The organism is Ruegeria sp. CDSC054 (assembly GCF_059610645.1).
Genome location: NZ_JBXWOA010000002.1, coordinates 224,601 through 448,827 on the forward strand (window position 1 = coordinate 224,601; position 224,227 = coordinate 448,827).

Consider the following 224,227-nt stretch of genomic DNA (forward strand, 5'->3'; position numbering starts at 1 on the left):
AGGCCCAGCAGCTCTTCCAACCGCTTCAACTGCATCGACACGGCGGATTGCGTCAGATGCAGAAATCCGGCGGCCCTTGTGACGCCACCCTGGTCAGCAACGGCAACGAAGGAACGGAGCGTGGTGATATCCAGATTTCGCATGTTCACAAATCCTTATGCATTTCTTCATAAATATTCATTTTTAAAATGTGACATGTTGCGCCATATAAATCAAGGAAGTTGATGGAAAGACGGTTATCCATCATGAAACAGAGAAAGGACAATAAATATGACCCAAATTGCAATCAAACAGCACTGCAAACCGCAGCGTCGCTCTTTGTTGTCCTCGCTTCGGGATGCCCTCTCTCTTCTGCGTCAGCGTCAAACGCTTGCCAGACTTGATGATCGCGCCCTGGAAGACATCGGCATCACACGCCAACAGGCCGAAGCCGAGGCGTCACGATCCATTTGGGATGCGCCGGAGTTCTGGCAAAAGTGATTCGACACTGCACCTTTTCTCGGTGAATGGCAGCGCGAACCGTCGGGCTGCCATTTTTGTTGCGTGTTTTAGCCAGTTTCGGGCGTTAAACCCTTGAAACACAGCCCGCACTTGCCGATATTTGCGGGGAACGGTGCCAATTTCATTGGTCCGACAAGAAATATGCAAAGGGAGACCCTTAATGGCACAATTTGACACGATCCGGACGGCGACCGGTGCGCGCGCTGCCCAGATTGACGAGGGCCTGCGCGCCCATATGAACAAAGTCTACGGCACAATGTCCGTGGGCATGCTGATTACATTCATGGCTGCTTGGGCCATTTCCGGACTTGCAACCACAACCGACCCATCGGCCGCAGCCGGGCAAATCAGCTCGGGCACCTATCTGACGTCGCTGGGTGCCGCGATCTATACCTCGCCGCTACGCTGGGTGATCATGTTTGCACCGCTGGCGTTCATCTTTGGCTTTAGCGCCGGTATCAACCGCTTGTCCGCCGCAGCTGCACAGCTAGTGTTCTATGCATTCGCAGCGGTGATGGGCCTGTCGATCAGCTGGATTTTCATTGCCTTTACCGGGATGTCGATCATTCAGGTGTTCCTGATCACGTCGATCGCTTTCGCAGGACTGTCCTTGTACGGCTACGTCACCAAGAAAGACCTGTCTGGAATGGGTACATTCCTGATCATGGGTCTTATTGGCCTGATCGTGGCGATGGTTGTAAACATCTTCCTGCAGTCACCCGCGATGATGTACGCGATCTCGGTGATCGGCGTTCTGATCTTTGCTGGTCTGACCGCCTATGACACCCAAAAGATCAAAACCACCTACCTGCAGATGGCCCATTCGGGCGACCAGGAGTGGTTGGGTAAAGCCGCAATCATGGGCGCGCTGAGCCTGTATCTGGACTTTATCAACATGTTCATGTTCCTGCTGCAGCTGTTCGGCAACCGCGAATAAGACAGACGGAATTCGATTTCAAAGGCGGGCCAGATTGGCCCGCCTTTTTTGTTTGCCTCACTGCATGGCATCCCGAGATAGCAAACAGGCGGCGCAAACTTGTGACGTTAAGAACAAAGAAAGCCTCCACCGACACGGTGGAGGCTTTCTTTAGTTGTATCTTTTTGGTTCGATCAGCTGCAGTTCAGAGCAACCGCAAAACCCGAGCTGCGCGACGACGACCCCTTGCGGAACACGTCACCCACAGGCAGGCACCCAGTAAACTGTTCGGCATTTTGGCCAAAGGCTGCGCCGACGTTGTTGTCCACGCGGGTGCTGTTGTTTGCGGTCCGAAGCACTCCGAACAAAGTGCCGTTCACGCTGACTGTGCTTAAGTACATGTTCATGTCCGAACCGGTCAGAACAACTGAGTTTGTGTCGCTGCGTCCGCCATTGTCGATCGCGACGCGGGCTACTTTTTCCGCCTCGGTCTGATCCGTTACGACCGGGATGGATGGCAACAAAGCCAATTCCGCCGGAATATTCGTGGCGTCGGGAAGGAACGAGACCGCACCCGGAACATCCGAGAGGGTCCGCGGCTCACCATCGATGCCCGTGAAGCCAACACCCGAGCGGTTATAGGGGTCTTCACAAGCCGCAAGGGCGAATACGGCAATTGTGGATAACAAGATTTTTTTCATGGCGACCAACATTTTGGAACGATTTGATGAAGCGTATGGCCAAGGGGTTCCAAAAAGCAACCCGGCGCCCGACCGAATGGCCGTTACGCTGATGCGTCACTGCAACGGCCAATTCCCGATCCAGGACATTTCACCCAGCCGCATGCACAAAGAAAAAGGGTTCCGCATCAGCGAAACCCTTTTCCATTCTGTCCAAGTTGGACGGCAGATTACTTAATCTTGCCTTCCTTGTACTCGACATGTTTCCGAACAACCGGGTCGTATTTACGAACGGTCATTTTCTCGGTCATGGTGCGAGCGTTCTTTTTGGTCACGTAGAAGTGGCCCGTGCCCGCGGTCGAGTTCAGACGGATCTTGATTGTCGTCGGCTTCGCCATGGTTATCTCCTGCGTCCGAAAAGGCAGGGGCCTTTCGGTTGAATTCCTATGAGCGTGCGCTTTTACGCCTTGCACGGCTCGTGTCAAGGGCAATTGGGCACATGATCGGTTGATCAGGGATCAGGCCTAGGTCGAAAGGGTCGGCGCGCCCATATACGTGTGAATCTGGTCGCGTTCAGCATCAGATAAACCCAACGCGGTGGCCAGTTGAACAAGGTAAGACGCCTCGCGCTGGTTATCTAAACGAATCGCCGCCAGAGACGTGGCATAGACCTGCGCTTTCAATGGCGCACCGGAATCAGCAGCCAGGCCGATCACATCAATCGGGCCATTCAACTGATCCTGGACAAAGGCGCGTTCTTCATCGCTGATGTCATCACCCAATTCGCCCAGAATGGTTTCCTTCTCTTGCTCATCTAGCTCTCCGTCCGCCTTGGCCGCCTGGATCATCGCGCGCAGCATCAACTTGGCTTGCTCCTCCATCGCCGCGCCCCCGGGTGTGCCTTTGAACACCGTGTCCATCATGTCGACGGTCTGCTGGCTGCCTGACTTTGCTGCTCCCTGCATGGCATTCATCAACCCACCAAGACCAACGGCCCCTGCCGGATTGGCCATGCCAAGCTTTCCAATCATCTCTTGCAGCCCACCGGCACCCCCCGGCATCCCGAACTGTTCTGCCATCTTGCCCAGTTGATCCATGCCAAAGCCGCCCCCGGCGCCCTGCATTATTTCTTGAAGACCGGCCATACCGCCCATTTGCTTGTACTTTTCCATGCCTTTTGCTGCAGCAAATCCAACTGCGACCGAAGCCAGTGCCTTCATGAAACTCATAACAATCCTCCCAATATTCAAAATGCGTTCTTGCAATATAGCAGATATCTGCGACTCAAAAATCCACGGATTAAGCAGATGCCCTAACGCTAGCGCAAAGCTGGCCAATGGTGGCTTCGTTTCAGCAAGTGAACATGTAACAGGCGTATTCCTGCACAAGTGCATGTCTAATTTGTCAGAAATTCGAATTTGTGATAGTAACCGCGCCATCAACAATCCAAAGAAGCCAATTTCCGGCTCGATCTTCGAGGCACCATGAACAGGCAAGCAACCGTGCAAGCAGGGTTTGCACGATTGATTTTGTTTAGGGGGCATCATGACTGAGTGGACTATTAAGGGCGAAGAGCTGGCCAACTGTAACTGCAACTTCGGTTGTCCTTGCCAGTTCAGCGTACTTCCAACACATGGCAATTGCGAGGCCGTCGTCGTATTCGACATCGAAAGCGGTCACTATGGGGACACCGACCTGGCGGGCGTAAGGGCGGCTGGGGTGTACTATTGGCCTGGCCCGATCCATGAGGGCAACGGTCAGATGCAACTGATCATAGATGCCAGCGCCAGCGCCGATCAGCGCGCGGCCCTGCAAGCCATCATGACCGGTGAAGATACCGATGAAATGGCAACCTTCTGGTATGTCTATAGCGCTATGGCTCCGACCAAACATGAAACGCTTTTCGTTCCGATTGAGCTGAACTGGGACCGCGACGAGCGCACCGGGTTTGCAAAGGTGAATGGCGTCTTCGATGTCGAGGTCAGCCCGATTCCACATATCGTGTCGGGTGCGGCGCACCGGGCGTCAATTCAGCTGCCAAACGGGTTTGAATACCGACACGCCGAGGCTGCCTCGGGCTCGGCCAAGACACATGGCGGTGAAATCAGCCTGACCTTTGACGCGACGCACGCTCATCTGGCCCACCTGAACATTTCGGGCCACGGTGTCCTGGGCGCCTGATCCGGGGGTCATCATGACATCCCATCCCACACCGCCCCGCGCCGGGGCGGTCGAGCGGCTTATGCGGCGCGAGCGGGTCATCGTGCTGTCCGGTGTGTCGCTGATTGTTCTGGTTGCAGTCTGGTACACCGTCGCCGGGATCGGCATGAACATGACGGCCACCGAAATGACCGCGATGGCGGGCCCGATCGGAGAACCCATGCAAATGGGTGAGGCGCCGGGTTGGGGCCTGCGCTACGCAATCCTGATCTTTCTGATGTGGTGGGTCATGATGATCGCAATGATGACCCCCAGTGCTGCACCTGCGGTCTTACTGTATTCGGCGATAAAGCGTGCGGGCCCCGAACGTGACAAGGCCGCGCAGTTCAGTTTTTGCTTTCTCGCGGGCTACCTCATCGCCTGGGCTTTGTTCAGCCTTGCTGCGACGGGGTTGCAATGGGGACTGGAAAGCATCGGGCTGTCCGATGGCCCAATGATGACCATCCGGTCTAAAGCATTTGCTGGCTGCGTCCTGATTGCGGCAGGCACGTATCAGCTGTCGGACCTCAAGTCCGCCTGTCTGCGGCATTGTCAAAGCCCTGCCCGATTCATCGCCGATCATCACAAACTCGGCGCGTATGGTGCGTTCCGAATTGGTGCTTTGCATGGGCTGTACTGTCTGGGTTGTTGCTGGGCCTTGATGGCGCTGCTGTTCGTCGGCGGGATCATGAACCTGTACTGGATTGCCGGAATCGCCATTTACGTGGCTTTGGAAAAGCTGCTGCCGGGCGCACGCTGGTTGCCCACCTTGACTGGCTTGGCCCTGATTGTCGTGGGTTTCTGGGTCGCCTTGGACGCCATTGTGAGTATTTTTTAGATCCCGTTTCCAGGCCGCGGAACCGGCCAATTTCAGCGTTCCAAACCATTGAATCAAGGAGAAGACTTATGCCTATTTTCATCACTTATGCGACCTACTCCCAGGATGGCGTCAAAGGAATGCTGAAGAAGCCTGCAGACCGCACGGCGGCCGTCCGGGCGTTGCTGAAAAAAGTCGGCGGCAAGCTTTTGGCTTTTTACATGACAACCGGCGAAAATGACGTGGTGGTCGTAAGTGAAGTTCCGGATGGCACTGACGCAGTAGCCATTGGAATGGCTGTTGCGGCCTCAGGTGCAGTATCAAACGTCGAAACAGTACGCGCCTGGAAGGCGAAGGACTTTGCCGCCATTACCAAGAAGGCCGCCAAACTGACTGGGGCTTACACGCCGCCCGGTAAGTGAACAGAGTTATGCGCGGAGGGCCTGTAAGCCGGATCTTGTTCCGGGGTTGCCCCCTTCGATGACCATTCCTCTAGGCCGTGCATTGCTGCGCGGCTCAAGCTGCCAACCCGGTCCCTCTTGGCCAGGACGTGCCTAGCGGCGGTTTCAGCTGACGCCGACCTGCCCGCGCGGGGACCCTATTTGGCATTGCTCCCGGTGGGGCTTGCCGTGCCGCCACTGTTGCCAGCGGCGCGGTGGGCTCTTACCCCACCGTTTCACCCTTACCTCGGACCGAAGTCCGGGGCGGTCTGATTTCTGTGGCGCTTTCCGTCGGGTTGCCCCGCCCGGGCGTTACCCGGCACCGTTGTCTTGTGGAGTCCGGACTTTCCTCTCAGGCCTTGCGGCCCCAGCGGCCATCCGGCCCTCCGCGCAAGCGGTGAGTATGCCTTGTGACAGGCTGCGTCAAGAGCGCAGAGCGGATCAGGATCGGGCGGTCAGAGGTGCGAAATCGGCCTTCTGCAACGGACCTGTAGCCCAAGGGCGAAATCGCAGGCGAACGGCGGACAGCAAAGTTTCGTCGTCTACGTCAGCGCTGAAGCCGGCGGATTGTGCCAGGATTCGAAACTGATCCATCGGCGCATCTACCGGGCCATCGTTTTGTCCGCGCGGCGCGGCCAGTTTGTTGCGCTCGAGCCGTAGCCAGTCAAATCGCGGCCCGGGATCAAATTTGCGTCCGGGTGCCATGTCGGAATGACCGATCACACCGTATGGGCGAATGCCCCAGCGATGCATGACCTGAGACAACAACCGTTCCAGCCTGCGCATTTGCAGGTCTGAAAACGGGTGCCTGCCGGTATTGTCCAACTCGATGCCGATCGAACGGGAGTTGATATCCTTCTGACCGCACCATTCTCCGGCCCCGGCATGCCACGCGCGATCCTCTTCTCGCACCATCTGCCAGAGCGTCCCGTCGCCCCCAATCAGGTAATGCGCCGAAACTTCGTGGACAGGGTCGCATAACCTGTCCAGCGCCTCTTGCGCGCTGTTCATCGCCGTATAGTGCAAAACGATCAGGGACGGCTTTAGCCCGTCCCTGCGTGGTCCGTAGTTAGGCGAAGCGTGCCAGATTGGCGCTTGTGGATCAGTTGTTGACGGCACTGCGGAATGCACTTGGATCCCAGCCACAGGCATACCCATCCCCATCCGGGTCCAGACCGTTGCGATCACGCTGAGGGCCGCCGTTGGCCAGAAACTCGATCTGAGCTTGGTCAGGCGACGGGAACTTGGCGCAATTCCGCTGCGCCTTGGCCTCAAGGTTGAAACCAGCGCGGCTGTAAAGCTGTGTACCAACTGGATTCGAAGTGCTTAGAGCATACTGCACGATATTGGGCTGGCCGTCCGATCCGCGCTGCGGAACAGCAGTTGGTGTGACGACTTCGTAGGTCTGGCGGTTCTGTTGAATCAGGGCCGCGTCGTTTTCGATCGTGCGACGGCCTGATACAGCCGCGAAATCCTGTTCGTCGGAGATCGCATTGTTACTGGCGGCGGACAGCGGGGCTTGCGTCAACGTGCTTTGCCCCGAAGTGTTGGCCAATGCAGCCGCCGTTGCCGACGCGATATCAGCGTTATCCCCGGTCGGAGTGCTACCGGGTGCGCCCAGTTGTTGTTCTGAAACCTCAGCAGGGCCAGTCAATGGGTTGCCGGTATAGCCCTGTCCGGCTAGCGCCGCCTCGCGCTGCGCCTGATATTGAGGCGTGTTAAATCCTGTACCCTGGACCGGGGCCACCGTGTTACAGGCGGCCACAAGCCCGATTGCGGGGATCAGAAGCGTAAAGCGCATTCAGCTGCTCCGTTTTAGCTGGTCTTGCCTGATCCGAGGATTACCACCATTTGCCCGGCTTGGCCACAAATCCGGCGGCACTTTCCAACGCATAAGCTGTGTTCAGCAAATCGCCTTCTTCCCACGGGCGGCCGATCAGTTGCAGACCCAGCGGCAAACCCTGTTGGTCCAAACCTGCGGGAATTGAGATACCGGGCAAACCGGCAAGGTTCACTGTCACGGTAAAGACGTCGTTGAGGTACATCTGCACCGGGTCCGCCTCGGTCATCTCGCCCAGACCAAAGGACGCCGACGGGGTAGCAGGCGTCAGGATTGCGTCGATCCCTGCGGCGAAGACATCTTCGAAGTCTCTCTTGATCAGTGTCCGCACCTTACGGGCGCGGTTGTAATATGCATCGTAGAACCCCGCTGACAGCACATAAGTACCGATCATGACACGGCGCTGCACTTCGTGGCCAAAGCCTTCGGCGCGGGTCTTTTCGTACATCTCGGTGATGCCATCGCCCTGTGCCAGCTGCGCGCGGCGGCCATAGCGGACACCGTCGTAGCGGGCGAGGTTCGAGGACGCTTCGGCCGGTGCAATCACGTAGTATGCGGGCAGCGCATACTTGGTGTGCGGCAGCGAAATGTCGACGATCTCGGCGCCTGCTGCTTTCAGCATCTCGGCGCCTTCGGCCCACAGCTTTTCGATCTCGGCAGGCATGCCTTCCATGCGGTATTCTTTTGGGATACCGATCTTCTTGCCTTTGATCTCGCCGGTCAGCATCGCCTCAAAATTTGGAACGGCCAGTTCGGTGCTGGTCGAATCCTTGGGGTCGTGACCACACATCGTCTCGAGCATGATCGCAGCGTCGCGCACGTTCTTGGTCATCGGCCCGGCTTGATCCAATGAAGAAGCGAACGCAACGATGCCCCAGCGCGAGCAACGACCATAGGTCGGCTTGATGCCAGTAATGCCAACAAATGCAGCAGGCTGGCGGATCGAGCCGCCGGTATCGGTGCCGGTGGCGGCCAGGCAAAGATCTGCCGCGACGGCCGAGGCCGACCCACCGGACGATCCACCGGGTGTCAGTTGCGCATCGTCATTGCCCCGGCGCCACGGGCTGACCGCATTGCCGTAAACAGAAGTTTCGTTAGACGAGCCCATGGCGAATTCGTCCATGTTCAGTTTGCCCAGCATGACTGCACCGGAATCAGCCAACTGCTGCGATACTGTGGATTCGTATTCAGGCTTGAAGCCTTCGAGGATTTTAGATGCCGCCTGCGAGGGCACGCCTTTGGTGCAGAACAGATCCTTGATGCCAATTGGCAGGCCGCACATTGACGGTGCGTTGCCGGCTTTGATCCGCTCATCCGCAGCCTTGGCGCGCTCCAGCGCGATCTCAGGCGTCTTGTGGACAAAAGCGTTCAGCGCGTCGGCGTCATCGATCGCTTTCAGGCAGGACTCGGTCAACTCAACCGAGGTTACGTCACCGGCACGCAATGCGTCACGAGCTTCGGCCAGGCCCAGTTTGTTCAGATCGCTCATGTCTTACTCCACAACTTTGGGAACAGCGAAGAACCCTTCGCGCGCATCGGGGGCATTGGCCAGAACCTTGTCTTGCTGGTTGCCGTCGGTAACTACGTCCTCACGACGTTTCAGGCGCATCGGCTCGACCGAAACCATCGGTTCGACACCTTCAACATCCACTTCATTGAGTTGTTCGATGAAGCCAAGGATGGTGTTGAATTCGGATGCAAGCGCAGGCAGCGCGTCATCCTCGACCTTGATCCGGGCCAGTTTGGCCACCTTGGCGGCGTTGCTTTGGTCAATCGACATCGGATATCCTCATATGCGTTAGGGGGCATTTACCTGTCTGGTCGCCGGGTCGCAAGACCGGCAAGGCGCTGATCCATCCTTGAGCGCATGGCAAAGGTCCATAAATCCTGTCCGATCATTCATTTCTGAACACCCCGAAGTAAAAAAAATGAACCGATTAGTTCACTTCACATCTTGAAATACTGAACTGAACTGTTCATTTCATATGACACGGCACAGCCTTATATGGAGAAAAACGATGAAAACGTTCATGACTGCCTTTGTACTGGCCACTACGGTTCTTGCTGCGCAAGCTCAGGCGGGCGCTTTTGGCCCAAGCATGGACACCCTGACCCGCAGCCTGATTTTCCCCGATCAGGTGTCGGAACCTGTCACCCAGGATCAGAACAAACCGGGCAAGTAATTTAGCCCGCAAAACCGGGTCGGGTCCAAATGCCCCGGCCCGACAATTGCCTGCTGCGTTCCGCGCGGCGTATCGCTACGGTGGTCCACAGTAACCCGCCGGCCTGCCCTGCAGACCCGGCAAGCCAACGGAGCGGAAGATGAACGCGCGCAAGCAAGCTGTTCTGGACGCAATTGATGCGGCCAACTCACACGACCCCAACCTCGAAGACGGCCAGCCCGCTGAACTGCTTTATGGCCAGCGCATGAGCGCTGAGTTGGACAGGTTGTTCCCAGACGCCTCTGACCCGTTGCAGATAGCCGCACGAGGTCAGCATGTGGAGCGGTGGAAGCTCGCGCGCAGTGAATACCCCGAAGGTCGTGCCGGATATCTGGCCTGGCGCAAGGCGCAGGGCGTCCATCACGCCGAGGTCGTGATGGGGCTTATGGAACGGAACGGCTACTCTGCCGAGGATATCGAATCTGCTGGCCGGATGCTGCGCAAACAGGGCATCAAGCGTGACGACGAGGTGCAGGCGCTGGAGGATGTCATCTGCTTTGTTTTCCTCAAATGGTATTTCGCTCCGTTTGCCAAAAAGCACTCAGCCGAGAAAATCCAAAGCATTGTCGAGAAAACCGCGCGCAAGATGTCGGATCAAGGCCGTGCACGCGTGCTGTCCGAATTTGACTTACCCGCGGAGCTGGCCGCAGCGTTTCAGGCCTGAGCCGCGCGGGTCAGGTGCCTACGATACACCTCGATCATCCAGCCCAGCATGAGGGCATTCAGGATGTGCCACATGAAATGCGTGCCCAATGGGATCTGCCCACATATGGGTTCGTCCAGCGCACGAAAGGTGATCGATGCGATCAGGATCATCGCCCCGATGGCCAGACCACGGGCGGTGTCCGGCACCCGGCGGCGTAAAAGAAACGCATAGATCAAGATCAGCAACGGCACCGGGGAATAGGCTGCTGACCCACCCAGTCCCGGCACAAGCTGGAACAAGGGCACCGTAGCTGCGGCATAGGGAATAAACAGCGCCGTCACGATCCCGGCCGTAAGCGGCCGCATGTGCCAGACGTCCCGGTTGATCGCGAAAATGTAGACCAGAATGTACAGCAAAATCGGCAGAACATCCGCCATGGCGGCCCAGACCTGCGCGTGCGTATGGAACAGGTAGCTGCCAAGCCCGATGGCAGTCAGAATGGCCACCAACAGCATCGCCAGCGGCATCCCTTGCCCGCGCACGCTCCGCCACATGACAAAAGCCGCAATCAGAAACGCCGCGTTTGTCACCGCGTTTATCGGCTCGGCCCAATAGGTGGGCGACAAGCGCTCGCAATAGCCATCAATTTCCTGAAACCAGTCCATGAACTTTTACATAGCCGATGCTAAGTTAATGCCAACAGTTTGTTTTGGGAGGATGAATTCATGAACATCATTTGGCTGGGACACGGCAGTTTCCGCATCGAAACCGGCGGGCAGGTTCTGCTGATCGACCCCTGGCTGACTGGCAACCCGGTCTTGTCCGAGGAACAGCATGATGACGCTCTAAACGGTGCGACTCATATCCTTCTTACGCATACACATTTCGATCACGTCGCCGATGTCGTATCGCTGGCCAAGCACCTGAACGTCCCCGTGGTCGGACAATACGACCTGATGGGGTTTTGGAGCGAGTCCGAAGGGCTGGAAACTATCGGCTACAACAAAGGTGGCACCGTGAACCTGAACGGCGTCAAAGTGTCAATGGTTCCGGCCTCGCACAGTTCAACCTTTTCCACGCCCGACGGTCTGCGCACCGGCGGCAGCGAGGTCGGGTTCATGATCGCCTCGGAAGGGCGCATGCTGTATGTCTCTGGCGATACAGATATCATGGCCGATATGGATTGGATGGGGGATTACTACAAACCCGATATAGGCATTCTTTCGGCGGGTGGTCATTTCACGATGGACATGAAGGGCGCGGCGTATGCGGCCAAGCGGTATTTCAATTTCAAGACCGTGATTCCCTGCCATTACAAGACCTTCCCGATCCTCGAACAATCAGCTCAGGCGCTGGTCGATGGGTTGCCGGGGGTCGATGTCATCGAACCCCAGGTAATGAAGGCCATTACCATTTAGGGTCAACGCCGTGCGGCGAAGAACTCTTTCAGAAGCTCGGCGGCCTCCTGCCCTCGGATACCGTCGTAAACCTCTGGCACGTGGTGTGCTTGTGTATGGGTGAAAACCCGCGCGCCATGGGCAACGCCGCCGGATTTCGGATCGGCAGCCCCGTAATAGATGCGCCGGATACGCGCCGCTGCCAGAGCCGCCGCACACATCGCGCAAGGCTCTAACGTCACATATAGATCGTGATCGGGCAGACGTTCGGATCCGGCTGCGGCGCATGCAGCACGCAGGGCCAGTATCTCGGCATGGGCGGTGGGATCGTTCAGCTCTCGTGTTCGGTTGCCCGCTGAGGCCACGATCACGCCATCGGGGCCGGCAATAACAGCACCTACAGGTACTTCACCACGATCTGCCGCAGCGCGCGCTTCAACCAGCGCCTTATCCATGTGCGATCTGAATACCATGCCTCTGACTGCAACAGAAACCTGTCTTTCGCAAGCGGCCGGGATGCGCTATGGGCTGCGGATGACCAAAACCCCTCCTCCCGGCGACCGGATCGCCAAAGTCCTTGCCCGCGCAGGCGTTGCCTCGCGCCGCGAAGCTGAACGCATGATCGAAGCAGGTCGTGTGAGTGTAAACGGCAAGACCATAGACAGCCCCGCGCTGAACGTCACCGCCAAGGACAAGATCATTGTCGACGGCAAACCGGTGTCGGAACCGGAACCTTCGCGCCTGTGGCTGTACCACAAACCTTCCGGTCTGGTGACAACGACACGAGACGAAAAAGGACGCGCGACCATTTTTGACAAACTGCCCGAGGATATGCCCCGGGTCATGAGCGTTGGGCGGTTGGACCTGAACTCGGAAGGGTTGCTGCTGTTGACCAATGATGGCGGCATCAAGCGCAAGTTGGAACTGCCCTCGACCGGATGGCTACGCAAATACCGCGTGCGGGTGAATGGCCGCCCAAAGGATGAGGATTTTGCACCGCTTCGTAAAGGGCTTGTGATCGACGGGGAACGCTTTTTGCCGATGGACGTCACGCTGGACCGTCAACAAGGCGCAAATGCCTGGCTGACCATCGGTCTGCGCGAAGGCAAGAACCGTGAAATTCGGCGTGCGATAGAAGATATCGGTTTTGCGGTGAACCGGCTGCTGCGCGTGTCCTACGGCCCCTTCCAGCTGGGAAGCCTGAAACCCGGCGAAGTCGAAGAGATCCGCCGACGGGTCATGCGCGATCAACTGGGGTTGGAAGCCGAGCCCGAAGCACCGGCCAAACGACCCGCTCGCCCACAGCGAAATCGGCCCCCCATCGGCAAGAAACCTCGCAAGTGACGCAGGTTAGGCAACCTTCCCCCTAGCGCCACGGCCTCTCATGGCCTAGATTTCCCCAAGGGGCATACTTGGGGGGCGCCATGTCCGGGACCGGAGTGCAAAAATTAGCCTATGTTGTGCTGTTGGCACTAATGCTTGGCGTGTGCACTGGCCTGCTAGGGGGCTTGTGAGCGCATGACCAAACGGTATGGCGGAAAATACAGCCCTCAAGGCGACTCGGCACAGCCAGACCAAAACCCGCGTGGCCAGTTTGACGGCGCACGCGTCGAACCTGCTGGCGCCCGCGCCAACCTTTTGTTCTTGCCCGCGATCCCTTTGGTGTTCCTGTCACTGAACGACGGCGCAGTTGGCATGACAATCGGGCTGATTGCAGCCGGCGTTTTGACCGGCGCGGCATTCCTCTTGCGTGAAGGATTGCGGGCCGAGTCTGCCTATAATGCCCGGCGCACCGCCCGTCGCCCGGCGTTTCCCAGAAAAATATTCTCCAGTCTCCTGACCGGGCTTGGGATCGGGTTGGCCGCATACCGCACAGAATTTCTGGATGCGGCTACAGCGTCCGAGGCTAGCCTTATTGCGCCGATCCTGTTCGGCTTGGTAGCTGGTGCCCTCCACTCAGCCTCATTCGGAATTGATCCGATGAAAGACAAGGGTATGGAGGGCATCGATACCTTTCAGCAAGACCGCGTTGCCCGCGTAGTTGAAGACGCCGAAACGCACCTGTCCGAGATGACCGACGCCATCAAACGTGCGGGCGACCGCAGGATCGAGGCCCGCGTTGAACGGTTTCAGGATACCGCCCGCGAACTGTTCCGCACGGTCGAGGAAGACCCGCGCGATCTGGCCGGTGCGCGAAAATACCTGACCGTTTACTTAAAGGGTGCGCGTGACGCGACGGTCAAATTCGCCGACGTGTACGCCCGAACACGCGACGCGCAGGCGCTGGAGGATTATTCGTCCCTCCTGGATGATCTTGAACAGAATTTTGCGGCGCGCACCCGCAAGTTGCTTTTGGACGACCGCAGTGATCTGACGGTTGAAATTGATGTGTTGCGCGAAAGGCTGCAACGCGAAGGCGTCCGGTTGGACTGACCGGCCACAATTTGAGAGAGGATTACCCCCATGTCCGATGACATCAAGAACAAGGCGGTCGAGGCTGAAACGCTGGTACAGGAAGTGACCGCTGTCACCCTGCCCGACCCGACCGCCGAAATCGTCTTGCTTGAAGAGGCCGACGAACCTGTCAGCGCCGAAATCCGCAAGCGCATGGATGAGATCGACATGGATAATACCAATTCCATCGTCGCGTTCGGGTCGTCTGCCCAGGCGGAATTGCAGGAAATCAGCCAGGCCATGTTGGCGGATGTCCGCAACAAAGATGTCGGACCCGCCGGGGATAGCCTGCGCAATATCGTCACGACGATCCGCGGATTTTCAGTCAGTGAGCTGGACGTCCGGCGCGAACGCAGCTGGTGGGAAAAGCTGTTGGGCAAGGCTGCACCTTTCGCCCAGTTTACCGCCAAGTTTGAAGACGTTCAGGGGCAGATCGACAGGATCACCGACGATTTGCTGGGCCACGAACATACGCTGCTGAAAGACATCAAGTCGCTGGACCTGTTGTATGAAAAGACGCTGGGCTTTTATGACGAGCTTGCGCTGTATATCGCAGCAGGTGAAGAAAAACTGACCGAGCTGGACAGCCAGAACATCCCCGAAAAAGAAGCCGAAGTTCAGGCCGCGCCCGAAGACAAACAAGTTATGAAAGCGCAAGAGCTGCGTGACCTGCGCGCAGCGCGGGATGATCTGGAACGGCGTGTTCACGACCTGAAGTTGACGCGACAGGTGACGATGCAATCGCTGCCCTCGATCCGATTGGTGCAGGAAAATGACAAGTCGCTGGTGACCAAGATCAACTCAACCCTCGTCAACACCGTGCCGTTGTGGGAAACGCAACTGGCGCAGGCCGTCACCATCCAGCGTAGCGCCGAGGCGGCCGCGGCCGTGCGTGATGCGAATGACCTGACGAATGAGCTGCTGACCTCGAACGCGGCGAACCTGCGTGAGTCGAACAAGATGATCCGGGAGGAAATGGAGCGCGGTGTGTTTGATATCGAGGCGGTCAAGCAAGCCAATGCTGACCTGATCGGTACGATCAACGAAAGCCTTGCAATTGCTGACGAAGGCAAGGCCAAACGCGCCGCAGCCGAACAGGAGCTGCAGAAGATGGAGACCGAGCTGCGCGACACCCTTGCCTCTGCGAAGGCGCGCAAAGACGGCGTCGGCGACAACGCTGGAACTGCGGTTTCGAGCTAAAGGCAGGCTGGACGTGCAAGTGCCGGGATATCTGAAACCTCTGTTGGGTATGGTGGCGCTGTTGGCGCTGGCCAATTGCGATGAGGCGCTGACGTCGTCCGTCGTGCCGCAACCGCGCCCGGTTGCACCTGCACCGGCACCTAATGCTTATGTTCCCCCGTCTGCGGCAAGTCAGGATCTGGCCCGGTTCTATCAGCGGGTCGAACGTGACCTGCTCACCCGCGACATGTTGCGCGTGGATGGAGGTGGTCCCGACACACCCTATGATGCCGATGATTTGGCCCGTAATTTCGAGGCTATTGCCTTTTACAGCGAATACCCCGATCACGCTGTAACTACACGCATTCGGCGAACGGACGGACAGCTAAGCCGGTGGGCAGGACCTGTGCGGATTCAGACCGAGTTCGCCCCGTCCGTGGCACCCGAGATACGCAAAAAAGACGCGGCTGACGTCGAGGCGTTCGCGGAGCGGCTGAGTAAATTGACGGATCACCCGATCTCGGTCGTCAATCGCAAGGCAAACTTCCATGTCTTCTTTGCAGGCAAGGATGACAGCGCCTATGTGGTGAAACGCCTGAAACAGCTGATTCCGGGCATCAGCACGCCTTCACTGGATTTGGTTGCAAACCCGCGCGCCAATATTGACTGTCTTGTTTTTGCGTCTCCTACCAATACCTCACCGTATAAATTTGTGCGGGCTGTCACTCTCATCCGGGCTGAACTGCCGGACCTGACCCGGCGCAGTTGCATCCACGAGGAAATTGCGCAGGGGCTTGGATTGTCCAATGACAGCCCAGCGGCACGGCCTTCGATTTTCAACGACAATGACGAGTTTGCGCTGTTGACCAGCCATGACGAGAAACTTCTGACAATGCTTTATGACCCGCGCCTTGAACCCGGTGTTACGGCTGAAGACGCCCGCCCGGTGGTCCGGATTATTGCTCGCGAATTGATGGGCCAGCAGCTCTGAGCCCAAGGAAAGGAGACCCCAATGGGTATTTTCGATTTTCTGACCGGAGAATTTATCGACGTCATTCACTGGGTCGACGACACCCGCGACACCATGGTTTGGCGGTTCGAGCGTGAAGGACATGCCATCAAGTACGGCGCCAAACTGACGGTGCGCGAAGGACAGGCAGCGGTGTTCGTGCACGAAGGGCAATTGGCAGATGTATTCACGCCCGGCCTCTACATGCTTGAGACCAACAACATGCCGATCCTGACGACGCTGCAGCATTGGGATCACGGATTTCAGTCGCCCTTCAAATCCGAGATCTATTTCGTCAACACGACGCGTTTCAATGATCTGAAATGGGGCACCAAGAACCCGATCATGCTGCGCGATCCGGAGTTCGGACCGACCCGTATCCGCGCCTTTGGCACATACACGGTCCGGGTCAAGGACCCCGCGAAGTTCCTGATTGAAATCGTCGGCACCGATGGTGAATTCACCATGGATGAGATCAGCTTTCAGATCCGTAACATTATCGTGCAGGAGTTCAGCCGCGTAATCGCAGGATCGGGCATTCCGGTGCTGGACATGGCCGCCAACACCGCCGATCTGGGTAAACTTATCGCCGCCGAGGTGTCGCCCGTGCTGGAAGGGTACGGGCTTGAGATGCCCGAGTTCTACATCGAAAACATCTCGCTACCGCCTGCGGTCGAGGCTGCGTTGGACAAGCGGACGTCGATGGGATTGGCAGGCGATCTGGGCAAGTTCACCCAGTATTCCGCCGCCGAAGCGATGACCGCAGCAGCCAACAACCCCGGTCAGGGCGGCGGCATGGGTGCAGGCCTAGGCATGGGTATGGGCATGGCGATGGCCAACCAGATGGCAAACATGGCAGCGGGTCAACCAAGCGGACCGTGGGGCGGTTCCGCCCCCGCTGCCTCGCAACCAGCGGCGCATGCGGCACCGCCCCCTCCTCCGCCGCCGGTCGAGCATGTCTGGCATATCGCCCTGGATGGGCAGACCAGCGGCCCGTTTTCCAAGGCCAAGATGGGCCGCATGGCGACTGATGGTGAGATCACCCGCGACACCCATGTCTGGACCGCCGGTCAGGACGGCTGGAAAAAAGCGGGCGACGTGCAGGAGCTTGCGCAGCTGTTTACCATCCTGCCGCCGCCTCCGCCGGGGGCGTAATCGGTGACGGCAAACGCCGACATATCTGCCTATTCGCAAAGAGAGATCAGGCGCGCCGTCAATTTGAGTGCAATTCTCGGGTGGTTTTGCGTGATTGGCGCGCCGATGCTTTTTGATCTTTTCCAAAGCAGATGGGACGCCACTCTGTGGTCTCTATTTCAGTTATTGACTTTATTTGGTGTACCCTCGGCTTTTCTGATTGCATGGATTTTCGTCGCACCCGCCCTGCGCACGATGATGCGCAAGCCGGTTACTTTTTTCCGGGCAGCTTATTGGGGGGGAGCGATCAGCACAGGTCTTGTCCTGCTGAGTATTGCAATCGGTCGGCTAAGAGGATGGCATCAATCGCACAACGATAAATTCGATTCTCAAATCGGGGGTGGCGATTTCGTGCGATCTGTTGATGGCATACTGACGCCTTATGGATGGCAAGTTCTGGCGCATAATTCCCTTTTGTTTATAGTGGTTTGCATCTTTTTGGCTGTCGTGATCCGCGCAATCATCGGCCCTGGAAAGCCCGTTCAGCCAGCCGAGTTCAAGCAATGACTGAAGAACACCGCTTTCCCTGCGAGCAATGCGGCTCGGACTATCGGTTCAATCCGGGCAACGGGACCCTGACCTGCGATCATTGCGGGCATTCGGAATCCATAGGCGCCGGACCGTGGGGCGGTGCCAGCCTGAAAGAACAGGATTTCAACGCAGCGCTGGCGAACAAGCTGCCGGAAGCAGAGATCGAAGAAACGCGGGTTCTGTCCTGCCCGAACTGCGCAGCTGAGGTCGAGTTTGACCCGAACACCCATGCGGCCGAATGCCCGTTCTGTGCCACTCCGGTAGTCACGGAGACGGGAGTTAACCGGCATATCAAGCCAAAAGGCGTGTTGCCCTTTGCTCTGGATGAACGGTCGGCTCATAAGTCGATGTCGAGCTGGCTTGGCAAGTTGTGGTTCGCGCCCAACGGGTTGAAGGATTACGCCCGCAAAGGTCGCAAGATGCAGGGGATTTACGTCCCCTACTGGACCTTCGACGCGGATACCAAGTCAGCTTATCGCGGCGAGCGGGGCACGGTGTATTACGAGACCCGGACCGTCATGCGTGACGGCAAGCGCGTGCAACAGCAGGTGGCAAAGGTGCGGTGGTCCCCAAAATCCGGTCGGGTTGCCCGGTTCTTTGACGATGTTCTTGTGCTCGCGTCCCAGTCACTGCCGAAACGCTATACTGACGCATTGGAACCCTGGGACTTGCCGGCGCTTGAACCTTACCAGCCGGAGTATCTGGCGGGATTCCGGGCCGAGGCTTATACAGTCGAATTGCAGGACGGGTATACCGAAGCGCGCGGGCATATGGCCCGGGTGATCGAACGAGATGTGCGTTTTGATATCGGCGGCGACCGGCAGCGCATTCACGCAATCGACACGGATGTGCAAAATGTAACCTTCAAACATATTCTACTGCCTGTCTGGCTGGCCGCATACAAATATCGGGGTCAGACCTATCGTTTCGTTGTTAACGGCAGAACGGGGCGTGTTCAGGGCGAACGCCCTTGGTCCGCTATCAAGATCACGATCGCTGTTGTGTTGGGTCTGCTGGTTGCAGCGGGTGTCGGATACCTCATGGCAACTGGTCAGCAGTAGCACCTGTCCCCTTTTAACCGCTTGAATATCGCCGAACCTGACGCCATCCTGCGCCTCGGATACACGAAGGGGGAGCAGAGTGACGCTATCCGATTTGGATCGATTGCTGGCTGAGCGACATTCTTGCCGGGCGTTCCGACCTGAACCCGTTCCCAAGGACCAGATCGAACAGATTCTGACCTGTGCGTCACGTGCCCCCAGCTGGTGCAATGCGCAGCCCTGGAACATCGTGATCACCAGTGGCGCCGAGACTGACGCGTTCCGAAAAGCACTGCAACACGAAGTCACAACCGGCGCACCGGAACCCGACCTGCCGTTCCCGACGGCGTATACCGGTATATATCAGGAACGCCGCCGTGAATGCGGCTGGGCATTGTACGAAGCCGTCGGCGTACAGCGCGGGGACCGTGCAGGTTCAGCCCAGCAAATGATGGAAAACTTTGCACTTTTCGGCGCGCCGCATTGCGCGATCATCTCAAGCCCTGCGGACCTTGGTCCTTACGGAGCGATGGACTGCGGTGGTTTTGTCATGGCCTTCACCCTCGGCGCCCAAGCGCTGGGGGTGGCCACAATCCCTCAGGCCGCGGTGGCCAGCTATGGTCAGTTCCTGCACCGGTACTTTGGTATCCCCGATGACCGCTTGATCTTGTGCGCAATCTCTTTCGGCTATTCCGATACAGACCACCCTGCAAACGGGTTTCGAACCAGCCGTGCCGGTCTGGACGAGATCGCACGCTGGGTTGAATAACCACGCCAACAAACGGAGAACGGATTTGCGCGCACTGCTACAAAGGGTTTCCCGGGCCAAGGTCTCGGTTGATGGACAAACGATCGGACAGTCTGGCCCTGGGTTGATGATCCTGGTCTGTGCGATGAAAGGCGATGATGAACAAAAGGCCGGGCAGCTTGCGGCCAAAGTATCAAAGTTGCGCATTTTCAAAGATGAAAACGGCAAGATGAACCGCTCTGTCGTTGATGTGGGTGGCTCGGCTCTGGTGATCAGCCAGTTTACGCTGGCCGCCGACACGTCGCGCGGGAACAGGCCAGGGTTTTCCGAGGCTGCGGCCCCGGATGAGGGGCAGCACCTGTATGAAGAGTTTGCGCGGCGGTTGCAGGCGCATGGTGTGGCCGTCGAAACCGGGCAATTCGGTGCCGACATGGCGGTAGAGCTGGTTAATGACGGACCAGTCACGATTTGGATGGAAAGCTGATGGATCAGAGGCAACAGGCAATTCGCATTTGGCAGGCTGGCGTTGATGCGGTTGACGGAATAAGGGCCACCAAAGCTGTTCTGGATGGGGTTCCAACGCCCGACCAGATCTTGGCAGTCGGCAAGGCAGCCGCAGCAATGGCCAGCGCGGCATTGGAACATTTCGGCCCGCGTCCAACGCTGGTTGTCACCAAGGATGATCACGGACGCGGTCTGCCGGAACATGTTCAGCTGATCGAGGCCTCACACCCCGTTCCGGACGCGCGCAGCCTTGAGGGCGGTCGCGCCCTGCGGGCCGCGATCGAGGCTATGGCACCCAATTCTCATGTGCTGCTTCTGGTTTCGGGCGGAGCCTCATCCCTGGCTGAGGATTTGCTGCCGGGAAACACTTTGAGTGATCTGGAGCAGCTGAACGGCAGGCTGCTGTCCGAAGGGATGGATATCACCGCAATGAATGCCGAGCGTCGCAAGCTGTCCCGGATAAAGGGCGGTGGGCTGCTGGCCCATTTCAAAGGGGCAAAAGCCACCGTTCTGGCAATCTCGGACGTTCCCGGGGATGATCTGAATGTCATCGGATCGGGGATCGGTGCCTTGCCCGAAACTTACGAATTTGACGCCGTGACCCAGATTGTTGCGTCGAACGCTCATGCGCGTTCTGCGGCAGCAGATTTGGCGCGTCGTGAAAGCCTGCAAGTATTGGCCAATGAAGAATGCCTGCACGACGACTTCTTGCACGTCGCTTCCCAACTGGGACAACGCCTGAGGGATATGCCCCCGGGTGTCATGGTGTTCGGCGGTGAGCCTACGGTTGTGTTGCCAGATCAGCCGGGCCGCGGCGGGCGCAATCAGGCGCTGGCTCTGGCGCTGGCCCGTGAAATAGCCGGGACCTCGGGTCTGACGCTGGTCGTTGGCGGAACAGACGGAACCGATGGCCCGACCAATGCCGCCGGAGCGGTTGTTGACGGCACGACCTGGGACGACGGGGCTGAGCATGCCCTGCAGAATGCAGATAGCGGGAGTTTTCTGGACGCCGCCGGCGCTTTGTTGGTGACGGGTCCGACCGGAACAAACGTGATGGACCTTGTTGTCGCAATCAGGCGATGAATTGACGATTTTCAAACACCGGGAAACGCAAAAGACCGTGACACTTCCACAATGACGCGCTCGCTCAATTCGCTATGCGATATCGAAGACTTACCGGATGTCGGCATAGTGATGCCCGACGGATGTCGCCTGTCAGCGCGTGTCTGGCGTCCGATGGATGCAGACAGCAACCCCGTTCCGGCCATTTTGGAGTTTCTTCCCTATCGCAAGCGTGACGGTACAGCGACGCGTGATGCCCTGACCCATCCTTGGTTTGCCAAACGCGGCTATGCCTGCATTCGTGTGGACATGCGCGGCAATGGCGACAGCGAAGGGTTGATGGAAGACGAATACACTCAGCAAGAGCTGGATGATGCCGTCTCAACAATTCGGTGGCTGGCGGATCAGCCGTGGTGTTCGGGCACCGTTGGGATGATGGGAATCAGCTGGGGCGGGTTCAACGCGCTTCAGGTTGCCGCCCTTCAACCCGCGCCGCTGAAAGCAATTATCTCCCTGTGTTCAACCGCAGATCGTTACGCAGACGACATCCATTACAAGGGCGGATGCTTGCTAAATGAAAACCTGGGTTGGGGCGCGACCATGTGGTCGTACTCATCCCGCGCACCGGATCCTGCGCTGCGCCCCAACTGGCGCGAGCTGTGGCTTAAGCGTTTGGAAAATCAAACGTTCCTGCCCTCGACCTGGCTGCGCCACCAGACGCGCGACGCCTATTGGCAGCATGGCTCTGTCTGCGAGGATTTCAGCGCGATCCGCGCGGCGACTTTGGCCATAGGCGGTTGGGGGGACGCGTACAAGAATACCGTGCCGCTGCTGGTCGAACAGCTTAACGCTCCGGTCAAGGGAATCGTGGGGCCATGGGTGCACAAATACCCGCATTTCGCGGTGCCCGAACCGAGGATCGGTTTTCTTCAAGAGGCACTGCGTTGGTGGGATCATTGGCTGAAAGGTCTGGATAGCGGAGTTGAAACCGACCCAGACTATCGAGCGTATCTGATGGACGGCGTCCGCCCAAAGCGGTGGTACAACAACAGACCCGGGCGCTGGATCAGCGAGCAAGCCGGCGCGAGCTCGCATTTGTCCAACCTAACTTTGAACCTGTCGAACGATGGGCTCGGGCAAGATGAGCCGCTGGAGACGCGGGTCCAGTCGCCCCAAACCTGCGGCATGGATGGCGGCGAGTATTGCGCAATTTGGCTGGGACCCGACATGCCCGGCGATCAGCGCCCCGATGATGCGTTGTCCGCCTGTTTCGATGGCCCGCCTTTGTCGGAAGATCTTGATATTGTCGGCGCTCCGCGCATTTGCCTGAATGTCAGTGCCGACCGTCCGCAGGCACAGATTGCCGTGCGGTTAAATCATGTCCATCCGGATGGGGCCTCAACCCGGATCACCTATGGCGTTGTAAACCTGTCGCACCGAGACAGCCACGCGCAACCAACTCCGTTGACACCTGGAAAACCCTACGAAATCTCATTGGACCTGGATCATATCGCCTATCGCGTTCCCAAAGGGCATCGCGTGCGGGTGGCTGTGTCCAGCGCGTATTGGCCGCTGATCTGGCCAGCGCCTGAACCCGTCGAACTGCACCTGACAGGTGGTACGATCACGATCCCGAACCGGCCGACCGCGGGTGATGATGAGCATGTGTTTCAGCCGCCCGATTCTGAAACCCCGATTGATGTGACGACCCTGCGGGACAGCAGCAACTCTCGCCGGGTGGAGACTGACTTGAATTCAGGTGAAACCCGATTGATCATCGAAGACGATTTCGGTCGCGTAACGGACAATCACCACGGGCTTACGCATGGTGGCACTGCATATGAACGCTGGACCATCCACCCCGACAACCCGCTATCCGCCCACGGGCGGTGCCGCTGGACACAGGAGATCAGTCGGGACGGGATAGACCTGCGCACCGAAACATCCTGCGAAATGTGGTCGGATCGCGAGAGCTTTTTTCTCAAGGCGCAGATAAGTGCCTTTGAAAACGAAACTTTGGTATTTTCGAAACAAACGGAGGACGCCGTTCCACGCAACCAGATGTGATATTTTGGCGGCCAAGGGGCAGACATTTGCCCTTGCTCGGTAGACCGAAATGCGCCTAACTTGACTCATGCGTCAATAAAAATGCCCGAGAAGGGCTGAAACCAATCAACTGGGAGACCACTAAATGAACGAACAACTCACTCACATGGCCGGTCAGGTCACTGCGGGCAAACTGACCCGTCGCGAATTCATGGGGAAAGCGGCGGCTCTGGGTGTATCGGCAGCGATGGCCAGCACCATGTTCGCTGACGCTGCGCGCGCGGCGGACCCGAACAAGGGCGGCGTTCTGAAGTTTGGCCTGCAGGGCGGCGGTTCCACCGACTCGCTGGACCCGGCCACCTACGCCAGCTCGGTTCCATTTATGAACGGCAAGCAGTTTGGTGACCAGCTAGTAGAAGTCGCAACTGATGGCTCGATAGAGCCTCGTCTGGCAGAGAGTATCGAAGGCAGCGCAGACGCCAAGGTCTGGACCTTCAAACTGCGTCAGGGCGTCGAGTTCCACAACGGCAAGACCATGACCAGCGAAGACGTGCTGAAAACCATGGAACGCCACTCGAACGAGGACTCCAAGTCCGGTGCCCTGGGCATCATGAAGGGCATCGAGTCGATGAAAGCTGACGGGGACAATTTTCAGGTCACGCTGACCGAGCCCAACGCTGACCTGCCTTACCTGATGGCAGACTACCACCTAATCATCCAGCCTGACGGCGGCATGGACAACCCAGCGGCAGGCATCGGCACAGGCCCCTATCAGGTCGAAATCGACGAACCGGGTGTTCGCCACACGTTCAAAAAGTTCGCAAACCATTGGAACCCTGATTACGGCCATTTCGACGGCGTCGAAGTGATCGTCATCAACGACGCGACCGCCCGGACTGCCGCGCTGCAATCCGGTCAGGTAGACGCGATCAACCGGATCGAGCCGAAGGTTGCGGACCTGCTGGGCCGCGCGCCGACATTGACCGTGCATTCGACAGCCGGACGTGGACATTATGTGTTCATCATGCACTGCGACACCGCACCGTTCGACAACAACGAACTGCGTCTGGCGTTGAAATATGCCATCAACCGTCAGGAACTGGTCGACAAGGTTCTGCGCGGCTATGGAACTGAAGGAAACGACATGCCTGTCAACGCAGCATACCCGCTGTTTGACGGGTCGATTCCACAGCGCGAATTCAGTATCGAAAAAGCGGCAGAACACTACAAGAATTCGGGCCACGACGGATCGCCAATCATTCTTCGTGTGGCGGATGCAGCGTTCCCGGGCGCCGTAGACGCAGCGGCCCTGTTCCAGCAGTCCGCTGCTCAGGCCGGTATTCCGCTGGAGATCAAACGCGAGCCGAACGATGGTTACTGGTCTGAAGTCTGGAATGTCCAGCCATTCTGTGCGTCCTATTGGACCGGGCGTCCCGTGCAGGACCAGATGTATGCAACCGCTTATCTTTCAACAGCCGACTGGAATGATACGCGTTTCAAGGTGCCGGCGTTCGACGAGATGCTGTTCGCAGCGCGTGCAGAGTTGGACAATGACAAACGTAAGAACATCTACAGCCAGATGGGTCAAATGGTCCGTGACGAAGGCGGAGTAATCTGTCCAATGTTCAACGATTTTGTTGAAGGCGTCAGCAACAAGCTTGAAGGTTGGGAAACTGACCCCGCAGGCGAGATGATGAACGGCAACATGTCCCGCAAGATGTGGTTCGCCTGATAGGGCCCACGGATAATGCATCCTATCATAAAACTGGTTTCCCAGCGCTTTGCGCTGGGTCTCCTGCTTCTCTTCGGTGCATCGGCTCTGATTTTCGGCCTCACCGAAGCCCTGCCTGGGGACGCTGCGCAAGCGGTCCTTGGCCAATCCGCAACCCCCGAGGCGCTGGCAAACCTGCGCGAGGAAATGGGCCTCAACCGTCCTGCTTTGACCCGATATTTCGAATGGTTGGGAGGCATCCTGCAGGGCGATCTGGGTCAGTCTTTGACCAACAAACTCGACATCGCGGAAAGCATCGGAAAACGCTTAGGGAACACTCTGTTCCTGGCTTGTGCCGCAGCCGTCGTATCCGTACCGCTTGCTATCTTTCTTGGCCTTCTGGCCGTCCGTTTCCGCAACCGCTGGCCGGACAAACTGATCTCAGCCATCACCCTGACAACCGTTTCGATCCCTGAATTTCTGATCGGTTACCTGGTGATCTATTTCATTTCGGTGAAACTTGGTTGGTTCTCCTCACTCGCAATGATCAACGACACAATGTCCTTCGGGCAAAAGCTCAATGCCATCGCCCTGCCTGCCTTCGTTCTGACACTGGTAGTGCTGGCGCAGATGATGCGAATGACCCGCGCTGCGATCCTGAACCTGATGCAATCGGCCTATATCGAAACGGCTGAACTGAAAGGCCTCTCGAATTTTCAGGTCATTGCGCGCCACGCGTTTCCCAACGCGATTTCCCCTATTGTCAACGTTGTGATGCTGAACCTGGCCTATCTGGTTGTGGGCGTCGTCGTTGTCGAAGTGGTGTTCGTATATCCCGGCATGGGGCAATATCTGGTGGATTCGGTGACCAAGCGTGACGTGCCAGTCGTTCTGGCCTGCGGCGTCGTCTTTGCCGCGGTCTATATCGGGCTCAACATGGTTGCCGATATTGTGTCTATCCTTGCCAACCCAAGACTGAGGCATCCGAAATGATGAAGAACATTCCTATTTCGGCCGCCGTCGGTCTGTTTTTCACCGGACTGTACTTTTTCATAGCGATCGCAGCCCCACTGATCGCCCCTTACGGAATGGCCGAAGTGGTCGGTGATGTGTGGGAACCGTCAAGCGCCGAGCATCTGCTGGGCACGGACAATATCGGGCGCGATCTGCTGACACGTATGATCTATGGTGGTCGCACGACCATCTTTATCGCTGCGATGGCTACGATCCTCAGCTTTATCACTGGCACCTCGCTGGGCCTTTTGGCTGCGGTTCTGGGTGGTTGGGCTGACCAAGCGCTGAGCCGGACGGTTGACCTGATCATGTCGATCCCAACGCTGATCCTGGCACTGGTTATCCTAGCGATTGTTCCGGTGACCGTTCCGATCCTGATCCTTGTGATGGGGCTGTTGGACGCCACACGTCCTTACCGACTGTCTCGATCGGTCGCCGTAGACATCAACGTGATGGACTATGTCGAAGCCGCAAAGCTGCGCGGTGAAGGTCGTCGCTGGATCATCTTCCGGGAAATCCTGCCAAATGCTCTGTCACCTCTGGTGGCTGAATTCGGGCTGCGGTTCATCTTTATGGTTCTGTTTATCTCGACCCTGTCGTTCCTGGGTCTGGGCGTCCAGCCGCCGCTGGCGGACTGGGGTGGCATCGTGAAGGAAAACAAGGACGGGATCGTCTATGGTATCGGCGCGGCATTGTACCCCGCTGTGGCCATTGCGACGCTCGCCATCTCGGTCAACCTTGTGGCTGACTGGGTTCTAAACCGTACCACATCGCTGAAAGGAGGCCGGGGATGAGTGATACCCTTCTCAAGGTCCGCAACCTCAAGATCGGCGCGACCGTCTATCCGCCCGGCGAAAAACCTCATGACATCGAAATCGTGCACGGGGTCAGCTTTGACCTCGAACGCGGAAAGGTGTTGGGGCTGATCGGGGAATCTGGTGCCGGTAAATCGACCATCGGTCTGGCGTCCATGGCTTATGGCCGCGGTGGCGTCGAACTGACCGGCGGAGAAGTCTGGGTCAACGGGCGCGACATTCTAAAAACCCCGCATAGCGATATCCGCAATCTGCGTGGGGGCGAGGTTGCCTATGTCTCGCAATCCGCCGCCGCATCGTTCAACCCAGCCAAGAAGATCATGGATCAGGTTGTCGAAGCTGCGGTCGAACATAAGAAGTTTTCGCGAAAAGAGGCTGAAGGCCGTGCGCGGGAACTGTTCGCCAAGCTAGGGCTGCCCGATCCGGACAATATCGGTGATCGTTATCCTCACCAGGTCTCGGGCGGTCAGCTACAGCGTTGCATGACGGCGCTGGCGCTATGTCCCGAGCCTGATCTTGTGGTGTTTGATGAACCGACCACAGCACTGGATGTGACCACTCAGATCGACGTTCTCATGGCGATCAAAGAGGCCATTCGTGATACTGGCGTTGCTGCGCTCTACATCACGCATGACCTCGCCGTTGTTGCTCAAGTCAGTGATGACATCATGGTTCTGCGAATGGGCAATACGGTCGAGTATGGTAATACCGACCAGATCATCAACAACCCGCAGGAAGAGTACACCAAGGCGCTGGTTTCGGTCCGCTCGATCGAGCACGAAGAGAAAAAACCCACACCGGAATCGGTATTGAGCGTCGAAGGTATTACCGCGCGCTACAAGGGTTTGAATTTTGACGTGCTACACAACGTCAATGTCGAGCTTCATCCGGGGCAGACACTGGCGGTTGTCGGCGAATCCGGCTCGGGCAAGTCGACACTGGCGCGGGTGATCACAGGCTTGCTGCCGCCGCGCGATGGTGAAATCACCTTTGCTGGCCGCAAGCTTAGTGGCGATCTGAAGGGCCGCAGCCGTGAAGACCTGCGCGAGCTGCAGATGATCTACCAGATGGCTGACGTGGCAATGAACCCACGCCAGACGGTTGGTACGATCATTGGACGCCCGCTGGAGTTCTACTTCAACATGCGCGGTGCCGAAAAACGCAAGCGGATCGTCGAACTGTTGGATGAGATCGAATTGGGCGAAAAGTACATGGACCGCTATCCGGCGGAACTGTCAGGTGGTCAGAAACAGCGTGTCTGTATCGCGCGGTCGCTGGCGGCTAAGCCCAAGATGATCATCTGTGACGAGGTCACCTCGGCGCTTGATCCATTGGTGGCGGATGGCATCCTGAAACTGCTGTTGGACCTTCAGAAGATCGAGGATGTGGCGTACCTGTTCATCACCCACGATCTGGCGACGGTGCGCGCGATCAGCGATAGCATCGCGGTGATGTATCAGGGCCGCGTGGTTCGCTATGGGTCGAAAAGCGAGGTGCTGAGCCCGCCGTTTGACGACTATACCGATCTACTGCTCAGTTCCGTCCCCGAGATGCATCTGGGTTGGCTGGAGGAGGTCGTTGCCCACCGCAAAATGGAAAGCGCCGGGAACTGACCACTGCCCTTTCCGTGACAGGTAAGTGAAAAATTGAAATCCCGGCGCTTGTTCGATGACAGGTGTCGGGATTTTGCTATTGGGGGCGCGAACGGGCAGACCCCTGATCGCGAATCCCCTAGGGTCGCCGGAAATATCTAGTCAAAAGGCCAATGACATGGACCGCAAACTACTCCTCATCATCCTGGACGGTGTTCCGTGGCGCAATTTCCGACGGTTGTTCGGTAACCTTGAAGGTTGGGTCGACAGCGGTGAGGCGCGGGTCTGGAAGCTACGCGCTGTTCTGCCATCCACGTCGGCCAGCTGCTATGCCTCGATCCATACTGGTGTGACACCGCAGGAACACGGCTGTACCGGCAACGGCAATGTCTTCCGCCTGAGCCACAAGGACGTTTTCAGCCAGGTACGAGATGCTGGTGGCGTAACCGGCGCTGTCACCCACAGCTATTGGTCGCAGTTCTTCAACCGCCACCCGTTCGATTACGTCCGCGATATCGAATATGATGAGCCTGAGAGCAAAACGATCAACCACGGTCGCTTTCACACCATGACAGGCTATGGCAAAGCCAATCAGATGACCCCGTCCGACGTTGATCTCTATGCCACTCTGACCAATCTGTGCCTGCGTCATGGGCTGGACTACGGCCTGCTGCATGCCTGCACATTGGACAGTATGGGGCACCGTTTTTACCACGATTGCGAAGAGATGGACCACGCTTGCTTCGTAGCTGACGAGATGTTGGCACCTTTCATCCCGCGTTGGCGACAACTGGGGTACGACGTGATTGTGACCGCTGATCACGGACAGGATGAGCGGGGACACCACGGCGGGCGCAGCCCGCTGCAACAGGAAACCGCGCTGTATTATTTTGGCGACGCCGAAGGCCCCGAGGTCGACACGGTGATCGACCAGCTGCAACTAGCGCCCACGATCCTGAACCGGATGGGTGCGCCCATTGCCGAAACGATGAAGGCGAAACCGTTCCTGAAGTGAGAGATCAGTCGTAGGGCCAGATCTGCTGGCCCAGCGCCTCGATCGCGACCGAAATCCTCTCAAAACTGTCTGCCGCGCGCTTCACACTTGTACGCGCGCGCAGATATCCGTGAACGAGGCCCGGCTCGTTGATCCAATGCGCCTGGCCTCCGGCGGCGGAAATCTTGTCGCAATAAGCGGCGCCATCATCCCGCAGCGGATCACAATCTGCAGTCGCCACCACGGTCGGCGGAAGACCCGAGAAATCTGTGTCTTGAAGCGGCGCGAAGGTCGGATCATCTTGCGGGACAGTGCCACCGCAACGTACCTTTTCGTAGAAAACGATCTCATCCAGCGTCAAAAGCGGCGCGTGGGCGTGTTCGATATACGACCCGTTCGCGCTGTCGCCGCCCAAACCTGGGTAGATCAGCACCTGCCCCAGCACATTCTCCAACCGCCCTCGCCCATATTGGGCGACCGCTGCCGCCAGATTGCCACCGGCACTGTCACCCGCAAGGACAATAGGATCGCCAAACTCCTGCACGGCCCAGTTCGTAGCGGTCCAGCCGTCCTGAAACTGCGCAGGATGTACGTGTTCGGGGCACAGGCGATAGTCGACGGCCACGACCCGATACCCGGTTTGCGCGCAAATCTCGGCGCAGACGTCGTCGTGGCTGTCCAATCCGCCAACAACAAAACCGCCACCATGAAAATAGATGACGGTTCGTGTCGGGTGACCGGCATTGTAAACGCGGACAGGCACACCATCGGCCTGCCTGTCCTGTGTTTCGACCCCTTGTGGGCGGGGTTGGCGAAAGTCGCGACACATCGTGTCGTAGACCCGGCGCTGATCCTCGATCGTAAGGTCGACCGCATCATCCGGATAGCTTTCAGCCGTTCGTTTTATGAACGCCCAAGTCTCTTCATCAATCAGACGTTCATAATCCATGTTTCCTCCCGGTCAGGCAGCCCACTCCCACGGCCGGGTGAACGATCCCAGCACTTTGCTGACATCGTCCTCTGCGGAACCCTTCGCGTCAAGCTGCGCAACGAGTCCACGTTTCTTATCGTCGATGATCGAAATGACCCGTGCCTCAAGACCAGCCTCTTCCAACGCGCCGTTATAGATACGCGTGATCGCCTGTTTGCGGAGCTCAGGCTTAAAGACCTTACCGACAGCAGTTTTGGGCAGCTCGTCCAGAATGGTCATGTGCTTGGGTTGTGCCGCACGTTCATGGACATGCACATTGCAATACTCCATCAGCTCTTTCTCGGTCACCGAGGCGCCATCGACCAGTTCGACAAAGGCGCATGGCACCTCGCCCGAATAGGCGTCAGGCTGCCCGATGGCACCGGCAAACGCGACAGCATCGTGCCCCAGCAGAGCTTCTTCGATCTCGGCCGGGTCAATATTGTGACCGCCGCGAATGATCAGGTCCTTGGCACGGCCTGTGATCCACAGGTAGCCGTCCCCGTCAAAGCGTCCCAGATCACCTGTGCGCAGGTATTTGTCGAAGTGGTACAGATCTACGTTCTTGTCCGCCTCGGTATAGGTGTTACCGGCGAAAACGCCCGGGTTTGAAATGCAGATCTCACCAATTTCATCTGCGGCGCATTCCTTTGGTCCGTCCGGACCATCCTGCAGGATTTTCACATCTGTATAGGGGAACGGAATACCGATCGAGCCAATCTTCTTTTCCCCGTCCACCGGGTTGCAGGACACCAGACAGGTGGCCTCGGTTAGCCCATAGCCTTCTACGATGGTCACACCGGTCGCTTCTTCAAAGCGCCGGAACAATTCGACCGGTAGAGGGGCCGAGCCCGAAAATGCCGTTTTCACGCTTGAGATGTCCGCATCCACTGGGCGCTGCATTTTCGCGGCAATTGCAGTTGGGACGGTGATGATGAAGGTCACTTTCCAGCGTTCGATCAGTTTCCAGAAATTGTCGAACACGCCGTCGCCGCGATATCCAGCAGGCGTCGGGAAAACCACATGCGCGCCGGATGAGACGGCAGCCATCATGATCACATGCACGGCAAAAACGTGGAACATGGGCAGCGGGCACATGATCACGTCTTCTTCGGAAAACAGCAGCGTGTTCCCAAGCCAACCGTTGTAGATCAGGCCCGAGTATTTGTGCTGTGCGACCTTCGGCATACCGGTCGTGCCGCCAGTGTGGAAATAGCAGGCAACGCGATCTTCCTTGCTGTCTTCAAAGGTCAGTGTCGTCGGTTGCTTGGACAGTTCCTTGTTGAAGTTCTTATAGTCCGCATGCGCCAATTTTTCCTTGTCGCCCATTTTGGGACGCAGGAACGGCACCAGCCAGGATTTCGGCGGCGTCAGATAACGGTTGAGGTCAATCTCAAGAATGGTCTTGACGTTGGGCGCATGGCGCACCGCCTCTTCGACTTTCTGCGCCACATCCGTCTTGGGGAAGGATTTCAGGGTCACAACCACTTTGGCACCGGTTTCGCGCAGGATTGCTGCGATCTGCTCAGGCTCTAGCAGCGGGTTGATCGGGTTCACGATCCCTGCGACCGCACCGCCCATCATGGTGACCAGCGTTTCGTTGCAGTTGGGCAGCACATATGCCACCACGTCTTTCTCACCGACACCCAAAGACCGGAACAGGTTCGCTGCCTGATTGACTTTGCCAAGCAGTTGCGACCACGTCAGAGTCTCGGCCTTGTTTGTCGGACCAGACATGAGCTGAAAGCTGACCGCATCACTGTTTGGGTATTTGCCTGCTGTGCGTGACAGCAACTGGTGGAAAGTGACCGGAACATCCCGATCCTCCCACGACATTTCCTGCTCCATTCTCGCCTTGTCTTCCAAACCCACAAAGGCCATGTGACTCCTCCCTGTTTTTCTCCCGCGTCTTGCGCGGTTTTTTCCAAAACAAGATGGAAGCAAAACCCCGCAGGTGCAAGCGACGGGTTAGAGGGGCCACGCCCAAATTTGTAGAATTACGCAGCGGCGTAAAATTGACTTCCCCGACGTCAGGCTATTCTGCCGCAACTCCGTCGGTGAATTGCAGGCGCGCCAGGCGAGCATACAAGCCATCCTGAACGACCAGATCCTCGTGCGTGCCTTGGGCCACGATCTGACCGGCTTCCATCACAACGATCCGATCCGCCTTTTTGACCGTCGCCAGACGGTGGGCCACGATCAGTGTGGTGCGCCCGGCGCGCATCTGGTCAACCGCGCCCTGAACCGCGCGTTCGCTTTCGGCATCCAAGGCCGAAGTCGCCTCGTCCAGCAGCAGAACCGGGGCATCCCGCAGGATCGCACGGGCAATCGCAATGCGCTGTTTCTGACCGCCTGACAGCATAACGCCGCGCTCACCAACAAAGCTGTCATAACCTTCGGGCAGTTTCGAGATGAACTCATGCGCCGCGGCTGCGCGCGCGGCCGCCTCAACCTCGGCATCCGTGGCGTCCAGACGCCCGAACCGAATATTCTCGCGGGCCGAGGCTGCAAAGATGATCGGATCCTGGGGCACCAAAGCCATGTGCTGCCGGAAATCGGACCGGTCGAGATCACGTAGGTCAACGCCGTCCAGACTGACATGACCTGCGTCCGGATCGTAGAACCGCTGGATCATCTGGATCACTGTGGTTTTGCCTGCACCCGATGGACCAACGAAAGCCACGGTTTCACCCGGTTTGATCGAAAGGGTCAGATGGTCCAGTGCCACCACATCCGGACGGGCCGGGTAGCGGAAGGTGACATCATCGAACCGAAGCTCACCGCGCACAGGTGCTGACAGGGGTTTGGCCTTGGCTGGATCGATCACGGTATCCTGCGCGTTCAGCAATTCCACCAGACGCTCGGTCGCGCCGGCTGCACGTTGCAGCTCGCTCCAAATCTCAGAGAGGGCGGCGACAGAGCCGGCCATGATGATTGAGTAGATCACGAACTGGATCAGAACACCTTCGGTCATCACGCCGTTGCGAACGTCGTTTGCCCCCATCCACAACACGCCGACGATGCCCGAAAATACAAGGAAGATAACGATTACCGTCATCACGGCGCGCGTTTGTATACGTCGAAGAGAAACCGCATAAGAGGTTTCGGTCATATCGCCGAACTGCTTCCGGCTGGCTTTTTCATGTGTAAAGGCCTGAACGGTTTGAACCGCGCTCAGTGCCTCGCCTGCGTTGCCCGACGAGGCCGCGATCCAGTCCTGATTTTCGCGGCTGAGGACCCGCAGACGACGCCCCAGAACAAGTATCGGCACCACCACCACCGGGATCAGCAAAAGCACCAAACCCGTTAGCTTGGCCGAGGTCAGCAGCATCAGGACCAAACCACCCGCAAACAAAAGCATATTGCGCAAGGCAATGGATACGGACGATCCCAGCACAGACTGAATCAGGGTCGTGTCCGTGGTGATACGGCTGAGCACCTCTCCGGTCATGACCCGTTCGTAGAACTCGGGGCTCATTCCTATGACGCGGTTAAACACGGCCTTGCGGATATCGGCCACGACGCGCTCACCCAACCGGGTGACCAGCGCATATCGGATGCCAGTTCCCACCGCCAAAATCGCGGCAATGCCCAGTGCCGCCAGAAAGTACCAATCCAGCAACTCGCCATCTTCAATTCGGAAATTGTCGACTACTCGGCGTACCGCAAGTGGCAGGGTTAGCGTCATGCTGGCCGTCAACACCAGTGCCAGTACCGCACCCGTCATCAGGGCCCGATACGGCTTCATAAATGGCCAAAGAGACGACAGAACGCCTATCTTCCGAGATCCAGCACGCTCTTCCGTGGCACCGGGTGCAGGTTTGCCCTTGGGCGTGGCTGAGGCAGAGTTCGCCATAATTGGCCCTTACGTCTTTTTCGCACTTAAGTGTTCGCTTCTTGGCGGCCGCGGCAAGCCGGGTCAAGAACCACAATATATGACCCCACATAAAAGGGCCATTTGACGCAGAATTTAAAGGCTGATTTGGAGCGGGCGGCGGGAATCGAACCCGCTTCATCAGCTTGGAAGGCTGAGGTAATAGCCAGTATACGACGCCCGCTCAACTCGAGCGGGTCTATTTCATCCCGAATTTGCGGTCAATAGAGGATTTGTTTTTTTTCAGACAACTGATCTTTGTTGAACAAAAAATCTGCAGCTGAATCGCAGGCAAGTTTTGGAGTTTGGCCAAAAAGTAAGCTGTCAATTTTTTAATAGAACCAACGGACCAATCAAAGTGTCCCTGTTCCCATCGGAACTGTTCGAATGTCCCCATTGCGTACAGAACGGGCATTCGTCTTATTGGCGGCAAGGACTGCACTGAGCCCATTATGTGATTTTGATTTTTCGCTGCGCACGCTCGCTGCGGATATTTTGCCGCATGGGAATCGGCCGTTGTACCGCGGCGCGGCGAGAAAACCGGGCGTTCACACCTCGGGCGGCATTGTTGACCTGCCCAATTAGGGTTGGAGCTGACATTTAGAATGTTGAACTCCAATATCTGCTGCAACAACCCATAACGGTATGCGCGGACACAAACGTCACAGGAAAGCCCTTTTCAAAAGCGACGCATTCATTGGTTTGAGATAAACCGAGCTGTTGCGATGAGACTCATACAGCGCAAAGCAACGCTAAAAACCTTTCGTGAATTTTGTTCACCAACTGAGCCGGTTTATTGAATTCTCAACACAAGACAATTGCGCTTTATTGGTGTCGTTGAGGGGCGTAGATGGTTAGACGCACGCGAAGACATGAGACATCAGAAACCGGATTGGAACCGGGCGCACCGCCTGCATTTCAGATTGGGGGTGCTTTGAGGCCGCTGTCGTCCTTGGAATTGGCAGCCATCGAAGCGCATGCCTATGACATTCTTTCGACAGTGGGTATGGTCGGCTTGCCGGCAGAGGCGACCGAACGGGCGATTGCTGCCGGGGCGTGGCGTCGCCCTGACGGACGCCTTTGTTTTTCAAATGAGATGATCAGAAATGCACTGTCTCGCGCTCCAAGAAAGATCACGTTACCGGGGTTCACTGCAGACAGGGATTTGCAGATCGGCGGCAGCCGGGTTCACATCGGGACCGGCGGAGCGGCGGTTCAGACTCTGGATGCCGCAACCGGCGCCTACAAGGACAGCTCACTAAGCGACCTCTACGATCTAATGCGCGTATTGGATGCATCGTCGAACATCCACTATGGTGTACGGCCCGTTGTTGCCAGGGATTTGACCGACCCGTTCGAGCTGGACATCAACACCGCATTTGCCTGCCTCAAAGCCACTTCGAAACCAATTGGCATCAGCTTTTGCGAGCCTGACCACATCGACCCGATAGTTGAGTTGTTCGATATAGCGCTCGGCCACAAACATGCATTCCGGGAAAGACCGTTTTGCATGGCAGTGATTGTCCATGTGGTTCCCCCGCTGACCTATAGCGCCGAAGGAATACTGATGCTGGAGAAGGCCGTGAGAGCAGGCATGATCCCGCAGATTTGTTCGGCTGGCCAGGCAGGTGCGACAAGTCCGGTCACCTTGGCCGGCGCATTGGCACAGGGCTTGGCAGAGTCGCTCGCTGGCCTAGTGGTGGTTGACGGTATCCAGGCGGGTAGCCCGTGCATTTATGCGCTGATGCCCTTCATTTCCGACTTGCGCACCGGAGCCATGAGCGGTGGCAGCGGTGAAGCAGCGATCGCCAATGCTGCCGCGGCCCAGCTTCTGGCCCATATCGGCCTACCATCCACAGTCTCGGCGGGTATGACGGATTCCAAGATGGTGGATGCCCAAGCGGGCTATGAAAAAGGCTACACCGTCGCCCTGGCCGGACATGGCGGCGCCGACATGATCAACCTTTCCGTGGGGATGCTGGGCTCGATCATGGTGGCCAGCCCCGAAGCGATGGTGATCGATGACGACATGTGTGGGGCAATCCTGCGCAGCATCAGGGGGATTGAAGTGAGTGTGGAGACACTCGATCTGGACGCGGTGGAACGCGTCGTCACCCAGGACGGTCATTATCTGGGGGAAATCGAAACGCTCAAGCGCATGAAGTCAGACTATCACTATCCGGCTCTTGCCAATCGCCAAAGTGTCGATGACTGGGTTGCTGCAGGCCGTCTTTCGATCTGGGATCAGGCACGGACCCGCGTGACCGAGATACTGGCAGCACCGCATTCGGCACATCTTGATGCAGAGGCTGAAGCACGTATTCGAGCCAACTATCCCATCCATCTTCAGCCCTAAAGAGGAGCCGACATGCACGTCTTCAGAAGTATGGTCATCGACAGTGACATAAACAGAGTCTGGGCGGCCGTTCGCGCCTTTGACGGTGTAGTGCATTGGAATCCGGGCGTGGTAGGTGTTGGCCTGGAGAACGGATCACCGACCGCCACCGGCACCATCCGCAAGCTGGACATCGCCGATGGCACAGTGTTCCGGGAAACCTTGTTGGCCCATTCTGATACCGATCATTCCTATACCTATGACATCCTCGAAAGTGCGCTTCCCGTGACCGGGTACGTGTCCACGCATCGATTCATTCCGATCACCCATACACGCCAAACTCTGAGCATCTGGGAAAGCCATTTCGACTGTGCCGCGGGGGTCGCTGATGCAATGGAAAAGACTGTCGGCGACGTAATCTATATCGGCGGCATGATCGGACTTAGCCAATTCCTGAAGGAGACTGAGAATGGCTGACACACTTGCCCCTCGCGCCGTGATTGGCGTCATGACGCCTGCGATGAATACTGTCGTCCAGCCGGAGTTGGAATTGCTTCGACCGAAGGGTGTGACCAACCAGATGCAGCGCTTTCGTTTGGGGGGCGATGCGGTGTCGGATGACCTGCCCGACGAAGCGGCAAAGTTGATGGACTGTGCGCCGTCGGCAATCGCCGTCGGTCTGACAACCGACGCAGGGCTCGGTGGGCCGGACAAACTGAAGGCGCGGTGCGAAGATATCGCACAGCAGGTCGGCGTGCCGGTGATTGGCGCTTCGCAAGCCGATTATGCGGGGTTGCGCGCCCTTGGGGCGACGCGTGTTGGCATTGTCACGCCGTTCAACGCTGAAGTCGATGCTGTTGTGAAAGCAAACACTGAAAACGCCGGGTTCGAGGTGGTCGCGATCAAGGGCACCGAAGCGCCCACGCTTCCTGCCATCTGTGAAACTCCGTTGGAGGATATCCGGTCCGTCTTTGCTGAGGTCGCTTCCTCGGATTGCGACGTTATCCTTCAGGTCGGGACCGCGCTGCCCGTGGTGGCCATGATCGGCGCGTTGGAAGACACCCACGGCAAGCCAATCGTGGCCTGCAATGCGGCGGTCTATTGGCATTCGCTGCGCGCCGTCGGCATAACCGATCCGATCACTGGTTTTGGAAGACTATTGGAGTCGCACTGAATGCAAAGCCATGCAGAGGTTGTTGTCATTGGCGGAGGCGCAGTTGGTGCTGCAATCCTGTACCATCTGGCTAAGGCGGGCATCACCGATGCCGTTTTGCTTGAAAAGAATGAACTGACTGCGGGGTCGACGTGGCATGCCGCGGGCAATATTCCCACCTACGCTAACTCGTGGTTGGGCATGCGCGCCGGAAACTATGCCTGGCAGCTTTACAAGGAGCTTGCCAAAGACCCGGTCACGCCGATCACCTATCGGCATACATCCGCTATCTGGCCTGCTCACACGCCTGAGCGGATGCAACTATTCCAACACCTGTGCGGTGTGTCTCGATCGGCGGGGTTTGAACTGTCGATGCTGACGCCGTCGCAGATTGAAGAGATGCATCCTTATTGGCAGGCGGATGATACAATCCATGGTGGGATATTTGATCCCTATGAGGGCGACATCGATCCCAGTCAGTTGACCCAGGCACTGGCCAAACACGCCCGTGACTTGGGTGCAAAGGTTTATCGGTTCACGCCGGTCACAGGATTGCGACAGCATGCGTCGGGGGAATGGGTGGTTGAAACATCGACTGGCGCCATTGCCGCGGGAACCGTGATAAATGCGGCGGGTTCAAGCGGCGGACGGATTGCGGCAATGGCAGGGTTGCACGTGCCCGTCGTCACCCTTGAACACCAATATATGGTGACATCGCCACTGGCGGTTCTCGAGAAGGACACCGACACGTTTCCTTTGATCCGAGACCCCGACATGCGCTTTTACCTCAGGCGCGAACGAAACGCCTTGTTGCTCGGGTCCTATGCCCACGAAGGCCGCCCGGTCTGGCAAGACGGGGTTCCCCAGGACTTTGACCATCAGTTGTTTGCAGATGATATCGACGGGATGATGGCGGTGTTCGAAGCGGCCTCAGCCCATGTGCCTCAGCTTGCCGAAGCGGGTGCCCAGCGTTTCGTTAATGGCCCGATCCCCTATTCGCCTGACGCACTTCCCCTTGTAGGGCCCGCCGCAGGTGTTCGAAACTTCTACCATGCGACCGGCGTTCAGATTGGCATCATGCATTCAGCGGCCATTGGCAAAGCCATGGCCGAATGGCTGACGACAGGCGAAACCGAATGGGATCTGTCCGCCTGGGATCCCCGCCGGTTCGGGTCATGGGCCACGCAAGACTATGCAGCGGCACGCGCGTCCGAGCATTATGACCTGCAATATGCGATCCCCTATCCTCATCGTCTTATGGATTCTGGGCGACCGCTCAACAAGACCCCGCTCTATAAGCAACTTGTCGAACAGGGCGCGGTCATGGGACAAATCGGCGGCTGGGAACGGGCATTCTGGTTCGATCTGGGCAAGACAAACGATCCAAGCGCTTTGAGCTTCGGACACGAACCTTGGCAGGATGCCGTGCGGATTGAATGCGAAACGGTTCGTGATCGAGTCGGGATCATGGACCATGGCGGCTTCACAAAATTCACCCTGGATGGGCCCGACGCGGCCAAGGTGCTTGATAAAGTAGTCTGCGGAACGCTGCCGCCCGTCGGTCGGGTGCGTCTGTCCTATATGCTGACACCCAAGGGACACATATGGTCAGAAGCGACAATTGCCCGTTTGGCCGACGACAGATTTCTGCTGTGTGGCCCTACCCTGGCTGTTGATCGAGACTTCGACTGGATTGCGACCGATTGCGGCGATGCCGACGTTCGTTTGACCAAGGGTTGCACTCGCGATGGCGCGCTTTTGGTGATGGGTCCGAAATCCCGCGATCTGTTGCAGGGCCTCACTGCCGATGACCTGAGCGCGGCCAATGCACCCTGGATGAGCCTGGCCGAAATCGAGATCGCAGGTATGCCGGTCACGGCCATGCGGGTCAGCTTCGTGGGCGAGTTGGGTTGGGAGCTACATGTCGCCTCGTCAGATCTGGTGGCCCTTTACGATGCGATCTGGACGGCGGGCAAGCCGCATGGCATCTGCAATTTCGGTTCTTACGCGCTTAATGCCATGCGCGTCGAAAAGGGGTATCTCGGCTGGGGCGCGGACTTTGGCGTTGAATACACGCTGTTCGATGTTGGTCTTTCCAGGTTCGCGAACATGTCCAAGCCTTTCACCGGTCGACAGGCCGTTGAACAACAGGCAATGCAGAAAGCTGCATGGGCCTTTATCGGGTTGGAGATCACCGATCTCGGGCCAGAGCCATTGCCATCCGACCCGATCATCCGAGAGGGACGGGTCATCGGTTACTTGACGTCGGTCTCGATGGGCTATCGAACCGGCAAGTTTTTGGCGCTCGGCTATGTTGAAAATGGTTCGCTCGAGATGGGAGAGGACTGTTTGGTTCAGGCTTTCGGCGAGATGCGCGCGGCAACGCGTCATTCTCACCATGTGTACGATCCAAAAAACGAGAAGCTCCGGTCCTAACCGAACCCGCCGTTTGCCGAAGACCACCGCGCAAGAGCTTGGGCGACTTCCAGAATGGGGCCTGTGCCCCTGTCTTCGGATCGTATCATTGCGACCCAAGGCACCTCGATTCCGTCCTTGCCGACGCGCAGGCCGATTATACGTCCAGCTTCGATGGCCGGGCGCACGGCCCAGCCAGCAAGCACGCTGCTGCCCTGACCGGCGGCCACAAGCTCGACGATGGCTTCGGGCATCTCGACCGTTGTGGTCCAGCGTGGATAGCGCCCGGACGGGCGAAACAGCCGGGCAAATTCACGATCCGGCTCAGGGGTCAGGGCGTAAGTGATGAAGTCTTCCCCTTCGATGTCCTTGCCTTCGATATGAGTTTTTGCGGCAAGCGGGTGATCTGGTGCGAAGATGAACAGCAACTCGTCCCTGAACAGTGGAATGCAATGCGTTCCAATGGGCGTTGCCTCCTCTGACGTCACAATGATGTCGGCGTGCCTGTTTGCAAGTGCGCCAACAGGTTTGCGCGTCACGCTTGCCATGACCTGAAGCTCAATTCCCGGTAGCCGCGTTTGCAGATAGCGGATGAAATCGGGCAACCAATACGACGCGCTGTAGGTTTCGACCGCGATGCGCACGACATGCTCCACACCGCGGTCCATTCGCCGAACATCGCGCTCGGCCCGGTCCATTTCGGTCAGAACGCGATCTGCGACATCGGCAAGATATTCCGCCGCCGGGGTCATGCGCAGGCGCTTGTGGATGCGTGTAAATAGAACCAGATCCAACCGTCGTTCGGCTTCTTTGATGCGATGCGAAAGAGCCGACGAAGTGACCCCTAAAGCCTCGGCCGCATCGTTGACACGCCCGTGTTCGGCAATCGCGCGGATCATCTTCAGATGACGCAAATCAAGAAAGGGGCCTTCTGCCATTTGAACCTGAGCAGATTTCACATAACGGGTGATTTTCTTTATCGCTATTCATCATAGGTCAAGTCGAAACTTTGATCGAGTGAGATCGTCCGTTTTAAGCCTCGGACGAACATTCCAGCATCAACATGCTTGCGCCCTTTTCTCGGGCTGCGTGCGTGGTACAAAGATCCGTGCTACCAGCGTCGATGATGATGGAGCACAGGCGCTTATTCCTTTGCCCCATTCTGCGGTGCCCTGAACAGGTCTTTGCGCAGCGTCATCAGCGCGCCCGGATCGATCTTGGCTTGAATAATTGTTGTTTGTTCCGATGTAATGGCCTCTTGTAGGGCGGGGCCCATACCGCCGGGGCCGTCAACCCAGATGCCTTTGCCACCGCAGAGTTCGGCGAATTTGTCAAAGCGGGGGCTTTCAATTTCCGCGCCCAGAAGACGCCCGCCGTAAAACTCTTGCTGATAGGCTTTCTCAGCGCCCCATGCCTCGTTGTCGAGCACTACGATGGTGATCGGGAGCTTATGCGAAATGGCGGTTTGAATCTCGATCATAGTGTAGCCAACAGCACCGTCGCCCATGATCGCGACAACCGGGCGCTCAGGGGCGGCGGCTTTGGCGCCGATTGCGGCGGCAAGACCAAAGCCAACAAGACCAAAATCCAGCGGTGTGATCAGTGACATTGGTTCGTAATGGGCCAGGCGATCCGCAGCCTGCAGGCAGGTGTTGCCGGTATCAAGTGTAACAATGGCGTCTTCAGGCAAGGCATTGCGCAGCTCTGCCAAAGCGCGGCGGGGGTGCAAGGGCAGCGTTTCGATTACGGCCTCTTTGGCCCGTTCAGCCCAAAGACTGTCCATATCCGCCTTGAAGCTCTCGCGCCATGCGTCGCATTTTGGCTTCCGGCCTGCCTCGGTCAGCGCTTCGGCCGTAAGGCGCGCGTCACCTTGAGCCGCGATTTCAGCAGGGAAATAGCGACCAACGGCAGAGCCTTCGACATCAACATGCGCGATGCGAGTATCTGCACCGACGTAGTCGTTGGAATGGAAGGTAGAATTGAAGCCAAGGCGAGCGCCGATCACGAACATCACATCTGCTTCTCTCGTCAGACGGCTGGCCACGCGGTTGCCGCGCGGTCCGGCTTGTCCGGCAAACCAGGGGTGGCCATGGCGCATCACATCTGCATGGCCGGTCGAGGCCACAACGGGCACTTCAAGTGTTTCTACCAGCGCGGTCAGCGCATCACGACCCGCGCCCCATTTGAAGCCACCTCCGGCAAAGATCACTGGGCGTTCTGCCCCGGCCAGCAACGCGGCAATGGTGGTGACGTCAGCAGGCGCGGCCGGACCCGGGCGCGCAATCCGTAGCGGTCTGGGATCAATGGCGGGGATTTCTTCAGCAAAAAGGTCGCGTGGGACATGCAGCACAACGGGGCCTCGGCGACCAGTGTTGGCCAGACGAATGGCATCCTCAAGCATCGGAGCCAGCCTCGAAGGATCAGTTACCATCACTGACCGCTTGCAGATCGGCGCAAAGACGGCGACCTGATCGACCTCTTGAAACGTGTCCTTGCATTGATCTGCACGGGTGATCGCACCCGCAATGACAACCATCGGAGAATAGGCTAGATGCGCCTCGGCCACGGCAGTCACGATATTCACCACGCCGGGACCGGCCTGCGCGCCTAAAACCATGCCTGGCTTGCCGGTCATACGCGCCCAAGCATCGGCCATGTGACCCGCCGCGCGTTCATCGCGCGCACCGACATAGGCAATCTCTCCGCCCTGATATATCGCGTCATAAAGTTCCAGCATTGATCCACCCAAGAGGCCGAACACAGTGTCGATCCCATTGGCCTTCAAAACGCGATAGACGGCCTCGCCGCCGGATATATTAGTCATCTCTCAGTCCTCGGCTCTTGGGCGCAGGTTGTCGGCATCAAACAGCGGGGCGTCATGTATCGTCACCGGATAAGCTTCATTCAAAATCTGAATCGTAAGATTTGCGCGCGGCGTCCCTTTCTTTACAAAGAGCCACCCGAGCGATTTGCCCACCGTGTAGCCGTAGCCACCCGACGTGGTCAGACCTACGATCCGGTCTTTCAACAAGACCGGCTCTCCGCCATGAACATCGAGACCGTCAGCATGAAGCTCTGCATAAAGCAGCTCCCATTCCGGATTACGGGCCAGCATCGCGTCCTTGCCGATGAATTCACGATCCTTGGCCACGATGAACCGTTCAAGCCCAACATCCAGCGGTCCGACATCAGTCGTCATTTCACCGCTGGCGCGATAAGCTTTTTCCATCCGCAATCCGTTGAAAGCATAGGACCCCAGATCGGCCAGTCCAAACTTGGCACCTGCCTCGAACAGAGCGTCATAGATGTCTGCAATGCGCTCCAGTGGGGCGTGAAGTTCCCAGCCCAATTCGCCCACGAATGAAACGCGCAACGCATAGCAGGGCACTTGGGCGACCGTGATTTCCTGCCCTGAAAGCCATGGGAAAGCTGCATTGGACAGATCGGCCTCTGTCAGTTCAGACAAAATGCGCCGCGAAGCAGGGCCTGACATAGCCAGCATTCCCCAATCGGCGCTGTGATCAACAATCTGCACGTCTTCACCCGGCTGGATATGGCTTTGTATCCAGGCGAAATCCGGGTTAGCGCGAGTAATGGGGGAGCCTGTGAAATAGCGATCCTTATCAATACGCCAAATGGTGATCTCAGTCTCGAAACGGCCCTTCTCGGTCAACAAATGGTTGAGGCTCATCCGCCCGTCTTTGCGGGGGATACGGTTGGCAGACAAGCGATCCAGCAGTTTGCCCGCATCCTTGCCGGTGATCTCGAATTGGGCGAATGCGCAAAGGTCGATCACACTAGCGGCTTCTCGGGTAGCTTTTGCCTCGGCCAGCGCATTCTCATGCCAGGGCTGACGGCCCCAACCGATTTGCTCAACTTCACCGAGATCCCCGAAGTAACGCGGACGCTCCCAGCCTGCAATCTCACCAAACACCGCCCCTTTGGCAGCCAGCCGATCATAGAGAGGATGCCGGTTCACCGGGCGCAAGCTATTGAACTGTTTTCCGGGGCACGGCGTGTCATGACGGCGCATGAATTCGTCTTTGGTGCGCTCAACGATGTAATGATCCGATGCAAAATCCCCGTAACGGCGGGGATCAAGGCTGCGTGTGTTGATCGAGGTTTCGCCGTGCACCATCCAGTCGGCCAGTACTTTGCCAGCACCGCCGCCCCAGGCAAGACCAATGGATGAGCCACAAGACAGCCAGACATTGGGCGCACCAGAAGGCCCGACCAGCATTCCTCCATCCGGCGTATGGGTGATCGCGCCGCGCACAACGCGTTTGATCCCAAGCTCGGCCAGGATCGGCATCTTTTCGAAAGCAACCATCAGGAAATCGCCAATTGAGTCGTAATCCGCAGCAAACAGCTCGTTCTCGGCAGCCCATGGCGCGCCTTCAGGCATTTCCCAAACGGTCGGGCACTCATGGCCCTCGTAAATACCAATCAACCCGGATTTCTGTTCCTGCCGGATATAGCCACCATAAGAGTTGTCGCGCATCACCGGCAATTCCGGGCGGCCTTCGAATTCGGGCACTGTGTCGGTGACAAGGTAGTGATGTAGGCAAGAGACCGAGGGTATCTTGAGCCCGAACCATTCGCCGACCTGATTGGCGTAGGATCCGGCGGCAATCACGATATGCTCGGCCGATACGTCGCCCTTTTGGGTCTTGAGTAGCCACATATCGCCCCTGCGACTGGCGCCCAGAACCTGATTGTGCCGCTCGATCTTTGCCCCTCGTGCACGGGTAGCAGCGGCCAGTGCCATGGTCACTCCAGACGGGTCTATATGCCCATCCTCATAGGTTTGTACGGCAGCTTTTACATTATCTACATTGTAGAACGGGTTGCCTTTCGCAACCTCATCCGGCCCCACCAAATCCATCGGCAGATCCAGCAATCTGCCGACGCCCATGATCGACTTCATCCAGTCGACTTCATCATCGGTTGTGGCAATGCGGAACCCACCGACCTCATGCCAGCCGATGCTTTGCCCCGTTTCCAGCTCGACACACTTGTAGGTCTCGATCGATGTCTTGTTGATCCAGCCTGCAACACGGCTGCCCACGGCATGGGCAATTTGCCCTGCTGCGTGCCATGTGGACCCGCTGGTCAGTTCAGCCTTTTCAAACAGGATCGTGTCGGTCCAGCCATTTTCAGCGAGTTGGAACTGAGCCGCAACGCCCATAATACCGCCGCCAATGATCGCAACGCGGGTCGTGCGTGTCGTCTGCGACATCAAAACGCCTCCTTGGCGGGTTGTAGCGAACATTTTGCGGAATAGCGGGTACAGGCGATTTCCACCTCGAACCCCGTCACAACGTCTTGCCCCGCAATCAGGTCCAACGGCGCGTTTATCATCGCCAGCGCAGCAGAGCGGTCAAAACGATAGCTCCACGCCGCAGAAGTTATCTGTCCAACGACGCGGCCATCATAGTAAATCGGTTCATCATGAATCGGGATCGCATTCGGGTCATCGAACATAAGCGAAACGATCCGACGCTTGGGTTGACCCGCTTTAACCAACGCCTCCTCACCTACGAAGCCGGTGCCAAAAGCACAGAACGCACCCAACCCGGCCTCTTGCGGCGTTGTGCCCGGTGTCAATTCATGGCCGAAGGCACGAAACCCACTTTCGATCCGCAAGCTGCCGCTGGCAAAGAGGCCTGCATGAGAGGCACCTGCCGCGACAAGCGCCTCATGCGCGGCCATGGCCATGTCAGCAGGAACATAAAGTTCATACCCTTCTTCACCGGTAAAGCTCAGACGACCAGCCCAACCGCGCGCCAACCCGATCTCGACCGGCGCAAAACCAAAGCGTTTGAGGTCAGGTACTGACGCATTGCTGGTGGCCTGCAATACGTCGTGCGCTTTAGCCCCGGCGAGGCCAATCACGGCATAGCCGCTTGTCACATCGGTAAACTCGACACGGAAGTCGCTTTTGGTGTCGTGCATACGTTTCATGACACGGACAACTTCGCCCGCGCCGACGATCATCAGATAAGTCGCCGGGCCATGACGTTGCACGGTCAGATCGCTTTCAACACCACCTCGCGCATTCAGGATTTGGGTATAGGCGATGCGCCCTTCGGCGATGTCCATCTGCGCGGCACATAGCCGGTTGAGAAAGGCGCAGGCGTCCGGCCCCTGTATCATGATCTTGCCAAAGGCGGATTGATCAAGAATGGCCGCGCCATTGCGGCAGGCGTCTACTTCCCGCTTCACCTGACCGCGCCATTTCGGTGCGGCGAAGGTGAGTGGCAGATGCGTTGCATCTCCACCAAAATGCACGGCGCGTTCCCAGCCCCCTCGCGCCTCAAAACGCGCACCCGCGGCCATCAGCCCCTGGTGAATTGGCGAGCGGCGCTGACCGCGCGCAGTGTCCATTGACCGACCTGGATAGGGATTGTCGTAGTGCCGACCCAGCACCTCGGGAATGCGGGCTTCTAGCGCGCCCAACACGTTCATTTCGGGACTGAAACGGCGTATGTCAGCTTCGTTCAGTTCCATCGTCGGCTCGCCCGCGATGATCCATTCTGCCATCGCCTTGCCCGCGCCACCAGCCAAAGCGATCCCGGTAGAGTTCATGCCCCCCATCAGGAAGAGACCCGGCACCTCAGGGCTTTCACCCAGCATGAACTGGCTGTCGAGTGTAAAGCTTTCGGGGCCGTTCAGCAGCATCCGCACTTCGGCGGTTTCCAGAGCGGGAATGCGGCGCAGCGCATTCTCCATCATCGGCATGAAGTGGTCCCAATCTTCATCCAGCAGATCGAATGAAAAATCCGCAGGCAGATCACGCGTAGAAATGCCCTTGGCATGGGGCTCAAACGAGCCGACCAGCAAGCCTTCAACATCATCGCGGGCATAAAGATAAGCGTCCTGATCGTTCAGCGTTGGCAGATGCACACCTTTGCCAAGCGCCTGTACCTCGGCCAGCGGCTTCGTCAGAATGTAGAAATGCTCGCAGGCATAAAGCGGCATATGCGCACCAGCCATTTCGGCCACTTCGCGCGACCAGAGACCGCTGGCGATCACGACCTCTTCGGCCTCAATCACGTACTCACCGATTTCGACGCCCGAGATGCGACCATCTTTCTTTTGCAACCCGGTCACACGGGTGTCTTCGAAAAATTTCACACCGGGCGCCTTGGCTCCTTTGGACAACGCAAGCGCCACATCAGACGGGTTCACGCGCCCATCAGCAGGCGACCAAACGGCACCGATCACGTCGTCCACTTCAATCAACGGCCAAAGTTCTTGTGCGCGGACGGCATCGACCACCTCGGCCTTCAGCCCAAAAGCACGACCAAGCGATACCTGCCGTTTGATGTTGGTCAGCCGGTCCTCATTGGTTGCCAGCGTCAGCGATCCCGTTTGTGTCCAGCCAGTGGCTTGTCCGGTCTCAACTTCCAACTCGCCGTAAAGGTCAATCGAGTAGTTGATCAATTTCGTCAGCGTCGCCGACGGGCGCAAACGCCGAACCAGACCGGCGGCATGCCATGTGGTGCCTGACGTCAGTTTCGAACGTTCCAGCACCACGATATCTTTGCGCCCTTCGCGGGCCAGGTGATAGGCGATGGAACACCCGATAACGCCACCGCCGATGATGACGGTGCGGGCGGAGGACGGGAGGGTCATTGCAATGCTCCGTCGCGGATCATGTCCGACAAAGTGTCGTCAAAGGCCAAGAGCGCTTCATCAACCAGTTCGGGTGTATGCGCGGCTGAGGTCAAACCAGAAGTATAGGCCATCATATCCACGCCGCGCGTCAGCATGCCGTCGCGATAGGCTTTGACCAAGGGTTTCGGTAGCCCCCTAATTTCGGCAGGGCTAAGTCCATCCAGACTGCTACGGCCGAAAAACACGTGGAAAACCGAACTGTCGCCATAGGCAATGCCCGCGATGCCCCGCCTCTTCATGGCGGCATTCATACCATCGCGCATGCGTGCGGCCATGGTATCGGCATGCGCCTGCGCCTCGCCGCTGGCCAAGAGCGAAGTCGCGGCACAGGCTGTAGCCGCAATCAGGGGCGAGCCGTTAAAAGTGCCCTTGTGGCTGACCGCAGGCCCAAACCCGCCTCGCACGGTTGCATTGTTCAAAAGCTCCATGATTTCGGCGCGACCACAAATCACGCCACCGGGCAAACCGCCTGTCGCGATTTTTGCCAAAGTGGTGAGGTCAGGTACGATCCCGTCGCGTGCCTGACGCCCACCAGGCGACCAGCGAAATCCGGTGATGATCTCATCAAAGATCAGCACAACACCAGCGGCACGCGCAACGTCGTGCAGCGCCATCAAGGTATCGGTGGCCAAGGGGACGCAGCCATAATTCGCGCCCGAGGCTTCAATGATTACCGTGCCAATACGGTCATCCCGTAGCGCGTCTTCCATAGCCTGAGGATCGGCTGCACAGATATGGATCAGATCGTTGATGGCATCCGGGATACCCAAAGACGGCGCCTGATCGCTGCCCGGCCTTGCCCCTTTCAATGCGTGATCATGCCAGCCATGGAAATGGCCCTCAACACGCAGCACGTGATCCTTGCCCGAATATGCTCTCCCAAGTCGCAGTGCCAGCATCGTGGATTCCGTACCCGATGCGGTGAAACGTGTGCGTTCGGCAGAAGGAATTAGCCGGTTGACCCACTCGGCCCACTCAATCTCCTGGGTGTGGCAGTCCGCGCTGAAAACCGAACGTTCGGCCTGTCTCTGCACCGCTTCGACAATTGCCGGGTGACAATGTCCTAACATCTGACTGGCGCTGCCCATTTTGAAATCAATATAGCGGCGTCCTTCAACGTCCCACTTTTCGGCACCTAGCGCGCGATCAATGAATATTGGGTGCGGATCACGAAATCGTAGCTCATGGCTGACACCACCTGGCAGGCTCGCGCGGGCGCGGGTGCTAAGATCTTGGTTCATCATTCCGGCCGTCCGATTTGTGCCCGTGTCAGGCGGATATCAAAATTCATCCTAAGCGTGCGATCCACTTCGTCCGGCAGGTGGCTGGGAAAATACGTACTCAGGATCTCTCTCGCTTTCTCCCGCGCAACGTCGCCAATCCGCTGAGCACCATCATCTTGCCAGTCGCGAGGCGCGCGCCGATCGCCGATCGCCGATCTCGGGATAGAAGTAATCTGACTTCATTCGGCCGAATGTGTGTTGCTCACCCAAATAATGCCCTTCACCCCGACAGACATCTGCGATGACATCAGCGGCGATATTTTCGGGTGTTGCTTCGACGCCGCGTACAGTGCGCAGGATGTTACCCAAAAGGTCATTGTCGCTGACATAGGCCGCGTGACTCACCCCCAAAAGGCTCGACATCATACCGGCGGCCTGGGTAATGATATTTGACCCAGCATGCGCCGCCATTGTCACCGCCAGCGATTTCTCGGCCCCATATTGGGCATCCAGCCGTTTTGCATCTGTGATCCCGGCAATCGAGCTCGTTGGCAAATCCCATCGCCGACCCATTTGCGCCGCACCTGCCATCAAGATGGCCTGTTCACCGCCACCGCCGCTCATCGATCCAGTCCGCAAGTCTGCCACAAGGGGTTTAGGGGCAAAAATCGCCTTGACCTTCGGATCGACCAACCGCGCAAATACCAGACCTGCCAGCGTTTCCGCTACCGCCTGCACCAGCGATCCGGCAATCGTTGCCGGGCTGGTGGCCCCGGCCTGTCCGGCGCTGATCAGCTGCACCGGGAACCCGGCCTTGATTGCCAACTCCAGCACCTCACAGGCTTCTTCGGCAAAACGCATGGGCGGAACCACATGGCACACCATGATCGTTAGGAAGGGACGGGCACGAAATGCCTCTTCGCCACCGGCGATTTCATAGCAAAGCTTTGCAATACCGGCCACGTTCTGCGGCTCGGTAACCGAAATCGAAACGTGCTTGGACGTGCCCGTAAGACAGGCGTAAGCGGTGTTCAGATCCATCAACGCGTTGTCTTCGACATCGCGTGCCACAACCGATCGGCTAAAGTGGTGAATATTGTCCATCCGGTCCACGATCCGCGCTGCATCGTAGAGGTCCTGCAATGTCGAATCTCGATATTCATGAGTGTCGAGATCAAACACGCCAGGCGCCGCGCCGCCGGTAGACATATGCACGCGGGCGGCTTCAATCTTCAGGTCGTTCTCGGGACGCTGGCCACATAAGGTGAACCCCCGCTGCGCTCCGTCCATCGCCCATTTCACCAGCGCGCGCGGGAACAACAGCCGACCATCATCCGTCATGGCCCCGCCAGCAGCAGTGACTTTTTCGATCATCGAAGGAATGGCCTGACTAAGCCCTAGGTCTTCAAGAAGCTTATATGCGGCTTCTTCGACCATACTTTCTTCGTCAGGCAAGAGCGGTTTAAGACGCCCACCAATCACCCCTGGCCATACCGGTGGCTGCGGGCCAGTCTCTGAGACTTGCTTTAAGCGGTCTTTACGACCGCGCCGACGGTTTGCCATGGTCATCGATTCATGAGCTCAGGTTTATGCAGCCCTATCCTGCACCGGAAATAGCAGAGTTTACAAAAGCAACATTCTCAGCAATGAATGAGAAAAACTCATCTATTGGATTGCCGTGACAGCTTCTCTTACAGCTTTACGTGCCTTTGACGCCGCCGCCCGGAACGGCAGTTTTCGGGCAGCCGCGGCGGACCTAACTGTGACCCCGACTGCGATCAGTCATCATATTCGCGGATTGGAGGATCAGTTTGGCGTCAAGCTATTCAGGCGGGAGGGTCGTGATGTCACCCTGACAGCTGAAGGCAAGCGCTTGGCCCATGCGACCAGTCAGGCCTTTGGCCTGTTGGACAGTGCGGTTCAATCCATGCATCGAAGCGCACGCAAAGCGGTGCGAGTTTCGGCGGGACCGATCTTTATGGCGCGCTGGCTCATGCCACGGATTAGTGATTTTTGGGAAGCCCATCCCGCGATCGAATTGGAAGTGGTGCCAGCCCTTTATCCCGGCGCGCACGAACGCGAGAATGTCGATATCATAATCCGCTGGGACCGCATCGCCGACATGGCAGAAGATGCAATCAAGCTGCTTGAGCTTAGCCCGGTCGCCATAGCATCCGAAGAGTTTGTCATTACACGAGGACCTATCGATCACCCAAAGGATCTATTAACCTTGCCCCTTTTGCATCAAAGAAATCACTGGGGGTGGCGGGACTGGTTTGAGGCAATGGGCGTTTCAATAGCCGATCTGCTCTACGGGCCGATCTTCGAGGACGCAAACGTGCTGCTGCGCGGCGCTGCCGAAGGCCAGGGAGCAATCATTGGCTGGCTTCCACTGATCGATCAGGATCTGGCGGAAAATAGAGTGGTTCGGATTTTTGATGAGCGTATCAACCCAACCCATGGCTACTTTATCGATGTCCAGCATACCAGCAGAACCCGTTCTGAGGTTCGAGAAGTTGAGGATTGGCTTGTCACACAATCATAATTGACAAATGCATCAGTTGTTGAGTGAGAGGCAAGCTTGTTTTCATGAAGCTGTCGATCTGCACTTGAGCGCGACATCGAATGACAGAATTGGTGATTATGGCCACAACGCAACGATGAGTGTGCTGCCTTTTCGAACAGATGCTGCGCCAGCAAACACCCTGAAGGACAACGGCAACATTGTCTGCAAGGCGGACATTCAGCGGAATTAACCGAATGTCTGCTTCGAGCCCGGCCCGGTCATCGGTTTGGAAGTCTCGCATGATGGCGCAGCAAATGACCGATTTCAGCCTGAGAAGATCTCTTCCTGATACGCGACTAATGCACTAGCACAACCAAAAAGGGGGCACGTGATTGAAAAAAAAGCCGGCGCAAACGCGCCGGCCAGTCCAACAGGGAGAAGGCAGAGTTGACCTCTGCATTGTGCAGTTCACCACAGGGATTTGGCGTTAGTTGGACCCCATTTTGGATTATTGTGCGGTTGTGGCTTCTTTGCCGACACATCAAAAAACTAATCTTCAAACGGTTGCAGCTCTGTCCGCAAGCCGGTCGTAGCCACGATCTAGGAGAGCGACCGTTTTTAGAGAGAGCGGTTGTTCCTGTTTGAAACTCCGAGTTTTCGGGGGTGAACGTCCGCTCAAATCCGCTAATCGGTCATCTGAGTAAATCCGTCAGGTGACTGCGTTGAGCCCAAGGTTCCGAATGCGGCAACCAGCACCAATGTCGGCAATGCGCAGAAAGCGGGCTTTGCAAAGTTTGGCGAACAGCTCTCTTCTGAATTCAAGGGTAGGTCTTTATTCTGCGGTCGCAGATCGCATTGCAGCCGTCCGCTGCAAGAGCAATCTTTTGGGTTGGGTGAGCTCACAGTCCGCGGGCGAAGCTACCTTTGAGGCAGGTTACATCTAATTCAGATGTATGAACAAAACTGACCTTGTCCACAGCATGGAACAATTCTTGAGTATTCGTGGGAATTTTCTGAGACACGTTCAAACACTGGCTGCGAGACCTCAGTGTTAGTTTTTGCGGAGTGATGCAAGAGCCGTCTTAAGTATCTCTAAGCTTGCGGCGCGTTCTTCTGGTGTCATCGAGCTCGGGTCCAACACCATTTGAAAATTCGGGTTTTCATATACTACTTTTTCTGCGCGCGGTCTCGATTTCTTTTGACCCAAGACACGGTATGTCATGACAGGTTGAGCCACGCCTTTGACTTGGATAGCTCCAACTTCTTCGGTCTCTATTTCGTGGTTCACGTGCGCCCAGGTTTCGTACGAGATGTAAATCTCTCCTTCCTCGGCCTGATGCTCCAACCTTGATGCCACGTTCACAGAGCCGCCGATAATGGTGTAATCCATTCGGTCGTCACTTCCAAAATTCCCAACCGTACAAAAGCCTGTATTGATACCTATACGGCATTGTAAATGTTGCCTTATTCCATGACGAATCCATTTTGCCCGCAACTCTGTCAACTTGTCTCGCATTGCAATTGCCATTCTCACACATGCCAAAGCATCTTCCCGCACCCCTTTAGTCTCCGGGTCTCCAAAGAAGACAAGGATTGCGTCCCCGATAAACTTATCTATCGTCGCACCGTGGTTCAGAGCGACTTCCGCCATTTCGGTCAGGTAGCTGTTCAGGAGTTCTGTTAAATCTTCCGACTCCATCTGATCCGTAAGCTCTGTGAAGCCGGCGACGTCCGAGAAAAACACTGTCAGCTTTTTTCGCTTACTCGCGAGTTTAACTTCTTGGCGACCGGAAAAGATCGAGTTGTAGACTTGAGGCGATAAGTATTTGGCAAGCTTTCCTGACAATGCCTCCAGCTCTTGGTTTTTTTGGGCAACCTCTTCGGCGGCGATGCGCTGTTTTTCGGCTAATGCATTCAGTTCCCGCTCGTTACGATCACTCAATCGCATCATGCGCCGCGTGGTTCTGAGCAGCTTTCTGTATTCTCCGACAAGGTTTTCAATTGATTTGCGTGTTTCATCATTCGGAAACTGTCCACTGTTTATAGCTGCTTCCGCGACTTCCAAAGCCTCATTCTCGCGAACAAAGAGATCGTCGATAGTCATCGATCCGACAACTTTTCCAGTGTGAACTTGGCATGTTTCAGGTCTTCCCCAAACTCCTCCCCAAGTTCCTCCATGGTCGCGTCTTCGGGGTCGTGAAACCAATAGACGTCAACTCTATTCCCCGCCTCAGCAGCGGAATCCAAAAGCTCCATGATCATCATGATGGCCTTGGCGCTGGACGAATTGAAATAGATGAGTTCAAAGTCAAAACGACATTTGGACATTGAACCATCCGACAACCAACTTTTCAAAGCATCAAACAACGGGTTGTAAAACGTCGTAACATCCTCAGGGTAGGATTCCCCAATCAGTTTGAGGTGGCCAACGTCAAAATCGAACGCGACGGCCGGGGTGCGGTTTGTTGCCGGGATATCAATTTTCTGCATTCGTACCCTCTTAAATCGTCGCTTTGAGTGCGAAGAATGCGTGCTGATCGTCAATCCGCATAAAATCAAACTCGATTGGCCTTGACGCTCGACGCGCAATTTCAATTAACCCGATACCTGCATTATTGCTGACGGCGTCAGTTTCTGACCGGAGTTGGCCTTTGTACGCAGCCCTAAGCTCCTCACGATTCATGGCGCGTAGTTCGGAAAGTCGTTTTCGCATGTTGTCTACGTCCCTCAAAAGGATCAGATTGCCCGCATGAACGACATAGCCGTTGGCCTCATTTCCTATGGTCACGATGCCGTAACTTATATCCAGTACCTCGGTCTCACCGTCGGCTGGTAGCCGTTCGACTGAATATCTGATGATGTTCTGCATTTGCTCTACGAAAACAGCGAAAACGCTTCGGAGAGTTTTTGTGTCAGCATCTTCAGACACTAATTTCTGCTTTAACGCATCGCCAACACCACTGAGGATACCTTCGGTTACATAACCACTGTATGCAAAGACAACACCTTGTCGGCGCAGGTTGGCGCGTAGATCGTAGACTTCGCTTGCAAGCATCTGTTCCCCTTGGTCATGCTTGGGTGGCACTAAGTTCAATTCAGGTCTTAATATCATAAGATACACATTTATGCATTTTCAGTGTATCAATTGTGCAGTGTTGTTAGTGGGGAGGTTTATATGATTAGGCTATTGTGTGTGGTCGCCGTAGTAATATCGTCCGACCCGGCTACAGCCGCCGACATTCCAACTGAGGTCAAGGCAAAGCTCCAATCCGCCATGATTTCGCATGTCGATGGGGTAATGGTCGACGGTTCTTACACGTATCTGGACACGACCACCAACGCGTTTGAAACCGTTTACCCTGCGAATGTTCATCCCATGGTTCTTCTTGCGGGAAGTGACTATTTCGTCTGCTCTGAAATGATAACCGAAGATGGCGATACCGTGACGGCGGACTTTCTTGTGCGTGAAGTTTCCGGGGATTACAAAGTTGTACAGATGATCGTCAACAATCGTGGCGCTCTCCAGGCCGCGATGAAGAACATCGGGAACTAGATGCCGAACACTATAGAGGCATTTATTGCGTAAACTCTGGACATTCTTGAAGCGCCGAATATTTCTGAAGCATATTCTGGCGACCCTCCTGCTCGGAGGCGTGTTAAATGCCATTGTGCTTCTTTTTTACTATGAATTTAAAAAGAAAGCTCAAACGGATCAGGTTGCCGCAGAGGTTGCAACGATTGCCAATCGTATAGCACGCCCGTTGGCTGAATTGGTTGAAGTAGGGAATTTTGCGCAAGCAACGAGCCTGCTCGCCGTCTATTCGGGTTTTCCTTACATTATTTGCGCTGAACAGAGGTTAGAGCGAAGCTCGGAATCTCTGGTTTCCTGGCCTGCTATTGGATGCGACAAGATAAAAAAATCTGGTCTAGATGTCGTCGTTTCTGTTCCGACGGCCGCAGGGCCAGCCACGATGTTGGTCCGAATTGATCAGGAGATCTTGAACGATGAGTTAAGGACAGAAGTGGGGGTTGTGGTACTTCTTGGAATGCTCGGGGGATTTGCACTCATCTTAGCAGGTGCCGCTGCATTTTTATGGCTCATTAACAGACCTCTCGGCCAAATGTTGAAAGCCATTGAAAGGTTCGAGCGATACGATGACCCTCAAATTGTCCCATACCAGTCGGAAGATGAGATTGGCAAGGTTGTTCAAAGCTATAACTCAATGTTGGATCGGGAGGTTGAACGTGTCAGTGAAATCCGCGAGGCGCACCACCAGATCGTCGCAAGTGTAAACTATGCCACGCGAATTCAGCAGGGTTTGTTGCCCAGAACAAGCCAGTGCAAGGCCGCCTTTGCTGATTTCGCTGTCATATGGGAACCACGCGATTTGGTTGGTGGGGATATCTACTGGGTCAAAACGGATGGCCCAATTACGACGCTCGCCGTAATTGATTGTACCGGACATGGCGTTCCAGGAGGCTTCATGACCATGTTGGCAATCGCTACACTCGAGCGGCTCTACTTCGAAAATGAAACGCTTAGCCCGTCGCTGGCGCTGTCCAAGTTGAGCGATTTGACGCGTTCACTTCTAAACCAGGACACTGAAAACGGGACCTCCAACGACGGCATGGACGCTGCGATATGCCAGATCGATTCAGCAAAAGGGGTAGCGACGTTTGCAGGTGCGCACATGTCTCTTTTGGTCAAATCCAAAACCGGCATTGACCGAATCCGAGGTGATAAGCTGAGCATTGGGTATGCTGATACTCCAATTGGTCCAAAATACTTGGAGCACGAAGTTCAAATGGATCAAATCACAGATTTTTTTATTTCAACTGACGGGTTGATTGACCAATTAGGTGGAGAAAAACGTTTAGCTTTTGGTTTTCAGAGAATTGTATCTGTATTTGAACAGGAAGAGTGGTCGTGTTCGGAAAATCTATTGTCGGCTATTCACAGCGCTTTTCAAGACTATAGTACGAATGAAGAACGTTTGGATGACTTAACCATGATCGCTTTTCGCACTGCCCGAAATACAGACTAAGGTGTGTTTGTGAGGTGCAACGCCCTCTGCTTATCCGTAAACGTTGATGCCTCTCCTGTACTATCTAAGGCTTTGTTAGGCGTTACTAAAACTGAGGTGACGTCGATTTTTCCTCGCTGAACAGACGCTACAGTGGACTGACCGTTCTACAGGGCGCTTCGGTGACATAGGTGCGGCCGCGGGATCGTCGAGATCGTCATACTGAACCTGATTGGCCGCTTTTTGAGTTTCCCATGAATGACTTTGCGACTGCAAAGAACGGCAGTGCCCGTCCCGCGTGTTACTGTGGCATGTCTGGTTTGGGCTGCCTGCGGTATTTGATTCCGAACAGGCGAAAGGCGGAAATGTTCGCACAGCAGACACTTGTCGCGATTTAGCGAACGACGGCTTAGAGCCCAAACTGGACACTGGTTCGCTACGCAGCATTGATCAATTTGGACGGCAACCGGACATTCTCTGCAGGCGCAAATTGGAGAGCCTTCCTATCGCTAAGCGATCATTCGGCTCCAACACGGTGCTGTTTGTCGGATCAACACAACATCTTTCTGGCCTAAGCGCTGTCGCCAACAACCTGAAAACCGCTAAAATGAATTTTCCTCACAATTCATAAAGCGATGTGGTGCTCACCACACCACCCCAGATCATGTTTGGCCGGTTCAAAGATTGGAGACGCGTTGCCATCTGCTACGACAGTAACCTAATGGCCTTCCGATCTGCCCTAGCACTCCAGCAACCGTTATTTATTGGCTATTCGGCCTAAAACTATCTTGGATAGTACTACCCCAAACCCATCGCAACCAAGGGCAATAATACACCCGACATGGCTATCGATACACCCATCGGATAGCTGGCTTTTGGTCGCAATGCGAGCCAGCGGCATTCCGGAAATCCAATTATCGAGCGGCTTGTGATCACAAACAGCATGCCCACGGCCATGGACAGGGTGAAAGTGTAAAAGAACAGCAAAAGAAAGTAGCTGGGCACAAACAATGTCAGCGCGGCGATTGCCTTTACGTCCCCTCCACCCCACAGGCGTAGCGTGAAACCAAGAAAACCAACGACAAAAACGCCAACGCCGAAGACCGCGCGGTACACCGTCTCGTGCAACGATAGAAACACGGGCGCGGAGAGGACAAAAGCGGCGAGCATCATCAGCACCAGCTTATTGGATATCCTGAGGTTCTTCAGGTCATTCCATGCCATTGCGGCCAAAAGCGGAGTAATGACGATCAAAGGGGCGAGCTGCGCGACTTCAGGCGACATTTTCGCTACCTGCAGTCGGCGATTGGCGCTTGACCACCGGGGTCAGCAAATCATGAATCAATTCGGGTTGAGATGACGTTTCTGTTTTCACGTAGATATTGCGAAGATGTGTACGCAGTGTCGAAATTGAAATCGACAACTCGGACAACAAGGCATTGTTGTTTAATCCCCGCGCCAATAACAGGCAAACCCGATATTCCGAGCGACTCAGCCGACAAGGGTTGTCCAAAGACAAAATGCTTTTTGGTTCTTTCTTGATAAGTTTTCGGCGCGTGTTTTTCAGCTTCGCTTCGGAAAACCGACCAAGAGATCTTTTCTTCCAGCAATCCGACAGAACATGGCCCAGAACGCTCAGAATATCTACCACGGCCGAAGAGATGGGGTGGCTGAAATGCAATTCCAGAAAGTCGGCGACACCATTTTGCCTTTCCAGCAAAATGGAAACGGACTCGTAAAATCTGCGGAACGCATAGAACTCTGACAGATGTTCATATTCGGAAAGGTCATCGAGGTCGCCGAACCAAGCCGACCCCAGTTTGGCCAGGCTCATGTTGTTGCCGCAGATGGCAGGCGCGATGCAGAAGTCGAAACCGCTGAAACTGTCCAGCGTCTTGTGATTGGCGTCGTAGCTCACCACTTTTGCCGAATTCTGATTGCCTTGCAGGTCGACCCGGCTGATTGCAACCACTTCCGCGTCAATTGCGCGAGCCGTTTCACGCAGTGCGTTTAGCAGTGGAACTTTCCCCTGAGAGGCCTGGCAAAGGACCGCCACGACCTTAAGAAGTTCTGAAGTCGGTGCCATTGCATCTGGCGCGAAACGATGCGCCGAAAACATACCATTCATACCGTTTAATACTGACCGAAACCCGATCAACCCTTTCGACAAACGCCCCCACCCGTCGATTGTGTCTCGATTTTTTTTGCGTGGCCGGACTCCACTTAACTGCATATAAGCTTAGTCATATTTCCCTAAAGCGGGCAAAAAGGTTCGCAACAAGTATTCTGTTTGTTCTCCTTTTGGAAACGCGGCCTGTTTGAACACGTTATTGATGTGGAACCGGGCACAAATTCACGCCCCAAAGCCCCGGAAGTATCGAATCATCGAAGGTGCGGCGGTGATGATGATCAGCGTCGGCAGCATCAGCGCAGCCAGAACGGCGGACATCTTTACCGGTAACTGATTTGCCAGCTCTTGCGCCCTAGTTTCGCGGGAATCCCGCATTTCAGATGCATAGGTGGTTAGGGCTTCAGACATACTGGTTCCGTAGCGCATGGATTGCTGGACAACTGTGGCAAATGACTGGATTTCATCAACCCCTGTACGCCGCGCCATGTCAGACAGCGCGGTTGCGCGGGGACGCCCAGCCTGAATCTCGTGTTGTGTGTTCAGAAACTCAAAGGCCAGATCAGGGGAGGCCAGCGCCAGTTCGTTTCCGACCCGGGTCATAGCTGCATCAAAGCCTAAACCGGCGTGAAGCGAAATCTGCAACAGGTCGAGGGCATTTGGAAACGCGTCGCGGATACGTTGCTGACGCTCCTTACGGCGACGCTTCAGCCAGGCTGCGGGTAGAAAATATCCAACGGCCGTCAGCAAACCGATAAGCTGTATGGCGTTGGCTTTGCTGATGGATTCAAAAATGTCCGTAATCGCGCTGGGAACTGGAATGCCAGGAGTTCTTGAGGCAACAATGAGCAGACCCACAATCATCGGCACGAAAATCCCAAACCAAACCCGCGTCAGCGTATAGATCCGCAGGGCATTCCGGCCGGTCAACCCGGCCTGAATAAGCTGATCCTCAATCTTGCGCCGCTCAGACTCTTTGCTGGGTAGCGCTGCTCTAAAAAGGCCTTTTGGTGTAGCAATGGTTTCCCGCAACAGTCCACGGTCGTTGCGGGCCCCATATCTTTGGGCGCGCAGTTTGGCGATGCGGACGGCCGCAGGATGGCGGCGGCTTAACGCCGAGGTTACAGCAACGAACACCAGCAAAACGCCGAGGCCAAAGATGGTCAGCAGAATTGTTTCGGCTGGCAGACCGAAACGAAGCGACATGATTTCCAGCATATGTTCCATGAAACTGCCCTCAGATACGGAAATTGACGAGTTTGTGCAGGATGATGACGTTCGAGACCATCAGAACGACAACCAGCACTGCAAGTTTGATGAATGCGGGATCGTCACTGATATCGGTGTAATATCCCGGTGCGTTGATCGACATTACCCCCATGATCACCAGCGGAATGATCGACAAAAGAAACCCGGACAGGCGCCCTTCTGCGGAAATGGCCTTGATCCGCGCACGCAATGCAATGCGCCGTCTGACCACGGTAGCCAGAACGGACACGATCCGCTCCAGATCGCCACCAGTGCCGTGTTGGATTGCCATGCTTGCCGCCAGGTACTGTGCATCTTCCGAACCGACCCGGTCAGCAAAGTCCTGAACCGCGTCGGGCAATTCGTCGCCAAAACTGATCTGGTCGAAAATGATGCCGAACTCGGACCCGATAGGGTCTTGCATCTCGTCCGCAACGGCTTTGATCGAGGTGTTGACCGGGTGGCCAATTTTCAGGCCACGCGCCATCAACTCTAGCGCATCGGGCAACTGGCTGGTCAAAGCTTTTTGGCGTTCAGCCTGCCGCGATTTCACCACCAAAGCCGGCATGACCACAGCCAGGACGAGTGCGATCGGGGCCGTCTGCCAAGGCGGCAGAAACATCATACCGGCGGTTGCGATCGCCAAGGTACCAAACAGGCAAAGCAGCACAAAATTCTTCGCTGAAACATGCAGCCCCGCCTGAACTAGCGTATCCGGCAAGTTCCCAAAAAAAGGGATCTTCGCAAAAAACCCTGTCTGGGTCTCGGGAAGCAGCAAGGCGAGCCGATCTTCATCGGTAACGCCTTGCCGGACCATGCGCATTCGGCGGTTGCGGGCCTCGGAGTGGTTTTCACCGCGACGGGCAAAGTGGAACAAACCGGTAATCAGCATGAAAATTCCGACGAAGACGCAAGCGAGCGTCAGATAGTTAAGAAGTTCGGCTGTGTTAATACTGGTCATGCCTCAGCCTCCTGATACTCTGAAGGTCTCGGGTTCGAGATCGACGCCAGCGGCTGTGAGCATGTCATAGCATTTCGGGCGAATCCCAGTGGGAACAAACTTACCAAGCACCTCGCCGCTTTCCGCGCGGCCTTTCTTCTGGAACACGAAGATGTCTTGCATGGTGATGATCTCACCTTCCATCCCGGTTATTTCCGAAATGCTGGTGACGCGGCGCGACCCATCCGCCAACCGCGACAGATGCACAATAAAGTGTAGCCCCGACGCGATCTGGGATCGAATGGCTGCGGCGGGAAATTCGATACCCGTCATCGTGACCATCTGCTCCAGACGGCCCAATGAATCGCGCGCCGAATTTGCATGTACAGTCGTCATCGAGCCATCATGACCCGTATTCATGGCTTGAAGCATGTCGAAGGTCTCCGCTCCGCGAACCTCACCGACAATGATCCTGTCGGGGCGCATACGCAGCGCGTTTCGCACCAGATCACGCTGAATTACCTGGCCGTCGCCGGACGGGGATGGCGGGCGTGTTTCCAGTCGCACAACATGCTCCTGCTGGAGTTGCAGTTCGGCTGCGTCTTCAATGGTGACGACACGCTCGCCATGGTCGATATACGAAGACAGGGCGTTCAACATCGTTGTCTTACCCGACCCCGTCCCGCCTGCAATCAGGACATTCAGGCGCGCAAATACCAGCGATTGCAAGAACCGAGCGGCGGCATCGTTCAGAGCGCCATTTGCAACCAGCTTTTTCATTGTCAGTTTCGACTGGGCGAATTTTCGAATTGAAACACTGGGGCCGTCAATCGAACACGGGCGGATGATTGCGTTTACACGGCTGCCATCTTCCAGCCGGGCATCCACCCAAGGCTGGCGCTCATCCACGCGTCGGCCGATCTTGCTGACGATCTTGTCGATAACACGCAACAGGTGCTTTTCATCCCGGAACCGCACCGGCACGCGTTCCAGCAGGCCAGAGCGTTCGACATAGACCGTCTGATAACCGTTAACCAGAATGTCATTGATAGTTGGATCAGCCAGCAATGGCTCCAACGGGCCAAAACCCAGAATTTCGTCCAGAAGTTCTTCGACGATGCGGTTGAAGTCTTCGGTATTCAGTGGCTTGCCCGCTTGGGATAAAGCGCTGCCGACAACCCCGGCGACTTCGCGCCGCAGCACGTCTTTTTCAACCTTTTCGATCACTGCAAGGTTCAAGCGTTCCAGTAAAGCCTCGTGCAAAGTGCTTTTGAGCTCAAGCCAATCTGCCAGTTCTGTATCTTCGGCGGCAGTGTCTGGCTGAATGTCCTGGGCCTGCGGTTCGGCACGTTGATTCAGCTGGATAACTTCGGCCTCATTGGTTCGTCCGGCGCGCGTAAACTTTTCAAACATCCCTTAGACTCCAATTAGGCTGCGTTGTTTCTCAGGTCGGCTTTTCCGACCATCGTTTCATTTATGATTTTTCGACCCACCGAGCGGATCGCCTTGGACAGGGCACAACTGCCTGAGGCCTGCGACAGCAACTGACCCCGATCCAGCGCCTGCTTTGCGTGTCGCGCGTCGCTGGGAAGCCAGAACCGCAATTCGCGTTCCAGCACCTTTTGGGCTTCAACATGTTGGCTTGACCGGAATGTCGGTTTCGTTTCTTGGCTGATGACGATCTCAACCGGAGGTTCGAGCCGCTCTTTTGTGAAGAATTCGATCAAACGGCAGGACTGGCGCACCGAAGAAACCGAGCTGTCGCCCACCATGAGCATCCGGTCCGACGCGGTAACAACCGCACCCAGCCAATCGATCAGTACGCGTGGAAGATCAATGACGACAAAGTCGAATTCCAGACGCAGGTTCTCGATCAGCGCGCTGATCTGTTCGCGTGTCAGAACATCCAGAGGAATTAATTCTTCGGGAGCGCTCAGGACTTCCAAGCCGGATGCATGTTGCACCAGAGATTGTTGAAGGAACGTCCGGTCCGGCATGACCCCGTTCTGAGCCATTCTCAGAAGCCCCGAGGAAGGCTGCAAGTCCAAGGACGTTGCCACGGTGCCAAATTGCAAATCCAGATCGACGACAGCGACCTTGTTTTGTGTCTTTTTCCGAAAGATACCGGAATATCCCTGCAACTGGTCGGCCAGATTAATAGACAGCGTTGACGCACCGATGCCACCGCGGGCCGGACATACGCTGATGATCTGTCCCAATCGCTGCGGTTGCGGCGCATAAATGGTGGGCAACAAAGATTTGTCGACCGTCAGACGTTGGATCTGCTCAGCCAGTTCGTCCTGCCCGATGGGATAGGGCAAAATCTCATCGACACCCGAATTGTTCATCGCGCGCACCTCGGTCAATGAGATGTCACGGTCGCTAAGTGCCAGCAGGGTGCCGCGGGGACCGGCGTTACGACGAAGATCGCTGACAGTCTCCAGATCCAATTCACCTGAAAAGCTGAACACCAGCAGGTCATTTTCACTCATCAGATCACAGGCGCGGCCGTTTACCGAAGACAATGTTCCGGAGTGCGTCTCGAGCGAAAGATCGTCGAGCCGGTCGACGGCCTGGGCGACTGAATTCTTAATCGCCTCATTATCAGAGATAAGGGCTAATGATTTTTGAGTCATTTTGCAGCTCCCATGGTTAGAAATTCAACCGTTGACTCCGCTGGCGAGGTCTTCGCCAGGAAGGGTTGCGCTAAAGTCGGAAAATATCTTGAAGCCCGTTGTCGCGGTGGTCAGCGCATCGGTTTGCGGCGTGGAACCGCCCAAAACCAGCGCTGCGATCGAACCCAACGGAGAGACAAACCGGAACGGAAGCTCTTCGATTGTCACTGTGACCATCGGTACATAGGGGCCACCCAGGAAATTCATTTCCGGGTCGAAGTTGTAAGTGAACGTGATGTTGCTTTCGTCAAAAGTTGCGGTGGGATCGTTGGGAACGGCAAACTGAAGCATGTTCCAGATGTCGGTCACGGTGGTCTGGGCAGCTGCATTCGCGGGGGCCGCACCGGTGCATATGGTGGTGGCCGGTTCGACACAGACGCCAGCAGCGAAACTGCAATTGGTTCCGAACCGCGGGCCGGTGATATCGGTATAGGTGCCTCGGCTGTTGGTTGTCGGAACACCGCCACATGCGGGTGGCATCACTGCAGCCATCCGAGCGGCGACCTGTGCTGTTTTTTCAGCAGCCACATAGTGGAAGGCCAATCTGCCGAAATCTATCAAGCCCAGGAAAATCAAAAGGAACAACGGCAGGACAAAGGCAAGCTCAGTGACCGTCGACCCATCTTCCTGACGGCCAAGTCGCGACATTTCGCGGGTTATCTTTTGAATGCGGCGGATCATGGTCCAAACACCCGGCTGCGATCTGTGATCGTGGTTTGGATCTGCGCCGTTGCCGAGCCTCCAACCAATTGGAACACGGGCGTAAATGGCAGATTTGAAATTGTCAGTGACGCGGTCAGTACGGCAACCGGTGTGGGCGAAACGCGGTATTCACCTGCGTTGCCAACGCATTCGAGGGACAGAGAGTCTAGACCAACAGCAATGTCAGTGGTCGAAAGCGACGTCAGTGTATTTGATACAGCGGTTTGAAAATCGCCGATAGCAGCGCTTGGCGAGGCAGTGCACAGGTCCGACGGGGCGATCCGGCCAACATAACGGGCAGTGTCCCGAACCCCCGTGATCGCATTTTGATAGGACCAGAAAATCCGCCCCCCTTCGACGATCAGGGCAAATGTCACCAACAGGATCGGTAAAAGGATCGCGAATTCGACCAACGCCGCGCCGAACTGGTCATTGCGGAACCGGTTGAGGGTCTTTCTGATATGACGGGATGCACCAAACATGATCATTACTCGTACAGCTGAACCAGATCGTGAACGATGCCGCCGACTCCGGCGCCGCCAATGCCGTCCGAAACGGTCTGAATGACTTCACCATAGATGACCGCGTTGGCACCGGTGCTGCCGGATTCAGAGGGGCGGATCAGAAACATCTCGATAAAACTGGTGACCGGAATGGTGCCCGATCCGCCGTTAAGCTCGTCCGCAAAAGTTGCGCAATCGATACCGGCGACGGTGATGACACGGCGCGTAGGATCTGCACGACCGGCTGACGCGGGTTGGCACGAAGGCATGCTGCTTTCAGCTTTACCACCAGCGGTCAGGATAGCTTCCAGAGCGGCCTGGTTGGTGACTTCAGCATTGTAGATGTCGTAGCGGGTGCCACCAGTCGGGAACCATGGCGGAATACCGGTTGGGAGAGGGCCGCTGAAATCTGCGCCATAGTTGATGGTCAGATATTCGGTAAGGCCAGCAGTGAATACGCCATTGCCAATACGAGGCGTCGGGCAAGTGCCACTGGCAAAACAATCGTCAAGCGGCAAACCAACGGTCGCGGCCGGATCAAGGGCACCGTTTGAATCATAGCTAGGCGCCGGTTGGCTGGTACAGTTGTTTCCATTGCCCGAAGTGATCCAACCGTCCAAGACATGCGGAGAAGAGGCAAAATTGTCGACGTCGTAGCGCGAACCGTTACTGAACTGTTTGGCGCTGGATTCAAACCGGTCGAAGCGTGTGTTAAAGCCCGCGATCATGTTACCCACGCTCAGACCCGGTCTGGTTTCAACGCCTCTTTGGCTGAAGCACATGGAAACAGCGCGCGACGCGGCCAGAGCACAAGAATCTTCCTGACCGTTTGGTGCAGGTTCGCAGGCACCAGACGCGTCGATGGCCAGATTCTGATTAGAAGACAGAAAACCAAAGTTTCCGGGACCCCAATGGCCATTGCCGCCCTGACTTACCATCCTAATCAATTGGCCCTCGGTCAGATCGAGGCTAGGTTGCGGCAGGCAGATGAACATGGGGGTGATGTCGCAGGCCATCAGGGTGAACCCTGCCACAGCCTCGGCATTGACGCTGGAGAAGGGCTGCGCATTGCCCAACAAAGCCGCCGCTGCCGCTGCGAGCGGAGTACCAACCTCGTGCGTATCGACAGTCACCCGAACGAATGCAGCATTCGGTCCGCTGACCGGATCGGTCGAATCCAGCAGTTGCGCGGGTTGAGCTGGATCAGTCGCAGTGGTCGGCGGGTTTTCATAAAACCGCAACTGGTAATCCGTTGCACCGGACAACAGCTGATCCTTATTCCGAACGCCAAAGCTTTGACGGTCGCGGATCATGTTTGCAGCCGCATTTGTGGCGCGGGTGATTGAATCCGGGCGACCATCAAGCTCCCCCGCAGCCGCAAGGGCAACATTGTCCGCAAAGCTCTGCAATTCCGACTGTGTGGTGGTCACCCGACCAATGTCGAATGCAAGGGCGGCCATACCGACCATGACCGACAGGGCCACCGCAACAAAGACCAGGATCGCGCCGTCTTCGGAGCTGCGGAATGGACGTATGAATTGAGCGAGGGACACGGTCGAAACCTTCATTGGTCGATTCAGTTGATGATGGATTCTGTCACTTCGGTGCCGCGGCGGACCCGAATAATCGTTTTGCGAACCGGTTCTTTGATGTCCCGCGCGACGGCTGGTTCATCAATCAGAAGATCGTTCAGTCGAGTCATGGCCAGCGTCTTGTCCTCGGTGTCATCAATGGACCGCAAGGTCAGGCTCAGCCGACCGGCACGTTGCGCCAGAGCAAGGCGCTGAACTTGATCCGGGGTAACGGCGACGGTGACCGTGCGAGCAACAACGGGTTGGTCGGTCTGTTCATCAGATTCCTGATCAACACCGATGACCCTGATATTTTGCAAAATGGTGACGGCGTGCATGTCTCTTTTTTCGCCAGTGGTCATTACCACATCGACCCGATCACCCGGGGTAACAAAACCCCCAACGGCGGTTTCAGCGTCAACCTCAATGGCCATGGCGCGATGATCTGCGCCCAGCGTCTGAACGATGGTGACCTTTTCACCAAAGTCGGAAACCTTGCTGTTCAGGATCAGTTCACCCTGAGTAATTGCGCGACGAGCGCGACGGGACGGCATGCTAGCCGCCGCAATCAGGTCGTCATAATCTGTAAAGACTCCCACGGGTACAGCACCGCGGGGCCAGTCAATGGTCGTCAGCGCGCCTGGCTCGATTTCTTCGCCAAACGAAATATCGCGCGACGCAACGACCACGCTCACCATCTCGCTCTCGGCCTCGACATTTGCGGACTGAGTATCGAATTGAATGTAATCCCGAGCGACGTAAACCGACCCTCCGGCTACGATCAGGCCCGTCAATGCTGTGAAAATGGCAGAGAGTCTCATCTGGTGCTCCTTCAGCTTTTTTTGGCGTTTATCGAATGAACCGATCTGAGCGGTTGCACTTTGCCAGCGGATCAAGAAAATATTCCGGGACGATAAGCACGCGGGGCTGAGCGCACCGCGTGCTTTGTCTTCCGTCAGGTCATTACATCAGGGTTTCAGCGTCTGTGAACTGACCGTTAACGTCGTTGCCCAACGCTGTCAGGGTAGCAACTGCAATCGCCGTGACGATTGTCAGGGCAACGCCATATTCCACAATGGTCGCGCCGTTTTCGTCACGTGCCATGGTCTTCATCATTACATAAAGCTTCAACATCTTACTCTCCTAGTTAACTCACTAGCTACTCATGGATGCCGCCCAAATTCGCGGCGTTCTAACCCCCTCCATACCGACGGAGCCTTCCACAAGCTTAGGTCCCGCCATCAGGGCACCGCATCCTCCAAACCACGGAGAAATACACGCCAGGATTGTAAAATTTGGCAGCTTGGTCGATTCTTTGTCGCAAATTTGACTGATTCCTTACCGGAATCCGAATGGCCAGGTTCCTGATTCTTTCCCAACTGACAGGCCGCCAATTCCGGTGCCAAGCTGCTTTGCTGCACAAATGGACTGAAGGATTCACTTCATGAATCCAGAACGATAGCTGAGAGGTACGACCAGTTGGGCCCGGACGAAGCACAAGACCGGGAAAAGCCTTCGTACAATACCGCATTGAAAGAACGAGGATCGCTCTCGATCTGGTTTGATCCTGAGATGTATTGGACATCGCCAACTTCAGGCAAGCGCGGCCGTCACCAGAGTTTCAGCGACTCCGCAATCCAAGCGTGTCTGACCCTGAAGGTTTTGTCGAGATGACGATGAGGCAAACCACGGGCTTCGTGGGCGGTCTCCTGCGGCTGGGTGGCTTGGACAGTGCCGTGCCTGATTTCAGTACCCTGTGCCGCTGTAAAAAAGAACGCTGAACGTGAGCCTTCCGTATCGTGGTGGGAAGCGGCCCGCTGCATCTGCCGATCGACATTACCGGCATCAAATCCGAGGACGAAGGAGAATAGAATGCCCGCAAGCATGGTAGCCCCAAGCGGTCCATTTGGCGTAGAATACGCATAGGCATCGACGAGGAAACGCTGGAAGTGTGCGTCGTTGAAGTTACCACAGGCAACGTCGGAGACCCGCCAATGCTGCCGAGTTGCTTGATCATATCCCTCCAGGTCACAACATTGGGGCAGTGACCGCAGACGAGGCATGCGACACGCGCAAATGCCACGACGCGCTTGCCGCCCGCAATGGCCACGCCATCATCCCGCCACGCAAGAACGCCAAGGCATGGAATCCCGCAATTGCCGGTGCCATTGCCCGAAATGAGACGATCAATGCATCTCGATACCTTGGCCGCGCTATCTGGCAACGGTGGAGCGAGTATCACCGCCTAAGCCGCGTTGAGAGAGAGGTGCACTGTAAGAAACTGATGGGCCAATCGCTGATGGCGCGAGACATTGATCGGCAGGTAGCGGAAATCCAATTCCGCGTCGCCGTCCTCAACCGTTACACCGCCCTTTGCATACCTGCCACAGAGCTCGTGGGAAAAGTCCGCAGGGTAAAGGGGGTCTGTCGACCTCAACCGATTTGTGCTACAAAGCCGTCTGCAATTGGTTTGCCTTTCCGACGGCTATTAAGTTGTGATACAAGCTTGTTTTTTCCATTGAAAGCTAGCGGAAGCATGCATTCGCGTACGTGGAGTAAGCGGTCGGAAAGTCCGCGGCGCGAACGTTCAGCGATAGTTTAATGTCTGTTCTGCTCCCCTTTTCGGAGCTCTATGAACGGTGCAGAAAAAGTCTGTTTACAGCCCTAAGTGCACAATTCGTCGTACCCCCCCTTAAAAGTTTCACGCGAACAAATCTGACTACCCCCACCGGTCCCTAGCTTTTAGCCCTAAGACTTTTGATGCCCCCCAAGGAGACCTTCATCGAGTTGGCGACGGTGCATTACCAATGCTCTGTCCTTTGCTGAGAACGACTTCGCCAAAGCACCGAACATACCGATCTGCTTCTTCAGATTTTGGAAAACGTGCCGGCAAAGCAATAGAACCATCCTTTCTCAGCAATTGCGCCAACGCCTCAAAATTGAAGGCGGTCTTGGCAGCTACGAACGCTTCCCATTCACGAAGAGCAGATGCGTCACTTTCGTCGAACCAATGATATGCACCACGACCTGTCGCACTGAGCTTGATTTCTATGTTCTTTCCTATGTTCTTATTGTGCGCGACAATGTTGTCGCCTTTCCAGTACAGGTCTGTCGCCCTTTGGCGTATATCAATGTCAGGTTCAGTGTCGCGTTCGGCATCACGTGGCACGCTGATCTGAAATGTGCGACGAACACCGCGCCGACGAACACGCGTGATCCAACCGCACCCTTCGAGTTCCCGAAGATAACGCTGAATGCTGCGCTCATGAACGCCAAACGCGCTGGCGAGCGTTGTATTTCTGGCCCAGAAGCAACCATTCGCTTTTGACACAAACTGATCGCAGACGAACATTGCAAAGTGCTTGGTTCGTGGTGCCAGATAAGCTGAACTTTGAATTCGCCTCTTCCAATGGTAACGAAGTTTCGTAAATGGAGCCGTTCGAGCCATTAGCCCTCTCCCTCGACACCTTCGCTTCGCGAAGTCATCCACGCGTCGAGATCAGAGCGCTTGTAGCGGATGGATCGTAAACCGATCCGAATAAACCTCGGTCCCGCAACGCTACCGATACCCATGCGCAGTTTTGCGAGATAGCTTTGGCTTATTCCGGTGTATCGAGCAGCTTCTTGTGTTGTCAGATAGTGCGCCTGCATCGCCTTGCTCCTTTGAGTATGTCTAGGAACAAAAAAGGCGTAGGTGGCGCTTTCGTCATGGGTCGTCAGAAAGAAAGAACCCTTCTAACGACCCACATGTTTTTTCCAGCCTCTAAATGCCGACGTTGGAAGCTCTTCAATACCAAACACCTCGAACATATCGCACAGGAATCGATAGAACGGACCCGCTTCATTCATCGCTTTAGGAACTCGGATTGTGTCTGGGTGACGCTCACAAAGCCCGACACAAGCCGAGACTAAGCGCCAAGCTTCAATTGCCTTCTTCCCGGCCGGCTCGCCCTGAGCAGCAGCAGTTTCAGCATCTTTAATCAATTCAATATAGTAGCGAAGTCTTTTGAAGAACTCTACTTTGGCCATCATTGCCTTCCAATGTGGTGTTTCTTCAATTGCATCGTTAAACCAGACGTTACGAATATCAGCCACTTTGTTTTGATTTCGCAAACCACTCCTGTTTAATGCGCCGATGCGAAACGCATCACTGACGGGCGCAGGAAGCCGATCTAAGATTTCTCCTGCTTCGTTTAAGCGTGTTTTGAGCCTAGCGAGGTCTTCCAGCACCTCTTTAGATGACCAGAACTCGTCTAGTTCATGAGCTTGGTCGAAATTTAGGTAATGGGCCATCCAGCCATAGCTTTCGTCATCAAAGCGTTCGTACTTGTCAAAGTGCTTTCTCAGGAGGCGAATTAACTCCATATTGAATTCGCTGGGCCCACTATCAAACTCCTCTGGATCTGGCATATCCAATTCAGGTAAGTCGGAATCGACAGGCCAAATCCAATCCCGCTTAGACATTACAATCCACCGCGTTCCACCTTGTTCTGCGGGCCAATTCCCGACACACAGTATCCATCGCTGGTGTGAGGGCTTTCAGCGACGGCTTCACGTAGCGCTGACCGGTGATTGATAGCGGCGTGTGATTGAGAAGGCGTCCTACAATCTCTTCCAATATTCCAGCCTCCATGGCGACCGTCGCGAATGTCCGACGATGGGATTGAATGGACCATTGCATACGCTGGGGCCCCTTCAAATGGCCACTCGGTGACTTCGGAGAGGGGAAGACCCATTGGCGATGAAGGCCCCGTAAAGGAGCAAGTATCTCGTGATGCACGTGCGATATGGGGAGATCAAAACTGCGCCCGTTCTTGGTCATCGGCAAATGTATGTGATCTTCCTGCACGTTCTTCCATTCGAGCGTCAGTGCCTCGGTTTTGCGAAAGCCTGTGAACAAGAGTAATTCGTAGAATACCCTGTGGATCGGGTTGTAGAGCTCATCAACGGCCTCGCGCCATGCGTTCAAATCTTCAATTGTCGAGCCATTTGGTTGTTCCGCATACCACTCTATGGCCATCGTTGGACTTTCCGGCAGATCATGTACCCGCCGCGCATGGTTCCAGACTGTCCGAAAGTACTTCAAAGTGTGATTTGCGGAGGACGGTGTCGCGGCCATTGACCCATGGCGCTGAACCACCATGGATTTTGTGATCTCATCCAGCGGCAGGCGTAGCCAATCTTTCAAATGAAGCTCGAACTGCTGTCGCAACCCGGACCGGTGGGCCTCAGACCGAAGCTTTGGACGTGCCAGATAAGTCTCCATAGCTGTCTCAAGAGTGGGAGCTCCAATCTGCAGCTGCCTGCCTGCTCCCCTGCCCCAGTCCAACGCAAAACCCAATGCAGTTTGTCGTGCGACGTCCGCAGAGATCAGTGGGTACCGCCCGATCAAAACCCGCCGGGTTTGCCCTCCAACATCTTTCTGGAAGTACCAGGTTTTGGACTGCTTGCCGACGAACAGAACGAGCCCTTTGACCTCGTTATCCCAGTGCTTGGCAGTGCCCTTTTTTGTCTGTGGAACCTTGCGGGCGAAGGTCTCTGTGAGTTTTGGCATTTTGTCAGTTTTTTGTCGGAAATGAATTGAAACTCAGGGAAATTCAAGGAAGGAGCAGAAATCAAATAAATAAATAGTATGAATAGCTTGGCAACTGCCAGGAATGCCTGGGAAACATATAACATCTGCTTGGAAGGCTGAGGTAGTAGCCAGTATACGACGCCCGCTCAGCGCTGGTCGGTTTAAGCGATGCGTCAGATGTCGTCAAGCGCAGTTCGAAGCCAGATTTCAAATTCGTCGACAAAAATTGACGGGCGATAATCTGCATCCAGAAGACAGTCGTTTTGGCAGTTAAAGACAAACTCAAGATTGCGCGGGCAGCCATTCGCAACGGCTGAAATCGGCAGATATCCGGATCACCGAACCGTATTCAAAGACCGTTGGCGGAGCCAACCCGATCAGCGTAGCCGGATAGGAAGTGGCCGCCGCCAATGCGTCCTGCAACGGCACGCCGACTTGCTTGACCAGCACACCAACGGCGGTCGTCAGGTCCAGGTCCGCGCCGGCCAGCGTTCCGTCCGCCAGTGTCAACCTGCTGTCGGTTCGCGTGATTTTGCGGCCTTCAAGGGTGAATTCCGTTTGATCAGTACCCGCCACAGCCATCGCATCGCTGACCAGAAAGATTTGACCTGGCGCAGTTTTCGCAGCCCAGGCTGCGCGCATCGCGGCGGGGTGCACATGGACACCGTCGGCAATTAGCCCTGCAGACAGCGTTCCGCTGGCCAGCGCTGCGCCGACGAGGCCGGGTTCACGATTGCCCAACTGGCTCATCGCATTGAACAGATGGGTTACGCAACGCGCACCGGCGGCGGTATAGCTCTGGCAGGTCGCAAAATTTGCATCGCTGTGCCCGAGCGAGACAAGGATGCCAGCGTCGCTCATGGCGCGGACCTGCTGCTCGGAAACACCCTCCGGCGCGACAGTTACCTTGAGGCAAGGAAGTGCATTAGCCGCTTCTATCAGCGTGTCCAGATCCGATCGTTCCATCGGCCGTATCAAATTACCGTCGTGCGCCCCTTTCCGCGCGACCGACAAATGCGGTCCTTCCAAATGCAATCCGGTAACGCCCGGCACCTGTGCACGTACCGCGTCGATCGTCGCATCTATTGCTGCACGGGTTTTGGCGGGTTCGTCGGTGATCAGCGTAGGCAGTAGCGAAACCACACCCAATCGGCGATGGGCACCGGCAATTCTGCGGATCGTTTCGACCGACGGATCATCGTTGAACATAACACCATCACCGCCATTGACCTGCAGATCCACGTAACCGGGGCTGAGTATGTCGCCGTTCAGATCGACAACGTCCTTTTCCTGGGCGACCTCGGCGTCGGGCAAAACTTCCCCCGAACACCCCTCGCGAAAAACAAGCGCGTGGTCGTGTAACAACCGGCTGCCGTCAAAGATTGGCCCGTTTCGAAAGATCACCTTGCGCTCTGTCATACCGTCTCGGTCACTTTCTTAAGGTGCCGCGGTGCGTCCGGGTCGATTCCCCGCGCACTGGCGACGGCCTCTACCATGCTGTAAAAAGACGTAATCGCCGTTATCGGGTCCGTGATCCAATGATCCGTTCGAACCACAGATAGCGCCTGCGCGCGTGATACTTTGTTGGTCGTTGCAAAGACCGCAGCCCCTTTTTCCGCCAAGGCATCAGCTGCATCGGCAGTCGCCTGTTCGGCTGCATCATTGGCCGCGAAGCAAATTACAGGAAATCCTTCTTCGACAATCGAAACCGGACCATGCAGCACTTCGGCCGCTGAATAGCTTTCGGCGTGAATTTGGCAGGTCTCTTTGATCTTCAATGCAGCTTCGTCAGAGATCGCACAAGAAGGACCGCGGCCAAGTGTAAACAACGAGCGCCCGGTGATTGTTTCGGCTGCAGCCGACCAATCACAATGTGCCGCCCGCGCCAGATATTCGGGCAAGGATTGGATCGCCCCGATCAATTCAGCATCCTCTTTGACCTCGGCCAGCAGCCATAGACCGGACACCAACGAAGTCACAAATGTCTTGGTTGCTGCGACGCTCAGCTCTGGTCCCGCGTGCAGTGGTAGAACCGCATCCGCCACTTCGGCCAGGCGCGATTCCGAGTTGTTGGTCACCGCAATTGTCAGTGCGCCAGAGTTTCGCAAAGACCCTGTGAGGCCAACGATATCCGGGCTTTGGCCGGATTGTGAGATGGACAGGCAGACAGATCCTTTTGCGCTAAGGTCCACCCCGTAAATTGAACTGACGGACGGCCCTACTGAGGCAACCGGCAACCCCAAAAGCAGTTCGCTGGCGTATTTCAAATAGCTGCAGGCATGGTCGGATGATCCCCGCGCGACCGAGATCAAAAACCGCGGATCCGTATCCCTTACTCTTTGCGCAGCTGCTCGGATATTGTCTGCCCCCGTGCTGAGCAATCTGTCGACGGCATCAGGGATTTCCAGGATTTCCTGACGCATTTTCGAGTTCTTTTCGGACATTTGATCCCGGTCCTTCCGGCTATAGGCGCAATTCAGCGACAAAGTCATAAGCGTCGCCGCGATAGAGCGACCGCGTCATCTCTGCGACCCGCCCGTTTTTCAAAAATGAGATACGCTCGATGTTCAGCCCCGCCGCACCTTCGGGCACCTCCAGCAGGTCTGCCTCTCGCGCAGCAAGATTGAGAGCTGATATCTTTTGCACAGCGCGCACCGGGCGGCGCCCCAGACCTTCAAGAACTTCGTACAGAGACGTGGTGACTTCGATTGGGTTCGGCAGGATATCCAACGGCAGCGCAGCACGTTCCAGCGCCAACGGACGCCCGTCCGCCTCGCGCAAGCGGTAAATACGAGATATCTGCTCACCCTCTGACAGATTCAGCGCAGTGACCTCTTCCGGGGTTGGCGCAAATACTCCGCGCTCCAACCACTTTGAGGTCGTCTCCATTCCTCGGCTCGACATATCTTCGGTGAACGAGGTCAGGTGTTTCAGCGATTGTTCAACCCTTTGAACACGTTCCCGAATGAAGGACCCAGACCCTTGGCGCTGCTCGATCACACCTTCCTGCACCAGCTCCTGAATCGCCTTGCGCACGGTCACGCGGGATAGTTCTGTGATTTCAACCAGTTCCCGCTCCGATGGCAGCGATGAGTTCGGCGCAAGGACGCCCGTATCGATCCCCTCTTGCAACCTGCGCCGCAATTGCACGTAGCGGGGGCCATTTTCAGGGGTCAGCCAAAGATCAGAGCGCAGGAATTCAGCAATACTCATGCGAGACCTCCTTCGCCAAAGCCAACGCCCCGGTCAACGGCTCGCCCGATGGAGGGCGTATCTCTGACTGCAAGGCAGCAGGCAGATAGTCCGCATAATGCGGAGAGATGCCGCCGGTCAGGCAGATCGCGACTTCTGGCTGCCATCCGAGACGTGCCGCCAAATCGGCAATGTAAGTAGCACCGGCCTGCATAATTTTTTTGGCGACCTCGTCTCCGGACACTGCTGCAGTGGTAACCATCGGGGCCAACGCGCCGAACTCTGTCGGCGTCGCCCGTCCGGCAAACTCGACTATTCCGGCGGCACCGCGAAGTTCGTTCAGCAACTGCTGTGTCAGATCGCTAGAGGCCTGAACGCCATCCACGGAATTCAATGCTTCTGCCAATGCAAAACGACCAACCCATTGCGCGGACGCTTCATCCCCCAATATCGGCCCCCAGCCCCCTGCAAACCGCATCACCCGATCCTTCTGCGAAGCAACAAACGACCCCGTACCACAATGCGCGATCAGTCCATCCTGAGACCCAAGCGCACCGCGAAGCGCGGCGGGTCGGTCATCTGAAACGCGCGCCCGCGTTAGGCCCAGCGCGCTCTGCACGCGACTGGCAATATGGTCATCTGTGACGCCAGCCAATCCGACAAAGGCGGGCAACTGGGTCAGGTCCTGAACATCCACAGCAAGCGTTTGCGCAATCTGCGTAATCCCCGATTTCATCTGCTGGACGGACGCATCGAAATCTGTCGAGACATTGGCAGCCCCGGTCTCAACAGAATGGACAATACCAGCGACTTCACATGCAACCCTGCATCGGGTTCCGCCACCATCTATGGCCAGTACAGCGTTGCTCAGAGACTCAGTCATGACAATACCATTATAATACCTATTTGAATTTAGGAAGGCCAAAATAGGCCGATTTCTGCAGATTTTCTCTGTTTTGATACAGAATACGTTGATTTTCACTGAAAAAATAAAATTATGGACAAGTGGTATTGAATAGGTATTGTATTGAGAACCGCAAAGGGGGATTCTTTTGACGCTGCCGCCGACCGAACAACTGCATCCAGACGCCAACAAGCTGGACCCACAAGACCCTGTCGCCTCTGCTCGGGCGCTGGTTGAGGGTCAGATTGAAGCCGCGACCTCAGCGCGTGGCGCATTGGACGCAATCGCGCGGGGCGGCAACGCCATGGCGCAGACTATCCGCGCCGGCGGCGTGCTGCACTATGTGGCCGCAGGCTCGTCCGGATTGATGGCCGCTGCCGACGCGCAAGAGCTGGGCGGCACCTTTTCAATCCCAGCGAACCAGCTCCGTATACATATGGCAGGCGGCCTGCCGACCGGTGTCGAAATGCCCGGAGGCGCAGAAGACGAAGCCGACGGATTAGCAGACGCGCTTTCGACATTGCAACCGACGGATACAATCATCGCAGTGTCCGCAAGCGGATCGACGCCATACACCCTGACCGCCAGCAATATCGCACAGTCATTTGGCGCAACCGTTATCGGAATTGCCAATAACGCAGACAGCCCTTTGCTGGAAAGCGCAGATATCCCAATTCTTTTGGCGACGCCGCCGGAATTGATCTCGGGTTCGACGCGTATGGGTGCCGGAACAGCTCAAAAAATCGCTCTGAACATGCTGTCGTCACTTATGGCACTGCAACTTGGCCATGTTCACGGCGGCATGATGGTCAACCTGCGCGCCGACAACGACAAGTTGCGCGCGCGGGCGACGGGGATCGTCGCGCGGATCGCCAATGTTGATACGGAAAAAGCAAAACTCGCGCTGGACGCCGCGAACGGAGACGTGAAGCCGGCGGTGCTAATCGCTGCACGTGGCATATCACCCAAGGATGCCTCTGCTGTTCTTAACGCAAGCAACGGGGTTCTGAAATCCGCACTGGAACAAGATAAATAACTGCTAACCAACTGGGAGAACACGAATGAAACGCAATAGCCTGAAACTGGCCTTACTGGGCACGACCCTGATGGCTTCAAGCGCCTATGCCGAGGACGTCACGCTGATCATCGAAAGCTGGCGCAATGACGACCTGACCTTGTGGCAGGAGCAGATCATCCCGGCCTTCGAAGCCAAACACCCTGGGATCAAACTGCAGTTCACCCCGTCAGCTCCGGCGGAATACAACGCTGTGCTGAACTCGAAACTGGATGCAGGTTCGGCCGGTGATCTTATCACGTGCCGTCCGTTTGATGCGTCGCTGGCACTTTATGAGGCCGGGCACCTGACCGATCTGTCCTCGGTCGACGCTATGAGCAACTTCTCGGACGTGGCAAAATCGGCATGGCAGACGGATGACGGCTCGGCCAGTTTCTGCGTTCCGATGGCGTCGGTGATCCACGGCTTCATCTACAACAAAGATGCGTTTGCCGAGCTTGGCATTGAAGTGCCGACCACCGAAGACCAGTTCTTTGCTGCCCTCGACAAGATCAAGGAAGACGGCACTTACATCCCAATGGCGATGGGCACTAACGATCAGTGGGAAGCCGCCACAATGGGCTACAACAACATCGGCCCGAATTATTGGAAAGGTGAAGAAGGTCGCCAGGCTCTGATCGCAGGCGAACAGAAACTGACGGACGAAGCCTGGACCGCCCCCTACGCAACGTTGGCACGTTGGGGACAGTATCTTGGTGACGGGTACGAGGCGCAGACCTATCCCGACAGCCAGAACATCTTCACTCTGGGCCGGGCCGCTATCTACCCTGCCGGATCGTGGGAAATCGCTGGCTTCAACACACAAGCCGACTTTGAAATGGGCGCATTCAAGCCGCCAGTCCAAAACGCAGGCGACACCTGCTATATCTCTGACCACACGGATATCGGCATCGGCATGAACGCCGCCACCGAACACCCCGAAGCGGCCGAAACATTCCTCGCGTGGGTCGCAAGCCCCGAGTTTGCCGAAATCTTTGGCAACGCCGTTCCGGGCTTCTTCCCGCTGTCCAACACACCAGTCGAACTGCAGGACCCGCTGGCCAAAGAGTTCGTCGGTTGGCGTGATGAGTGTGAATCGACCATCCGTTCGACATACCAGATCCTGTCGCGCGGCACGCCGAACCTGGAGAACGAGACCTGGGGCGCGTCGGTTGCTGCAATCAAAGGCGCAAACAGCCCTGAGGAATTGGGCGCAGACCTGCAAAAAGGCCTGTCCTCCTGGTACGCTCCGCACCAGTAAGCGCTGATCTGACACATACCCGGGCGGCGGTAATCGCCCGGGTATCCCCGACACCCCATTGAAAGCAGTCCCATGAACCGCCCCCGCTTCCGCTGGCATATCCTTGTGTTTCTTGCACCGGCCGTTCTTGTCTACACGGCGGTCATGATCTTCCCGCTGTTCAACACATTGCGACTGGCGCTTTACTCCGAAGTCGATCAGAGCCGCGTCTTCGTTGGATTGCAGAACTTTCAAACCCTATTCTTTGATCCGATCTGGTCGGAACAGTTTTGGAATGCATTAGGCAACAACTTCTGGTTCTTCCTGATCCACATGCTGGTTCAAAACCCAATTGGGATTGCTCTGGCCGCCTTACTCAGCCACCCGCGCCTGCGATTTGCCGCGCTGTACCGGTCGGCAATCTTCATTCCCACGATCCTGAGCTTTGTGATTGTCGGGTTTGCCTGGAAACTGATCCTCTCACCGATCTGGGGCATCGCGCCATCGATGCTGGATGCCGTCGGGCTCAAGTCGCTGTTTGCGCCCTGGTTGGGAAAAGAAGAATACGCGCTGACCACGCTGGCCTTGATCTCGGTTTGGCAGTTCGTCGGCATCCCGATGATGCTGATCTATGCTGCGCTGCTGACCATCCCGGAAGAAATCCTTGAGGCGGGCGAGATCGATGGGATCACCGGAACTTCGGCTTTCTGGAAGATCAAACTACCGCTGATCCTGCCCTCGATCGGCATCATCTCGATCCTGACTTTCGTGGGGAATTTCAACGCATTCGACCTGATCTATGCATCACAAGGCGCGCTGGCGGGGCCTGATTTCTCGACCGATATCCTTGGTACGTTTATGTACCGCACATTCTTCGGCTTCCAGTTGCAACTAGGCGACCCACATATGGGGTCGGCAATCGCCGGGGCAATGTTTGCCATCATCCTTGTGGGCGTTTGCATTTATCTTTTCGGCATCCAGACCCGGATGCGCCGGTATCAACTCTGAGGGCATCACGATGAACAAAGCACGTCATAACCCCCTCAACATGGTCGCGATGCACGGCGCGCTGATCCTGTACACTCTGATCGCCCTGTTTCCGGTCTTTGTGATCCTGATCAACAGCTTCAAATCCCGTCGGGCGATCTTTCGCGAGCCATTGGCCCTGCCCAACGCAGATAGTTTTTCGATGATCGGCTATGAGACGGTGATGAAGCAGGGGGATTTCTTCCTCTATTTCCAGAACTCGATGATTGTCACCGTGGCATCGCTGTCCTTCATCCTGTTGTTCGGCGCGATGGCCGCCTATGCGTTGTCGGAATACCAGTTCAAGGGCAACCTGATCATGGGGCTGTATCTGGCGCTGGGGATCATGATCCCAATCCGCATCGGCACCGTGGCAATCCTTGAGATGATGGTGGCGACCGGGCTGGTGAACTCGCTCTGGGCGCTGATCCTTGTATACACGGCCCAGGGATTACCATTGGCCGTATTCATCCTGTCCGAATTCATGCGACAAGTCAGCGATGACCTGAAGAATGCCGGGCGTATCGACGGACTATCTGAATACACGATATTCTTCCGCCTTGTTCTGCCTCTGGTCAGGCCCGCGATGGCGACCGTGGCCGTGTTCAACATGATCCCGATCTGGAACGACCTTTGGTTCCCGCTGATCCTCGCTCCGGCTGAAGAGACCAAGACATTAACGCTGGGCAGCCAAGTGTTCATCGGACAGTTCGTGACGGACTGGAACGCGGTCCTTTCGGCCCTGTCGATGGCAATCCTGCCGGTGCTTGTCCTGTATGTCATCTTCTCGCGCCAGCTGATCCGCGGCATCACATCCGGAGCAGTTAAATGACCCGCGTACTGATTGCAGGCCTTGGTAATATGGGTTTGAGCCACGCGCTGGCGCACCATCACCATCCCGACGCGCAGATCGTTGGTTTGGTGAACCGGTCCGGCCGTGTGGATCACCCGGATCTCATCGATTACCCGGCTTATTCCGATTTCGACTTGGCACTGGCCGAAACCAAACCCGATCTGGTCGTGGTCGCCACTTACTCTGATAGCCACGCGGATTTCGCCTGCGCGGCGATGGAGGCTGGCGCACATGTGTTTGTTGAAAAACCGCTGGCCACTAATGTCGCCGACGCCCGGCGTGTGGTCGAAACAGCAACCCGGCTGAATCGTAAGCTGGTGGTTGGATATATCCTGCGCCATCACCCCTCTTGGATGCGGCTGATCGATGAGGCGCGCAATCTTGGCGGGCCCTATGTGTTCCGGTTGAACCTGAACCAGCAGTCGTCGGGCGCGGAATGGGAAACGCATAAGGCACTGATGCAGACCACTTCGCCCATTGTCGATTGCGGCGTGCACTATGTCGACGTGATGTGCCAGATCACTGACGCGCAGCCCGTCCGGGTGCATGGTATGGGCCTGCGCCTGTCGGATGAAATCGCACCGGACATGTACAATTACGGCCAGTTTCAGGTGGTCTTCGACGACAGCTCTGTCGGCTGGTACGAGGCCGGATGGGGCCCGATGATGTCGGAAACCGCGTTCTTCGTGAAAGATATCGTGTCGCCCAACGGGTCGGTCTCAATCACCGATGGCAACAAGGGTGCGTCTGCCGACATCGACGGCCATACCAAAGTCGGCGGCCTGCTGGTCCATACACCGCAAGGCGACCACACGATCGAGATGCCGGACGAACCCGGCCATCAAGACCTTTGTGATGCTGAGCAGGCTTATATGCTGCGCGCCATCGCCGAAGATATCGACCTGACCCGTCATATGAATGACGCCGTCCAATCGCTCGCCATTTGTCTGGCTGCGGATAAAAGTATCCGAACCGGCCAGCCCGTTTCCCTTGAGGAGCCCGCATCATGACCGCCCTGACGCTGAACAATGTGAACAAGTCCTTTGGCAACGTGCATGTCCTGAAAGACATCACCCTGGAGGTCGAAGAAGGCGAATTCGTCGTCTTTGTCGGCCCGTCGGGCTGTGGCAAGTCCACCCTGTTGCGCGTGATTGCGGGGCTAGAGGATGCATCGTCAGGTGAGATCAACATTGGCGGGCAGCAGGTCAATCTGGTGCCGCCATCCAAGCGCGGGATCGCGATGGTGTTCCAAAGCTATGCGCTCTACCCTCACCTCAGCGTTCGGGGCAATATGACCCTTGCACTGAAGCAGGAAAAGCAGCCCAAATCGGAAATCGAAGGCCGTGTCGCCAAAGCCAGCCGGATGCTGAACCTTGAACCCTATTTGGACCGTTACCCGTCCGAGTTGTCAGGTGGCCAGCGTCAGCGCGTCGCCATCGGGCGCGCCATTGTGCGTGAACCTAAACTGTTCCTGTTTGATGAGCCGCTGTCCAATCTGGACGCCGCCCTGCGAATGAACACTCGGATCGAGATCGCCAATCTGCACCGTGCTTTGGATGCATCGATGATCTACGTCACCCATGATCAAACCGAAGCGATGACGCTGGCCGACAAGATCGTTGTTTTGCGCGATGGTCGGGTCGAGCAGATCGGTAGCCCGATGGAACTGTACAACAACCCCGCAAATCAATTCGTCGCCGGATTCCTGGGCTCACCTTCCATGAACTTCCTGCCTGAAGCGTTAGTTCAAGAAAGCGGTCAGAACACGATCGGAATTCGCCCCGAGGACCTGTTCCTGTCAGATGACGGCCCGCTTGCCGCTCGTGTCAGCCATGTGGAAAAGTTGGGCGGGGACACCAATGTGATAGCCAAAGTTCAGGACCACGACGTCACAGCCCGTTTGTTTGGCCAACATACCATCACCGAAGGCCAAGAGTTGCGATTCGGATATGCATCCGAGAAGGCCTATCGCTTTGACGAAGCAGGGCAGCGGCTAGCTTAATCCGACATATCGCTGGCATCACGCAACCTGATCGTCACGAGTGCATTTTACCAATATAGCAAGCGCGGCTGGCAGAAAGCATCGATATGCTTTCGCCAGCCGATTGCTTTTTCTTGAGGGCCAAATGAAGTCATTAATAATGTTGTTAAGAACATGTCACAAAGTCGCCCTACATGCCTTTCATCGACTACTCTAAGACAGCCAGGAGCCATTCATGAAAGACGTTGATACCACCACCCTGTCCGCCGACGATTGGGACGAGCTGCATTTCCCCCGCCCCGAGGAAAACGATTTTGATCACGTCGTCGAAAACGCCATCTCGCGCCGTGGGTTTCTGGCTGGCGTAGTGGCCTTTGGCTCGGGTGCCGCCGCAATGGGCACGGGCCTGCTGGGCTCAACTGCCGCACACGCTGTTACGGCCTCGCGCTTTGCCTTCACGCCGATCGCTGCCCAGACTGACGGCACCGTTCACGTGCCGGAAGGCTATGAGTGGAAGGTTATGACCCGCTGGGGCGACCCGCTGTTTTCCGATGCCGACGGCTATGACATCACTGATGGTGGCCCGATTGAGAAATCGGATCGCATCTTCGGCGAAAACACCGACGGGATGGAGACCTTCTCGTTCCAGGGTCACGAGCTGATCGCGATCAACCACGAATATCCGAACCGCAAGATCAACATGCCCGCCGCGCAGGAAGGTGTTCCGGCCAGCGCCGAGGACGTTTTGAAACTGCAGAACATTCAGGGCGTGACCGTGATGGAAATCACCGAAAGCCCCGATGGCTGGTCAGTTGTCAAAGACAGCCCATTCAACCGCCGTATCCACCACAATACGCCAATGAAGATCGTAGGCCCCGCCGCTGGTCACGACCTGCTGAAAACTGAAGCTGATCCGACCGGAACTACGTCGCTAGGTACGATGAACAACTGTGGTGCGGGTAAAACTCCGTGGGGTACCTACCTGACCTGCGAAGAAAACTTTAACGGCTACTTTGGGTCCAGCGATGAAAACGCCAGCTACGACCAGACGGTCACGGACGGCTTCAAACGCTATGGCATCAAGGCCGAAAGCTGGAACGGGTACGAACTGTTCGATCCGCGTTTCGATACATCAAAAAACCCGAACGAGCCGCACCGTGCGGGCTGGATCGTTGAAATCGACCCAACCAACCCGGACAGCACGCCGGTCAAGCACACCGGTCTGGGCCGTTTCAAGCACGAGAATGCCGAGGTCACTCTGGCCGCAGATGGTCGTGTTGTTGTCTACATGGGCGACGATGAGCGGGGCGAGTACCTGTACAAGTTTGTGTCGAACGGCACCTACCAACCGGGAGGTGAAACCGAGGGCCTGCTGAACGACGGCACGCTCTACGTCGCCAAGTTCAACGACGACATGAAGGGCGAATGGCTGGCTCTGACACCGGAAACCACCGGGATGGACGAAGCCGATATCGCAGTCTTTACCCGTATGGCCGCGTCCAAGGCCGGCGGCACGACCATGGACCGCCCTGAATGGGTCGCATCCAGCCCTGTTGCGGTAGAAGCGTATTGCTGTCTGACCAACAACAAGAACCGCGGCGTGAAGGCTAACGCCGGTGGAGATGACACCTCGGTCAACGCCCCCAACCCGCGCGAGGCCAACAAGTACGGTCAGATCGTGCGCTGGCGCCCCGCAAATGACGACCACGCCGCCGAAGGGTTCGATTGGGACCTGTACGTCATGGCGGGCAATCCGACGGTTCACTCGGACGATCGCGCCGGTTCGGCAAACGTGAATGAAGGCAACCTGTTCAACTCGCCCGATGGCATGGTGATAGACTCGACCGGGTTGATCTGGATCCAGACGGACGGCAATGACGACAATGAAGGAGACTTCGCAGGCAACGGCAACAACCAGATGCTGGTTGGGGACCCGATCACCGGCGAGATCGCGCGTTTCATGACCGGCCCGAACGGCTGTGAGGTCACCGGTCTGGCCTGGTCCAGCGATCTGCGCACCATGTTCGTTGGCATTCAGCACCCCGGCAGCAACTGGCCGGACGGCGGAACACCACGCTCGTCGGTTATCGCGATCAAGCGCACCGATAACGGTCTGGTCGGATAATCCCCACAAAGCCTAAACGCCCCCGACCTTGCGGTTTCGGGGGCGTTTTGTTTCAAATGTCCTCACCCGGTATGGCAAGTGGCCCACCCGGTGCCATGAGATGGCGCTCTGAAAGCCACGGGTTCAGCTCCAACGCCTGAGACAACGCTTCTCGCGCCTCGTCCATGCGCTGTAGTCCCATCAGGGTCAGCGCACGGCCACTGATCGCGGCGACGTGGTTGGGAGACAGCTCGATTGCCTTGTCCAAGTCAGGCAGCGCGGATTGAAAATCCTGACGCAGGTAGTGGGCGAATGCGCGTTGGTTGTACCCTTCGGCGTAGGACGGGCAGTACGCGACAAGCTTGTCAAAATCTTCAATCGCGCCCAGCAGGTCCCACGCATTTCGACGTGTCATGCCACGGTCCAGAACGGCCTGAGCACTTTCGTCCGGGGCATCGGTCCAGAACTCCCATAACTGACCGGACAGTGCACGAGCGGACTGTTCGGTTTCAGCGCTCTGTATCTGTTCCAGAACCGCCGATACATCCGCGGAATGGTCTGGCGCGACAGGGCAGTCCTGAGCATTAGCCGCAAAAACGGTCGCAGCATAGAAAATTGAGGCGTAAGCAATGCGTTTCATACGCCAATGGTGACGCGCGCAGGGCGTTCGTCAACCCATCGTGTCCAAGGCTCCAGACATCCCGGTCTCTTTCACAGCCTCCATCGCGACAAAGGTCGAGGTACTGGCGACATGTGGCAATGAGGAGATCTTTTCAGCCAGAACCGCGCGGTATTCCGACATCGACCCGGTGCGAATTTTCAGAAGATAGTCAAAATTCGACGCAATCATATGGGCTTGTTCGATCTCAGGCACTTTACGAACGGCGATGTTGAACTCTGATAAGGCTTTCTCGCGCGTGTCAGTCAATCGGACTTCGACAAAGGCTACGTGGTCCAAACCAAGGCGAATGGGGTCCAGCAAGGCACGATATCCGGTGATGATGCCATCGGCCTCAAGTCTCTTCACACGTGCTTGAGTTGGCGATTTTGAAAGCCCGATACGCCGCGCGAGATCAGCGATGGGGATCCGGCCGTCCTCGGCCAGAATCGCCAGAATTGATCTGTCGAACCGATCCAGCCCCGGAAAGTCTTTTTGCATCGCTCAAACCCCTGAAATCAGACCAATCGCCTAGCCGTAGATGAAACTAAGGCAATCGTCCCGCAAAATCGACACTATATTACTCAAAAGACCGGAGGACACATGTCACACAGCCTGCGCGCCCGAATTGATGCCAAAACCTATGCCGATCCGTCGGAAATTCTTGACGCGTTGATCGCGAATGCTGACCTGAGCGATGCCGACCGCGCCGCGATCTGCGCGTCCGCGGCGCAATTGGTGCGCGACATCCGATCCAGCACCTCACCCGGCATGATGGAGGTGTTCCTTGCCGAATACGGCCTGTCCACCGACGAAGGCATTGCGCTGATGTGCCTGGCCGAGGCGCTGCTGCGCGTTCCGGACGCTGACACGATCGACGCGCTGATTGAAGACAAGATCGCCCCGTCGGATTGGGGCAAGCATCTGGGTCGGTCTTCTTCGTCGCTGGTCAACGCGTCCACGTGGGCCCTGATGTTGACGGGCAAGGTGCTGGATGAAGACAACACCTCTCCGGTCGGTGTCTTGCGCGGTGCGATCAAACGGCTGGGCGAACCCGTAATCCGAACGGCCGTCGGGCGCGCGATGAAGGAAATGGGTCGCCAGTTTGTTTTAGGCGAGACCATCCAATCCGCCTTGGAGCGCGCCAGCGGCATGGAGGCTAAGGGCTACACCTATTCCTACGACATGCTGGGCGAAGCCGCGCGAACCGAAGCCGATGCCGCCCGCTATCACCTGTCCTACTCACGGGCGATTGCTGCAATCGCCGAAGCCTGCATTCACGACGATATCCGGGCCAATCCGGGGATTTCCGTCAAGTTGTCGGCACTCCATCCACGCTATGAGTTGGCGCAAGAAGCAGAAGTCATGGAAGAACTGGTGCCCCGGTTGCGGGCGTTGGCCCTTTTGGCCAAGGCGGCAGGCATGGGCCTGAATGTGGACGCTGAAGAAGCAGATCGCCTGTCCTTGTCTTTGCAGGTGATCGAGGCGGTGATGGCCGAACCGGCCCTGGATCGTTGGGACGGCCTGGGTATCGTCGTTCAGGCTTATGGCCCGCGCGCCGGGATCGTGCTGGACACACTGTATGACATGGCTGGGCGTCACGATCGAAAGCTGATGGTTCGTTTAGTCAAAGGGGCCTACTGGGATACCGAGGTAAAACGAGCTCAGGTTGAAGGCATCGATGGCTTTCCCGTGTTCACCCGCAAGGCGGCCACGGATATTTCCTACATCTCGAATGCGCGCAAACTGCTGGGTATGACCGATCGAATTTACCCGCAATTTGCCACCCACAACGCCCATACGGTCAGTGCGATCCTTCACATGGCCGATGACCAGCCATTCGAGTTCCAGCGCCTGCATGGAATGGGCGAAACCCTGCACCAGCTTGTCAAAGACCAAAACAACACACGGTGCCGGATCTATGCGCCGGTCGGGGCGCATCGGGACCTGCTGGCCTATCTGGTGCGGCGTCTGCTGGAGAACGGTGCAAACTCGTCATTCGTTAACCAAATCGTGGACGAGAACGTTCCGCCGGAAGAGGTCGCCGCTGATCCGTTCCTGACCATTGTGGATCAGGCACGACCGCTGCCAACCGGACCGAACCTGTTCCAACCGGAACGCGTCAATTCGAAGGGTTTCGACCTTCACCACACCCCGACATTGGACAAGATCGACGCCGCGCGGGATGCTTTCCGGGCGCACCATTGGTATGCCCAGCCGCTGTTGTCCGGCGATGCAAGCCCGGAACAGGACCAACCGGTAACCAATCCGGCCCAACCACAGGATCGCCCCGGAGCAATCGCTCCCGCCAGCGTCGAGGATGTCGAGCTTGCCCTGAATTCCGCGGCACCGTGGCAGGCACCACCAGAAGAACGGTCGCGTATCTTGAATACTGCTGCCGATCTATATGAGGCTCATTTTGGCGAGCTTTTCGCCTTGCTCGCGCGCGAGGCAGGTAAGTCCCTGCCCGATGCCGTTGCCGAACTGCGTGAGGCGGTCGATTTTCTGCGCTACTACGCTGCGAACATTCCCGATGCGGAACCGGCTGGTATTTTCACCTGCATCAGCCCGTGGAACTTCCCGCTCGCTATCTTCACAGGCCAGATTTCAGCAGCCTTGGCCACAGGCAACGCAGTTCTGGCCAAGCCCGCACCGCAAACGCCACTGATCTCGCATCGGGCCGTTCAATTGCTGCACGAGGCCGGAGTTCCCCGCGACGTGCTGCAATTATTGCCCGGCGGCCCGTCCGTTGGTGCGGCGTTGACCTCTGATCCGCGTGTATCCGGCGTGGCGTTTACCGGATCGACGGCGACCGCGTTGAAAATACGCGCAGCCATGGCCGACAACCTGCGCCCCGGTACGCCTCTGATCGCCGAGACCGGCGGGTTGAACGCGATGATCGTGGACAGTACCGCCCTACCTGAACAGGCCGTTCAGTCCATCATCGAAAGCGCGTTTCAATCTGCCGGGCAGCGGTGTTCTGCCTTGCGGTGTCTCTATGTCCAGGAAGATATCGCCGACGATTTGCTGACAATGCTAACCGGTGCAATGCAGGTTCTACAGGTCGGAGATCCATGGTTGATCTCAACCGATTGCGGACCGGTTATTGACGAGACGGCGCGCCAGGGCATTGCAGATCACGTTGCCAATGCCCGCGCCGCAGGCCGCGTTTTAAAGGACACGCCGATACCGGTGGAAGGGACATTCATCGCCCCAACACTTATTGAGATACCCGGCATTTCCGCACTGAAGCGTGAGATTTTTGGCCCTGTCCTGCATGTCGTTCGCTTCAAGGCATCTAAGATTGATCAGGTGATCGCCGACATTAACGCAACCGGGTACGGACTGACATTTGGTTTGCACACACGCATTGACGACCGGGTGCAACACATCACCGAAGCGGTGCATGCGGGCAATATCTACGTCAACCGCAACCAAATCGGCGCCATTGTGGGGTCTCAGCCATTTGGCGGTGAGGGGCTTTCGGGCACAGGCCCCAAGGCGGGTGGGCCGAACTACATGACGCGGTTCTGCGCCCCGGACCGGCAGCAGTCCGACGAACAATGGGAACACCCAATGAGCGAGCTTCCCGATGTTCAGGGTACGCCCGCGTCGGTGCAGACCCAATCCCTGCCCGGCCCGACAGGCGAATCCAACCGGTTGAGCGAATTCGCACGCCCGCCATTGCTGTGCATGGGACCCGGAACCGAGGCCGCGCGCGCGCAAGCCGACGCCGTTCAGGCGCTGGGTGGTACGGCCATTCAGGCCATCGGTTCGTTAGACTTGCATCGGCTGGAGAACGTGACCGGGATATCGGGCGTTCTTTGGTGGGGCGATGACGACACAGCGCGTGAGATCGAACGTCACCTCGCCCGTCGGGACGGCCCGATCCTGCCGCTGATCCCCGGCCTTCCGGACCGCGCACGCGTTCTGGCCGAGCGTCACCTGTGCGTTGATACAACAGCCGCGGGCGGCAATGCCGCATTGCTTGGGGGTGCGGCGTAAGCATGCCTTGACGCTGGGCCGGGAAAAGCCCAGCGTCGCCTCATGTTTCCAATCCGCGACCATAACCCTTCGGGGCGAACACCCTATGTCGTCTATCTGCTGATGGCGGCCAATATCCTGATATTTCTCAGCTATGTGGGCATCATGAACGATGCTCGGCTGATCAATCAGCTGTACTACGACTATGCGATTATCCCGGCGCGGATCACTGACGGTTTTGCGTTTGAGACACTGGTGACCTCGATGTTCCTGCACGGAGGTTGGATGCATCTGGCCGGAAACATGCTGTTCCTGTGGATTTTCGGCGACAACCTCGAAGATGAAATGGGCCACCTGCCCTTTCTGTTGTTCTATACTGCAGCCGGGATCGGCGCGGGTCTGATCCATGTCTTCACGGCCCCGGGCTCGGTCGTGCCGACCATTGGGGCATCCGGTGCGATTGCGGGGGTTATGGGCGGTTACCTGCTGCTGTTCCCCAAGGCCCGCGTGGATATCCTGCTGATCCTCATTGTCTATTTCCGCATATTCACGATACCTGCCTTTGTCATGCTGGGGGTCTGGTTGGCTATGCAGTTCTTTGGCAGTCTGGCCAGCAACCCGGATGAAGGCGGGGTGGCCTATTGGGCGCATACGGGTGGGTTTTTCGTGGGTCTGATTTTGTGCATCCCAATCTGGCTGCGGCGCGGTGGCACTGATTTTTGGGGCCGCACGCACGGCCATCCGCCGCATCCTGAACACAAGTACAAGCTAACTCAGTCCCGTATTCCCCACGTACCACGCAAGTAGCAGGGACATCAGGGTTTCGGTATCTGGCCGCCGCTTAGGTGGGTGATTTCCCGCGCTGCGGCCAGAACCAATTCACCCAGTGCATGCGCACGATCCGCTCCGAACCGAGCGGTCGGACCCGATACCGAGATCCCTGCGCATGGCTCCCCCCGGTCATTGAAAATCGCCGAGCCGATACAGGACATGCCCTGATATCTTTCTTCTCGGTCATGCGACCAGCCGCGTGCGCGGGTATTGGCAAGATCCTGTTGTAGTCCGTCGCCCGGTATCTGCGTGTTCGCGGTGAATTCCACCGGATCAATCGCCGCTAGCGTTTTGGCCAACCCCATTTCGGTCATTGCTGCAAGGATCGCCTTGCCGGTGCCCGAGGCATACATCGGCGTTCGCGCCCCGGGCGGGAAAAAGGCGCGGATGGGATTCGGAGTTTCGACCTGACCGACAAAGACCACCTCGGACCCATCCGGCACCGCCAGGTTGGCGGTCTCACCGCTGTCCTGCATAAGACGTCTCAGAATTGGCCGCCCGATTTCAAGCACACTGTTGCGGCGCAGGAACGAGGCGCCGGTCCGGTACGCCTCGATCCCGATCATCCATTCCTGACGTTCGTCGTCAAAGGCCACAAAGCCGTGTTTCTGCAAGGTCACCAGAATGCGGTGCGTCGTGGCCGTCGGCACATCGATCTCGCGTGCCAGATCGCTGAGCGCTGCGCGTTCCAACCGAGCCACCGTGGTCAAAACGCCCAGCGCCCGATCCAGCGATTGCATGGTCCCGGCCGAGCTTTCCTTGAACAGGGATTTGGGCCTGCCACGCGGTCTTTTCTGATTGTCCATCGCCCTACTCCATTGCTCTACGCCAGATTATTTCTAAATCGTTCATTTTTGAGATCCAAAAATGAAAAACGAAAAACTGCATAAATACAGCGCGTTAAATATTTAATCGCAAAAATGAAAATATTTTTCAAGAAAATTGCACATCGTGAGGTTTTCCCGGACACTTACATCCAAAGCGGAGGAATAACAGATGTCCAACCAAAACCCGGTTTTCATACCCGGCCCAACCAACATCCCAGACCGGTTGCGTCTTGCCATGCAGGTTCAAACGCAGGATCACCGCGCACCGGATTTTGTCGAAACCTTTGCACCCGTTCTTGAGGACACGAAAAAGGTGTTCGGTACTACGACCGGCCAGATCGTGACCTTCCCAGCCAGCGGCACCGGTGGATGGGAAGCGGCCGTTACCAACACACTCAGCCCCGGCGACAAGGTTCTGGTCGCGCGTTACGGCGTGTTCAGCCATCGCTGGATAGACCTGTGCGAGCGTCACGGGCTGGACGTTCAGATCGTCGAATGTCCTTGGGGCACAGGCGCACCCGCTGATCAGTTTCAGGCCGCTTTGGCCGATGACAGCGCGCATGAAATCCGCGCTGTTCTGGTGACCCACAACGAAACAGCCACCGGGGTGCGTTCGGACATCGCAGCGGTTCGCCAAGCGATGGATTCGGAAAACCATCCCGCGATGCTGTTTGTCGACTGCGTCAGCTCTCTGGCTTCGATGCCGTTCGACTTTGACGCTTGGGGCGTCGATATCGCCGTGTCGGGGTCGCAAAAGGGATTCATGCTGGCGACCGGCATGGCAATTCTGTGCGTCAGCCCCAAGGCACAGGACGCGATGAAAAGCGCCAAGCTGCCGCGCACTTTCTTTGACTTCGACGATATGATGGCAGCCAATGCATCGGGCGGGTTTCCCTATACGCCGCCGCTGCAATTGATCTACGGCATGCGCGAAAGCCTCAAGATGCTGTTTGAAGAAGGGCTTGAGAATGTTTATGCCCGGCATTTCCGACTGGCCGAAGGTGTGCGCCGCGCCGTCGACGCCTGGGGGCTGAAACTTGTCGCGCAATCGCCCGATCTGTATTCTGACACTGTCAGCGCGATCTACGTGCCAGACGGGTATGATAGCAACACACTCACTGACCACGCGTTCAACGCTTATGGCGTGTCCTTTGGTATTGGACTGGGTCAACTGAATGGTAAGGCGTTCCGCATCGGCCATCTGGGCAGCCTGACGGATGTGATGGTTCTGTCCGGCCTCAGCACAATCGAGATGGCGATGGCCGATCTGAACTATCCGATCACTTTGGGCAGCGGGGTCGCGGCGGCGCAGGATTATTATCGCACCGGCCCATCTGACCGCGCCCAGGCCGCAGCCTGAGGAGGATGGCAATGCTGGATCACATCCCCGCAGCGGATCTGACGATCGACGATATGCGCGCTGCGCATGAACGGATCAAACCCTTCATCCGGCGCACCCCGATCATGGTGTCGGACTACTTGAACGATCTGACCGGAGCGCAGCTGTTCTTCAAATGCGAGAACTTCCAAGAGGCCGGCGCGTTCAAAGTACGCGGTGCGAGCAACGCCGTGTTTGGCCTGAGTGATGATATGGCGACCAAGGGTGTTTGCACACACTCCAGTGGCAACCACGCTTTGTCCCTGTCTTATGCCGCCGGACGGCGGGGTATTCCCTGTAACGTGGTGATGCCGCGTACCGCGCCGCAAGCCAAGAAAGACGCCGTGCGCCGTTATGGCGGGACGATCACGGAGTGCGAGCCGTCAACCTCATCCCGCGAGGCGACCTTTGCCGAAGTTCAGGCCAGAACGGGCGGAGAGTTCGTGCACCCTTATAACGACCCGCGGGTCATTGCGGGTCAGGCCACTTGCTCGGCCGAAATGTTGGAACAGACAGACGGAGTGGATGCGGTCATCGCCCCGATCGGAGGCGGGGGCATGGTCTCGGGCACGTGCCTGACGGTTTCGAACCTGGCACCTGACACCGCAATCTATGCCGCCGAGCCAGAACAGGCGGACGACGCATACCGGTCCTTCAAAGCAGGTCACATCATCGCCGATGATGCGCCAAAAACCATCGCCGACGGGCTACTCGTGCCGCTGAAAGAGAACACGTGGCACTTCGTGTCCCGAAATGTGACCGACATTTTCACCGCCTCTGACGACGAGATCATCGAAGCGATGAAGCTGACGTGGAAATACCTGCGCGTCGTGATGGAGCCGTCATCGGCCGTGCCTCTGGCAACCATACTCAAGAACCCGGACGTATTCCGCGGCAAGCGCGTCGGTGTGATCATCACCGGCGGCAACGTGGATCTGGACAAACTGCCCTGGCTGAAAGGGTAAGGAGGAACGACATGAACAAACCTGTGAACATCAAAGAACTGGAAGTCGGGTTCGACATCCCCGCTGCCATCGGCATGGATGAAAGCGAAATCCAGACCCCTTGCCTGATCCTGGATCTCGATGCGCTGGAGCGGAACATCAAGAAAATGGGCGATTACGCCAAGGCTCACGGTATGCGCCACCGCGTGCACGGCAAGATGCACAAATCCGTCGACGTCGCCAAGCTACAGGAACAGCTCGGCGGTGCAGTTGGCGTCTGTTGTCAAAAGGTATCCGAGGCTGAGGTATTCGCGCGGGGCGGCATCAAGGACATTCTCGTGTCGAACCAGGTCCGTGATCTGGCCAAGATCGACCGGTTGGCGCAATTGCCAAAACTGGGCGCGCGCACTATCGTTTGCGTGGATGACATCGACAATGTCGCCGACCTGTCCAAAGCCGCCGTTGATCACGGCACGGAACTTGAAGTCTTTGTCGAAATTGACTGCGGCGCAGGTCGGTGTGGTGTGACCTCGACCCAGGCGGTTGTCGATATCGCAAAAGCAGTCAACGCAGCGCCAAACCTGAAATTTACCGGCATTCAGGCCTATCAGGGCGCAATGCAGCACCTCGACACCTATGAGGCGCGCAAAGAGAAGCTCGATACAGCCATCGCCATGGTCAAAGACGCGGTTGACGGTTTGAAAGCCGAAGGCATCGACTGCGAGCTGGTTTCGGGTGGTGGCACAGGATCGTACTACTTCGAGAGCAACTCGGGCGTTTACAACGAATTGCAGTGCGGATCTTACGCCTTCATGGATGCGGATTATGGGCGCATTCTGGACGAGAACGGCAAGCGGATCGATCAGGGCGAATGGGAAAACGCGCTGTTCATTCTGACCAGCGTTATGAGCCATGCCAAGACTGACAAGGCCATCTGCGACGCCGGCCTCAAGGCGCAATCGGTCGATAGCGGCCTGCCCTTCATCTTTGGGCGCGACGATGTGGAATACCTCAAGTGCTCGGACGAGCACGGTGTCATCGGCGACCCCGACGGCGTTTTGAAGGTGAACGACAAGCTTCGGCTTGTGCCCGGACATTGTGATCCCACCTGCAACGTCCACGATTGGTATGTCGGCGTGCGCGACGGCAAGGTTGAGGCGCTGTGGCCCGTGTCGGCCCGCGGAAAGGCTTATTGATGAGGGATGCTATGACCACGCAAGATGGCCTGCTGATTGTGGGCGAAGACCTGTGCGAACAGCTGGTGGGCCGCCAACAGGCCTTTGACGCGGTCCAATCCGTGTTTGGTGCGATGGCCAACGGCGGGGCACGGAACTTTCCTGTCATTCGCGAGGCACTGGGGTATGCCGATGCACTGTATGGGTTCAAATCCGGTTTTGATCGGGATGGACAGGTTTTGGGCGTTAAGTCTGGCGGCTATTGGCCGGGCAATGCCGAACAAGGATTGACCAATCACCAATCCACGGTGTTTCTGTTCGATCCCGACACGGGGCGGCTTTCGGCATTGGTGGGTGGCAACTACCTAACGGCCGTGCGAACAGCAGCTTCATCAGCGGTTTCCATCGCACATCTTGCCCGAAAAGACGCCAAAGTGCTGGGCATGGTTGGCGCCGGACATCAGTCGGCCTTCCAGCTACGCGCCGCCGCTGAACAGCGGGACTTTGAAAAAGTTGTCGCCTGGAATCCGCACCCCGACATGCTGCCCCGTTTGGCGGCTGTCGCCGAGGAAATCGGACTGGAATTCGAAGCCGTCAGTCAACAAGAGCTGGGTGCCCAATCGGATGTCATCATCACCATCACCTCGGCATTCGAGCCGCTATTGATGAAAGACTGGATCAAACCCGGCACGCATCTGGCCTGTATGGGCACAGACACGAAAGGCAAGATGGAGGTCGACCCGGCGCTGGTCGCCTCGGCCACCGTTTTCACCGACGAGGTCGCCCAATCCGCGACGATCGGCGAGGCGCAGCACGCTATAGGAAGCGGTACTTTGACCGAAACACAAATCACCCCAATTGGTGCAGTCATCAACGGCGATCATCCCGGGCGGACCAGTGCTGACGAGATCACCCTGTTCGACGGAACTGGCGTGGGTCTGCAGGACCTCGCTGTTGCATCCGTCGCCGCGCGGTTGGCGGACGAAGCAGGTCTGGCGCAACGCGCGACCCTCTAAAAACAAAAAAGCGCGCCTCAATCGGGGCGCGCTTGCGGAATTGCTATGTGACCGGTCAGCCCCGTATCACCTTGGAAAACTGGTCGAAAATCGGCTCGTTCGAACAGATCACTTCACCGTCTTCCAATACGTTGCCTTCAGGGTTTAGCGCCTGAACAAATCCGCCCGCTTCTTGGACGATGATGATTCCGGCGGCCACATCCCAGGAATTCAGGCGACGCTCCCAAAAGCCTTCGTAACGCCCCGCTGCCACATAAGCCATGTCCAGCGCGGCGGCACCCCAGCGGCGCACGCCAGCACAAGCGGGCATCAGACGCGCCAGATCCTGCAGGGTCGCAGGCAGGTCCGAACGGCCACCAAAAGGCAGGCCGGTCGAGAAAATCGACTCGATCATCCGATGACGGCCCGAGACTCGGATGCGCATGTCATTCATCCACGCACCCTCGCCTTTTTCGGCAAAGAACATCTCATCCTTAGCGGCGTCATAGATAACACCAGCGACGATCTTGCCCTTATGTTCCAGCGCGATTGAGATCGCCCAGTGCGGCAGACCGTGCAGAAAATTCGTGGTGCCGTCCAGCGGGTCGACGATCCAGCGGCGGGTCGGGTCTTCGCCGTCAATGGCGCCACCCTCTTCGGCCAGCCAGCCGTAGGTCGGACGTGCGCCCAGCAGTTCCTCTTTCAGGATCGCCTCGGCAGCAATGTCAGCTTTGGACACAAAGTCGCCAGCGCCTTTCATCGACACCTGAAGGTTCTCGACTTCACGGAAATCCTTGACCAAAGAACGCCCCGCCTTACGCGCGGCTTTGATCATGATGTTTAGGTTTGCGCTGCCAACCATTGTCCAAAGGCTCCTGTCCGGTCAAACCGCGCGTATACTGATGCAAAGCGCCCTTGCCAAGAGGAATGATGCGCATAGCAGACCCGCGTTTTTTGCCTATTGCTCTTGCAGCTTGCGCGCCTCGGTCCCGGCCAGCTTGATCAACTCTTGAACAAAGGGTTTTTCCAGATCCTCGCTGCGCACTGCCGCGTAAAGCCTGCGGGTGATGCCGTCCTTGGTCAGGGGGCGGGTGACGTAGTCGGAATTGTACTTCACTTCGCGCACAACCCAGTCAGGCAGCACCGAAATACCGCGGTTCGACGCGACGAGCAAAAGGATCACTGCAGTCAATTCGACCTGCCGGATTGCTGCCGGCTCGACCCGCGCGGGTATCAGCAACTGGCTGAACACATCGAGCCGGGTGCGCTCGACCGGATAGGTAATCAGGGTTTGCCCACGGAAATCCTCGGCTTCGATGAACTCTTTCTGCGCCAGCGGGTGGGATGAGGCAGCAACAAAAACAGCGTCATAGTCAAACAGTTCAATGAACTCGATGCCGGGCAGGTCTTCTGGATCGGACGAAACGACCAAATCGACTTCTTCTTTTTGCAGCGCAGGCAGGGCGTCAAATGCCAAACCCGGGCGGATATCGACGTCCACGTCACCCCAGGATTTCCGGAAAGATTCAAGCACCGGGAATAGCCATTCGAAACACGCGTGGCATTCGATCGCGATATGCATCCGGCCCGTATGCCCATCCCGAAGTGACGTGAATTCCTGTTGTGTGGCCTGGACTTGCGGCAATATTTGTTCGGCCAACCGCAGCAGCCGTAGCCCTGCCGCCGACAGTTTCATCGGCTTGGACCGGCGCAGGAACAGTTCAACCCCCGCCTGATCCTCTAGCCCCTTGATCTGATGGCTTAGCGCGGATTGGGTGATGTTCAGTTGATCCGCCGCACGGGCAAGCCCACCGCATTCGTGGATCGCCTTGATCGTACGCAGGTGGCGGAATTCAATGTGCATTACAGTGATACTCATGTTGTTCTTGAATAATATGAGTTTGTCTCACATTGCCCAAACTGGCACAAGGTCCTTGTACCAATCAAATGAGGCCGTGATGACCAAGCCAGAAATTTCATTCGAGTTCTTTCCGCCCAAGACGCTCGAAGCCTCGTTTCGTCTTTGGGACACGGTTCAGACTCTGGCCCCGTTAGAGCCGCGATTTGTCTCGGTCACCTATGGTGCGGGTGGCACAACGCGGGAACTGACCCGCGATGCGGTGGCGACCCTGCACAAATCCTCGGGGCTGCCTGTTGCTGCGCATTTGACATGTGTTGATGCCTCGCGGCAGGAAACGCTGGAAATCGCGGATACTTTCGCGCGGGCGGGCGTACAGGATATCGTAGCCCTGCGCGGTGATCCGCCAAGCGGTCAGGATCGTTTTGAGCCACACCCCGAAGGTTTTGCAAATTCGGTTGAACTGATTTCGGCCCTGGCTGAGACCGAGATGTTCAACATTCGAGTCGGCGCCTACCCCGACATTCACCCCGAGGCACAAAATGCCCGCACCGATATTGAGTGGCTCAAGGCCAAACTGGATGCAGGCGCAGATGAGGCCCTGACCCAGTTCTTTTTTGAGGCCGAGACGTTTTTCCGGTTCCGGGACGCCTGCGAAAAAGCCGGCATCGACAAGCCTATCGTGCCCGGCATCCTGCCGATCGAGAACTGGAAAGGTGCACGCAATTTCGCCAAACGATGCGGCACGCGCATTCCCCAATGGGTCGAACAGGCGTTTGAAAAGGCCGTGCGCGACGATCGTGAGGATTTGCTGGCTACAGCATTGTGCACCGAGCTGTGCTCGGACCTGATCGACGGGGGCGTGGACAAACTGCATTTCTACACGCTGAACCGGCCGGAATTGACGCGTGATGTGTGTTTTGCCCTTGGCATAACGCCGAAAACTGATCTGCAAAACGTGGCCTGAATGGGGCTCGGGAAAAGGGCGCCTTCACCGGCAGGAATAAAACTGAGAACAATTGCTGCGCACTGCCGCAATTGTTCCTGCAGGCACTTCAATTTTATGTGAAATTTGACAAGTTCGCAGTCCTGTTCAAACTGGGACAGTAACATTTTTTGTAATGAGTATTTTGGGTTATGGAACCTGCTGACAAGATCAATGCCCGCACAGAGGCACTGTATGCGCTAGGGTTAAATCAAAGCGCTACCTCTGATGAAATCAGAAACGCCTGGCGAAACATTGCGTTTCATGGGCACCCTGACCAAGCCGAAGGCGATAGTTCTGGATTTACACGCGCCAAAGAAGCCTATGACCTTCTGCGCAAGGAAGGGCTGGCAGGAAAGGGTATTGGGTCCGGAAAACCCCGACGTCCGAAACTGCGCCGTCGTATTCTTACACTGGAAACCGCCGACATCAACGCATGCCGCGCCCTACTGAACACAGCGTTGCCCGACCGATCGGACGAGGTCGAAACGCCGGAGCCTGAGCTGATGTGCAAGTCGGACCATGTGCCCGATGCAGTCGGGTTCTTTGGGCGCCATTTGACATTCTTTGTCTCAACGCCGGTCTATGAAGGTGCAAACCGCGTGGCATTGCCCACATCGGTTTTGGCGAGCTCACGCCAGACGGAAACCGAGGTGCTGAATTTCCAGTCCAACGACTCTGGCGGTGGCGAGGTTGTTGTGCCCGAAGCGATTACTGCGCGTACGTTCCCCGGGGCCAAAAGCGTTCGCATTCGGTTCGATGCCAATCAGCAGATGCGGGACGAATTCTCGTTTGCGCATTGACAAAAAAGCCCGGCTGAAATGAGCCGGGCTTTGACTTGGTGAGTGGCCACTTAGTTTGAAATCGGACCTTCCGAAGTGAATTTCGGGATCACGCTGGAGGATGCGCCATCGGGTTCGATCCCCGGCCAGTTGCCTTCGGCGAGGTTGATATTGCCGGGCACATCTTCTTCCCAGAAACCTACGACGACATCGGTGATGTTCAGGTAAAGCTTGTCATCGACGATGCGCCACAGGTTCGGGTTCGCCGGGACTTTGCCGCCCTTCGACACACCGTATGCGCAATGTCCGTCATATTGCGGTGCGTAGAAGGCCGGGTTCTCCTGAAATTTGTCGCGGTTCTCTTCAGACGAGAATGCCCAGGTGGCACCATTGTATTCCGCGGTGATATCTGCGCGACCGCGTACAGGTGCGGGCTGAGATTGACCAACCGCAACCTGATCCAGACCGCGGTAGGCGACAACATCGTAGCCGGATACGGCGAACCCGGTGCCGTCAATATACTGATCACCAGCAAAGGCCGGAGCGGCAAGGGTCAGTGCCGCAGCTACAGTCAGGGCAAAACGTTTCATGGTGGTAAGTCCTTTTGTCCTTGGGGTTGTTGATTTGCCCGAACTTGCGGGTCTGAACATACAATAGGCAATTCAGATCGCTTGCGAAGTCCCCCTCGCGCCGCTGTGACGTTGAATGAGAATTCGTGAGATGTCGGGTGAGGATTGTTACAAAAACGCTGCGCTCTGGGGGGTTGGACTCGGTGCTTTGCAACATTAGCTGTTGTGATGGACGGACAATTCACCTGCACTTTGCGAAGAAAGGCAAGAAATGAGCGAGCAACCGACCTATACGCCCCCAAAGGTCTGGACATGGGACAGCCAGAATGGCGGTCAATTTGCCAACATCAATCGCCCAATCGCTGGCGCCACTCACGACAAGGATCTGCCGATTGGACGGCACCCGCTGCAACTATATTCGCTGGCCACCCCCAATGGCGTCAAAGTGACCGTGATGCTGGAGGAACTGCTGGCGCTGGGTCACGAAGGTGCCGAATACAACGCATGGCTGGTGAATATCGGCGAAGGCGAACAGTTCAGCTCGGGCTTTGTCGGGGCCAACCCAAATTCGAAAATCCCCGCTCTTTGGGATCGCTCGGGCGATAAGCCGACACGCGTGTTCGAAAGCGCGTCGATCCTGTTTCATCTGGCCGAAAAGTTTGGTGCGTTTTTGCCCGCGTCCGGACCGGAACGTACGGAAGTCATGAATTGGGTCTTCTGGCAGATGGGCAGTGCACCCTATCTGGGCGGTGGGTTTGGCCATTTCTACGCCTATGCGCCGGAAAAGTTCGAATACCCAATTGACCGCTTTACGATGGAGACCAAGCGCCAGCTGGACGTTCTGGATCGCGAACTGACCGACAAGACGTATATCGCAGGCGAGGATTACACCATCGCGGACATGGCGATCTGGCCCTGGTATGGCCAGCTGGTTCTGGGCCGACTTTACAGCGCCGCAGAATTCCTGGACGTGGAATCCTACAAGAACGTCATGCGTTGGGCCAAGGCCATCGACGCACGCCCCGCGGTTCAGCGTGGCCGGATGGTCAACCGCCCGTTCGGTGAGCCACATACCCAGCTGCACGAACGTCACGAGGCCAGCGATTTCGAAACCCGCACCCAGGACAAATTGGAAGCAGCTGCGGAATAATCCCAAAAGCCCCGCAGATCATTCGTGCGCGGGGCTTTTTTCCTACTTTAGAATGGGTGGCTTATCCGGGTTGCTGCCCGGTATCGTCTGCGCGACAACACGCGCCTCCGGCTGCGGCAGATCGAACCGCAAACCAACCCGCGCCAATGAGGCAGCTGCCTGATCGTGCGCACCGAAGAACCCGACATCCATTGCCCCTGCCTCAATCCCGGAAAACGTCAACGCCTCGGACGCGGCTTTAGCGAGTGCGGGCTCGGCGCCTTCGACAGCACCTATGAACCCAAGCAGGTGCCCGGAACCGCCGCCTTCGGACTTCGTTCCCACCAGATATGCGGCTTCAGCCAATCCAACGGCCGTGGCAAGTTTCGCATCCAGTGCGGTCAACAAATCGTCGGGCAGACCCGCAGGGGGCAAGAACTCTGCCAACCGTTGCTGAACCTCCTCTGGTCCATGCTGCAGAGTTTCCGCCAGCCAACCCAGCGCCTCGGACGGGATCAGCATAGAGGACGGCGCAACTTCGAGGTTGAGGCCCAGCCCGATCCCCTGCCCCGCCAGCATGGAGGACAACACCCGGCCCGACAACGCCACATAAGGAACAGGACGTTCGGCAAACCGCGCTAACCGGTCCTCTCGGTCAAAGGCCAGCACGAAGCGTCCATCAGCGACGTCAAACAACTCGGGCGAGATATTTTCGCCCTTCGCCTCTTCCGTCAGCATCAGAAACAGCTCGCTGTCGGCAAGCCGTTCGAAGAAACGCAATCGCGCTGAATCATCGTTTGGGGCGGCAGCCATTGCGGTGTGGGCAGTGTCCAAAGCGGTGGTTTCAGTCATTCAGAACCTCTTGCACCCGCGCACGCAGAACCGGCAGAAGGTCGGTCTGGAACCACGGGTTTTTCTTCATCCATGCCGTATTCCGCCACGAGGGATGAGGCAAGGCAAAGACGCGCGGCGCATGGTCCCGCCAGTTGCGAACCGTTTCCGTCACCGAGCTGCGCACATTCAGGTGGTATTTATGAGCATGCCCACCCACCAAAATAGTCAGGGGCATCTCCCCCAGCGTTTGCATGACTTTGTTGTGCCAGGTTTTGCCGCACACAGGGGGGGGCGGCAAATCCGCCTTGCGCGCATCATAACCCGGAAAACAAAAAGCCATCGGCACGATTGAAACCCGTGACCGGTCGTAGAACACGGCTTCATCCACCCCAAGCCAATCCCGCAAGCGATCTCCGGACGGATCGGTAAACGGCCGACCCGATTCATGCACCCGTGCACCCGGAGCCTGACCGGCGACCAAAATCGGCGTTCCCGGCTGAAACCAGACCACCGGGCGGGGCTGATGGGCGGTCTCTGTCGCGGCAAATCTATCCGCGCAGATTCGGCAGGCCGAGATTTCTTTCTGTAGCGAATTCATCAGATGGCAAGGTTTCCTGCATCAAATTGGTTGACGGTCATCTTGAAAGATAGTCAACGCAATGCGTGGGTCCAACCGATGGAAAAGTCACAATACTAACAGCACACGTGCCAGTGGATTGATCATTGCCACCAAAACTCGACATAATATGGCCCACATAAAACGTAGGATAACAACCCGATTACCGACACATCCGGTAAGATTAACAAGGTGCAAGCAGCAGGCCCTCAATGCTTGAGTTTGAGAATGTTAGTAAGTCCTTCTGGACCGGGACACGCCGCAAGGTGATCCTGGACAGTGTCTCGTTTCGGGTCCAACTGGGCCGTTCGATTGGCATTCTTGCACCTAACGGAACCGGCAAGACCACCTTGATCAACATGATGGCAGGTCTGGAAAAGCCCGATGAAGGCGTGATTCGAAAGTCCTGCCGGGTATCTTTTCCTATGGGTTTCACCGGAGGTGTCGCAAACAAACTGTCCGCCCTGGAAAACGCGCGCTACGTCGCCAACATCTACGGGATGGACCCCGATTATGTCGAAGCCTACTGCAAATGGCTATGCGGATTGGGGGAGTATTTCGACCAACCCCTGGCCACTTATTCCAGCGGTATGAAGGGGCGCTTTACGTTTGCTTTGATGTTAGCTCTGGATTTCGACATGTACCTGATTGACGAAGGCATGCCGGCGTCGACTGATGTCGAATTCAACAGGAAGGCCGGCGACATCCTTCGGGAAAAACTACGCACGACAACATTGGTGATCGTGTCACACAGTCCCGCCGTGCTGGAGAAATTTGCGCAAGAGGCTGCCGTTTTGATGGATGGCCAGCTTTATATGTTCGACACCTTGGAAGAGGCAAAGCAGCTATATGACTACCAAACCCAAGGCTAGCATCTACAACTGGCGCCGCAAACGCCGCAATGCGGGAACGGAAGAAGACCGCGCTGACGCCATTTCGCGCATTCGCAACGCGACGCGGCCACCCGCTGCGGCCAATGACTCAGAGTCCAATACCGAGATTGACGCCATCAAAAACGAAGGGCTGACCGGGCGTCAATTGCGGATGGCACGCAGACTGGCGCAGAAGAACGGGCTGGAGGCGACTTCGGACTATGATGCGGTGCGTTTGCTGCGCCAAAAGGGCATCGATCCGTTTCATCGCGCCAATTTGCTGGGGATGGCGGGTGAAACGGCACAGACCGAGGATCAGACCAAGGACAAGGTCACGATTCATTTGCCGCAAACGGTCAGCGAAGGTGGAAGGACCCTGCCCGGACCGGAGATGTCCCCTACGCAACGGCGCGAGTTTGAAATTGGCGAGATACAGAAAGACATCGCCCGCCGCCGCCGTCGCAAACTGCTTGCCCTGTTTGCCCGCCTTGCGGTTTTCGTCTTCCTGCCCACCTTTATTGTCGGGTTCTATTTCTACCGAGTGGCGACGCCCATGTATGCCAGCGACTCGGCCTTCTCGATCCTTCAGGCGGACGGCGGCGGGGCATCGTTTGGCGGGTTTTTGGCGGGCACACAATATGCCACCGCGCAGGATTCTGTCGCCACACAGGAATTTCTGGAGTCCAAGGATGCCTTGCTGAGGCTTGAACGTGACATGGGCTTTGAAGAAATTTTCAAGCAGGAGTGGATCGATCCTATTCAACGGCTTTCGCCGGACGCCACGCTGGAAGAGGCCTACAAGCTCTTCCGACGCATGATCACCATCGGGTACGACCCGAGCGACGGCATTATCCGGATGGAAGTCGCGGCCCCTGATCCGCAGATTTCGGTGGCCATCTCTGACCGTCTTCTGTCCTACGCCGAAGAAACCATAAACGGGCTTACAGAACTTAAGCGCGAAGACCAGATGCGCGATGCGCTGGATGGTTTTGAAATGGCCCAGCAGGAACGCAGAAAAGCGCAGGAAGATCTGATCGAACTTCAGATTCAAGGCGCGTTGCTGGACCCTCAGAACGTCATCGCCAGCTTGCGTGGCCGCATAGACGCCATGGAAACGCAGATTCAGGACAAAGAACTACAATTGGCTGCCTTGCTGGACAATCGTCGTCCGAACCAGGCCAAGGTGGATGGTGCCCGTGCGGACATCGCGCGATTTGAGGCTGTGTTGGCAGAACTCAACGCGGAAATGCTGGATGTGTCAGCAGGCGAAAACTCGCTTGCCCGGCTCAGTGTACGAATTCAAATGGCGCAGGCCGATCTTGTTGCCAGGGATATGATACTGCAGACGGCTATGCAGCAAATGGAAACCACACGGACAGAAGCAAACCGCAAAGTGCGCTATCTGACGGTGTCCGTAAGGCCGGTGCCAAGTCAGGAACCCACCTATCCGCGCAAGTTCGAAAATACGATTTTGGCTTTTCTGTTGTTTGCTGGTATCTACCTGTTGATCTCGCTTACCGCGTCGGTCCTTCGTGAACAGGTATCCTCGTAAGACACATGAAACATGTAAAAATCTCCGACCTCACGGTCGGCAATGATCTGCCTCTGACGGTCATTGCCGGCCCCTGTCAGCTTGAAAGCGCGGATCATGCGCAGATGATCGCAGGCAAAATGAAAGAAGCCTGTGATGCCGCCGGTGCGCAGTACGTTTTTAAGGCCTCGTATGACAAGGCGAACCGCACCTCAATTTCAGGTGTCCGTGGACCCGGAATTGCCAAAGGTCTGGACATTCTGGATGATGTGAAAAATCAAATTGGGGTGCCTGTCCTGACTGACGTACATACGCCAGAGCAATGCGCAGACGCGGCCAATGTTTGTGATGTTTTGCAGATTCCCGCGTTATTGTGTCGTCAAACCGACCTGGTGTTGGCCGCAGCCCAAACAGGCGCGGCGATCAATGTCAAAAAAGGGCAATTTCTGGCACCATGGGATATGGCGAACATTGTCGCCAAGATCGAGAGTGTTGGTAACTCGAATATTCTGCTGACAGAACGTGGCACCTCGTTTGGGTACAACACCTTGGTGACAGATATGCGCTCGCTCCCGCAGATGGCGGCGACGGGCTATCCGGTTGTGATGGACGCAACCCACTCGGTTCAGCAGCCTGCTGGGCTTGGAGGTTCGACCGGCGGTCAGCGTGAATTTGCTCCGGTGATGGCACGCGCGGCTGCCGCCATAGGCGTCGGTGCTGTGTTTATTGAAACACACGAAGACCCGGACAAGTCTCCGTCAGACGGGCCTAACATGATCTATCTGGACCAAATGCCTCAATTGATTGACACTTTGATGCGCTTTGATGCATTGGCCAAAGCCAATCCTATACAGATTTGAGTAAGAGCAATAGCATGACCAAACCCATCCCCGAGGTGACCCCGAACACCTGGAGTTTTCTGCGCGATCCGATGATCAAGCCAACCGGTTTTCGCGAATATGACGCGCGCTGGAAATACCCGGAAGAGATCAACCTGCCCGGCATGACCGCGCTTGGCTTGGGTCTGGGCACACAGATGCGCAAGCGTGGGATCGAACCGGTGATCGCGGTGGGCAACGACTATCGCGACTACTCGCTGGCGATCAAGAATGCGCTGATCCTGGGGCTGATGCAGGCTGGCATTCAGGTCAAAGATATTGGCCCTGCGCTTAGCCCGATGGCCTATTTCGCGCAATTCCATCTGGATGTGCCCGCCGTAGCCATGGTCACAGCCAGCCACAATCCGAACGGCTGGACCGGGGTGAAGATGGGCTTTGACCGCCCGCTGACCCACGGCCCCGATGAGATGTCGGAATTGCGTGACATTGTCCTGAACGGCGAAGGCGTCACCCACGACGGTGGGTCCTACGAATTCGTCGAGGGCGTAAAAGAAGCCTATATCGACGATCTGGTCGGTGATTTCAAAATGTCCCGTCCCCTGAAAGTCGTATGCGCAACCGGAAACGGAACGGCTTCGGCCTTTGCACCTGAGATTTTCCAGCGCATTGGCGTCGAAATGGTGCCCAGCCACACCCAATTGGACTATACTTTCCCCCACTATAATCCCAACCCCGAGGCTATGGAGATGTTGCACGACATGTCCGCCTCTGTGAAAGCCAGCGGCGCCGATCTGGCTCTGGGCTTTGACGGCGACGGCGATCGCTGTGGTGTTGTGGATGATGAGGGTGAGGAGATCTTCGCCGATAAGGTCGGCGTGATCATGGCCCGCGATCTGGCCAAATTGTATCCGAACTCGACGTTTGTGGCAGATGTGAAATCCACTGGTCTGTTTGCCAGCGACCCTGAATTGCAGGCCCTTGGTGTCAAAGCGGATTATTGGAAAACCGGCCACAGCCACATGAAGCGGCGGGTCAAAGAGATCAACGCGCTGGCCGGCTTTGAGAAGTCTGGTCACTACTTTCTGGCTGAACCTATCGGGCGCGGCTACGACTGCGGGATGCGGGTTGCCGTTGAAATCTGCAAGCTGATGGATCGCAATCCGGATCAAAGCATGTCGGACCTGCGCAAGGCGCTGCCTAAAACCTGGTCGACGCCGACCATGTCGCCCTATGCAGCCGACACCGAGAAGTATGACATTCTTCAGCGGTTGGTCGACAAGCTGGTTGCCAAGGCAGATGCCGGAGGTACCTTTGCCGGTCGCGCGATCAAAGAGGTTGTCACCGTCAATGGCGCTCGTGTCATTCTGGACAATGGCAGTTGGGGTCTGGTTCGCGCATCCTCAAACACTCCGAACCTTGTCGTGGTCTGCGAAAGCAGCCAGAGCGAGGACGAAATGCGCGCAATCTTTGCCGATATCGACGCGGTCATTCGCACGGAACCCGGTGTGGGCGACTACGATCAAACCATCTAAGCGCTACTGCGTTTCGGGGCACCTTCTGCCCCGAAACCCTTGCGTATTGGCGCTGATTAGTTACCGCCAAACAGCTTCAGCAGCCCCTTGTTCACTTCGTCTTCGAGTTTGTTCTTGATCGCGTCTTCGATCTGATCGCTGTCCGTGATCGTCGTATTCAGCTCGTCTCCGACTTTGTCCAAGACTTTCTGCTTGGCCTCATCTTCAAGCTCTTTGGCCTTTCCTTCAGCAACAGCCTCGATAACTTTGGTCAGATCTGGCTTAATCGACGGGTTGCTCCACGGTCCGACGATTTTCACTGGCACTGCAATGCCGTTGCCCGAATTCGCGCGCAGCGCAACAGGCGTGAAAAGATAGTCGATATCGCGGTTGCCGATTCCGACCCGACCGGAACCGTCGGCCCGGAAGTTATCCAGGGACATCAACAGGTCGTTGTTCCACAACACCCCTTGATCCATGGTGAAGCTGGCGGACAGGCTGTTGAATACGGTTGTGCCGCCCTCGCCCCCGCTGCGGCCCATCAGGCGGTCCAGATCAAACCCCGAGATCACGCCCTTGCCCACGTCCACACGACCCTTGCCGCTGAGTGAGCGCACGATCTGATCCTCGGACTGTCCAACTCCCAGAAACTCAAACGACCCTGATCCGGTGCCGGACAACCGCTCGATCCCGCCAAGAGCGGACAGAGCTTGCTGTACGTCCATGCCATTCGCGGTCAGGTTACCGCCGACCGACAAACCGTTCCGGTTGTTGGCAACCACTTGCCCGTTCAGATGCCCTGAAAACAATGTGGCAGGATTCATCTGAAGAACCGCCCTGGATCGATCAAGGTTAAGCGTCAGATCGCTGGGTCCCAGCGTCAGGCCCGGTACGGCAATGGAATTGGCTTTGAGGCGGATTTTGCCATTCGCCAAGGCCAGCGCAGACGCATCAATCGGGGTGGTCGACCACCCTTGGTCAGGCGACGGCGCCGACCCTCCGACAGCGCCACCAGGCGTATCATTGAATTGAGTAAGATCCAGGTCACCGCCTTCCAGCCGTGCGGTAATCTGCGGCGGGTCCGAGATAACGATATCTGCCTCGCCGGTCAGGCGATTATTATCCAGCAACGCCACCAAATTGCGCAGTGAAATCCGACCATCGCTGGTATAGGTCATTTGCCCGGCCACGTCAGCCTCGCGCCCAAGACCCAATGGCACCCCAACACCGGCCTGACCAAAAGCAGCCAGCATACGTTCCGTGTTCGTCGTTTTGGCCAGCATTCTGCCATCCATTTCACCAGCCAGATTGACCCGCCCTACAAAGCCGAACTCTCCGCCGGGCGCGGTCATGGTCAAATCCAGCGGCGTTACCGCGCCGGACGCGTAAGCTGGCAGATCTTGAATCTTGAGGTCGACATCGACCGCCCCCCCGGGCACTGCCATCTGAGCCTGAACCTGCAGAGGCGCCGAAACGTCCGGCCAACTGGCCGCCAGATCGACATTGGTAAAATTGAACTTAGTTGCGCCGTTTTCGATATAGACCAAACGTGCATTCGTCAGCTTCAAGTGATCCAGCGTCACCTCGCCCTGCTGCCCTTGCGGTGCCGCGCCACTTGCAGCGCTTGCCGAGGCTGTGTTTTCGGGTGCCGAAAGTTCCCAATTCCCTCGCCCATCCGAAAGTTCCAACCGCAGAACCGGATTATCGGCGATCACCCGTTTGATGCGCAGGTCCCCGGAGATCAGCGCAGCAGCATCAACCCCCACGGCCAGGCTTTCGGCGCTCAGCATTGGTTCAGGACCGGCCCATTGTGCATTTCCAAAAGTCACCGGACCGGTTTCCAGCCCCAGCACGGGCCAAAAAGACAGGTTCACATCACCCGTAAGCTTCAGATCACGCCCGGTTTGGGTGCGGACCTGCTCGGCCAATATGGTGGCCAGCTTGTCGCCGGGCATCAGCAGCAAGGCCCCGATGACCAAGCCAAAAACCGCCACCAACAGGAAAACTATGCGCAACAGCCGCTTCATATTCTGCTCTCTGCCTTTTTCATGCGTTAAAAAGATCATCCAAAGCCTGCGCCGCATTTGCAAGGGGAAGCGTTCCCCACTATATGCCGCGCAATGACAACGAACCCGCCAAACCTCCGCCCCGACCTGGCGCCTGCCGCCCGGATGCCCGAGACGCCACGTTCGAACCAGCCAACAATTGGCATGGTATCCTTGGGCTGCCCCAAGGCCCTGGTCGATAGTGAGCGCATTCTGACGCGCCTGCGTGCCGAAGGATACGGCATCTCGCCCGACTATTCAGGCGCGGATGCCGTGATCGTGAATACCTGCGGGTTTCTCGACAGTGCCAAGGCCGAGTCGCTGGACGCGATCGGCGAGGCGCTGGTCGAGAATGGCAAGGTCATCGTGACCGGCTGTCTGGGCGCGGAACCGGATTACATCCGCGAACATCACCCGCGCATCATGGCTGTTACCGGCCCGCATCAATACGAGCAGGTACTGGATGCGGTGCATTCGGCAGTGCCGCCCGATCCTGATCCGTTTGTGGACCTGCTGCCTGCTGCAAGCGTACAGTTGACCCCCCGCCATTACAGCTATCTCAAGATTTCCGAGGGCTGTAACCACAAATGCAAGTTCTGCATCATCCCTGACATGCGCGGCAAGCTCGCCAGCCGCCCGGCCCACGCGGTGCTGCGCGAAGCCGAAAAGCTGGTCGACAATGGCGTGCGTGAATTGCTGGTGATCTCGCAGGACACATCCGCCTATGGGTTGGACCGGAAGTATGACGTAAACCCGTGGAAGGACCGCGAGGTGCGCAGCCACATCACCGATCTGGCGCGTGAGCTGGGGCAATTGGATGCATGGGTTCGGCTCCACTATGTCTACCCCTACCCGCATGTGCGCGAGTTGATCCCCCTGATGGCCGACGCCGGATGCAACATCCTGCCCTATCTGGATATTCCGTTCCAGCATGCCCATCCAGACGTTCTGAAACGCATGGCGCGCCCGGCAGCGGCAGCCAAGACTTTGGATGAGATCGCCGCATGGCGCGCAACCTGCCCGGACATCACGCTACGGTCGACCTTTATCGTCGGTTATCCGGGCGAGACCGAGGCCGAGTTCCAGACCCTTCTGGATTGGATGGACGAGGCGCAACTGGATCGTGTTGGCTGCTTCCAATACGAAAACGTCGATGGCGCGCGATCAAACGACCTGCCGGATCACGTTCCAGCCGAGGTCAAACAAGAGCGTTGGGAACGCTTCATGGAAAAAGCGCAGGCCATCTCCGAGGCTAAGCTGGCCGCCAAGGTCGGCCAGACCATCGACGTGATCGTGGACGAGGTTGATGACGAAGCCGCCACGTGCCGCACCAAGGCGGACGCGCCCGAGATCGACGGGAACCTGTTCATCGATGAAGGTTTCGATGATCTGAAGCCTGGTGACATCCTATCGGTCGAGATCGATGAGGCCGGCGAATACGATTTATGGGGCAAACGCACCTGGCCCTAATATGCCCGTTCACCCCAGATGGGCAGAGCGTGATTTAAGTTTATTGGCTTGAGCCGGGATTTTCCCGGACCATAAATGGAAACCTCAACTTGCTGGAAGGAGGGTTTTCATGTCGTACCTTCGTGCAATCTCTTTCAATTGCATGGCCGCGATACTTGCATCCCAACTTTTTACTGGCCCGGCAACTGCAGGCAGCATCACCGTTGGAACGAGCGGCCAAGCTGTTGTTGGGTCAAAATCGCAACATGTTCATAACAGCAATAACATCCGCATTCACCGGCACTATTACTCTCCGAAAGTCTACACACCAAAAGTCTACCACGCAAAACCGACCCCTAAGAACGCGCCCTACGTTCAGCAAAAGCAAAAAAAGAAATCCTATCGCTACCTTTATGCACCACGGTACGAGTCAAGGCGTCAACACTATCACCGCAAGTCGTTTGGGCACGGATTTTGACGGCTGGGGAGGCGATGATTGCCCATTTTCGGCACATTCTGATCTGACCCGCGCCGGCCTAAAGCGGGCACAAAAAAACCGCCCAACAAGGGCGGTCGGATGCGTTGAGTAAGCGGGCGGCCAAAACAAGACCGCCCGCAGAATTCTTACTGAGCGACCGGGTTACAGATGGTCTGTCCCGCTTCGGTCGTGGCCAGCTCGGTTCCAGCCGGGCAGCTCGGTGTGCCGAACTTGTCGTATTCAGGCGTGATGTAAACCGGCGTCGGCTCTTCCTGCTGCGAGCATGCAGCCAGAACCAGGGCAATTGCGCTAACGGCAGCAAATTTAAGTTTCATGTCCGTCATTCCTCTAAAAATTTTCTCATATTGCCCTATTATCTGGGGCCAGTCTCAAAATACGACCTCGTTGATATTATTGCAACAAAATCAATCACAGTTTTGTGAGAACGGCAAAACCATGCTGCTTGCATAAAGAAACATAAGCGCTCTACACGCCCCCGCGATGGCCTTATAGTTGTTTCACGACATTAGCCAAAAGCGGAGCAGCCACATGTCAGATGAGCCGAAACCTGCCCAAAAAGCCCCCTACCCGGTCGAAGTGACCGAAGGGAAAACCTATTTCTGGTGTGCTTGCGGCAAGTCAGAGCGCCAGCCCTTCTGCGATGGTTCACACAAGGGAACCCAGTTTGAACCAGTGAAGTTTACTGCCGAGACCAGCAAGAAGGTGTTCTTTTGCGGGTGCAAACAAACGGCCAATCCGCCGCTGTGCGACGGTTCGCATTCCAAGCTCTGACTAAGTCTTCAAAGCGTTCAGCGTTTCTGCATTCACGCAGAATTCAGGGGCCGAATCGGCTTTGACCTGTTGTTTCGACAACCACAATTCGCATTGGTCGCTGCACCCAGACGCACGACAGCGCGTCACGATCTCCGCATAACCATTGGTGGTCAACCGCCCCTCGGCCATCGCTTCGGTCAACGAAACATCCATACATCTGGCTACCGACCGGGTTAGCCAAAAGTGTTTCTCCACGTCGCCCAGAGTATCTCGGGTCATTGGCAAGTCTGCCTTTTGTTTGCACAAACGCGGCGATGGCGCGGCATGATTTTTCTTATCCGTCGCGCTTGCTTTCCGACAGCGAAGTGAGGCGGTCAAACAGGGACGTGTTCCTGCAGTATTCCGGGGTTTTCTGGTCTTGGGCAGATTGTGCCAGAAATTGCGCGCAATGATCGGGGTTCGAACAATCTCTGCAACGCAGGACCGCATCAGAGATCTGGTCAATCGAGACGTCACCGCCTATGGCCGCATCTTCCAGATCGACCCCGACGTGGGTTGCCATCTGGTCGACCAGTTCCGCATGTCGTTTCAGAGTATTTTTGCCAAGCATTGCGCTGTCTCCCTGTCGCACAGTTCTGGCAGGATAGCGCAGCGGCCCGAACAGGCATTTGACTCAGGTCAAGACCCGGCACCGATATGGTCCAGATAGGCGCGGGTCGCATCCTGCACCCTGCGAAACCGGACACCGCCCAGTTTTTTGCCGCCGTACCAGCGGGTGACAATGATGACGTGGCCCTCCAGTCCGGCCCTTTCGAGCATGCGCAGGATAACCATTCCGGCACCGCTTTCTCCATCGTCAGCCTTGAGAGCCCCTGTCGGCAAGATCGCCGCCCAGGTATTGTGCGTCGCCTTGGCATAGGCTTTGTCGGATTTGAGATCTTGCAGCACGGCATCCACGTCCTCGCGCATTTGCACCGCAGCTCCCGACACCGCGTATTTTGACCCACGATCTGTCAGGATTACACCCAGCCTTGTTATTTGGGTCATTGCGTCAGCCCAAGTTTTCGGGCGGTGTTCTTAACCATCTGCACACGCTGCGCATTCGGCGGATGTGACGCCAGAAAACTGTCCTCCGGGTCCGGGATGCGGTCAAAGTACTTTGCGCCGATCAACGGGTTGTATCCGGCATTGTGGGTAATAATTGTGCCCAACTGGTCAGCCTCAAGCTCGAAGGCCTTGACGTTCAATTGAACACCCACTTCCGCCCCAATTTTCTGTGTTCGCTCCAGGTCTTCGCCCTCTTCTCCAAAGAGCTTGCCCAGATTGTTGAATATTGCAGCGCTTTCTTGCGCGTTTTTCGACTGGCGGGGGATATGGCGCAGAAGGTGATGGGCCGCTTCATGCCCAAGGACAAAAGCCAGTTCATTTGGGTTTTGTGCTGACTGAATCATGGAACGGGTCATAATGATCACCGGCTGGCCTCTGTTATCCAAGGTCTGAAACGCATTCGCTTCCGCCTGTGGATTGAGATCAACAAGAACCGTGAAATCGCAATTTTTGACTTTGGCCCGCTTCAGACACTCTGCCCGGGCTTCCTTGCCGATGGAGCGGCTGACATCTCGAACCGCGGCCGCCTCTACCTGATACTCACCCAAGGTCCCCGACCATTGGGTCGCGGGCTGCAATCGCATCTCGCCAGCACTACAGGCCGCCAGAAAAAGAGGAAGAAACAAACAGATCAGACGATACATTCATAATCCTTTGAAACGGTTGGCCCGTTTTCACGACCATAGCGCGGAGCCGCGCCAATCACCACAGCCCGATTGGTAAGGTACGGGTTGCATTGCATTCGGCTGACCTGCACTCTGCTTTCATGTTTTCGATTGAGCATGAATTCGACTCGACAGTCATTACTCTGGTGGACGAAGGCCCCAAGCCTTTGCAAGAGGATGTCGTCATCAACAGCTTCGCCGAATGTGTGACGCTTGAACAATTGGACCCGCGCACGGATCAGATTCAGAGGATCACGTTGTCCCCAGAACAGGTGCGCGATCTGGCGGCGGCTTTGGACTTGCCGGAAGGCGTGTACCAAATCCGGGAAACACCGGATCAGGGTGAATAGACAAATACCTTGTCGCGCGACGTCTGCCCCCGCTTGAGGATCAGAGTGGACGGTGCCACCCCCATGGCCACGGCCAAAATGTTGCGCACCGCCTCGTTTGCCTTGCCATTTTCGGGCGGCGCGGTGACGGTGATGCGAATGTTTCCCTGATCGGTTAAAATCCCATCCTTCGCAGCTTTCGGCGTGACCCGGACCTCGATCCCTTCATCGGGTACGGCGTGCGCGCTCAGATCCGGTACATTTCGCAGCTTTGGTTTGGCCATCTTCCCTCTCTTCTTCTTGAACATCCTTGCACGAACGCTCAGGGAGTGAAATTGATCTCCTGCATCCAGCCACTTGCCCTTGAAACCCGCCAGATGTTCAACCACATACACAACCGCCTATGTAAAGGAAGTTAACATATGTCCTTGAAGAATCCGGCCGCTCTGGAGTTTCTGCAATCGCGACGGTCGCGCCCTGCGAAAACGCTGATTGAACCCGCCCCGACGCGGGACCAGCTGTTGCCCCTGCTGACCGCCGCCGCACGCAGCCCGGATCATGGCAAGCTGGAACCCTGGCGTTTTATCGTGCTTGAGAAAGGTGCCATGCCGCGCCTGGCGCAGCTGACCGAAGACTGCGGTGCTGCCCTTGGTAAAACTGCTGAGGATATCGCCAAGGCCCGCAGTCAGTTTGACATGGGCCATCTGGCGGTCGCCGTGATCGAGGTACAAAAACCCTCCGCGAAAATCCCGGTGATTGAACAAACCTATTCCGCCGGCGCAGTGTGCCTGGCTTTGCTGAACGCGGCGCTTGCTGCGGGTTGGGGCGCGAACTGGCTGTCCGGTTGGCAGACCCACAACCGGGACTTTTGCAAAAAGGCGTTCGGGCTACAAGATAATGAGCGCGTCGCGGGTCTGGTCCATATCGCGACCGAGGGCAAAGCACCGCCCGAAAGACCCCGCCCTGACGTGGATGGGTTGACGCAGTGGGTTTCGGAATGACCATTCTCAACGCCTTTTTTGCAGCGCTGGGACAGATCGGCGACCCAAAGTTCCGGGCTGTCCTGTTGCGCGGCGTTGGTCTGACGATTGTTTTGCTGATCGCCGCATGTGCTTTGGCGATCTGGCTGATAAACAGGCTGTCGGGGAACGAGATCTCTCTGCCCTTTATCGGTGCCGTGCCGTGGTTGAACGACGTGCTGAATTATTCCGGCATCTTTGTCGTCCTGATCCTGCCCGTATTTCTGATGGTCCCGGTGGCCTCGGCGATTACGTCGATGTTTCTGGAAGACGTCGCGCAAGCGGTCGAAGACAAGCATTACCCATCTTTGCCTGCTGTACCCGGCATTCCATTCAGCGAAAGCCTGCGCGACGGGCTGAGCTTCATGGGAGTTCTGATCGTTGCCAACCTGCTGGCCCTGATTCTCTATGCAATCTTTACCCCACTCGCTCCCTTCATCTTCTGGGGCATGAACGGTTTCTTGTTGGGGCGGGAATACTTTACGCTGGCGGCCATGCGCAGGTTGGGTCGCGAAGGTGCACGTAAGCTGCGCGCCAAACACGCAACGACCATCTGGATGGCAGGCATTTTGATGGCGATCCCGCTATCCGTGCCCCTGGTGAACCTTGTGATCCCAATCCTTGGGGTCGCAACGTTCACCCATATCTACCACAAGCTATCAGGGTCTATGGCTTAAAGATCAGCGCTGCGGCTCCAGCTGGTTCAGCCAGTCGAAGTCTCGCACGGAAATCATGCCGGACAGGATGATGCCTGCGATAATGGCCCAGAGCACCACCGTGATACCGGTGGTGATCCACATCTTTTTCTTCAGGTGATGCTCTTCAGGTGCGCCCGCGTGGGTGCCCGGAACGATATCACCCAGATCGCCCTGCGTCTTGATGCGGATTGGCAGCACCACCAGCAAGGTCATGAACCAGATCACAGCGAACAGAACGGCCGCACCAGTAATCGACATCTTATCCCCTCCGGGGTTAGGTTACACCTGTTCCAGTTCGACCAGGCAGCCGTTAAAATCTTTGGGGTGCAGGAACAGCACCGGTTTACCATGCGCACCGATCTTGGGCTCACCCGAACCCAGCACGCGCGCGCCGGTTTCTTTCAGGTGATCGCGGGCAGCGATGATATCCTCGACCTCATAGCAGACATGGTGGATGCCGCCAGCGGGGTTCTTTTCCAGAAACCCGTTGATCGGGCTGTCATCGCCCATCGGATAAAGCAGTTCGATCTTGGTATTGGGCAGTTCGATGAACACAACTGTGACGCCGTGATCCGGCTCATCCTGCGGCGCGCCGACTTTCGCGCCCAGCGCGTTGCGATACTGCTCCGAGGCGGCCTCAAGATCGGGTACGGCAATGGCTACGTGGTTCAGGCGACCAATCATGGAACTCTCCTCTGTTCTGCGTTGCAGCGGTTATGGGGGCTGATTGAACAAAGAACAAGTGCGCCAAATTGCCGTTAACGCCCTGTTAGCCAGAAGTTCCTAGCGTGACGTATCTGCTGATTAGGAGTTCCGCCATGGACGATTCGAGCCCCTTCGCCTCTCCCGCGCAGCCGACGGCCACGCGGCCCCTGCTGGGACAAACTATTCTGGTTGTGGAAGACAGCCGCTATGCCTGCGACGCCATCCGCTTGATGTGCCTGCACAGCGGCGCGCGCATCAGGCGGGCGGATTGCCTGCAATCGGCACGGCGTCACCTGCAGATCTACCGCCCGTCTGTCATCATCGTGGACATGGGTCTGCCGGACGGGTCCGGCGCGGATCTGATCGCTGATCTGTCTGAGGCTGCGCCCCGCATTGGGGCCATTCTTGGCATGTCCGGGGATGACCACATGAAACGCACCGCAATGCGGGCCGGTGCCGACGGGTTTTTAGCGAAACCCCTCAAATCGCTGGCCTATTTTCAGACGTCCATCCTGGAACGTTTGCCCGAAGATCGCCGACCCAGCAGCCTGCATGCCGTCCGGGATGAGATCATTAACGCCGATCCGTTGGCCTATCAGGATGACATGGCGCATATCGCCGACATTCTGGCCGGTCCGAATGATCAGCGCACGCTGGATTACGCGGCACAGTTTCTGCGCGGGGTTGCCCGCGATGCCGAGGATACGGTTTTGGCCGAAGCGGCCCAGCGGCTTGCCGAGTCGCGGGCAGACGGAACCCCAGTAACGGCCGTGGCCGCTCAGGTCGCCGGGATTGTGCAGACCCGTTTGGAACAGCGTGAGGCGATTTGAGATGATGACCGCTTACTTCATAACCGCAACGATCTTGTGCCTTTGGGTCTACTGGCAAACCCGCGCCACCGCCCGCGATATTCGCTCTAGCCGGAAGTCATTTAGGGACCCATGGGAATAGGTCGCCAACAAACGGGCTATGCAGACCTGCGACCAAGCGATGAATACCGGTCCATAGCCATGACCTTTGTACAAGCACAAGCCATGAAAAAACCCGCTGCAGGGTCAGCAGCGGGTTTTGCTATTCTCAGTCCTGAGGGATGATCCGCAGGCCCAGCTCCATCATCTGATCCGAGGTCGGATCGGATGGTGCGTCCATCATTAGATCCTCGGCACGCTGGTTCATAGGGAACATCATGACCTCGCGGATGTTGGCTTCATCGGCCAGCAACATCACGATACGGTCGATACCAGCGGCGCAGCCACCGTGCGGCGGGGCACCATAATGGAAGGCGTTGAACAGCGCGCCAAAGCGGCTTTTCACTTCTTCTTCGCCGTATCCAGCCAGTTCAAAGGCTTTCAACATGATTTCCGGCTTGTGGTTCCGGATCGCGCCCGACACCAGCTCGTACCCGTTACAGGCCAGGTCGTACTGATAGCCACGCACGTCCAAGGGGTTCCCCAGCAGCGCTTCCATCCCGCCTTGCGGCATCGAGAACGGGTTGTGCTCAAAGTCGATCGCACCGGTTTCTTCGTCCTGCTCGTAGATCGGGAAGTCCACGATCCAAGCAAAAGCAAAGCGGTCTTTCTCGGTCAGGTTCAGTTCCTCACCGATCACGTCGCGAGCCTTACCAGCGACCTTTTCAAAGGCTTTCGGCTTACCACCCAGGAAGAAGGCAGCATCGCCAACGCCCAGACCCAGCTGCTGACGGATCGCCTCGGTGCGCTCGGGGCCGATGTTTTTGGCCAGCGGTCCTGCGGCCTCCATCCCTTCGCCTTGATCGCGCCAGAAGATGTAGCCCATGCCGGGCAGACCCTCTTTCTGAGCAAAGGCGTTCATGCGGTCGCAGAACTTGCGGCTACCACCGGTCGGCGCGGGGATGGCGCGGATTTCGGTGCCTTCCTGCTCCAACAGCTTCGCGAAAATCGCGAAGCCAGACCCGCGGAAGTGGTCAGAGACCACTTGCATTTTAATAGGGTTGCGCAGGTCCGGCTTGTCGGAACCGTACCACAATGCAGCATCCTTGTAGGAGATCTGCGGCCACTCCTGATCGACCTTGCGGCCACCGCCGAACTCTTCGAACACACCGGTCAGAACCGGCTGGATCGTGTCGAACACGTCTTGCTGTTCGACAAACGACATCTCAAGGTCAAGCTGATAGAAATCGGTGGGCGAACGGTCGGCACGCGGATCTTCGTCACGGAAGCACGGTGCGATCTGGAAATACTTGTCAAAGCCCGACACCATGATCAGCTGTTTGAACTGCTGCGGGGCCTGCGGCAGCGCGTAAAACTTGCCCGGATGCAAACGCGACGGCACAAGGAAGTCGCGCGCGCCTTCAGGCGAAGATGCGGTGATGATCGGCGTCTGATACTCGCGGAAGCCCTGATCCCACATACGTTTGCGCATGGAAGAAACAACATCCGAGCGCAGGGTCATGTTCTGCTGCATAGCTTCGCGACGCAGGTCCAGGTAACGGTAGCGCAGACGCGTTTCTTCGGGGTATTCCTGATCTCCGAACACCATCAGCGGCAGTTCGTCAGCCGCGCCCAGAACCTCAAGCTCCCGCACGTAAACTTCAATCTCACCGGTCGGCAGTTTCGAGTTCACCAGCTCCGGGTCACGTGCTTTGACGGTGCCGTCGATGCGGATACACCATTCCGAACGTACTTTCTCAAGCTCGGCAAAAGCTGCACTGTCGCCATCACACAGAACCTGTGTCACACCGAAATGATCGCGCAGATCGATGAACAGCACGCCGCCGTGATCTCGTACCCGATGCACCCAACCGGACAGGCGGACGGTTTCACCGACATTGGCGGCGGTCAGTGCGGCGCAGGTGTGGCTGCGGTAGGCGTGCATGGATTTATCCCTTCGGGCGTAGAATTCGTCGCGCCGGTACACCCTGTCAGGCTTGGAAAGTCAAGGCAGGTCGCGCCGTCAAAACGGCCTTTGCACGTTGCCGGAATAGAAATAGATGCCCAGACCCGCCGCAAAGATAACATTACCCGCAATAGCGTGCAGCAGGACCGCGTAGAAAAACGACCCGCGTTGGCGGTAGGCCCAAGTGAACAACAGCCCTCCGCCAAAGGTCATGATGGCGACAATCCAGCTCCAGTACATCAGGTGGGCCAGCGAAAACAAGGACGCGTTCAGTAGGTAAGCCGCCTTCCCGTTTGGCAGGATCGCCTGGTAGCGGCGGAAGAACAGCGACCGGAACAAAAGCTCTTGCGGAAGGGCCGAAGCAATCGGGTAAGCCAGCCAGATCACTGCCAGGAATTCGGACCGGTAGAGAAGCATGCGAAATGCAACATCCGGTCGCTTCGCCATGACGACCGCCGAGCAAAACGCCGCCATGGCAACAGTGAAGAGAGCGAGCTCGCGCCACGTCCAATTGCGCCAGTTGTACCGAAGTTCGGCCCAGGCAAAACCCGGCGTGTAATGGAGCAGGATGATACCGATGGCCGTGAAGGTGAACAGCGACGGAAACATCCAATTCGGAGGAAAAAAGACCGCGATCAGAACTGGTACTGCGACAAAGAACAGGCCGAACTCCAGCCGTAGCCGCAGGTGATGCGTCCCGTCATGCGCCCAATCGCTTTGTTTGCTCACAATACCGCCAATTCCGCCCGGATCAGGCCACGTAAGGAATTCCCTACGAAAACTTTTTCCGCGTTTTTCAGATCGGTCAAGGACAAGACGCTTTCGGTAACCTGTTTATTATCAATCAGTTCTTCTCGCAGAATCCCCGGAAGCAAACCACAGGTCAGCTTTGGCGTCAGACGACGGCCGTCCGGCATATGCAGGAACAGGTTGGTGATGGTCCCTTCGCACAGTTCTTCACGTTCATTCAGAAACAGAAATTCGTCTATTCCGTCCGGCAGCGATGCGCGAGCCGTATCATAAACAGAGCGTTGTGTCGTCTTGTGCTGCAACCAAACATCCGACGCGGAAAGCCGCATTTTGGTGACCGCGACCCGCCATAATGGTGGGTTATCGGCCAGTACTCCGGTTGTCACATCGTGTGTTCCATCAACTGCCAGCGTAAGCCGGCAACGCAGAGGTGATTGCCCTACGACAGCGTCCAGTGTCTGGATGGCGGCGCACACATCGAAAGGAATGCCCATGGCCGCAGCTGACCGAGCCATACGGGCCAGATGCCGATCTCGGCGAACGAACCCTTGCCCGGGTCGAAAGGCCAGTGTTTCGATCAGGCGGAAGTCAGGGTCAGCTGGTGGGCAAAGCGAGCTTTCCATAGCGCTTCCTCATATTCCGATGGGGCCGTGCTGTCCCAGATCACTCCACCGCCGACATTGAGGGTGGCCGCGCCATTCTCGACCATCAGGGTCCGGATGGCCACGTTGAATTCGGAACGCCCGTCCGGCGCAACCCACCCGATTGCACCGCAATAAACATCGCGAGGCCAGGGTTCGAGATCGGACAAAATCTCCATGGCTCGAATTTTGGGGGCACCGGTAATGGAGCCGCAGGGAAACAAAGCCGTCAGGATATCGGACAGCTCGGCGCCCATGTGCAGCTGCGCCTGCACCAGCGAGATCATCTGATGCACGGTCGCATAGGTTTCGACCTTGAACAGTTCGGGCACCTTGACGGATCCGGGCATCGCGACGCGGCTGATATCGTTGCGCAACAGATCGACGATCATCAGGTTTTCAGCCCGGTTCTTTTCGTCGACCGCCAGGAACGCGCGACGCCGGGCGTCTTCAGCCATATCCTCGCTGCGGGGTTGGGTCCCCTTCATTGGGCGGGTTTCGATCCCGCGGTCCGCGTTCGTGCGAAAGAACAGCTCAGGAGACCGGCTGAGCAGATCGGGCAACCCATCCTGCTGGATCAACGCGCCATGACCTACGGGCTGTCCGGCCGTGAGCGCGGCATAAAGCGCGGCGCTATCGCCCTCTACAGTCATATCAATCGGGAATGTCAGGTTGGCCTGATAAATATCCCCTGCCCCAATGGCGTCATGCACGTGTTGAAACGCCTGCGTGTACCGCGCCTCGTCCCAGCGCGGCTCAAACTGGGTCACGCCACCGGATGCAACCGGCAATTCCCGCTGAATGGGGCGATCATAAACGCCGAAGCATAGTAAAGGCAGCCGGCGGCCTTCTGGCAAACGCTCAGACAGGCGCGGTTCCAGCACGTACCCTAGCTCATAGCTGGCATAGCCAGCCAACCAAGCCCCTTGCGCGCGCGCCTCGTCCAGCGCCTCCAACGCTTGGGGCACGTCCTCCGCATTGTCCGCGCGGATCATTTCGGCTGGCCGGTCAAAACTGGTTCCTGATCCGGCTGGCCCCTGATCAAAACGAATACGCAATTGCATCCTCATTTGTCGTGCTGCGCGGTATAGAGAATACGCCGCCAAGGGAAAGGGGGGAAAGCGGCAATTTCGCCCCTGTTTCCGATCCCCCTTGCACCTTTTCGCGCGGTCCCTATAACGCAGGACAATTTGGGCGCTTGGGGGTGCCCTGAATCGCGGACAATCGAAGGAACGTGGCCATGCCGAGAAGAACCGACATTCAGTCGATCATGATCATCGGGGCGGGCCCCATTGTTATTGGTCAGGCTTGCGAGTTCGACTATTCCGGCGCTCAGGCCTGCAAGGCACTACGGGAAGAAGGGTACCGGGTCATCCTGGTGAACTCAAACCCCGCCACGATCATGACCGACCCCGAATTGGCCGACGCGACTTATATCGAGCCGATCACGCCCGAGGTTGTCGCCAAGATCATCGAGAAAGAGCGCCCCGACGCCCTGCTGCCCACTATGGGTGGTCAGACTGGCCTGAACACCTCACTCGCGCTGGAAGAGATGGGTGTGTTGGACAAATTTGGTGTCGAGATGATCGGCGCTAAACGCGACGCCATCGAAATGGCTGAAGACCGCGCCCTGTTCCGCGAGGCGATGGACCGGCTGGGTATCGAAAACCCAAAGGCCGAGATCGTGACGGCCCCCAAGGACGAAAGCGGCAAGAAAGACCTGGACGCCGGTGTGGCACTGGCCCTTGAAACCCTTGAAAATGTGGGCTTACCCGCCATCATCCGCCCCGCCTTTACGCTGGGCGGCACCGGCGGCGGCGTGGCGTATAACCGCGAGGATTATATTCATATTTGCCGCACGGGCATGGATGCCTCGCCCGTTGGCCAAATCCTGATCGATGAAAGCCTGCTGGGCTGGAAAGAATACGAGATGGAGGTGGTGCGCGACACTGCGGACAACGCCATCATCGTCTGCTCCATCGAAAACGTCGACCCCATGGGTGTGCACACCGGCGACTCGATCACCGTTGCCCCAGCCCTGACGCTGACCGACAAAGAATACCAGGTCATGCGCAATCACTCGATTGCCGTGCTGCGCGAGATCGGCGTCGAGACCGGCGGATCGAACGTACAATGGGCGATCAACCCGGTCGACGGACGGATGGTCGTGATCGAGATGAACCCGCGCGTATCGCGTTCTTCGGCGCTGGCGTCAAAGGCAACCGGTTTCCCGATTGCCAAGATCGCCGCCAAGCTGGCCGTCGGTTATACGCTGGATGAGCTGGACAACGACATCACCAAAGTCACCCCGGCCAGCTTTGAGCCGACCATCGACTATGTTGTCACCAAGATTCCGAAATTCGCGTTCGAGAAATTCCCCGGCTCCGAGCCCTACCTGACCACCGCCATGAAATCGGTGGGTGAGGCCATGTCTATCGGCCGTACCATCCACGAATCGATGCAAAAGGCGCTGGCTTCGATGGAATCGGGTCTGACCGGGTTTGATGAGGTGGAAATCCCCGGCCTGAATGTCGGTGTCTGGGACGAAGCCGACGACAAGGCCGCCGTCATCAAAGCAATCAGCCAGCAGACGCCCGACCGTCTGCGCACCATCGCGCAAGCAATGCGCCACGGGCTGACCGACGATGAGATCTTTGGCGTCACCAAGTTCGACCCTTGGTTCCTTGCCCGTATCCGCGAGATAATCGAAGCCGAACGCCAAGTGCGCAAAGACGGCCTGCCCGTGACCGAGGAAGGCATCCGTAAGCTCAAGATGCTGGGCTTTACTGACGCGCGTTTGGGAAATCTGACTGGTCGTGACGAAGACAACGTCCGCCGGGCGCGCCGCAATCTGGGCGTTACAGCCGTGTTCAAACGCATCGACACCTGCGCCGCCGAGTTCGAGGCGCAGACGCCCTATATGTACTCGACCTACGAAGCCCCCATGATGGGTGACGTAGAATGCGAGGCGCGTCCGTCTGACCGCAAGAAAGTCGTCATCCTTGGCGGTGGCCCGAACCGGATTGGTCAAGGCATCGAGTTCGACTATTGCTGCTGCCACGCCTGTTTCGCGCTGACCGACGCTGGTTATGAAACCATCATGATCAACTGCAACCCCGAGACCGTGTCGACCGACTACGACACCTCGGATCGTCTTTATTTTGAACCTCTGACTTTCGAACACGTCATGGAAATCCTGACGAAGGAACAGGAAAACGGGACGCTGCACGGCGTGATTGTTCAGTACGGCGGTCAGACGCCCCTGAAACTGGCCAACGCGCTGGAAGCCGAAGGCATTCCGATCCTGGGCACCACTCCGGATGCCATCGATCTGGCCGAAGACCGTGAACGCTTTCAGGCGCTGGTTAGTGATCTGGGTCTGAAACAGCCCAGAAACGGCATCGCTTCAACCGACGCGCAAGCGCTGGATATTGCTGAAGAGATCGGTTTTCCGCTGGTAATCCGCCCCTCTTACGTTCTAGGCGGCCGCGCGATGGAAATCGTGCGCGATATGGACCAACTGAGGCGCTACATCAACGAGGCCGTGGTCGTCTCGGGCGACAGCCCTGTGCTGCTGGACAGCTACTTGGCCGGTGCGGTCGAGCTGGACGTGGATGCGCTGTGCGATGGTACCGACGTGCATGTTGCGGGCATCATGCAGCATATCGAAGAGGCGGGCGTACATTCCGGCGACTCGGCCTGTTCGCTGCCGCCCTACTCTCTGTCGGCAGAGATTATCGATCAGATCAAGGGCCAGACGTTCAAGCTGGCCAAGGCACTGAACGTTGTCGGCCTGATGAATGTGCAGTTCGCGATCAAGGACGATGAAATCTACCTGATCGAAGTGAACCCACGCGCCTCGCGGACCGTACCGTTTGTGGCCAAGGCGACCGACAGTGCGATTGCTTCGATTGCAGCACGCGTCATGGCCGGTGAGAAACTATCGAACTTCCCTATGCGCCCCGCATACAAGGATGGTCAGGATACCAAGATTGCCGACCAGATGACGCTGGCCGATCCGGACATGCCGTGGTTCTCGGTGAAAGAGGCTGTTTTGCCTTTTGCCCGCTTCCCCGGCGTTGACACCATTCTGGGCCCGGAAATGCGTTCCACTGGCGAGGTCATGGGCTGGGACCGCGACTTCCCGCGCGCCTTCCTCAAGGCGCAGATGGGCGCAGGCATGGTTCTGCCCTCTTCGGGTCGTGCGTTTATCTCGATCAAGGACGCCGATAAAGGTGCCGCTATGCTTGAAGCCGCTCAAGTTCTGACGGAACAGGGCTTTTCGCTTGTCGCGACCCGTGGCACACAAAGCTGGTTGGCCGAGCAAGGCGTTGCCTGTGAGATCGTCAACAAGGTCTATGAGGGTCGCCCGGACGTGGTCGATATGTTGAAAGACGGTCAAGTTCAGCTGCTGATGAACACCACCGAAGGGGCGCAGGCGGTTGAGGACAGCAAGGCCATCCGGTCCATCGCACTGTATGACAAGATCCCATACTACACGACAGCTGCCGCAAGCCACGCCGCCGCGCTGGCGATTAAGGCGCAGACCGAAGGCGATGTCGAGGTTAGATCGCTGCAGGGCTGATCGGCCTTAACCTGCTTACACGACCGAACGTTTCGCGCGCCCGTTGACCTTGTGTCCCCGGGCGCGCATCTTTTCTATGATTGAGCAGAAGGAAAAAAACAAATGCGCAGGTTTATCGTTTTCGCCGCAATGATGACGCTTGCAGCGTGTGATGTGCCCTTTGTCCCGCTGATCTAAAACAGCTTTCAGTGCCGTTTTTCTGTAACCCTCCGATATAAAGGCCGTGTGATACCGTCCCTAAATCGGGGGAAGCCGTGCGCCTTTACGTCACTTATGGAACAAATGACCTGTCGCGGGCCATTAAGTTCTATGACGCGATCTTTTCTGTCTTGGAACTGCCACGCCTTCCGGGATGGACCAAAGATCGTGCGGGTTGGGGAACCGAACCAGACGATGGGACCGGGTTCTGGATAAACACACCCTTTGACGGGAACCCTGCCGATGTGGGCAACGGGACGATGATCGCGTTTCCCACCCAAAGCGCCGCAACGGTCCGACAGTTTCACACTGCAGGGCTGGAGCATGGTGGCACAGACACTGGTGCCCCGGGTACAAGAGACTATTACGCACCTGATTTCTATGTCACTTATCTGCGTGACCCTGACGGGAACAAACTGTCCTGTTTTTATTATCACTATGACCCGGCGAGGGATCCGGGCGACTGAACCCGGCGCTAGAAATACCGATGAGCTGGCTATCTAAGCGCATGTAAGTTGGCGGCAACAATTCGAAATTGCCAGCAAGTTTAAGGCAACGACATTGACACAAGAGCACTATCCGATTTTTGCCTCCAGCAGCCTTACGGAACTCGGGCTACGCCGCGAAATGAAACCGGGCCATGTTGGCCCAGACTATACCGAGCACGTGTACGACTATGACACGTTCTGGTACGATGCATTTTGGGACCGGGGCAGCCTGGTGGTTTTCTGCCCAAAACTGTTCGGCCTGTACCACGTGATCCGAGAAGGCCAGTTTTATCTGGATGAAGACAAAGTCGGGAAACCCCGCCTGAAGTCCGATGAGTTCTATGATGTATTGTTCATCCGGGCATCAAAGAAGCCACAAACCCTAAGGTTTGAATGGGCCGGTTCAAGCGTCGAGTCGCCCGTGAATTCGGTCGAACAGGATTCTGCCCCTCACACTGGGAAAAACGTGGCCGTAACCTTGTCGCGTGACAACGACCTGACCTGGATTGAAGATTTTGCTCGTTACCATTGTCAGATGCATGGGCTGGAGCAGATGCTGTTCTTCGACAATGCCTCAACCTGGTATGGGCTGGACGACATCCGCGAAGCGCTGAGGCGAGGTGGGATCCATAACCCAACGGTGCTGTCCGCGCCTTTCAGGTACGGCGTTGTTTCGCAAGACAGAAAGGGCAAAAACCGTCACAATACGATGTTTCTGCAGACTTCGCTGCTGAACATCGCGCGCTTGCGTTTTCTTTCGGGCGCTCGCGCGGTTCTTCAATGTGATGTTGATGAACTGGTCTGGTGCAAAAGCGGTTCAATTTTTGACCTCACCCAAAAACGGCCAACCGGGTTTGTCCGCCTGGGTGTGGAATGGCGGTATCCGGATGCAGGCTGCACCGAAAATTTTCGACATTCCGATCACATCCGCAAAAAGGCGGACGACAAACTGTGCAGAGCCAAATACTGCATCGCGCCCTCTGGTCCTCTTTGGTTTACGTCATGGCACGTCCACACAATCGGGCTGTTGAAGTCACGAGGCAGTCTGATCACCCCAAAATCCAATGGCATCTGGCATTGCAAGGCAATCACGTCGAGCGCTTGGCGAAGTTATGATACTAATGCCCGATCCAACTATGACATTGCCCCTGAAACGCAGGCGGCCTTAGACCGAGTCAATTGGTCGAAAAACCCGGCTGGATAGGACACTAGCCGGGTTTGAGAAATTCGACAAAAATCTGAGCTGTTACGCAGCGGCTTCTTTAATCTCACGCTTTTCATCTCGCGCGAAGAAGATCATGTAGAAGACGGGTGCCGCGACCATCGTCAGAATTGTCGCGAAAGCCAGACCACCCATAATCGTCACCGCCATGGATTTGAAGAACGCATCCGTCAGCAACGGCGCCATGCCCAGAATAGTGGTGATTGCGGCCAGCATCACGGGGCGCAGACGCGAGACCGAAGCCTCGATGATCGACTCGCGCAGGCCCTTGCCGGTTTCGCGGACAAGATCGATCTCCTCGACCAGTACGATGCCGTTTTTGATCAGCATCCCTGACAGGCTGAGCAGACCCAGCAGTGCCGTGAATGTGAACGGCAGACCCGTGCCCAGCAGTCCAATGACCACACCATTCACGGACATCGGCACCAGCAACCAGATGATAATCGGCTGACGGACAGCGTTGAAAATCAGCACCGAAATCAGCACCATGATCAGCAGGCTGACCGGTAACTGACGGCCCAAACTTTCGTTGGCGTCACCCGCGTTTTCGAACTCGCCACCCCACTCCATGCGATAACCAGCAGGCAGCTCCATCTCTTCGATTGCAGCGCGTACTTCCGAGTGGACCTGAGCCGCCGTCAGGCCCGCAGGGATTTCGGCCCCGACCGTGATGGTCAGCACCCTGTCGCGGCGGTGAACCAACGTATTGAGCGATTGGTATTCAAACCCGTCGACCATCTGTTCGATTGGAACAAATCTGTTTGACTGATCCGAATAAACGACCTGGTCAACGATCGAGTAATCTCCGTCCGCAGGGCGGCGAATAATGATCGGGATCAGGCGGTCGCGTTCACGGAACACACCCGCCCTGACACCATCGGTCGAGAATTGCAGCGTTCCGGCGATATCTTCACGGGTCACCCCAGCCGTCTGCGCCCGTTCGGTTGCGTAGATAGGCTGAACAGCCAGCTCTTTTTCACGCCAGTCGTGGTGAACATGCAGGGCATTCTCAGAGGCCGCGCGCATCCGCAGGATCGCTTCATCCGCAAGCTGCCGCAGAACCGCCGGATCACTGCCCGAGAACCGCGCCTGGATCGGATCACCGCCGCCGGGACCAAAGATCAGACGTTTGGTGCGGAACTCACCTTCGGGGAATTGCGCCGAGCCAAACGCCTCAAGATCCGCCTGCAATGCAGGGATGTCATCTAGAGTTTCGGTGCGGATGATCATGTGACCATAACTGGGGTTCGGTTTCTCTGCCGAGTAGGTCAGCAAGAACCGGGTTGCGCCCTGCCCCACAAATGTGGTGACGGCGACCACGTCTTCGCGGTTGTCCAGCCATTCCTCAAATACGGCCATGTCCTCAGCCGTCCGCGCGATAGGCGTACCTTGCGGCAGCTTGTAGTGCACGAAGAACAGCGGCGTATTCGAATCCGGGAAGAACTGTTGCTTTACCAGACCGAACCCGACGAAACAGGCAAAAGTGACGCTAACCAGCCCGGCAACGACCAGCCAGCGGAACCGCAGCGCCCAACGCAAAATCGCGCCGTAGACACGGAACATGATCCCGCCATAGGCATCCACGGCCCCTTCCTCGCCCTGTTTGAAGAAATAGTGACCAAGCAAGGGGGTCACCGTCAGTGCCAGTACCCAGCTCAGCAAAAGCGAAACACCTATCACCGCAAACAGAGAGAACAAGAACTCGCCCGTCGCATCGGGGCTAAGACCGATCCCAGCAAAAGCCATGATCCCGATTACCGTCGCGCCCAACAACGGGATTTGCGTCTTGGACGCAGCCTCATCCGCCGCATCGCGCGAGTTCTTGCCGCGCAACATGGCGATCTGCATACCCTCGGCAACAACGATGGCGTTATCCACCAACATACCCATCGCGATGATCAGCGCACCCAGTGATATCCGCTCCATCTCGATCGAGAACATCGACATGAACAGAAGCGTTCCCACCACGGTCAACAAAAGGGTCGAGCCAACGACAATAGCCGCGCGCCACCCCATGAAAACCGCCAGCACAATGACCACGATGGTAACGGACATGGCGAGGTTCACAAGAAAGTCGTTTGAGGCCTGTTCCACCACCACGTGCTGTTGGTAGATCGGCAGGATTTCGACGCCAAAGGGGATCTGAGGGTCAAGTTCCGCAAACTTCGCATCGGCGCGCTTGCCGACCTCAACAATGTTTTCGGAGGATAGGCCAGCGATCCCCAGCGTAAAAGCCTCGGTCCCGTTAAAGCGGATCATAATGTCCGGGTCGGTCTGGCGACCTCGGAAAACGTCAGACATGTCAAACAGGTTGATCACCTGCCCCTGCGAACCGACAGACAGACCGGCGATGGCGGAAACTGAGTCCGACCCTTCGGCGGTCAGGATCGTTGTACGGTCATTCTCTGAACGCAGCGAACCCGACGCGTTCACAGAGTCTGCGTTGGCAATAGCTTCATTGATGGACTGCAGCGGCACATTCTGGTTCACCGAGATGGCCAGATCGGGTTCTACAAAGATAGCCTCTTGCGGCAGGCCCATCACTTCTACGTCTGCGACGCCTTCGACGGTCAGCAATTCGCGCCGCAAGAAGGTGGACAGCTCGTGTTTTTCAGCGTCCGAAAACCCATCAGCCGTTACCGCATAGAACAGCCCGAACACGTCGCCGAACCTGTCATTGACCAGCGGCGCCTGCACTCCGGACGGCAGGCTGCGGGCCGTATCACGCACCTTGGCGCGCAGCTTGGTCCAGATTTCGGGCAATTCGGTTCCGTCATATGTCGATTGGATCTCAACTTCGATCAGCGAAAGCCCGGGCTGATTCACGGATGTGATCGTATCAACCTCACCCATTTGCTGGATGGCGGATTCCAGTGGCTCGGATACCTCCAGCGCCACCTGTTCAGCCGTTGCACCGGGATACTGGGTCACGATGACCGCGTTTTTAATGGTGAAGGCCGGATCTTCCAGACGTCCCAACGACAGAAACCCCCAGACGCCACCAAACAGGGCGATCAGGATTATCAGCCACGTATAGATCGGGCGATCAATGGATGCGCGCGCAATGTTCATTGATCCGCCCTTCAGTTTGCAAAGCCGACAAAGCGGCGAACGGCTTGGCCATCTGTCAAGGTGCTGCCACCCGCGACGACGATCTCGTCACCATCGTTCAACCCTGTCAGAACACGGACTTCGCCGGTCTGCGTGGGTTCGATGGTAACCGGCACTAGCTGGACGGCGCCTTCATCGGCCCCAACCGGTGAAAACACCATGACGCCCAGACCGCCCTCTGCGCCCGAAATGATGGCCGTTGCAGGCACAACGATACCTGTCCGGGCATCCTGGACCTTCACATTCACGGTCACCGACGAACCCGGCAAAATCTGCAATCCTTCGGGAGGGGTAAGACCAAACTGGATACGGAACGTCTGACCGACGCTTGAAGTTTCCGCGTCAAATTCTCGGATCTGCAGAGGGAAGACCTCGTCGCTGGTTGGAAACTTCGCCGTAATCGTAATGTCATCTTCTTGACCCGAGCGTTGGAACAGGATTTCCGGCACATCCACTTCGATCCGCAATTCGGACATATCGTGGATACGCACGATGGGTGCCCCTGCGTTTACAGTGGTAAAAGACTCGACCGTTCGACGAGATACCAACGCGTCAAACGGCGCGGTCAGTGTTGCATGTTCCAGATCGTATTCGGCATCGCGGACGGCGATATCCGCCAGTTGCGCTTCGGTTTCCGCGTCGTCCACCGCCACCTGGCTGGCTGTGGTTCCGCGCAAACGAGAAAGACGGGCCACGGTACGATCCGCCTGATCCTTTTGCAGGACAGCGCGGTCATAGCGGCGCTGGAATGGTTCCTGATCCAGTTGCGCGATCAGCTCGCCCTTGGGTATCACAAACCCCTCGGTCACCGGCATTTCGACGATTTGCCCGGAAACCTGAAAGGCCAGATCGACGGTTTGCCGCGCAGCGACGCGACCAAAAAACTGGCGCGAGAAGCCGGGCGATGTCTCTTGGACCATCATTAGTTTTACGGGCTTGGCGCTATCCTGCGCCAAAACGGAGGTGGCGAACACGGTCAGAGCGACGCTCAGTACAGTGAAGAGTTTCATTTCTTCAATCCCTCAGGAATTCCTGTTTTCATTATGTTTTCCCGGATCTTCCGGGCCAGTCGTGCAAATTCGGCAGTTTCGTCAGCATCCAGCCCAGAAGCTCTGCGGAACAGGTCTCCCGCCTCGGACATCAGAACCTGTCGCATCTCAAGCCCCTTGTCGGTCAGAACCAACAACCAAGCCCGACGGTCTTCCGGATCGCGCTGGCGGGTCAGGTACCCTGCCTCTTCCAGCGCGTCAGCGGTTGACGTGATGGTGGACGGCACCGTCAGCATGTCTGCAGCCAAAACGCCCATGCGTTTGGGTCGCTCAAGCTTGACCATCATATGGCATTCCTGATGGCTCAGCCCGACCTCTAGTGCGTCAAGGCTTTCTTCCAGTTTCCAGTAGAGCGCATAGACTCCCATCATCGCCTGCACTTCGGGGCTGAGGCAGCGGACCAGCGCACTGTCGTCATGGGTCATCGGTGAATCCGTTTGTAACTTTGGCCTCGCATATACTTCGAAATATGAACTATTCAAGAAGCGAAGCGGATTTAAGCCGAAACTTTGACATTCCCTTGGGTCAACGTCTCTTGATCTAACCCTTGTATGCCTGCATTTTGGGCGAATCCGAAACATTCAGGTCTTATCATGTACACGCCCGCGATCACCGGCTCAGGTGTTTTCACCCCCGAAAACGTCATCACCAACGCCGAACTTGTCACGGCCTTCAACGCCTATGCCGACAAGATGAACGCCCAAAACGCAGACGCAATCGCGGCGGGTGAGATTGAGCCGATGCAGCATTCGTCGGAAGAGTTCATCTTCAAGGCCTCGGGTATCGAGAAACGCTACGTGATGGACAAGGACGGTGTTCTGGACCCTGACGTGATGCATCCCTTGTTGCGTCAACGTGGCGATGACGAACCGGGCATCATGACCGAGATGGCCGTGGATGCGTGTAAAAAGGCGCTGGAACAGGCCGGGCGCAGCGCTGAGGACGTTGATCTGGTGATCTGCGCCGCCTCGAACCACGAACGCGCCTATCCTGCGGTTGCTATCGAGATACAGCAGGCCCTTGGGATCAACGGGTTCGGGTTTGATATGAATGTCGCCTGTTCTTCGGCCACTTTCGGGATTCAGGCCGCCGCGGACATGGTCCGCTCCGGCTCGGTCCGCGCCGCATTGGTGGTAAACCCCGAGATTTGTTCAGGGCATCTGGAATGGCGCGACCGCGATTGTCATTTCATCTTTGGCGACGTGGCCACCGCCACTTTGATCGAGCGGGTCGAAGACGCGAAGGGTCCGCATTTCGAAATTCTGTCAACACGCTGCGCGACCGAATTCTCGAACAATATCCGCAACAACAACGGCTTCCTGCGTCGTTCACGCCCTGACGGGGTGGTCGACCGCCGTGACATGCAGTTCATGCAGAACGGACGCAAAGTCTTCAAAGAAGTGCTGCCAATGGTCAGCAAGCACATCTCGGATCACATGGAATCTGAGGGTGTGGAGAATACAGACCTCAAACGTCTGTGGTTGCATCAGGCCAACAAGACCATGAATGACTTCATCGGCAAGAAGGTTCTGGGACGCGAACCCGAGGCTGGCGAACAGCCCAACATCCTGCAGGACTATGCAAACACGTCCTCGGCCGGTTCCATCATCGCGTTTTCCAAGTATTCAGATGATCTGACTGATGGTGACGTAGGGCTGATCTGTTCCTTCGGCGCCGGTTATTCGGTGGGTTCGGTGATAGTGAAGCGACACGGTTGATGCCGGGATCACACGGGGCGAACACCAAGCCAAGGACCGTCGCGGCTCTTTCGGGTTACCTCTAACCAACGGTCTGACCCTGACTTGCACCACTGGTTCAAGACTGGGTCTAGTGGCCGCGTAAACCTCGCTACAACCTGATCACTGTCCAACCTGACCTGCGCTAAGTCGGTTTCGGGCAATACGGCTCTTAGCGCATCGCCAAGCTCATTCAGGCCGTCCCGTGCCGAGATATCAGCAGTTGGAAACTGAGTCGAAATGTGAAAGTTGGAAATAGCCAATTCTTCTTCTTTTGGCATTCCCTGCAAACCGGCAACAATCAGATTGCGCCCTAAATCCTGACAGGCCAGCTCACAGCCTCTGTTCGAATTGCGCGGTCGCGGCCACTTCCAAAGATCGAATCTCAAATGAATCTGGAGTTGCCCCTCCGTTGGCAAAACGTAACGGCTTGGGCATGTTTTTATGTCCGCAACGCTTGTTGAACCGTCGATCAGCCAAACACCATCATCGGTTACATCCGTTGTCACCTCGGCCAACTCTTTCAGCCTGAACTTTTCGTCCAAGACCGGACGCACCAAAATCGCATTCGGAAAAGCCTGCGTACAGACCTTTAAAATTACCCGAGACGTTTCGAGCGTGATCCGGTCCAAGTAAGCTCGAAGGTAGGTTGTTTGTCCGGACAGGTCAGTGTTTCTGTCTGCATCAGGGCTGGTTTCCGTGGGTACAACACCCTGAACAGTGACACCAAAATAGTGGCAGAACTGCCTCAGCGAAATCGTTCCGTCTAAGGTCGGGCCAACATCAGCTGACAAAATCGGCTCGGCGCTGATGGGGTCGGCACCGGGTTTTTCAGCAATCTGAACGCTCAGCCGACCGCCTCGGTAGCGAACATAAACATCCTGTTCGTCATGGGTTTGGCCATAGAACTGGCTCGGACATGACCCGCCGCCGTTCAGCAAGGCAAGGTCAAGATTCAGAGGTTTAGGAAGCTTGGGCGTATGGAAGTCAAACATAGTTTATCGCGTGATCCCCATGCGAGGGGTAATTGACCGTAGCAAAAACAAAGCAAACCGCCGTCAGCTCACGCTTTCCTCTTCCAGGTGCAGCTTCATGTCCAGCAGGACCTGTTGCAGCTGGCTCGTTTCCCTCAACAGGCGCTTGGCTTCGTTCACCGTGATGATGCCATCCTCGATCGCCGATTGATATTCGGTCATCAGCATCGCAAACCGCTGGCTCAGCGCGATGACGTCGGAATTCACTCCACCAGTGCGGGGGCTGTCGTCATTGCGCCCATCATAGGACAGGGTGATATTTTTCAGATCGGCAAGCGCCGAGGTGACGTGAGGGAAGTTTGCCACTGCCTCAAGCCGCGCCACCGCATCGACCGGCATGAACCGATCAGTATGTTCGACATTGTCAGAATAATAACGGCCCAACGTGGCTTTGGATTTGCCTGTAATCTCGCACGCGGATTCGATTCCCACGTCTTTAACCAGCGCTTCTGTGTGTTTTTTCAGGTAGGCCCCGATATCTGCCATGTTTTTACCTTTACTGCCTGCACGCCCCACTAAATCTGCCATTGCGGGGGAAAGGGAAAAGAAAATTCCCATACTCGATTCATAATTGAAATGTCATATGTTGGCTATCCCTCAGATATGCGGGGGTTTTGTGAGTGAGTGGCGGCATTTAATGCCGGTAATGAGTGATTGCGGGTCGGTATTCTTGTCCCGCTACGGTTAGGCCGCATGTTGGCCGACGGCGTCGCCGTTGTTGGGGCGGGGGGATCCATCCCCAATGGGCTTACGCTCGACCTCCGCAACGATAATGGCGGCGTCGCTTTTTGAAGGCTATTGATGGCTTGCCCGAATTGGACAGGCGTTTTAGACCCAACCCATGGCAAAACTATACTTTAATTATTCGACGATGAACGCGGGAAAATCGACCGTGTTGCTGCAAGCCTCGCACAATTACCGTGAGAGGGGGATGGACACCTATTTGATGACTGCGGCCCTTGATGGCCGGGCCGGTGTTGGCAGGATTGCGTCGCGGATCGGCATATCGGCCGATGCGGACACGTTCGCCGCTGAAACCGACGTTTTTGCGATGATTGAACAGCGCCTGAAAAAAGGGAACGTCACCTGCGTCTTTATTGATGAGGCGCAATTTCTGACCGAAGAGCAAGTCTGGCAATTGGCCCGCGCGGTCGATGACCTGCGGGTGCCTGTCCTTGCCTATGGCTTGCGCGTGGATTTTCAGGGCCACCTGTTTCCCGGCTCCGCTGCCTTGCTGGCACTGGCGGACGAGATGCGCGAAGTGCGGACCATTTGCGAGTGTGGGCGCAAGGCCACGATGGTCATCCGTCAGGACGAAAACGGCAACGCCATCACCGAAGGCGCACAGGTACAGATCGGCGGCAATGAAACCTATGTTTCGCTCTGCCGCAAACATTGGCGCGAGGCCGTCGGGCGCTAGACCGGGTTCGGCAAAGGTCGCCCTGCGACGAAAGCTGCAACGTTGTCCAGTGCTATATGCCCCATATCGGTGCGGACCTCTTCGGTCGCAGTGCCAAGATGGGGCAATATCGTCACATTCTCCATATCGCGCAGGGCCTGCGGAACGGTGGGTTCGAACTCATACACATCAAGGCCCGCGCCTGCGATCTGGCCGGATTGCAGGGCGTTGATCAGTGCGGATTCGTCCACAACTTCTCCGCGCGCGATGTTGATCAAGATGCCCGAAGGTTTCATCGCCTCCAGCACCGGCGCATTGATCAAGTGGCGCGTTTGCGCACCGCCGGGCACTGCGAGCACCAGGAAATCGACCGCAGCGGCCAGTTCTTTCAGGTCGGGTATGTTTTCTGCGGGAAATTCCACCTCTTTCGGGCTGCGCGACTGGTACGCCACGTCCATCCCGAAACCAAAATGACAACGCCACGCAATCGCCTGACCAATGCGGCCCATCCCGACGATCCCAACGCGTTTTCCGGTCACGTGATGACCCAGCATTTGGGTCGGATGCCAGCCTTGCCATTTGCCCGAACGGACCAGCCGTTCCCCCTCGCCCGCGCGACGCGCGGTCGACAACAGCAAGGTCATCGCGATGTCAGCAGTGGCATCGGTAACTGCACCGGGGGTGTTAGTGACCTGAACCCCTGCGACTTGCGCGGCAGCGACGTCGATATGGTTGTACCCCACACCAAAATTGGCCAGCAGTTTACAACGCGGTTGCGGCATTTCGGAGAAAATTGTGGCCGAAAACTGATCCCCCAGCGTCGGAACCACCACATCGAACTCAGCCAATGCGCGCCGCATTTCTTCGGGCGACATTGGCAACGTGCTGCTGCGGATTTCGACGTCGAACTCGGCCCGGGCGCGCGCCTCAACAGCGGCGGTCATGGGGCGTGCGATCAAAAGTTTCATTAGTGCATCCGTCCGCCGGTTGGAACCTCGCCATCCGGCCCGATCAGAACGATCTCGCCCTTGTCATCGGGCAGGCCCAGCACCAGAACCTCGGACATGAACTTGCCGATCTGGCGCGGCGGGAAATTGACAACGGCCATCACCTGTTTGCCAACCAACGTCGTCGGATCGTAATGCGCCGTTATCTGGGCTGAGGTTCGGCGCTCGCCAATTTCGTCACCAAAGTCGATCCACATCTTGATCGCCGGCTTGCGGGCCTCTGGGTAAGGCTCGGCGCGGAGGACCTTACCGACCCGGATGTCGACCTTCAGAAAATCGTCGAATGAAATCTCACTCACGGGACAGCTCCTTGGATCGGTCAGTCGCGGCCTTGACGGCGCGGTGCAGCAGGTCGGGGAAACCCTCTTCCTCATGCATCAGCACTTCCAGCGCGGCCTGCGTCGTACCATTGGGCGACGTTACGTTGACGCGCAGTTGCGAAGGGTCTTCGTCGGCCGCCATTGCCAAAGCTCCTGCTCCGGCCACCGTGGATTTGGCCAGCTTCATCGCCAGATCGTGCGGCAGACCCTGAGCCTGCCCGGCAGCGGCCAGCGTTTCGATCAGATGAAAGACATAAGCCGGACCAGAGCCACTAAGACCTGTCACCGCATCCATCTGCGATTCTTCCTCAAGGCGAACTGTGTCACCGATGGCGGACAGCAGGTTTTCGGCAAGAGAAACATCAGCATCCGATGCAACCAAATTGCCAATCAGCGCCGTGATTCCCTGCCGGATTGCTGCCGGAGTGTTCGGCATGGCGCGCACGATCGGAGTGCCTTCGCCCAGTACATTCTCGAAGGTTGCAATAGACGTACCCGCCGCGACCGAGACGAAAAGGCTACCGCCACCGCCCAGCGCCTTGATTGATGGCAGCGCATCGCCCATCATTTGCGGCTTGACGGCAACCAGCACGACCGCCGGGGCCTCGGGTAATGGAGTGTTGATATTGACGCCCTGCGCCTTCAGCCAATCCGAGGGGTACGGATCAATCACCCAGACAGCTGACGCAGGAAGACCATGCTCCAGCCAACCGGCGAGCATGGCCGAACCCATCTTGCCGCACCCCAGAAGAACTAGCCCCTGCTCGGCGACGCGTGACATGTCCATGATTGCCCCTCTCCTTATCCGGTTTGGGGCAAAGCTTTACGCGCGGCCGTAGGCCTCTGCAATGGCGACCTGCATTGCATCCTCGGGATCGCGGTTGCCCCAGGTGACCAGTTGGATCGCGGGGTAATAGCGCTCGGCGCTCAGAACCGCAGCGGTGATCATCGTGTCGATCTGTTCCGGGCTGGCCATCTGGCCACCCGCCAGAACCAAACCGTACCGGTAGACCATCAGCTTTTGATTGGCCCAATACGTAAATGCACCGGCCCAGCACTGATCATTCATCTTATTGAGCAGCTCATAAAGCTCGTTCTCGCGCTCGGATGGAGGTTCCATTTCGAAAGAACACACCATGCGGAGCGTTTCGTCATAGTTGGACCAGGCCAAGGTGATCGAATAGGTGCGCCACTGTCCTTCGACAGCCATGGCAATCTGATCATCCCCGATCCGGTCGAAATCCCAGTCGTGGTGTTCGGCAAGATGTTCAACAATGTCGATTGGATGAAGGTCTTCTTCGAGAAACTGTTCGGAAAGGGCCATAATGCCACCTCACTAATCTCTAGCCTTTTAGGGGCTGGCAGCGCCCCAACGCTAGTTGCTTGCTCTACAAGCCGGGCTTCCCCAGTCTGCCTGTACTAGATATGGTGCGCCGCTGGCAGGGTTCTGGCAACCCTATTTGTTGGGGATAACATCAATAAGTTGTGGACAGTCGGCAACGGCGATCAAAATATTGGCGCCACCGCCAGCTTTGTCTTGATTAAATTTGGTAAGGCGTCAAAATACACAACACCGCACAATCCCAGCGTGGATTGCGCGGCGGTTTTCTTTTTTCAAAATCTCGAGTGTGCGGAACTTATTTGTCCAGCTTGGCTTCAAGCGCGGCAATACGTGCCTCAAGCGCTGCGTTCTCTTCGCGCGCCTTCTGGGCCATGGCGCGCACAGCATCAAATTCTTCGCGCGTGACGAAATCACGATCGGCTAACCAGCGGTCGATCATCGACTTCATGGCATTCTCGGCCTCTTCCCGCGCGCCTTGCGCGACGCCCATGGCGTTGGTCATCAGTTGGGAAACGTCATCAAGAATCTTATTACGGGTTTGCATGGCTTTACTCCGGTATCGCGGTTGGTCTCTATATGGGTAAAGAATGGCCCGGGCTCAAGGTTGACTTGCCCCGCTAACCCCGGGCAATGAGACGCACATGCAGGCTGTTCTGAATTTCCCCGACCTTTCGCCCGAAGTTTTCTCGATCTCGCTGTTCGGGATGGAGTTCGCACTTAGATGGTACGCGCTGGCCTATATCGCCGGTATTCTGATCGCATGGCGATTGGGTACTGTGGCGCTGAAGCGCCCGGCACTTTGGCCTGCAGATACTCCACCGATGAAACCGCAGCAGTTGGAGGATCTGATCACCTGGATCATCCTCGGCGTGATTCTCGGCGGGCGTCTGGGGTTCGTTCTGTTTTACCAACCGGCTTACTACCTATCGCACCCGTTGGAGATATTGATGATCTGGCAGGGCGGTATGGCCTTCCATGGTGGTTTGCTGGGGGTCGTCGTTGCGTCCTATCTCTATGCGCGGCGTTACCAGGTCCCGGTTTTGTCTTTGGCCGATCTGATCGCACACGCTGTGCCGCCCGGACTGCTGTTGGGGCGGTTGGCGAACTTCACTAATGCCGAGCTTTGGGGGCGACCCAGCGACGTTCCATGGGCAGTGATCTTTCCAGGTGGCGCCGCGCAGGACTGCCCTGGTGTTGTGGCCGGGATGTGTGCCCGACACCCCTCGCAGCTTTATGAAGCTGCACTGGAAGGTTTGTTGCTGGGCGCACTTCTACTGTGGATGGCCTATCGGCGTGGGGCGTTTCACAAGCCCGGTCTGGTGATGGGTGTATTTCTGGCAGGTTATGGCGCCTCGCGTTTCATTGTTGAGTTCTTTCGTCAGCCTGACGCACAGTTCGTCTCGGCAGGGAATCCGCTGGGGCTGGCGTGGCACGTGGGCGGCTATGGCCTGACCATGGGGCAAATGCTATCGCTGCCAATGATCGCGCTTGGCCTTTGGTTTGCACTGCGCGCGCGACGCACTCAATGAACCTTAAGGATCACCTACTGGCGCAAATTGCGCTGAATGGCCCGATGAGCGTGGCCGATTTCATGACTGAATGCCTGCTGAACCCTAAGTTTGGATACTACACCACCCGCGATCCGCTGGGGGCGCAGGGGGATTTCATCACTGCACCGGAAATCAGCCAGATGTTCGGAGAGTTGATCGGGCTTGCTCTGGCGCAAAGCTGGATGGATCAAGGCAAGCCGGACAGGTTCATTCTAGCAGAGCTGGGACCGGGTCGCGGCACACTGATGGCAGATATCCTGCGCGCAACCAGCAGCATATCTGGATTTCACGAGGCCGCAGAAATTGTTTTGTTCGAGGCCTCCCCTGCCCTGCGGGACAGGCAGGCGCAATTGCTGAGCTGTCACAACCCGCGCTGGATCGATACGCTCATCGACCTGCCCGAAGCCCCCCTGTTTCTGGTGGCGAACGAGTTTTTTGATGCCCTGCCAGTCCGCCAATTCATACGTGAAGGTGATGGCTGGCGCGAACGTCTAATCGGTGCGCAGGGCGAATCGCTTACGTATGGGCTGGGGCTGAACACGGCTCAGATCGGTCTGGCGGATCGCATGACCGACACCCAAGATAGCGATTTGGTTGAACTTTGCGCGGCCGCAATTCCGATCCTGACCGTGATCGCTGGGCGGATCGCCACTTATGGCGGGGCGGGTCTGATCGTGGATTACGGTGACTGGCATTCGCTGGGCGACACGTTTCAAGCTTTGCAATCACATGAACGTGTTGATCCCCTGCAAGCTCCGGGTCGGGCGGATCTGACCGCGCATGTAGATTTTGAGCCCCTTGCTATTGCCGCACGCGCCGCCGGGTGCGCCCATACAAAGCTGACACCTCAGGGCATGTTTCTGGAACGGCTGGGCATCACGGCCCGCGCACAGGCGCTGGCTGCGCCACTCGGCGGGTCTGAGCTTGAGGCGCTCATTGCTGCACATCGCCGGTTGACGCATCCCGAGGAAATGGGAAATCTGTTCAAAGTACTGGGCCTCTACCCTTCTTATGCTGCACCTCCACCGGGACTGGAACCATGACATTGGAAATTCTGACCTCGGACGTCCTATCGCCTGTCCGCCACGGGTTTTTCAGCCGTCGGGGCGGAGCGTCTTCCGGAATATTCGCGGGTTTAAACTGCGGCTATGGCTCGTCTGACCAAACCGAAGCGGTGGCAGTGAACCGTCAGCGCGTGGCCGCGGCGATGGAGGTCAACCCGGACGCATTGGTCGGGGTGCATCAAGTGCATTCCCCAACCGTTCTGACGGTGGACGCTCCGATAAATGGCGACAAACCCAAAGCGGATGCGGTTGTCACCGCAACCCCGGGATTGGCGCTGACGATTCTGACAGCGGATTGCCAACCGGTCCTGTTTGCCGATTCTGACGCGAATGTGATCGGGGCTGCGCATGCCGGGTGGCGCGGTGCTTTGGACGGTGTATTGGAGGCAACCCTGGACGCGATGGAGGCATTGGGCGCGCAGCGGGAAAACACCGTCGCTGTCATTGGTCCTACGATTTCTCAAAACGCGTATGAGGTCGGTCCAGATTTCCTGGATGAATTCGCAGCGGATTCGCCCGAAAACCTTAGGTTCTTCGCGAATGGCGATGGGGATCGACTGCAGTTCGACCTGCCCGCCTTCGGTCTGCACAGATTGCGGCAAGCCGGGGTGGGTCAGGCGGAATGGACGCGGCACTGCACCTATTCAGACCCGGACAGATTTTATTCCTTCCGCCGCTCGACCCACGCGAAAGAAGCCGATTATGGCCGTTTGATCTCCGCCATTAAATTGTAGAGCGCGCCCAAAATGTGGCGAAATCGCCGCTTTTTCGCCACATTTGTTGTGTCTGTTTGAGTCGAGACATTTTGACTTTTATTGTCCGCACTCAGGTGTTTATCAAACGATTATCCCGCGGTGCGAGGCATTCCAAAGAAGAGGATCTGCCGACCTTCGACTTTACTGTTTAAATCCTGAGTCAGCCTTATCGGTGCCGCATTGACGCGCCACACTGATCCTACACAGGAACCCGGGGTAGCTGCCCCGGTACGACTAGGAATAATAACATGAAGGTTAAATCTCGTTTTCTCAGTGCCGTTGTTGCGGCCACGCGAGAAAAGGCACCGGAAATGCCGTGGAAACGGGTTTCCAGTTCTTCGGTCAGGGTCGCGCGCCGCTTGGCACGCCAACGCTGATCAAAAGCCCAAGGAACCATGCTGCCGGTTCCAAGGGTCAAGACGCACATCGGAGGGGTGCTCCGGGCCGGTGTGTGACCAACCGCTGAAATTTCCAGCGGCCTGGTTCAGGGGTGTGTGTGCGCAGGTAACTTCCGCCTGTGTTTTAGTGAGTTTGTCTGGGGGGTCAGTGTGTTGACCAAAGGAAAGCGAAAGTTCATCGCGTTGCGACGCCGCAAAGGCGTGCGCCCTGAGGTCGCTATCTCATTAAAGACAAAGAAAACGCCGGTCAGGTTGCCCTGTACGGAGGGCATTATCCGTCTGAACGGTATTTTAGGAGGGACGGAATAAAAATGACAATTCCACATTCCTTGACGCGCGCAGCCAGAAACGCGGTCAAAACTTCGGCCATGCTGCGCGAAATTCCGAAGACAAACGCAAGACCAAAGGCGCAGTTGCGGCGCTATGAGGTCAGTACCTTGATGCCGAACGGAGATGTTTCGCAAACGCGCCACATCGCCCCGGCATTGCCCATGTTCGAAGACGCCTTTTGTGCCTTTACACGCGGATCCCTGGTGGAAACCGAAAACGGCCCATTGGCGATCGAAGATCTGCTGCCGGGCGACTTGGTTCTGACACAGGATGGCGCGCTGCAGACCGTGTTGTGGAAGGGGTCGGTGACCCTGATTCCCGGACGCGAGGATTCGCGTGGCCGAACACGCCCGCTAACTCGGATCATGGCCGATACATTTGGAATGCAAAAGCCGCTGTCCGGCGTAATCGCGGGACCCGCAGCACGTCTGCTGGGCACACCTGCGCATCTGCGCCATTTACACGACGGGGGCGAAATTCTGACCCCTGTCCATGAATTCCAGGACGGTATGAGCGTGATCGAAACATTGCCGCCGACCCCGATTGAGCTGTTTCACATCTGCCTGAAACGTCATTCGGTCATCAAGGTCGATGGCCTGCAATTCGAATCATACCATCCGGGAGTCAATGCCGCACGCCAGGTTAGCCAATCGCTCAGATCGATCTACTTGAACTTGTTTGCGCATATCGAATCGCTGAGCGATTTTGGTCCACTGGTTCTACCACGCGCAGGAGACGGTGAGATAAATGCGCTTTCTGCGTGACAACGAAAACTAACTGCAATGTGGGGGCATTATGCAGCTGATAATTAGTTGGTTTCTATCATTAACGGTCGCAGCTTTTCTGCCGCCGTCAAAACCGCATCAAAAGCGAATGATGTTCACGCCGTCCGGTTCATTCGTTCTTCCAGAACGTCGAAGGGAACGCCGGGTTCGTCTTTGGCGCCGCGAATAACCAGCGATGTTTTTACGCTGGCTACATTGGGCGTAGTCAACAGCTCGCCCGTCAGGAACTGCTGAAAACTGCTCAGGTCGGGGGCGACGCATTTCAGGATAAAGTCCACCTCGCCGTTCAACATGTGGCATTCCCGGACCAGCGGCCATTCGCGGCAGCGTTCCTCGAACGCGTTCAGTTCGGATTCGGCCTGGCTTTCCAGCCCCACCATGGCAAAGACCTGAACCTCGAACCCCAACTCGCGTGAGTTCACATCGGCATGGTAGCCGCGGATAAGCCCGGAATCCTCAAGCGTACGCACGCGCCGCAGGCAAGGCGGCGCAGAAATACCTACGCGTTTTGCCAGCTCTACATTAGTCATGCGACCGTCTGCCTGCAATTCTGCCAAAATCTTGCGGTCAATCTCATCCAGCCGTATCGCGACCATGAAATGCTCCTAATTTTTCGGTTGTTATATCAGCACCCGACCAATGCGCAATTATCTTTCGCACCTGCGCAATATTCTATATTTTCAATGTTCTTTTTTTGGGCACCTTGCCGCAAATGCATGGCTGCCTGTCAAAAGGTTGGGGGTTTAAGCCCTGCGCGACGCTCGCTATATCCATCCGTCAGGGGCCACGCGCCCCAATCAGGCAGATCGAGTTGGGGGTACTATGGCCGAAACACGACACACCAGGGTTCTGATCATCGGATCGGGACCGGCCGGTTACACGGCCGGCGTTTATGCAAGCCGCGCGATGCTAGAGCCGATTCTGGTTCAGGGCATCGAGCCGGGTGGCCAGCTGACCACAACGACCGAGGTCGAAAACTGGCCCGGCGATACCGAGGTTCAAGGCCCCGACCTGATGGTGCGTATGCAGGACCATGCCAAGGCGATGGGCTGTGAAATCATCGGTGACATCATCAACGATCTGGACCTCAGCAAACGCCCGTTCACCGCAACCGGCGACAGCGGCACTGTTTACACAGCAGATGCCGTCATTCTGGCCACCGGCGCGCGCGCCAAGTGGCTGGGGCTGCCGTCGGAAGAGAAATTTAAGGGCTTTGGCGTTTCGGCTTGCGCGACCTGCGACGGGTTCTTCTATCGCGGGCAGGAAATCGTGGTGATCGGCGGCGGCAACACTGCTGTCGAAGAGGCGCTGTTCCTGACCAATTTTGCCAGCAAGGTCACTTTGATCCATCGTCGTGATGAGCTGCGCGCGGAAAAGATCCTGCAGGACCGGCTGCTGAAGCATGAAAAAATCGAACCCCTGTGGTTCCACGAGTTAGAAGAAGTGACCGGCACCGATGCCCCGCTGGGCGTCGAAGGTGTGCGGGTCAAAAACGTGAAGACCGGCGAGATTACCGAGATCCCCTGCAAAGGCGTTTTTGTCGCGATCGGACACGCACCTGCCAATGAACTGGTCAAGGACTCACTGGAAAGCCATATGGGCGGCTATGTCGTGACCAAGCCAGGTTCGACCGAGACCTCGGTGCCGGGTGTTTTTGCCGCCGGGGATCTGACGGACCACATCTACCGGCAGGCTGTGACCAGCGCCGGCATGGGATGCATGGCCGCACTGGACGCCGAGCGTTTCCTGGCCGAACAGGATTGATCTGATGCTGGAATTCTCTGGCCCGGCCTGGAGAATTCTCTTTCTGACGCAATTGAACGCCCCTTTGGCCCCTGCAAGGGCGCCGGAGGGGCGTTTTCATTACTCGGGGCAGACGGCGCTTTACGCATCGCTCAGCGCAGAAGGTCCCGGAGTTGCCATTCGGCGATATGTCTCGGCGGGCGATCCGCCACGGGTCTTACAACGGGCAACCGTGACAGGCGCAAAACTGGTCGACTTACGTGGACAGCGCGAGGCATCGGTCGTTTGGCAGGACATTCACGCCAAGCAGGGCACCTCGCCGACATGGAGGTTCTCGGACCGCGCGCGTGACGCAGGCGCTGACGGGTTGCTATACAGCTCGCGCTCGCGCCCCGAACTCAACCACATTGTCCTGTTCGACCCGTCGCCTTCGCTGATCCGTGTGAATACGCCGCCAACGGATTGGACGCCGCCCTATCCGCAACCTGCGCTTGACCGCTAAGCTGCGGCGTATCAGACTCGGCCTCAGGCGAGACCAATGCAGGTGATCTGATTGAAAACTGTTCTGTGGCAAGGCGGGTGGGCAACCCGGCTGAGGATCGGCAGCGGCCTGGTTCTGTTCGCCTTTGCGTTCTTTCACTTCATCAACATCGGCCTTGGTCTATTTCACACAGACTACTTGCATGGCATGCAGGATGCCCGGCATGTAATCACACGCCACGATGTCGGCAGCATAATTCTCTATGCTGCTCTTTTGATTCACGCGGGGTTAGCCCTGTACTCGATCAGCCAGCGCCGGACTTTGCGCATGCCGTTCAGCACGGGGTTGCAGATGGTTCTGGGGTTGTTGATCCCATTGCAGCTGATCTCGCATATCGTGCAAACGCGCTATGCGAACACGGTCTACGATGTGAACGATGAAATGGGCTATATCATCGTTCTGATGTGGCCCAGCTTCGCGGTCTGGATGCAAAGCCTGTTGTTGCTGGTGGTATGGGTACACGGCTGTATCGGACTGCACATGTGGCTGCGGCTGACCCGCTGGTGGCCCAAGCTGGTGCCATATCTGATTGGCCTGGCTGTGTTTGTTCCCACATTTGCCCTTGCCGGGGTGTTGACGGAGGGGCGCCGGATCTGGGCTGATTTTGCAGACCCGTTTTTACGCGAACAATATATCGAGCATTACAACTGGCCAACTCCCGAAGACTTCCAGCAGCTGTTCAGTGTCAAGGACAATGCGCTGACGGCGTTCTGGGTGGCCCTTGGCGCGTCCCTGACGGTTTTTGCGATCCGCAAGCTGTGGCGCCGCCGACATTCCGTGCGCGTAAAGTACGCTCAAGGCCCTGAGGTCGTTGCCGAAAAAGGAATGACCCTGCTTGAAATTTCCCAGGCCAACGGCATTCCACACACGGCGCTATGCGGTGGCAAAGGGCGCTGCACCACCTGCCGCGTGATTGTCGAGGAGGGCGGGGATCAACTGCCCGAACCCGGTGAGGTCGAAGCCCGAAGTCTTGCTGCGGTCAGTGCCCCGGTGGGCGCCCGGCTGGCATGCCAAATCCGCCCGATGGCTCCGATCACGGCGTTTCGAATGTTCCGCCCGGATGGCGCCCGACACCGGGCACATGCAAGCCAGGGTCAGGAACGGCAATTGGCGGTCCTGTTTCTGGACATGCGCGGCTTTACCTCGCGCACAGCTGGCCAACTGCCCTATGACATCGTTTTCCTGCTGAACCGATTTTTCGACGCCATCGTCCCCGCGATCACGGCCGAGGGCGGAGTGGTCGACAAATACATGGGCGACGGCCTGTTGGCCGTGTTCGAAACCAACGACGCCCAAAGCTCTGCTCGGGCCGGGATGAAAGCGGCCATTGATATCAGCCTTGCCTTGCAGCGTTTCAACCAGCAGCTGGAATCCGAGGGCAGCCCCCGGATCCGCATCGGAATGGGCCTTCATCTGGGGGACCTTGTTCTGGGTGAAATCGGTGCTGCGGGCCACGCCGCCCGTACAATCATCGGCGACACCGTAAATGTGGCCAGCCGGTTAGAGGCCGAAACCAAAACCCTGGGCTGCGAACTTCTGGTCTCGCAAGAGTTATTGCTGGTGGCAGGATATGACGGCGATATGCGGCAGGTTCGCCCATTCGAGCTGCGTGGCGTGACGCGACCGATTCCCGCCCTGCCCGTCCCCAAAGCCGTGGATCTGAACGCCAATGTCACTGCATAAGAACACTCGCCCTGAATTGGGTGGAATTGTTGCCCACATCGGGAACCAGCTTCGCAGATTGCCACGCAAACCGGAATTTCCTTCCATTGCGTGGAAAAACCGCGCATATCGTCCTTTGTTTCACCAAGGTATATGGACTTCACCCAAAAGCCGGGGCAAACGCCCCGTAATCAACGGCAAAGCAGCACTTTTACAAGAGTATTCCCATGACGATGTTAAGTAACCTGGCCCCAATCCCCGAATTGTTCGTGTCCTACGATTCAGCACAGAAACTGAAGGTGGAAGCCGCCGATCTGACCAGCTGGGACCTGAGCCCGCGCCAAATCTGCGATCTGGAATTGCTGATGAACGGCGGGTTCAACCCTCTCAAAGGCTTCCTGAGCCAGGCGGACTACGACAATGTCGTTGAGAACATGCGGCTGGCCGATGGTACCCTTTGGCCGATGCCCATTACTCTGGACGTAGACGAGGCGTTTGCCGACAAAGTCGAATTGGGCCAGGACATCGCGCTGCGCGATCAGGAAGGCGTCATTCTCGGCACCATGACCGTCACCGACCGTTGGACACCGGACAAAGCCCGCGAGGCCGAGAAAGTCTTTGGTGCCGATGACGAGGCGCACCCGGCGGTGAATTACCTGCACAACGTGGCGGGTAAAGTGTATCTGGGCGGACCCGTGGTCGGCATTCAGCAGCCCGTCCACTATGACTTTCGCGCGCGCCGCGACACTCCGAACGAGTTGCGCGCCTATTTCCGCAAAGTCGGCTGGCGGCGTATCGTGGCGTTCCAGACCCGCAACCCTCTGCACCGCGCGCACCAGGAACTGACCTTTCGCGCCGCGAAAGAGGCGCAGGCCAACCTCCTGATCCATCCGGTCGTGGGCATGACCAAACCTGGCGACGTCGATCACTTCACCCGCGTGCGCTGCTATGAGGCAGTGCTGGACAAATACCCGGCCTCGACCACATCGATGTCGTTGTTGAACCTGGCAATGCGCATGGCCGGCCCGCGCGAAGCTGTCTGGCACGGGCTAATCCGTGCAAACCACGGCTGCACGCATTTCATCGTGGGTCGCGACCATGCGGGCCCGGGCAAGAACAGTCAGGGCGAAGATTTCTATGGCCCCTACGATGCGCAGGATCTGTTCCGCAAGTACCAGGATGAGATCGGCGTCGAAATGGTCGACTTCAAGCACATGGTTTTTGTGCAGGAACGCGCGCAATACGAGCCGAACGATGAGATTTTGGATAAGGACAATGTCACTATCCTGAATATATCGGGCACCGAGTTACGCCGTCGTCTGGCCGAAGGTCTGGAGATCCCGGAATGGTTCAGCTTTCCCGAGGTTGTCGCCGAATTGCGCAAGACCCGCCCACCGCGCAGCCAGCAGGGCTTTACTGTGTTCTTCACCGGCTTTTCGGGCTCGGGCAAATCCACCATCGCCAACGCGCTTATGGTCAAACTGATGGAGATGGGCGGCCGCCCGGTTACTTTGCTGGATGGTGACATCGTTCGGAAAAACCTGTCGTCCGAACTGGGCTTTTCGAAGGAACACCGCGACCTGAACATCCGTCGCATCGGCTATGTGGCCAGCGAGATCACCAAGAACGGCGGCATCGCAATCTGCGCGCCAATTGCGCCCTATGCCACGACCCGCCGTGCGGTCCGGGAAGAGATCGAGCAATTCGGCGCCTTCTGCGAGGTTCACGTGGCCACCACCATTGAGGAATGCGAACGCCGCGACCGCAAGGGACTGTACAAGCTGGCCCGCGAAGGCAAGATCAAAGAGTTCACTGGAATCTCGGACCCGTATGACGTTCCTGCAGACCCAGAACTGAGCGTCGAGACCGAAAATGTCGAGGTCGACAACTGCGCCCATCAGGTTCTCCTGAAACTGGAAAGTATGGGGCTGATTGCAGCATCCTAATTGCTACAACAAACAAGCAAAGCGGCCAGCAGTGGCCGCTTTTTGTGTTGGATTGACAAGCGCACGCTGCCTTGGTGCAAATGCAGACCCTAACCAAAACGCAAAGTGCCCATGACCCGCGACCTGCCTGCAATTGCCAGTTTCTGGTTCGGTTCAGACCTGAGCTGGCTCGAGGCGCTGTGCATTCAATCCTATCTGGATAACGGTCACCGGTTTATCCTGTATACCGTGCATGATATCGAAGGCGTGCCTAGCGGCACCGAGATACGGCCCGCTTCTGATATCCTTTGGCCAGCGCCGTTTGATTTTCGACCGGAAGACCGGTTGGGGGTCGCAGTGTTTTCCGACATTTTCCGGCTGCGGTTGATGCAGAAAACCCCGTTCATCTGGGTCGATCTGGATGCCTACTGCGTCAAGCCATTCGACTTTTCCTCGTCTTACGTTTTCGGGTCGTCGCAATCAGGCATCATTCCCAATGGCGTTCTGCGCTTGCCGGAAGGCTCAGAGACACTGGCGCTATGGATTGATTTCGTGATCTCTGCCAACCCGACCCAGCCCTGGCGTGGCGGTCGGCTATTTCGACACAATCGCAGGCGCATCCGAAACGGAGAAACCTGGGGCATCGAGGCACTTCCCTGGGGCAGCTCAGGCCCCAAGGCGTTGGAGTATTTTCTACGCCAGACCGGCGAGGACAGCCACGCGATGCAGCCGGATGTGTTCTATCCTTTGGACAAGGAACAGCTATGGAAACTGCACGATACGCGCATTTCCACGGCCGAGATCGAACGGGATAAGGTGCATTCAGTCCACATTTACGGACATCAGAAAAAATTTATGGCCGCCAAAACCGCCGGGCTGCCGGTCAGCGGATCATATCTGCAGCGCCTTTGCCTTCGACATGGGATCAACGCGCTGGCGAACCCGATCTTGCCGGTGGGGTGGCTGACCCCGCAGCCATCAGAAGACTAGGCCGCTTTTATCTGTTCGCGCAGGGTCCGCACCGCACGGCCTTCAAAGTCACCGAACTCTGCCGCCTTGCTTTGCGCAGCTTTCAGATGCTGCAGGCGTTCGGCATAGTCGTCAGCGGACAGGCTGTTGATTGCGCGCTGAATGTCGGCCTCAGACTCGCAGAGGATTATACCGGCTGTGTCCATGAAGTCCCCGATATTCGGGCACCCCCAATAGACCGGGACCGTTGAACACAGGACCGCATCCGTAAGCTTTTCCGAAAAATAGTTCTTCTCGCGCACATTCTCGATCACAACGGAATAGCGATACGGAGCCAGCCCGTCGGATTTGCGATCAAACGGCGTGTATCCCAGCCCCATGATATCAACGTCAGCGCCCGTTTCCCGCACCCAGTCAATCACCGAATGGCGAAGTTGGTGCCCTTCCAGATCGCGCTTGGCTGAGGCGATGAGCGAGCAGGATTTCGTTTTCTCTACGTTGAGGTCTCGCCAATCCGGCACCATGGTCACGCCGTAGGGCAGAAACACAGCGTTCGGAAGGTTCTGCAGCAGCACGTCATGAAACGTCATCACCCGAAAGAACCGCCACCATGTGTAGCGGAGCATCTTGTCGTGCTTGGCGTGAATGGCCGACGGCTCGCCCATCATCAGCGAAATCCGGGCGCGGGTCCCTCGGCGCAGGCGCAGGTGAACGGTTGAATTGGGGTACATGATCAGGTGATCGGTACGCTCAAGATCGCCAACCGTTTTGCCCATCAGGCGGTCGGGGCACCCTTCGGACCAGATCAGATCGGACAATGGAACCGAAGCCAGTTTCGGACCCAACCGATGCCCATAAGGAAGGATGGCGATCGCAGGTTCAGTCATTACAGTTGCCCGGGCAAATTGACCTGACCACGCATCAGAATATAGCCACGGCCCGCCACCTTGATACCGGTCATCGCATCGGCAGGTCCAACGCGTGTAACGGTCGCTTGGCCGGGGCGGCCCAAGTCGTGGCCCTGTTCTGCTGCAAACGTGTCCTTAGGCATCAGGCCATATTTCCAGAGATAAGCTGCCATCGCCCCGGTTGCGGAGCCGGTGAACGGATCCTCGGGCGGGCTGGGCGGCAACATCAAAAGGCGTGAGAACGTGTCGCCCGCCTCGCTCGCGCCCTCCAGCGTCACAATAAATGGCTCGGCCATGTCCGATCCGGAATACCCTCCGGCCTCTATCACCTTGCGCAGCGGTTCTTGTGCCAGCTTTGCGGCACGTAGCGCTTCGAGGTCGCGCAGCACAGTGACGCAAAACGGCAACCCTGTGGATACCATCTGAGGTGGCGAGATGATCGCGCTTTCCGGTAGGCTGATGGCAGCGGCAACCAGGTCGGCAGGAACGATCGCACCGAATTGCGGGGCAACCTGCGTCATTTCAATCTCATCACCGTTGAGTTGGATTGAAACGATCCCTGCCCCGGTGTCCAGTGTCAGCGCATCCCCCTGAAACAGCCCACGCGACCGCATCGCCGCCACAGTGGCTATTGTGGGATGCCCCGCAAAAGGGATCTCACGGCTGGCTAGAAAATAGCGCACTCGGACGTCGGCCACGTCAGACGGCCCGGTAAAGGTACATTCGACCAAGGACGTTTCGCGCACGTAAGCGGTACAGACATCTTCGGGCAGGACGGCCCCACCATGCACCACGGCGCATCCATTGCCGCCAAAGGCACGGTCGCTGAATGCGTCCACCCAGTCGAAATCAAACCAGCTCATGTATGGTGCCTCCGCCCTGCTATGGTGCCTCCGCCCTGCGAACCTGTATTGGTTCGCATATCTCACCCGTGGGGCGGCGGATGTCACGGGAAAATCACCTTCTGCGGGGCCGTTTCAGTGAACGGCCACCGGCGAGAAGTCATGTTCGCGCGCCAGAACAAAGGCTAGCTTGCGGTCTGCAACCAGCGCCAGTTGCTGGCCATCGGAGTCGTGAACAGCGTAAAGCTGATCCAGATCACCGGCCTGTTCGCGCACTTCGCGCGGCAGGTCAGCTACATCGACAGCTTTCACATAAACGATCCGATCGCCTTCGGTGTTGATTTCAATCGGTGTATTCATTGCTCTTACCCCTTCCGTATGTTGATTGTCTGAACCACGGTTTCCGGCACGGCGCGGGTCAGGTCCACATGCAGCAGACCGTTTTCCATGATCGCCTCGCCAACCTCGACTCCGTCCGCCAGCACGAACATGCGCTGAAATTGACGCGCCGCGATGCCGCGATGCAGAAAGATGCGCCCCTCGCTATCGTCGCGTTGACGGCCCCGGATCACCAGCTGGCGATCCTCGATGGTAATCGACAGGTCCTGTTCCGCAAAACCGGCCACAGCCAGGGTGATGCGATAGGAAAAATCCGAGGTCTGCTCGATGTTATAGGGCGGGTATCCTTCGTTTCCGGCCTTTGCAGACCGTTCTAGAAGGCGTTCCAATTGCTCGAACCCCAAAAGATGCGGGTATGAGCCAAGAGTAAGTTTCGACACGTATTTTCGTCCTTTATTGCCAAAGCGACGTGTGGTGCGGTCCCGTTTTGGCAACCGCGTATGATAGAATATGGGAATATGCAGGGATGTCCACAAGGTCTGGCCGGATAAACCCTGACACACTATCTTGTGTGGAAAGCACCACAACAACAACCGAGTCGTCCATGAACGCGCCCACTGACATTTCAATGAAAACAGATGAAGTTCTTCGGGTCGAGCTGGAGGTATTTCGCCGCCAGCACCGCGATCTGGACGAAGCGATCGAGGCGCTGCAAGCGACGGGGACGTCGGATCAGTTAACGATCAAGCGGCTGAAAAAGCAGAAACTGCGCCTTAAGGACATCATTCGCCTGATCGAGGACCGTCTGACCCCGGATATCATCGCCTGAAGGCCCTGTACCGCATTGCCAGATAGGCCGATTTGGCTATAGTGCGCGCTCTTTCGACAGGCAAGGGCGACAAGTGGATGAGCGATGTGAAAGTGGGGATCATCATGGGCAGCCAGTCGGACTGGCCCACGATGAAAGAAGCCGCAGACATTCTGGATGAACTGGGCATTGCGTATGAAAAACGCATCGTTTCGGCGCACCGCACCCCTGATCGCCTGTGGGACTATGGTAAAACCGCCGTTCAGCGTGGCCTGGATGTGATTATCGCCGGTGCGGGCGGTGCTGCGCATCTGCCGGGGATGATGGCCTCAAAGACGCGCGTACCGGTGATCGGCGTGCCTGTGCAGACCCGTGCCCTGTCCGGCGTCGATTCGCTATACTCCATCGTGCAGATGCCCAAAGGCTTTCCGGTGGCGACGATGGCTATCGGCTCCGCCGGTGGGGCCAATGCCGGGTTGATGGCGGCTGGCATCCTCGCCTTGCAGGACGCAGCACTGGCTGATCGGCTGGATGCCTGGCGCGAAGCTTTGTCTGCTTCTATCCCCGAGGAACCCCAAGGATGAGCCGTATCGGCTTTATCGGAACCGGACATATCGCAGCCCCCATTGCGCGTTTTCTTACGGACAAAGGGCACAGCATTGCCGTTACAGAGCGAAACGCCAAAGTCTCAGCTGAGTTGGAGGCTGAACTGGACGTAACGGTCACGAACCCACAAGCGGTTATCGACGCATCGGATATCGTTTTTCTTTGCCTGCGCCCTCAGATCGCCCCGGAAGTTCTGGATAACCTGAGTTTTCGCTCGGGTCAGCAAATCGTATCTGTGATGGCAGCTGTATCGGCGGACCAGCTTGCATCCCTGTGCGCTCCGGCGACTGACTTCGTTCAAACAATCCCTTTGGGGTTTTTGCGGCAAGGCGGATGCCCGCTTGCAGCGTTTGGCAACGATGCCTTGCTGGCCGAACTGTTCGAACCCGAAAACCCAGTTGTAAAAGTCGAAACCGAGGCGGCGTTGAACGCACATTTTGCGATCTGCGCGATGGTGCCGGGGATTCTGGACGTTATGGCGACAGGTGCCGAGTGGTTGACCGAGCAGACAGGCGACGCGGATGCCTCGGAGTTCTACACAACACAGCTGCTGTCTGGATTTCTGCAGACGATGCAAACCGGGCAAGCCGGGCGTCTGGCCGAGGAACGGGACGCGCTGGCGACGGATGGAACACTCAGCCTGCAGATGACGCAGGCATTGCATGCGGGCAAAGCACATGATGCGCTGCGCTCGGCCCTGCAGGCGATTGGAAAAAGGTTGGAGACTGATTGATGACGGACATGCTTGCTCCGGGGGCGCGGATTGGAATTCTGGGCGGTGGCCAATTAGGCCGGATGTTGTCCGTCGCGGCGGCCCGGTTGGGCTTTGTAACCCACATCTTTGAGCCGGGAGCCAACCCACCCGCCGGTCAGGTGGCGGATCATGTGACGACTGCAGCTTATGATGACGCTGCGGCACTGAAGGCCTTTGCCGAGTCCGTCGATGTCATCACCTATGAATTCGAAAATATCCCGACCGAAGCGCTGGACCTGTTGGAAGCACATTGCCCTATCCATCCGGGGCGCGAGGCGCTGCGTGTCAGTCAAGATCGACTGACCGAAAAGACTTTCCTTGCCGGGTTGGGTTTGAAGACAGCGCCGTTCGCCGACATCACCAATCTGGACAGCCTAAAGGCAGCGATTGACCAGATTGGCACGCCAGCCATCCTGAAAACACGTCGTTTCGGCTATGACGGCAAGGGACAGGCGCGGTTGCGCGGCCCTGAGGATGCCGAGGCCGCACTGGCCGATATGGCAGGCGCGCCCGCAATCCTCGAAGGGTTCGTCAATTTCAGCCACGAGGTATCGGTCATCGCCGCCCGCGGTATCGACGGGCAAGTCGCCTGTTTCGACCCAGGTGAAAACGTGCACCGCGATGGCATCCTGCACACCACCACGGTACCCGCCCGCCTCGCCCCGGCGCAGCGAACCGATGCCGTGCTGTTGGCCGCGAATATCCTGAACGCGCTGGATTACGTCGGTGTCATGGGTGTCGAACTGTTCGTGACACCGCAGGGTTTGATCGTGAATGAAGTTGCGCCAAGGGTGCATAACTCGGGCCACTGGACGCAGAACGGCTGCGCGGTGGATCAGTTTGAGCAGCATATTCGCGCCGTAGCCGGTTGGCCGTTGGGCGACGGTCAACGCCATTCAGACGTGGTTATGGAGAACCTGATAGGCGACGATATGGACCGCGTGCCGGAATTGGCGCGGGAACGCGACGTTGCGCTTCATCTCTATGGCAAGGCTGAAGTCAAACCGGGCCGCAAGATGGCGCATTTCAACCGCATCACGCGGTAACTCAGCCCACGAACCGTGCGGCGATATCACCGGACATGAAACTAACCCGCCCGCCAGCCAGCGTAGCAGCGACGTGGTGGGACCGAGCATCAAGTATCACTAGGTCTGCGCGTTGACCCGGGGCAAGAGTGCCCCGGTCCTGCAACCCAAGAACCCGTGCCGGACCGGACGAGACCAACGCCCAGGCTCCGGCCAGATCCAACAGACCGGATTTGGCCAGCATCAAAGCCGCTCGCCTGGGACTGGGATAATGGTAATCCGAGGCCAGCGCATCACACAGCCCCATGGTGATCAGATCCAGCGCACTAACGTTGCACTTGTGCGATCCGCCGCGCACCACGTTGGGTGATCCGAGAATAACGTGGTCCCCAGCAGCCCGAGCGGCCTCAGCCGCCTCTAGCGTTTCGGGAAACTCGGCAATCTGAGCACCTCGCTCCCGCCAATCGGCGCGAGTTTCAGCCGTTGCGTCGTCATGGCTGCCCATACGGACACCCTGCTCGGACAATGCCGCACAGAGCGCGTCCAAGGCTGCGGAAACCTCATCGCCTCGGGCATGCATGGACAGCAACATCTCAAAATGTGCTTCAGGATTACGCCCGGCCTTAAGCGCCTGCCCCGTCAGGCGCGGCGGCTTGCGCCCCTCGGCCAGCCTGTCATGTGGCAGGTGATCGTTGAACACCACGTATGGCACACGCCACGCGGCAATACGTTCAGGCAGGCTCGGATATTCCTCGAGCATGTGGGTTTCGAACCGTAGCTGAGGCAGCAAATCGGTGACGACGCGATCTTTGACCGACGCAATAGCATCGAACACTTGGCCAGCGAATTCAGGGCCGCGTACGCCGCCCTCCCAACTTAGAAACTGGGCCAGGACCGCCGTCGTGATCCCGTTGGCGGCCAGTTCGGCCTCGACCGACAGGATGCCCTCGTCCATCTGCTTCATCGCCCCTCGTCGCGGTGCGATGTGACGCTCGAACCCGTCGCCGTGCAGGTCGATGATGCCGGGCATCACCAGATATCCAGACAGGTCGATTGTCCGTCCCGCCCGGTCCCGTTGCACGGCCCCGTCAGAAATGGACAGATCGGCACGAGTCATGCCCTGATCCGGCAACAGAACCTCTGCGCCGGACAAAGTCAGAGAAAGTGCGGTCATTCAGAGCGCTCCGAGTCCGGTTCCGAGCAATCCTGCCCAATGCAGATTTCATCGATGATTTCCATCACCCCATCCAGCCATGTGATCTGCGGATCAAACTGACCGAACTCGATGAAATGCAGCGCTTGCGCCATCACGCGTGGATTGTTCATCATGAACGTGTGAGTCACCGGTAGGACGATATGATCCGCCATCCCTTCGACCTTGGTCGTTTCAACCGAAACTTTCCCGTCATCCGAGCCATCGATCATCGAAGAAAACAGTGGGTTCAACGAATTCTCCCCGGCGATCACACCAAGTTCGAAATCCACGGGGGGCAGTCGTCGTGGGATACCTTCGGGGCCCGTGCCCAGCGCCAGACCGGCCGGGCCATTCAACATCCCGAACACCTCATACGCGCTAAGTTCGTCCACCAGCTGGCTGCCCTGATTGGGCGGGCCGAGCATGACTACGCGACCCAGGTTTTCCGGATGATTGTCCTGCAGCCAATAGCGCAACAGAATACCGCCCATCGAATGCGCGACAACATTGACTTTGTCGTCGCTGCATTCCGCAAATGCACCCGGCAGCGTCTGTGCAGCCAGATCGGGAATTGGCAGGTCGGTAGAGGAATACCCCGGGCGCACGACGGTATAATCATGCGTTTTGAACAACTGTTCCATGACGGTAAAAGACGCTTCGGTCCGTGCCAACCCATGCAGCAGGACCACGCATTTTGCCTGCACAATGGCAGGCACAAAGAACAGAAAGAGGGCAAGCAAATAACGCATAGCCGCCAGATAAGGCCTAACGTCCAGCGAATAAACCCCTACCGCGGCGTCCTGCGCAGAACGGCCAGTGCAATTCCGCCCAATACCAGCCCGGCCCCCATGATCAGGCGCAGGCTGGCGGCCTCGCCCAGCAGGAGGACACCGCCAATAATGGCTATAATCGGAACGCTGAGTTGCACGACGGCCGCCGTTGTGGGCGTCAATTCCCGCAGAACCTGATACCACAGCGCATACCCCATCCCTGATGTGACCGCACCGGCCAACGCGGCCAGCAAGTATCCGTTAGCAGTCATGTGCCACGCCCCTCCTGTCGCCAATAAAGCCAGCGTTGTCACTGGCAATGCCACGACGAAATTTGCAGCAGTGCCGGATAAGGCATCCGGTTCGGACTTGCCAACCAGCGAATAGATCGCCCAGCCGATCCCGGCAGCAATCATCAGAGCTGCTCCGACCGGGTTGACCTGTATCGATCCGGACGGCCAAAGCACGTAGCCCAACCCCAGCAACGCGATTGCGGCGCCCGCGATCTGCCGACCAGTGGGCAGCGTGCCTTTCACTGATGTCACAGTGAACATCGTCACCTGCACCACCCCGAACAGGATCAGCGCGCCAAGACCCGCGTCCAGCGTCAGATAGGCGACAGAGAATCCGATCATGTACAGGGACAACGACCCCGCCCCGGCAACCCTGCGCCGGTCAAACAGGGGCAATTGACCAGCCCTCAGAAGAACCAACCCGGCCAGCACCACTGCACCGGCCAAAACCCGCACCACGGCAAAGGCAGCGGGATCGCTGGCGCCACTATCAATCGCTAGCCGATTAAGTATCGAGTTGGACGCAAAGGCGCACATCGTCAGGCACGTGAGTAGGAACAGTTTCATATCAACCGCATAGCCGGTTTCGGCGCGTTTTGCACACTCACATTCCTGCGGGATGGTCCGCAAAACGAAACGGGGCCGCCCGAAGGCGACCCCGTCCCTAGATACTAAGGCTTCCCTCTCGGCAGCTTGGCCTTACAGCCAAGCGCCTGTCGGGACCGTCAGAATTCGCCGAGGCGAATTCGACGTCTTACATCATGCCGCCCATGCCGCCCATGTCGGGCATGCCGCCGCCAGCAGGCGCGCCGTCTTTGGCAGGCTTGTCAGCAACCATTGCTTCGGTGGTGACCAGCAGGCCAGCAACCGATGCTGCATCTTCCAGCGCAGTGCGGACAACTTTGGCCGGATCGATAACGCCGAACGAGAACATGTCGCCATACTCTTCGGTCTGAGCGTTGAAACCAAAGGCCGCTTCCGAAGATTCGCGAACTTTGCCTGCAACAACTGCGCCGTCGACGCCCGCGTTCTCAGCAATCTGGCGCAGCGGCGCTTCGATGGCTTTACGCACGATATTGATGCCTGCGTCCTGATCAGCGTTTGCGCCTTTCAGAGTGTCCAGTGCTTTACCTGCCTGAACCAGCGAAACGCCACCGCCCACAACAACGCCTTCCTGAACGGCTGCGCGCGTTGCGTTCAGAGCATCGTCAACACGATCCTTACGCTCTTTCACTTCAACTTCGGTCATGCCACCTACGCGGATAACAGCAACACCGCCTGCCAGTTTGGCAACGCGCTCTTGCAGCTTCTCACGGTCGTAGTCCGACGAAGTTTCTTCGATCTGAGTGCGGATCTGAGCAACACGTGCTTCGATCTCGGCTTTCTCGCCAGCACCGTCAACGATGGTGGTTTCGTCTTTGGTGATTTCGATTTTCTTGGCGGTGCCCAGCATATCCATGGTGACGGACTCGAGCTTCATGCCCAGATCTTCACTGATGACCTGACCGCCGGTCAGGATTGCGATGTCCTGCAGCATGGCTTTGCGGCGATCGCCGAAGCCAGGTGCTTTGACAGCAGCAATTTTCAGGCCGCCGCGCAGTTTGTTGACAACCAGAGTTGCCAGCGCTTCGCCTTCAACGTCTTCAGCAATGATCAACAGCGGCTTTTGCGACTGGATCACCTGCTCGAGCAGCGGAACCATCGGCTGCAGCGAGGACAGTTTCTTTTCGTGCAGCAGGATCATGCAGTCGTCGAGATCTGCGATCATCTTGTCAGCATTGGTGACGAAGTAAGGCGACAGGTAGCCACGGTCGAACTGCATACCTTCGACAACATCGGTCTCGGTTTCCAGACCTTTGTTTTCTTCGACGGTGATAACGCCTTCGTTGCCAACCTTCTGCATCGCGTCTGCGATTTGCTGACCGATTTCGGCTTCGCCGTTGGCCGAGATGGTGCCAACCTGAGCGACTTCTGCCGAGTCTTTGACTTCACGCGCCATCTCTTTGATGCCTTCAACGACTTTGGCAGTTGCCAGGTCGATGCCGCGCTTCAGGTCCATCGGGTTCAGGCCCGCTGCAACCTGCTTAAGACCTTCGCGAACGATTGCCTGTGCCAGAACGGTTGCGGTGGTGGTGCCGTCGCCGGCTTCGTCATTGGTGCGGCTGGCGACTTCTTTCACCATCTGCGCGCCCATGTTTTCGAACTTGTCTTCCAGTTCGATTTCCTTGGCAACCGATACACCGTCTTTGGTGATGCGCGGTGCGCCGAAGGATTTGTCCAGAACCACGTTGCGGCCTTTGGGGCCCAGGGTCACTTTGACAGCATCGGCCAGGATGTTCACACCTGACAGCATGCGGTTGCGGGCATCGGTGTCGAACTTGACGTCCTTAGCAGCCATGTTGTTTCTCCTTGAGAAAAATGTTGGAAATGAAGATCAGAGAAGCGCGAGCGCTTACTCGATGATCCCCATGATGTCGCTTTCTTTCATCATCAGCAGCTCTTCGCCGCCGACGTTGACCTCGGTGCCCGACCACTTGCCGAACAGGATCTTGTCGCCAGCTTTTACAGCCATTGCGATCAGTTCGCCGCTGTCCTTGCGCGCGCCTTCACCGGTCGAAACGACTTCGCCTTCGCTAGGCTTTTCTTTTGCACTTTCGGGAATGATCAACCCGCCTGCGGTTTTTTCATCGCTTTCGGTACGACGAACCAGCACGCGGTCATGAAGCGGTTTCAATGCCATCTTTGCAGCTCCTTGGGCTCAAAGTTTATTATCCTCCCCTCGCCGGCTGGCGAGGCGTTAGCACTCAAAGGCAGAGAGTGATAACGACGCATAGCTAGGGGGTCGCAAACCCCAAGTCAACAAGCTGTGATGGATTTTTTAGTTGCGAGGCTCAGCTGGTCTCTTCCCAGCTATAGGCCCAGTGTTTCAACCCTTCGGCCCCTGTAGTCGACAGTGCATAGACCCCCTTATCAACCTTGTCGAACCACCCGTAGTGATTGTCCCGCATCAGGCGCGTGGCCTGGGCGACGCCGGTGGATTGGGCAACTTCCGCCCCCTTTGTCGCTCCGCATTCGGCCAGATGGGCTGCACATTTCAGCGCGTCCTGACGATAGGCCGTCACGATCCCGTGCCGGGTGGCTCCACCTGCGTTGGGGTCACCTTCAAGCCGGTCAAATTCACGCAGCAGGCGAGCCGCCTTTACTTTGTTTTTTCGCGGTGCATACGGGCCAGGGTCACATTGCACCTCGACCGCGCCGTCAGCACGTACAGTGATCAGACCAAGACCAAGCCTGCGGCACAGCGCCAAATTGTCCTTTAACGCACGCCGCGCGGTTCGCCCCTTGGGTTTGCACACACCGATATAGACCTGGTCAGTCACCCTTAACCGCGTGATTGCCTGATGAAACAGCGCCAATGAGAACCGCAGCTTCAGCTCAACGATCACCGGCTCATCACCATCCCGAATGGCGACGATGTCGGCTGCGCCGACTTCGCCTTTGACGGTGTAGCCCTGACGCTCGAACAGCGCCTTGATCGGCGGGTATAGATCCTGCTCACGGTCCATTCCGCCATGCTATGCAAATTTGCCGCGAACGCCAGCCGTCACCTGCATCCGGCTTGAATACATTGCCGCGCAAAGGCAATGTCGCGATCACACTAAAGTTTCCGAGATGATCCTTATGCGCTTGTTTGCACCGCTGCTTTTCCTATTCCTGCCCGCCACCGTACAGGCCGCATGCGAAGGGACTGATCTGAGGCCGGGACTGAGCCCCGCGGTAAAGTCCGAACTGCAACAGACAGTGGCCGAGATCCCGTTTGCCGAAGGCAATCACTGGATCGCATCCAAGGGTGACACGATCCTGCACCTTGTTGGTACGTTGCATGCCAATGACGCACGCATGGACGCAGTGGTCGAACGGCTAACGCCGACCCTCGGCGATGCGGACGCGTTTTATTTCGAGGTCACTCGGGAAGAAATGGACGCGTTCGAAAAAGACCTGGCCAAGGACATAAGCCCGGTGATGATCACCTCGGGACCCAGTCTGATTGATCTGATGTCCGAGGAAGACTGGTCCGCCCTGTCGATCGGGCTGTCCGAACGCGGTATCCCCGGCTGGATGGCAGCCAAAATGCGGCCCTGGTTTCTGAGCATGATGCTGGGCGTCCCCCCGTGTATGATGCAGGACCCCAGTGCGAACCACGGGATGGACGCCCGTCTGGACCAGCTGGCTGACGAGTTGGGTATCCCCAAACGCTCGCTAGAACAGATTGCCGATCTTATGAGTATGTTCGACAGCCACCCCATCGAAAAGCAGGTTCAGTCCCTTGTGCGGATGGCCGGTGCCATGGGCGGTAGCGAGGATCAACTGGCGACGATGGCCAACGCCTACCTGGAAGAGAAACATGTCGAAATCATCCAGCTCGCCCGTCTTCAGGGATTGGAAGACTCGGGCCTGTCGCCCGAAGTATTCGACGAGGAATGGAATGATTTCGAGCAAAAACTCCTGGTCGAGCGCAACAGCAACTGGATGCAGAAAATTCTGAACATTCAGGACCAAAACGTCGTGATCGCGGTCGGTGCCGGGCATCTTGGGGGCGACTACGGGCTGCTGAACCAATTACAACAGGCCGGGTACACCCTGACCCGCGCCCCGTTCTGACCAACCTCGATTTCAGACCAACCGTCGCAGCGTAAACACTGTCGGGTGACAACCCCGGCGGACCGCCCTATAAGGCGCGCAAAATGATCACCCTCAGGACGCTGACATGACAACGCTCGTATTTGGACATAAATCCCCCGACACCGACTCCACAGGCTCACCTATCCTGTGGTCATGGTACCTGAACGAAATCAAAGGCGAACAGGCCGAGCCAGTTCTGCTGGGCGAACCCAACACCGAAGCGGCATTCCTGCTGCAGCGCTGGGACCTGCCCAAGCCGCGCATCATCGAAGACGTGGCCGAGGGCACGCCGGTTGTCATCGTGGACACCAACAACCCGGCCGAGCTGCCAGCCAGCGTAAACAGCGCGGACATCCGGGCAATCATCGACCACCACAAGCTGGTCGGTGGCCTGGAAACCAAAGGCCCGATCGACATCACCGTACGCCCGCTGGCTTGCACCGCGACCATCATGATGGACCTGATCGGTGACGACGCCGCCAAGATGCCCGACGCCATCAAAGCCGCCGCATTGACCTGCATCCTGTCAGATACGCTGGAATTCCGCTCTCCCACCACCACCGCACATGACCGCGCAGTGGCCGAGAATCTGGCCGCTGATCTGGGTCTGGACGTCGCGACCTATGCCGCGGAAATGTTCGCAGCCAAATCGGATGTCTCGTCCTTCTCGGACGCCGAACTGATCCGCATGGACAGCAAGGAATATGAGGTCGACGGTACCAAGTTCCGCGTTTCGGTTCTGGAAACCACCGCACCCGGCGTCGTTCTGGACCGCAAGGCCAGCCTGGCGGGTTCGATGGCTGACGTAGCCAAGGAAGACGGCGTTGATCAGGTTCTGCTGTTCGTGGTCGATATCCTGAACGAAGAGGCCACTCTGCTGGTACCCAACGATCTGGTCAAAGGTGTCGCCGAAAAGAGCTTTGGCGCAAGCGTGGACGGCGATGCCGTAGTCCTGCCCGGCATCATGAGCCGCAAAAAACAGATCATCCCGAACCTCAAGGTTTGACGCGGACAAACATCCCAACCGAAAGGCGCCCCACCCGGGCGCCTTTTTTCTTTGCTACTAATGTTTTGCGCGAATGGCATCCGTTGGTAGTCTGACATCAATAGCCAGACAGCGAATTGGGTCAGACGACGTTCATGAGTTCCCGCAAGTTCAGCACCACACGCGACATCCTGAGATTTGAAGGCAAGGACAAATCTGCCTATTGGCGACGGTTTGCCATGCTTCTGACCTTATCCGTGGTGATCGCCACGATGGGCATGCTGCGAGATTCCGGTGCGGTCGTCATTGCCGCAATGCTTGTTGCGCCATTGATGACCCCGATCCTTGGGGTTGCGGCGGCGATGGTGATGGGATGGCTGGGTCGCGCGTTCAAACTGGCTTTGATTGTCTGCGGTGCCGCGGTAATCAGCGTCTTGCTGGCGTGGCTTCTTGTCTATGTCGCAGACGTCCCGCGCGGCATTCTGATCCCCGATCAGGTTCTCGCCAGAACGGATCCGGGCACCGAGGATCTGATCGTTGCCCTCGCCGCCGGAGTGGCCGCAGCTTACGTTCAAATCAACCGGTCCGAGGCCAGCCTGCTTCCCGGTGCAGCCATCGGCGTGTCCTTGGTGCCACCTCTGTCTGCATCGGGTGTTTTGCTGTATTTCGACGAGCCCGCCGAGGCCTATGAAGCCGGCCTGCTGTTTGCCACCAACCTTGGAGCAATCATTCTGTCGGCCTGCGCGGTTTACATCGTATATGCGGCGCGCGCGGTGGTGTTTAGCAAGGGTCGGCGCAAGCTGAACTTCACCGCAAGCGTGGTGGTGACACTGGCATTCCTGGCCTTCGTTGTCCTTCAACTGGGAAAGTCGACCTACAACCGTTACCTCGAAACCCGGACCGAGGCGCAGTTGGCGCAAACGATCCGGGACTGGGCCGATCCGGTGTCGGTCGAGATCATCCGCGTGGACGTGAATGCCAAACGTAAACACGCCGATATTTGGCTGATCGTGGACCTTCCGATTGAAGCGGCTTACAAAGTATCCTCGATCGCCGGTTTGCTGCCCGAGGCCCTGCGTGACACGCCTTTGGTCGACGTACTTCAGAAAGAACTGGGGCCGGGTTTTCTGGTCGTAGTGCGTTTCCAGAACAGGATCGGCGCACAGATCATATTGGGCACCGAAAACGTCCAACAAGCACCCGATGTCGAAGAAATCGTCGAATGACGCGATCAGACACACCGTGTTCGACCAGCAATTGATATTGCGGGATGGCCAAGAGGTGAAAGCTTTGCCATAGCTGTCACAACTCAGAATTTCAGGTCCCGAGGCTCCCATGACCCAGATCATCCACACGCTTTCCGAGATTTCAGGCCGCTACAAGTCACTGTTCGTTGACCTGTGGGGATGCGTTCACAACGGCATCACTGCCTATCCCGATGCGGTCGCGGCTTTGCAAAACTACCGGGCGCAAGGCGGGATCGTTGTGCTGGTCACCAACTCACCCAAACCGCGTGCTGGCGTGGCTGAGCAGCTTGGGCAGTTCAATGTCCCCGCAGATGCCTATGACACCATTGCCACCAGCGGGGACTCGGCCCGGTCCGCTATGTTCCGTGGGGCGGTTGGTGAAAAAGTCTATTTCATGGGGGAATGGGAACGCGACGCGGGATTCTTTGAGCCGCTGAAAATACTACACCATCCGATCCACATCGAACGTGTCCCGCTGGATGAGGCCGAAGGGATCGTCTGCTGCGGGCCGTTCGACCCAATGGCGGATCCGGCGGTCAATCGCGCCAATTTCCTCTATGCCAAGCAGAAAGGCATGAAGCTGCTCTGCGCCAACCCCGACATCGTTGTCGACCGGGGCGAGATACGCGAATGGTGCGCGGGTGCGTTGGCGAAGCTGTATACCGAGATGGGAGGCGAGAGCCTGTATTTCGGAAAACCCCACCCGCCGATCTATGATCTTGCGCGGCGCAGGCTGCAGGAATTGGGTCATGACATCCCTGATGGCGACATTCTTGTGATCGGCGACGGCCCGCATACGGACATTCTGGGTGGTATGGGCGAAGGGATTGATTCTCTGTTCATCTCGGGTGGTTTGGCCGCAGCGGAAACAAAAACTGAGCATCATCCGCACCATGAATCCCTAAGTGATTATATTGCAAAGGAAAACATTAATCCTACCTACACAATCGGTCGATTGAGGTAGTCAGAAAAGACTTGATTTTCTGCAGTTGCGAAGTAATAAAGTTGCCAAACGGGGGCGACTTGAGTTGTTTTGTTGCCCATTGAACTCGAGTGAGGGCGACATGTTGGATAATCTTCCACGCGGCACGATCTGTATTGAAGACATCGAGATGGGCATGACCCGCCACCTGCGCAAAGTGGTGACGGACGAAGATATCGAGATGTTCGCGCAGGTTTCAACGGATCGGAATCCGGTACACCTGGACGACGACTATGCCCGCGACACGATCTTCGAAGGTCGCATCGCCCACGGCATGTTGACGGCGGGTCTGATCTCGGCGGTGATCGGCGAGCAGCTGCCGGGCCACGGCACGGTCTATATGGGGCAGTCGCTCAAATTCCTGGCGCCCGTACGCCCTGGCGACATGGTCTATGCCGAGGTCAAAGTGATCGACATCGATTTTGCCAAACGCCGCGTGAAGCTGGATTGCCACTGTGCCGTCGATGGCAAGAAGGTGTTGGTGGGCGAAGCGATGGTTCTGGCCCCGTCGCGCAAATTCGATTGAAGTCTCGATACCTGTATCCTTTTGAAGGGCGCTGGAAACGGTGCCCTTTTTTGTTGCGCAGCATTTGGACCAATCAGGTGCTTGAACCCGGTCTCCAGTCCCGCTAGGCAAGCTGCATGCAGATCATCCGTGATTTCCAGTTTGTCGAGCCAGAAGACCGCGGTGCCAGTGTGGCAATCGGGAACTTTGATGGCGTGCATGTTGGCCATCAGTCGGTGATCGAACTGGCACAACGCGTGGCCCCGGATGCTCCGCTTGGCGTTCTGACGTTCGAGCCTCACCCTCGCGAGTATTTTGCACCCGATGCCCCGCCATTTCGTCTGATGCGCGGAAACGCACGTGCGCACCGGTTGGAGAAACTGGGTGTCCAAAAGCTGTACGAATTGCCGTTCAATGCGGCGCTTGCCGGTCTGACGCCTGAAGAATTTGCTCGCAATGTCATCTGCGAGGGGCTTGGTCTATCGCACGTGGTGGTCGGCGCGGATTTCTGTTTCGGCAAAGGTCGAAGCGGGACCGCCGAAGACATGGTCCGGTTCGGGCAAGAGATGGGATTCGATGTCACCATTGCACCCTTGATGGAACGATCTGATGACGTCGTATCCTCAACCGGGATCCGCACCGCACTTTCTGATGGCCGCCCGCGCGACGCCGCAGCGATGCTAGGCCATTGGCACCGGGTCGAGGGCGAGGTGATCGGCGGTGAACAACGCGGGCGCGAGCTTGGGTTCCCTACCGCGAATATGTCCATCGAAGGGTTGCACCCACCAAAGTTTGGCGTCTATGCGGTGCTGGTCGATGTGCTCGATGGCCCCCATCAGGGCAGCTATCTCGGAGCATCTTCGGTTGGCGTGCGCCCCATGTTCAACGGAGAAGTCGCGAATATAGAGACTTTCCTGTTCGATTTCTCTGGCGACCTGTATGGCTCGACCCTGTCCGTCGGGTTGGTCGATTATCTGCGCCCCGAGATGACCTTTGACGGGCTGGATGTCCTGATCGCGCAAATGGATGCCGATTGCGACAAGGCGCGCACCCTGCTGGCCGCGCTATGACCGCCGACCCGATTGATCGCAAAGGTCTTACCCCCCGGTTCTGGGAACGCAAACCGCTGACCAAGATGAACCAGCGCGAATGGGAAGCCTTGTGCGACGGCTGCGGCAAGTGCTGCCTGAACAAACTTGAGGATGAGGACACCGGCGAGGTTGCCCTGACCTGCGTCGCCTGCCGTCTGCTGGACGATGAGACCTGCCGCTGCACGCAATACGATATCCGCCATCAATTCGTGCCGGAATGCATCGTGATGAAGCCCAACAACATCGACGATCACGCCTATTGGCTGCCCGAAACCTGCGCCTATCGGCTGCTGTGGGAGGGGAAACCGCTTTACGACTGGCATCCCCTGATATCAGGTACACCGGACAGCGTGCACGCCGCCGGCATGTCAGTTCAGGGGCGCACGGTGTCCGAATTCGAAACCCCCTTGGAAGAGTGGGAAGACTATATCATTGAGGAACCCAGCTGATGTATTTCGCCTCTGACAATTCCGGTCCGGTTCACCCACAGGTCATGGCCGCATTGAACGAAGCCAATCAAGGCTATCAAATGGCCTATGGCGCGGACACCCTGATGAACGAAGTGCGCGATCGTATTCGCGGAATCTTCGAAGCGCCAGGGGCCGCAGTTTATCTGGTGGCCACCGGGACAGCCGCGAATTCGCTGGCTCTGGCGACGCTCTCAAACCCATGGGAAACCGTGTTCTGTTCACCTGTCGCGCATATCCATGAGGATGAATGCAACGCGCCCGAGTTCTATAGCGGCGCAAAGCTTACACTCGTGCCGGGCGGCGACAAGATGGAGCCCGCAGCGCTACGCCGCTCGATTTTGGCCGAAGAAACACGTGGCGTGCATGGGCCCCAGCGTGGGCCCGTGTCGATAACTCAGGTGACAGAGCGTGGCTCGGTTTACTCACTGGCCGAGTTGGAGGAGCTGTGCAGTATCGCCAAAGAATACGACCTGCCAGTTCATCTGGATGGTGCCCGATTCACAAACGCGCTTGTCACGCTCAATTGCTCTCCTGCCGAGATGACATGGAAAGCGGGCGTCGATGCGGTCAGCTTCGGTGGCACCAAGAACGGTCTGATGGGCGTCGAAGCGGTGGTTTTCTTTGACGAATCCAAGGCCTGGGAATTCGAACTGCGGCGCAAGCGTGGTGCGCATCTGTTCTCCAAGCATCGTTACTTGTCCGCCCAGATGGCCGCATATCTGAATGATGATCTGTGGCTGCAGATGGCGCGACAAGCCAACGCTAACTGCGCGCATCTGGCCGATGGTCTACGCGGCAAAGGCGCAACCTTTCTACATGAGCCGCAAGCCAATATGATTTTTGCGCAGTTTTCGCGCGCGCGTCACAAGCAGTTGCACCAAGCGGGTGCGGTTTATCATCTGTGGGGCGCAGAGCTGGACGGTGCGGATGACGACGAGATCCTGGCCTGTCGACTGGTCTGCGACTGGTCGATCAACTCAGATGATATCGACCGGTTCATCGGCTTGTTGTGATTTCAGGGATTAGGGGCGTCATCCTGTACGCAACATGGTTCAGGATAGACCACCCCAAAACTTTCGAATGACAGCAGCCGTCTGATCCGGGTGCGTGATTGGGACCATGTGATCAGCACCCGAAACAACGCCCGTTCTGGCATTGGGAAGCCGCCGGGCAAGACCTTCTCCGATCGCGGGCATGACGGGGTGCGTCTCAGACCCGCTGAGGATCAGAACCGGCATGGATGCGCGGTCCAGAACGCCAGGGTTCAATATCCCCTTCTGATCAAGGAACAAAGCGTCATCAACGGCGGGCACAACGTGAATACCGCGGATCATTCCCGCGCGGGTTCGTTCAGGCAAATCGGGCCATCGTGGTCCGTCCTGCACGCCCCACATCCGGTTGAACAAACGGGCGGCCTGCTCAAAATTTCCGGCCGCGAGCGCATCAGAGACAGGTTTCGCCTCTTCATCATGTTGCCGCACCAAATCGGGCGTGTCCTGAATCGCAACCGCAAAGAACACAGGCTCGATCAGGACCGCACTGCGGACCAGGTCCGGAAATTCGACAGCCAACCGAAGGGCAAGCATTCCACCGAAGGAATGCCCAATCACGTCCATCGGTTCGGTCAGATGCGCGGCCGACAGTTGGATCACTTGGTCAAAGAAATCCCCTCTCCCGTCCCAATCGGAACTGCGGCCATGGGACGGCATGTCGGGGGCCGTAAATGTCGCCTCGCCCTCTAGAGCCGTCGCCAGCCCCGACCAAGCCCCGGAATGCGCGATTGTGCAGTGCAGGGCGAGCACCTCGCGCGCGCCCTGCCCCAACGTTCTGACAAAAGTGTTGTCTGCCAGGGGGGTGTCCCTCACCCCTTCAGTTCCGACAAATGACGATCCAGATCATCCAGCCGGTCCTGCCCCCAGAACCGCTGATCATCTTCGGTAATATAAAACGGCGCGCCAAATACACCGCGGTCCACGGCCTCTTCCAGATTGGCGGCATAAGTTTCCGCGCCCACCAGAAGGCCGCTATCCGCCAGCCCTGGATCAAAACCGGCCTGCGTTAGGCAATCGCGGATCACATCATCCTGCGCGATGTCTTTCTCCTCGGCCCAACAGGCCCGCACGAAAGAATGCGCAAGTTTGCCGACATCCCCTGATCCATCCTTGATTGCAGCGATGATCGCATAGGACGATGGTGCCGCATTGGTTGGCCAATGCGCGGGTTGCAGATTGAACTCCATACCAAGCTGTTTGGACTGTCGCTGTAGTTCCTGAGCCCGATATTCGATCCGCGAAATATGGCGGTCTTTCGGAGGAGTGCCCCCCGTGCGCCCAAACAGGGCGACAATATCCAGCGGTTTGTAGTTGATCTTCGCGCCATGTTTCGCCGCCACCTCTTCCAACCGCATACCTGCAAGGTAGGTATAGGGCGAGAGTGTCGCAAAATAGTAGTCAATCTGGGTCATCTGCACTTTCTCCGCTGCGTTATCTTTGCTGGACGTTAGACCCGTGCTAAGCGGTGTCAACATCACGAATCTGTCACATTGCCATTGCTGCCCGGGGACCTCAGCCGATGCCGACACTCAACGAACCCAAGCTTATCGCTGGGAACGCCAACCTTCCTCTTGCCGAATCCATCTCGCGACGCATGAGCCTGTATCGCGGCGTCGATCAGAATCTTGTCGATGCGCGGGTCGAACGCTTCAATGACGGCGAGATTTTCGTCGAAGTGTTCGAGAACGTGCGCGGTGAGGATATGTTCATTGTCCAACCGACGTCGAATCCGGCGAATGACAACCTGATGGAGCTGCTGATCATCGCTGATGCGCTGCGTCGTTCTTCCGCACAGCGTATCACCGCCGTGATCCCCTATTTTGGTTACGCCCGTCAGGACCGCCGCACCAAGGCACGGACGCCGATCAGCGCCAAGCTGGTGGCCAACATGCTGACCGGTGCAGGGATCGAACGGATCCTGACAATGGACCTGCACGCAGCGCAGATTCAGGGGTTCTTCGACATGCCCGTCGACAACCTCTACGCCTCGCCGATTTTTGCGTTGGATGTGAAACACCAGTTCCAGAACAATCTGGACGAGCTTATGGTCGTATCACCTGACGTAGGCGGCGTGGCCCGAGCGCGTGAGCTTGCCAAGCGCATCAACGCCCCCCTGTCGATCGTAGACAAACGCCGCGAAAAGGCTGGCGAAGTGGCCGAGATGACAGTGATTGGCGACGTCAAAGACAAGATCTGCCTGATTGTCGACGACATGTGCGACACCGCCGGTACGCTATGCAAGGCCGCTCAGGTACTGCTGGATAACGGCGCGAAAGAAGTGCACTCCTATATCACCCACGGTGTCATGAGCGGCCCGGCGGTCGAACGTGTGACAAATTCGGTGATGAAATCTCTGGTGCTGACCGACACGATCCAGCCCACCAAAGAGATCACCAACGCCAAGAACATCCGCATTGTGCCGACTGCGCCAATCTTTACGCAGGCGATCCTGAACATCTGGAACGGGACAAGCGTGTCTTCATTGTTCGAGGATAAGACTCTGACACCGATCTACGAGTCGATGTATCACATGGATTGACCGAGTTGGGCGGCGTAACAGCCGCCCTTTTTTGTCAACACAGCAAGACAGGACGTACCCGTGACAGCCTCAAAACGCATAATTCTTTCCAGCGACCACGCGGCTATCGAGCTGCGCCAAGCGGTCGCCGACCACATCGCAGCGCAAGGCTGGGAGGTCGTCGACATCGGCCCCAAAACGCCTGAAAGCACACACTACCCTATCCACGGAAAAGCCGCAGCTCAGGCTGTTGCTGCTGGTGATTGCCAGCTTGGGATCGTCCTATGTGGTACGGGTCAGGGGATCATGATGGCGGCCAACAAGGTTCCCGGCATTCGCTGTGGCGTATGTTCTGACGCCTTTTCGGCCCGCATGATCCGCGCGCACAACAACGCCAACATGTTATCGATTGGCGCGCGTGTCGTGGGTGAAGGTCAGGCCCTGGATATCGTAGATGCGTTTCTGGAGGCCGAGTTCGAAGGCGGTCGTCACGCAACCCGTGTGGACATGATTGGTCAGTAAGACTGCGCTGCAACAGGAGGCGTTGGATAACCCAAGTTTTTTGAAATACTAAAAAAATCGGTACTTTTCCCAAGACGATGGAATTTACCTTTACACTGAACCGCTTCACCATGGCCCTTTCGGGTGTTTATTGGGAGGAACCCAATCCTCGCCCCATTTGGACAAGCTTGGGTTGTCTGGATCTTGCAATGGGCAACGTTCCGTACTTAGGGCCGCCTTTGTGTTCGTGAGACACTCGCAAATCTCACAAATTTTTGCGTCTTTCCCAACTACTACTTTCGTTCCGCGATATACCAGATTGTTTGGCGCAGGTACCTGATGCGCACAGGCTCGGCAGGCCGCAAGCCTTTTTTCAATGACCCAAGGCCTCGCAGGCTTTAGCCCATCCATTCCCCACTTTAAGATACTGTTCGAAGCTTTCTTAACCAACTTCATTGAGCCAGGCTTTTGCTCAGACAACAAGTTATCGCGAACATGACGCAATTTGCGCGTCGCCATCAAAACGCGGGCAAAACTTGGGTCTTCAATTGCACGTCTCGTCACAGTCAAAGGTGCCGGAGCCTCAAGTTCGAGTAAGACACCTAACAACTTAGCTGCTTCTTCGATTGTATCCGCAGTTTGTATCTCGTTCGGTAACTCGAATTGCATTAACTTTCCGACCCCCAAAGTCATCCTATCGTTCGGCTCGTATTCAGTTTTGTTTCTCTTGAAACCCAATCTCGTTTGATTGACGAAGTCTATGATTACGGAGAGAGGCTAATTTAAAACATAGGAATCCCCTAGTTTATTGTCCAATCGTCCGCGTACGACACTTCCCCGAAGGCCGTCCAAGTCACCCTTATGCGTGCGATACGGGTATCCGACCAAGTTTTAAATACGGCTGTGAAACCTTCGGTTGTGACATTTTGTGCTTTCACTTCGGCCCGCAACGCAGAAGAAGTATCTACGTCCCACAGTGAAACGCTGACTTGAACTACAGGTGGTTCGCGGAAAGCCTCGCTGAAACTTATCTTGGAACAGCGTTCACGCGGTCCTTCGCCGGTCCACATTTCTCCGCCTTCGGCAAACTCAGAAAATAACACCACGTCGCCCTGATCAATACCAACAGGATGGGTAAGAAATTTTTTCATTCATTCATCTTTTTTAATATCCACCAGAGGTTAACCCGGTACGTCACTAAAACTCCACAAAAAAACGGCCCCAAACAATGGGGCCGTTTTTATCAATAGAACGCGAATGGCCTTACAGGCTCATATGCGTTCCAAGGGCTTCCATGTCGGCCAGCAGTTTGGCAGCGTCATCGACAATTGTCTGATCATCGCCTGCCTTGGCTGCTTCGTGCGAAGCACGCGCCTCGGCGACCAGATCGTCCAGATGCGACCGTGTCACTTCGGCGACCGGAATGGCTTTTTCGGCCAGAACCGACAGGCCATCGCCATTGATCTGAGCAAACCCGCCGGTGACCAGATATTCACTGGACCCTTGGGGTGCCTCGACCTTCAGGATGCCCGGGCGCAGCGTCGTGATGGTGGGGGCATGATCAGGCATCGCCGTCATGTCCCCGTCCGCGCCGGGAAGCTGGACCGCGGTCGCGCTGAGCGAAGCAAGGCTTCGCTCGGGGCTGACGAGGTCAAATTGCATCGTGTTTGCCATCAGGTTTGCTCCTTAGGCAGCTTCTGCGGCCATCTTCTCCGCTTTGGCGATCACGTCGTCGATGCCGCCAACCATCAGGAAGGCTGCCTCGGGCAGGTGATCGTATTCGCCAGCCACAACGGCCTTGAACGACGCGATGGTGACATCCAGAGGAACCTGAACGCCGGGCGAGCCGGTGAAGACCTGTGCCACGTCGAACGGCTGCGACATGAAGCGTTCGATCTTACGGGCACGGGCCACGGTCAGCTTGTCCTCTTCCGACAGTTCGTCCATGCCGAGGATGGCGATGATGTCCTGCAGCGACTTGTAGCGCTGGAGGATCTGCTGAACGTCGGTCGCAACCTTGTAGTGCTCTTCACCAACGATGGCCGGGTCGAGCAGACGCGAAGTCGAGTCGAGCGGGTCAACCGCCGGGTAGATACCCTTTTCCGAGATCGCACGGTTAAGAACGGTGGTCGCGTCCAAGTGAGCAAACGAAGTTGCCGGTGCAGGGTCGGTAAGGTCATCCGCAGGCACGTAGATCGCCTGAACGGATGTGATCGAACCCGACTTGGTCGAGGTGATGCGTTCCTGCAGGGCGCCCATGTCGGTGGCCAGTGTCGGCTGGTAGCCCACCGCCGAAGGAATACGACCCAGCAGAGCCGAAACCTCGGAACCCGCCTGCGTGAAGCGGAAGATGTTGTCGACGAAGAACAGAACGTCGGTACCGGACTGGTCGCGGAACTGCTCGGCCAGGGTCAGGCCGGTCAGAGCAACACGCGCACGTGCTCCCGGAGGTTCGTTCATCTGGCCGTAAACCAGGGCAACCTGCGATTCCGACAGGTTGTCAGGCTTGATGACGTTCGATTCGATCATCTCGTGGTACAGGTCGTTTCCTTCACGGGTCCGTTCACCAACACCCGCGAACACCGAGAAGCCCGAGTGCACTTTTGCGATGTTGTTGATCAGTTCCATGATCAAAACGGTTTTACCAACGCCGGCACCGCCGAACAGGCCGATCTTACCGCCTTTGGCGTAAGGGGCCAAAAGGTCAACAACCTTGATGCCTGTGACCAGAACTTCCGACTCGGTCGACTGTTCTGCGAAGGTCGGCGCAGGTTGGTGAATTGCGCGGGATTCGGTTGCCTCAACCGGGCCCTTTTCGTCGATGGGGTCGCCAACAACGTTCAGGATGCGGCCCAGAGTGGCGTTACCAACGGGAACCGAGATCGGTGCGCCCATGTCGGTTACAGCCTCGCCGCGGACCAGACCTTCGGTTGCGTCCATCGCGATGGTGCGGACAGTGTTTTCACCCAAGTGCTGAGCAACTTCCAACACGAGGCGCTTGCCGTTGTTGGTGGTTTCCAGCGCGTTCAGAATTTCAGGCAGCTGATCTTCGAAGTGCACGTCGACGACGGCCCCGATGATCTGTGTGACTTTGCCTTTTGCATTCGCCATGTTTCGTCTCCGGTTTGTCTCTACAGCGCTTCGGCGCCGGAAATAATTTCAATCAGCTCGTTGGTGATCACGGCCTGACGCGAACGGTTGAACTGGATCGTCAGCTTGTCGATCATCTCACCCGCGTTGCGTGTTGCGTTGTCCATCGCGGACATACGTGCACCCTGTTCCGAGGCTCCGTTTTCGAGCAGAGCCGAGAAGATTGCAGTCGCAACCCCCTTGGGCAGCAGGTCGGCCAGAATAGCCTCTTCGCTGGGCTCGTAGTCGAACACGGCACCACTGTCGTCGCCCTCGGTGTCCTCGAACGAGGCAGGGATAACCTGTTGTGCCGTCGGGATCTGGGTCACAACGTTGACGAACTTCGAATAGAAGATCGTGGCAACGTCGAACTGACCCCCGTCGAAGCGGGACAGAACATCCTTCGCGATGTCTTGCGCGTTGGTGTAACCCAGACGCTTGACCTCGCTCAGGTCGATATGTCCAACGAACAGATCGCCAAGATCACGCTTGAGCGCGTCGCGGCCCTTCTTGCCGACAGTCAAAACCTTGACCGTCTTGCCTTTCAGGCGCAGCTCTTCCGCTTTGACACGGGCCAGCTTGGCGATACTCGAGTTGAAGCCGCCACACAGGCCGCGTTCAGCTGTCATGACAACCAGCAGATGGACATCATCACTGCCCGTACCACGGAGCAGCTTGGGGGCGCTGTCGCTGCCCCCGACCGATGCCGCCAGCCCCGCCATCACGGCATTGAACCGTTCGGCATAGGGACGAGAGGCTTCGGCAGATTCCTGGGCGCGGCGCAGTTTTGCAGCCGCGACCATCTGCATGGCCTTGGTGATCTTGCGGGTCGATTTGACCGACTCGATCCTGTTTTTAAGATCCTTAAGATTTGGCATGTGCCCGCCTCTCCCTTAAGCGAAGGTTGCGGCGTATTCGTCCAGCGCAGCCTTGATCTTGTCGGAAGCGTCGCCCTTGATCTTGGGATCTTCGTCGGTGATCCACTGAAGCAGGTCGGCGTGCTTGCCGCGCAGGTGCGCCAGCAGGCCAGCTTCGTAACGGCCAACATCGGACACGTCGATCTTGTCGAGGTAACCGTTGGTGCCGGCGAAGATGACGCAGACGATTTCAGCGTTGGTCAGTGGCGAGTATTGCGGCTGTTTCATCAGCTCGGTCAGACGCGCACCACGGTTCAGCAACTGCTGGGTCGCGGCGTCAAGGTCGGAACCAAACTGCGCAAACGCAGCCATTTCGCGGTACTGAGCCAGTTCCAGCTTAACCGGACCGGCAACCGACTTCATCGAGTTGGTCTGAGCCGAAGAGCCCACACGCGAAACCGACAGACCGGTGTTCACAGCAGGACGGATGCCCTGATAGAACAGTTCGGTTTCCAGGAAGATCTGGCCGTCGGTGATCGAGATCACGTTGGTCGGAATAAACGCCGAAACGTCACCACCTTGCGTTTCGATAACCGGCAGAGCGGTCAGCGAGCCAGCACCAAAGTCTTCGTTCAGCTTCGCCGAACGCTCCAGTAGGCGGGAGTGGAGATAGAAAACATCGCCAGGATAGGCTTCACGTCCGGGCGGACGACGCAGCAGCAGCGACATCTGACGATAAGACACAGCCTGTTTCGACAGGTCATCATAGATGATCAGAGCGTGGCGGCCATTGTCGCGGAAGAACTCGGCCATTGCGGTTGCGGCATAGGGTGCCAGGAACTGCATCGGCGCCGGGTCGGACGCGGTTGCGGCCACAACGATCGAGTAGTCAATCGCGCCGGACTCTTCCAGTTTCTTAACCAGCTGCGCAACGGTCGAACGCTTTTGGCCGATCGCGACGTAAACGCAGTACAGCTTCTTCGACTCGTCGTCGCCTGCCGCATCGTTGTAGGTTTTCTGGTTCAGGATCGCGTCCAGAGCAACGGCAGTTTTACCGGTCTGACGGTCACCAATGATCAGTTCCCGCTGGCCACGGCCAATCGGGATCATGGCGTCAACCGACTTCAGGCCGGTTGCCATCGGCTCGTGAACCGATTTACGCGGGATGATGCCCGGTGCTTTGACGTCAGCAACGCCACGCTCGGTGGATTCGATGGGGCCTTTGCCGTCCAGCGGGTTACCCAGACCGTCAACAACACGACCCAGCAGACCGTTACCAATCGGAACGTCCACGATCGAGTTGGTGCGCTTGACGATGTCACCTTCTTTGATGTCACGGTCGGAACCGAAGATAACGACACCAACGTTGTCGCTTTCCAGGTTCAGCGCCATGCCCATGATGCCGCCGGGGAATTCGACCATCTCACCCGCTTGCACATTGTCCAGACCGTATACGCGGGCAATCCCGTCACCGACGCTCAGCACGCGACCGATTTCGGCCACTTCGGCTTCCTGACCAAAATTCTTGATCTGGTCCTTCAGGATTGCAGAAATCTCTGCAGCTTGGATTCCCATTTATCCGACCTCTTTCATTGCATTCTGTAGGGAGTTGAGCTTCGAACGGATCGAGCTATCGATCATCTTCGAGCCCACTTTAACGACAAGACCGCCAATGAGGCTTTCATCAACGGTCGCATTTATTGTCACGGTCTTGCCCACACGCTCGGACAGCGTCTTGGACAGTTTTTCCAGTTGTGTCTTGGTCAGCGCTTTGGCCGACGCGACATCGGCGGTCACTTCGCCACGTTCGTCCGCCAGCATGTCGCGCAGAACCTGCACCAACTCGGGAACGACGAACAGACGGCGCTTCTGTGCCATCAGAGCCAGCGTGTTACGCATGATAGCGTGCAAACCCATTTTGTCAGCGATTGCGGTAATGGCGCCTTCTTGTTCGGCACGCGAAACCAGAGGCGATGCGATCAGGTCGCGCAGTTCGGCGCTTTCGCCCAGTGCTGCTGCCAGATCGTTGATTCCGGTTTCCAGACCTGCGAGGTCATTATTCTCTTTGGCGATCTCAAAGATCGCGGTGGCATAGCGCTTGGCAATGCCTGTGGAAATCGAAGCTGGTTCGGACACGTCCACCCTTCCGATATTTTGGGCCCCGAATTCGCGTTGCGGCAGCTACCCCGGGGGCGTGAAGAAACCCCGGCCAGACGGTCGGGGATCAAAATCACCGGGGATGTAGCAGAGCCGAACCCAGCTAGCAATATATTATCACGGCAACAGGTTTATCCACAAAATGTTCAATTTCAATTACTTAAGGAGGGTGCGACCCTTTTATCCGGCTGAAACAGACGAAAAATGTTACGAAAGTGTAGGTTTTTGCGATTCCTGTGTCCTTTTTCCCTCAATTTTTGCGAATTGAAGAGGGGAAATGACCGGGCTGCTCAGGCTGGTTTCAGAAGGCCATCAAGCGCCTTTATCGGACGACGTTCGGCATCCTTTGCAACACTGCCGCTGGGCGGTCGGATGTGTTTTGTCACCTCAACCATAAGCACTCCGCCTGCCATGACTGTTGGCAGCCTTTGGCCAGTCTTTTCGATCAGGCTCGCCGACTTCAGCCAGAAACGGCGGAATGATGGCGGCAGATACAGAGCCGAGCAATGGCTTTCCGGGATGAAGTGATGCGCCTTGAGCTGACTTTCCAGCTGCGAGGCTGTGTACGGTCGGCCAAAGCCAAACGGGGTCTTATCCGTCCGAGACCACAAACCAGCCCGATTGGGCACAACAAAGAATGCGCGCCCCCCTGGCCCCAACACGCGCCAGCACTCATTTAGCAATTGGCTGGGCCGCTGCGAGGTTTCAAGCCCGTGCATCACAATCAGCTTGTCGACATGACCTGTTTCAATCGGCCACAGGGTTTCTTCGGTCAGAACCGACACATTGGGCATTCCGGCGGGCCAGGGCATGACGCCTTGCGGGCCTGGCATCAAACCGATCACGCGGCGGGCGTCCGCAAGATAAGGACGCAGCAATGGAACCGCGAAGCCGAATCCTGCAACCGTTTGTCCCTTGGCCTCGGGCCATTGCTCGATCAATCGCCCACGGATCGCCGCTTGCGCGGCACGACCCAGAGTGCTGCGATAGTAGAAGTTCCTCAAATCCTGCACATCAAGATGCATTGCAGACACCTGGTCAATCGGCTTAGCTGGGCGCAGTCTAGCAACGAAAGGGCAAAAGGCCATGCCTCTTGAGGTCGTCACCATCCCATGTCTCAGCGACAATTACGCATTTCTGGCGCATGACGCCGCAAGCGGCAATACCGCACTGGTCGACGCGCCCGAAGCCGGACCCGTTCTGGCCGAGTTGGACAAGCGCGGCTGGACATTATCCCATGTTCTTCTAACCCATCACCATTGGGACCATGTGGATGGCCTGTCTGCCATTTTGGAAAAACACCCGGCCAAAGTTGTTGGCGCGGCTGCCGATGCGTACCGCCTGCCCCCGCTGGATCAGCAGGTCAGTGACGGCGATACGTTTGAATTCGGAAGCGAGCAGATTCGGGTGCTGGATGTGTCCGGCCATACTGTTGGCCATGTCGCCTTTTACATGCCGGACAGCGCAGTTGTTTTCACAGCAGACAGCCTCATGGCTTTGGGGTGTGGGCGCTTGTTCGAAGGCACGGCACCACAGATGTGGGCTTCTCTCAGCAAGCTGGCCGCGCTTCCCGATGAGACAATCGTATGCTCGGGCCACGAATACACGCAATCAAACGCAAAATTCGCGTTGACCGTCGATCCAACCAATGCTGCGCTGCAAAAACGCGCTGATGATATCAACCGCGCGCGCGCTGCTGGCGAACCCACGGTTCCTTCGACGATGGCGCTGGAAAAGGCCACAAACCCGTTCTTGCGGGCCGCAGATCCGGCGATTCAGGCGCATTTGGGAATGCAAAATTCAGACCCCGCAGAAGTTTTTGCTGAAATTCGGACTAGAAAAGACAGCTTCTAGTACCCAAATTGCCTTCCTCACGGCCACGGTCACGTGAAATGTGACTGTCAAGAGCAAGAAAACCCTTGAAGCCGGGCCACGATCAACCAAACTCTAATAGTATGAGGACATGGTTGGGATGGGGTTCCGGCCGAAGCCTGCCCCTTTCGACCCAAGACAGAGGAGCACCCGCGTGCCTTCATTCTCGAGCACATTAGAACAAGCCATCCACGCGGCCTTGGCAGCTGCGAATGAACGGCGTCATGAATTTGCCACGCTAGAGCATCTGCTTCTGGCGTTACTGGAAGAACCTGACGCCATCCGCGTCATGAAAGCCTGCAGCGTCGATCTGGAAGAACTGCGCAGCACTCTGGTTGAATTCATTGACGAGGACCTGTCCAATCTGGTCACGGATATCGACGGTTCCGAGGCCGTGCCAACGGCCGCTTTCCAGCGCGTCATACAACGCGCGGCGATCCACGTCCAAAGCTCGGGCCGGACCGAAGTGACCGGCGCAAACGTTCTGGTCGCCATCTTTGCCGAACGTGAAAGCAATGCCGCCTATTTCCTGCAAGAGCAGGACATGACGCGCTATGACGCGGTAAACTTCATCGCGCACGGCGTGGCCAAAGACCCTGCCTACGGCGAAAACCGCTCGGTATCCGGCGCGGATCAGGTCGAGGAAGAGGCTCAACCTGGCGTCACCGAAGGCGAACAGAAGGAAAGCGCGCTCGGGAAGTACTGCATTGACCTGAACGCTAAATCGCGCGCAGGCGATGTCGACCCGCTGATCGGTCGAGCTGATGAGGTTGAGCGTTGTATTCAGGTCCTGTGCCGTCGCCGCAAGAACAACCCACTGTTGGTTGGGGACCCGGGCGTGGGCAAGACGGCTATTGCGGAAGGCCTGGCACGTAAGATTGTTGGCGGCGAAGCGCCAGATGTACTGTCTGAGACCACAATTTATTCTCTCGACATGGGTGCTCTGCTGGCAGGTACCCGCTATCGCGGCGACTTTGAGGAACGCCTGAAGGCGGTTGTGACCGAATTGGAAGACCACCCCGACGCGGTGCTGTTCATTGATGAAATTCACACCGTGATCGGTGCCGGTGCAACGTCGGGTGGCGCGATGGATGCGTCGAACCTGCTGAAACCTGCCCTGCAGGGCGGCAAGCTGCGCACCATGGGCTCGACCACATACAAGGAATTCCGTCAGCATTTTGAAAAGGACCGCGCGCTAAGCCGCCGGTTCCAGAAAATCGACGTGAGCGAGCCTTCGGTCGAAGACAGCGTGAAAATCCTGCGCGGTCTGAAGCCTTATTTCGAAGAGCATCACGAGATCAAATATACCGCCGATGCCATCAAGACCGCGGTGGAGTTGTCGGCCCGCTATATCAACGACCGTAAACTGCCCGACAAGGCCATCGACGTAATCGATGAGGCCGGTGCGGCGCAGCATCTGGTGGCTGAGAGCAAACGGCGCAAGACCATCGGGGTCAAGGAAATCGAGGCGGTCGTCGCCAAGATCGCCCGCATCCCGCCCAAGAACGTCACCAAAGATGATGCCGAGGTGCTGAAAGACCTCGAGGCCTCGTTGAAGCGTGTTGTATTCGGCCAGGATCTCGCAATCGAGGCGCTGTCGAGCGCGATCAAACTGGCGCGTGCCGGTCTGCGTGAACCTGAAAAGCCCATCGGTAACTATCTGTTCGCCGGCCCGACCGGTGTGGGTAAGACCGAAGTAGCGAAACAGCTGGCGGATACGCTGGGTGTGGAACTACTGCGCTTTGACATGTCCGAGTACATGGAGAAGCACGCCGTCAGCCGTCTGATCGGCGCGCCTCCGGGCTATGTAGGCTTTGATCAGGGCGGTCTGCTGACCGACGGGGTCGACCAGCATCCGCATTGCGTGCTGCTGCTGGATGAGATCGAAAAGGCCCATCCGGACGTGTTCAACATCCTGTTGCAGGTGATGGACCACGGCGAGCTGACCGATCACAATGGACGTACGGTGAACTTCCGCAACGTGGTGCTGATCATGACCTCGAACGCGGGTGCGCAAGAACAGGCCAAGGCGGCTATCGGCTTTGCACGTGACCGTCGCGAAGGCGAGGATACGGCCGCAATCGAACGTATGTTCACGCCGGAATTCCGCAACCGCCTGGACGCCGTGATCTCATTCGCGCCACTACCGAAAGAGGTCATCCTACAGGTGGTCGAGAAGTTTGTTCTGCAACTTGAAGCGCAATTGCTGGATCGCAATGTGACCATCGATCTGACCCCCAAAGCCGCCGCGTGGCTGGCGGAAAAAGGGTATGACGACAAGATGGGTGCACGTCCTCTGGGTCGTGTCATTCAGGAACACATCAAGAAACCACTGGCCGAGGAGTTGCTGTTCGGCAAGCTGGCGAAGGGTGGTGTGGTCCGCGTGTCTGTCAAGAAAGGCGATTTGAACCTGGATATCCTTGGCCCCGATCAGCCAAGAATTCCGGGCGACAAACCTCCGCTTTTGACCGCGGATTAAGACGCCGCATTCGCCTAACAAGTCTAATCGCCCGGTTGTTCAGCAACCGGGCGATTTCGTTTCGGCCACAAACTTTTTCGACGGATCAGCCAAACCTGCGCGTTTCATTATCACTGATGAATTGCAAAGGGGATTTTGATGACCAAAACCGTCGCCGTTTGGAGCGTAGCATTCGCCCTTTCCGCCGTTGCCGCCATAGCAACCGCTCAGCATAGATTTCGGTATCATGACGAAACGGAAACGCAGCCATTGCGCCTGCAGGCCGCAACGGTTGATCCGGGCAACAGCCACTCTGAAATCTCTGAGACCCGCAAAAGTATACGCGTCTCGGCCAACGGGATCCCCGATCACCTTGTCGGGCGCTTTCCGAACCAAGGCAATCCGCACAGCATTTCCGAGCAGCGCGTCAACTTGAAAGTACCGACGAACCCGAAATCCAATCGATCCACCACCCCGCTTGAAATGGGTTGGAATTTTGGTGTGTCTCTGAACGGCGTCGTGTTCGACCCGCTGGCCGCTGAGTTCTGGCAGGGCAATCCCCGCTCAGGCTGGTCATACAATGCGCTTGGGGGCGCGGTTACTTTGGGGTTCGACGAAAACTATGCGCACGTTCAACCCAATGGAAAATACCATTATCACGGCATTCCCACCGGTTTTATTGAGCTGCTGAATTATTCACCCAACCGACATTCACCGCTGATCGGATATGCGGCAGACGGCTTCCCAATCTATGCGATGACCGGCGTTGTGGATGGGAAAGTGACACAAATTAAGTCGTCCTACCGTCTGAAGAACGGCAACCGCCCCGGAGGAAACGCGCCCGACGGAAAACATGATGGCACGTTCAATGAGGACTACGCCTATGTAGCAGGCGCCGGAAATCTGGATGAATGTAACGGAGCCTTTACGGTTTCGCCTGAATATCCATCTGGAACGTATGCCTATTTCCTGACTGAAAGTTACCCGGTCATCCCGCGCTGCTTTGCGGGCAAGCCCGATAGCAGCTTTCGGTTCGGTCGTCGCTAACCCGGGTTTCTTAACGAGTGTCTCGGTTACCTTTCGGTGAGTTTCAGCTCGATCCGGCGGTTTTGCGCCCGGGCCTCCGGGGTGTCTGCCGGGTTTACGGGCTGGAACTCACCAAAACCGTTTGCGGCCAATCGGCTCGGCGGGATACCCAGCGCATCGACCATGTACCGCACTACGGACAAGGCACGACCCTGACTAAGTTCCCAATTGTCGCGATAGCGCCCGGAACCGGCCAGCGGCACGTTATCAGTGTGACCATCAACGCGGATCACCCAGTTCAGGCCTTCGGGAATTTCAGCCGCCACGCTGCGCAGGATATTTGCCACCTTGGCGATGTCCTGCTGCCCGGCCGGTGACAAAACGGCCGAACCCGTGTCAAACAGGACCTCGGACGAGAATACAAAACGGTCGCCTTCGATCCGAACGCCTTCTTCATCCCCTAGGACGTCGCGCAATCTTCCAAAGAACTCTGACCGATAGCGCTGCAGGTCCTCGGCCTGCGCCGCCAATTCCTGATTTTGTCCAGACAGAGCTTCGGCCTCGGCCTCCAGCCGGGCACGCTCAGCCTCTTCCAACAGACGCCGACGGCGTTCTTCCGAGGCCGCGCGGGCCAAAGCTGCGTTCAGGTCCTGACCCAGGGTCTGAATTCGAATGTCCGAAGCGGCGTTGCGTTCTTCATAGTCGTCCAACAACGCCTGCAACCCGCCAAGTTGTTGGCGCAGCGCCGCCATCTGTTGATTCAACAACGCCGTCTCTCGCTGCGCTTTTGCGGAAATCGTTTTCTCATCTGAGATCGCTTCACGGGCCACAGCCAATAGGTTTGCACGCTCTTCGGCTAATGATCGCTGCGATTGTGCCTCGGCCTGCGCCTCGGTCTGCGCAGCCAAAGCGGCTTGCAGTTGCGCCTGCAACTCCTCTGCGTCCAGCGCACCAAACTGGCGCTCAAGTTCGGCCCTAGCAGCTTGAGCGGCAGCAAGCAGGGTCAGCGTATCTTCAGCTTCTTTGCGCTGCGCTTCCAATGCCAGCGTCATCGCCGTCAACTCGGCATCCGCATTCTGCAGACGATTGCGGAGGTTCTCAGCAGCGGCAGCCTCGGCAAGCTTGGCGGCTTCTTCCGCGCTGAGTTGGTTTTCCAGTTCACCGATCCGAGTGGATTGCGCAGCATCGCTTTGTTCGAGATCCGCAACCAACGCCTCCAACGCCTCGCGTTGGGCGGCTGCCAGCCGGGCGGCTTCGGCCTGTTCATCGATCTCCGACCGGCTTTGCGCCAGCGCGAGGTTCAGCGCCTCTTGGTCCTCCAGCAACTTGGCACGCTGGGATTCCAGTGTTGCAATTGCACTGCGTGCCCGCTCCTGATCCGTCAAAAGTGCGGCGACCTGCGCCTCAAAATCCGTGATACGCGCCTGCGACAGAGCAAGGTCCACTTCGGCCCGCGCCAGCGTATCTTCAGTTTGCGACAGGGTCGTGTTCAACGCGCCAAGACGGGCCTCCAGACGGGTATTCTCACGCTCCTCCAATCCCAACGCCCCGGCCAGCGCTGCGACTTCATCCGAGAGAGCGGTCAGTTCGTCTTCTTGCCCGGAAATGGTTTCGCGCAACACGAACTGCACCACCATAAAGATGGTCAGAACGAAGGTCAGCACCATCAGCAACCCGGTGATCGCGTCAACAAAACCCGGCCAAACCGAGCCCTGAAAACGCTGACCTGTGCGGCGGGACAGAGCCATGGATTACTCTCCTTCCGGAGCGGTGCGAACGGCGCCTCTGGGCAATGTCAGGGCTTTGACAAGCAGTTCGATATCCTTGCGCAATTCGCTCATGCTTTCCTGACGACCGGCCGAAATTTCTTCAAGGATACGCAAAAGCTGAACGTCCATCGACCGCAGGCGCATCCGGCTTTCGGCGTCAATTCCATCCCCTGTACCCTGATCACGCATGTGATCCAGAAGGGCGTCCTGCCCAAGGGCCACGCGTTCCAATGCGGCCGTCACCCCTTCGGATTCAGACTGTCGCACGTTCATCTCACCGATCGCGTCGACCAGTTGGCCCAGTTTGACCGACACGGCAGCACGATCAGCCTCTTGCCCCGAAAACAGGTCCTGCAGTGCATCCATCTGTTCGGACATCGCGTCCAGAACTGGGGTCAGAACCGCAAGCTCTGCGCCACCCTCATCTGCAGCCGCAAAACCAACGCGGGTGATTGAGGACAACCATTCCTCAAGCTCGCGGTAGAACCGGTTCTGGCCGTGACCTGCGAACAGTTCCAGCAAACCGACGATCAGAGACCCGGCAAGGCCCAAAAGGGACGACCCAAATGCCACGCCCATTCCTTGTAGCTGGGCTTCTAACCCCACCATCAGGCGGTTGAATACGGCCAGCCCTTCTTCGCCCTCTTGCGGGTTCAGGCTGCGGATCGTGTCGACAATGGCTGGGACGGTGGTCGCCAAGCCAAAGAACGTGCCCAAAAGGCCCAGATAAATCAGAACATTGGTAATATAGCGCGTGATCTCACGCTCTTCCTCGACGCGTTCCGCGACCGAATCCAGGATCGACCGGGTCGAACTTGAGCTGATCTGCGATCGTGCACCGCGTTCGCGCAGCAATGAGGCTAAAGGTGCCAGCAATTGCGGCGTGCGCGCGTCTTCGCGGACAACGCCGCCAACAAAAGCTTCAATCCAACGCACCGACCCAATCAGCTGTGTCACCTGAAAGAAACAGGCAAAAACGCCGATTATGAAAACCAGGATGATAAAGCCATTCAGGTACGGGTTGGCCTGAAATACCGGCAACACATAAGGCAGCGCCATAAAGACGCCCAAGCCTGCCAGGCCAATTGCGACCAACATCATCACAATTTGACGGATGGGATGCGAGAATTGGGGTCTCGCGCCCTGATGTGCCTGCGCCATGCGCGTACTTCCCGGTTCTTGCCTGCTCTGGCGTGAATCTAGCCAATATCCGCCGGGTACGCCAAGGATTTATGTGGTAATGCTGCGCACCCGTTGCGCTAACCACTCAAGATCGGGATCGCGCAGGTCGATCTCGGCCAGATGTTCAGCAGTATTATACAGGTATTCTGTGTTCGGACCGCGCCCGCCAACTGCGTGTGCTATGATCTGCGCCTGCTCTTCCAATGGCATACCGCCACAATATTGGACGTGATCCGCGTCGATCACATAGGTCACCGCGGTGACGACTTCGCCGTTGTTCAAATGCACATCAAGGTTTTTCTCGACATAGGCTGACGAAATCAGCTCACGCTCGCGCAACTCGTGCAAGGTGCGTTCTTCATGGCCGGTCTCGACCGAAAGTGCCAAGCCAGTGCAATTGGCATCGGCCTGTTCATCCAGTGCCAGCACAAGGCCGGGGTGTTCTTCGGTGCCGCGATGGTGGATCGAGCTCATGCAGAACGACCGGGCGTATCCATGCAATGTGGCGTGTTCGCTGCGGGCGACCGGAAAGCCCGGATTCCACAGCAGTGATCCATATCCAAAAACCCACATCGTCATAGCTCTGGTCCTTGCCCGTTTCGGCCTATAAACATCAAATTCAACGCGGGAAAAAGGGCCAACTGCCATGCGCGGTCTAATACGAGTAGTCATTTTTTTAACGGTTATCTGGAGCGCCTATTGGTTCGTTGCCGGATTCGGATTGCGCAACGCAATCACCGCCTGGTTCGACAATCAGCAGGAACAAGGCTGGCAGGCGGACTTTTCCGATGTTTCAACAGCCGGGTATCCGTTTCGTCACGTTACGCGCCTGAACAGTCCTGCTCTGGCAGACCCGGTCAACGGCACCGCGTGGAGCGCGGATTGGATTGAGTTCCAAAGTCCTGCGATCTGGCCCGGGCGCCAGGTGCTGCGCTTTGCCGACACGCCCCAGCGCCTGTCCTATTTTGATCAGACCGCGACCATTGAAGCCAGCGATCTGCAAGCCGAGCTGCAGCTGCAACCCGGTGTGGCGCTGGAGCTGGAAAAAATGGCTTTGACCGCGGGTTCATGGTTGATCACCGATGATGCCGAAGCGCTGGCTGGCGGCGATACGCTGACATTGGTTATGGAACAGACCTCTATTCCGGTAACCTATGCCATCGGCGCTCGAATAGACGGGTTTACCCCGGGAGATGGTCTGCGCGATTTGATGCGGTCTGCGACCACGTTGCCGCAGGCGTTTGAGACGCTCGAACTGGACATGACGGCCACGTTCAACAAACCGTGGGATCGTACGGCTCTTGAACAGGGCAGACCGCAGCCGGTGAAGATTGACCTGAACCTGGCCGAGATGAAATGGGGCGCTTTGCGTTTGTTTGCAGCGGGTGAGTTCGACATTGACCACCAGGGCATCCCAACGGGCGAGATTGCGGTCAAAGCTGAAAACTGGCGCGACATGATTGCAATGGCTAATGCCGCAGGTGCCCTGCCCGATCAGGCCGTTGATCCTGTGACGCGGGCACTGAACTTTATGGCCGGGTTGGGTGGAAACCCAAATGCGCTGGATCTGCAGCTTAACTTTCGGGACGGTTTCGTGGCACTTGGGCCGTTGCCGCTGGGGCCTGCGCCTCGCCTGATCCTGCGTTAACGGCAGTATGGCCCGCGACGATGGCGGGCGGTATCCAGATGGAAATGATCCCGATGATATCGGTCGGCGTTTGGCCCAAGTACAGTGCCAAACGGCCCGCACGCTTCGCGCCAGATCTTGACCAGTTGTTTTTGCGACGGGTTCTTGCGCCACCCTTTCAGGACCGACACAACCTCTCCATCGGCCATCTTGAAAGCCGAGATATCAATCGCGCGGCCTTTACCGTGCTCGGAAATACGGGCGCCTTTACGGTTGTTTCGCGTCCGACACGCGTAATGAGCTGCGACCTGCAACTGGACCACCGGCCCGCGTCTCTTGAAGGTCGGCTTGACTGCCTTTTCAACCCACTTGTTCAGCGAAACAGCCGTTCCACAATCCATCGTGGAAGGACGACTAAGCGTCACCCCCGAGATCGAGGTGATCTGCACTGCGTCCTTGATCCCACACGCCTTGATCTTACCCGGTACAGTGCCGACTGGCTTGCCCTGTATATTGATGTCGCCGCATACCGACCCCTTACGCAACTTACGCTTTTTGAACAGCGCCTCCTGCTCAAGGGCTTTGGGCCGCAGGTACGGCATCAGCGATGTGTCTGGTCCAAGCAGGGGCAGGTCTGCGGGACGGGCCGCAACCGCCAAAACCTGTGGCGACGCTGGCCGCAACTCCGGGCGTATCGTCGCCGGAGGCAGTTGAGGCAACACTGCGCTGCTGAGGACGATCTGTTGCGGGACCAGTACAGTGCCGGGCCGCGACAACGGTACTAACGAGCGTTCCAGTGAACCAGCCTGAGTCGACGCTGCGCAAAGCGCTGCAAATGCAATCAGAGTGGTTCTCCAGCCCCGTGTCATGGGTTCGTTTTCCCCCGTCCGAAATCTGGCGCATCCGTGTCTTGCCCGGCGTCAATGATGCCGCGGCGGATCGCGCGTGTACGGGTGAAATAGTCGAATAGTTGCTCGCCGTCACCTGTTCTGATTGCGCGCTGCAAGGCAAACAGCTCTTCGGTAAACCGGCCAAGGATCTCCAGCGTCGCTTCCTTGTTGGTCAGGAACACGTCACGCCACATCGTCGGATCCGAGGCTGCAATGCGGGTGAAGTCCCGGAACCCCGCAGCGGAATACTTGATAACTTCGGTATCGGTGACCCGACGCAGATCATCCGCCACGCCAACCATTGTGTAGGCGATCAAGTGCGGCGCATGCGATGTCACGGCCAGAACCAGATCATGGTGATCCGCGTCCATTTCATCAACGTTTGAGCCCATGCCTTCCCACATCGCCCGTAGGCGGACAATCGCGTCCGGATCAGAGCCTTCGACCGGAACCAACAGGCACCAGCGGTTGTCAAACAGCTCGGCAAATCCCGACTCCGGACCAGAATGCTCGGTCCCCGCCAACGGGTGCGCAGGTATGAAATGAACGCCATCAGGGATTTCCGGTCCAACGGCCTGAATTACGTGGTGTTTGACCGAGCCGACATCTGTCACTGTCGCCCCAGGTTTCAATGCGGGCACAATTTCCTTTGCAACAGCCCCCATCGCGCCGACAGGGACGCAGAGCACGACAAGATCCGCTCCCTCGACCGCCTCTTGCGCGCTGTCGCAAACGCGGTCGCACAGACCGATACGGCGGGCCGTTTCGCGGGTGGCCTCGGACCTCGCATAGCCAGTCACCTCGCCCGCAAGCCCGGCGCGTTTGATCGCCCAGAACATTGACGAGGCGATCAGGCCCAGCCCGATCAAGGCCACACGGTCGTAAACTTGGCTCATGCGGCGCCCCCTTTGAACGCAGTGATGGCCGCAACAACGCGGCGGCAGGCTTCTTCGTCGCCCACGGTGATCCGCAGGGCGTTTGGCAGGTTGTAGCCCGCCACGCGGCGCACGATCAAACCCTGGGTCTTGAGATAGTCGTCACACGCTTCGGCCTCGGCTTGGTTGGCAAAGCGGGCGAGGATGAAATTGGTGCAGGACGCATTCGACGGAATCCCGATCTTGTCCAGTTCTTCCGACAGCCACACCCGCAGGCGCGCGTTTTCAGCCTGGCAGAAGGACAGGAATTCCAAGTCATTCACCGCTGCCTCTGCAGCAGCCAACGCGGTCAAGGACAGGTTGAACGGCTGGCGCACCCGATTCAGAACGTCGATAATCGACTGCGCCGCATAGCCCCATCCGACACGCATTCCGCCCAGACCGTACACCTTGGAAAAGGTTCGCGTCATGATCACGTTGTCAAACCGATCCACCAGCAATGCACCACCGTCGAACCCATCGACAAACTCGGCATAGGCCCCGTCGATCACCATCAGGCAGGTCTTGGGCAATGCCTCGGCCAGACGCAGTAATTCAGCCTCGGGGATCATGGTCGAGGTCGGGTTGCCCGGGTTGGTCACAAACACAATCCGCGTCCGGTCGTTCACGGCAGCCAGAATGTTGTCGACATCCACGTGGCGATCCCGCTCGGCCACCATCACTGGGGTTGCACCAGCCATGCGGGCGATGATCGGGTACATCGAAAACCCGTGCTCGGTATAGATGACCTCATCCCCAGGGCCCGCATAAGCCTGAGCGATGAACTGCAGGACTTCGTCACTGCCAACGCCGCAGATAAGTCGTGCCGGGTCCAGCGCGTGACGCTCGCCGATCGCCGCGCGCAGACTGGCGTGGTCGGTACTGGGATAACGATGAAGCGTTGCCGCGCTATCGCGAACCGCTTCGATTGCCTTGGGGCTTGGCCCAAACGGATTTTCGTTCGAGCTGAGCTTGATCACATGCTCCACCCCGGCCACATGCGACTGACCGCCTTGATAAAGCGCGATGTCCATAATGCCGGGTTGCGGGGTGATCTTGTTCATAAGAGGCTCCGTTGTTGGAGCCTCTCATACCCGTCTCAACGCGTTGAGAAAAGCGGCAATTCCGTCACGCTGCTTTGAAGCGGGCGGTCGCCGGGTCCGCGTTGTAATAAGGGGTAAATTCCTCAGTCCGGTGGGACAGGTCATTGACGCTGTCGATGATGAACTGAACCGTCTCTTCGCTCATAAGGTACGAGAAATTCAGGCGGACCCATCCGGGTTTCTTCATCTCTTCCCCTGCGGACAATGCGGCATGCAATTCAGCGGACGTTTCACGGTCGATTTCCAGCAAGCGATGCGCATATGGCCCGGCACACGCGCAACCACCGCGCGCCTGAATGCCGTAGATGTCGCTGAGCATCCGGGTAAACAGCTGCTGATGCACCGGCCGGCCAGAGTTGTCCCGCACAAGGAAAGAATAGATCGGCAAACGATGCGGGTTTTCAGTACCTAGCAAAGTCAGGTTCGGATTGTCGCCCCACCCTTTCAATGCCATTTCATTGTACCGGGCTTCGCGTTCAGCAATTTCATCCCTGCCGACGACATCCTTGACGATGAAGGCCAGCGCGGCGCGAATATCTCCGATCACATTGGGTGTTCCGGCTTCTTCTCGCGTGGCCAAATCCTCGCTGTAGTCATGGCGCCAGGGCGACACAAAGCTGACAGTGCCGCCACCAGGCCAACTTGGGCAAGTGCGGCGAACTGCGTTCTGATTGACGATCAGCACACCGGACGCGCCCGGGCCGCCCGGGAACTTGTGCGGAGAGACTACGATGGCATCCTTGCGCGCATCTTCTGGCCCCATGTCCATCGGCAAATAAGGTCCACCACCGGCGTAATCCCAGATCGAAACAGCGCCATGAGACTTAAGCAGCCGCGTGATCGGGTCCGGGTCTGTAATGATGCCGGTTACGTTAGAGGCAGCGGAAAATGAACCGACAATCAGATCGGAATCGGAATTGTCCACCAATGCCCGTTCAAGTGCATCCAGATCAACGCCACCTTCAGGCGCTTCGGGGATTTCGATGACCTGCGCTTTGCTTTCCCGCCAGGGGAGGATGTTCGAATGATGCTCATACGGCCCGATCAGAACAACCGGCCGGTCAGCCCCCTCAATTCCCATCAAACTGACCAGCCGGTTAAGACCCGCAGTGGCGCCGGACCCGGTAAAGATCACCGCGTCGTCTTCCTTTGCTCCAACAATGCGGGCTATTTCCGCGCGCGCTTCGCGGCGCAGACGGGTCATATACGACCCACAATAGGAGGCCTCAGTGTGGCTGTTGGCATAAAAAGGCAGCACCTCATGGGCGACAAAATCCTCTACCTGCTGCAGCGCACGACCCGAAGCGACGTAGTCCGCATAAACCAGCGGCACGTCCCCATTCAGACCGGGGATCAGAACATTCTCTCCGATCAGCCCGTCGCGCAGGGTTGAATTGCGAGTGGTGGATTGGAGGTCTGCGCGAAATTTTGACAAGGTCATGGTGAAATCTCCGTATTGCACAATCAAATATGATTGATCATTGCCGCGGAAACCTCCCCTATCTTTTGGTAGAATTCTAAAATTTTGTGTCATATGATGCGGAATGGCTGAAAATTTAGATCAAATCGATAAACGTATCTTGCGTGAGCTTCAAACAGACGCAACGCTATCTCAGCGTGAGTTGGCTGATCGGGTCGGGCTATCGCAAAACGCCTGCTGGCGCCGATTAAAGGCTTTGAACGAAAATGGTGTCGTTACCGGATCAACCGCGCAGATCGCGCGTGAGAAACTGGGGCTAAGCCTTGTCGTCTTTGTCATGCTACGCACCCGGCATCATTCGGCGGACTGGTTGCAGGCCTTTCGCCGCCACGTCCTGACCATCCCCGAAGTGGTGGATTTCCATCGCATCGGCGGCGACTATGACTATCAGTTGAAGGTCGTCACACAGGATATGTCATCTTACGATAAAGTATATCAGCGCCTGATCGACAAGGTCGAACTGGACAGCGTCACATCATATTTCGCAATGGAGGCAATCGCTGAGGGGCGCCCTTTGCCGATCTGATCCGCTATTCATCTGGCCCCAGTCGTCCCGGCGAAAGCACAGCCCGCCTCAATTGGGAACAGCGCCTCTTTCAAACAAAGAAAGGCCGCGCAGATGCGCGGCCTTTCGAAAATTCGATGTCGGCGAGATTAGTTCTTCGCGTAGAATTCGACGACCAGGTTCGGTTCCATGACGACCGGGTAAGGTACATCGCCCAGGCCCGGCGCGCGAACGAAGGTCGCGGTCATTTTCGAGTGGTCGGCGTCAATGTAGTCAGGCACGTCACGCTCGGCCAGAGCAGCGGCTTCAAGAACAACAGCCAGTTGCTTGGACTTGTCGCGCACTTCGATCACGTCACCTTCTTTGACACGGTAGCTGGGGATGTTGACCCGCTGGCCGTTCACTTTGACGTGGCCGTGGTTCACGAACTGACGTGCAGCAAAAACGGTTGCAACGAACTTAGCGCGGTAGACAACAGCGTCCAGACGACGCTCCAGCAGACCGATCAGGTTTTCACCGGTGTCGCCGTTCACACGCACGGCTTCGGCGTAGATGCGGCGGAACTGCTTCTCGGTCAGGTCGCCATAGTAGCCCTTCAGCTTCTGCTTGGCGCGCAGCTGCAGACCGAAGTCCGACAGTTTGCCCTTGCGCCGCTGGCCGTGCTGGCCGGGGCCATATTCGCGACGGTTGACCGGGGATTTCGGACGACCCCAGATGTTTTCCCCCATCCGGCGGTCAATTTTGTACTTGGCAGACGTGCGTTTGGTCACGGCTGATCTCCTTCTTTAGGTCGAGGCCCACACAGGCCACTATGAAGGGCGTTGTCCTCTTGAGGTTTCCCCCATGACAGGAATCCCCTTGCGGGGTCCACCAACACCAATGAAGCCGCGCTTATATCCGCAGAACTGGCGGAGTCAACACGGCTATGGTTTTTTTGCTATGTGCGAATGCAGGCAGCCTGATTGGAACTTTAGTCTGCTACGCTTCGGACGCCCGCAACTGCGTTTTCCCAACCCTTATCCATCGGCGACCGCGTCGGGAAAGCGACAACGGTTTGGTCCGTGAGGCTGGAATTGCTTTCGCTTTCAAACTCGGTATACGCACTGACCCAGAATTCCTGATCGCGCGCCGGATACCCATTTTCAAAAACCAGCGTTGGATCTGCCTCTCCGGCGACCGAAAACAATAGCGCCGTGTACTTTTGCGCGCCATTGGTCAGAACGATACGACCCAGTGCTCCGTCTGCCAGATTCGGCAACGGCGCTATTCTGCTTAGCACTTTTGATGCGTATGCTTCGGCCTGGCCCGACAACACAAGGCCCTGCTCGGCCGGACTGGCCAACGAAAGGGCCTGCCCTCGCCACGACCAAGCGGCTCCTACTTTCAAAAAAGACTGAGGCGCCGCCTCAAGTCCGTTTAACTCTGTCTGCGTCCACGAAATGGATATGCGACCGCTGTCCCCGGCTGTCATTGTATCCGCCTGTACCTTTCAACAAATCACTGCTTACTACACCTACTTATCAGGACAGAATCTGGCGGAAAAGAGACCGAAGTGCAGCAATCACGTAAATGTTTCCGGTGTGTCAAGTCAAACTGATACTAAAAGTGAAAATAATTCAACCTTAGATTGTTTCTGACAAATGGCGACACACTAGTCTCAAGAAAGATCAAAGCGATTCTCTACTCAAACATTTGTTTTTTAATTGCAAATTAAGCCTAGGGTATTCGCCCTTCATGTACCACCAATTCCACGCGGTATTTTGGGAACCATGATATTCCGCTTCATCCAATGCTATCTGTGCATCCGATTTGAGCCGTCCGATCGTTGCATTACAGCAACTAAATTGGGCAGCGGTGCCAATCTGGGCCTGCCCCTACTTCAACTCATCAATGGGTGTCATTCGACTGCTTCAGCTTGTCCAAGTAAGCTCGTTTCGCGGCCGCCACCTCTTCATCGCTCAAATTCGACCGATTCAGGTCCAGAAAATAGTCCGCGCCACCTGCAGGCTGGACGTTCCGATTTTCATGTGTGATGAGCCTGTCGGATCTCACATTCAGAATGGACAGTGTCTTGATCAACGCGAAATCGTGATCGCCCAGCCCAGAAACGTTGACAGATTCGACCTCGGCGCGCGGTGAAACCACCTCTTTCACGCGGCGCACCACCATCTCAAGATCTGCACCCTGTTGCAACGCCTTGCCGTACTGTGACAGATCCTCGCGGATTCTATGGCTGCGAAGGTTTTGCCAATATGTAATTCTGATCCAATCAGCCGCGTTTCTGGTCGTAAATAGAAAGATAATGCGATCCCCGGCATCAGTCAGGCGCAAGACCTCATCCAACAGAGTTTTGGCAAGAACGTGCGTTTGCTCATATGACCAAACCCCTTTGCGACCGGGGATCAAACCAGCGAATTCTTCATTGCTGATCAGCAGGGGTTTGCCACCATGGTCCGCAAAAGGCTTCAGCGCCTCGCGAACGATTGCTCCGAAATTGCGAAGGGTGCGATCCTTGGGGGCGACCGCATACCGCCGCGCGGCCAGGCTGGCTTCTTGCAAGTCATCAGGCAAAAGAACATTCACGCGATCTTTCAGGTATCCCCGATTTTTCGAGAGCGTCTTTTGCAAGGTCGTTGTGCCCGTTTTATGAAAACCTTGATGAATTACGACCTTCAAAACATAACGTCCCGTTCGTCCTTGGCCTGCGTGGTGTTGGGCTTTCAAAAAAATGCCAAACCTGCTCAACACAGGTTTGGCGCTTCTTTGGTCAGACCAATTTGAATGTAAAATGACCCATAGTTTGCCCATTTGGCAAACACTTTTGGCATGCAAATCATAGCCTTAACCGAGACCCATCTTTGAATGTTACTCTTTGGCGCCCATAAAATACACATAGCATGCACATTAAATCTAAATACTATTTCTCATGAAATTTGAGCCCTCAGTTTGAGCTGATGGTTGTTTTAATGCCTTACGGCCCACGAAGTCGCCCTCTCGCACTACTGAAAATCAAAGACCAACTGCTGTGAGGCATTCAGCAGCCCGATTTTTCGCCCCATTGAAGCTTCTGCTTTCAAAGTAACTTCGGCAGCAGCACGTGCATCTTCCCCGGCATCATGGTGTTTGAATTGAAGCCCTAACACCTTCTTGAGATTGGCCAGACCATGCCCACCATTGCCCCCCAACTCCGGCCAGGCTTGGCGAGCGATGGTAACGCTGTCTGACCATACCGACTTCAACACTTGAAGTCCTGCAAGTCGGCACGCTGCGTCAAAGGCTTTCTCATCGTAACGGCTATGTTGAATAAGCGGATTTGCATTAAGAACCGGACGCAGGTCTGGCAGTACTTCTGCAAATTTGGGGGCGTTTTTGACAGTCGCAGCATCAATGCCATGCAATCGGGTGTTGCCTGCAGCGAATGGCGTGCAGGGATCGATGTATGCACTATAAGTTACAATTGAGCTGTCAAACCCAACAAAAGCGAGGCCAATTTGACAGATGCTCGCGATATCGTACCCGGCAGTCTCGACGTCCACAGCTATGAACCTAGGGTTGTCGCTCAGCGGTTCGACCTGATTGAAACAGGTTGGTAAAGACAAAGATGCAGCAATGGCCATGATAACGACTTTCACACGCTCACTGACTGATGCAAAGCCCGACCAGTAGCTGAGCAAAGCAGCTAGGCTTCTTTTCCTGACCACGCAGCACATGATAGCAGTCATTGGTACAGATTGTAGCGAACAGCGTAAGAGAGCCCGACCTGCTCATTCGACATAGCGCAGCGAAGGTCGGATTTTTCATGGGGTTGGCCACAAATGCGGCTCGAATCGCGGCCATCATCGCGTCCTGAGGCCCTTGTTCTTGCGCCTTGCTGGATGCCATCACCAGCTTGGAGGCAGGCGTGTTTCTATGTTTGTTTGCATAGTCTACCATCTGCGCGTTGCCCTTGGTGCTGACCGCAGCGCTGCAGAGTGCTCTGCCAGATGGGATGAATGGCCGTTTTCAAGAAGGCAGCCCCATTTTTGAAGCCTCTATATTAACCAGACATTAATGAATCGTTTTTTTCCATAAAAGATAATCCCTCCAAATGGCCAGTAGGCCGCCGCATTTTTGACATATTCAAATCACAGAGTTTATAGAGATGCTCTCAGTTAAAAAATAAACCTAATTCCAAAGACTTAGAGGGATTCTGAGTCAATGTCCTAGTAAATGTTTCCGTAATTGCAATACCTGCAATTGCGAGCTTTCCCCTAATAGAAATGAACTTATGGCAGCTTTCCGCCGCTAAAGGAGGTTATAAATGCCTACGAATTTTGTAAAATCAACAAGCTCTAGCGTTTCTCCTGCATTCGGTGTGTGGAAAGGTGCTCGACGTCTTGCCCGCGACGAGGATGGCGCGCTTACTATATTCGCCCTATTTATGTTTGTGGCTATTGTCGCCTTTGTGGGAATTGGTATCGATTTCATGCGCCACGAGAGCGAACGTGCAAATTTGCAGTACACGCTGGATCGGTCTGTTTTGGCTGCGGCGGATCTTGATCAAAAGGCGGAACCAGGATCTGTCGTTCGTTCGTACCTAGAAAAGGCGGGCCTTCTGGAAAATCTGACCAATATCAATGTAGTCAACGACACTGGTTATCGAGAGGTGTCGGCGACAGCCCAATCTGAGATACAGACCCAATTCATGCACCTCTCTGGTGTTGATACATTGATCGCACCCGCAGCGAGCACTGCCGAGGAAAGCGTCGGTGCTGCCGAAATCTCAATCGTATTGGACGTTTCGACCTCGATCGACTTGTTTCAATTAAAAAATGCAACGAAAAACATCATCACAAAGATAGGAAAGAAAAACGGGCATTGGAGCAACGAAGTTTCGTTTTCCCTGATTCCGTATTCCAGCCAGGTTAACGCTGGCGCAGATTTGCTGAAATACTACAATGTCGACCGTTTTCATGGCCACTCGCATTGCGTCAACTTTATCGACAATGAATTTAGCAAGCCTGATCTTTCTCTGACCAGAGTGCTGGAGCAAACGGCTCATTTCGACCCTTACACCGAGACAAAAGAGCCGATTCAAAATCCCGTTTGCCCAATCCGCCCTGGATCAGCGATCCTGCCATTCCAAAACAATGAAACAGTGCTTCATGACTATGTCGATGGCTTGACCAAGCTAAGCAACCCAGTGGCAGACGAAGATTCTGGCCTGGACAACGGTGCAAATTGGGGCCTTATTTTACTGGATCCGAGCACACGCCCAGTCATCAATGGTCTGGCCACTCCTGTATCCGCAGATGGTGATGGTATCGTCCCGGAAGCATTCAAATACCGCCCAATGGATTACAATAGTAACGTTCTAAAAGTTCTGATCCTGGTGTCCGACGGGGACAATACCGATCAGCACATGCTCAACCCCTCGATGCGTACTACCTTGTCGGATTTGTGGTATAATGAGGAAGCCGATCGTTTCTCAGTCTTCCAATCAAATGGCACCCCTATGTATTGGTGGCCTCATGATAACAGCTGGCAGGATCACCCTTACGGCAACGGGGACTCACGTTGCACGACCAAAGGCAGCAAAACTTCATGCGTTAAAGAAGACGAGCCCGGCAAGTCGGTACAGTTGTCCTACGTTGAACTGCTGAACCTTGTGTCCTTGGAATACATCGAAAACAATATTTTCACCCAGTCGCCAAGTGCCTATGGGCAGTGGGAAAGCAGCGCGTTCAGCAAGAAAAATGCAGTAGCCAAGGATGCGCGCACCAAGCACGTATGCAAGGCAGCCAAAGATGAAGGCGTGATTGTCTTTAGTGTCAGCGTCAATGCCCCTGCGAACGGTCAAAAGGTGCTGCAAGGCTGCGCAAGCTCTGCCAGTCATTACTATGATGCATCGGCGCCTGACCTTACAGATGCCTTTACTTCAATCGCGTCCTCGGTTCGTATGTTGAGGTTGACACAATGATGCGCCGGATGTTCTCCGCTCTAACTGAGCTTCGCCGCAAGGAAGACGGCAATGTGACTGTCGAGTTTGTTATCATATTCCCTGCCGTGTTTTTCCTGGTTCTTTCGGGATTGGAGCTTGGCTTAGTAACACTGAAACATGCGCAACTGGAGCGGGCTGTCGACATGACCGTTCGCGACATTAGGCTGAACACCGGCATTAACCCACAGCATGACGATATTAAGGCGATTATCTGCAACCGAGCCGGTTTTATCAGCAATTGTGAAAACAGCTTGCGTCTAGAAATGATCCGTCAAGATCCATTTGCGTCCATAACAGTACCGACCATCCCTGACTGCACTGACTTGTCCGACGAGGTGCGCCCTGTGCGGACTTTTCAAAACGGCCTTGAGAACGAGTTGATGGTTCTTCGGGCCTGCGCCAAGATCAATCCCAGGTTCCCGACATCCGCTATGGGCAAGGCAATAGTTAACGAAGAAGGTCAATACGCTTTGACCGCTACAACCGTTTTCGTACAGGAGCCTAAATAGTATGAGGATTAACCGACTTTCGATACACTGTTCAAAACGATTCCTCGGCCGGGAAAACGGCTCGATTTCCGTCGAAGCCGTTCTTGTCATCCCAATCCTCTTTTGGGCGATCATGGCGGGTTATACATTTTTTGACGCTTATAGGCAGAATGCCTCGAACACCAAAGCAGCACATACGATCGGTGACCTAGTTTCTCGAGAAACTCGGGAGATCAATAGCGAATACATTGACTCGATGGTGGAAATGTTCAAATTAATGGTGGCAAATGATACGGATTTGAAAATTCGAATTTCGTTAGTTCTTTACGATGCAGCCAACGACAATCATTCGGTGAACTGGTCTGCAATTCGCGGCGAGTATGTTGAAAAGTTAACGGACGACAATATCGGTCTATATAAAGATCTTCTTCCCCCGATGTCGGATCAGAATACGCTTATTCTGGTTGAAACCTCCAACACGCTTGTCCCGATCTTTAGAGTAGGCTTAGACAATATCGAACTGAAAAACTTCATTTTCACCCGACCGCGCTTCGCAAACAATATTAAAGCGAACGTCTAAGTGCCTGAGCTCGGCAACGAAGGGTCCCCGTAGGTGCCACCAAGGCCCAAGCGTTACTCCCCCAGATCAACAGCGGCGGTTCGATCAAGGCGCAACGGAATCAACTAAAGAGCCCAAACTACTGAATGCTGCACTGCACACGATTGTCCGCTGTTACTTGGTCGCCAAAGCGCGTTGCTAGATTTTTCTTCCCATCAAGCTTGCTGATGCTACGAATAAGTTATGACAGATTTTTCGAATGAATTTTTTGGCCAGCCAGAACAGCAGGACCTGCAACGCAGGGCGGACCGTATTTGGACATTGGTCAAGAATGACCCGACTTATTCCTGCCATGGCCGCGCGGTGGGCCTTAGCGCGGAGAACGACATCGATTTGGTGAAGCAAATTGCGATGACTCGACTACAGGGCGTTTGCATGGCCGAAGGAACTCCTGTCGAAGCTGCCGATCGTAGGCGTGAAGGGCTTGAACAGCACGGTCTGAAAACGGATCAGTTCGTTGACTGGCAAGGGAGCGCAGCATCGCTTGAAGCCGCGGCCATGGTTTTGGCGTCGCGCAAGTTACCCGATGATCTCGAACTCGTGCGTGTAGATGCGCAAACACCAGGTGATGACTTGGCCAAATTGGATACGCTCACACAGGCATGTGGAGTCCTGCTTCCGATGGGCGCGTTCATCCGCGGGCTGAGACGCCCGAGCGTGTGTTTGTTGGCACGTGACCGCAAGGGGGAAGTCGTCGCGGCAACAGCAGCCGTTGCGCAGTTTCATCCTGATCACCGGAATGCCGATCAGGCTTGGTGGGGTATGCTAGCGACAGATGAATCGCGGCGGGGCGAGGGGATTGCCCTGATCATGGGCGCAAATTCAATGCTTGCTATGCGTGATCTCCATGGTCTTGGGACTTTTTTCACAGGGATCCGTGAAGGTAACGCGCCTTCTGAAGGTTTGTGCAGAAAATTGGAGATGGCGCCAACTAATGACGTGCATCTCATGGCGATAGACCCGGACGTGTTCGCAGCTGGGCGGTTGACCAAATAAGTCGTGTCCTAATTGCGTCTTTGGAGTATGCGACTGCTCCAAACTGAGCGACACAAGCCGACATTCCCAGAGCGAATTCAAACGGCAGCTTTGTCCCGCATCTTACCATTTTAAGCGTCGTGTAGCGAACGCCTGCTTCTCGGCAATGGATGCATTCCGCATGGTCTGTATTTACCTGAACCGATTCAGAGCCTAAGTGCTGACAGTGACTGGGGCAGCGGCCTCTCTCAATGGAGATTTTGTGAAAGAGTCCCGGGCCTAACGCCCGTTCCTGCCGACGCAAATTCAGGAACACCCACACTGATAGGCACACTCATGCGCGACGCTGAGTGGCCCGTTTGTTGTACTTTCGTAAAATCGAGACATCCCAATGAACATCTCAAAGCACGAGCAACGTGTTTTGCATGAACTCGCTTTAGGCGGCGAGATAAAATTCGTGCGCGCTGACAACGGCAAGGTCAAATCCGTACAGTGCTTCACACGTGACGGCTTCGTATTCTCAGCTTGCACCTTGGACGTATTCACGCGGCTCAAGGAAAAGCGCTTCATCAAATCCATCAAAGGCGGCCAATACCGCATCACCAAACTGGGCAACACATCCGTGCGCGCCCAAATGAACCAGACTTGAGGAAACACAAAAGAAAAACGATGACATTGACGCCATTCTAGACGTCCACCGATTGGCATTTGGCGAGGCCGAAGGCGAAGATATAGCTCAGCTCGCCAAGAGCATCCTTGACCATCCGGAGACGATTTCGATCAGTGCTGCACGGGACAGGAAACTCGCGGGTAATGTGCTGTTCACGCGATTTGTCTTTGCGGATCATCCCGATGCGACATGCTACCTGCTCGCACCGTGCGGCGTTGTTCCAGAATACCAAGGCCATGGCGTTGGAAAAGAAAACATGGAGACTGGCATCGAGCACCTCAGGTCCATCGGAACGGACGCAGTGTTCGTGTTGGGTGTCCCGACATTCTACCCGAGATACGGCTTTGTGCCGACCCAAAAGCAGGCACCTTATCCTGAATTGATGAGAGCGGCTGATGCTTGGATGGCTCTGGAGTTGACCTCAGGTATAGTCGAAAGACTGAGCGGCCCGACAAAGGCTATCCCACAATTCATGCATCCGCATTGGTGGGATACGTCACAACACGGTTGATGTCTGCATCGCCAGCAGAACCAGGCACTCGGTTTCAATGAACGAGTGCCTGGTTCGTCCCGCGATTGAAATCAACTCCACCAAATGCCGCAATTTCCCAATTTGAATGCTATCGCCATCCAATAATACGGTTAGATAAAAATCATACCAATTAGTATGATTTTTGTTGACTTGGTACTCACGCCAACATAATCACACTTGAAAGTATGATTATGAGTGGCCGAACTTCATTTGCTGCTCCTACAACGCAAAGGATACGGCAATGTCTGAAACAACAACCGCTCAACCAGGCAAGAACCTTCGATTCAAAGGAATGTTAATCGCGCTTGTCGGTGCAGCTCTGATGAGCCTCGACCCGGTGTTCATCCGGCTTTCTGGAGTCGATGAACTTGAAACCACATTCCTTTTTGGTTTGTTTACCGCAATTTCCATGGCTGTCGTCATTCAGGTAACTGACAAACGGGGTTTGTTCAAAGTCCTGATCGAAAGCGGGTGGCCTGTGATTGTCGCTGGCATTTTGATGTTGGCCAGCAGCACTGGCCTGGTCTTCGCCATTAAGAACACCTCTGTCGTCAATACCTTCGTAATTCTCAGTGCAATACCCGCCGTTGCAGCTCTGTTTGGTTGGATTTTCTTGCGCGAACGTGTCTCCAAGCAAACGACGTTTGCGATCATCGGGGTTATTGTCGGCATTGTCGTGGTTGTTTCCGGTTCTACCGGTGGCGGTGCCAGCAGTTTATACGGCGACTTGCTTGCCCTGTTTGCCGTTGCCGTTCTGGCACTGATGCTGACATTGCTGCGCAAATTTCCGGACGTTAGCCGCATGGGCGCGGTAGGCTTCGGTGGCTTCCTCGTCGCAGTGGTCATGTTCTTCTTCACCGAACCATCCTCCTTCAGCACCAACACATGGCTGATCATGGGCGTGATGGGTCTTCTTACGGCCCCGTTTGGCCGTGTACTGTCGATGGTTGCGACTCGCTACGCCACAGCGACTGAAGTTTCGATGACCCTGATGCTGGAAACCGTTCTGGCACCAGTTTGGGCATACATTTTCTTCACTGAAGTGCCGGGTGCCAACAGTCTCGCCGGTGGCGCCATCATCTTGATCACCATCACTGCTTACACGCTGTATCTGGCGAAACAGAAGGACTGAAGCCGCAAGGTTTCAGTCCTCTTTATGATGACAGGAGTTCAAAATGGACATCAAACAGATCTCAGCCGACTTCAGCGTAAGCTCGCAAATTTTTGAGAATGACCCGACAGCCGTGAAAGACGCTGGATTCAAGGGGATCATTTGCAATCGGCCCGACGATGAGATTGCGGGGCAGCCCAGGTTTGCCGAGATAGACAAGGCAGCGAACAAACTTGGATTGGCTGCCCGCTATGTGCCCGTTCAGCCCAGCGCGGTAACGAGCGAAGATGTGGCTGCATTTATCAAAGCGCTCGGAGATCTCGAAAGCCCAGTTTTGGCGTTCTGTGGGTCGGGTATGCGCTCTGCCTCACTGTGGTCCCTGCTGCACGCAAAGTAACCACTGACTGAACTTCCTGACCAATTTCAAAGCAAGAGGTGACCATGACTAAATTTGAGATTGTAGGTTATGATTTTTGCCCATTCTGCCAACCCACCTTAATCACGCTCAAGGAAAAGGGCGCTGAGTTCAAGGTTACTTACATAGAGCCCGACAAAAAGCCGAAGTGGGTGTACCAGTTATCGCCGCAGGGCGCGACGCCGTTTCTATTGGTGAACGGTAAGCCGCTATTCGAGTCTGCTGCCATGAACGAGTTCGCCAACGACGCAACCAGTGGCGACCTGCATCCCGAGGATGCGTTCCAGAGAGCGCAGAATCGCATGTGGATTGGTCGCAGCTATGATCTGCTGGATCACATCTATGAATTGAAAACCGCCAACGAACAGGTTGTGTTTGAAGTTGAAAAAGAGAAGCTGAGAGCCAAACTCTGCACGATTGACGAGGCTTTGGGCGATAACACGTATTTTAACGGGGGCGATTTCAGCCTGGTAGATACAGCGTTTGCACCTTCACTCCGAGCCATCGTGATGCTGGATGAACATTTCTCGACGGGCATACTATCTGAATTACAAAACATCGCTCGTTGGTCCAACAACGTCCTAAAAAGGCCATCGGTTCGGACGTCAGTTGTTGAACACTTTGAAGCCAATTCAGTGGCAAAAATCGCTGCTAGCGAAGCGTTCGTGGTTCGCTATCGCACGGTTAAGGCGGTGTGCGCACTGAACCCTAAGACTGATTAGAGTTAGCCAATACCATAGTCGTTGCGGCCTCCGCGAGCCGGACGATCTGCTGGTCGTTCGGCTGCCTTCTTCCAAGCAGAGCTTCATCCCGGTAGGCTGAAAGCATCGATGTATAAAGAAGTATCTCCTCGTGGGGGTCGGAAATGGACAGCCGTTTTTTGAAGAAATTATATAGTGCGGCATTTGTTTCATCAGGGGCCGCTGTAAAGAAAGTCTCTATGATCTCTGGCGATTTGACACTTTCTGCGGTCAGCAACCTAAAGACACGCATTGGTTCTTCTTGGATGTGCCAGCGGATAAATCCCTCTGCGAAGCCGACTAGCGCTTGTCGCGTATCAGAATGCTCAAGATGGCGAGTGAAGTCCGCATTGCTTGATTGTCCAAGGAACTTGATAGTTGTTCCAAACAATTCGATCTTGGATGGGAAGTAGCGATAGACGGTCTGCTTCGTCACGCCTGCTAGCGAAGCTATCCTGTCCATATTGGCGGCTTCATAGCCCGCCGAAAGAAATTCTTCCCTAGCAGCGTTCAGGATGGAGACGCGCTTCGCTTCTCTCTTTTCTTCCATCTTGCCCATACTGCAGTAACCACCCCCAATATTATCATCCCCATAAGTATGATAATATTGACTCCGGAGCAAGCGCAAGTTAATCATACCGTTCCGTATGATTATTAGAAAGTTCTCTAGATGCTTACCCTCAACCCAATTGGGTGAATCAAAACGCCCTACGAACGACTTGAAGATTGCCCGAACAATGTCGAGGCCGAAGGACCTGAATGTGAAGTCATCTTGTATCAAGAGTTTGCGCCGGGCTTGAAAGGTCTACGTGTCGGCCAATCGGTATTATTGTCATACTGGTTTGAATGTGTTGAAAGGCCTCTTGTTACACAAACCCGTGGACCAAAGGCCAACGGTAAGGAAGTTGGCACCTTTTCCCTACGTTCTCCGCATCGACTAAACCCAATTGCTGCCTCAACTGGTCCAATTCAGTGGATATCCGACGACAAACCTGGTGTGAGAGGGCTAGACTGCCTCAGCGGAACACAGCTCTTGGATATCAAGCCAGCGACAACATAAGCAATTTGATTTCCGGAATGCCGTTATTCGCGTAGCCGCAGCAAGAGCTTACTTTGGCGGCACTGCCGACAATGACCTAGATCGAAGCGAAAGACCAGTTTGGGTCAGAAATAATTGACGTTTGGGCCAAACAGCTGGATGTGGCCATTTGATGGAATGCGGATATTCCGCCGCATTGAAACAAATATGCGCGGTGTTGAAGATCGGCCAAACACCCGTTTCAGCTCGTCACCCTGGATGCTCTATTCACTCTACATGAGACCTTCACACTGCTACATCTTTTGGAGTGCCCGCAGCAAACAAACGGAAAGAAAGTCCGATCACAGACTTTGAAAGAGAATATGCCTTTGCGGGCGACATGGACGCGTAGTTCCGACTCATCAAAGACGCGTTTGAAAGCGGAGATGAGCAAAAATTTGAGCACGCGCTTCGCGCCGTATGTGACGCGAGAGATAGCCTTCGTCGCGGAATTCTCAACATGGTAAGCCGCTCAATGTACAACCTATGTGTAGATAGTGGACCCAAGTTAGAACGAAATGGGCAAACTATGGGTCATTTCACAGAAACCGACGCTGAAATTCACGACATCAGCCACATTTTGAATGACCGCAGCTGCGGCAGGTCATGCAGCCCTCGATCATCACCATATCGTACTGGCCGCAGGATGGGCAGGCTTTGCCACGTGGTGCGTCCATGTTGACGACCTGCGCTTGAGGGTCGGATTTGAGCGCCATGCCCTCGCCCTCAAGAAAGCCAATATTGATCATGTGCTGTTCGATCACGCCACCAATTGCGGCCAAGATCGACGGGATATACTTGCCCTGAACCCAAGCACCACCGCGCGGGTCAAACACGGCCTTCAGTTCTTCGACCACAAAAGACACATCCCCACCCCGGCGAAACACGGCCGAGATCATGCGGGTCAGCGCCAGCGTCCAGGCGTAGTGCTCCATATTCTTCGAGTTGATGAACACTTCGAACGGACGGCGACGGCCACCAATGACAATGTCATTGATCGTCAAGTAGATCGCGTGTTCGCTGTCGGGCCACTTCAGTTTGTAGGTCGACCCTTCCAGAGATTGTGGGCGATCCAGCGGCTCCGACATGTAGATCACGTCGCCACCGTCAATTTCATGCGGTGCGCTTGCACTTTCACCCGGCGCTTTGTCTTCGCTTTCTGACACGGTCAGGACGGACCCCGTCACATCGTTCGGACGATAGGTCGTGCACCCTTTGCACCCCTGATCCCAGGCCTGCATGTAGACATCTTTGAAAGCGTCAAAGCTGATGTCTTCGGGGCAGTTGATCGTCTTCGAGATCGAGCTGTCGATCCATTTCTGAGCCGCCGCTTGCATCTTAACGTGATCGGAGGGGGACAGCGTCTGCGCGTTGACGAAATAGTCTGGCAGTTCCTTGTCGCCAAATTTGTCGCGCCACATCTGCACGGCGTAGTCCACGACTTCTTCTTCAGTGCGCGAGCCATCCTTTTGCAGGACCTTCCGCGTATAGGCATAGGCAAAGACTGGTTCGATCCCTGACGACACATTCCCTGCATAGAGAGAAATCGTACCGGTCGGAGCAATCGAAGTCAGTAAAGCATTGCGGATGCCGTATTCGCGGATCGCATTGCGCACGTCATCATCCATCTGCTGCATCGTGCCGCTTTCCAGGTATTTCTCGGCATCAAACAAGGGGAACGCCCCTTTTTCCTTCGCCAAGTCGACCGACGCCAGATACGCGGCGCGCGCAATCGCTTTCAACCAGAGCTCGGTCTGACGCGCGCCCTCGTCCGATCCATAGCGCAGACCCAGCATCAGCAGAGCATCGGCCAGCCCGGTCACGCCCAGCCCGATACGGCGTTTGGCCTGCGCCTCGGCGGCCTGTTCCGGCAGCGGGAACTTCGACGCGTCGACAACGTTGTCCATCATGCGGACGGCTGTCGCGACCAGCTCTTGCAGGGCAGCCTCATTCAGATGGGCCGCATCTTCGAACGGTTCTGCCACAAGACGGGCAAGGTTGATCGACCCCAACAGACATGCACCATATGGCGGCAACGGCTGCTCGCCACACGGGTTTGTCGCCGCGATGGTTTCGGCATAGCTGAGGTTGTTGGCTTTGTTGATCCGGTCGATGAAGATCACACCCGGTTCTGCATAGTCATAGGTCGCCTGCATGATCTTGTTCCACAGATCACGCGCCTGAACGGTGTGGTAGACCTTGTCGTCGAACACCAGCTCCCACGGGCCATCGGCTTTGACAGCTTCCATAAAGGGATCGGTGACAAGCACCGACATATTGAACATGCGCAGGCGTGCGGGGTCGGATTTGGCCGTGATGAACTGTTCGATATCCGGGTGATCACAGCGCATGGTCGCCATCATCGCGCCACGGCGAGAACCTGCGGACATGATGGTACGGCACATCGCGTCCCATACATCCATGAAGCTCAGTGGCCCCGATGCGTCCGCTGCTACACCATGCACATCCGCTCCGCGCGGGCGAATGGTCGAGAAATCATAGCCGATCCCCCCACCCTGCTGCATGGTCAGCGCGGCCTCTTTCAGCATATCGAAGATACCGCCCATGCTGTCCGGCACCGTGCCCATGACAAAGCAGTTAAACAGCGTCACTCGTCGCGCAGTACCTGCGCCAGCGGTGATACGGCCAGCAGGCAGGTATTTGAAATCTTCCAGCGCTTCGAAGAACTTCTGCTCCCAATGCGCCGGGTCTTTTTCGACCTGCGCAAGATCGCGAGCGATACGTCGCCAGCTGTCCTCAACCGTTTGGTCAATGGGCGTGCCATCGGCCTGTTTGAAACGATATTTCATGTCCCAGATCTGCTCGGCGATGGGGGCGGCAAAGCGGCTCATTGGTGATTCCCTGTTCTGAAAGAGGTATTCAGACTATCCCAATTCACGCCCTCACCACAACACCTTGATGCCAGCGCATTGCGAGCTACAATATAAAGAAGGGCCTCGGGACGACTCTGTGGGAAAGCTGTGGATAACTACATAAACCTCATAAAACTATCGGTCGGATCGGAAAGCGTCGACACGCTGATGGAATGGCAGGGCAGCCGCAAGCCGCTTTATGAAGACGGCCTGCCGCGCCACGTCACCCGGATGTGGCCCAAACGTGAAGCCGAGATTCTGAACGGCGGATCAATCTATTGGGTCATCAAGGGTGTGATCCAATGCCGTCAACGCATCGTTCGGATGGACGAAGTGCGCGGCGAAGACGGTATCCGCCGCTGCGCCATCGTGCTGGACCCTGAGGTGCACCGTACCCAGAATGCCTTGAAACGCCCGTTCCAAGGGTGGCGATACCTTAAACCTGAAGATACGCCTGCCGATCTTCCCAAAGGGCGAGCCGAAGATGATTCTCTGCCCGATGATCTGAATCGCGCGTTGGCGGATATTGGCGTGCTATAATCAGCTTAAGCGGTTCAGAAGTTCGGAAAGAACCGCTTTTTCACCCGCATCATAGCTGGCAACACGACTACGCCACAGCGTGGCCTGTGATTGTAGGATCAGGCCGTCCGACAGGATTTTAAGGTGGTTTGCGCGCAATGTCTCACCTGTCGAGGTGATATCGGCAATCGCCTCGGCGGTTTCGTTCATCACGGTGCCTTCGGTGGCGCCCTGGCTGTCGACCAGAGTGTAATCTGCAACCCCCGCATCCGTCAGAAACTCGCGCACCAATCGGTGGTATTTGGTCGCAATCCGCAACCGATGCCCGTGGGTTTTGCGAAACGCTGCCGCTGCAGCATCGAGATCGTCCAGGGTTTCGACATCGACCCAACAGGCAGGGGTCGCAATGATCAGATCCGCTTTGCCGAAGCCCAACTCGGAGACTTCTTCAATCTGCTGTTCCCACCGTGGCAATTTTTCGTGCACCAGATCTGTTCCGGTGACACCCATATGAATGCGGCCAGCTGCCAGTTCGCGGGGGATTTCCCCGGCAGACAGCAGGATCAGCGAGACTCCGTCGATCCCTTCAACCTTACCGGCATATTCGCGGTCTGATCCGCTGCGCGACAATGTGATGCCGCGCTTTTCGAACCACGAAAAGGTCTTATCCATCAATCGGCCCTTCGAGGGCACGCCCAGTTTCAAGCTCATTGCGCGGCCTCCTCGATTTCCAGCATCAGGTCCGGGCGCAGTACGCCGCCAACAGCTGGAATTTCTGCCCCGTTGCCCAGTTGTCGCGTCAGCGCATCGTAACGCCCGCCGGTGGCAATCGGAGGCAAATCGGGGCGACCTTCGGCATAAAACCCAAAGACAAACCCGTCGTAATACTCCATCGACGTACGCCCATAGGCAGCCTCGAAATCCAACCGACTCACGTCAACACCACGCGCCTGCAGGGCGGCAATTCTTGCCTCAAGCCTGTCCAGCGCCGGGGTGATCTGAGGCAGGTCAACGGCCACATCCCGCAACTGCTCCAAAGCAAAGGGCATGGTTTCCCGAACGGTCAGCAGAGATTCCAGGCCTGCAATCTCGTTGTCAGAAATCGGCGGCGTCTCACGATCTTCGCGCAACGCGTCGATGCGGGCCTCAATCTCGGCAGCACGGCGTTTTCCGATTATTGGAACGTCAAACCCCATCAGGTCTGCGGCCTCCAAAAGCATTCTGCGGTGTTCCGGCTCGGGTTTTCGTCCGGCAAACCGATCGAGCAAAACGCGGAACCGACGCGGACGCCACAGATGGCGCATCAAGGCCGCTTTGCGTCGGTCTGTGGTACGCAGGCCCTGAACAGCCGCCGTCAGAATGCCGATGTCCCCGGTTGCCGCGCGCAGGGGCAGCCCCCGCAATTGCAGGGCAAACAGGGAAAACACCTCGGCATCCGCCCCGGCGGGATCATTGCGGTCAAAAACTTCATAACCGACCTGAATGTATTCGTTGGACCGATCCGGATCATGCTCTTGCCGACGAAAGACTTCGCCTGAATAGGTATAGCGTGCGGGTTCAGCCCCTTCGGTCATGTGCATCTGCACGACCGGCAGGGTGAAATCCGGGCGCAGCATCTGCTCGCCACGCAAGGCATCCGAAGTTACATAGGCACGCGCACGGATGTCTTCGCCATAAAGGTCCAGCAACGTTTCAGCCGGTTGCAGCAGGGGCGTATCCACAACCTGCGCGCCGGCAGCTTCGAATCGGACACGCATCATCGCGGCGCGGGCCTGTATCTGGGAACGATTGGGCATCGGTCAGTCCTGACTGTCCATAATTTCGCGCACTTTGGCGACCAGATCACCACGTGACACTTCGAACTGGCTGGGGCGTTCTTTCCATTCCTCGAGCGTGGCGCTTTCGGCAATCTTCGCGCCCAGGATCAGGTCCTTGATCTGCACGATCCCATTGGCCTTTTCGTCGCCGCCCTCGATCACTGCAATCGGAGAGTTCCGTTTATCCGCATATTTCAGCTGATTGCCGAAGTTCTTTGGGTTACCCAAGTAGACCTCGGCCCGGATACCCGCGTTGCGAAGTTCAGCCACCATCGCCTGATAATCGGCCATACGGTCCCGATCCATAACAGTCACAACCACCGGCCCCGTGGCCTGTGCGGCGATCCTGCCTTTTTCGTGCAGGGCGGCCAGCAGACGGTCAACCCCGATGGAGACGCCGGTCGCAGGAACTTCCTGTCCGGTGAAGCGTTTGACCAGATCGTCATAGCGACCACCACCCGAAACCGATCCGAATTGCCGCTTGCGGCCTTTCTCATCGAAAATCTCAAAGGTCAGCTCGGCCTCATAAACTGGCCCGGTATAATAACCCAGACCGCGCACGACCGAAGGGTCGATCTCGATCCGGTCCGCGCCGTACCCGCCCGCATCCAACAAGGTGCCGATCTGTTCCAACTCGGCGATCCCGTCCGCGCCGATCTTGCTGTCGCCTACGGCGGCGCGCAAGTTGGCCAAAGTTCCGGCGGTTTCCGCGGCCTTGGAGGTCAGAAACGCGATCACCGGCTCAGCCTGATCCTCGCTAAGACCAACACCGTCGATAAACGCGCCAGAGGCGTCCAGACGGCCTTGGGTCAGCAGCTCTCGCACGCCCTGCTCGCCAACTTTGTCGAACTTGTCGATGGTGCGCAGAACGTTGTCGCGGTCAGCGACGTCTTCGCCAAGCCCCATCGCCTCAAGCACGCCATTCAGGACTTTGCGGTTGTTGACCCGCACCAGATAGTCGCCGCGCGGAATACCCACGGTCTCCAACGTATCAGACAGCATCGCGCAAATCTCGGCGTCTGCGGCCATCGAGGCCGTACCCACCGTATCCGCATCGCATTGATAAAACTGACGATACCGCCCCGGCCCCGGCTTTTCGTTCCGCCAGACCGGGCCCATCGCATAGCGGCGATAAGGTGTCGGCAGATCGTTGCGGTGCTGCGCATAGACGCGGGCCAATGGCGCTGTCAGGTCATAGCGCAGAGCCATCCAATCGCCTTTGTCGTTTTCATCGACCTCCTGCCACGCAAACACGCCTTCGTTCGGGCGGTCTACGTCGGGCAGGAACTTGCCAAGCGCCTCGACAGTCTCAACCGCACTGCTTTCCAGGGCGTCAAAACCGTAGCGATGATAGACATCCGCAATAGCCCGCAGCATCTCGGTGCGCTGCGTGACTTCCTGGCCGAAATAGTCGCGGAACCCTTTTGGCGTAATTGCCTTGGGGCGGGGCTGTTTCTTGGGCTTGGCCATGTGGGGCGTCCTTGGGAGTTTCCTTGTTCCGCGCGCGGTCTATCCCATGCCCCGCATCGGGGCAAGGCGCGCTTTCGCTGGCCATGCGTTGTCCGGGTCGCTATGACCGGCCTAAGACACAGGAGTCCCCCATGCAGCATCTGGAAGAGCAGATCGCCCATCTTGCCCGTACGGTCGAAGACCTCAACTCGGTCGTCACCCGCCAACAGGACGAGATTGATCGTTTGACACGCCGTGTCGAAATGCTGATGCGCCGCGAAGGTGAGCGGGCGCAGGAAGGTTCAGGCGGTGTTGTTTTCGGCGACGAACGCCCGCCGCATTATTGAGGTTTGACTGATGGCGAAAGATGTGAACGGTGACCTCTGCGTCTGGATTTCAACAACGGTGAATGACGGCAACGCGATACAGGGGGTGACCCGAAAGGAGTTTGGCGATAGATGGCGCGCGAAGCACACAGCAGAAGAAGTTGAATGGTCCAAGAGGATGGTTCAGGAGTCTTCTCGCGGCTGGAAACGTGGTGAAATCCTGACCAAGGAGCAGGTCGGGGATGTATGGTATTTCAATGCACATCCCGAATATGTCCCGCCTCCGTTCATCAGTGGCGGTGGTTATCCACTAGTATCCGAGTCGGCAAAGGCTGTTCTTGAACAGTTCGATCTGGGAGAAACGGTCTTTCACCCGCTGACAGTGATGGATTCAGACGAGGCCCGGCTGTCAACACCAGAGCCGTATTATTTGCTGAATGTGGGCAACAAACGATCCATGGGCAATTATGAAGCGCTTGGCCCGGAAGGCGATATTCGAGCGCCTCTAAACTGCCGAGGAGGCGGGATAGCGTAATTTCCGGTAAGCGGGAAAGAAGATCAGTTGGTCGTTACTCCTGAAGCGGTAAGTGGCCCAGACATATGGCTGGACCCCAAAGTGCCTTCACTACTGTTCCTGTCCGACCGCCTTGTCGCTGGCCTCAAGGCCGCCGGGATGGAAAAAGGTTGGGCTCTGGTTCGTTGTGCGGTGGGCACGCTCTAACGTGCCTAAAACGAACGTGGGTCACAAACCCAGCGACGTTTTCACCGCGTTGTCGACCACGCCGCCCAAAAGGGCATCCTTATCCGAGGCGCAACCTTCCGACAGCGCTGCTATGAATGCTTCACGCAACTGGGCCTTTTCCTCATCTGTGGCCGCATGATCTTCGATATTGATCTGGCGATTGTGGAGAGACAGGGCAGTCATCTTTGCGACAACAGTCACAACAAATTCTTCATCACCATCCGCTTCTTCTGCAATCGAGGCGCAGGTATAATGCATGACGGGCAATGCATCCTGCACCATCTGCTCAGCCGCCTCATCGGCCGCAGCCACACACGGAGCTGCCAGGATTGCGGCACAAGCTGACATTTTGAGTTTGAAAAAACGCATCACAATCACTTCCAGTTATGTCCAATAATGGCTCCGGCCACGCCACCGATCGCTGCGCCTTTTCCGTCACCGACAATCGCTCCAACACCTGCGCCGATCAGCGCGCCTTCAAGGGTCTTCTTTTTCTTCTTGTCGTCCGCCGACGCGACCGAGGCTGCAACCAAAGCCAGCGATGCCGCCGCCCCAAACAAAACTCTTCTGAAATTGAGACCTGCAATTGTCATATCAACACCCTCCTGCGGCATGACCCAAAGACATCTCTGTAGGGTCAGCCTAGCGGGGTGCTAACTGTCTGGCAACAAAGAGAGGTCAGATCTCTTCGACGGACAGAATACCTTCCAGCGATTTTATCGCGCCTTTGATCTGTGGGTTGATCGGAAACTCAGCGCCCAGGTCCATTTCGACATCACCTGGCAGGCTTGGGTCCAGTAACAACAATTGGATCGGTCCGCGCGCCGCGCCTTTGGCGGCAGTTGCGGCATCCTCAAGAACTTTTGCTACGGTTGGCACAGCTTGCGCTTCGTCAACAAAGATACGCAGCCCCGTCGCCCCGGCTTCTGCCACCACGGAATCCGCAGGGCCGACCGAGCGCCCCAGCAGCTTGAGTTGATCCGCCTCCATCGTCGCTTCGGCGGTCAGCACCACCTGCGCTCCGGTTTCCAGATACTCGCGTGACTTTTCGAGCGTTTCTGAAAACAGAGTGACCTCGTAAGCGCCCGTCGGATCCGACAATTGCGCAAAGGCGAACCGGTTTCCACGCGCGGATTTACGCTCTTGCCGTCCGGCAACAACACCAGCCATTTTGGCGATAAAGGGGCCAGAGCGTGCTTTTTCGGTCACCTCATCCAGCGTGAGAACCTGCTTTCGCTTCAGCGCGGGCAAATAGTCGTCTAACGGATGTCCCGACAGGTAAAAACCGATTGCTTTGAATTCTTCGCTCAGACGTTCCGCCGGCAGCCAATCAGGCGAAGGCGACAAGCGCGGTTCGGGCAGGTCATCGCCCGCCTCGCCAAACAGCGACACCTGGTTCGAGTTCTTCTGGTCATGGATGGCAGCCGAATACTGCACCAGCGGATCGAGGCTTTCGAAAACGCGACGGCGGTTCTTGTCGAGCTGATCGAAGGCCCCTGCCCGCGCCATCATCTCTAGCGGGCGCTTGCCGACCCTCTTCAGATCAACCTTGCGGGCAAAGTCGAACAGGTTCACGAACGGCTTGCCTTCGCGACCAGCGACCACAAGGTTCATCGCTTCGACACCCACATTCTTTAGCGCGCCCAGCGCATAGACCAGATGCCCGTCCACCACGTCGAATGTAGACAGCGACCGGTTCACGCAAGGCGGTACATAAGGCAGTTCCAGCCCCTTACGGACCTCTTCGAAGTATACGGCCAGCTTGTCGGTCAGGTGGATATCGCAGTTCATGACACCTGCCATGAACTCGACCGGGTGGTTCGCCTTCAGCCAGCCTGTCTGATAGCTGACAACCGCATAGGCGGCAGCGTGGGATTTGTTGAACCCGTAGTTGGCGAATTTATCCAGCAGGTTCCAAACCTCAGTCGCCTTGGCCTCATCCACATCGTTCTCAGCAGCACCCTTGAGGAACTTGGGCCGCTCTGCGTCCATCGCCTCCTGGATTTTCTTACCCATCGCGCGGCGCAGCAAATCCGCACCGCCAAGGCTGTAGCCCGCCATTTCCTGGGCGATCTGCATCACCTGTTCCTGGTAAACGATGATACCTTGTGTCTCGTCCAGGATATGATCGATGGACGGGTGCAGCGTGTCCCGCTCGCTCAGCTTGTTTTTGACCTCGCAGAACTTGGGGATGTTCTCCATGGGGCCAGGTCGGTAGAGCGCGACGAGGGCAATGATATCTTCGATACAGTCAGGCTTCATCCGCTTGAGCGCATCCATCATGCCCGAGGATTCCACCTGAAACACCGCCACAGTCTTGGCCGCCGAATACAGTTTGTATGTCGCCTCATCATCCAGCGGGATGGCGTTAATCTGGTTTTCCGCCCCTTCAGCGGGTTCGTAAAGCTCCGTACCATCAGCAGCGACATGCAACGGGCGATCAGATTTGAAGATCAGATCCATAGCGTTCTGGATCACAGTCAGCGTCTTCAGGCCCAGAAAGTCGAATTTCACCAGCCCGGCCTGTTCCACCCATTTCATGTTGAATTGGGTCGCCGGCATGTCGGACCGAGGATCCTGATACAACGGCACCAGCGCGTCCAATGGACGATCCCCGATTACCACGCCCGCCGCGTGGGTCGAAGCGTTTCGCAGCAACCCCTCGACCTGCTGACCGTAAGTCAGCAGGCGGTCCACAACCTCCTCGTTACGCGCCTCTTCCCGTAGCCGGGGTTCGTCTTTCAACGCCTTTTCGATGGAAACGGGTTTGACGCCTTCCACCGGGATCATCTTGGACAGGCGATCCACCTGCCCGTATGGCATCTGCAGCACGCGACCAATATCCCGCACCGCAGCTTTCGACAGCAACGCGCCAAAGGTGATGATCTGCCCCACCTTGTCGCGACCGTATTTCTGCTGCACGTAACGGATCACCTCTTCCCGGCGATCCATGCAGAAGTCGATATCGAAGTCCGGCATCGAAACCCGTTCCGGGTTCAGGAACCGTTCGAAAAGCAGCGAATAGCGCAGCGGATCAAGGTCAGTAATCGTTAGCGCATAGGCCACCAGAGACCCCGCGCCCGAGCCACGACCTGGCCCCACCGGGATGTCCTGATCCTTGGACCACTGAATAAAATCGGCAACAATCAGGAAGTAACCGGGGAATCCCATGCCTTCGATGATATCGAGTTCGAAGTCCAAGCGTTCCTGATATTCCTGTGGCGTTACTGCGTGCGGGATCACTGCCAGACGTTTTTGCAAACCATCATTCGCAATACGACGCAGTTCGGCAACCTCGTCATCAGCGAATTTCGGCAGGATCGGATCGCGGCGATAGGCCATGAACGCACAGCGTTTGGCAATCTCGACCGTATTCTCAATGGCCTCGGGCAAGTCGGCGAACAAGGTCGCCATCTCCTGCTGCGACTTGAAATAGTGCTGCGCGGTCAGGCGGCGGCGGCCTTCTTGCTGATCGACATAGGCCCCCTCTGAGATACAAATCAGCGCATCGTGCGCTTCGTACATATCTGTGGTCGGGAAATAGACGTCATTGGTGGCGACTAGAGGAAGGTTTTTGGCATAAGCCATTTCCACATGGCCACGCTCGGTCAGACGTTCAGCCTCTGGCTGACCACCCTCACCCGGATGACGCTGGAGTTCGATATAAAGACGATCGGGGAAAATCGCTGTCAACCGGTCCACCAAGGCCTCAGCTGCGGGGCGTTGACCCTGCTGCAACAACATCCCAACCGGTCCATCCGGCCCACCGGACAAGCAGATCAACCCATCAGATCGTTCCGCAAGTTCTTCCAGAGTCACCTGCGGCAACTGCCCACCCTTGTCAACGTAAAGACACGAGCTGAGCTTCATCAGGTTCTCATACCCGACCTCGGACTGGGCAAGCAAAACCACCGGTGCGGGTGTTTTGGGCTTTTCGCCCGGTTGCGCCTGCACATAGGTCAGATCAACCTGACAACCCATGATCGGCTGCACACCGGCCCCGCTGGCGGTGACCGAAAATTCCAAAGCCGAGAACATGCTGTTGGTGTCCGTCACAGCGACGGCGGGCATCTCCATCTTCTCGCACAGACCCGGCAGCTTTTTCAGCCGCACGGCGCCTTCCAGCAGGGAATATTCGGTGTGAACACGAAGGTGAATGAATCGAGGAGTACTGCTCATGACCGCCACGCTATCCCAGCCGCGCGCCCGGCAAAAGCAGGAACCTTGGCTTTGGATTGCCAAAAAGATGGGCTTTGATTATTCGGCTTTTCCAGAAGGTGCTTCGGAGCCCGGCATTAGCCAAAGACAAAAAACGCTTTAGTTTCAATCAGGTGATCTCTAAACGAAGATAACAATCACGCAGCGTCAGTGCTCAATGGTGTATCACATAGGTAGTTTTTCTTGCCAGACAACCTGCGCTGTTTCTAACATCAGATGGCAAGCTATCCGCCCGCTACTCTTTCTACGTCGCATCGAAGGGGGGCACGCAAGGGCGCAACCGGGTAAGGCGACGGGTTTCTCGTATGAATATCACGTTTCTTCTGAACGGAGAGACAGTGGAACTGGCGGATGTCAATCCGACAGCGACCCTGCTGGATTGGCTGCGTGAGGATCGCGGCCTGACCGGCACCAAAGAAGGCTGCAACGAAGGCGATTGCGGGGCATGCACTGTCATGGTGACGGATGAAGGTGGCCACAAGGCGCTGAATTCCTGCATCCTGTTTCTGCCTCAACTGCATGGTAAGGCGGTTCGCACGGTCGAAGGCGCCAGTGGCCCCAACGGCGAGGCGCACCCAGCCCAGCAGGCGATGGTTGATCTGCACGGCTCGCAATGTGGCTTCTGCACCCCCGGTTTCGTTATGTCGATGGTGGCAAGTCATGCAAATGGCGCAAAGGATCATGACACGCAGCTTGCTGGCAACCTGTGCCGCTGCACCGGCTACGCGCCGATCATTCGCGCCGCCAAGGCTGCCGAAGAAGTTCCCGTGCCGGTTTGGGTGAAAGACAAGCCAGTCGCGACGCGGGTAACATCGCAGATGCTGCCGGAGTCTTCGGATGAATTGGCCAAAATCTATGCGGAACACCCGGAAGCCACCCTGGTCGCCGGCGCAACGGACGTTGGGCTTTGGGTGACCAAGCAACTGCGTGACCTCGACCCAGTGATTTTTCTGAACCGCTGTGATGATCTGAAAGAGATCACCATCACGGATGACGAGGTTCTGTTCGGCGCGATGGTCGATATGAACCGGATGTGCGAAGCACTGGCGGACCTGCATCCGTCTTACGCCGAGATGATCCGCCGTTACGCCAGCGTTCAGGTGCGGCACGCGGCAACCGTGGGCGGAAATATCGCAAACGGCTCGCCCATCGGAGACAACCCGCCTGCACTGATCGCCCTGGGCGCAACGCTACATCTACGCAAGGGCGACGAACGTCGCTCGGTCGCATTGGAGGACTTCTTTATCGACTACGGCAAACAAGACCGGACACCTGGCGAGTTTGTCGAATCCGTAAGTTTTCCGCGTCAGGCGGATCGTTTGAAGGCCTACAAACTCAGCAAACGGTTCGATCAGGATATCTCAGCCGTGTGTGGGTGCTTTAACATCACTGTTTCGGACGGAATGGTTGCTGATGCCCGTATTGCCTTTGGTGGTATGGCCGGCACTCCCAAACGGGCATCAAGTGTCGAAGCCGCACTGGTTGGCAAGCCATGGACGCATGAGACTGTTCGGTCCGCTGTTCCGGCCTTCGATAGTGATTTCACCCCGATGACGGACATGCGCGCATCGGCCAACTATCGGCTGCAGACCGCCAAAGCGCTGCTCGAACGATATTTCCTTGAGGATCAAGGCGAAGTGACAAATGTATTGGAGGTGTCCGCATGAGCGTGACCAAACCCCTCCCCCATGACGCGGCGCCACTGCATGTCGCGGGAACCGCACGGTATGTGGATGACATTCCGACGCCCAAAGGGTCGTTGCATCTGGCCTTTGGCATTAGCCCGATTGCCAAGGGTAAGATCACCACGATGGACCTGTCGGCGGTGAAGGCGGCCGAAGGTGTCATTCTGGTGATGACAGCCGACGATCTGCCGTTTGCCAATGACGTCTCACCGTCGATCCATGATGAACCTCTGCTGTCTGATGGTACGGTTCACTATATCGGGCAACCCGTTTTCCTCGTTATCGCGACCAGCCACATTGCCGCGCGGAAAGCGGCGCGTTTGGGCCAGATCGATTATGCCGAAGAGGCCCCGATCCTGACGATTGAAGAGGCGCTTGCCGCAGACAGTCGGTTCGAGGACGGTCCGCGCATCTACGCCAAGGGCGATGCGGATGCGGCCATTGCGGGTTCGGCGCATGTGATCGAAGGTGGGTTTGAACTTGGCGGTCAGGAGCATTTCTATCTGGAAGGTCAGGCTGCACTGGCCGTGCCCAATGAGGGCGCGGATATGTTGGTGCATTCTTCGACCCAACACCCGACCGAGATTCAGCACAAAGTAGCGGACGCTCTGGGTGTTCCGATGCACGCGGTTCGCGTTGAAACGCGCCGTATGGGCGGCGGTTTTGGCGGCAAGGAAAGTCAGGGCAACGCGCTGGCCGTTTCCTGCGCTGTGGCTGCGCGTGCAACCGGCAAGGCCTGCAAGATGCGCTATGATCGCGATGATGACATGATCATCACCGGCAAGCGCCACGCGTTCCGGATTGCATACAAGGCCGGATTTGATGAGAACGGTCACATCCAAGGCGTTTCCTTCCTGCATCATGCGATTTGTGGTTGGGCACAGGACCTGTCCCTGCCCGTCGCGGACCGTGCGATGTTGCATTCGGACAATGCCTATCTGTTGCCGAATGCCCGGATCGAAAGCCACCGGCTGAAGACTAACACTCAATCCGCCACCGCCTATCGCGGGTTCGGCGGACCTCAGGGTATGGTCGGGATCGAACGCGTGATGGATCACGCCGCGTATGAGCTGGGAATGGACCCGGTCGAATTGCGTCGCCGGAACTACTATGAGCCGGCGCATATTGTTGCGGATCCCGTGGTCGCTGACAAACCGCTGGGCCACTCTGACCCGCACGAAGACCTGACCAGCCGAGGTGCAGTGGAAATGGGCGACGCGCCAGTGCGTCCGTTGCCCGCAGGCGGCAATACCACGCCGTACGGGATGGAGGTCAGCGATTTCGAATTGCACGGCATGACCGCCAAGTTGCTACAATCCAGCGACTACACCGCACGCAAGGCTGCCATTGAGAAGTGGAACGCCGAGAACAGCGTGATCAAGAAGGGCATCGGCTTTTCTCCGGTCAAGTTCGGCATTTCGTTTACGCTGACCCACCTGAACCAGGCGGGTGCGTTGGTGCATGTGTATCAGGACGGCTCGGTCCACCTGAACCACGGCGGTACCGAGATGGGGCAAGGTCTGTTCCAAAAGGTAGCGCAAGTGGCCGCGTCCCGCTTTGGTATTCCGTTGGAGATGGTGAAAATCACCGCAACAGATACAGCTAAAGTGCCTAACACATCTGCCACGGCCGCGTCCTCGGGCAGTGACCTGAACGGTATGGCCGTCAAAGCGGCCTGCGACACGATCCGCGACCGGATGGCTGACTATCTGGCGCACAGACATCAGGCCGATCCCTCAACGGTGACGTTTTCGGATGGCTACGTCTCAGTTGGCGAAGAGCGCTATACATTCTCAGAAGCAGCTGCGCTGGTTTATCAGGGCCGGGTCAGCCTGTCTGCGACCGGGTTCTATAAGACACCCAAGATCGAGTGGGACCGGATCAAAGGCCGGGGGCGTCCGTTCTTTTATTTCGCCTACGGCGCGTCGATCACCGAAGTCGCGATCGATACACTGACTGGCGAGAACCGCATTTTGCGGACGGATATCCTGCATGATGCAGGCGCGTCGCTGAACCCGGCGCTGGATATTGGGCAGGTCGAAGGCGCATACGTACAGGGTGCCGGTTGGCTGACAACCGAAGAGCTGGTTTGGGATGGCAAAGGGAACCTGCGCACGCATGCGCCGTCGACCTACAAGATTCCCGCTTGCTCGGATCGGCCTGACGTTTTCAATGTCGCGCTCTGGAGCGGTGAAAACCGCGAGGACACGATCTATCGCTCAAAAGCGGTCGGAGAGCCGCCCTTCATGCTGGGTATTTCCGCGTGGCTTGCCCTGTCGAATGCGGTGGCGGCCTGCGGGGGCAGCTACCCGGCACTTGATGCACCCGCCACGGCTGAAGAAGTCTGGAAGGGTGTCCAGCGGGTAAAGGGAGAGACCTGATGGGATTTGATCGAGAGGCTTTGAGGGAGGCGGTCAAAACCCACGGCAAGGTGACCCGGGTGGTCATCGCCGGGATCAAGGGGTCATCCCCCCGTGAAGTTGGCGCTGCAATGCTTGTTTGGGAGAACGGGCAGTCGGGCACAATCGGCGGTGGCACGTTGGAGTATCAGGCGGCTGAAGCAGCCCGATCCCAATTAGCGCTCATGCGCCAAACGCACCACGCGCTTGGCCCGGATATGGGCCAGTGTTGTGGCGGTTCAGTAACTCTGCTGAGTGAAATCTATGACCTTGAGGCCGTCGACCGACTGGATGATGCAGTCATTGCGCGCTCGGCTTCGGGTGGTGAGATGCCGCTGTCGGTCAAGCGTCTGTTGTCGCGGGCCCGCGGTCAGGGCGTCGCGCCCCAACCGCAGTTGATCGACGGCTGGATGGTCGAGCCAGTTCACGAACCGGCGCGCAATCTGTGGATATGGGGTGCTGGTCACGTTGGCCGGGCTCTGGTCGATGTCCTGTCACCGTTGCCCGATCTGTCGATCACATGGGTCGATACCGGACCAGAGCGTTTTCCGAGTGAAGTACCCAACGGCGTTACTACGGTTCCGGCAAGCAAACCGGCCGAGCTGGTTCGCCATGCGCCGCGTGATGCCGAGCACCTAGTGCTTACTTATTCACACAATCTGGACCTGGAACTGTGCAACAGGTTGCTTTTGCATGATTTCCGCTTTGCGGGCCTGATTGGCTCGGCTACGAAATGGGCGCGGTTCCGATCCCGGCTGGCCGCTTTGGGACATGCGCCCGAGCGGATTGGCCGGATCACCTGCCCAATCGGAGATCCAGCCTTGGGCAAACACCCGCAGATGATCGCAGTTGGTGTCGCGGCGCAGATCCTGCGCCCTGCCCAGCAAAACGAAATAAAGAAGGACCTGAGCGCGTGACCACTCCACTTCTAAGCTTACAAGGGCTGACTAAAGCCTATCCCGGCGTCGTGGCCAATGATCAGGTGTCCTTTGACATCGGTGAGGGTGAGGTACACGCCTTGCTTGGCGAAAACGGCGCCGGCAAATCCACGTTGGTCAAAATGATCTACGGTCTGGTGAAGCCCGACAGCGGAACCATGCTGCTGCGCGGACAAGCCTTCGCGCCACCCGAACCCCGCGCCGCACGGGCTGATGGGATTGCGATGGTGTTTCAGCACTTCTCGTTGTTCGACGCTTTGAACGTGGCCGAGAACATCGCTTTGGGGATGGAGAATCCACCAGCCATGGGCGATCTGGCTGCGCGTATTCGCGAAGTTTCGGAAACTTACGGTCTGCCACTGGATCCTTATCGCACTGTCGGTGATCTGTCCGCGGGTGAGCGTCAGCGGGTCGAAATCATCCGCTGTCTGCTGCAGGACCCCAAGCTTCTGATCATGGACGAGCCGACATCGGTTCTGACACCTCAGGAAGTCGATATTCTGTTTGAAACGCTGAACAAATTACGGTCCGAGGGTACCTCGATCCTGTATATCTCGCATAAGCTGGAAGAAATCCGCACGCTGTGCGACCACGCCACGATCCTGCGTTTGGGTAAGAATGTCGGCGAATGCATTCCCGCTGAGACCTCAGCGCGCGACATGGCCGAGATGATGGTGGGTTCGACCCTGCAAACGCCCGAGCGTTCGGGGCGTGAGTTCGGTGAGGTCGCCCTGGATGTCAGCGGTTTGTCGGTTCCATCACCATCCGAATTCGGTACTGCGTTGAAGAATGTCCACATGACCGTCCGTAAAGGCGAGGTTCTGGGCGTCGGCGGTGTCGCTGGCAACGGACAGGACGAATTGCTGGGCGTTCTGTCAGGTGAGATCATCACAGCGCCCGACGCGATTAAGTTCAACGGCCAGCCGATTGGAAAATTGGGACCGACCGCACGTCGCAAGCTGGGTATTCTGACCGCTCCGGAAGAGCGGTTGGGACATGCGGCCGCCCCTGACATGAGCCTGACTGAAAACGCGTTGCTGACTGGTTCGGTCCGGGAAGGACTTGAGAACAACGGGTTCCTCAAATGGGCAGAAACCAAGAGCTTCGCGGAAAAGATCATTAGTGCTTTTGACGTCCGCACGCCCGGACCTGAAAACGCTGCGCGATCCTTGTCAGGCGGTAACCTGCAGAAATTCGTCATAGGACGCGAGGTCCTGCAAAACCCTGACGTGCTTGTTGTGAACCAACCAACATGGGGCGTGGATGCAGCCGCCGCGGCGTCCATTCGCCAAGCCATTCTGGATTTGGCGGCAAAAGGCACAGCGGTCATCTGCATATCTCAGGATCTGGATGAGCTGATGGAAATCTCGGACAGCTTTGCGGCGCTCAATGAAGGCCGGCTTAGCGCTCCACGCACGACCACAGGTCTGACGGTCGACGAAATTGGCCTGATGATGGGCGGCGCGCATGGCATGGAGGTGGCCCATGTCTAAGACATATCAAAAAAGAAGTGAAAACAGGGGAATGAGCGGATGATTGTGTTGGAGAAACGGCCGCAGCCGTCCAAAGCGTGGTCTTACGCGACCCCATTGGTGGCCGTGCTGGCAACCATGGTTTTCGGCGGCATCCTGTTCGCCATTCTGGGCAAGAACCCGATCCAAGCCATTGGCACCATCTTTTGGGAGCCTTTGTTCGGTGAATTCTCGTTCTACTATCGCCCGCAATTGCTGGTGAAAGGTGCTCCGCTAGTTCTGATCGCAATTGGTCTGTCTTTGGGTTTCCGTGCCGGCATTTGGAATATCGGAGCCGAAGGCCAATACATCATGGGCGCTATCTTTGGCGCAGGTACAGGTCTGGCCTTTTATCCGCTGGATGCCTGGTATGTCTTCCCGATCATGGTGATCGCCGGTGCATTTGGCGGTTGGATATGGGCAATGATTCCGGCCTTCCTGAAGGTGCGCTTTGGTACCAATGAAATCCTTGTCTCACTGATGCTGGTCTATGTGGCCGAGCAGTTTCTGGCCTCTGTTTCGCTGGGGTTGCTGAAAAACCCGGAGGGCCACGGTTTTCCCGGTTCACGCAATTTACAAGCTTACGACAGCGCACATAACGCCGAGCTGATCGCGGGATCGGGTATGCACTTGGGTGTTGTTGCGGCCTTTATTGCGGTGATCTTCGCCTATGTCCTGCTGAACCGGCACATGCTGGGTTTTCACATTCGACTGACCGGAGAAGCACCCCGCGCGGCAAAGTTCGCCGGTGTGAACCCCGCACGGTTGATCCTGTTTTGCCTCGGTATGGCAGGTGCTTTGGCCGGATTGGCGGGCATGTTCGAAGTGTCCGGTCCCGCCGGCGTGGTCAGCATCGATTTCAATGTGGGGTATGGTTTTACCGCGATCATCGTGGCCTTCTTGGGACGCTTGCACCCGCTGGGCATCTTGCTGGCCGGTGGCCTGATGGCACTGACCTATATCGGCGGCGAGATCGCACAGTCTCAACTGGGCCTGCCTGCGGCCGCCATTCAGGTGTTTCAGGGAATGTTGCTGTTCTTCCTGCTCGCCTTCGACCTTTTGACCAACTACCGCATCCGTGCGGCCCGTAGCGAGGTAGCCTGAATC

Annotated in this window: 224 protein-coding genes, 1 tRNA gene, 1 other RNA gene and 2 pseudogenes (1 of these 228 running past the window's edge); 113 read left to right on the forward strand and 115 right to left on the reverse strand. The window is 56.8% G+C overall.

Translation table 11 applies throughout. From position 1 onward, the window contains the following. Positions 1 to 143 carry the beginning of a LysR family transcriptional regulator gene (locus AC2FGC_RS05050; RefSeq protein ID WP_496724241.1) on the reverse strand. Its footprint begins 739 nt before the window's first position, so the window shows 143 of its 882 coding nt (coding positions 1–143); the start codon lies at positions 141 to 143; its stop codon lies off the left edge, out of view. 127 nt (positions 144 to 270) lie between these two features. Here AC2FGC_RS05050 and AC2FGC_RS05055 point away from each other — a divergent pair, with 127 nt between their 5' ends. Further along, positions 271 to 480 (forward strand): DUF1127 domain-containing protein, encoded by a 210-nt coding sequence (locus AC2FGC_RS05055; RefSeq protein ID WP_496724240.1) that lies wholly within the window; start codon positions 271 to 273, stop codon positions 478 to 480. 181 nt (positions 481 to 661) lie between these two features. Beyond that, positions 662 to 1,438: a Bax inhibitor-1/YccA family protein gene (locus tag AC2FGC_RS05060; RefSeq protein WP_058275627.1), complete on the forward strand. Its 777-nt coding sequence runs from the start codon at positions 662 to 664 to the stop codon at positions 1,436 to 1,438. A 173-nt stretch (positions 1,439 to 1,611) separates the two neighbouring features. Here the strand turns inward: AC2FGC_RS05060 and AC2FGC_RS05065 are convergent, their stop codons facing one another. From AC2FGC_RS05065 to AC2FGC_RS05075, 3 genes are all read right to left on the reverse strand, one after another. Beyond that, positions 1,612 to 2,118, reverse strand: a complete 507-nt coding sequence (locus AC2FGC_RS05065; RefSeq protein ID WP_496724237.1) for a hypothetical protein — start codon at positions 2,116 to 2,118, stop codon at positions 1,612 to 1,614. A 209-nt stretch (positions 2,119 to 2,327) separates the two neighbouring features. Further along, on the reverse strand, positions 2,328 to 2,495 hold the full coding sequence (rpmG, locus tag AC2FGC_RS05070) for a 50S ribosomal protein L33 (RefSeq protein ID WP_007799108.1): 168 nt from the start codon (positions 2,493 to 2,495) through the stop codon (positions 2,328 to 2,330). A 126-nt stretch (positions 2,496 to 2,621) separates the two neighbouring features. Beyond that, positions 2,622 to 3,326, reverse strand: a complete 705-nt coding sequence (locus tag AC2FGC_RS05075; protein ID WP_496781554.1) for a tellurite resistance TerB family protein — start codon at positions 3,324 to 3,326, stop codon at positions 2,622 to 2,624. Positions 3,327 to 3,642: 316 nt separating this feature from the next. On the opposite strand from AC2FGC_RS05075, the gene AC2FGC_RS05080 reads away from it, so the two are divergent. The 3 genes from AC2FGC_RS05080 (at position 3,643) to AC2FGC_RS05090 (ending at position 5,535) form a co-directional block, all read left to right on the forward strand. Continuing rightward, entirely contained in the window at positions 3,643 to 4,278 is a 636-nt protein-coding gene (locus AC2FGC_RS05080) for a DUF1326 domain-containing protein (RefSeq protein ID WP_108859367.1), read from the forward strand. 13 nt (positions 4,279 to 4,291) lie between these two features. Continuing rightward, positions 4,292 to 5,134 (forward strand): DUF2182 domain-containing protein, encoded by an 843-nt coding sequence (locus tag AC2FGC_RS05085; protein WP_496781556.1) that lies wholly within the window; start codon positions 4,292 to 4,294, stop codon positions 5,132 to 5,134. A 68-nt stretch (positions 5,135 to 5,202) separates the two neighbouring features. Next, a complete protein-coding gene (locus AC2FGC_RS05090; protein ID WP_058275623.1) occupies positions 5,203 to 5,535 on the forward strand; it encodes a GYD domain-containing protein in 333 nt (110 codons plus the stop codon). Between the two features lie 8 nt (positions 5,536 to 5,543). Here the strand turns inward: AC2FGC_RS05090 and rnpB are convergent. The 5 genes from rnpB to gatC all read right to left on the reverse strand — a co-directional run bounded on the left by rnpB (position 5,544) and on the right by gatC (position 9,173). Further along, an RNA gene (gene rnpB, locus AC2FGC_RS05095) (RNase P RNA component class A) lies at positions 5,544 to 5,943 on the reverse strand. Between the two features lie 51 nt (positions 5,944 to 5,994). Beyond that, positions 5,995 to 6,705: an N-acetylmuramoyl-L-alanine amidase gene (locus tag AC2FGC_RS05100; RefSeq protein ID WP_496781558.1), complete on the reverse strand. Its 711-nt coding sequence runs from the start codon at positions 6,703 to 6,705 to the stop codon at positions 5,995 to 5,997. Next, positions 6,656 to 7,354 carry a hypothetical protein gene (locus AC2FGC_RS05105; RefSeq protein ID WP_170558781.1) on the reverse strand — a complete coding sequence of 233 codons (699 nt, stop codon included), beginning with the start codon at positions 7,352 to 7,354 and terminating at the stop codon, positions 6,656 to 6,658. The genes AC2FGC_RS05100 and AC2FGC_RS05105 overlap by 50 nt, the downstream gene beginning before the upstream one ends. Positions 7,355 to 7,394: 40 nt before the next feature. Next, on the reverse strand, positions 7,395 to 8,882 hold the full coding sequence (gatA, locus tag AC2FGC_RS05110; RefSeq protein ID WP_496724230.1) for an Asp-tRNA(Asn)/Glu-tRNA(Gln) amidotransferase subunit GatA: 1,488 nt from the start codon (positions 8,880 to 8,882) through the stop codon (positions 7,395 to 7,397). Positions 8,883 to 8,885: 3 nt separating this feature from the next. Then, positions 8,886 to 9,173, reverse strand: coding sequence for an Asp-tRNA(Asn)/Glu-tRNA(Gln) amidotransferase subunit GatC (gatC, locus tag AC2FGC_RS05115; RefSeq protein ID WP_058275619.1), 288 nt, complete (start codon positions 9,171 to 9,173; stop codon positions 8,886 to 8,888). Between the two features lie 238 nt (positions 9,174 to 9,411). Here gatC and AC2FGC_RS05120 point away from each other — a divergent pair, with 238 nt between their 5' ends. Next, a complete protein-coding gene (locus AC2FGC_RS05120; RefSeq protein ID WP_186437502.1) occupies positions 9,412 to 9,576 on the forward strand; it encodes a hypothetical protein in 165 nt (54 codons plus the stop codon). 139 nt (positions 9,577 to 9,715) lie between these two features. Further along, on the forward strand, positions 9,716 to 10,279 hold the full coding sequence (locus AC2FGC_RS05125) for a DUF4202 domain-containing protein (RefSeq protein WP_496724228.1): 564 nt from the start codon (positions 9,716 to 9,718) through the stop codon (positions 10,277 to 10,279). Here AC2FGC_RS05125 and AC2FGC_RS05130 read toward each other — a convergent pair. Next, entirely contained in the window at positions 10,270 to 10,926 is a 657-nt protein-coding gene (locus AC2FGC_RS05130) for a ceramidase domain-containing protein (RefSeq protein ID WP_496724226.1), read from the reverse strand. The genes AC2FGC_RS05125 and AC2FGC_RS05130 overlap by 10 nt on opposite strands. Positions 10,927 to 10,986: 60 nt before the next feature. Between AC2FGC_RS05130 and AC2FGC_RS05135 the strand changes: the two genes are divergently transcribed. Further along, a complete protein-coding gene (locus AC2FGC_RS05135) occupies positions 10,987 to 11,679 on the forward strand; it encodes a metal-dependent hydrolase (protein ID WP_496724224.1) in 693 nt (230 codons plus the stop codon). 2 nt (positions 11,680 to 11,681) lie between these two features. Here the strand turns inward: AC2FGC_RS05135 and AC2FGC_RS05140 are convergent, their stop codons facing one another. Continuing rightward, positions 11,682 to 12,131, reverse strand: coding sequence for a nucleoside deaminase (locus AC2FGC_RS05140; protein WP_058276802.1), 450 nt, complete (start codon positions 12,129 to 12,131; stop codon positions 11,682 to 11,684). 61 nt (positions 12,132 to 12,192) lie between these two features. Between AC2FGC_RS05140 and AC2FGC_RS05145 the strand changes: the two genes are divergently transcribed. The 16 genes from AC2FGC_RS05145 to AC2FGC_RS05220 all read left to right on the forward strand — a co-directional run bounded on the left by AC2FGC_RS05145 (position 12,193) and on the right by AC2FGC_RS05220 (position 29,572). After that, the gene (locus tag AC2FGC_RS05145) at positions 12,193 to 13,002 is read left to right on the forward strand and encodes a pseudouridine synthase (protein ID WP_496781560.1); all 810 of its coding nucleotides are present in this window, start codon (positions 12,193 to 12,195) and stop codon (positions 13,000 to 13,002) included. A gap of 174 nt (positions 13,003 to 13,176) precedes the next feature. Beyond that, positions 13,177 to 14,091 (forward strand): 5-bromo-4-chloroindolyl phosphate hydrolysis family protein, encoded by a 915-nt coding sequence (locus tag AC2FGC_RS05150; RefSeq protein ID WP_496724221.1) that lies wholly within the window; start codon positions 13,177 to 13,179, stop codon positions 14,089 to 14,091. A gap of 30 nt (positions 14,092 to 14,121) precedes the next feature. Further along, positions 14,122 to 15,312 carry a toxic anion resistance protein gene (locus AC2FGC_RS05155; protein ID WP_496704710.1) on the forward strand — a complete coding sequence of 397 codons (1,191 nt, stop codon included), beginning with the start codon at positions 14,122 to 14,124 and terminating at the stop codon, positions 15,310 to 15,312. Between the two features lie 49 nt (positions 15,313 to 15,361). Beyond that, entirely contained in the window at positions 15,362 to 16,282 is a 921-nt protein-coding gene (locus AC2FGC_RS05160; RefSeq protein ID WP_058276873.1) for a DUF2927 domain-containing protein, read from the forward strand. Between the two features lie 21 nt (positions 16,283 to 16,303). Next, positions 16,304 to 17,455 (forward strand): SPFH domain-containing protein, encoded by a 1,152-nt coding sequence (locus AC2FGC_RS05165; RefSeq protein ID WP_496724218.1) that lies wholly within the window; start codon positions 16,304 to 16,306, stop codon positions 17,453 to 17,455. A gap of 3 nt (positions 17,456 to 17,458) precedes the next feature. Continuing rightward, positions 17,459 to 18,001, forward strand: a complete 543-nt coding sequence (locus tag AC2FGC_RS05170; protein WP_496724216.1) for a hypothetical protein — start codon at positions 17,459 to 17,461, stop codon at positions 17,999 to 18,001. Continuing rightward, positions 17,998 to 19,086 carry a TFIIB-type zinc finger domain-containing protein gene (locus AC2FGC_RS05175; protein ID WP_496781562.1) on the forward strand — a complete coding sequence of 363 codons (1,089 nt, stop codon included), beginning with the start codon at positions 17,998 to 18,000 and terminating at the stop codon, positions 19,084 to 19,086. The genes AC2FGC_RS05170 and AC2FGC_RS05175 overlap by 4 nt, the downstream gene beginning before the upstream one ends. A gap of 79 nt (positions 19,087 to 19,165) precedes the next feature. Further along, positions 19,166 to 19,834 (forward strand): nitroreductase, encoded by a 669-nt coding sequence (locus AC2FGC_RS05180; protein WP_496781564.1) that lies wholly within the window; start codon positions 19,166 to 19,168, stop codon positions 19,832 to 19,834. A 25-nt stretch (positions 19,835 to 19,859) separates the two neighbouring features. Next, a complete protein-coding gene (gene dtd / locus AC2FGC_RS05185; RefSeq protein ID WP_496738122.1) occupies positions 19,860 to 20,297 on the forward strand; it encodes a D-aminoacyl-tRNA deacylase in 438 nt (145 codons plus the stop codon). Then, a complete protein-coding gene (locus tag AC2FGC_RS05190; protein ID WP_496781566.1) occupies positions 20,297 to 21,400 on the forward strand; it encodes a glycerate kinase type-2 family protein in 1,104 nt (367 codons plus the stop codon). Before dtd ends, AC2FGC_RS05190 begins: the two co-directional genes overlap by 1 nt. Before the next feature lie 51 nt (positions 21,401 to 21,451). Continuing rightward, positions 21,452 to 23,446: a CocE/NonD family hydrolase gene (locus tag AC2FGC_RS05195; RefSeq protein WP_496781568.1), complete on the forward strand. Its 1,995-nt coding sequence runs from the start codon at positions 21,452 to 21,454 to the stop codon at positions 23,444 to 23,446. A gap of 124 nt (positions 23,447 to 23,570) precedes the next feature. Beyond that, positions 23,571 to 25,157, forward strand: a complete 1,587-nt coding sequence (locus AC2FGC_RS05200) for an ABC transporter substrate-binding protein (RefSeq protein WP_496777866.1) — start codon at positions 23,571 to 23,573, stop codon at positions 25,155 to 25,157. A gap of 15 nt (positions 25,158 to 25,172) precedes the next feature. Then, positions 25,173 to 26,129, forward strand: a complete 957-nt coding sequence (locus AC2FGC_RS05205; RefSeq protein WP_496777864.1) for an ABC transporter permease — start codon at positions 25,173 to 25,175, stop codon at positions 26,127 to 26,129. After that, positions 26,129 to 26,944 carry an ABC transporter permease gene (locus tag AC2FGC_RS05210; protein WP_108859503.1) on the forward strand — a complete coding sequence of 272 codons (816 nt, stop codon included), beginning with the start codon at positions 26,129 to 26,131 and terminating at the stop codon, positions 26,942 to 26,944. Before AC2FGC_RS05205 ends, AC2FGC_RS05210 begins: the two co-directional genes overlap by 1 nt. Next, positions 26,941 to 28,578, forward strand: a complete 1,638-nt coding sequence (locus AC2FGC_RS05215) for an ABC transporter ATP-binding protein (protein ID WP_109313204.1) — start codon at positions 26,941 to 26,943, stop codon at positions 28,576 to 28,578. The genes AC2FGC_RS05210 and AC2FGC_RS05215 overlap by 4 nt, the downstream gene beginning before the upstream one ends. Positions 28,579 to 28,735: 157 nt before the next feature. After that, positions 28,736 to 29,572, forward strand: a complete 837-nt coding sequence (locus tag AC2FGC_RS05220; RefSeq protein WP_496777860.1) for an alkaline phosphatase family protein — start codon at positions 28,736 to 28,738, stop codon at positions 29,570 to 29,572. A gap of 4 nt (positions 29,573 to 29,576) precedes the next feature. Here the strand turns inward: AC2FGC_RS05220 and AC2FGC_RS05225 are convergent, their stop codons facing one another. The 4 genes from AC2FGC_RS05225 to AC2FGC_RS05240 form a co-directional block, all read right to left on the reverse strand. Further along, positions 29,577 to 30,500: an alpha/beta hydrolase gene (locus tag AC2FGC_RS05225; protein WP_496777858.1), complete on the reverse strand. Its 924-nt coding sequence runs from the start codon at positions 30,498 to 30,500 to the stop codon at positions 29,577 to 29,579. Between the two features lie 12 nt (positions 30,501 to 30,512). Next, positions 30,513 to 32,402, reverse strand: coding sequence for an acyl-CoA synthetase (locus tag AC2FGC_RS05230; RefSeq protein ID WP_496781571.1), 1,890 nt, complete (start codon positions 32,400 to 32,402; stop codon positions 30,513 to 30,515). A 154-nt stretch (positions 32,403 to 32,556) separates the two neighbouring features. Beyond that, positions 32,557 to 34,377 carry an ABC transporter transmembrane domain-containing protein gene (locus AC2FGC_RS05235; protein ID WP_496724195.1) on the reverse strand — a complete coding sequence of 607 codons (1,821 nt, stop codon included), beginning with the start codon at positions 34,375 to 34,377 and terminating at the stop codon, positions 32,557 to 32,559. A 127-nt stretch (positions 34,378 to 34,504) separates the two neighbouring features. Further along, positions 34,505 to 34,579: transfer RNA gene (locus AC2FGC_RS05240), tRNA-Gly, on the reverse strand. A 666-nt stretch (positions 34,580 to 35,245) separates the two neighbouring features. Between AC2FGC_RS05240 and AC2FGC_RS05245 the strand changes: the two genes are divergently transcribed. From AC2FGC_RS05245 to AC2FGC_RS05260, 4 genes are read left to right on the forward strand one after another with little or no spacing between them, the layout of a single operon-like run. Next, positions 35,246 to 36,751, forward strand: a complete 1,506-nt coding sequence (locus tag AC2FGC_RS05245) for a trimethylamine methyltransferase family protein (RefSeq protein WP_496724193.1) — start codon at positions 35,246 to 35,248, stop codon at positions 36,749 to 36,751. Between the two features lie 12 nt (positions 36,752 to 36,763). After that, positions 36,764 to 37,207 carry an SRPBCC family protein gene (locus AC2FGC_RS05250; protein ID WP_496724191.1) on the forward strand — a complete coding sequence of 148 codons (444 nt, stop codon included), beginning with the start codon at positions 36,764 to 36,766 and terminating at the stop codon, positions 37,205 to 37,207. Continuing rightward, positions 37,200 to 37,904 (forward strand): maleate cis-trans isomerase family protein, encoded by a 705-nt coding sequence (locus AC2FGC_RS05255; RefSeq protein WP_496777843.1) that lies wholly within the window; start codon positions 37,200 to 37,202, stop codon positions 37,902 to 37,904. Before AC2FGC_RS05250 ends, AC2FGC_RS05255 begins: the two co-directional genes overlap by 8 nt. After that, a complete protein-coding gene (locus AC2FGC_RS05260; RefSeq protein WP_496781573.1) occupies positions 37,905 to 40,319 on the forward strand; it encodes a GcvT family protein in 2,415 nt (804 codons plus the stop codon). Here AC2FGC_RS05260 and AC2FGC_RS05265 read toward each other — a convergent pair. From AC2FGC_RS05265 to AC2FGC_RS05295, 7 genes are all read right to left on the reverse strand, one after another. After that, entirely contained in the window at positions 40,316 to 41,236 is a 921-nt protein-coding gene (locus AC2FGC_RS05265; protein WP_496724186.1) for a LysR family transcriptional regulator, read from the reverse strand. The genes AC2FGC_RS05260 and AC2FGC_RS05265 overlap by 4 nt on opposite strands. Positions 41,237 to 41,442: 206 nt before the next feature. Then, a complete protein-coding gene (locus AC2FGC_RS05270) occupies positions 41,443 to 43,122 on the reverse strand; it encodes a thiamine pyrophosphate-binding protein (protein WP_496781575.1) in 1,680 nt (559 codons plus the stop codon). A gap of 3 nt (positions 43,123 to 43,125) precedes the next feature. Continuing rightward, the gene (locus AC2FGC_RS05275; RefSeq protein WP_496781577.1) at positions 43,126 to 45,537 is read right to left on the reverse strand and encodes an FAD-dependent oxidoreductase; all 2,412 of its coding nucleotides are present in this window, start codon (positions 45,535 to 45,537) and stop codon (positions 43,126 to 43,128) included. Then, positions 45,537 to 47,936 (reverse strand): GcvT family protein, encoded by a 2,400-nt coding sequence (locus AC2FGC_RS05280; protein ID WP_496781579.1) that lies wholly within the window; start codon positions 47,934 to 47,936, stop codon positions 45,537 to 45,539. Before AC2FGC_RS05280 ends, AC2FGC_RS05275 begins: the two co-directional genes overlap by 1 nt. Next, positions 47,933 to 49,222, reverse strand: coding sequence for an aspartate aminotransferase family protein (locus AC2FGC_RS05285; protein WP_496724179.1), 1,290 nt, complete (start codon positions 49,220 to 49,222; stop codon positions 47,933 to 47,935). Before AC2FGC_RS05285 ends, AC2FGC_RS05280 begins: the two co-directional genes overlap by 4 nt. Then, positions 49,219 to 49,434: a trimethylamine methyltransferase family protein gene (locus tag AC2FGC_RS05290; RefSeq protein WP_496781891.1), complete on the reverse strand. Its 216-nt coding sequence runs from the start codon at positions 49,432 to 49,434 to the stop codon at positions 49,219 to 49,221. Before AC2FGC_RS05290 ends, AC2FGC_RS05285 begins: the two co-directional genes overlap by 4 nt. Continuing rightward, entirely contained in the window at positions 49,373 to 50,770 is a 1,398-nt protein-coding gene (locus AC2FGC_RS05295; RefSeq protein WP_496781581.1) for a trimethylamine methyltransferase family protein, read from the reverse strand. The genes AC2FGC_RS05290 and AC2FGC_RS05295 overlap by 62 nt, the downstream gene beginning before the upstream one ends. A gap of 109 nt (positions 50,771 to 50,879) precedes the next feature. On the opposite strand from AC2FGC_RS05295, the gene AC2FGC_RS05300 reads away from it, so the two are divergent. Beyond that, a complete protein-coding gene (locus AC2FGC_RS05300; protein ID WP_496724175.1) occupies positions 50,880 to 51,746 on the forward strand; it encodes a LysR family transcriptional regulator in 867 nt (288 codons plus the stop codon). Between the two features lie 1,012 nt (positions 51,747 to 52,758). Here the strand turns inward: AC2FGC_RS05300 and AC2FGC_RS05305 are convergent. From AC2FGC_RS05305 to AC2FGC_RS05315, 3 genes are read right to left on the reverse strand one after another with little or no spacing between them, the layout of a single operon-like run. Beyond that, positions 52,759 to 53,811, reverse strand: coding sequence for an adenylate/guanylate cyclase domain-containing protein (locus tag AC2FGC_RS05305; protein WP_496724173.1), 1,053 nt, complete (start codon positions 53,809 to 53,811; stop codon positions 52,759 to 52,761). Continuing rightward, positions 53,808 to 54,197: a DUF1987 domain-containing protein gene (locus AC2FGC_RS05310; RefSeq protein WP_496724171.1), complete on the reverse strand. Its 390-nt coding sequence runs from the start codon at positions 54,195 to 54,197 to the stop codon at positions 53,808 to 53,810. The genes AC2FGC_RS05305 and AC2FGC_RS05310 overlap by 4 nt, the downstream gene beginning before the upstream one ends. Before the next feature lie 10 nt (positions 54,198 to 54,207). After that, the gene (locus tag AC2FGC_RS05315) at positions 54,208 to 54,762 is read right to left on the reverse strand and encodes a SiaB family protein kinase (RefSeq protein WP_496724169.1); all 555 of its coding nucleotides are present in this window, start codon (positions 54,760 to 54,762) and stop codon (positions 54,208 to 54,210) included. 120 nt (positions 54,763 to 54,882) lie between these two features. Here AC2FGC_RS05315 and AC2FGC_RS05320 point away from each other — a divergent pair, with 120 nt between their 5' ends. The 3 genes and pseudogenes from AC2FGC_RS05320 to AC2FGC_RS05330 all read left to right on the forward strand — a co-directional run. Beyond that, a complete protein-coding gene (locus AC2FGC_RS05320; RefSeq protein WP_496724167.1) occupies positions 54,883 to 55,260 on the forward strand; it encodes a hypothetical protein in 378 nt (125 codons plus the stop codon). Between the two features lie 25 nt (positions 55,261 to 55,285). After that, positions 55,286 to 56,752, forward strand: a complete 1,467-nt coding sequence (locus tag AC2FGC_RS05325) for a SpoIIE family protein phosphatase (protein ID WP_496781583.1) — start codon at positions 55,286 to 55,288, stop codon at positions 56,750 to 56,752. Positions 56,753 to 57,389: 637 nt separating this feature from the next. Continuing rightward, positions 57,390 to 57,502: pseudogene (locus AC2FGC_RS05330) on the forward strand (IS5/IS1182 family transposase); the annotation flags it as partial. A 27-nt stretch (positions 57,503 to 57,529) separates the two neighbouring features. Here AC2FGC_RS05330 and AC2FGC_RS05335 read toward each other — a convergent pair. The 11 genes from AC2FGC_RS05335 to AC2FGC_RS05385 all read right to left on the reverse strand — a co-directional run bounded on the left by AC2FGC_RS05335 (position 57,530) and on the right by AC2FGC_RS05385 (position 67,632). Further along, positions 57,530 to 58,015: a prepilin peptidase gene (locus tag AC2FGC_RS05335; protein ID WP_496724163.1), complete on the reverse strand. Its 486-nt coding sequence runs from the start codon at positions 58,013 to 58,015 to the stop codon at positions 57,530 to 57,532. Continuing rightward, the gene (locus AC2FGC_RS05340; RefSeq protein ID WP_496724161.1) at positions 58,005 to 58,817 is read right to left on the reverse strand and encodes a helix-turn-helix transcriptional regulator; all 813 of its coding nucleotides are present in this window, start codon (positions 58,815 to 58,817) and stop codon (positions 58,005 to 58,007) included. Before AC2FGC_RS05340 ends, AC2FGC_RS05335 begins: the two co-directional genes overlap by 11 nt. A gap of 267 nt (positions 58,818 to 59,084) precedes the next feature. Beyond that, complete coding sequence (locus AC2FGC_RS05345; protein ID WP_496724159.1) at positions 59,085 to 60,086, reverse strand: type II secretion system F family protein; 1,002 nt, start codon at positions 60,084 to 60,086, stop codon at positions 59,085 to 59,087. A gap of 10 nt (positions 60,087 to 60,096) precedes the next feature. Then, positions 60,097 to 61,068 carry a type II secretion system F family protein gene (locus AC2FGC_RS05350; protein WP_496781587.1) on the reverse strand — a complete coding sequence of 324 codons (972 nt, stop codon included), beginning with the start codon at positions 61,066 to 61,068 and terminating at the stop codon, positions 60,097 to 60,099. Between the two features lie 3 nt (positions 61,069 to 61,071). Next, positions 61,072 to 62,460 (reverse strand): TadA family conjugal transfer-associated ATPase, encoded by a 1,389-nt coding sequence (locus tag AC2FGC_RS05355; protein ID WP_496724155.1) that lies wholly within the window; start codon positions 62,458 to 62,460, stop codon positions 61,072 to 61,074. 14 nt (positions 62,461 to 62,474) lie between these two features. After that, the gene (locus AC2FGC_RS05360) at positions 62,475 to 63,683 is read right to left on the reverse strand and encodes a CpaE/TadZ family protein (RefSeq protein ID WP_496781592.1); all 1,209 of its coding nucleotides are present in this window, start codon (positions 63,681 to 63,683) and stop codon (positions 62,475 to 62,477) included. A gap of 24 nt (positions 63,684 to 63,707) precedes the next feature. After that, positions 63,708 to 64,403 (reverse strand): TadE/TadG family type IV pilus assembly protein, encoded by a 696-nt coding sequence (locus AC2FGC_RS05365; RefSeq protein ID WP_496724152.1) that lies wholly within the window; start codon positions 64,401 to 64,403, stop codon positions 63,708 to 63,710. Continuing rightward, the gene (locus tag AC2FGC_RS05370) at positions 64,400 to 64,906 is read right to left on the reverse strand and encodes a TadE/TadG family type IV pilus assembly protein (RefSeq protein WP_496724150.1); all 507 of its coding nucleotides are present in this window, start codon (positions 64,904 to 64,906) and stop codon (positions 64,400 to 64,402) included. Before AC2FGC_RS05370 ends, AC2FGC_RS05365 begins: the two co-directional genes overlap by 4 nt. A gap of 5 nt (positions 64,907 to 64,911) precedes the next feature. After that, positions 64,912 to 66,495, reverse strand: coding sequence for a pilus assembly protein TadG-related protein (locus AC2FGC_RS05375; RefSeq protein ID WP_496724148.1), 1,584 nt, complete (start codon positions 66,493 to 66,495; stop codon positions 64,912 to 64,914). A gap of 8 nt (positions 66,496 to 66,503) precedes the next feature. Then, positions 66,504 to 67,319 carry a Flp pilus assembly protein CpaB gene (cpaB, locus tag AC2FGC_RS05380; RefSeq protein ID WP_496781594.1) on the reverse strand — a complete coding sequence of 272 codons (816 nt, stop codon included), beginning with the start codon at positions 67,317 to 67,319 and terminating at the stop codon, positions 66,504 to 66,506. A 142-nt stretch (positions 67,320 to 67,461) separates the two neighbouring features. After that, positions 67,462 to 67,632, reverse strand: a complete 171-nt coding sequence (locus AC2FGC_RS05385; protein ID WP_170558866.1) for a Flp family type IVb pilin — start codon at positions 67,630 to 67,632, stop codon at positions 67,462 to 67,464. Positions 67,633 to 67,977: 345 nt separating this feature from the next. Between AC2FGC_RS05385 and AC2FGC_RS05390 the strand changes: the two are divergent. Next, a pseudogene (locus AC2FGC_RS05390) lies at positions 67,978 to 68,899 on the forward strand (IS5 family transposase); the annotation flags it as partial. A gap of 378 nt (positions 68,900 to 69,277) precedes the next feature. Here the strand turns inward: AC2FGC_RS05390 and AC2FGC_RS05395 are convergent. The 8 genes from AC2FGC_RS05395 to AC2FGC_RS05430 all read right to left on the reverse strand — a co-directional run bounded on the left by AC2FGC_RS05395 (position 69,278) and on the right by AC2FGC_RS05430 (position 76,148). Then, positions 69,278 to 69,946: a helix-turn-helix domain-containing protein gene (locus tag AC2FGC_RS05395; RefSeq protein ID WP_496724144.1), complete on the reverse strand. Its 669-nt coding sequence runs from the start codon at positions 69,944 to 69,946 to the stop codon at positions 69,278 to 69,280. Further along, the gene (locus tag AC2FGC_RS05400) at positions 69,946 to 70,149 is read right to left on the reverse strand and encodes a helix-turn-helix transcriptional regulator (RefSeq protein ID WP_496724142.1); all 204 of its coding nucleotides are present in this window, start codon (positions 70,147 to 70,149) and stop codon (positions 69,946 to 69,948) included. Before AC2FGC_RS05400 ends, AC2FGC_RS05395 begins: the two co-directional genes overlap by 1 nt. An 84-nt stretch (positions 70,150 to 70,233) precedes the next feature. After that, a complete protein-coding gene (locus AC2FGC_RS05405; protein WP_496724140.1) occupies positions 70,234 to 70,962 on the reverse strand; it encodes a hypothetical protein in 729 nt (242 codons plus the stop codon). Then, complete coding sequence (locus AC2FGC_RS05410) at positions 70,955 to 72,052, reverse strand: tyrosine-type recombinase/integrase (RefSeq protein WP_496724138.1); 1,098 nt, start codon at positions 72,050 to 72,052, stop codon at positions 70,955 to 70,957. Before AC2FGC_RS05410 ends, AC2FGC_RS05405 begins: the two co-directional genes overlap by 8 nt. A gap of 303 nt (positions 72,053 to 72,355) precedes the next feature. Continuing rightward, positions 72,356 to 73,492 carry an N-acetylglucosamine-6-phosphate deacetylase gene (gene nagA, locus AC2FGC_RS05415; RefSeq protein ID WP_496724136.1) on the reverse strand — a complete coding sequence of 379 codons (1,137 nt, stop codon included), beginning with the start codon at positions 73,490 to 73,492 and terminating at the stop codon, positions 72,356 to 72,358. Beyond that, positions 73,489 to 74,517 (reverse strand): SIS domain-containing protein, encoded by a 1,029-nt coding sequence (locus AC2FGC_RS05420; RefSeq protein ID WP_496724134.1) that lies wholly within the window; start codon positions 74,515 to 74,517, stop codon positions 73,489 to 73,491. Before AC2FGC_RS05420 ends, nagA begins: the two co-directional genes overlap by 4 nt. 19 nt (positions 74,518 to 74,536) lie before the next feature. Further along, a complete protein-coding gene (locus AC2FGC_RS05425) occupies positions 74,537 to 75,286 on the reverse strand; it encodes a GntR family transcriptional regulator (protein ID WP_496724132.1) in 750 nt (249 codons plus the stop codon). Then, positions 75,273 to 76,148: a glucosamine kinase nucleotide-binding domain-containing protein gene (locus AC2FGC_RS05430; RefSeq protein WP_496724130.1), complete on the reverse strand. Its 876-nt coding sequence runs from the start codon at positions 76,146 to 76,148 to the stop codon at positions 75,273 to 75,275. Before AC2FGC_RS05430 ends, AC2FGC_RS05425 begins: the two co-directional genes overlap by 14 nt. Positions 76,149 to 76,317: 169 nt before the next feature. Here AC2FGC_RS05430 and AC2FGC_RS05435 point away from each other — a divergent pair, with 169 nt between their 5' ends. The 7 genes from AC2FGC_RS05435 to AC2FGC_RS05465 all read left to right on the forward strand — a co-directional run bounded on the left by AC2FGC_RS05435 (position 76,318) and on the right by AC2FGC_RS05465 (position 84,448). Further along, positions 76,318 to 77,205 (forward strand): N-acetylmuramic acid 6-phosphate etherase, encoded by an 888-nt coding sequence (locus tag AC2FGC_RS05435; protein WP_496724128.1) that lies wholly within the window; start codon positions 76,318 to 76,320, stop codon positions 77,203 to 77,205. Positions 77,206 to 77,230: 25 nt separating this feature from the next. Beyond that, complete coding sequence (locus AC2FGC_RS05440; protein WP_496724127.1) at positions 77,231 to 78,484, forward strand: ABC transporter substrate-binding protein; 1,254 nt, start codon at positions 77,231 to 77,233, stop codon at positions 78,482 to 78,484. Positions 78,485 to 78,556: 72 nt separating this feature from the next. Further along, positions 78,557 to 79,471 (forward strand): carbohydrate ABC transporter permease, encoded by a 915-nt coding sequence (locus AC2FGC_RS05445; protein ID WP_170558883.1) that lies wholly within the window; start codon positions 78,557 to 78,559, stop codon positions 79,469 to 79,471. Positions 79,472 to 79,481: 10 nt separating this feature from the next. Next, the gene (locus AC2FGC_RS05450; protein WP_058275926.1) at positions 79,482 to 80,321 is read left to right on the forward strand and encodes a carbohydrate ABC transporter permease; all 840 of its coding nucleotides are present in this window, start codon (positions 79,482 to 79,484) and stop codon (positions 80,319 to 80,321) included. Beyond that, positions 80,318 to 81,352, forward strand: coding sequence for a Gfo/Idh/MocA family protein (locus AC2FGC_RS05455; protein WP_496724124.1), 1,035 nt, complete (start codon positions 80,318 to 80,320; stop codon positions 81,350 to 81,352). The genes AC2FGC_RS05450 and AC2FGC_RS05455 overlap by 4 nt, the downstream gene beginning before the upstream one ends. Next, positions 81,349 to 82,344 (forward strand): ABC transporter ATP-binding protein, encoded by a 996-nt coding sequence (locus AC2FGC_RS05460; protein ID WP_496724122.1) that lies wholly within the window; start codon positions 81,349 to 81,351, stop codon positions 82,342 to 82,344. Before AC2FGC_RS05455 ends, AC2FGC_RS05460 begins: the two co-directional genes overlap by 4 nt. Positions 82,345 to 82,558: 214 nt before the next feature. After that, a complete protein-coding gene (locus tag AC2FGC_RS05465; RefSeq protein WP_496724120.1) occupies positions 82,559 to 84,448 on the forward strand; it encodes a PhoX family protein in 1,890 nt (629 codons plus the stop codon). A 52-nt stretch (positions 84,449 to 84,500) separates the two neighbouring features. Here the strand turns inward: AC2FGC_RS05465 and AC2FGC_RS05470 are convergent, their stop codons facing one another. Together AC2FGC_RS05470 and AC2FGC_RS05475 are read right to left on the reverse strand one after the other, a co-directional pair. After that, positions 84,501 to 85,067, reverse strand: coding sequence for a tetratricopeptide repeat protein (locus AC2FGC_RS05470; protein WP_496781596.1), 567 nt, complete (start codon positions 85,065 to 85,067; stop codon positions 84,501 to 84,503). A 30-nt stretch (positions 85,068 to 85,097) separates the two neighbouring features. Beyond that, the gene (locus tag AC2FGC_RS05475) at positions 85,098 to 85,586 is read right to left on the reverse strand and encodes an Lrp/AsnC family transcriptional regulator (RefSeq protein WP_496733979.1); all 489 of its coding nucleotides are present in this window, start codon (positions 85,584 to 85,586) and stop codon (positions 85,098 to 85,100) included. Between the two features lie 102 nt (positions 85,587 to 85,688). Here AC2FGC_RS05475 and putA point away from each other — a divergent pair, with 102 nt between their 5' ends. Next, complete coding sequence (putA, locus tag AC2FGC_RS05480) at positions 85,689 to 89,090, forward strand: bifunctional proline dehydrogenase/L-glutamate gamma-semialdehyde dehydrogenase PutA (protein WP_496781598.1); 3,402 nt, start codon at positions 85,689 to 85,691, stop codon at positions 89,088 to 89,090. Positions 89,091 to 89,132: 42 nt separating this feature from the next. Then, positions 89,133 to 89,876 (forward strand): rhomboid family intramembrane serine protease, encoded by a 744-nt coding sequence (locus tag AC2FGC_RS05485; RefSeq protein ID WP_496724112.1) that lies wholly within the window; start codon positions 89,133 to 89,135, stop codon positions 89,874 to 89,876. Positions 89,877 to 89,884: 8 nt separating this feature from the next. On the opposite strand, the gene AC2FGC_RS05490 is transcribed toward AC2FGC_RS05485, so the two are convergent. Continuing rightward, positions 89,885 to 90,706, reverse strand: a complete 822-nt coding sequence (locus AC2FGC_RS05490; RefSeq protein ID WP_496724110.1) for an IclR family transcriptional regulator — start codon at positions 90,704 to 90,706, stop codon at positions 89,885 to 89,887. A 190-nt stretch (positions 90,707 to 90,896) separates the two neighbouring features. On the opposite strand from AC2FGC_RS05490, the gene bhcA reads away from it, so the two are divergent. Genes bhcA through bhcD form a run of 4 tightly spaced genes read left to right on the forward strand, consistent with a single transcriptional unit; the run spans position 90,897 to position 95,240 of the window. Then, positions 90,897 to 92,087 carry an L-aspartate--glyoxylate aminotransferase BhcA gene (gene bhcA / locus AC2FGC_RS05495; RefSeq protein ID WP_496724108.1) on the forward strand — a complete coding sequence of 397 codons (1,191 nt, stop codon included), beginning with the start codon at positions 90,897 to 90,899 and terminating at the stop codon, positions 92,085 to 92,087. Between the two features lie 11 nt (positions 92,088 to 92,098). Next, the gene (bhcB, locus tag AC2FGC_RS05500; protein ID WP_108859333.1) at positions 92,099 to 93,070 is read left to right on the forward strand and encodes a beta-hydroxyaspartate dehydratase BhcB; all 972 of its coding nucleotides are present in this window, start codon (positions 92,099 to 92,101) and stop codon (positions 93,068 to 93,070) included. Positions 93,071 to 93,081: 11 nt separating this feature from the next. Continuing rightward, positions 93,082 to 94,245: a 3-hydroxy-D-aspartate aldolase BhcC gene (gene bhcC, locus AC2FGC_RS05505; protein WP_496724105.1), complete on the forward strand. Its 1,164-nt coding sequence runs from the start codon at positions 93,082 to 93,084 to the stop codon at positions 94,243 to 94,245. Positions 94,246 to 94,256: 11 nt separating this feature from the next. Then, positions 94,257 to 95,240 carry an iminosuccinate reductase BhcD gene (gene bhcD, locus AC2FGC_RS05510; RefSeq protein ID WP_496724103.1) on the forward strand — a complete coding sequence of 328 codons (984 nt, stop codon included), beginning with the start codon at positions 94,257 to 94,259 and terminating at the stop codon, positions 95,238 to 95,240. A 55-nt stretch (positions 95,241 to 95,295) separates the two neighbouring features. On the opposite strand, the gene AC2FGC_RS05515 is transcribed toward bhcD, so the two are convergent. After that, entirely contained in the window at positions 95,296 to 96,081 is a 786-nt protein-coding gene (locus AC2FGC_RS05515; RefSeq protein WP_496724101.1) for an inositol monophosphatase family protein, read from the reverse strand. 96 nt (positions 96,082 to 96,177) lie between these two features. Then, positions 96,178 to 97,083, reverse strand: a complete 906-nt coding sequence (locus AC2FGC_RS05520; protein WP_496724580.1) for a LysR family transcriptional regulator — start codon at positions 97,081 to 97,083, stop codon at positions 96,178 to 96,180. 94 nt (positions 97,084 to 97,177) lie between these two features. Here AC2FGC_RS05520 and metF point away from each other — a divergent pair, with 94 nt between their 5' ends. Next, complete coding sequence (metF, locus tag AC2FGC_RS05525) at positions 97,178 to 98,044, forward strand: methylenetetrahydrofolate reductase [NAD(P)H] (RefSeq protein ID WP_496724099.1); 867 nt, start codon at positions 97,178 to 97,180, stop codon at positions 98,042 to 98,044. A gap of 170 nt (positions 98,045 to 98,214) precedes the next feature. Beyond that, positions 98,215 to 98,865: a J domain-containing protein gene (locus tag AC2FGC_RS05530; RefSeq protein WP_496781600.1), complete on the forward strand. Its 651-nt coding sequence runs from the start codon at positions 98,215 to 98,217 to the stop codon at positions 98,863 to 98,865. Between the two features lie 50 nt (positions 98,866 to 98,915). Here AC2FGC_RS05530 and AC2FGC_RS05535 read toward each other — a convergent pair whose 3' ends face one another. Then, positions 98,916 to 99,434 carry a YHS domain-containing (seleno)protein gene (locus tag AC2FGC_RS05535; RefSeq protein ID WP_058275938.1) on the reverse strand — a complete coding sequence of 173 codons (519 nt, stop codon included), beginning with the start codon at positions 99,432 to 99,434 and terminating at the stop codon, positions 98,916 to 98,918. A gap of 250 nt (positions 99,435 to 99,684) precedes the next feature. Here AC2FGC_RS05535 and yghU point away from each other — a divergent pair, with 250 nt between their 5' ends. Next, positions 99,685 to 100,563, forward strand: a complete 879-nt coding sequence (yghU, locus tag AC2FGC_RS05540; protein ID WP_496781601.1) for a glutathione-dependent disulfide-bond oxidoreductase — start codon at positions 99,685 to 99,687, stop codon at positions 100,561 to 100,563. 42 nt (positions 100,564 to 100,605) lie between these two features. Here the strand turns inward: yghU and AC2FGC_RS05545 are convergent, their stop codons facing one another. Both AC2FGC_RS05545 and AC2FGC_RS05550 read right to left on the reverse strand, forming a co-directional pair. Then, positions 100,606 to 101,394, reverse strand: a complete 789-nt coding sequence (locus AC2FGC_RS05545) for an SseB family protein (RefSeq protein ID WP_496781604.1) — start codon at positions 101,392 to 101,394, stop codon at positions 100,606 to 100,608. Next, positions 101,387 to 101,974 (reverse strand): uracil-DNA glycosylase family protein, encoded by a 588-nt coding sequence (locus tag AC2FGC_RS05550; RefSeq protein WP_496781606.1) that lies wholly within the window; start codon positions 101,972 to 101,974, stop codon positions 101,387 to 101,389. The genes AC2FGC_RS05545 and AC2FGC_RS05550 overlap by 8 nt, the downstream gene beginning before the upstream one ends. A 230-nt stretch (positions 101,975 to 102,204) precedes the next feature. Between AC2FGC_RS05550 and AC2FGC_RS05555 the strand changes: the two genes are divergently transcribed. Genes AC2FGC_RS05555 through AC2FGC_RS05570 form a run of 4 tightly spaced genes read left to right on the forward strand, consistent with a single transcriptional unit; the run spans position 102,205 to position 106,766 of the window. Further along, entirely contained in the window at positions 102,205 to 102,864 is a 660-nt protein-coding gene (locus AC2FGC_RS05555; RefSeq protein WP_282151737.1) for an ABC transporter ATP-binding protein, read from the forward strand. Continuing rightward, positions 102,842 to 104,416, forward strand: coding sequence for a KpsE/RkpR family capsule polysaccharide export protein (locus tag AC2FGC_RS05560; RefSeq protein WP_496769020.1), 1,575 nt, complete (start codon positions 102,842 to 102,844; stop codon positions 104,414 to 104,416). Before AC2FGC_RS05555 ends, AC2FGC_RS05560 begins: the two co-directional genes overlap by 23 nt. A gap of 5 nt (positions 104,417 to 104,421) precedes the next feature. Next, entirely contained in the window at positions 104,422 to 105,255 is an 834-nt protein-coding gene (kdsA, locus tag AC2FGC_RS05565) for a 3-deoxy-8-phosphooctulonate synthase (RefSeq protein ID WP_496724085.1), read from the forward strand. Positions 105,256 to 105,269: 14 nt separating this feature from the next. Next, positions 105,270 to 106,766, forward strand: a complete 1,497-nt coding sequence (locus tag AC2FGC_RS05570; protein ID WP_496778789.1) for a phosphomannomutase/phosphoglucomutase — start codon at positions 105,270 to 105,272, stop codon at positions 106,764 to 106,766. Positions 106,767 to 106,822: 56 nt separating this feature from the next. Here AC2FGC_RS05570 and AC2FGC_RS05575 read toward each other — a convergent pair whose 3' ends face one another. Beyond that, positions 106,823 to 108,772, reverse strand: a complete 1,950-nt coding sequence (locus AC2FGC_RS05575) for an AsmA family protein (RefSeq protein ID WP_496724081.1) — start codon at positions 108,770 to 108,772, stop codon at positions 106,823 to 106,825. A gap of 93 nt (positions 108,773 to 108,865) precedes the next feature. Here AC2FGC_RS05575 and rimO point away from each other — a divergent pair, with 93 nt between their 5' ends. Beyond that, a complete protein-coding gene (gene rimO / locus AC2FGC_RS05580; RefSeq protein WP_496724079.1) occupies positions 108,866 to 110,260 on the forward strand; it encodes a 30S ribosomal protein S12 methylthiotransferase RimO in 1,395 nt (464 codons plus the stop codon). 603 nt (positions 110,261 to 110,863) lie between these two features. Here rimO and AC2FGC_RS05585 read toward each other — a convergent pair. Then, positions 110,864 to 111,052, reverse strand: a complete 189-nt coding sequence (locus AC2FGC_RS05585; RefSeq protein ID WP_058275732.1) for a hypothetical protein — start codon at positions 111,050 to 111,052, stop codon at positions 110,864 to 110,866. Positions 111,053 to 111,266: 214 nt separating this feature from the next. Between AC2FGC_RS05585 and AC2FGC_RS05590 the strand changes: the two genes are divergently transcribed. Then, positions 111,267 to 111,509 (forward strand): CDGSH iron-sulfur domain-containing protein, encoded by a 243-nt coding sequence (locus AC2FGC_RS05590; protein ID WP_496724077.1) that lies wholly within the window; start codon positions 111,267 to 111,269, stop codon positions 111,507 to 111,509. Here the strand turns inward: AC2FGC_RS05590 and AC2FGC_RS05595 are convergent, their stop codons facing one another. From AC2FGC_RS05595 to AC2FGC_RS05610, 4 genes are all read right to left on the reverse strand, one after another. Then, a complete protein-coding gene (locus AC2FGC_RS05595; RefSeq protein WP_496724075.1) occupies positions 111,510 to 111,770 on the reverse strand; it encodes a DUF6455 family protein in 261 nt (86 codons plus the stop codon). A 55-nt stretch (positions 111,771 to 111,825) separates the two neighbouring features. Beyond that, the gene (locus AC2FGC_RS05600; protein ID WP_496724073.1) at positions 111,826 to 112,101 is read right to left on the reverse strand and encodes a DUF6455 family protein; all 276 of its coding nucleotides are present in this window, start codon (positions 112,099 to 112,101) and stop codon (positions 111,826 to 111,828) included. Positions 112,102 to 112,169: 68 nt separating this feature from the next. Continuing rightward, on the reverse strand, positions 112,170 to 112,538 hold the full coding sequence (locus AC2FGC_RS05605; RefSeq protein WP_496724071.1) for a YigZ family protein: 369 nt from the start codon (positions 112,536 to 112,538) through the stop codon (positions 112,170 to 112,172). After that, a complete protein-coding gene (locus AC2FGC_RS05610; RefSeq protein WP_496724069.1) occupies positions 112,535 to 113,242 on the reverse strand; it encodes a M48 family metallopeptidase in 708 nt (235 codons plus the stop codon). The genes AC2FGC_RS05605 and AC2FGC_RS05610 overlap by 4 nt, the downstream gene beginning before the upstream one ends. 122 nt (positions 113,243 to 113,364) lie before the next feature. Here AC2FGC_RS05610 and AC2FGC_RS05615 point away from each other — a divergent pair, with 122 nt between their 5' ends. Further along, positions 113,365 to 113,613, forward strand: a complete 249-nt coding sequence (locus AC2FGC_RS05615) for a DUF8831 family protein (RefSeq protein WP_108859312.1) — start codon at positions 113,365 to 113,367, stop codon at positions 113,611 to 113,613. Here AC2FGC_RS05615 and AC2FGC_RS05620 read toward each other — a convergent pair. Then, the gene (locus AC2FGC_RS05620; protein ID WP_496724578.1) at positions 113,601 to 113,876 is read right to left on the reverse strand and encodes a DUF167 domain-containing protein; all 276 of its coding nucleotides are present in this window, start codon (positions 113,874 to 113,876) and stop codon (positions 113,601 to 113,603) included. The two genes, AC2FGC_RS05615 and AC2FGC_RS05620, sit on opposite strands and share 13 nt — an antisense overlap. Before the next feature lie 138 nt (positions 113,877 to 114,014). Between AC2FGC_RS05620 and AC2FGC_RS05625 the strand changes: the two genes are divergently transcribed. Together AC2FGC_RS05625 and AC2FGC_RS05630 are read left to right on the forward strand one after the other, a co-directional pair. Further along, entirely contained in the window at positions 114,015 to 114,593 is a 579-nt protein-coding gene (locus AC2FGC_RS05625; protein ID WP_496724067.1) for a nitroreductase family protein, read from the forward strand. After that, a complete protein-coding gene (locus AC2FGC_RS05630; protein WP_496724065.1) occupies positions 114,590 to 115,288 on the forward strand; it encodes an EI24 domain-containing protein in 699 nt (232 codons plus the stop codon). The genes AC2FGC_RS05625 and AC2FGC_RS05630 overlap by 4 nt, the downstream gene beginning before the upstream one ends. Positions 115,289 to 115,291: 3 nt before the next feature. On the opposite strand, the gene AC2FGC_RS05635 is transcribed toward AC2FGC_RS05630, so the two are convergent. Then, positions 115,292 to 115,567, reverse strand: coding sequence for a DUF1467 family protein (locus AC2FGC_RS05635; protein ID WP_496724063.1), 276 nt, complete (start codon positions 115,565 to 115,567; stop codon positions 115,292 to 115,294). 21 nt (positions 115,568 to 115,588) lie between these two features. Beyond that, entirely contained in the window at positions 115,589 to 115,993 is a 405-nt protein-coding gene (mce, locus tag AC2FGC_RS05640; RefSeq protein ID WP_058275955.1) for a methylmalonyl-CoA epimerase, read from the reverse strand. 134 nt (positions 115,994 to 116,127) lie between these two features. Here mce and AC2FGC_RS05645 point away from each other — a divergent pair, with 134 nt between their 5' ends. After that, on the forward strand, positions 116,128 to 116,844 hold the full coding sequence (locus tag AC2FGC_RS05645; RefSeq protein WP_496724060.1) for a response regulator: 717 nt from the start codon (positions 116,128 to 116,130) through the stop codon (positions 116,842 to 116,844). A gap of 247 nt (positions 116,845 to 117,091) precedes the next feature. Here AC2FGC_RS05645 and aspS read toward each other — a convergent pair whose 3' ends face one another. The 4 genes from aspS to AC2FGC_RS05665 form a co-directional block, all read right to left on the reverse strand. Beyond that, positions 117,092 to 118,867, reverse strand: a complete 1,776-nt coding sequence (gene aspS / locus AC2FGC_RS05650; protein WP_496724058.1) for an aspartate--tRNA ligase — start codon at positions 118,865 to 118,867, stop codon at positions 117,092 to 117,094. Positions 118,868 to 118,945: 78 nt separating this feature from the next. Next, positions 118,946 to 119,617 carry a CPBP family intramembrane glutamic endopeptidase gene (locus AC2FGC_RS05655; protein WP_496781609.1) on the reverse strand — a complete coding sequence of 224 codons (672 nt, stop codon included), beginning with the start codon at positions 119,615 to 119,617 and terminating at the stop codon, positions 118,946 to 118,948. Further along, a complete protein-coding gene (locus tag AC2FGC_RS05660; protein ID WP_496724054.1) occupies positions 119,614 to 120,261 on the reverse strand; it encodes an aminotransferase class IV family protein in 648 nt (215 codons plus the stop codon). The genes AC2FGC_RS05655 and AC2FGC_RS05660 overlap by 4 nt, the downstream gene beginning before the upstream one ends. Continuing rightward, positions 120,216 to 121,343, reverse strand: coding sequence for an aminodeoxychorismate synthase component I (locus AC2FGC_RS05665; RefSeq protein ID WP_496781611.1), 1,128 nt, complete (start codon positions 121,341 to 121,343; stop codon positions 120,216 to 120,218). The genes AC2FGC_RS05660 and AC2FGC_RS05665 overlap by 46 nt, the downstream gene beginning before the upstream one ends. A gap of 176 nt (positions 121,344 to 121,519) precedes the next feature. Here AC2FGC_RS05665 and carB point away from each other — a divergent pair, with 176 nt between their 5' ends. The 3 genes from carB (at position 121,520) to AC2FGC_RS05680 (ending at position 126,754) form a co-directional block, all read left to right on the forward strand. Beyond that, positions 121,520 to 124,864: a carbamoyl-phosphate synthase large subunit gene (gene carB / locus AC2FGC_RS05670; RefSeq protein WP_496724052.1), complete on the forward strand. Its 3,345-nt coding sequence runs from the start codon at positions 121,520 to 121,522 to the stop codon at positions 124,862 to 124,864. Between the two features lie 254 nt (positions 124,865 to 125,118). Beyond that, on the forward strand, positions 125,119 to 125,529 hold the full coding sequence (locus AC2FGC_RS05675) for a VOC family protein (protein ID WP_496724050.1): 411 nt from the start codon (positions 125,119 to 125,121) through the stop codon (positions 125,527 to 125,529). 94 nt (positions 125,530 to 125,623) lie between these two features. Next, entirely contained in the window at positions 125,624 to 126,754 is a 1,131-nt protein-coding gene (locus tag AC2FGC_RS05680; RefSeq protein WP_496724048.1) for a hypothetical protein, read from the forward strand. A 42-nt stretch (positions 126,755 to 126,796) separates the two neighbouring features. Here AC2FGC_RS05680 and AC2FGC_RS05685 read toward each other — a convergent pair whose 3' ends face one another. Genes AC2FGC_RS05685 through AC2FGC_RS05695 form a run of 3 tightly spaced genes read right to left on the reverse strand, consistent with a single transcriptional unit; the run spans position 126,797 to position 131,357 of the window. After that, complete coding sequence (locus tag AC2FGC_RS05685; protein ID WP_496724046.1) at positions 126,797 to 129,844, reverse strand: efflux RND transporter permease subunit; 3,048 nt, start codon at positions 129,842 to 129,844, stop codon at positions 126,797 to 126,799. 11 nt (positions 129,845 to 129,855) lie between these two features. Next, a complete protein-coding gene (locus AC2FGC_RS05690) occupies positions 129,856 to 130,893 on the reverse strand; it encodes an efflux RND transporter periplasmic adaptor subunit (protein ID WP_496724044.1) in 1,038 nt (345 codons plus the stop codon). Continuing rightward, positions 130,890 to 131,357, reverse strand: a complete 468-nt coding sequence (locus tag AC2FGC_RS05695; protein WP_282151756.1) for a MarR family winged helix-turn-helix transcriptional regulator — start codon at positions 131,355 to 131,357, stop codon at positions 130,890 to 130,892. Before AC2FGC_RS05695 ends, AC2FGC_RS05690 begins: the two co-directional genes overlap by 4 nt. 168 nt (positions 131,358 to 131,525) lie before the next feature. Here AC2FGC_RS05695 and AC2FGC_RS05700 point away from each other — a divergent pair, with 168 nt between their 5' ends. Next, complete coding sequence (locus AC2FGC_RS05700; RefSeq protein WP_496724041.1) at positions 131,526 to 132,650, forward strand: beta-ketoacyl-ACP synthase III; 1,125 nt, start codon at positions 131,526 to 131,528, stop codon at positions 132,648 to 132,650. 8 nt (positions 132,651 to 132,658) lie between these two features. Here AC2FGC_RS05700 and AC2FGC_RS05705 read toward each other — a convergent pair whose 3' ends face one another. Beyond that, positions 132,659 to 133,663, reverse strand: coding sequence for a hypothetical protein (locus tag AC2FGC_RS05705; RefSeq protein ID WP_496724039.1), 1,005 nt, complete (start codon positions 133,661 to 133,663; stop codon positions 132,659 to 132,661). Positions 133,664 to 133,726: 63 nt separating this feature from the next. Next, entirely contained in the window at positions 133,727 to 134,188 is a 462-nt protein-coding gene (locus AC2FGC_RS05710) for a hypothetical protein (RefSeq protein WP_058275729.1), read from the reverse strand. Positions 134,189 to 134,543: 355 nt separating this feature from the next. On the opposite strand from AC2FGC_RS05710, the gene AC2FGC_RS05715 reads away from it, so the two are divergent. Further along, entirely contained in the window at positions 134,544 to 135,122 is a 579-nt protein-coding gene (locus AC2FGC_RS05715) for a thymidine kinase (protein WP_108859299.1), read from the forward strand. On the opposite strand, the gene AC2FGC_RS05720 is transcribed toward AC2FGC_RS05715, so the two are convergent. The 5 genes from AC2FGC_RS05720 to AC2FGC_RS05740 all read right to left on the reverse strand — a co-directional run bounded on the left by AC2FGC_RS05720 (position 135,119) and on the right by AC2FGC_RS05740 (position 138,314). Next, positions 135,119 to 136,069: a 2-hydroxyacid dehydrogenase gene (locus AC2FGC_RS05720; protein ID WP_496781614.1), complete on the reverse strand. Its 951-nt coding sequence runs from the start codon at positions 136,067 to 136,069 to the stop codon at positions 135,119 to 135,121. The genes AC2FGC_RS05715 and AC2FGC_RS05720 overlap by 4 nt on opposite strands. Continuing rightward, positions 136,069 to 136,407: a tRNA-binding protein gene (locus AC2FGC_RS05725; RefSeq protein ID WP_496781616.1), complete on the reverse strand. Its 339-nt coding sequence runs from the start codon at positions 136,405 to 136,407 to the stop codon at positions 136,069 to 136,071. Before AC2FGC_RS05725 ends, AC2FGC_RS05720 begins: the two co-directional genes overlap by 1 nt. Next, entirely contained in the window at positions 136,400 to 137,215 is an 816-nt protein-coding gene (gene proC, locus AC2FGC_RS05730) for a pyrroline-5-carboxylate reductase (RefSeq protein ID WP_058275971.1), read from the reverse strand. The genes AC2FGC_RS05725 and proC overlap by 8 nt, the downstream gene beginning before the upstream one ends. 36 nt (positions 137,216 to 137,251) lie before the next feature. Beyond that, a complete protein-coding gene (locus AC2FGC_RS05735; RefSeq protein WP_496724030.1) occupies positions 137,252 to 137,752 on the reverse strand; it encodes a type III secretion system chaperone family protein in 501 nt (166 codons plus the stop codon). 313 nt (positions 137,753 to 138,065) lie between these two features. Further along, positions 138,066 to 138,314: an accessory factor UbiK family protein gene (locus AC2FGC_RS05740; RefSeq protein WP_050604795.1), complete on the reverse strand. Its 249-nt coding sequence runs from the start codon at positions 138,312 to 138,314 to the stop codon at positions 138,066 to 138,068. 97 nt (positions 138,315 to 138,411) lie between these two features. On the opposite strand from AC2FGC_RS05740, the gene lgt reads away from it, so the two are divergent. The 5 genes from lgt to AC2FGC_RS05765 all read left to right on the forward strand — a co-directional run bounded on the left by lgt (position 138,412) and on the right by AC2FGC_RS05765 (position 142,631). Further along, positions 138,412 to 139,299: a prolipoprotein diacylglyceryl transferase gene (lgt, locus tag AC2FGC_RS05745; RefSeq protein ID WP_496724028.1), complete on the forward strand. Its 888-nt coding sequence runs from the start codon at positions 138,412 to 138,414 to the stop codon at positions 139,297 to 139,299. Next, a complete protein-coding gene (locus AC2FGC_RS05750; protein ID WP_496781618.1) occupies positions 139,296 to 140,363 on the forward strand; it encodes a class I SAM-dependent methyltransferase in 1,068 nt (355 codons plus the stop codon). The genes lgt and AC2FGC_RS05750 overlap by 4 nt, the downstream gene beginning before the upstream one ends. Next, entirely contained in the window at positions 140,360 to 141,118 is a 759-nt protein-coding gene (pgeF, locus tag AC2FGC_RS05755) for a peptidoglycan editing factor PgeF (protein WP_496781622.1), read from the forward strand. Before AC2FGC_RS05750 ends, pgeF begins: the two co-directional genes overlap by 4 nt. Positions 141,119 to 141,387: 269 nt before the next feature. Beyond that, positions 141,388 to 141,516, forward strand: coding sequence for a hypothetical protein (locus AC2FGC_RS05760; RefSeq protein ID WP_496781624.1), 129 nt, complete (start codon positions 141,388 to 141,390; stop codon positions 141,514 to 141,516). Positions 141,517 to 141,848: 332 nt separating this feature from the next. Continuing rightward, complete coding sequence (locus AC2FGC_RS05765; protein ID WP_496724020.1) at positions 141,849 to 142,631, forward strand: Hint domain-containing protein; 783 nt, start codon at positions 141,849 to 141,851, stop codon at positions 142,629 to 142,631. Positions 142,632 to 142,747: 116 nt separating this feature from the next. On the opposite strand, the gene AC2FGC_RS05770 is transcribed toward AC2FGC_RS05765, so the two are convergent. Next, positions 142,748 to 143,248 carry an Lrp/AsnC family transcriptional regulator gene (locus tag AC2FGC_RS05770; protein WP_108859290.1) on the reverse strand — a complete coding sequence of 167 codons (501 nt, stop codon included), beginning with the start codon at positions 143,246 to 143,248 and terminating at the stop codon, positions 142,748 to 142,750. A gap of 226 nt (positions 143,249 to 143,474) precedes the next feature. On the opposite strand from AC2FGC_RS05770, the gene trxB reads away from it, so the two are divergent. The 5 genes from trxB (at position 143,475) to AC2FGC_RS05795 (ending at position 149,513) form a co-directional block, all read left to right on the forward strand. After that, positions 143,475 to 144,416 carry a thioredoxin-disulfide reductase gene (gene trxB, locus AC2FGC_RS05775; protein WP_282118987.1) on the forward strand — a complete coding sequence of 314 codons (942 nt, stop codon included), beginning with the start codon at positions 143,475 to 143,477 and terminating at the stop codon, positions 144,414 to 144,416. Positions 144,417 to 144,420: 4 nt separating this feature from the next. Continuing rightward, on the forward strand, positions 144,421 to 144,897 hold the full coding sequence (locus tag AC2FGC_RS05780) for an RES family NAD+ phosphorylase (protein WP_496724017.1): 477 nt from the start codon (positions 144,421 to 144,423) through the stop codon (positions 144,895 to 144,897). 51 nt (positions 144,898 to 144,948) lie between these two features. Next, positions 144,949 to 146,619: an adenylate/guanylate cyclase domain-containing protein gene (locus AC2FGC_RS05785; protein WP_496781626.1), complete on the forward strand. Its 1,671-nt coding sequence runs from the start codon at positions 144,949 to 144,951 to the stop codon at positions 146,617 to 146,619. 206 nt (positions 146,620 to 146,825) lie between these two features. Then, positions 146,826 to 148,544 carry a bifunctional sulfate adenylyltransferase/adenylylsulfate kinase gene (locus AC2FGC_RS05790; RefSeq protein ID WP_496724013.1) on the forward strand — a complete coding sequence of 573 codons (1,719 nt, stop codon included), beginning with the start codon at positions 146,826 to 146,828 and terminating at the stop codon, positions 148,542 to 148,544. A gap of 111 nt (positions 148,545 to 148,655) precedes the next feature. After that, positions 148,656 to 149,513, forward strand: coding sequence for a hypothetical protein (locus AC2FGC_RS05795; RefSeq protein WP_496781628.1), 858 nt, complete (start codon positions 148,656 to 148,658; stop codon positions 149,511 to 149,513). Here AC2FGC_RS05795 and AC2FGC_RS05800 read toward each other — a convergent pair. The 4 genes from AC2FGC_RS05800 to AC2FGC_RS05815 form a co-directional block, all read right to left on the reverse strand. Further along, entirely contained in the window at positions 149,510 to 150,379 is an 870-nt protein-coding gene (locus tag AC2FGC_RS05800) for a hypothetical protein (protein ID WP_496724009.1), read from the reverse strand. The genes AC2FGC_RS05795 and AC2FGC_RS05800 overlap by 4 nt on opposite strands. Next, positions 150,379 to 151,263: a PhzF family phenazine biosynthesis protein gene (locus tag AC2FGC_RS05805; protein ID WP_496724007.1), complete on the reverse strand. Its 885-nt coding sequence runs from the start codon at positions 151,261 to 151,263 to the stop codon at positions 150,379 to 150,381. The genes AC2FGC_RS05800 and AC2FGC_RS05805 overlap by 1 nt, the downstream gene beginning before the upstream one ends. Before the next feature lie 114 nt (positions 151,264 to 151,377). After that, positions 151,378 to 151,602, reverse strand: a complete 225-nt coding sequence (locus AC2FGC_RS05810; protein ID WP_170466716.1) for a DUF1150 family protein — start codon at positions 151,600 to 151,602, stop codon at positions 151,378 to 151,380. Positions 151,603 to 151,607: 5 nt separating this feature from the next. Continuing rightward, entirely contained in the window at positions 151,608 to 152,021 is a 414-nt protein-coding gene (locus AC2FGC_RS05815; protein ID WP_058280036.1) for an Hsp20 family protein, read from the reverse strand. A 164-nt stretch (positions 152,022 to 152,185) separates the two neighbouring features. On the opposite strand from AC2FGC_RS05815, the gene AC2FGC_RS05820 reads away from it, so the two are divergent. The 4 genes from AC2FGC_RS05820 (at position 152,186) to AC2FGC_RS05835 (ending at position 154,795) form a co-directional block, all read left to right on the forward strand. Next, positions 152,186 to 152,410 carry a YdcH family protein gene (locus AC2FGC_RS05820; RefSeq protein WP_058275529.1) on the forward strand — a complete coding sequence of 75 codons (225 nt, stop codon included), beginning with the start codon at positions 152,186 to 152,188 and terminating at the stop codon, positions 152,408 to 152,410. Positions 152,411 to 152,487: 77 nt separating this feature from the next. Further along, positions 152,488 to 152,973, forward strand: coding sequence for a 5-(carboxyamino)imidazole ribonucleotide mutase (gene purE, locus AC2FGC_RS05825; protein WP_170558990.1), 486 nt, complete (start codon positions 152,488 to 152,490; stop codon positions 152,971 to 152,973). Beyond that, complete coding sequence (locus tag AC2FGC_RS05830) at positions 152,970 to 153,728, forward strand: NAD(P)-binding domain-containing protein (RefSeq protein ID WP_496724004.1); 759 nt, start codon at positions 152,970 to 152,972, stop codon at positions 153,726 to 153,728. The genes purE and AC2FGC_RS05830 overlap by 4 nt, the downstream gene beginning before the upstream one ends. Beyond that, a complete protein-coding gene (locus tag AC2FGC_RS05835; protein ID WP_496724002.1) occupies positions 153,728 to 154,795 on the forward strand; it encodes a 5-(carboxyamino)imidazole ribonucleotide synthase in 1,068 nt (355 codons plus the stop codon). Before AC2FGC_RS05830 ends, AC2FGC_RS05835 begins: the two co-directional genes overlap by 1 nt. Position 154,796: 1 nt before the next feature. Here AC2FGC_RS05835 and AC2FGC_RS05840 read toward each other — a convergent pair whose 3' ends face one another. The 6 genes from AC2FGC_RS05840 to AC2FGC_RS05865 form a co-directional block, all read right to left on the reverse strand. Beyond that, positions 154,797 to 155,948 carry an alpha-D-ribose 1-methylphosphonate 5-triphosphate diphosphatase gene (locus tag AC2FGC_RS05840; protein ID WP_496781632.1) on the reverse strand — a complete coding sequence of 384 codons (1,152 nt, stop codon included), beginning with the start codon at positions 155,946 to 155,948 and terminating at the stop codon, positions 154,797 to 154,799. Then, on the reverse strand, positions 155,945 to 156,718 hold the full coding sequence (locus tag AC2FGC_RS05845) for an alpha/beta fold hydrolase (protein ID WP_496723998.1): 774 nt from the start codon (positions 156,716 to 156,718) through the stop codon (positions 155,945 to 155,947). The genes AC2FGC_RS05840 and AC2FGC_RS05845 overlap by 4 nt, the downstream gene beginning before the upstream one ends. Before the next feature lie 38 nt (positions 156,719 to 156,756). Beyond that, on the reverse strand, positions 156,757 to 157,599 hold the full coding sequence (locus AC2FGC_RS05850) for a DMT family transporter (protein ID WP_496723996.1): 843 nt from the start codon (positions 157,597 to 157,599) through the stop codon (positions 156,757 to 156,759). Positions 157,600 to 157,786: 187 nt separating this feature from the next. After that, complete coding sequence (groL, locus tag AC2FGC_RS05855) at positions 157,787 to 159,430, reverse strand: chaperonin GroEL (protein ID WP_496723994.1); 1,644 nt, start codon at positions 159,428 to 159,430, stop codon at positions 157,787 to 157,789. Between the two features lie 54 nt (positions 159,431 to 159,484). After that, on the reverse strand, positions 159,485 to 159,772 hold the full coding sequence (locus tag AC2FGC_RS05860) for a co-chaperone GroES (protein ID WP_496723992.1): 288 nt from the start codon (positions 159,770 to 159,772) through the stop codon (positions 159,485 to 159,487). 151 nt (positions 159,773 to 159,923) lie between these two features. Continuing rightward, positions 159,924 to 160,598, reverse strand: a complete 675-nt coding sequence (locus AC2FGC_RS05865; protein ID WP_496723990.1) for a DUF2161 domain-containing phosphodiesterase — start codon at positions 160,596 to 160,598, stop codon at positions 159,924 to 159,926. A gap of 115 nt (positions 160,599 to 160,713) precedes the next feature. On the opposite strand from AC2FGC_RS05865, the gene AC2FGC_RS05870 reads away from it, so the two are divergent. The 8 genes from AC2FGC_RS05870 to AC2FGC_RS05905 all read left to right on the forward strand — a co-directional run bounded on the left by AC2FGC_RS05870 (position 160,714) and on the right by AC2FGC_RS05905 (position 168,008). Further along, positions 160,714 to 161,694: a TraB/GumN family protein gene (locus tag AC2FGC_RS05870; protein WP_496723988.1), complete on the forward strand. Its 981-nt coding sequence runs from the start codon at positions 160,714 to 160,716 to the stop codon at positions 161,692 to 161,694. Between the two features lie 106 nt (positions 161,695 to 161,800). Next, entirely contained in the window at positions 161,801 to 162,721 is a 921-nt protein-coding gene (locus AC2FGC_RS05875; protein ID WP_496723986.1) for a manganese-dependent inorganic pyrophosphatase, read from the forward strand. Between the two features lie 134 nt (positions 162,722 to 162,855). After that, complete coding sequence (locus AC2FGC_RS05880; RefSeq protein ID WP_496723984.1) at positions 162,856 to 163,926, forward strand: DUF389 domain-containing protein; 1,071 nt, start codon at positions 162,856 to 162,858, stop codon at positions 163,924 to 163,926. 109 nt (positions 163,927 to 164,035) lie between these two features. Then, complete coding sequence (locus AC2FGC_RS05885; protein WP_496781634.1) at positions 164,036 to 164,911, forward strand: TIGR01459 family HAD-type hydrolase; 876 nt, start codon at positions 164,036 to 164,038, stop codon at positions 164,909 to 164,911. Between the two features lie 100 nt (positions 164,912 to 165,011). Continuing rightward, a complete protein-coding gene (locus tag AC2FGC_RS05890; protein WP_058275996.1) occupies positions 165,012 to 165,455 on the forward strand; it encodes a MaoC family dehydratase in 444 nt (147 codons plus the stop codon). 116 nt (positions 165,456 to 165,571) lie between these two features. Then, on the forward strand, positions 165,572 to 166,504 hold the full coding sequence (locus tag AC2FGC_RS05895) for a bifunctional riboflavin kinase/FAD synthetase (RefSeq protein ID WP_496723980.1): 933 nt from the start codon (positions 165,572 to 165,574) through the stop codon (positions 166,502 to 166,504). After that, the gene (locus AC2FGC_RS05900) at positions 166,501 to 166,974 is read left to right on the forward strand and encodes a YcgN family cysteine cluster protein (protein WP_496723978.1); all 474 of its coding nucleotides are present in this window, start codon (positions 166,501 to 166,503) and stop codon (positions 166,972 to 166,974) included. Before AC2FGC_RS05895 ends, AC2FGC_RS05900 begins: the two co-directional genes overlap by 4 nt. Further along, positions 166,974 to 168,008 (forward strand): threonine aldolase family protein, encoded by a 1,035-nt coding sequence (locus AC2FGC_RS05905; protein WP_496723976.1) that lies wholly within the window; start codon positions 166,974 to 166,976, stop codon positions 168,006 to 168,008. Before AC2FGC_RS05900 ends, AC2FGC_RS05905 begins: the two co-directional genes overlap by 1 nt. A 39-nt stretch (positions 168,009 to 168,047) precedes the next feature. Here AC2FGC_RS05905 and AC2FGC_RS05910 read toward each other — a convergent pair whose 3' ends face one another. Both AC2FGC_RS05910 and AC2FGC_RS05915 read right to left on the reverse strand, forming a co-directional pair. Then, positions 168,048 to 168,860, reverse strand: a complete 813-nt coding sequence (locus tag AC2FGC_RS05910; RefSeq protein ID WP_496723974.1) for an alpha/beta fold hydrolase — start codon at positions 168,858 to 168,860, stop codon at positions 168,048 to 168,050. Next, positions 168,857 to 169,459 carry a 2-hydroxychromene-2-carboxylate isomerase gene (locus AC2FGC_RS05915; RefSeq protein WP_496723972.1) on the reverse strand — a complete coding sequence of 201 codons (603 nt, stop codon included), beginning with the start codon at positions 169,457 to 169,459 and terminating at the stop codon, positions 168,857 to 168,859. Before AC2FGC_RS05915 ends, AC2FGC_RS05910 begins: the two co-directional genes overlap by 4 nt. A gap of 107 nt (positions 169,460 to 169,566) precedes the next feature. On the opposite strand from AC2FGC_RS05915, the gene AC2FGC_RS05920 reads away from it, so the two are divergent. Together AC2FGC_RS05920 and rpiB are read left to right on the forward strand one after the other, a co-directional pair. Then, positions 169,567 to 170,586 carry a ribose-phosphate pyrophosphokinase gene (locus tag AC2FGC_RS05920; RefSeq protein ID WP_496723970.1) on the forward strand — a complete coding sequence of 340 codons (1,020 nt, stop codon included), beginning with the start codon at positions 169,567 to 169,569 and terminating at the stop codon, positions 170,584 to 170,586. 60 nt (positions 170,587 to 170,646) lie between these two features. Continuing rightward, positions 170,647 to 171,087, forward strand: coding sequence for a ribose 5-phosphate isomerase B (gene rpiB / locus AC2FGC_RS05925; protein ID WP_496723968.1), 441 nt, complete (start codon positions 170,647 to 170,649; stop codon positions 171,085 to 171,087). Between the two features lie 779 nt (positions 171,088 to 171,866). Here the strand turns inward: rpiB and AC2FGC_RS05930 are convergent. The 7 genes from AC2FGC_RS05930 to AC2FGC_RS05960 all read right to left on the reverse strand — a co-directional run bounded on the left by AC2FGC_RS05930 (position 171,867) and on the right by AC2FGC_RS05960 (position 178,234). After that, positions 171,867 to 172,217 carry an H-type lectin domain-containing protein gene (locus AC2FGC_RS05930; RefSeq protein WP_496723964.1) on the reverse strand — a complete coding sequence of 117 codons (351 nt, stop codon included), beginning with the start codon at positions 172,215 to 172,217 and terminating at the stop codon, positions 171,867 to 171,869. A gap of 112 nt (positions 172,218 to 172,329) precedes the next feature. Continuing rightward, positions 172,330 to 172,740, reverse strand: coding sequence for a F0F1 ATP synthase subunit epsilon (locus tag AC2FGC_RS05935; protein ID WP_496696191.1), 411 nt, complete (start codon positions 172,738 to 172,740; stop codon positions 172,330 to 172,332). Between the two features lie 12 nt (positions 172,741 to 172,752). Further along, a complete protein-coding gene (atpD, locus tag AC2FGC_RS05940) occupies positions 172,753 to 174,177 on the reverse strand; it encodes a F0F1 ATP synthase subunit beta (protein ID WP_108859264.1) in 1,425 nt (474 codons plus the stop codon). Between the two features lie 20 nt (positions 174,178 to 174,197). Continuing rightward, entirely contained in the window at positions 174,198 to 175,073 is an 876-nt protein-coding gene (locus tag AC2FGC_RS05945; protein ID WP_496723962.1) for a F0F1 ATP synthase subunit gamma, read from the reverse strand. Positions 175,074 to 175,088: 15 nt separating this feature from the next. Next, positions 175,089 to 176,627: a F0F1 ATP synthase subunit alpha gene (gene atpA, locus AC2FGC_RS05950; RefSeq protein WP_058275507.1), complete on the reverse strand. Its 1,539-nt coding sequence runs from the start codon at positions 176,625 to 176,627 to the stop codon at positions 175,089 to 175,091. Then, on the reverse strand, positions 176,628 to 177,188 hold the full coding sequence (locus AC2FGC_RS05955; protein WP_058276054.1) for a F0F1 ATP synthase subunit delta: 561 nt from the start codon (positions 177,186 to 177,188) through the stop codon (positions 176,628 to 176,630). It abuts the gene before it with no gap. A 311-nt stretch (positions 177,189 to 177,499) separates the two neighbouring features. Beyond that, entirely contained in the window at positions 177,500 to 178,234 is a 735-nt protein-coding gene (locus tag AC2FGC_RS05960) for a class I SAM-dependent methyltransferase (protein ID WP_109313357.1), read from the reverse strand. 61 nt (positions 178,235 to 178,295) lie between these two features. Here AC2FGC_RS05960 and gloB point away from each other — a divergent pair, with 61 nt between their 5' ends. From gloB to AC2FGC_RS05975, 3 genes are all read left to right on the forward strand, one after another. After that, positions 178,296 to 179,063, forward strand: a complete 768-nt coding sequence (gene gloB, locus AC2FGC_RS05965) for a hydroxyacylglutathione hydrolase (protein ID WP_496723961.1) — start codon at positions 178,296 to 178,298, stop codon at positions 179,061 to 179,063. Positions 179,064 to 179,235: 172 nt separating this feature from the next. Further along, a complete protein-coding gene (gene clpA / locus AC2FGC_RS05970; RefSeq protein WP_058275504.1) occupies positions 179,236 to 181,560 on the forward strand; it encodes an ATP-dependent Clp protease ATP-binding subunit ClpA in 2,325 nt (774 codons plus the stop codon). A gap of 138 nt (positions 181,561 to 181,698) precedes the next feature. After that, positions 181,699 to 182,586, forward strand: a complete 888-nt coding sequence (locus AC2FGC_RS05975) for a YHYH protein (RefSeq protein ID WP_496723959.1) — start codon at positions 181,699 to 181,701, stop codon at positions 182,584 to 182,586. A gap of 26 nt (positions 182,587 to 182,612) precedes the next feature. On the opposite strand, the gene AC2FGC_RS05980 is transcribed toward AC2FGC_RS05975, so the two are convergent. From AC2FGC_RS05980 to AC2FGC_RS05990, 3 genes are all read right to left on the reverse strand, one after another. Further along, positions 182,613 to 184,313: a peptidoglycan -binding protein gene (locus AC2FGC_RS05980; protein ID WP_496723957.1), complete on the reverse strand. Its 1,701-nt coding sequence runs from the start codon at positions 184,311 to 184,313 to the stop codon at positions 182,613 to 182,615. 3 nt (positions 184,314 to 184,316) lie between these two features. Further along, positions 184,317 to 185,495, reverse strand: coding sequence for a biopolymer transporter ExbB (locus tag AC2FGC_RS05985; protein WP_496723955.1), 1,179 nt, complete (start codon positions 185,493 to 185,495; stop codon positions 184,317 to 184,319). A 69-nt stretch (positions 185,496 to 185,564) separates the two neighbouring features. Then, on the reverse strand, positions 185,565 to 186,095 hold the full coding sequence (locus AC2FGC_RS05990) for a gamma-glutamylcyclotransferase (RefSeq protein WP_496723953.1): 531 nt from the start codon (positions 186,093 to 186,095) through the stop codon (positions 185,565 to 185,567). Between the two features lie 67 nt (positions 186,096 to 186,162). Here AC2FGC_RS05990 and AC2FGC_RS05995 point away from each other — a divergent pair, with 67 nt between their 5' ends. Then, the gene (locus tag AC2FGC_RS05995; protein WP_496781636.1) at positions 186,163 to 187,164 is read left to right on the forward strand and encodes a DUF2125 domain-containing protein; all 1,002 of its coding nucleotides are present in this window, start codon (positions 186,163 to 186,165) and stop codon (positions 187,162 to 187,164) included. On the opposite strand, the gene AC2FGC_RS06000 is transcribed toward AC2FGC_RS05995, so the two are convergent. The 4 genes from AC2FGC_RS06000 to AC2FGC_RS06015 form a co-directional block, all read right to left on the reverse strand. Beyond that, positions 187,161 to 188,012, reverse strand: a complete 852-nt coding sequence (locus tag AC2FGC_RS06000) for an extensin-like domain-containing protein (protein ID WP_496781638.1) — start codon at positions 188,010 to 188,012, stop codon at positions 187,161 to 187,163. The two genes, AC2FGC_RS05995 and AC2FGC_RS06000, sit on opposite strands and share 4 nt — an antisense overlap. After that, a complete protein-coding gene (locus tag AC2FGC_RS06005; RefSeq protein ID WP_496781639.1) occupies positions 188,009 to 188,929 on the reverse strand; it encodes a prephenate/arogenate dehydrogenase family protein in 921 nt (306 codons plus the stop codon). The genes AC2FGC_RS06000 and AC2FGC_RS06005 overlap by 4 nt, the downstream gene beginning before the upstream one ends. Beyond that, on the reverse strand, positions 188,926 to 190,011 hold the full coding sequence (gene hisC, locus AC2FGC_RS06010; protein WP_496781641.1) for a histidinol-phosphate transaminase: 1,086 nt from the start codon (positions 190,009 to 190,011) through the stop codon (positions 188,926 to 188,928). The genes AC2FGC_RS06005 and hisC overlap by 4 nt, the downstream gene beginning before the upstream one ends. A gap of 64 nt (positions 190,012 to 190,075) precedes the next feature. Beyond that, positions 190,076 to 191,491, reverse strand: a complete 1,416-nt coding sequence (locus AC2FGC_RS06015; RefSeq protein ID WP_496781644.1) for an aminotransferase class V-fold PLP-dependent enzyme — start codon at positions 191,489 to 191,491, stop codon at positions 190,076 to 190,078. Positions 191,492 to 191,594: 103 nt separating this feature from the next. Here AC2FGC_RS06015 and AC2FGC_RS06020 point away from each other — a divergent pair, with 103 nt between their 5' ends. Then, complete coding sequence (locus tag AC2FGC_RS06020) at positions 191,595 to 192,056, forward strand: Lrp/AsnC family transcriptional regulator (RefSeq protein WP_496723941.1); 462 nt, start codon at positions 191,595 to 191,597, stop codon at positions 192,054 to 192,056. Between the two features lie 128 nt (positions 192,057 to 192,184). Here the strand turns inward: AC2FGC_RS06020 and rpsD are convergent, their stop codons facing one another. From rpsD to AC2FGC_RS06045, 5 genes are all read right to left on the reverse strand, one after another. After that, complete coding sequence (rpsD, locus tag AC2FGC_RS06025) at positions 192,185 to 192,805, reverse strand: 30S ribosomal protein S4 (RefSeq protein ID WP_282151804.1); 621 nt, start codon at positions 192,803 to 192,805, stop codon at positions 192,185 to 192,187. 200 nt (positions 192,806 to 193,005) lie between these two features. Further along, positions 193,006 to 193,506 (reverse strand): hypothetical protein, encoded by a 501-nt coding sequence (locus tag AC2FGC_RS06030; RefSeq protein ID WP_496723937.1) that lies wholly within the window; start codon positions 193,504 to 193,506, stop codon positions 193,006 to 193,008. Positions 193,507 to 193,922: 416 nt separating this feature from the next. Continuing rightward, positions 193,923 to 194,618, reverse strand: a complete 696-nt coding sequence (locus tag AC2FGC_RS06035) for a hypothetical protein (RefSeq protein ID WP_496781646.1) — start codon at positions 194,616 to 194,618, stop codon at positions 193,923 to 193,925. A gap of 416 nt (positions 194,619 to 195,034) precedes the next feature. Next, entirely contained in the window at positions 195,035 to 195,652 is a 618-nt protein-coding gene (locus AC2FGC_RS06040) for an exonuclease domain-containing protein (protein ID WP_496723934.1), read from the reverse strand. 19 nt (positions 195,653 to 195,671) lie between these two features. Then, positions 195,672 to 195,968, reverse strand: a complete 297-nt coding sequence (locus AC2FGC_RS06045; RefSeq protein WP_496781648.1) for a hypothetical protein — start codon at positions 195,966 to 195,968, stop codon at positions 195,672 to 195,674. Positions 195,969 to 196,335: 367 nt separating this feature from the next. On the opposite strand from AC2FGC_RS06045, the gene AC2FGC_RS06050 reads away from it, so the two are divergent. From AC2FGC_RS06050 to AC2FGC_RS06090, 9 genes are all read left to right on the forward strand, one after another. Next, positions 196,336 to 197,994, forward strand: a complete 1,659-nt coding sequence (locus tag AC2FGC_RS06050) for a TadE/TadG family type IV pilus assembly protein (protein ID WP_496723930.1) — start codon at positions 196,336 to 196,338, stop codon at positions 197,992 to 197,994. Further along, a complete protein-coding gene (locus tag AC2FGC_RS06055) occupies positions 197,991 to 198,524 on the forward strand; it encodes a TadE/TadG family type IV pilus assembly protein (RefSeq protein WP_496781650.1) in 534 nt (177 codons plus the stop codon). The genes AC2FGC_RS06050 and AC2FGC_RS06055 overlap by 4 nt, the downstream gene beginning before the upstream one ends. 1 nt (position 198,525) lies before the next feature. After that, positions 198,526 to 199,083 (forward strand): TadE/TadG family type IV pilus assembly protein, encoded by a 558-nt coding sequence (locus AC2FGC_RS06060; protein ID WP_496723926.1) that lies wholly within the window; start codon positions 198,526 to 198,528, stop codon positions 199,081 to 199,083. A 300-nt stretch (positions 199,084 to 199,383) separates the two neighbouring features. Beyond that, a complete protein-coding gene (locus tag AC2FGC_RS06065) occupies positions 199,384 to 200,118 on the forward strand; it encodes a hypothetical protein (RefSeq protein ID WP_496723924.1) in 735 nt (244 codons plus the stop codon). A 370-nt stretch (positions 200,119 to 200,488) separates the two neighbouring features. Continuing rightward, entirely contained in the window at positions 200,489 to 200,746 is a 258-nt protein-coding gene (locus AC2FGC_RS06070; RefSeq protein WP_496723922.1) for a YjhX family toxin, read from the forward strand. Between the two features lie 25 nt (positions 200,747 to 200,771). Next, the gene (locus tag AC2FGC_RS06075) at positions 200,772 to 201,278 is read left to right on the forward strand and encodes a GNAT family N-acetyltransferase (protein WP_496724574.1); all 507 of its coding nucleotides are present in this window, start codon (positions 200,772 to 200,774) and stop codon (positions 201,276 to 201,278) included. A gap of 262 nt (positions 201,279 to 201,540) precedes the next feature. Continuing rightward, complete coding sequence (locus AC2FGC_RS06080) at positions 201,541 to 202,431, forward strand: DMT family transporter (protein WP_496781652.1); 891 nt, start codon at positions 201,541 to 201,543, stop codon at positions 202,429 to 202,431. Positions 202,432 to 202,474: 43 nt separating this feature from the next. Further along, a complete protein-coding gene (locus AC2FGC_RS06085) occupies positions 202,475 to 202,807 on the forward strand; it encodes a protein tyrosine phosphatase family protein (protein ID WP_496723918.1) in 333 nt (110 codons plus the stop codon). Between the two features lie 44 nt (positions 202,808 to 202,851). Next, positions 202,852 to 203,547 carry a glutathione S-transferase family protein gene (locus AC2FGC_RS06090; RefSeq protein ID WP_496723916.1) on the forward strand — a complete coding sequence of 232 codons (696 nt, stop codon included), beginning with the start codon at positions 202,852 to 202,854 and terminating at the stop codon, positions 203,545 to 203,547. Here the strand turns inward: AC2FGC_RS06090 and AC2FGC_RS06095 are convergent. Then, complete coding sequence (locus tag AC2FGC_RS06095; RefSeq protein WP_496723914.1) at positions 203,534 to 204,124, reverse strand: TetR/AcrR family transcriptional regulator; 591 nt, start codon at positions 204,122 to 204,124, stop codon at positions 203,534 to 203,536. The genes AC2FGC_RS06090 and AC2FGC_RS06095 overlap by 14 nt on opposite strands. Before the next feature lie 138 nt (positions 204,125 to 204,262). Here AC2FGC_RS06095 and AC2FGC_RS06100 point away from each other — a divergent pair, with 138 nt between their 5' ends. Continuing rightward, positions 204,263 to 204,625, forward strand: coding sequence for a TrmO family methyltransferase domain-containing protein (locus AC2FGC_RS06100; protein ID WP_496781893.1), 363 nt, complete (start codon positions 204,263 to 204,265; stop codon positions 204,623 to 204,625). Between the two features lie 587 nt (positions 204,626 to 205,212). On the opposite strand, the gene AC2FGC_RS06105 is transcribed toward AC2FGC_RS06100, so the two are convergent. Next, the gene (locus tag AC2FGC_RS06105) at positions 205,213 to 207,495 is read right to left on the reverse strand and encodes an adenosylcobalamin-dependent ribonucleoside-diphosphate reductase (protein WP_496725561.1); all 2,283 of its coding nucleotides are present in this window, start codon (positions 207,493 to 207,495) and stop codon (positions 205,213 to 205,215) included. Between the two features lie 129 nt (positions 207,496 to 207,624). Between AC2FGC_RS06105 and AC2FGC_RS06110 the strand changes: the two genes are divergently transcribed. After that, a complete protein-coding gene (locus tag AC2FGC_RS06110; protein WP_496725560.1) occupies positions 207,625 to 208,056 on the forward strand; it encodes a DUF1489 family protein in 432 nt (143 codons plus the stop codon). On the opposite strand, the gene hisG is transcribed toward AC2FGC_RS06110, so the two are convergent. Genes hisG through hisS form a run of 3 tightly spaced genes read right to left on the reverse strand, consistent with a single transcriptional unit; the run spans position 208,057 to position 211,322 of the window. Further along, positions 208,057 to 208,746, reverse strand: a complete 690-nt coding sequence (hisG, locus tag AC2FGC_RS06115) for an ATP phosphoribosyltransferase (RefSeq protein ID WP_496725559.1) — start codon at positions 208,744 to 208,746, stop codon at positions 208,057 to 208,059. Then, positions 208,743 to 209,831 (reverse strand): ATP phosphoribosyltransferase regulatory subunit, encoded by a 1,089-nt coding sequence (locus AC2FGC_RS06120; RefSeq protein ID WP_496725558.1) that lies wholly within the window; start codon positions 209,829 to 209,831, stop codon positions 208,743 to 208,745. Before AC2FGC_RS06120 ends, hisG begins: the two co-directional genes overlap by 4 nt. A gap of 3 nt (positions 209,832 to 209,834) precedes the next feature. Then, the gene (gene hisS, locus AC2FGC_RS06125; RefSeq protein ID WP_496781654.1) at positions 209,835 to 211,322 is read right to left on the reverse strand and encodes a histidine--tRNA ligase; all 1,488 of its coding nucleotides are present in this window, start codon (positions 211,320 to 211,322) and stop codon (positions 209,835 to 209,837) included. A 131-nt stretch (positions 211,323 to 211,453) separates the two neighbouring features. Between hisS and AC2FGC_RS06130 the strand changes: the two genes are divergently transcribed. From AC2FGC_RS06130 to AC2FGC_RS06140, 3 genes are read left to right on the forward strand one after another with little or no spacing between them, the layout of a single operon-like run. Then, positions 211,454 to 211,648: a SlyX family protein gene (locus tag AC2FGC_RS06130; RefSeq protein WP_496725556.1), complete on the forward strand. Its 195-nt coding sequence runs from the start codon at positions 211,454 to 211,456 to the stop codon at positions 211,646 to 211,648. 10 nt (positions 211,649 to 211,658) lie between these two features. Further along, on the forward strand, positions 211,659 to 212,162 hold the full coding sequence (locus tag AC2FGC_RS06135; RefSeq protein ID WP_496781656.1) for an imm11 family protein: 504 nt from the start codon (positions 211,659 to 211,661) through the stop codon (positions 212,160 to 212,162). A gap of 27 nt (positions 212,163 to 212,189) precedes the next feature. Continuing rightward, positions 212,190 to 212,348: a hypothetical protein gene (locus AC2FGC_RS06140; RefSeq protein WP_496781658.1), complete on the forward strand. Its 159-nt coding sequence runs from the start codon at positions 212,190 to 212,192 to the stop codon at positions 212,346 to 212,348. Positions 212,349 to 212,369: 21 nt separating this feature from the next. Here the strand turns inward: AC2FGC_RS06140 and AC2FGC_RS06145 are convergent, their stop codons facing one another. From AC2FGC_RS06145 to dnaE, 3 genes are all read right to left on the reverse strand, one after another. Beyond that, a complete protein-coding gene (locus AC2FGC_RS06145) occupies positions 212,370 to 212,738 on the reverse strand; it encodes a hypothetical protein (RefSeq protein ID WP_496696223.1) in 369 nt (122 codons plus the stop codon). A gap of 5 nt (positions 212,739 to 212,743) precedes the next feature. Next, entirely contained in the window at positions 212,744 to 212,962 is a 219-nt protein-coding gene (locus AC2FGC_RS06150; protein WP_058275719.1) for a YMGG-like glycine zipper-containing protein, read from the reverse strand. An 85-nt stretch (positions 212,963 to 213,047) separates the two neighbouring features. Further along, positions 213,048 to 216,548, reverse strand: coding sequence for a DNA polymerase III subunit alpha (dnaE, locus tag AC2FGC_RS06155; RefSeq protein ID WP_496781661.1), 3,501 nt, complete (start codon positions 216,546 to 216,548; stop codon positions 213,048 to 213,050). On the opposite strand from dnaE, the gene AC2FGC_RS06160 reads away from it, so the two are divergent. The 6 genes from AC2FGC_RS06160 to AC2FGC_RS06185 all read left to right on the forward strand — a co-directional run bounded on the left by AC2FGC_RS06160 (position 216,547) and on the right by AC2FGC_RS06185 (position 224,224). Continuing rightward, positions 216,547 to 216,690, forward strand: a complete 144-nt coding sequence (locus AC2FGC_RS06160) for a hypothetical protein (protein ID WP_496781664.1) — start codon at positions 216,547 to 216,549, stop codon at positions 216,688 to 216,690. The genes dnaE and AC2FGC_RS06160 overlap by 2 nt on opposite strands. 202 nt (positions 216,691 to 216,892) lie before the next feature. After that, the gene (gene xdhA, locus AC2FGC_RS06165; RefSeq protein ID WP_496781667.1) at positions 216,893 to 218,254 is read left to right on the forward strand and encodes a xanthine dehydrogenase small subunit; all 1,362 of its coding nucleotides are present in this window, start codon (positions 216,893 to 216,895) and stop codon (positions 218,252 to 218,254) included. Then, positions 218,251 to 220,653, forward strand: coding sequence for a xanthine dehydrogenase molybdopterin binding subunit (gene xdhB, locus AC2FGC_RS06170; RefSeq protein ID WP_496781669.1), 2,403 nt, complete (start codon positions 218,251 to 218,253; stop codon positions 220,651 to 220,653). The genes xdhA and xdhB overlap by 4 nt, the downstream gene beginning before the upstream one ends. After that, positions 220,653 to 221,588, forward strand: coding sequence for a xanthine dehydrogenase accessory protein XdhC (xdhC, locus tag AC2FGC_RS06175; RefSeq protein WP_496781671.1), 936 nt, complete (start codon positions 220,653 to 220,655; stop codon positions 221,586 to 221,588). Before xdhB ends, xdhC begins: the two co-directional genes overlap by 1 nt. Beyond that, a complete protein-coding gene (locus tag AC2FGC_RS06180; RefSeq protein ID WP_496725550.1) occupies positions 221,585 to 223,102 on the forward strand; it encodes an ABC transporter ATP-binding protein in 1,518 nt (505 codons plus the stop codon). The genes xdhC and AC2FGC_RS06180 overlap by 4 nt, the downstream gene beginning before the upstream one ends. A gap of 39 nt (positions 223,103 to 223,141) precedes the next feature. Beyond that, a complete protein-coding gene (locus tag AC2FGC_RS06185) occupies positions 223,142 to 224,224 on the forward strand; it encodes an ABC transporter permease (RefSeq protein WP_496725549.1) in 1,083 nt (360 codons plus the stop codon). The last annotated feature ends 3 nt before the right edge of the window (positions 224,225 to 224,227 follow it).

What these genes read in the sequence shown, in the direction of transcription:
- AC2FGC_RS05055 (WP_496724240.1), top strand. Translation starts at nt 271, where the DNA reads ATGACCCAAATTGCAATCAAACAGCACTGCAAACCGCAGCGTCGCTCT.
- AC2FGC_RS05060 (WP_058275627.1), top strand. Translation starts at nt 662, where the DNA reads ATGGCACAATTTGACACGATCCGGACGGCGACCGGTGCGCGCGCTGCC.
- AC2FGC_RS05065 (WP_496724237.1), bottom strand. Translation starts at nt 2,118, where the DNA reads ATGAAAAAAATCTTGTTATCCACAATTGCCGTATTCGCCCTTGCGGCT.
- rpmG (WP_007799108.1), bottom strand. Translation starts at nt 2,495, where the DNA reads ATGGCGAAGCCGACGACAATCAAGATCCGTCTGAACTCGACCGCGGGC.
- AC2FGC_RS05075 (WP_496781554.1), bottom strand. Translation starts at nt 3,326, where the DNA reads ATGAGTTTCATGAAGGCACTGGCTTCGGTCGCAGTTGGATTTGCTGCA.
- AC2FGC_RS05080 (WP_108859367.1), top strand. Translation starts at nt 3,643, where the DNA reads ATGACTGAGTGGACTATTAAGGGCGAAGAGCTGGCCAACTGTAACTGC.
- AC2FGC_RS05085 (WP_496781556.1), top strand. Translation starts at nt 4,292, where the DNA reads ATGACATCCCATCCCACACCGCCCCGCGCCGGGGCGGTCGAGCGGCTT.
- AC2FGC_RS05090 (WP_058275623.1), top strand. Translation starts at nt 5,203, where the DNA reads ATGCCTATTTTCATCACTTATGCGACCTACTCCCAGGATGGCGTCAAA.
- AC2FGC_RS05100 (WP_496781558.1), bottom strand. Translation starts at nt 6,705, where the DNA reads ATGCCTGTGGCTGGGATCCAAGTGCATTCCGCAGTGCCGTCAACAACT.
- AC2FGC_RS05105 (WP_170558781.1), bottom strand. Translation starts at nt 7,354, where the DNA reads ATGCGCTTTACGCTTCTGATCCCCGCAATCGGGCTTGTGGCCGCCTGT.
- gatA (WP_496724230.1), bottom strand. Translation starts at nt 8,882, where the DNA reads ATGAGCGATCTGAACAAACTGGGCCTGGCCGAAGCTCGTGACGCATTG.
- gatC (WP_058275619.1), bottom strand. Translation starts at nt 9,173, where the DNA reads ATGTCGATTGACCAAAGCAACGCCGCCAAGGTGGCCAAACTGGCCCGG.
- AC2FGC_RS05120 (WP_186437502.1), top strand. Translation starts at nt 9,412, where the DNA reads ATGAAAACGTTCATGACTGCCTTTGTACTGGCCACTACGGTTCTTGCT.
- AC2FGC_RS05125 (WP_496724228.1), top strand. Translation starts at nt 9,716, where the DNA reads ATGAACGCGCGCAAGCAAGCTGTTCTGGACGCAATTGATGCGGCCAAC.
- AC2FGC_RS05130 (WP_496724226.1), bottom strand. Translation starts at nt 10,926, where the DNA reads ATGGACTGGTTTCAGGAAATTGATGGCTATTGCGAGCGCTTGTCGCCC.
- AC2FGC_RS05135 (WP_496724224.1), top strand. Translation starts at nt 10,987, where the DNA reads ATGAACATCATTTGGCTGGGACACGGCAGTTTCCGCATCGAAACCGGC.
- AC2FGC_RS05140 (WP_058276802.1), bottom strand. Translation starts at nt 12,131, where the DNA reads ATGGTATTCAGATCGCACATGGATAAGGCGCTGGTTGAAGCGCGCGCT.
- AC2FGC_RS05145 (WP_496781560.1), top strand. Translation starts at nt 12,193, where the DNA reads ATGACCAAAACCCCTCCTCCCGGCGACCGGATCGCCAAAGTCCTTGCC.
- AC2FGC_RS05150 (WP_496724221.1), top strand. Translation starts at nt 13,177, where the DNA reads ATGACCAAACGGTATGGCGGAAAATACAGCCCTCAAGGCGACTCGGCA.
- AC2FGC_RS05155 (WP_496704710.1), top strand. Translation starts at nt 14,122, where the DNA reads ATGTCCGATGACATCAAGAACAAGGCGGTCGAGGCTGAAACGCTGGTA.
- AC2FGC_RS05160 (WP_058276873.1), top strand. Translation starts at nt 15,362, where the DNA reads ATGGTGGCGCTGTTGGCGCTGGCCAATTGCGATGAGGCGCTGACGTCG.
- AC2FGC_RS05165 (WP_496724218.1), top strand. Translation starts at nt 16,304, where the DNA reads ATGGGTATTTTCGATTTTCTGACCGGAGAATTTATCGACGTCATTCAC.
- AC2FGC_RS05175 (WP_496781562.1), top strand. Translation starts at nt 17,998, where the DNA reads ATGACTGAAGAACACCGCTTTCCCTGCGAGCAATGCGGCTCGGACTAT.
- AC2FGC_RS05190 (WP_496781566.1), top strand. Translation starts at nt 20,297, where the DNA reads ATGGATCAGAGGCAACAGGCAATTCGCATTTGGCAGGCTGGCGTTGAT.
- AC2FGC_RS05195 (WP_496781568.1), top strand. Translation starts at nt 21,452, where the DNA reads ATGACGCGCTCGCTCAATTCGCTATGCGATATCGAAGACTTACCGGAT.
- AC2FGC_RS05200 (WP_496777866.1), top strand. Translation starts at nt 23,571, where the DNA reads ATGAACGAACAACTCACTCACATGGCCGGTCAGGTCACTGCGGGCAAA.
- AC2FGC_RS05205 (WP_496777864.1), top strand. Translation starts at nt 25,173, where the DNA reads ATGCATCCTATCATAAAACTGGTTTCCCAGCGCTTTGCGCTGGGTCTC.
- AC2FGC_RS05210 (WP_108859503.1), top strand. Translation starts at nt 26,129, where the DNA reads ATGAAGAACATTCCTATTTCGGCCGCCGTCGGTCTGTTTTTCACCGGA.
- AC2FGC_RS05215 (WP_109313204.1), top strand. Translation starts at nt 26,941, where the DNA reads ATGAGTGATACCCTTCTCAAGGTCCGCAACCTCAAGATCGGCGCGACC.
- AC2FGC_RS05220 (WP_496777860.1), top strand. Translation starts at nt 28,736, where the DNA reads ATGGACCGCAAACTACTCCTCATCATCCTGGACGGTGTTCCGTGGCGC.
- AC2FGC_RS05225 (WP_496777858.1), bottom strand. Translation starts at nt 30,500, where the DNA reads ATGGATTATGAACGTCTGATTGATGAAGAGACTTGGGCGTTCATAAAA.
- AC2FGC_RS05230 (WP_496781571.1), bottom strand. Translation starts at nt 32,402, where the DNA reads ATGGCCTTTGTGGGTTTGGAAGACAAGGCGAGAATGGAGCAGGAAATG.
- AC2FGC_RS05235 (WP_496724195.1), bottom strand. Translation starts at nt 34,377, where the DNA reads ATGGCGAACTCTGCCTCAGCCACGCCCAAGGGCAAACCTGCACCCGGT.
- AC2FGC_RS05245 (WP_496724193.1), top strand. Translation starts at nt 35,246, where the DNA reads ATGGTTAGACGCACGCGAAGACATGAGACATCAGAAACCGGATTGGAA.
- AC2FGC_RS05250 (WP_496724191.1), top strand. Translation starts at nt 36,764, where the DNA reads ATGCACGTCTTCAGAAGTATGGTCATCGACAGTGACATAAACAGAGTC.
- AC2FGC_RS05255 (WP_496777843.1), top strand. Translation starts at nt 37,200, where the DNA reads ATGGCTGACACACTTGCCCCTCGCGCCGTGATTGGCGTCATGACGCCT.
- AC2FGC_RS05260 (WP_496781573.1), top strand. Translation starts at nt 37,905, where the DNA reads ATGCAAAGCCATGCAGAGGTTGTTGTCATTGGCGGAGGCGCAGTTGGT.
- AC2FGC_RS05265 (WP_496724186.1), bottom strand. Translation starts at nt 41,236, where the DNA reads ATGGCAGAAGGCCCCTTTCTTGATTTGCGTCATCTGAAGATGATCCGC.
- AC2FGC_RS05270 (WP_496781575.1), bottom strand. Translation starts at nt 43,122, where the DNA reads ATGACTAATATATCCGGCGGCGAGGCCGTCTATCGCGTTTTGAAGGCC.
- AC2FGC_RS05275 (WP_496781577.1), bottom strand. Translation starts at nt 45,537, where the DNA reads ATGTCGCAGACGACACGCACGACCCGCGTTGCGATCATTGGCGGCGGT.
- AC2FGC_RS05280 (WP_496781579.1), bottom strand. Translation starts at nt 47,936, where the DNA reads ATGACCCTCCCGTCCTCCGCCCGCACCGTCATCATCGGCGGTGGCGTT.
- AC2FGC_RS05285 (WP_496724179.1), bottom strand. Translation starts at nt 49,222, where the DNA reads ATGATGAACCAAGATCTTAGCACCCGCGCCCGCGCGAGCCTGCCAGGT.
- AC2FGC_RS05295 (WP_496781581.1), bottom strand. Translation starts at nt 50,770, where the DNA reads ATGACCATGGCAAACCGTCGGCGCGGTCGTAAAGACCGCTTAAAGCAA.
- AC2FGC_RS05305 (WP_496724173.1), bottom strand. Translation starts at nt 53,811, where the DNA reads ATGACTATCGACGATCTCTTTGTTCGCGAGAATGAGGCTTTGGAAGTC.
- AC2FGC_RS05310 (WP_496724171.1), bottom strand. Translation starts at nt 54,197, where the DNA reads ATGCAGAAAATTGATATCCCGGCAACAAACCGCACCCCGGCCGTCGCG.
- AC2FGC_RS05315 (WP_496724169.1), bottom strand. Translation starts at nt 54,762, where the DNA reads ATGCTTGCAAGCGAAGTCTACGATCTACGCGCCAACCTGCGCCGACAA.
- AC2FGC_RS05320 (WP_496724167.1), top strand. Translation starts at nt 54,883, where the DNA reads ATGATTAGGCTATTGTGTGTGGTCGCCGTAGTAATATCGTCCGACCCG.
- AC2FGC_RS05335 (WP_496724163.1), bottom strand. Translation starts at nt 58,015, where the DNA reads ATGTCGCCTGAAGTCGCGCAGCTCGCCCCTTTGATCGTCATTACTCCG.
- AC2FGC_RS05340 (WP_496724161.1), bottom strand. Translation starts at nt 58,817, where the DNA reads ATGGCACCGACTTCAGAACTTCTTAAGGTCGTGGCGGTCCTTTGCCAG.
- AC2FGC_RS05345 (WP_496724159.1), bottom strand. Translation starts at nt 60,086, where the DNA reads ATGGAACATATGCTGGAAATCATGTCGCTTCGTTTCGGTCTGCCAGCC.
- AC2FGC_RS05350 (WP_496781587.1), bottom strand. Translation starts at nt 61,068, where the DNA reads ATGACCAGTATTAACACAGCCGAACTTCTTAACTATCTGACGCTCGCT.
- AC2FGC_RS05355 (WP_496724155.1), bottom strand. Translation starts at nt 62,460, where the DNA reads ATGTTTGAAAAGTTTACGCGCGCCGGACGAACCAATGAGGCCGAAGTT.
- AC2FGC_RS05360 (WP_496781592.1), bottom strand. Translation starts at nt 63,683, where the DNA reads ATGACTCAAAAATCATTAGCCCTTATCTCTGATAATGAGGCGATTAAG.
- AC2FGC_RS05365 (WP_496724152.1), bottom strand. Translation starts at nt 64,403, where the DNA reads ATGATCCGCCGCATTCAAAAGATAACCCGCGAAATGTCGCGACTTGGC.
- AC2FGC_RS05370 (WP_496724150.1), bottom strand. Translation starts at nt 64,906, where the DNA reads ATGTTTGGTGCATCCCGTCATATCAGAAAGACCCTCAACCGGTTCCGC.
- AC2FGC_RS05375 (WP_496724148.1), bottom strand. Translation starts at nt 66,495, where the DNA reads ATGAAGGTTTCGACCGTGTCCCTCGCTCAATTCATACGTCCATTCCGC.
- cpaB (WP_496781594.1), bottom strand. Translation starts at nt 67,319, where the DNA reads ATGAGACTCTCTGCCATTTTCACAGCATTGACGGGCCTGATCGTAGCC.
- AC2FGC_RS05385 (WP_170558866.1), bottom strand. Translation starts at nt 67,632, where the DNA reads ATGTTGAAGCTTTATGTAATGATGAAGACCATGGCACGTGACGAAAAC.
- AC2FGC_RS05395 (WP_496724144.1), bottom strand. Translation starts at nt 69,946, where the DNA reads ATGGCTCGAACGGCTCCATTTACGAAACTTCGTTACCATTGGAAGAGG.
- AC2FGC_RS05400 (WP_496724142.1), bottom strand. Translation starts at nt 70,149, where the DNA reads ATGCAGGCGCACTATCTGACAACACAAGAAGCTGCTCGATACACCGGA.
- AC2FGC_RS05405 (WP_496724140.1), bottom strand. Translation starts at nt 70,962, where the DNA reads ATGTCTAAGCGGGATTGGATTTGGCCTGTCGATTCCGACTTACCTGAA.
- AC2FGC_RS05410 (WP_496724138.1), bottom strand. Translation starts at nt 72,052, where the DNA reads ATGCCAAAACTCACAGAGACCTTCGCCCGCAAGGTTCCACAGACAAAA.
- nagA (WP_496724136.1), bottom strand. Translation starts at nt 73,492, where the DNA reads ATGACAGAGCGCAAGGTGATCTTTCGAAACGGGCCAATCTTTGACGGC.
- AC2FGC_RS05420 (WP_496724134.1), bottom strand. Translation starts at nt 74,517, where the DNA reads ATGTCCGAAAAGAACTCGAAAATGCGTCAGGAAATCCTGGAAATCCCT.
- AC2FGC_RS05425 (WP_496724132.1), bottom strand. Translation starts at nt 75,286, where the DNA reads ATGAGTATTGCTGAATTCCTGCGCTCTGATCTTTGGCTGACCCCTGAA.
- AC2FGC_RS05430 (WP_496724130.1), bottom strand. Translation starts at nt 76,148, where the DNA reads ATGACTGAGTCTCTGAGCAACGCTGTACTGGCCATAGATGGTGGCGGA.
- AC2FGC_RS05440 (WP_496724127.1), top strand. Translation starts at nt 77,231, where the DNA reads ATGAAACGCAATAGCCTGAAACTGGCCTTACTGGGCACGACCCTGATG.
- AC2FGC_RS05445 (WP_170558883.1), top strand. Translation starts at nt 78,557, where the DNA reads ATGAACCGCCCCCGCTTCCGCTGGCATATCCTTGTGTTTCTTGCACCG.
- AC2FGC_RS05450 (WP_058275926.1), top strand. Translation starts at nt 79,482, where the DNA reads ATGAACAAAGCACGTCATAACCCCCTCAACATGGTCGCGATGCACGGC.
- AC2FGC_RS05455 (WP_496724124.1), top strand. Translation starts at nt 80,318, where the DNA reads ATGACCCGCGTACTGATTGCAGGCCTTGGTAATATGGGTTTGAGCCAC.
- AC2FGC_RS05460 (WP_496724122.1), top strand. Translation starts at nt 81,349, where the DNA reads ATGACCGCCCTGACGCTGAACAATGTGAACAAGTCCTTTGGCAACGTG.
- AC2FGC_RS05465 (WP_496724120.1), top strand. Translation starts at nt 82,559, where the DNA reads ATGAAAGACGTTGATACCACCACCCTGTCCGCCGACGATTGGGACGAG.
- AC2FGC_RS05470 (WP_496781596.1), bottom strand. Translation starts at nt 85,067, where the DNA reads ATGAAACGCATTGCTTACGCCTCAATTTTCTATGCTGCGACCGTTTTT.
- AC2FGC_RS05475 (WP_496733979.1), bottom strand. Translation starts at nt 85,586, where the DNA reads ATGCAAAAAGACTTTCCGGGGCTGGATCGGTTCGACAGATCAATTCTG.
- putA (WP_496781598.1), top strand. Translation starts at nt 85,689, where the DNA reads ATGTCACACAGCCTGCGCGCCCGAATTGATGCCAAAACCTATGCCGAT.
- AC2FGC_RS05485 (WP_496724112.1), top strand. Translation starts at nt 89,133, where the DNA reads ATGTTTCCAATCCGCGACCATAACCCTTCGGGGCGAACACCCTATGTC.
- AC2FGC_RS05490 (WP_496724110.1), bottom strand. Translation starts at nt 90,706, where the DNA reads ATGGACAATCAGAAAAGACCGCGTGGCAGGCCCAAATCCCTGTTCAAG.
- bhcA (WP_496724108.1), top strand. Translation starts at nt 90,897, where the DNA reads ATGTCCAACCAAAACCCGGTTTTCATACCCGGCCCAACCAACATCCCA.
- bhcB (WP_108859333.1), top strand. Translation starts at nt 92,099, where the DNA reads ATGCTGGATCACATCCCCGCAGCGGATCTGACGATCGACGATATGCGC.
- bhcC (WP_496724105.1), top strand. Translation starts at nt 93,082, where the DNA reads ATGAACAAACCTGTGAACATCAAAGAACTGGAAGTCGGGTTCGACATC.
- bhcD (WP_496724103.1), top strand. Translation starts at nt 94,257, where the DNA reads ATGACCACGCAAGATGGCCTGCTGATTGTGGGCGAAGACCTGTGCGAA.
- AC2FGC_RS05515 (WP_496724101.1), bottom strand. Translation starts at nt 96,081, where the DNA reads ATGGTTGGCAGCGCAAACCTAAACATCATGATCAAAGCCGCGCGTAAG.
- AC2FGC_RS05520 (WP_496724580.1), bottom strand. Translation starts at nt 97,083, where the DNA reads ATGCACATTGAATTCCGCCACCTGCGTACGATCAAGGCGATCCACGAA.
- metF (WP_496724099.1), top strand. Translation starts at nt 97,178, where the DNA reads ATGACCAAGCCAGAAATTTCATTCGAGTTCTTTCCGCCCAAGACGCTC.
- AC2FGC_RS05530 (WP_496781600.1), top strand. Translation starts at nt 98,215, where the DNA reads ATGGAACCTGCTGACAAGATCAATGCCCGCACAGAGGCACTGTATGCG.
- AC2FGC_RS05535 (WP_058275938.1), bottom strand. Translation starts at nt 99,434, where the DNA reads ATGAAACGTTTTGCCCTGACTGTAGCTGCGGCACTGACCCTTGCCGCT.
- yghU (WP_496781601.1), top strand. Translation starts at nt 99,685, where the DNA reads ATGAGCGAGCAACCGACCTATACGCCCCCAAAGGTCTGGACATGGGAC.
- AC2FGC_RS05545 (WP_496781604.1), bottom strand. Translation starts at nt 101,394, where the DNA reads ATGACTGAAACCACCGCTTTGGACACTGCCCACACCGCAATGGCTGCC.
- AC2FGC_RS05550 (WP_496781606.1), bottom strand. Translation starts at nt 101,974, where the DNA reads ATGAATTCGCTACAGAAAGAAATCTCGGCCTGCCGAATCTGCGCGGAT.
- AC2FGC_RS05555 (WP_282151737.1), top strand. Translation starts at nt 102,205, where the DNA reads ATGCTTGAGTTTGAGAATGTTAGTAAGTCCTTCTGGACCGGGACACGC.
- AC2FGC_RS05560 (WP_496769020.1), top strand. Translation starts at nt 102,842, where the DNA reads ATGACTACCAAACCCAAGGCTAGCATCTACAACTGGCGCCGCAAACGC.
- kdsA (WP_496724085.1), top strand. Translation starts at nt 104,422, where the DNA reads ATGAAACATGTAAAAATCTCCGACCTCACGGTCGGCAATGATCTGCCT.
- AC2FGC_RS05570 (WP_496778789.1), top strand. Translation starts at nt 105,270, where the DNA reads ATGACCAAACCCATCCCCGAGGTGACCCCGAACACCTGGAGTTTTCTG.
- AC2FGC_RS05575 (WP_496724081.1), bottom strand. Translation starts at nt 108,772, where the DNA reads ATGAAGCGGCTGTTGCGCATAGTTTTCCTGTTGGTGGCGGTTTTTGGC.
- rimO (WP_496724079.1), top strand. Translation starts at nt 108,866, where the DNA reads ATGACAACGAACCCGCCAAACCTCCGCCCCGACCTGGCGCCTGCCGCC.
- AC2FGC_RS05585 (WP_058275732.1), bottom strand. Translation starts at nt 111,052, where the DNA reads ATGAAACTTAAATTTGCTGCCGTTAGCGCAATTGCCCTGGTTCTGGCT.
- AC2FGC_RS05590 (WP_496724077.1), top strand. Translation starts at nt 111,267, where the DNA reads ATGTCAGATGAGCCGAAACCTGCCCAAAAAGCCCCCTACCCGGTCGAA.
- AC2FGC_RS05595 (WP_496724075.1), bottom strand. Translation starts at nt 111,770, where the DNA reads ATGACCCGAGATACTCTGGGCGACGTGGAGAAACACTTTTGGCTAACC.
- AC2FGC_RS05600 (WP_496724073.1), bottom strand. Translation starts at nt 112,101, where the DNA reads ATGCTTGGCAAAAATACTCTGAAACGACATGCGGAACTGGTCGACCAG.
- AC2FGC_RS05605 (WP_496724071.1), bottom strand. Translation starts at nt 112,538, where the DNA reads ATGACCCAAATAACAAGGCTGGGTGTAATCCTGACAGATCGTGGGTCA.
- AC2FGC_RS05610 (WP_496724069.1), bottom strand. Translation starts at nt 113,242, where the DNA reads ATGTATCGTCTGATCTGTTTGTTTCTTCCTCTTTTTCTGGCGGCCTGT.
- AC2FGC_RS05615 (WP_108859312.1), top strand. Translation starts at nt 113,365, where the DNA reads ATGTTTTCGATTGAGCATGAATTCGACTCGACAGTCATTACTCTGGTG.
- AC2FGC_RS05620 (WP_496724578.1), bottom strand. Translation starts at nt 113,876, where the DNA reads ATGGCCAAACCAAAGCTGCGAAATGTACCGGATCTGAGCGCGCACGCC.
- AC2FGC_RS05625 (WP_496724067.1), top strand. Translation starts at nt 114,015, where the DNA reads ATGTCCTTGAAGAATCCGGCCGCTCTGGAGTTTCTGCAATCGCGACGG.
- AC2FGC_RS05630 (WP_496724065.1), top strand. Translation starts at nt 114,590, where the DNA reads ATGACCATTCTCAACGCCTTTTTTGCAGCGCTGGGACAGATCGGCGAC.
- AC2FGC_RS05635 (WP_496724063.1), bottom strand. Translation starts at nt 115,567, where the DNA reads ATGTCGATTACTGGTGCGGCCGTTCTGTTCGCTGTGATCTGGTTCATG.
- mce (WP_058275955.1), bottom strand. Translation starts at nt 115,993, where the DNA reads ATGATTGGTCGCCTGAACCACGTAGCCATTGCCGTACCCGATCTTGAG.
- AC2FGC_RS05645 (WP_496724060.1), top strand. Translation starts at nt 116,128, where the DNA reads ATGGACGATTCGAGCCCCTTCGCCTCTCCCGCGCAGCCGACGGCCACG.
- aspS (WP_496724058.1), bottom strand. Translation starts at nt 118,867, where the DNA reads ATGCACGCCTACCGCAGCCACACCTGCGCCGCACTGACCGCCGCCAAT.
- AC2FGC_RS05660 (WP_496724054.1), bottom strand. Translation starts at nt 120,261, where the DNA reads ATGGAAAGCTCGCTTTGCCCACCAGCTGACCCTGACTTCCGCCTGATC.
- AC2FGC_RS05665 (WP_496781611.1), bottom strand. Translation starts at nt 121,343, where the DNA reads ATGCAATTGCGTATTCGTTTTGATCAGGGGCCAGCCGGATCAGGAACC.
- carB (WP_496724052.1), top strand. Translation starts at nt 121,520, where the DNA reads ATGCCGAGAAGAACCGACATTCAGTCGATCATGATCATCGGGGCGGGC.
- AC2FGC_RS05685 (WP_496724046.1), bottom strand. Translation starts at nt 129,844, where the DNA reads ATGAACATTGCGCGCGCATCCATTGATCGCCCGATCTATACGTGGCTG.
- AC2FGC_RS05690 (WP_496724044.1), bottom strand. Translation starts at nt 130,893, where the DNA reads ATGAAACTCTTCACTGTACTGAGCGTCGCTCTGACCGTGTTCGCCACC.
- AC2FGC_RS05695 (WP_282151756.1), bottom strand. Translation starts at nt 131,357, where the DNA reads ATGACCCATGACGACAGTGCGCTGGTCCGCTGCCTCAGCCCCGAAGTG.
- AC2FGC_RS05700 (WP_496724041.1), top strand. Translation starts at nt 131,526, where the DNA reads ATGTACACGCCCGCGATCACCGGCTCAGGTGTTTTCACCCCCGAAAAC.
- AC2FGC_RS05705 (WP_496724039.1), bottom strand. Translation starts at nt 133,663, where the DNA reads ATGTTTGACTTCCATACGCCCAAGCTTCCTAAACCTCTGAATCTTGAC.
- AC2FGC_RS05710 (WP_058275729.1), bottom strand. Translation starts at nt 134,188, where the DNA reads ATGGCAGATATCGGGGCCTACCTGAAAAAACACACAGAAGCGCTGGTT.
- AC2FGC_RS05715 (WP_108859299.1), top strand. Translation starts at nt 134,544, where the DNA reads ATGGCAAAACTATACTTTAATTATTCGACGATGAACGCGGGAAAATCG.
- AC2FGC_RS05720 (WP_496781614.1), bottom strand. Translation starts at nt 136,069, where the DNA reads ATGAAACTTTTGATCGCACGCCCCATGACCGCCGCTGTTGAGGCGCGC.
- proC (WP_058275971.1), bottom strand. Translation starts at nt 137,215, where the DNA reads ATGGACATGTCACGCGTCGCCGAGCAGGGGCTAGTTCTTCTGGGGTGC.
- AC2FGC_RS05735 (WP_496724030.1), bottom strand. Translation starts at nt 137,752, where the DNA reads ATGGCCCTTTCCGAACAGTTTCTCGAAGAAGACCTTCATCCAATCGAC.
- AC2FGC_RS05740 (WP_050604795.1), bottom strand. Translation starts at nt 138,314, where the DNA reads ATGCAAACCCGTAATAAGATTCTTGATGACGTTTCCCAACTGATGACC.
- lgt (WP_496724028.1), top strand. Translation starts at nt 138,412, where the DNA reads ATGCAGGCTGTTCTGAATTTCCCCGACCTTTCGCCCGAAGTTTTCTCG.
- AC2FGC_RS05750 (WP_496781618.1), top strand. Translation starts at nt 139,296, where the DNA reads ATGAACCTTAAGGATCACCTACTGGCGCAAATTGCGCTGAATGGCCCG.
- pgeF (WP_496781622.1), top strand. Translation starts at nt 140,360, where the DNA reads ATGACATTGGAAATTCTGACCTCGGACGTCCTATCGCCTGTCCGCCAC.
- AC2FGC_RS05760 (WP_496781624.1), top strand. Translation starts at nt 141,388, where the DNA reads ATGAAGGTTAAATCTCGTTTTCTCAGTGCCGTTGTTGCGGCCACGCGA.
- AC2FGC_RS05765 (WP_496724020.1), top strand. Translation starts at nt 141,849, where the DNA reads ATGACAATTCCACATTCCTTGACGCGCGCAGCCAGAAACGCGGTCAAA.
- AC2FGC_RS05770 (WP_108859290.1), bottom strand. Translation starts at nt 143,248, where the DNA reads ATGGTCGCGATACGGCTGGATGAGATTGACCGCAAGATTTTGGCAGAA.
- trxB (WP_282118987.1), top strand. Translation starts at nt 143,475, where the DNA reads ATGGCCGAAACACGACACACCAGGGTTCTGATCATCGGATCGGGACCG.
- AC2FGC_RS05780 (WP_496724017.1), top strand. Translation starts at nt 144,421, where the DNA reads ATGCTGGAATTCTCTGGCCCGGCCTGGAGAATTCTCTTTCTGACGCAA.
- AC2FGC_RS05790 (WP_496724013.1), top strand. Translation starts at nt 146,826, where the DNA reads ATGACGATGTTAAGTAACCTGGCCCCAATCCCCGAATTGTTCGTGTCC.
- AC2FGC_RS05795 (WP_496781628.1), top strand. Translation starts at nt 148,656, where the DNA reads ATGACCCGCGACCTGCCTGCAATTGCCAGTTTCTGGTTCGGTTCAGAC.
- AC2FGC_RS05800 (WP_496724009.1), bottom strand. Translation starts at nt 150,379, where the DNA reads ATGACTGAACCTGCGATCGCCATCCTTCCTTATGGGCATCGGTTGGGT.
- AC2FGC_RS05805 (WP_496724007.1), bottom strand. Translation starts at nt 151,263, where the DNA reads ATGAGCTGGTTTGATTTCGACTGGGTGGACGCATTCAGCGACCGTGCC.
- AC2FGC_RS05810 (WP_170466716.1), bottom strand. Translation starts at nt 151,602, where the DNA reads ATGAATACACCGATTGAAATCAACACCGAAGGCGATCGGATCGTTTAT.
- AC2FGC_RS05820 (WP_058275529.1), top strand. Translation starts at nt 152,186, where the DNA reads ATGAACGCGCCCACTGACATTTCAATGAAAACAGATGAAGTTCTTCGG.
- purE (WP_170558990.1), top strand. Translation starts at nt 152,488, where the DNA reads ATGAGCGATGTGAAAGTGGGGATCATCATGGGCAGCCAGTCGGACTGG.
- AC2FGC_RS05830 (WP_496724004.1), top strand. Translation starts at nt 152,970, where the DNA reads ATGAGCCGTATCGGCTTTATCGGAACCGGACATATCGCAGCCCCCATT.
- AC2FGC_RS05835 (WP_496724002.1), top strand. Translation starts at nt 153,728, where the DNA reads ATGACGGACATGCTTGCTCCGGGGGCGCGGATTGGAATTCTGGGCGGT.
- AC2FGC_RS05840 (WP_496781632.1), bottom strand. Translation starts at nt 155,948, where the DNA reads ATGACCGCACTTTCTCTGACTTTGTCCGGCGCAGAGGTTCTGTTGCCG.
- AC2FGC_RS05845 (WP_496723998.1), bottom strand. Translation starts at nt 156,718, where the DNA reads ATGCGTTATTTGCTTGCCCTCTTTCTGTTCTTTGTGCCTGCCATTGTG.
- AC2FGC_RS05850 (WP_496723996.1), bottom strand. Translation starts at nt 157,599, where the DNA reads ATGAAACTGTTCCTACTCACGTGCCTGACGATGTGCGCCTTTGCGTCC.
- groL (WP_496723994.1), bottom strand. Translation starts at nt 159,430, where the DNA reads ATGGCTGCTAAGGACGTCAAGTTCGACACCGATGCCCGCAACCGCATG.
- AC2FGC_RS05860 (WP_496723992.1), bottom strand. Translation starts at nt 159,772, where the DNA reads ATGGCATTGAAACCGCTTCATGACCGCGTGCTGGTTCGTCGTACCGAA.
- AC2FGC_RS05865 (WP_496723990.1), bottom strand. Translation starts at nt 160,598, where the DNA reads ATGGACCGTGAGCAGGATCTATACCCGCCGATCAAGGCGCTGTTCGAG.
- AC2FGC_RS05870 (WP_496723988.1), top strand. Translation starts at nt 160,714, where the DNA reads ATGCGCTTGTTTGCACCGCTGCTTTTCCTATTCCTGCCCGCCACCGTA.
- AC2FGC_RS05875 (WP_496723986.1), top strand. Translation starts at nt 161,801, where the DNA reads ATGACAACGCTCGTATTTGGACATAAATCCCCCGACACCGACTCCACA.
- AC2FGC_RS05880 (WP_496723984.1), top strand. Translation starts at nt 162,856, where the DNA reads ATGAGTTCCCGCAAGTTCAGCACCACACGCGACATCCTGAGATTTGAA.
- AC2FGC_RS05885 (WP_496781634.1), top strand. Translation starts at nt 164,036, where the DNA reads ATGACCCAGATCATCCACACGCTTTCCGAGATTTCAGGCCGCTACAAG.
- AC2FGC_RS05890 (WP_058275996.1), top strand. Translation starts at nt 165,012, where the DNA reads ATGTTGGATAATCTTCCACGCGGCACGATCTGTATTGAAGACATCGAG.
- AC2FGC_RS05895 (WP_496723980.1), top strand. Translation starts at nt 165,572, where the DNA reads ATGCAGATCATCCGTGATTTCCAGTTTGTCGAGCCAGAAGACCGCGGT.
- AC2FGC_RS05900 (WP_496723978.1), top strand. Translation starts at nt 166,501, where the DNA reads ATGACCGCCGACCCGATTGATCGCAAAGGTCTTACCCCCCGGTTCTGG.
- AC2FGC_RS05905 (WP_496723976.1), top strand. Translation starts at nt 166,974, where the DNA reads ATGTATTTCGCCTCTGACAATTCCGGTCCGGTTCACCCACAGGTCATG.
- AC2FGC_RS05915 (WP_496723972.1), bottom strand. Translation starts at nt 169,459, where the DNA reads ATGACCCAGATTGACTACTATTTTGCGACACTCTCGCCCTATACCTAC.
- AC2FGC_RS05920 (WP_496723970.1), top strand. Translation starts at nt 169,567, where the DNA reads ATGCCGACACTCAACGAACCCAAGCTTATCGCTGGGAACGCCAACCTT.
- AC2FGC_RS05930 (WP_496723964.1), bottom strand. Translation starts at nt 172,217, where the DNA reads ATGAAAAAATTTCTTACCCATCCTGTTGGTATTGATCAGGGCGACGTG.
- AC2FGC_RS05935 (WP_496696191.1), bottom strand. Translation starts at nt 172,740, where the DNA reads ATGGCAAACACGATGCAATTTGACCTCGTCAGCCCCGAGCGAAGCCTT.
- atpD (WP_108859264.1), bottom strand. Translation starts at nt 174,177, where the DNA reads ATGGCGAATGCAAAAGGCAAAGTCACACAGATCATCGGGGCCGTCGTC.
- AC2FGC_RS05945 (WP_496723962.1), bottom strand. Translation starts at nt 175,073, where the DNA reads ATGCCAAATCTTAAGGATCTTAAAAACAGGATCGAGTCGGTCAAATCG.
- atpA (WP_058275507.1), bottom strand. Translation starts at nt 176,627, where the DNA reads ATGGGAATCCAAGCTGCAGAGATTTCTGCAATCCTGAAGGACCAGATC.
- AC2FGC_RS05960 (WP_109313357.1), bottom strand. Translation starts at nt 178,234, where the DNA reads ATGCATCTTGATGTGCAGGATTTGAGGAACTTCTACTATCGCAGCACT.
- gloB (WP_496723961.1), top strand. Translation starts at nt 178,296, where the DNA reads ATGCCTCTTGAGGTCGTCACCATCCCATGTCTCAGCGACAATTACGCA.
- AC2FGC_RS05975 (WP_496723959.1), top strand. Translation starts at nt 181,699, where the DNA reads ATGACCAAAACCGTCGCCGTTTGGAGCGTAGCATTCGCCCTTTCCGCC.
- AC2FGC_RS05980 (WP_496723957.1), bottom strand. Translation starts at nt 184,313, where the DNA reads ATGGCTCTGTCCCGCCGCACAGGTCAGCGTTTTCAGGGCTCGGTTTGG.
- AC2FGC_RS05985 (WP_496723955.1), bottom strand. Translation starts at nt 185,495, where the DNA reads ATGGCGCAGGCACATCAGGGCGCGAGACCCCAATTCTCGCATCCCATC.
- AC2FGC_RS05990 (WP_496723953.1), bottom strand. Translation starts at nt 186,095, where the DNA reads ATGACGATGTGGGTTTTTGGATATGGATCACTGCTGTGGAATCCGGGC.
- AC2FGC_RS05995 (WP_496781636.1), top strand. Translation starts at nt 186,163, where the DNA reads ATGCGCGGTCTAATACGAGTAGTCATTTTTTTAACGGTTATCTGGAGC.
- AC2FGC_RS06000 (WP_496781638.1), bottom strand. Translation starts at nt 188,012, where the DNA reads ATGACACGGGGCTGGAGAACCACTCTGATTGCATTTGCAGCGCTTTGC.
- AC2FGC_RS06005 (WP_496781639.1), bottom strand. Translation starts at nt 188,929, where the DNA reads ATGAGCCAAGTTTACGACCGTGTGGCCTTGATCGGGCTGGGCCTGATC.
- hisC (WP_496781641.1), bottom strand. Translation starts at nt 190,011, where the DNA reads ATGAACAAGATCACCCCGCAACCCGGCATTATGGACATCGCGCTTTAT.
- AC2FGC_RS06015 (WP_496781644.1), bottom strand. Translation starts at nt 191,491, where the DNA reads ATGACCTTGTCAAAATTTCGCGCAGACCTCCAATCCACCACTCGCAAT.
- AC2FGC_RS06020 (WP_496723941.1), top strand. Translation starts at nt 191,595, where the DNA reads ATGGCTGAAAATTTAGATCAAATCGATAAACGTATCTTGCGTGAGCTT.
- AC2FGC_RS06030 (WP_496723937.1), bottom strand. Translation starts at nt 193,506, where the DNA reads ATGACAGCCGGGGACAGCGGTCGCATATCCATTTCGTGGACGCAGACA.
- AC2FGC_RS06040 (WP_496723934.1), bottom strand. Translation starts at nt 195,652, where the DNA reads ATGGCCATTGCTGCATCTTTGTCTTTACCAACCTGTTTCAATCAGGTC.
- AC2FGC_RS06045 (WP_496781648.1), bottom strand. Translation starts at nt 195,968, where the DNA reads ATGGTAGACTATGCAAACAAACATAGAAACACGCCTGCCTCCAAGCTG.
- AC2FGC_RS06050 (WP_496723930.1), top strand. Translation starts at nt 196,336, where the DNA reads ATGCCTACGAATTTTGTAAAATCAACAAGCTCTAGCGTTTCTCCTGCA.
- AC2FGC_RS06055 (WP_496781650.1), top strand. Translation starts at nt 197,991, where the DNA reads ATGATGCGCCGGATGTTCTCCGCTCTAACTGAGCTTCGCCGCAAGGAA.
- AC2FGC_RS06060 (WP_496723926.1), top strand. Translation starts at nt 198,526, where the DNA reads ATGAGGATTAACCGACTTTCGATACACTGTTCAAAACGATTCCTCGGC.
- AC2FGC_RS06070 (WP_496723922.1), top strand. Translation starts at nt 200,489, where the DNA reads ATGAACATCTCAAAGCACGAGCAACGTGTTTTGCATGAACTCGCTTTA.
- AC2FGC_RS06080 (WP_496781652.1), top strand. Translation starts at nt 201,541, where the DNA reads ATGTCTGAAACAACAACCGCTCAACCAGGCAAGAACCTTCGATTCAAA.
- AC2FGC_RS06085 (WP_496723918.1), top strand. Translation starts at nt 202,475, where the DNA reads ATGGACATCAAACAGATCTCAGCCGACTTCAGCGTAAGCTCGCAAATT.
- AC2FGC_RS06090 (WP_496723916.1), top strand. Translation starts at nt 202,852, where the DNA reads ATGACTAAATTTGAGATTGTAGGTTATGATTTTTGCCCATTCTGCCAA.
- AC2FGC_RS06095 (WP_496723914.1), bottom strand. Translation starts at nt 204,124, where the DNA reads ATGGGCAAGATGGAAGAAAAGAGAGAAGCGAAGCGCGTCTCCATCCTG.
- AC2FGC_RS06105 (WP_496725561.1), bottom strand. Translation starts at nt 207,495, where the DNA reads ATGAGCCGCTTTGCCGCCCCCATCGCCGAGCAGATCTGGGACATGAAA.
- hisG (WP_496725559.1), bottom strand. Translation starts at nt 208,746, where the DNA reads ATGAGCTTGAAACTGGGCGTGCCCTCGAAGGGCCGATTGATGGATAAG.
- AC2FGC_RS06120 (WP_496725558.1), bottom strand. Translation starts at nt 209,831, where the DNA reads ATGCCCAATCGTTCCCAGATACAGGCCCGCGCCGCGATGATGCGTGTC.
- hisS (WP_496781654.1), bottom strand. Translation starts at nt 211,322, where the DNA reads ATGGCCAAGCCCAAGAAACAGCCCCGCCCCAAGGCAATTACGCCAAAA.
- AC2FGC_RS06130 (WP_496725556.1), top strand. Translation starts at nt 211,454, where the DNA reads ATGCAGCATCTGGAAGAGCAGATCGCCCATCTTGCCCGTACGGTCGAA.
- AC2FGC_RS06135 (WP_496781656.1), top strand. Translation starts at nt 211,659, where the DNA reads ATGGCGAAAGATGTGAACGGTGACCTCTGCGTCTGGATTTCAACAACG.
- AC2FGC_RS06145 (WP_496696223.1), bottom strand. Translation starts at nt 212,738, where the DNA reads ATGCGTTTTTTCAAACTCAAAATGTCAGCTTGTGCCGCAATCCTGGCA.
- AC2FGC_RS06150 (WP_058275719.1), bottom strand. Translation starts at nt 212,962, where the DNA reads ATGACAATTGCAGGTCTCAATTTCAGAAGAGTTTTGTTTGGGGCGGCG.
- AC2FGC_RS06160 (WP_496781664.1), top strand. Translation starts at nt 216,547, where the DNA reads ATGACCGCCACGCTATCCCAGCCGCGCGCCCGGCAAAAGCAGGAACCT.
- dnaE (WP_496781661.1), bottom strand. Translation starts at nt 216,548, where the DNA reads ATGAGCAGTACTCCTCGATTCATTCACCTTCGTGTTCACACCGAATAT.
- xdhA (WP_496781667.1), top strand. Translation starts at nt 216,893, where the DNA reads ATGAATATCACGTTTCTTCTGAACGGAGAGACAGTGGAACTGGCGGAT.
- xdhB (WP_496781669.1), top strand. Translation starts at nt 218,251, where the DNA reads ATGAGCGTGACCAAACCCCTCCCCCATGACGCGGCGCCACTGCATGTC.
- xdhC (WP_496781671.1), top strand. Translation starts at nt 220,653, where the DNA reads ATGGGATTTGATCGAGAGGCTTTGAGGGAGGCGGTCAAAACCCACGGC.
- AC2FGC_RS06185 (WP_496725549.1), top strand. Translation starts at nt 223,142, where the DNA reads ATGATTGTGTTGGAGAAACGGCCGCAGCCGTCCAAAGCGTGGTCTTAC.